The following is a 228,954-nucleotide window of genomic DNA, read 5'->3' as shown; positions in this document are numbered from 1 at the left end:
ACAAACTGGATGGCGTATTTGACGGAGAGCCTAAATTCAAGCTCCATGACGAATTCCAGGCCAGCGCTAAAACTGCCAAAAAAGGAAAATAGAGATGACTAGACTGCAAAAAGGATCAATTGGTACTTTATTGACAGGAGCCCTGCTGGGGATAGTATTGGTGGCTGTGGTTTTTGGTGGAGAAGCTGCATTATCAACCGAAGAATTTTGTACCAGCTGTCACTCCATGAGTTATCCGCAAGCTGAACTGAAGCAATCCACCCACTATGGTGCGCTGGGAATTAATCCAACTTGTAAAGACTGTCATATTCCACAAGGAATAGAAAATTTCCATCTGGCAGTAATGACTCACGCAGTTGATGGCGCCAGAGAACTTTGGCTGGAGATGGTCAATGACTATTCCACCCTGGAGAAGTTCAATGAAAGAAGAGGGGAAATGGCACATGATGCCCGGATGAACCTCAAGAAATGGGATAGCATCACCTGCCGTACCTGTCACGTAAAACCAGCTCCTCCGGGAGAAAGCGCTCAGGCGGAACATAAGAAAATGGAAACTGAAGGGGCGACCTGTATAGATTGTCATCAAAATCTGGTACATGAAGAAGCGCCGATGACGGATTTGAATGCAAGTCTTGCTGCGGGCAAGCTGGTATTGAAGCCGGAAGAGGGTGACGATGGCGATGATGCTGACGATGAGGATGAAGAAGAAGTCGAGGTGGAAATTGAAGAAACTGAAACAACTGACGACAGCGACTCCGCTTCCTCTAGCAATCATGATGACGATAGCGATGATGAGTAAGTAGTTTACGTCAGATTGAGGTGTATAGAGCTGCAAGCTACATTCTCCCTGAAGCTGAATCAGGATACGAGATGTAGCTTGCAGTGTTGCTTTGGTTTTCTGTTAAATAAAGATATGCAGGTTTGTTAACTTGTTAATCTTTGCGAGTTCGATTGCCAGCTCTTTGGGGCTGTTGGCTGGTTAAGATCGGTGGGCTGAGCACAGTAATGTCCCGTTGCTTGCGGTGAGTGCTTTATTTAGGTTGGTGGTAAGGAATACAATGAGTAGTAAGCTTTATATCAAAACATTTGGCTGCCAGATGAATGAATACGATTCAGCCAAAATGGCTGATATTCTTTTATCGGAAAAGAGTATGGAGCTGACTGAAATACCTGAAGAAGCCGATTTAATTCTGTTTAATACTTGCTCAGTTCGCGAAAAAGCGCAGGAAAAAGTTTTTCATGATCTGGGGCGCGTACGGCACCTTAAAAATAACAAGCCTGATTTGTTGATTGGTGTTGGCGGATGTGTGGCCAGCCAGGAAGGTTCGGAGATAGTCAGGCGTGCTCCATTTGTAGATCTGGTATTTGGTCCGCAAACATTACACAGATTGCCCGAGTTGATTGATGCTCGCAGGCGTACAGGCCAGTCACAGGTTGACATTACCTTTCCAGAAATAGAAAAATTTGATCGTTTACCACCTGCCCGCACAACAGGAGCAACTGCTTTTGTATCAATTATGGAAGGATGCAGTAAGTACTGCAGCTTTTGTGTTGTTCCTTATACCCGGGGAGAGGAAGTTTCTAGGCCGTTGGATGATGTTCTGACCGAAGTGGCCGGGCTTGTGATTCAAGGGGTCAAGGAAGTTACTCTGCTCGGACAAAATGTGAATGCTTATTACGATAAGACAAGCGGAGAAGAGGATATAGATTTTGCTACGCTACTGGATTATATTCATGAAATTCCAGGCTTGGTGCGTATCCGGTATACAACTTCCCATCCGAGAGAATTTACAGCCCGATTGATTGAAGTGTATCAGCGATTACCGAAGTTGGTTGGTCATGTGCACTTGCCCGTACAATCCGGATCAGACAGGGTTCTGGCTGCGATGAAACGAGGTTATACAATAATTGAGTATAAATCTATTATTCGTAAATTACGTACGCTTCGTCCAAATATATCAATATCATCGGATTTTATTGTCGGATTTCCGGGAGAAACGGATGCTGATTTTGAAGAGACGATGAAACTGATTGATGATGTGAAATTTGATGAATCTTTTAGTTTTATTTATAGCCCGCGTCCAGGAACACCTGCCTCAGATTTACCGGATGACATGCCCTATCGGGTAAAACTAGCCAGGCTGCATCAGTTGCAGGAAAAAATACAGCTCAATGCGCAAACGATCAGTCAGAGTATGGTTAATACTATCCAGCGTGTTTTGGTAGAGGGCCCATCAAAAAAAGATCCAAATGAATTTTGTGGAAGAACGGACAATAACCGGGTAGTCAATTTTGCTGGGCACGCTGGTTTGGTGGGAGGCTTTGTTGATATCAAGATAACAGCAGTCTCATCGCATACGTTACGCGGTGAAATTTCTGATATGCAATGAACAGTTTTGTTATGGCCAATTTGTTGCTCAGCTTGATTACAGCTAGAGTTTGAACGCTGCGATGACGTTTTCGGTAGAATCGAAACCTGAATCTGTTGAATTGACGTTTTCATCCACAAATAATGAACGCTTGATCAACCTTTGCGGGGTATTAGATGAAAATCTCAAACAGATTGAATCCGCCTTTGATGTGATCATTTCACGCAGAGGCGCCCACTTCAGACTTCATGGTCCTATAAGTCAAACCAATCTTGCAGTCTCGGCATTGAAAAAATTCTATGAAGAATCGGATAATTATCTCGATATTGAGCAGATACAGCTAGGATTAGTAGAAATCAGAAATACTGCTTCCCCATCTATTACTATGAATCCAGACAGAGTTGCAGAAAAGCTCAACTCGACACCTTTGCAACTTCTAACTCGTCGCGGCAATATTCAAGGCCGTACTGTTCGACAGACGGATTATCTTTATCAAATTAGAGAGCATGATGTTACTTTTGGTATTGGGCCAGCGGGCACGGGGAAGACCTATCTTGCTGTTGCCTGTGCGGTGGATGCATTGGAGCGGGAGCTGGTTGGCCGAATTATTCTAGTGCGCCCAGCCGTAGAGGCGGGAGAAAGATTAGGGTTTTTGCCAGGAGATATGGTACAGAAGGTGGATCCCTATTTACGGCCACTTTATGATGCTTTGTATGACTTAATGGGGTTTGAAAAAGTTAACAGATATTTCGAAAAAAGTACTATTGAAATTGCACCACTAGCTTTCATGCGTGGCCGCACTCTCAATCAATCATTCATTATTTTGGACGAGGCGCAAAATACAACTCCTGAACAGATGAAAATGTTTTTGACGCGTATCGGTTTTGGCTCTAAAGCGGTAATTACAGGAGATATAACACAAATAGATTTGCCCAAGCATCAGAAGAGTGGTTTGGTTGAAGCTGAACAAGTACTAAAAAGAGTAAGTGGAATAGCGTTTACACATTTTAAAACTGACGATGTAGTTCGGCATCCACTGGTTCAACGTATAGTGGATGCCTACGAAAAATATGTCTCTGATAAAGAACCTCAATGAATTTTCTAGTTGTGGGAAGACGCTTAAATTGACGGTGCAGTTTGCGGTAGATAAAACTAATATCCCGGGCAGGCAACTGTTTCGTAAATGGGCCACGGCTGCGTTAAATAAGCCGGCCGAAATTGTTATTCGTATCGTTGGTATGCAGGAAGGTGAAGTGCTTAATCGCAAGTTTCGTGGTAAGGACTCTGCAACTAACGTATTGACGTTTGTGTATAGTGATGATGTTCCACTTCTTGGTGATATCGTGCTGTGCGCCCCTGTAATTTTCAGAGAGGCAGAACAGCAAAGTAAAGATCTGGTAGCACACTATGCGCATCTTACTGTCCATGGCGTTTTACATTTGCAGGGATATGATCATATCAGCGACAAAGATGCCGTTGTTATGGAATCTCTCGAAACAAAGATTATCACCAGGCTCAATTATCCTGACCCTTATGTCATTCAGCAGTGAAATGATATAAGCGGACCAGACAATTTTTTTATTCCCGATATATACATTTCATGAACGAAACCTCCTCCAAAGCTGGTTGGCTTGAGCATATCAGTACATTACTTTCACGCAAACCGGAAGATCGTGAACAGTTGATTGCTTTACTGCATTCAGCTTATGAGCGTAATCTGCTCGATGCGGATGCGCTGGCTATGATTGAAGGAGTGATGCAAGTCTCGGAAATGCAAGTTCGTGATGTTATGGTTCCTCGTTCGCAAATGGATACGATTGATATCAACGAAAAACCTGATGAGGTTATTCCATTTGTGATTGAGACTGCCCATTCACGATTTCCTGTTACGGATGGGAGCAAAGACCAGGTTATTGGTGTTTTACTGGCAAAGGATTTATTACGCTATTACTCAAGCAGAGAAGCATTCAACATACGGGATATACTGCGCTCGGTGGTATATATACCAGAATCTAAAAGACTTAATATTCTTCTCAAGGATTTTCGCAGCAATCGTAACCATATTGCTATTGTCGTCGATGAATATGGCGGTGTGGCTGGGCTTGTTACGATTGAAGATGTGTTGGAGCAGATTGTTGGAGATATTGAGGACGAATATGACTTTGACGAGGATGACGCATACATTGTTGCGGATACGGACGGTCATTACCGTGTCAAGGCAATTGCAGAAATATCAAGTTTTAATGAAACTTTGGGTGCATCATTCAGTGATAAAGACTTTGATACGATTGGCGGTCTTGTTATTGGCAAATTTGGCAGGCTTCCTGAGAACGGGGAATTAATTGTCATAGGAGATTTCAGTTTCACCGTTATGAGAGCGGATAGTCGTCGTTTGCATTTGTTAAAAGTGGAACGTATTAAACCTGAGTTGACTAATACTGCAGATTCATAAGATTAATCCAGCCTTTGCAGTAAATATGACCGAATTTATGCTAAATGATTATTTTGGATCAGGCCGAAGAAGAAATACCCTCAGCTATATAAAAACTTCACACTAATTTTATAATTTATTGAAAGTCAAAAATAAAACCGGAACAGAAGGTTACGAATTGATAAATAGAGTTAATTTACATTTTTCTTATCCCGGTAGCCAAGAAAAATGAGTGATCGTGAAATCGATCAACAGTTGGTAGAACGGGTACAGCAAGGCGATAAACGTGCCTTTGATCTGCTGGTTATTAAATATCAGCGACGACTCGCGCGCTTGCTGTCCCGATTTGTTCGGGATCCAGCTGAAGTAGAAGATATTACTCAGGAAACCTTTATTAAGGCCTATCGGGCATTAGCTTCGTTTCGCGGTGATAGTGCCTTTTATACTTGGTTGTATCGAATTGGAGTTAATACAGCCAAGAATTTTCTGGTATCACAAGGCCGTAAGCAGCCCGTAACCATTACTGGATTTGATGCTGAAGACGCGGAGAATTTCGAAGGAGCTGATCAGCTTCGGGAAGTGAATACGCCTGAAAGTGAACTTATGGGAAAACAGGTTGCCCAAACCGTAAATCAGGCACTAGAAGCTTTGCCCGAAGAATTACGAACGGCGATTACTCTCAGGGAGATTGAAGGATTAAGCTATGAAGAGATTGCCGATATTATGAATTGTCCAATTGGTACAGTACGATCCCGGATATTCAGGGCACGTGAGGCGGTGGCTGACAAACTGCGTCCTTTGTTAGGCACTGACAAGAGTAAAAGATGGTAATAAGAGGTGAAATGTGAGAAAGAAAATATCTGAATTAATGGATGGTGAGCTTGAGGATACGGATGCAGTTACGATCATTAATGCTGTGAAAAGTGATGACAATCTGTTTTCTGACTGGGAGGTTTATCATGTGATTAGGGATTCACTACACCAATCCATTGTTAGCATAGATCTTTCAGAAAAGATCAGAAATAAACTGATTGATGAGCCACTGTTGCTGGTGCCTTACGCGCATAAAAATCGCCAGAATCGTAAACAAAAACTGCTGGGATTCTCGGTTGCTGCTTCGATTACAGTGTTGTCAGCCGGATGGTTGATATTTCAGTCTATAGAGCAGCATGAAACAACACTTAAAGAAGTTTATGTGACTGAAAAAATGAATGACAGGGCTATACCTGTCAGCGAGCAGCGCTCGTTAGCTACTTTTCAGCCGGCTCCCTCGTATTCATTTCCTTCTATTTCTACAAACAATAATTATCCCCTGATCTACAGAGGGGTAACATATGAGGGTGCTGCCCGTTATCCATCTGCCGGGGTATCTCCAACTGTTGGACCAATCCGGGCAGAGCCTTTCACGCCTGCTGAGTAACGTGAATCATAAGTTTATAAAGTATTGTTCTAATAATGTAGAAGCTGATGTTCTGTCTTTTTATAAATAGAAAGAACTTGTGAGCAATTGATGTGGCGATATTTTGACTACAGCAACGTGGGCTTACTTCTGTAAGCGCCGATAATTCTTATTATGATTGTATATTTATCATCATGATCTCTCAAAGCAACCCCTACCCAAACACAGGATTAATATTGATCGTGGCTACGATTAAAAATACATGGCAAAAGATAGCATTCATAATTTTCCTGTGTTGGTCCGTGTTTATGCTACCCGTTTCGTTGCAGGCAAAAGATTTACCAGATTTTACTGATCTGGTAGAAAGGCACGGACAGGCGGTTGTCAATATCAGTACAGTTCAGACTCAGCAGATTGGGGTTGGTCAACTTCTACCAGAAATTCCTAATATTCCGGAAGATTCTCCTTTCTATGAATTTTTTCGCAGGCATATCCAACCTTTCTCAGGCCCGAGAAAGTATGAATCTCGTTCACTTGGTTCAGGTTTTATTATCAGTAAAGATGGATATATCCTGACCAATGCACATGTGGTTGAGGCGGCCAATGAAATTACTGTCCGGTTGACAGATAAGCGTGAATTCAGTGCAAAAGTAATTGGAGCTGATCAAAAAACGGATATTGCATTGCTTAAAATAGATGCAAATGATCTGCCGGTAGTGACCCAAGGTAATCCTGAGCAACTTAAGGTTGGAGAATGGGTGGTTGCCATTGGAGCTCCCTTTGGTTTCGAGAATACGGTTACAGCGGGGATCGTGAGTGCAAAAGGACGTTCACTTGCCCAGGAAAGCTATGTTCCTTTTATACAAACTGATGTGGCAATTAATCCGGGTAATTCAGGTGGACCACTGTTTAATATGAAGGGTGAGGTCGTGGGTATCAACTCCCAGATTTATAGCAGAACGGGTGGATTTATGGGTCTTTCCTTTGCCATTCCGATTGATGTCGCGATGGATATTGCCGATCAACTCAAGGCCTACGGCAAGATCTCACGCGGAAAGATTGGCGTCATGATACAAGAAATGACGGATGAGTTGGCCGAGTCTTTCAGTCTAGACAAGTCACGCGGTGCGCTGGTGGTTTCAGTGGAAAAAGGCGGGCCGGCTGACAAAGCAGGCATAAAGATAAGAGACGTTATTCTGAAATTTGACGGCGAAGATATTGAGGCTTCAAGTGATTTGCCACGCATTGTTGGAAACACGAAACCTGGTTCCAAGGTGCCTGTTGAAATATGGCGTAGTGGTTCGGTCAAAAAAATGACTGTTTCAGTAGGAGAAATGCCTGCAGATAGCAATATTGTTAATCAGAAACAAAGCAAATCGGGAGATGCGAGCAGTCGGCTTGGTCTTATTCTAAAGGAGCTTTCTGCTAACCAGAAAAATCAGCTTGGTATAGAGAGTGGTTTGCTGGTTGATGATGTTTATGACGGAATAGCTAGTAGCTCAGGTATCCGCCCCGGAGATATTATCTTGGGATTCAATAATCAGGATATAAAATCCATCAAACAGTTCAATAAGCTGCTGAATGATGCTCCAAAAGGCCGGAATATTGCGCTCTTAATAAGAAGAGGAGATGTTGCAACTTTCATCACCATAAAAATAGATGAATAATCGGATGGAGCTCAAAAAATTAATTGTATATGGGAGAGAAGGCTGCCATCTTTGTGAGGATATGATTGCTTCCCTCGGTGATCTGCAAAAGGAATTTCAGTTTGAGTTTGCAGTGATCAATATTGATAAAGATGAGAATTTGACCCGGTTATATAGTGAGCGTGTTCCGGTTCTGTTTGCTGTAAAAGAGAAAAAAGAGCTGTGTCACTATTTTCTTGATTCAGAGGTGTTTAACGCTTATTTCGTCTGAATTCTAACTTTTTGCTGGTTTAATTTGCTCAAGCAGATTAAGTTATCTTCTCTATAAAAGATCCGTTCTCATATCTTCTTGTTATTGTTTCAACATAGAGATAATGCGGGAGCTGAGTAGATTGCTACTCATTTGGTTTATTTAGCAAATTCCCTCGTTGTCTTCATGATTGTCAAGTATACGGAATTGCTTCATCTGTTCTGGCTGCTCCGGGAAATCTATCTTCCTCCTGCTGATTTGTATACAATCGCTTCTTTTGTCTATGGCTTCCGCCAATTCTCCTGCCAACCGGTGATTTTTTTTGATACAGCACATTCGTAATTTTTCTATTATTGCACATATTGATCATGGCAAATCCACGCTTGCTGATCGCATTATTCAGTTTTGCGGAGGTCTCTCTGATCGGGAAATGGAAGCTCAGGTACTCGATTCGATGGATCTGGAACGCGAACGCGGCATTACGATAAAGGCACAAACCGCTGCCTTGCATTACCAGGCCAAAGATGGTGTAAATTATTTGCTGAATTTGATCGATACACCAGGACATGTTGATTTTTCATACGAAGTGTCCCGCTCACTATCTGCTTGCGAAGGTGCTCTGCTGGTTGTCGATGCTTCTCAAGGTGTTGAAGCGCAGACTGTTGCAAACTGCTATACCGCAATCGAACAAGGCGTCGAGGTTATTCCAGTACTGAACAAGATCGATCTGCCTGCTGCTGATCCTGATAGAGTGATTACTGAAATAGAAGACATTATCGGAATTGAGGCCAGGAGTGCTCTGCATATTAGTGCTAAAACTGGTGAAGGGATAAGTGAAGTCCTGGAAATGATCGTGGCACGGATTCCACCTCCAGAAGGGGAAATTGATGCGCCGCTCAGGGCGCTCATAATAGATTCCTGGTTTGACAGTTATGTGGGCGTTGTGATGCTGGTTCGAGTGATGGATGGCGTGTTGAAACCAGGCAGCAAGCTCCTGCTGATGTCCAATAAAGCAAGCTATTTATGTGAAGAAGTGGGTACTTTTCAGCCGAAGGCGGTTAACCGTGAGTCCCTGAGTGCCGGAGAGGTTGGTTTCGTAATTTCCGGGATTAAGGATTTAAAGTCTGCCAAAGTGGGAGATACGGTAACGCTGGCTGATCGTCCTGCCAGTGAGCCTCTGGATGGATTCAAGGAAATCAAGCCACAGGTCTTTGCTGGACTGTATCCGGTCGAATCCAATCAATATGACGCATTGCGGGCAGCATTGGAGAAGTTGCAGTTGAATGATGCTTCTTTGCACTTTGAGCCAGAAACTTCTCAGGCGCTGGGTTTCGGTTTCCGTTGCGGATTCCTCGGGTTATTGCATCTGGATATTGTTCAGGAACGACTGGAGCGGGAATATGATATGGATCTTATTACCACTGCGCCGACAGTGGTTTATCAGGTTATCCTGCGTGATGGCAAGATTGTGGAGATTGAGAACCCTTCCAGACTGCCAGAACTGTCCAGCATAGAAGAAATCAGGGAGCCTGTTATTACTGCAACCATCTTGGTTCCCGAGGAATATGTTGGCACGGTGATGACATTGTGTACCGGTAAACGCGGAGTTCAGGAAAATATGCAGTATATGGGCAGGCAGGTCATGCTTGTTTATGAACTGCCTCTAAACGAGGTGGTAATGGATTTTTTTGATAAGTTGAAATCTGTAAGCCGTGGTTATGCTTCGCTTGATTACGAATTCAAGGAATTCAGAGCGGCTGATCTGGTTAAGCTCGACATACTGATCAATAATGAACGGGTGGATGCCTTATCCCTGATTGTGCATCGCGCCAGCAGTCAACAACGTGGGCGGGAGCTAGCGCAGAAAATGCGTGAGCTTATTCCGCGACAAATGTTTGATATTGCGGTGCAGGCAGCTATAGGTGCCCATATTGTGGCGCGTGAAAATGTCAAGGCATTACGTAAAAATGTACTGGCGAAGTGCTACGGTGGAGATATTACGCGTAAACGCAAGCTGCTGGAAAAACAGAAAGCAGGGAAAAAACGCATGAAACGGGTCGGTAATGTTGAAATTCCACAAGCAGCGTTTCTTGCTATCCTTCAGGTGGATGGTAAGTAAACAATACTGATGAATGAGGTGTTTAATATGTTGATCAGTATATCTTTAGATCAGATAAGTACCGAGGTACTATGAATTTTCCTTTGGTGTTGCTTGTTTTATTGGTGGTTACAGGTGGAATTTGGTTGCTTGATTATTTAATACTGCGACACCAGCGTACTCCTGATAATGTTGAGCCATGGTGGATTGAGTACCCTAAAAGTTTTTTCCCCATTATTCTAGTTGTATTTTGTTTGAGATCGTTTCTGGTAGAGCCTTTTAAAATACCTTCCGGTTCCATGATACCGACCTTGCTGGTGGGGGATTTTATATTGGTTAACAAGTACACCTACGGGATCAGATTGCCTGTAGCAAACCTGAAAATTATCAATATGAATGAGCCCAAACGAGGCGAGGTCATGGTATTCCGCTTTCCAGAAGATCCATCTATCGACTACATCAAGCGGGTGATTGGTATACCAGGGGATACGGTGACCTACCGAAATAAACAGCTGAGTATCAATGATGTTCCCATTCGATTGGAGCCAGCCGGCGACTACAAGTATATTGAATCCGGCTTGGCATATATTTATACACAGCGGTTTAAGGAGAGCATGGATGGTAACGAGTATAATGTATTGATTAATAAGGAAATGCCTGATATACAATTATCCGCTGTCCATCATTTTCCCAACCGGGAAAATTGTACTTTTGACCGAACAGGTTTCTCATGCAAAATCCCGGAAGGTAATTATTTTACTTTAGGTGATAATCGCGATGGCAGCAGTGATAGCCGCTATTGGGGGTTTGTGCCAGAAGATCATATTGTTGGTAAAGCTTTCCTGATCTGGTGGAATTTTAATGATCTGAGCAGGATAGGTACGCTAATCAAGTAATGATTTGAATCTTTAGTATGCCGCAGGAGACATTTATGTATTCATCATTATATTCCTCGACAAACAGAGGGCAGCAAGGGATAAGTCTACCCGGGCTACTGACATGGTCTGTAGCAATTATACTGATGGCCATTCTGGGGATGAGATTGATCCCTTCTTTCATTGAGTTTGCTGCTGTCAAGCGAGCGTTAGTGACAATTGCCAGTGACTCCGAGCTGCGGGATGCGGGTGCTCGTGAAATACGTTTGGCTTTTGATAAACGTGCTGCTGTGGATGATATAAAATCCGTAAACGGGAGTGATATTGTTATCAGAAAGCAGGACGAGCAGCTAATATTGAACATTAGTTACATAGTTAAAAAGCCTTTATTTGCAAACCTTTCGCTACTGATCGATTTCGATGCAGCCAGTGATCGATGACCAGATCCAAATTTACTTCGCAAGGCATAAAGAGTAAACATACAAAAAAATTGAAAAAACAGGATTACACTGTTTTTTCCCAAAAACTGGGCTATACCTTCAAACAACCTGATTTGCTTCAGGAGGCATTGACTCATCGCAGCCTCGGTTTTCCGAATAATGAACGTCTTGAGTTTCTTGGGGATAGTGTGCTGAACTGTGCGGTATCAACGCTACTGTTCAAACGTTTCCTGCTATTGCCGGAAGGAGATTTGACAAGATTACGTGCAAATTTCGTCAACCAAGACGCTTTGCATCAACTTGCATCTGCTCTGGGTATTGGCGAATTAATTTTACTTGGTGATGGCGAGCGCAAGAGTGGTGGGCATCAACGCCCCTCTATTTTGGCGAATGCAATGGAAGCCATTATCGGAGCAATCTATCTCGAAAGTGGATTTGAAAAAGTTGATCAGGTGATTGTTGCGCTCTATGATCCTCTGTTAAAGCAGCTGGATCCTGATGTTTTTGGTAAAGATCCCAAGACTCTGTTACAAGAATATCTGCAGAGTCGGAAAGTGGATTTGCCTGAGTACAGCATGCTTTTGACACGTGGCGATGCACATGCGCAGATCTTTCATGTGGAATGCGCCATTCCCGAATTTGCTATTCGCACAAGTGGTGAAGGAACCAGTCGTCGTCGAGCTGAACAGGAAGCTGCACGTCGAGCTTATAAACTTGCTGTAGTGAGACATTAGAGCAACCTCATATCCATCGTAACCTTATACATTTCTTTGAACAACCTGAGTTCTCTTCATCCAGGCAGAACTTTATTATGAGCGCATCTGGTTACAAAGCGGGCTATATATCTATTGTGGGGCGCCCCAATGTTGGTAAATCAACCCTGTTGAATCATTTGATTAAACAAAAGATCAGCATTACTTCCAGAAAAGCGCAAACCACCCGTCATCGGATTCATGGAATATTGACAGATGTACAATCACAATTTATTTTTGTAGATACGCCCGGTTTTCAGATGCGTCATCGCAGCCAGCTTAATCAGGTAATGAACCGGGTTGTTCTGCAAAGTATGCAGGATGTGGATGTCATCTTGTTCGTACTTGAGGCTGGGCGGTTTGGCCGAGAAGATGAGCAGGTTCTTGAGCAATTGCCTGGGAATCTTCCTGTGATTCTGGTGATAAACAAAATTGATTTACTACCGGATAAACTACAATTGCTCCCATTCATACAAAAAATGGCTGATTTGTTCAATTTTGCAGATATTGTTCCAGCAAGTGCATTGCAAAACAGACAGTTATCGGATCTGACTGAAGCTGTTCGTCACTATTTGCCTGAAAATCCACCTGTGTTTGCTGAAGATGAAATTACAGATCGCAGTGAACGGTTTTTGGCAGCGGAATTACTGCGCGAAAAAGTTTTTCGGCAAATCGGTGAAGAGGTACCTTACTCGGTTAGTGTGATCATCGAACAGTTCGCTGTGGAAGGCAATTTGCGACGTATCCATGCCTGTATTCTGGTGGAGAGAGAGAACCAGAAAGCTATCATTATAGGCAAGCAGGGGAAAAAACTGAAGGATATGGCTACGCAGGCACGTAAGGACATGGAGGTGCTGTTTGATGGCAAAGTCTATCTGGAGGTATGGGTCAAGGTAAAATCTGGCTGGGCAGATGATGCTGTTGCGCTGAAGAGTATGGGGTATGAATAGGAAGAAAAATTGTCGTTGCAGATTATCTGGCACATGCCCCAACCGGGTTTGTAGATCAGCTGATTTGTAAAAGATTAAAAAAGCAATTTAAAACGACTGGGAGAACTGAATAATCATGATAGCTCTGGGTGTCAATATCGATCATATTGCAACGGTGCGGCAGGCACGAGGTACGGTTTATCCCAGTCCGGTCGAGGCAGCTCTGGTTGCCGAGGAATCTGGAGCGGATGCAATTACGTTACATTTGCGTGAAGATCGGCGTCATATCCAGGAAGAGGATGTGATAATTCTGCGAGAACAGCTTAAAACCCGGATGAACCTGGAAAGTGCTGTAACAGAAGAAATGATCTCTTTTGCTTGCAAAATTAAACCGCATGATATCTGTCTGGTGCCGGAGCGTCGTGAAGAGCTGACTACTGAAGGTGGGTTGGATGTGATTCGGCACTTCGAGCAGGTAAGTGCCGCGTGCAAGCGCCTCACAGAAGCTGGAATTCGTGTTTCTCTGTTTGTTGATGCACGAGCTGATCAGATTGATGCAGCAGTCAGGGGAGGGGCGCCAGTGATTGAGCTGCATACCGGCCATTATGCAGATGCTGCAACGCCTGAGGCACAACAGGCTGAACTGGAAACAATCTGCAGTATGGCGGCCTATGCATTTAGTCAGGGATTACAGGTGAATGCTGGGCACAGCCTGCATTATCAGAACACCACGCCAATTGCATCCATCCCGGAGATAACCGAATTGAATATCGGCCATGCTATTGTCGCCCGGGCACTGTTTGTTGGTTTTGCCCAAGCTGTACGGGAAATGAAAACGCTGATACAAAAGGCGCGTGCATGATATATGGGATTGGTACCGATCTGGTTGATCTTGCCCGTATTGCGGGGTCGCTGGAGCGTTACGGAGAAAGATTTGCCAGACGCGTGTTGGCATATTCTGAGTGGTCAGAATATGTGAAACATACCAGGCCGGAAGTGTTTCTGGCAAAGCGTTTTGCTGCCAAGGAGGCTTTTTCCAAGGCAGTGGGCACAGGTTTGCGCGCCCCTGTCATGTTCGGGAATATTGCCGTTCAGCATGATACGCAGGGGAAACCTTATTTTCAATTTCATCAGGAACTGACTGATTGGATAGGACAGCGCGGTATTGTCAGTCATCATCTTTCCATTAGTGATGAGCTAACACTGGCAAGCGCCTTTGTGGTATTAGAAAAATAAATATGTTTCTTGGCCCGTTGATGCTCGACATAGTGGGCACAACGTTAACTGAAACGGATCGTGTTCGGTTGAGTCACCCGCTTGTTGGTGGCGTTATTCTGTTTGCACGAAATTATGAATCACCAGCACAGCTATCTGAATTAACCGCATCCATTCATGCATTGCGTTCTCCTCCTCTATTGATTGCTGTGGATCAGGAAGGTGGCAGGGTACAGCGTTTCCATAACGGCTTTACGCGTTTGCCGCCAATGCGCACGCTGGGAGAAATCCAGGACAGAAATCCGGATCTGGCGCTTCATCTGGCTCGACAGATTGGTTATGTACTGGCTGCAGAGCTCAAGGCTTGTGGGGTTGATGTAAGTTTTACACCTGTACTTGATCTTGATTACGAACAAAGTAGTGTGATTGGTGATCGTGCTTTTTGTCGTGAGCCACAAGTTGTTGCTGAACTGGCTCATGCCTTGATGAGTGGTTTGCAGTCGGCGGGAATGGTGGCGGTAGGTAAACATTTCCCTGGCCATGGTGCAATCCGGGCGGATACCCATATTGAAACTGCTATTGATTCTCGCTATTACACGGATATTGAAAAGAAAGATCTGATCCCTTTCCGCCGGATGATTGATGCAGGGCTTTCCGGCATCATGGTCGCGCATGTTATTTATCCGGCCATTGATCCGAACCCGGCAGGTTTTTCCAGCAAGTGGCTGAGGGATATTTTGCGGAACGAGCTGGGATTTGGGGGTTGCGTTTTCAGTGATGACCTGTGTATGCAGGCTGCCAGAAATTATGGCAGTATCACTCGCCGGGCGGAGCAAGCCTTGCAAGCAGGATGCAACATGATATTGATATGTAACGATCCTGATTCGGCAGACGAATTGTTGGCATCTCTACAATGGGAATTTTGGGCTGTTGATACGGCCAGGTTGGAACATATGCGTGGGCAGCAAACAGTTCATTCCATGGCGCAGTTGCATGAAATGGAGCGATTCATTCGGGCGACAGAAGAGATCAGCAGAATCAGTCTGGCCAATATCAACGTATCCGTGTGAGAATTGAATTTTTATCGTTCCGGGGTAATTCAGACCGGATTTCTCAACGAGCAATTTTTGTCACTTAATTGATATGGATAATATATTCGATGTAGCAGTTATCGGCGCGGGGCCTGGCGGCTATGTAGCAGCTATCCGCTGTGCGCAGCTCGGGCTCAACACAATATGTATTGATGACTGGAAGAATGAGCAGGGCAGATCAAGCTTGGGGGGTACCTGCCTTAACGTGGGCTGTATTCCTTCCAAAGCACTGCTTGAGTCTTCCGAGAATTTCGCGCGTGCGGGACATAAATTTGCGGAACACGGCATTAAGCTGGATGGATTATCGATAGATGTTCCAGCCATGATTGCTCGCAAAGATAAGATCGTCAAAGCCTTTACTGGCGGGATTGGCATGCTGTTCAAGAAAAATAAAGTGACTGCCTTGCATGGTTGTGGCGTACTGCAAAAGCGCGGTAACGACGATGATGGCTGGGAAATACGAGTAAAGACAGACGAGAAGGAGCAGTCGGTACGCGCCAGGCATGTCATCATCGCGACAGGTTCTGTTCCTCGCTCTCTGACAGTAGCGCCAGTTGACGAGGTTAATGTACTTGATAATGCAGGCGCTCTGGCGTTGCAACAAACTCCTGGGAAACTTGCCATTATCGGTGCAGGGGTGATTGGCTTGGAACTCGGAAGTGTCTGGCGCAGGCTGGGAGCAGAAGTAACAATACTGGAAGCTCAAACTGATTTCCTGCCAGCAGCAGATGAACAAGTCGCAAAGGAAGCATACAAGGCGTTGACGCGCGAAACCGGACTTGTCATTCATACCGGGGTTGAGATTAAATCAACTCATGCGGGCAAGGATAATGTGAAAATAGAATATGCCGATCGTGACAAGAACGTACAGAGCCTGAAGGTTGACAAACTCATCGTGGCTGTGGGGCGTGTTCCCAATACTGTAGGTTTGGGAGCTGAAGAAGCAGGATTACAGCTGGATGAGCGCGGGTATATTGGCGTGGATAAATTTTGCCGAACCAGTTTGCAAGATGTATATGCAATTGGAGATGTTGTAAGAGGGCCAATGCTGGCGCATAAGGCTTCTGAAGAAGGGGTTGCTGTTGCGGAGCGGATAGCGTCAAACCAGCAAGGAGCATCCGATTCAACTGCGCATATTGATCTCGGAATGATGCCATGGGTGATTTATACTGCACCGGAGATTGCCTGGGTGGGAAAAACCGAACAGGCGCTGAAGGCAGAAGGTGTTGCCTACAAGACAGGGCAGTTTCCGTTCATGGCTAACGGACGTGCTCGCGCACTAGGGGAAACAGCAGGGTTTGTTAAAGTTCTGGCGGATGCAGAAAGTGATCGTATCCTCGGCGTGCATATGGTAGGTCCTTATGTATCTGAAATGATTGCCGAAGCTGTGGTCGCTATGGAGTTTTCTGCTAGTAGCGAGGATCTGGCGCGTATCGTACACGCTCATCCATCACTTTCCGAATCGCTGCATGAAGCTGCATTAGGTGTGGCTAAACGAACCATTCATATCTGATTTTCGAAATGCTGGTCTGGATTTTCTGGGAATAAACGGTATGAAACTGCTGTTTCTTGGTTTGCTGCTGATCCCGGTGTCTGTATTTGCAGCAGCGGACAATGGGAAACAGATTCTTGACATGGAAGCTGCCATTGCGCAACAGCAACAGGAGCAGCAGATTTTGTTCCAGCAGTTTCAAATGCTTCAGGAATTGCGACGCCACGAGATCACGCAGGACGATCAAGTCGCCCCGGCCGGAAGTGACATGATTACCAGTGGCGAAGCGCCAAAGTATGAGGATTTGGCCGAACAGCGTAAGGAACGTACCGAAAGGATACACCGTTATACGGATGAGCTGAACGAACTCTACACGCGCTATCAGGAAACAGAAAATGAAAGACGAGCGCTAATCGAACAGCTGAACGGGTTGAAACCGGGTGAAGATACTTCAGCAGAATAAAAGAAATAATATACGGATAAACTGGCGCTAAAAACGAAAAACTCGTTATCTTGCGACAATTCTCTGGTTATTTTTTCTGAGCCAAAAAATTAATGAGATTGTTTCTAATTTATCAGGAGGTTACTAATGAATTTTAAAAAAATGACCGATGAGGAACTGATATCCACCCGGGATGAGGTCGATGCATGGTGTGCCAGGCATACTCAATCAATCTGGAGCGGGCGTAAAGGGTATGCGGTAGGGTTGCTCGGTGTCTTTGGTGTTTCAACTGGAATCGTGTTTTTGCTGTTTGATGGCTTTGAACCAGTAAGCTTAGTACCTATCCTGCTGGGAGGTGTTGTCTGCTTAATGTGGTACAAAGTAAAACAACAACATAAAAATAACAGTAATTTTCTGGAAGGAGTCAAAGAAGAGATCACTCGGCGTACAAAGAAAACTGAGAAGGCTACAAAAAAATAGATTTTGGGAAATCCATGTTGCAATTGAGTTCAGGGGAGCTCAAGCGATAATTGCGAGATATCTGCTCTGGGTATTCGGACAGGTAGAGAAAGACGCAGAGTGTGTAAAACCTTCCGGGCCGTTGCACGGCAGACTGTCAATTTTCCCCCGTAGATTCCCACAACCCGAGGGTATTTCGGATGATCACATTGCAGATATGTTTCACGTGAGCGATTAAAAGGGGTGCTCCCGGACTCCGGTAGTATACGCAGGCCGGCAAAGCGCTCCCGGATTGTGATGTAGTGATCCGGGAAATAATAACGAAAACAACCAAGCAGATAGACCTCTTCTGTCATCAGAGGAGATACCTTCTCAGGTTCTCCTTTGAATACCGTCTCGGTTGTACCCAACAAAATATGTTGTTTCCATGGCAAGGCAAAAATAGCTCTCCGATCCTGTGGTGATTCAAGGTAATAACAGCCCCTATTCAGTTGTCCGTTTAGCACCAGATGAGTACCTTGTACCAGCTCTATCGGGTAGGCTGGTGGGGGAGGTGAGATGCGTTCTGCTACTTGGTTGATCCAGGGGCCGGCAGCATTGATGAGTACACTCGCCGTACATTGATAAGCCTGATTATTTTCCAAAAATTCAATTTCACAGGTGTCTCCGGAAATTCTGGCACGAGTGAATTCTGCCGGGCAGCGTAATTCTGCGCCTAGTGATAAGGCAGAATGCATGATTGCCCGGGTAAGCGCCTGATCATCAGTCTGAGCATCCCAATACTGGAAGACATGTTTGAGTCCGCGCGTGGAGAGGCCGTCTAATTCTCCCCATTTTCTCTGGGGTATGGAGCAAAAGCCGGCACCTTTGCCGAATCCCGCCAGTAGAGCGTAAAGACTGAGTCCTGCACGAATGGTTAGTGAGTCACGCGATGCCTGTTGGTAAATAGGAAGATAAAAGGGTTGCAATCTGATCAGTGAAGGAGCAAGACGCAGCAGTTCTGCGCGTTCCTTCAGACTTTCCCGCACCAGGCCGAATTGGCCACTTTCCAGATAACGTAGGCCACCATGAATCAATTTACTTGAACGGCTCGAAGTACCCGCTGCCAAAGCAGTTTTTTCCAGCACCAGTACGCTGTAGCCACGTGCAGCCGCCGCTTGTGCAACAGCAACGCCTTGAATTCCTCCTCCAACAATTATGAGGTCGTAATGATTGGTTGCAGACATGGCCCCGGTTCAAGATGCAAGTAAAGTACCAATAGTGTCGGTTTCAATCAGTGTAATGCCGGCCTTTGCATAGTCGAACGCTGTGTTGTAATCATCAACTGTGTAAATTACCCATTGCCATGATCCGGGCCAGAGCTGATCCAGATTTTCAGGTAGACAACGGATGCTGCTAAACAAGTAATCTGGCTGTAGGCGTGCGGCCATGGTTGACTGCTTGTCTGTCCAATCTTCAATAATCCAGCCAACTCTGTATATCTGACGTGATTTGATCAGCGCTATCGCTTCCCAGTCGAAGGAAATCAGGACGCATTGTTCACGCACCGAGTCAATAATTGGAAGAATTGCAGCTATCGTCTTGCTCAAACCAAGCCGGGCAATACTTTCAGATTTGATTTCAATAAATGCAGTAACTTGAGAGTGTTGTACCAAATACTGACAAAATTCTGCCAGGCGAGGAATCGGAGCAGATCTTGTGGAGTCTGGGTAAGGAATCGTCAGTATGTCGATTTCATCATCCCTCAGCTCGGTTAAATAAGCATTGTATCCAGTTAACCGTCTGAGATTATCGTCATGACAGAGGTATGGAGTAAGTTGGCAGCTTAGTTGAATATCAATTTCAATATAATGAGCGCCCGCCTGGATTGCTGCTTGAATTCCGGGCATGGAATTTTCCGGATACAATGCGGGATATCCCCGATGAGCAACGAAACTAGGAATATTATGCGCCATAGCAGAAGAGTCAATTTGATTTCCGATAGAGTTTACTCTCTATCCCATTGGATTGCGATGCCGCCCGGTAAAGAATGGGCTGTTCAGGAACCATTCAGTTTCAGGAGGATATGATGTACAAAAAAGATGCCCCTTTTAGTATAGTTCTGCCGGTTCTGATTGCAGCCGTTTTATTGATTCCGTTTGTAATGAATTTTCTTGCGCATGCTTGGTTTGGGGAGAGGCATTTTCCTCCGCTCGTAATGATGAAACTACCTGCAGATAGTTCGATAATTACCTTGCCGCGTGAGGTAAAGCAATTTAAGCCTTTTGAAATCACGCTGCGACTGGATACCAAAGAGCTGGCGCTGCGTATCAATGATATGGTTAAGAAATCACTTCCTGGAACTGAATTGCAGGATATTCATGGTGAGGTTTTTCCTGAGATGCGTGCCGGGATAACCGGCGATGAGTTTTCTATTAATCCACCGGAGCCGCAGGCTCAATTTTTTTCCGGCCAGGATGAGACGCACTGGTCGTGGATCATCACGCCGGAGGAAGAGGGACGTTACGAACTGTCGCTCAAACTGTATCTGCAGACAACTGAAACAACTCATGAGCATCCACAGATTGTCGATTTGGCTGGAATCCAGCTATTTGTGAAAAAGAATCCGCAAGCATGGATGCGCACCTACGGCATCTGGTATATGGCCCTCATGTTGTTAATAGCAGGATGGTGGTGGAAAAAACGCCAGATAAAAAGACGGAAATCAGATCAGGACGCTTCTGATTAAAGACCACATGAATGCGTACTGTATTTCTCGAAACAAAATGTCAGGTCTATAAGATAGTGAATGCTTATTTCCTTCGCGATGCGCCATGATAAATATTGCACTGCTACTTCTCCACAGAGTCGGCACCTTGACCTTGGAGTGATAGCAAAATCATGCACTTGCAGTATTGTACTTCTCGACATCATTGGATAGCTACACCTTGGTCATGTTTCTTGTGATTATTACAACTCTGTCTGTAATGATCACTCGTAGAAAACCTAACCAAAAGATATCCTAACGATATAAATGGCTGATTTAACTGTTTTATGTGCAATCCGTGTGATTGATAACTTTATGTGGGTACTGTTGTTGAAGTATGAATAACCATCATTTTTCGTATGTGTAATATTTTTTTCTCATGGGTTTTGTGTGGCCTGACTTTATTTATATTGAATTGTTCGGTTCTGGCAGCAGGTGGCAGCTATACCGTTGCAGATATTCAGCGCATGGGGTTGCAGGCCAATGGCCTGTTGCAGGCAGCACGTTCACAGGTTGATATTGCACAGGCGGGAGTAACCAGTGCATCGGCATTTCCCAACCCGGAAATAACCTTCATGGCCGGGCCTGATAGTCAGCGACTGCCAGAGATCGATACCGGACCATCTTCCATGCAGCGGCAGGTAACCGTCAGCCAGCCACTGGAAAATCCATGGGTGCGACGTGCCCGTATCAGGGCGGCAGAGTCCGGTGTTGAAGCCAGTCGCGCAAATCTGGAGCAGACCCGAGCAGATCTGGCGGCACAACTCCGGGTACATATCTATGAATTTCTGTTACGACGTGGCTTGGCAGAAATGGAATCGGATATTTTCAATTTGATGGGAGAAATTCAACGCCGCATCAAACTAAGTGTTGAATCGGGTGAAGTTGCCCGATTTGAGCTGATTCGGGCCGATACCGAGGTGATGACAGCGGCCAGCAGAAAAGAAGCAGCATTGTTGAATACAGAGCGGGCACGTATTGCCTTGTTGCAATTGACAGCGGGTGCTTTGCCTGCCGAATTTGATGTTGCTGCTTCACTCGGCGATCCGGTTGAATTGCCTTCACTGGAGATGTTGCGTACGGAATTACCCGCTACAAACCCGGAAATTCAGCGGCTGGAAGCAGAGCAGGATCGCACACGTTTACGTATTGATCAGGAGCGCGCTTCTGTGCTCCCGTCCGTGGATATTCTGTACAGCAATTATCAGGACAGGCAATTTACATCGAATATTGCCGGATTGAGCGTTCGCATCCCATTGTTTTATCAGCGACGAGGTGAAGTTGATGCGGCAGTTTCAGATGCGGCCAGGGTACGCGAAACACTCGACTATCGTCGCTACGAGATCGGCCGGTTGCTGGAGTCTGCCTGGCAGGCCATGGAGATTGCCAGGCGCAGGGTAGAGATGTTCGAAGGCGGCATCGTCAAGGAAGCGAAAGCTGCGCTGCGCGTGGCGGAAGCTGCTTTCCGGTTGGGAGAAAGAGGTTTTATCGAGGTGCTGGATACTCAACGGGTGCTGCGTAATGCGCGCTCGGAATTATTGCAGGCCCAGTTTGAATTGCAGACGGCAGCAGCAGAGATAGATCGGCTGCGAGCGCATTATCCACAGGAGTAATCTTTCCCAATGAGTTTCCAGATACAAATCATTGCAGTTGTTTTTACATTCGTAGTGCTTTCTATTTCGGGTTGCAGCAGCAAAGAAGAGCAGGATTCCCCAGAAAAACATGTTAAAGCGGAATCGGTTGATTCCCATACAATTTTTCTCAGGCCGGATTTGCGTCAAAGAGTTGAAACCGGTAAACCGTTTCTTGCTGATATCTCTGAAAAGCTGCATGTTCCCGGTCAGATTAAGGTGAATGAGACGAAACTTGTTCAGGTGGGAGCCAGTTTTACCGGAAGAATCGTCGAGGTTTATGCGCATTTGGGAGATAGTGTCGCAGCTGGTGCTAAATTGGCCAGGATTACAAGTCCGGAATTAGTACAGGCGCAATTGGCTTATCTTCGTGCGAATTCATTGGCCGTTCTGGCAGAGCGTGCTTCCATGCGTGCCAGACAGCTGTTCACTGAGGATGTCATTAGTGCCGCCGAGCTGCAGCGCCGAGAATCGGAATCGCAGGTTTCAAATGCTGAACTGAGTGCGGCCAAGGATCAATTACTTTTACTGGGAGTAAACAATCAGGCAATACAAGATCTGACCCGCCGTGGGCAGATTCTTCCATCTGTTGTGATTACTGCTCCGCGCAGTGGCACGGTTATTGTGCGTAATGTAGCACTTGGACAAGTAGTGCAGCCATCGGATCAATTATTTACTCTGGCTGATTTATCTGAGCTGTGGGTGGTGGGGGATGTTCCGGAATACGCTGCGCATTTTGTCGAGCAGGGGCAACATGTGGAAGTTCGTGTGCCGGCACTGGGTGATACAAGTTTTGACGGGACTATCATTTTCGTATCCGATATTGTTAATCCGTTGACGAGGACAGTTACTGTCCGTACTGAGGTGGATAATCCTGAGCGTAAGCTAAAGCCGGATATGCTGGCTACGGTTCATATTGATGAGCATGCGCGTGAACGTCTCGTCATCCCGGAAGGCGCAGTGGTGCGTGAGCATAATGAAGATCACGTATTTGTCGCCCGAGAAGATGGCGGTTTCACATTAACCCAAGTGAAGTTGGATGAACTAGTTAATCAGATGAGGCCTGTTCTGGAAGGATTAACACCAGATCAGCTGATTATTGTGAAGGGAGCCTTCCATCTGAATAACGAGCGTAAACGCAAGGATCTGGAATAGCGATGATTATTTCTCTGGTACGCGCCATGCTGGCGCAGCGTTTGGTAGTCATCGTGGTTGCACTGATTCTGATGGGATTTGGTCTGTATGCAGCACAGCGTTTGTCGGTTGATGCTTTCCCGGATGTCACCAATGTTCAGGTGCAGATTGCAACCGAGGCGGTCGGCCGCAGTCCGGAGGAAATAGAGCGGCTGGTGACTATTCCACTGGAAATTGCTATGACCGGGATGCCCGGACTGGAGGAAATGCGTTCTTTGAACAAGAGCGGCTTATCTATCATTACACTGGTATTTACCGATGCAACTGATGTTTATTTTGCTCGGCAACTGGTGATGGAGCGGTTGCTGGAAGTGGCCAGTAAAATGCCAGCCGGAATTACGCCGCGTTTGGGTCCGGTTTCCACAGGATTGGGCGAGGTGTATCAATACACGATAGATCATCCCGATGACGGGGAACGAGCGCTGACCGTGGAAGAGCTGACTAAGCGGCGCATTGTGCAGGACTGGATTGTCCGGCCAATGTTGCGTTCAATTCCCGGGGTGGCGGAAATCAATTCTCAAGGTGGGTACGTCAAGCAATATCATGTGCTGACGAATCCCAATAAGCTGCGTCACTATGACTTGACATTGGAGCAGGTAGAAAAAGCCATTGCAGAAAACAATGCCAATGCCAGTGGCGGGATTCTGCCGACAGGCAGTGAGCAGTACCTCGTCAAGGGCGTTGGGCTGATCCGTACACTGCAGGATATCGGCAATATTGTGTTGTCCGAGGAGCGTGGTGTACCCGTGTTCGTGCGTGATGTTGCGGAAGTGAAACTAGGCACGGAAGTGAGAGCAGGGGCCATCATCAAGGGCGGATATACGGAATCTGCTTCCGGAATCGTGTTGATGATAAGGAGCGGAAATGCCAAGGAGATCGTAGGGCGAGTCAAGGCAAAAGTAGCCGAGATCAATGAACAAAATCTGTTACCGGATGGATTGCAGATTGTTCCATATTATGATCGGACTGACTTGGTTGATGCTGCTTTATGGACAGTCAGCAAAGTGCTGATGGAAGGTATTTTTCTGGTTATTATCGTACTGTTCATCTTTCTGGGAGATGTGCGCTCCAGTCTGATCGTAGTGGCAACATTGGTAGTTACGCCCTTGCTGACATTCATGGTGATGAATCATCAAGGTATCTCCGCCAATCTGATGTCGCTGGGCGGGCTTGCAATTGCAATCGGATTGATGGTTGATTCGACCGTAGTCGTGGTGGAGAATGTCTTTCATCGGCTGGGCCATAGCGACAGTGCTCGTGAGTCACGCACGCATGCTATTGGTGAAGCTGTGGCCGAAGTAGGGACGCCGGTAATTTTCGGGATCTGTATTATTATTCTGGTTTTCCTGCCACTGATGACGCTACAGGGTATGGAAGGCAAATTGTTCAGCCCGTTGGCCTTTACGATTGCGATTGCCCTGGCGATTTCCCTGATCGTTTCGCTGACTTTGTCTCCGGTACTTTGTGCCTATGTTCTGAAGGGCGGGACTGCTGAACATGATACCTGGGTCATTGCCGGATTGAAGAAAGCCTATCGATCCCTGCTTAACACTGCTCTTAAGAGAGGGGGAGTCACAGTTATCACCGCACTGGGGTTGCTGTTGCTGTCTTTCATGTTGTTTCCATTTCTGGGGAAATCATTTATTCCTACCTTGCAGGAAGGTGCATTAACACCGCAGATTAACCGGGTGGCTTCGATTTCTCTGTCTGAAGCAATTGAAATGGAAATGGAAGCAATGAAGGCTATCTCACAGGTGCCGGGGGTGAAAAGTGTCGTATCCAAGCTGGGACGGGGTGAATCACCTGCTGATCCAGCCGGGCAGAATGAATCTGATCCGATGGTGACGCTGGATCCCAATTCCGGGCGAACCCAAGACGAAGTGGATGATGATATCCGAAAATTGCTGGAAGTACTGCCTGGTGTCAATATTGTTCTGTCGCAACCGATTGCGGAAAGAGTGGATGAAATGGTGACCGGTGTACGCTCTGAAATTGCCGTAAAAATTTTTGGGGATAACCTGGATAAATTACGCGAGCTGTCAGAACAGATCGCCCGCATCCTGCGTACTGTCCCCGGAGCACAGGATATCCGGATCGAACGCCTTTCCGGTCAGCAGTCGCTGACTATTGATATTGATCGTAACGCCATTGCGCGTAACGGCATCAATGTTGCTGATGTGCACGAGCTGATTGAGACTGCTGTAGGTGGCCGTGAAGTAAGTATTTTGTACGAGGGTGAGCGACGTTTTTCTATTGTAGTGCGTTTTCCACAACATTTCCGTGATAGCATCGAGAGTATCCGTAATCTATTGTTGCGCGCGCCGGATGGAGTGACCGTGCCTTTGTATACCGTTGCTAATATCAGCATTGTTGATGGTCCGGCGCAAGTTTCACGTGAAAATGCCAAGCGCCGTGTAGTAGTTGGTTCAAACGTTGAAGGCCGTGATTTAGGCGGCTTTGTGGCAGAGGTACAGGAGCGGATTGCTAAGGAGGTAAAACTGCCGGATGGCTATTTTTTCGAATGGGGCGGGCAGTTTGAGAATATGGAGCGTGCGATGAATACACTTTCGATTATCGTTCCTGTAACGATTGCTGCCATTTTCTTTTTGTTGTTCATGCTGTTCAACTCTATCAAACTGGCAGCTCTGATTATTCTGGTACTGCCATTTGCATCAATAGGTGGCGTATTCGGCCTGTTTGTTACCGGTGAGTATTTGTCGGTACCAGCTTCGGTTGGTTTTATCGCATTGTGGGGAATAGCGGTGCTGAACGGGGTGGTGCTGATTTCCTATATCCGGAAGTTGCGCGATGAAGGCGTCAGTGTCAAGGACGCTGTCATCAGAGGATGTGAGCAGCGTTTTCGTCCAGTGCTGATGACAGCTACCGTAGCGATGCTTGGGCTGGTTCCATTCCTGTTTGCAACTGGACCGGGTTCAGAGGTACAGCGGCCCCTCGCCATTGTGGTAATCGGCGGGTTGATTACTTCCACATTACTTACGCTGGTGGTGTTACCCGTGCTGTATCGCCGATTTGATCCTCCTCCGGTGACGCAGCAGTAAAAGTTTCACTCTGAGAACCTGTTCAATATCTCACTGAGAGGTGTATTACGGCGTTGAAATTGAATTCAAAATGCACATACACTTCAAGTATGCTCTGCTTTCTCGTTCAATTTTGCCTTGCACCGCGTTCCTTGATCAAGACCTTGAACAGGTTCTGAAGGATCGTCACAATATATATACCAGCTAGTGGATTTTATCCTGGTTAGAGTGACCCAGAAAACCGCCAGATTGGTGATTCCAAAGCCGGGCATAAAGCCCGTTGAGTGCCAGTAGCTCGGTGTGGCAACCCTGCTCAACGATGCGGCCGTTATCTAATACGATCAGCCGGTCCATTGTGGCAATGGTGGAGAGGCGATGAGCAATGGCGATCACAGTTTTGTTTTGCATTAACTCGTGCAGGCTTTGCTGGATACTGGCTTCGATATCGGAATCCAGCGCAGAAGTTGCCTCATCCAGAATCAGAATCGGCGCATTCTTTAGCAGCACCCGGGCAATAGCGATACGCTGGCGTTGTCCGCCTGACAGATTGACTCCACGCTCACCCACCATGGCGTCATATCCTCTGCGGCCGTGAATATCAACCAGATCCTGGATAAATCCGTGTGCATGCGCTTGCTGTGTGGCCAGTCGTATTTCTTCTTCGGTTGCATCGGGCCTGCCAAACAGAATATTTTCACGAATAGAGCGGTGTAGTAATGAAGTGTCTTGCGTAACAATAGCGATGCTGGCGCGCAGACTTTCTTGTGTCACAGTCTGGATATCCTGTTGGTCGATCTGAATACTGCCCTGTTGGATATCATAAAAACGTAGTAGTAGATTGATTAAAGTTGATTTACCGGCCCCGGAAGGGCTGACGAGACCAACCTTTTCGCCAGAGCTGATATGAAGATCAAGTGCCTCAAAAATACGGTGATCTTCATTCTTGATGTTGTTGTGATAGGAAAATTCAACCTGGTTGTAGTCGATCGCACCGTGGGTAACGGATAGTGGCACGGCACCGGGAGCATCCGTCACTGCATGCGGTTTGGCCAGCATGTTTATTCCATCCTGCACGATGCCGATGTTCTCGAATAATTCCCCAACTTCCAGCATAATCCAGTGAGACATCCCGGTTAGGCGGATGGCAAGACTCAGTGCAATGGCTATTGCACCAGTGCTGATGCTGCCGTCGAGCCACAGAGCAATTCCCAATGCGCCGATTGCAAAGACGGACAGCATGTTATTGATCCACACGCAGGTATTCAGCCAGGTCACTAGGCGCATTTGTGGATGCACAGTATCCAGAAATTCCTGCATGCCGTCCCGGGCGTAGTCAGATTCCCGTCGAGTGTGAGAAAAGAGCTTGAGTGTGAGGATATTGGCATAGCTGTCCACAATGCGCCCGGTCATGTTTGAGCGGGTATCTGCCTGAATTTTTGAGATACTTTTGAGTTTGGGGATGAAGTGACGCAGGATGCATAAATACACCGCCAACCAGATAATCAGCGGTATGCAGAGGCGAATGTCCGCATTTGCAATCAGCAGTAATGCCGTTGCAAGGTAGACGGTGACAAACAGCAAAACATCCAGAGTTTTGATGATTGTTTCGCGCACAGCCAAGGCTGTTTGCATGACCTTGGTTGCGATACGCCCGCTGAATTCATTCTGGAAGAAAGCGTAACTTTGATCAAGCAGATAGCGATGGGACAGCCAGCGAACGACCATGGGGAAATTTCCCATTAGAGACTGGTACAGAATCACTGAGTGGAAGAAAACAATAATCGGCATCAGTATCAGGATGAAAAGCGACAGTCCCAGCAAGGCCAACCTTTCCTGTTGTAAAAATGCTTGAGGGTCTTTCTCGGCCAGCCAGTCCACAATCGTTCCCAGCACACCAAACAGCATGGCTTCGCCAACGGCCACACAAAATGTGGCGATTGCCAGTAGCAGGAAGTAGATTCCTGAGCCTTGCATGTAGTGACGGCAGAACCGATAGAGTGTGGCAGGTGGTTCGGTAAGCTGGCCGGATGGAAAGGGGTTGATCAGGCGTTCAAAATAACGGAGCATAATTGTGTTTCAGAGAGGAGCTGTATAACGAAGGAATAACAGGTGCGCTGGCTGTTCGTGACGGCGCTCTTTTTCGAGATATTTTTATAACAGTGTAGCGGGGAGATTATATAGATTCTGCTATCGGTAATATGACCGAGAAAACAGTTCCTTTTGATATCTCACTGGATACATGCAGTTTCCCACCGATTTGTTCGACATATTCCCTGCTTTCAAACACGCCAATACCCATGCCAGCTGTTTTGGTTGTTTCAAAAGGGGCGAACAATTTCTCGCGGATAAATTGTTCACTCATGCCGTGTCCGTTATCCTCGATCTCTATTACAGCCCACCCCGGTTTTTTCCTGAGTCGCACCTCAACATATCCATCTTTGGGGGTTGCCTCGATTGCATTTTGTACCAGATGACCAAGCACGCGCTCCAGACGTGATGAATCGGCTTGTATATTTAGATTTAGATCGGTGATGTTAAGTACCGGCTTCGGTTCACAGAAGGATTTACTTTCAATGATCTGTTGCAGTAATTCATCCAGCGACAACAAAGAACCTTTTTCCTCATGCATGTTCCCGTTGCTGAGTTTTTCAAGTAAACGTTTCATTTTGTTGACGGATAGCGCTACGGTATCCAGCATATCCTGCTGAAATTCCGGGTTATCCCTATGTTTTTCCGCATTGGAAAGCAACAGCGAAAGCTGGGCAATCAGATTCTTGATGTCATGCACGATAAACGTAGACATGCGATTGAATGATTCAAACTGTCGTGCCGTGGAGAGTGCCTGGGTTGCTTCGTACTGCGCTAGATAACTTGCTGCCTGGCTTCCTGCCACTTTCAATAAGTCCCTGACTTCCCAATCAAACTTGATCGTACTTCTGGGTTCGGTCAGCACTACAAATCCCAGTAGCTCTCCATGCAATATCAGTGGCACTACCCAGCGTGCCTTGGGAATAGTGGGCAACCAGTCGGGTAATACCATGGCGGCGTATTGCTGCGGCCCGGAATCATGCTGATATAAATCAATTACCCAGGAACTTTCCTGCATAAACCGGCAGAAATGATTGTTAATTTCGACAGATGTATCAATGTATGGAATATTCCAGCGTGCGATCGGTTGATAGGCATGATTTTGTTCCGATTTGAACCACACTCCTCCAGCCGGGCTTTCAACCAGCTGAGCGAGTGATTTGATCACGCGAATCCTCAATTCTGTTTCTTCTTCAGATAGGGTGCGCGTAAAGCGTAGCCATTCTTCACGATAGTCATAGTTATAGCTGAAAAAATGCTTACTGATGAATACCTTGAGCCAGGAACGTGTCGTCCCGGAAAATAGTACAGTAATCAGCAGAACAATCGCACCGAACAGGAAAGTCAGCTGGAAGATCGTGCCCCAGGTCCCGCCCGAGAATCGGAGGTAATAACCGGCCGCAGCCATTAACAGCAGGTAAATAGCGGTACCAAATAGTGCTGTGGAGTAAAACAGGATGCGTCTTGAAACGGCAATGCCAACTGTCCATTTAGGGTTGCGCGCTGCCGAAAGTGCGATCAGGGGAACGATAAGTGTATTGACCCACCCCCGGGCAGCCCAGATATCAAGGCTTATTTTTCTGAACAATAACGCATCGCTGTACAAATAAAAATCATAAACAAATAGTCCTCCGATACCCAGGCAAATGAATTTAATCCCCCAGCGTTGTTCGTGGGGGGTGTTCCGATAATACTGCTCCACCAGAATCATGCCAATGATGGCCATTGCCACCCATGTAAGAAGCTCGAAGGAGGAACCAAGTTGATCCGGATTAGCACTGGCGGCGTGACTGAAAATGATTGTTTGTACTAGACAAACCAGGTAGAACAGAGCGATGGCAGTAACGGCCGGCCTGATTCTGGGGAAGGTTTTATTTGTTTTGCCGGACTGGAAAGGCCCCAGCAAGGTGATCAGGAATGTAGTCAGAGCAGCATTTCGTAATATTTCCAGTATTTGAGGCAGCAGAGGATCTGAATAGTCCCAATAGGATAATCCGGCGATTGTTGCCGCCCACATTGAGGATATGATGCAGGCAGTTGCCAGTAGCAAGCCATAAAGACGGCCTCGCCAACTGGTTATCAGCAGCATGAATAAAAAGAAAAAAGCAAGCGCTGCCGCAGCGTAACTTAGGGTCGTCATGACAGTCAGTACGGAGAGAAAATGTAGCTACCATCGTGATTACCGATACTCACCGGCTGCCTTTGCTCAGCAGTACGACACCTACGGTATTGATCAGTATGATGAAATCAAGAAACAGGCTATGGTTCTTGACGTAATACAGGTCATATTGAAGTTTTTCAATAGCATCTTCTACAGACGCTCCATAAGGATAGCGAACTTGTGCCCAGCCGGTAATGCCGGGTTTGATGCTATGTCGCAGGTTGTAGTATGGAACTTGTGCGCTGAGTATATCAACGAAGTGAGGACGTTCAGGCCGTGGCCCGACAAAACTCATTTCACCTCTAAGTACATTAATGATTTGCGGTAATTCATCAATTCTCAACTTGCGGATAATTTTCCCCACCCGCGTTACGCGAGGATCATCAGCCGTAGCCCACTGCGGTTTTCCACCTTTTTCCGCGTCGTTGAACATGCTGCGGAATTTGAAAACCATATAGGGTTTTCCGGCATGTCCCACTCTTTCCTGACGATAGAATATAGGCCGCCCATCTTCAATCAGAATCAGCAAAGCGGCCAGCAATATGACTGGCAACGTAACAATCAGCAACAACAGACTGGCAGTGATATCGAATAGGCGTTTGATCAGCGTTCTCAACGCCCCTTGTTTAAAACCACTGCCGAACACCAGCCAGCTGGGATAAAGTGAGTCCATTTGCAGATGACCGCACTCCCTTTCATAAAATCCAACCAGATCAATTACCCTTATGCCGTTTATTCTGCACTCCAGCAATTCCTGAATAGGATAGGTACCTCCCCGTCTTTCCCGGGTCGAAACAATGATTTCACTGATATTATGCTGATTGGCCAGCGAGATCAGCGAACCTGTTCTCGGGATAATCATATCAACCGGTACATGCCGGCTTTCTTTATCCAGCGGAACAAATCCCACGATCCTGAAGTTAGACAGATTAGGATTTTTTCCAGTTAGATCAAACAGTTCTCCGGCACTGGCGTCAACACCCAGTACCAGCGCCCGGTAACGTAAATTATCCAGACCTTGCCATCTGAAAAAAAACAGCCGGATGAACAGTATTAGCAGCAAGGCCAGCAGCATTACGATAGCTAGTAAACCACGGCCAAAATAAAGATCCGGAAACAGGTAAAAAATCAGAGTGATAAAACCGAAGCCTAACGCAAAGGATGGCAGCAACCTGAGTAGAATACCCTCGAAATCCTGTCGGCCTTCCATCTGGTACATGCCCAGTGCGGCCATGCTGGCGATGATAACGAAAGTAAAGGTAATTGCCCCGGGCAGCTGGGAGATCAGCAGCTCAGGCATTGTGCCATCCCACTGCAGAAACCGGATGGCTGCTCCCGCAAAAAAAATCCCGAGCAGTGCAACAGTTTCAATACTGGCAAGCAGTACCGAAAATCTGGAAATATAATGATTGGCTACTTGAATCAAAATACCTCCTTGCTAAATTGATGTGTAAACGATTGGGCAGATAAAAAAACAGCGAGTGTCGTTAAAGACAAGCTATTCTACTAGCATAAATTAATTAGAAGTTACTTGGCTGCTTTGTTTAAGCAAATCAATGATGTAATTACCTGGAATGGCATAACTGATTCCGCTTGGATCACTCAGTATAGATTCCTTTTTACCTTTTACAAAGACCATATTTACCACGCCATAAACTTCACCCGTGTCCGGATCGTAGAGTGGACTGCCACTGTTACCGGGATAGGCTGTGCCATCCAGCTGAAATACCTTGTAGGCTGATCTTTGCAACTGGCGAATTTTTGCTGCATCAAGCTGTCTAGCATTTTGCGCAGGTAGTATGACCGGGGTAATTGAAGAGATAGTAGCTCGATGGGTCACCGGGTAGAAACCAAGCACCATTCCAATCGGGAAGCCGGTGAATGCCAGTAATTTTCCTTCTCTTATTTCGCTGGCATTTCCCAGTTTCATTACGGGTAAAGCAGCTCCCTCGAAACGCAGCAGAGCCAGATCATGTTCCTTGTCCAGAGCAACTATAGTGGCATTTCTCAGTTCTGGTTTATCACCTTTGCCAGTTATGATGATTAATGAATCTTTATTCTTATCAGTGGACAGATCAGAAATTACATGAACATTGGTTATGACATGCAACCCATCTTCGATTACAAAACCCGTTCCAAGAAAATTAACAGGGGGTGAACGTAATTTGTGGAAAGAGCCTACTCCGACAATTGCCGGTTTGACCCGCTCTATTGTTTCCACCATGTCAGCTTGACAAAGAACGGATTGCAAGAGAATCAAGCATACAAGAAACGATCGCGAGATGAAGAACCTTGCCGGATTGAACATGAGCCAGGAGTAGGGTTGGTTAAGAGTGAGTGATCTGTGGGGACTGGAAAAGTCTGCTCAAATGCTCAAATTGTCGCCGTTATCCGTTATACAAATAAGCATATAGGCCTTTTGCCATGCTGCCAATTATAAGCTTGGCAGGTACTTCTTCCGGCTTGCCGGGCTGGTACAGGCAAACATACAGAAAGAAGTATGGTAGGCGGTATTGGAATTGAACCAATGACTTCCACCGTGTGAAGGTGGCACTCTACCGCTGAGTTAACCGCCTTTGTCGCCTTAAAACTACAGAATTAGACCATAGCCTGTTTATACAGGTCAATTATTATCTTTGTGATATTCCTGCAAAATAATTTGATCTGTCTGTGAAGCAGATCCGTTCAATCTACTATAATACAATCATTGACAATCGCAGCAAACTGTCAAGGCAGTTTTTTCTTAATATCAATCCCAAAATTATCCCATGTTCATAAGCGTTCTTGATCTGTTTAAAATCGGCATTGGCCCCTCCAGTTCGCACACGATGGGGCCAATGGCGGCAGCAAATGTTTTTCGTGATGATATTGACCAGCTGATCTTACAAACTCCGGGTAATCGCAACCATCGTGCCTATTGCGTACTCAAGGGCTCGCTCGCATTTACCGGCAGAGGGCACGCAACAGACAGGGCTGTAACTTTGGGATTACATGGCTATAGCTCCGCATCCCTTGCCGGGCAGGATGTCAATGCGCTGACTGCAAAGCTCTGGGCGACCGATACTGTGCAGCTTGCCAGCGGCAGGCACATTGATTTCAATCCGGAGGATGACATTGTCTTCGATAAATCTGATCCGTTACCGCAACATCCCAACGGAATGATTTTTTATCTTCTGGATGAGGAGGGAAAGAAGGTTCTATCAGAAACATTCTTTTCCATCGGGGGTGGGTTTATCTGTACGCTTGCGGAAATCAGCCAGCTGGATGCTCCGCTTAAAATTGAATCTGCTGGCACTTATCCATACCCGTTTGATTCGGCGGACAGTATGCTTGAAATGTCGCGGCAGAGTGGCTTATCCATTGCAGAAATGAAACGCGCCAATGAGTTAACCAGGATGTCGGAACAAGATCTTGATCAGGGGTTGGACAGTATCTGGCAGGCCATGTGTCATTGTGTTGAACAGGGACTGACGGCAGAAGGCCGCCTCCCGGGTATCCTGGGGATACGCCGGCGTGCAAAAGATCTGTTCAGGCAGTTGGAAACAAATCCGGAAAAAGGTACGCTGAATGACTGGTTATGCGCCTATGCCATGGCGGTGAATGAAGAAAATGCGGCAGGGCACATGGTTGTGACAGCACCTACCAACGGTGCTGCCGGAGTTATTCCGGCAGTTATTTACTATCTGCTTAAGCATGAAGGCGGGACTCCGCAGCAAGTACGGGATTTTCTACTGACTGCTGCAGCAATTGGTGGGGTGATCAAGCATCGCAGCTCCATTTCCGGGGCAGAAGTGGGCTGTCAGGGGGAAGTGGGTTCAGCAGCAGCAATGGCTGCTGCCGGTCTTTCTGCAGTACGGGGAGGTACTACCGAACAAATTGAGAACGCTGCTGAAATTGCATTAGAACACCATTTAGGCATGACTTGCGATCCGGTTGGCGGGTTGGTTCAGGTACCCTGTATCGAACGTAATGGCTTCGGCGCAATCAAGGCCCATACCGCTGCTGCACTTGCTTGCCGCGGTACGGGTGAGCATTTTATATCACTCGACAACTGCATTAACGCGATGAAGCAGACGGGTCTGGAGATGTCACATAAATACAAGGAAACTTCATTGGGTGGCTTGGCTGTCAGTGTCAGTATTACCGAATGCTGAGAGGGTGGGAGTCACATCAAGGCCGGAAAGCCTTATGAATAAACGATCTTAGATTAGATGAAAATTCATATACCCCCAAATATACCCCCAGGCATGGGGCGCTGGGGGCTTTTTGGTATCGGCCGGAGCAGGGGGTGGTAACTGTCGCGGTAACTTGCCCCATCATAACGAATGCCTCAGCAGGCGCACCGTGAACGCATCCAACAGGGCATCCAATTGGCTATCCAGATTGATCAGGCACCTCAAAAGTAATTCCTCTTTCCGCCCACTTCTTGAGCACGTGGTTTTTCCACGTTTCAAACGGAAGAAAGCCTGATTCTCTCCTGATGGTTATCAGAAGCAAAAACCATAACGCTTTTTCATGTCTGCAAATGAGACTCTTAAATAGTGGTTATGTTTTTCTGTCAGTCTGCCAAAGGTGCGCCAATGCATTCCTTTGGGTTTCCATCCATTACTATTGAGAATGCCTGGTTCCCAACCCAGCCTATCTCGTATCTTGTTGGCGCCGCGCGCTGTTCGATTACACGGATTCTCACTTTGTGACTCATAAACCAGCTGATGACATTTACGACAGGCTCCACGCCCACTGATATACAGGATGGCGCAACGCTCGCCACAATCTGGGCAAAGAAACCACGCGCGCCCGCCACCGTAGTTGCAAGCCGTGTAAGCCAGCTGGACAGGATAGTTATAGTCTTTCCAATCTTCTTCGCGCCAACGTGACCGATAACTTAGCCATACGCTGTTGGTATGGGTTACATAGCTGACAGATCCTGTACGCTGCCCGTTGCGGCTCCAATATACCTCCCCACTTTTACCCGGTGTTAAGAGTCCCTGGCGTTTCATCCATCGCACATCAAGACCTGATGCGCCGCCAGTCTTTCTGTATCTGCCGGGACGTCCTGCACCCGCTCTACAGCCGCCTTTTCCCATCACACACCTCCCAGAAAACGAAATCATCAGGCAAATATACCCTCTGTCAGCATCGTAAACCAGCTAATGCCGCGACAGCAAAGGGTTTCAAGGTGTTGATCATTATGTCAAAATTGTCTGCTGTTATCAGTGAAGCCGGGTAAGCAAGATCCAAATCTGGATTCTGCTGAAGTGTTCCCATTATGGTGCGAATGTTGCGCATGACATGGGGTGGTGAAACGCCGCCCCATCGCTGATAGCCTTGACCAACTTCCATTTGAAATGGAAACTCACGCGCGTGTGATGGAGTCCGAAAACTTACCCGCCCTGAAAATTTAGGGCGGGTAGGCTGGCAAGGCAATGTAAGCGTAGGAAATCTTGATCTAATCTTGATATGACTCAGGAAAAGGAACCCTCGCGCGCACGATGCGGGCAGAAATGTGAGTTTTTGGGAGTAGTTGAGGGCTGGATGGAATCTCCACCAACGGTGGGAATGAATTGTGAATAAATTCCTCAGATATGAGGGATTTAAATACCAGAGATTCCGGTATTTAAAAGGTGGGGCTCTCTCTCCTTTTTATGTTTGGCCAGGACAAGCTTTCCTGAACTCAAGGATTGCATGTGACAGGAAATATCTTCTTGCATCATCGTCCCGCCTGCACTGATTCAGGCAAGTGTTACGCAACTCCGGGTCACGTTCCCCGATATGATCCAGCCACCAGTTGATGAAATTCTCCCAGTCGCCTATATCCTGGGTTTTCCCCGAAACGGTGGAAAAGTTCACGCCCATCACACGTGCTGCTGATTCTTCAGGGATCTGGGTGTACGTTTCGTTGTCTGACTCGCTATTGATGTTTTGGGGTGTAACAGATGTAACAGGTGTACAAGCCTTATTGGATGCGGGTTTCACTGTTACACCATCCGTGTAACACGGTGTAACAGGTGTAACAGATTCACGGCTTTTCATCCGATTTAGCAGTGCATCAAGCCCCATGATCGCCCCCCATCTTTTCATATCGTAAAGGATAAAGTCGCATCAGCCGCCCGCTGATTCTGATTGCCTTTGATCTAGCACCATCCGCCCCCGGCGCAGCTATTGCTCCAGCCTCTTGCAAGGTATCCAGTGCTCGGTTGAAGTCAAAACCTTTCAGGGCTTCGCGCATCCCTTCGGCAGTAAACAGATATTCGCGTCCTTCGGCTCCGTCGCGCCAATAGCCTGCCCGATCAGGTGTGCGTACATCGCTGGTTGCATCGGCATTGCTAAACCTACTATCTCCGTATCGGTCAATGAAGCCGGAAACGCGCTCTAGTATCTGCTGTCGCTCATTGTTACCATTGCCTCTCATGGCACGCCATACTTTGAAGCCTTCCGCTGCTGCCTGTATCGCCTCGCCTTCTGGCCAGCCGGTTATGCCGTACTCGGTTGCCAGTTCACCAGCCAAAGCCAGGAGCGCAAATCGGCTGGCGGTTCGTTTATCCTGTCCCTCACTGCCTTCCACTTGAAATTCGGTAAGTCCCTTGATTGTTTCCAGATACCCGCACAGATCGCGTCCCTCTCGTGTCAGCTTTTCGAGAAAGGATCGCCCAGCATGGCCGTGGTGGATTGTTGCCGCCCGCTTGATTGCATCTGAAAACGCTGTGCCGCTAGGCATCCCGTGTAGGTCATCCCATGCGCCATACGTTCTTGCCGCCGGTATATCCAGCAGCCGCACGGTTTGCCCAGCCTTGGCACGGTGCCCACCTTCCGCCATCGTGGTTGATATGGTGCGCTCGCCACTTGATACTACGAAGCAACGCCAGCGAGTAACACCCCGCGCATCCCCTGATCGGCTGGCTCGTTGCTTGCCGCGCCCATTGCCTAAGGCATACACAATTGCACCGACTTCGCGTGGATCGCATTCGCTGATTTCATCCAGGGCTAGCAGGCAATCATTAAATAGCGCCGCGGCACCTTCCATACCGTTTGCAGTCGCCCGCCAGCTCCTCTTGAAGTTGGCTCCGCCCCATGTCGCGCAAGCCGCCTCAATAGCCGTGGTTTTTCCGGTGGAGCTATCACCTACAAAATGCATCCCGCCACCTTCCATGTTGCATTTAGTCAGCAGTGGCCCTGCAAAGGATGCCGACAACGCGAGCGCTAGCAGGGGGTTGCCCACGGCACGCGCCGCAATTTCCGATTGCCATCCTGCCAGCGTTCCCGCTTGGGTATGCTCATCATGGTTGCGCTCGCCGGTCTGGAATATTACCCCGGATGCCTTCGGGCCGATAACGACATCAGGCAGCACGAAGGAATCATCACACCAGCCGACTTGCAGGGCGCAACGCATCCGCCGCTTTGGTGGTTTGGCTTGCAGATAGTTCGCCAGCAGGTTTTTGGCTGCTGGGTCTATTTCCACACCCATGTTTAACAGCTCGCCGCGCAGATCGTCACCAGCACCGCGCAGCAATTCCATAGGCATGGCCCATTCTCGCCATTTGTTCAGGGTATTTTTGAAGCGAAGCAAGCGCCCGAAATTGTTTTGCTGTCCATCAAAGGTCACGGCTTCAACGTGTAGAGGGGAACACACCCAGGATTGCGTCAGCATTGGCGGGGCATCGCCATTGCTTTGCTTAATGTTGAAATACCACACGCCGGGGCGATACTTTGCGCCCTCATGTTCCAGCCAATCATCAAATACACGGAAAGTAGGGCGCTCACCAGCACTGGGAATGGTGTTTGTTACACTTGTTACACCTTCATTTTTATCTGGTGTAACAGCAGAAAGCCCGTCGTTATTGGCTTGTACACCTGTTACATCTGTTACACCACTAACAAGCAATGGCTGAGTAATATTATTGCTTAGTGCATCATCCGAATACATTAAACCGGATATGGCGTGTTGCACGGCCTCCAATCCGCAATGCTGGTGCAGATCATTGAAATCTGTTGCTCCTTCAGGTCGATGCGGGCCAAAGTCAGGAATAGCCAGTAACCCACCTACTGCTTGAGCGGCTTCCCTGGCTTTGGTCAGTCCCGTGTTATCTTCAGTGCGGTAATCATCATCAGCACATAGCACCAATAACAGATCCGGGAATTTCTCACGAAGAGCCTTGGCCACTGCCAATAGATTCCCAGCATCAAAGGCTACCGCTACTGCATAACCAGTGGCCTCACGGATGCTGGCGCCGGTTGCAAAGCCTTCAGCAATACACAATATTTCATCAGGCTTACCGATACTGAAATAGCAGCCTTGTTTACGCCCACCGGTGACTGGCCGTTTGGTACCGTTTGTCGTGATAAATTGCAGTGAGTGAATCACCCCGGCAGTGTCCCGCATGGGGATAACCAGAAGTTCACCTGCCAGCTCATCTGAAAGGTAAGGGGTTATCTTTTTTGCGGTGTCAGCGTTTATGACTTTTGCACCGTGAGCAGCAATCCCTTTGCGAATCAAATAATCATGGCTGGCGTATGAATAAGCTTCCGTCCAGATCAGATGCGCTTGCTCTCGTGCAACCTTCTTTCGTTCGGCTTCTTCAGTCTCACGTTGCTTGCGCATGGTATCCATGCGCTCACGGTTAGCTTGTATTTCTACTTCAGTCAGATTGCGCCCAATATCCGATCTCCATGGTTGAGTAAGGCCAGTGCGCCAGTCACCAAAACTGCCAGCAGGGATGCCGTCACCATAGAAGACATACCAGCCTGCATCATCGTCCCGCCTGCCGTTGCTGCTGAAGCGATGTAATTTTCCATCAGTCATGATGGTATCTGGTGGGGTCAGGCCAGAAGCCTTTATTGCATTGGAGAACTGCAGGGTTGCATCAATCATGGTGCAGTCCTCCGTGATGAATGATCCAGTCCATCAACTTGATTGGCACCACTCTCCGGCAAGTCAGTGAAATGATTCCTGCTTTGATACCAGAACGGATTGATTTGCCATACGACTGTACGTTTCGATAAGCCGCCTGGGTTGCCCGCCCGGCGGCTTTTATTCTGATGGGCATGGTTAGCCCTCCGAATTAGCAGACTGCCATGCTTGCGGATCCGCCATCCACTCCTTCACGGCTGAAAGCCGCCAGCGCGTACATCGAACAGAGAGTTTTACAGGGGCGGGGAACTTACCGGCCCGAACCAGCTTCCAGGGCCAGGAACGTGAAGCGCCCAGAAGATGAGCAACTTCTTTATCAGTGATTAGCCGATCTTCGGCTTGGGTGATGTGTTGAGTCATGCCTGGTTCTCCTCAGCCCTTACGGCTCTTTTCGATTTGGGCGGCAATCCAGGCTTCTACTTCGGACTCAATCCATCCGACAGCTTTGGCTCCTACAGAAACAGGTTTGGGGAATGTTGGGTCGTAATCGGTAGGGCGTTTGGGGTTGTGCCGCAGCCGAGCATAAATGCTGGAACGGGAAAGTCTTGTTCGGGCTTCTACTTGTTGACGACGTATGATCGTCAGGGGGGATTGATTCTGTATGGCCATGCTTATGATTCCTTAGCTGTAACCGGAACGTACCGGCATGGCTCACTATTCTCGTCATTAGAAAGACAATGGAAACTCGTGTGCCGGCGTGATGCTCACTCTGCCGGCTAGGTTATGGCATTTCTTTCCCATTCCCTGCACCAATCCTCAATCTTTTTCTGGCTTTCCAAGTGCTGGCATTTGTCCAGCATATCTCTGGCAAATGCTGCCTTCCCTTTGTAGCTACCTGGATTATTCCGCCAATTCTGCCAGCAGCCATAGACGAAGGCTTTTTCAGTTTGCTTCGGATCCTTGGCAATCTTTCCTCTTGCCCCTTTTTTAGCTTGAATTGTTTTTTGCGTATCGTGCCCCTCAAGCATTCCCTCGGACTTTGATCTTGCTTCAGTGATTTCAAGTCTAAACTTCCAAATTTTAACCAGCATCTGAACGATGGACTCTTGCTGTTCGAATATTTCTTCCAGAAAACTCGCCCGATCCTCAGCAAGAACGGTTCGCCATAACAACTCATCGTGCTTAAGGTCTAGCCTACGCAAACTATCTAGTCTGCCGGCTAACCGACTGTCGCGTTCCGATTCGCTGGATTCGTGGCGAGAATGCATCTCTGCCAAGAATTTCGTAATAGATTCACTGAGTGACTCAGCGAGCTTTGCAAGGTCAACCATCACGCACCCTTAACGCATTCCCTTGATTGGGTGCCACGCCAGCCGGACAAGGGTTTCCCGGTTTTCGCCCCGTCGGGCTAGGCATGGCTTAAAGGTTAGATGTGTTTGAGATTATCCGGATGCGGCCTTTTGTGTATCTCCATGTAAAGCTCGTTGTTCTCCATATTTTCATCGCCAATGGCAGACATAATCGTACTGTTAAGCTCTTTGATACGCGCTCCCAAGCCACGGAATGCCAATGTCTCCGCATCTAGTTTGTCACTTATTTCAATAATCAGGATGCTTAATTGCTCAATCTCCCAAGTAGCCTCCAAAGCCAGCAATTTGCGCTCTTCACAAGCTATGACTGTATTCTCATTACTATTGATATTGTCCATGTTCATTCCTTGTTAGTGACGGTGGTTATGCTGTTTTTATTCGAGACAATCAGGCTCGCCGCATCGCCACCACGTTTTTAATACGCAAAGCATCCAGGTAGTCAGCCCATGCCTGCATCATTTTGGCTCGCTGGGGTAAATACAGCGCATGGTTATATGCCGCTGATACTTCATCTCGCTCCTGGTGGGCTAGCTGCAATTCGATATGTTCATGGGGCCAGCCTTGCTCGTGCAAGATGGTGGACGCTACGCCTCGGAAGCCATGACCGGTCATGCGGCCTCTGTAGCCCATGCGGTACAGGGCATAAAGCAGAGTGTTATTGCTCATGTGTGTAGGCTTGCCTGTATCGGACGGAAAAACAAACTCATATCCGTAAGATACGGCTTGCAGCTTTTCCAGTACGACCAGTGCCTGCTTGCTCAAGGGAACAGTATGCGGGGCAGTTTTTACCTTCATTCGCTCGGCCAGAATATCCCAGCGATTCGCATCAAAGTTAAATTCATCCCACTTTGCAGCGATCAATTCGCCAGTACGAACAAAGGTCAGCGCCATCAGCTGCAAGGCAAGCCGGGTATGTTCGCTCCCTACATAAGCGTCCATATCTCGCAGCAGTTGCGGTAGTTCTTTGGCATCAATACGGGAATAGTTGCGCTTTTTTCTGGCGGGCAAAATGTCTGACGGTTGTATATCAGCTACCGGGTTACGCTCGGCTAAGTCATGAGCCACCGCATATCGCATGATTTGACTGCATTTCTGTAGCTGGCGCTTGGCAATGTCCAGCGCTCCTCGTGCCTCAATGGCTTTTACACAGTCACGTACCTGTGCCGCCGTCAGATCATTGGCAGGGACGCTGCCTAATACTGGCAATATATCCATCTCCAATCGTTGCCAGATATTAGCAGCATGGCTCTCTGTCACGCCTGGTTTCCAGTGTGTGAACCATTTTTCAGCGACAGCCTTGAACGTCATGGCATCGGCTTGTTTTTCCGCTTTGCGTACTGCTACGGGGTCGGTGCCAGCGGCAATTAACTTACGGGCATCATCGCGGGTGGATCGTGCATCTTTCAAACTAACGTCAGGATATACCCCCAGCGCAAGCGCCTTTTCTATACCCCCAATGCGATATTTAAGCCGCCAGTACTTCGCTCCTTTTGGGGTCACCAGAAGGAATAAGCCTTTCTCATCTGACAGTTTATATTGCTTGTCGCGAGGTTTAGCTTGGCGAATTGCGGTATCAGTTAGTGCCATGATTAAGCCTCCACCCCAATGTCGCAAGGGTGCAGCGATGGCTGAAAGTCCGCTATTTCATTGGGTTTAAGTGGCATTTGGGGGTATGCATTTTGAGGTGAAAATTATTAACCCCCAAATATACCCCCAGGCAATGCTGCATGTCCATACACTAACTTATACTACTGTAGACAATAAAAAACCCGCAATGCCAGTAAACATGCGGGGTTTGTCTATTGTTGTATACGGTTGTATACTAGTAGTTGGCGGAGAGGGTGGGATTCGAACCCACGTGCCAGGAAATCCTGACCATCTGATTTCGAGTCAGCGCCGTTATGGCCACTTCGGTACCTCTCCGGAAACCTGTATCTTTTGAGGCGGCTATTTTATCAGTTTTTCGGTTTTTTAATAGAGATGCTGCCGGATATTGAATATCGCAAGTATGTGCCGCGTTCCCTGGTGAAATATCGGGATCGGGTGTGAGATCGAAACTCTGTCCTGCATCAGGAAGCCCCGGGCGTGTAATTGATTCATGACGAAAGCCAAGACTATCTATATTTGCAGTGCCTGTGGCGGCCAGGTGTTGAAGTGGCAGGGTCAGTGTCCGCATTGTCGTGAATGGAATACATTGACTGAAACCGTGCGGGAGAAAAATTTTCCGCATTTTATTCCGGATTCTGTGCAAGGACATGTATTGAGCCTGAGTGCGGTCGAGGCAGAAGATATGCCTCGTTTTCTGACTGGGCTGTCCGAGTTTGACCGGGTATTGGGTGGCGGGCTGGTACAGGGCGGGGTCGTTTTATTGGGAGGGGATCCTGGCATAGGCAAATCAACGCTGCTGTTGCAGGCATTGTCCCGGATGTCAGCACATCATCGAGTGTTGTATGTCAGCGGTGAAGAATCCATGCAACAGGTCGCGCTGCGGGCAAAACGTCTGGCTCTGGATGTAACCAAAGTTGATTTATTGACCGAAATTCGATTGGAAGCCATTCAGTCAGCGTTGGTTGAGCATCGCCCTCAAATCGCAATCATCGATTCGATTCAGACGATTTATTCTGAATCGTTGCAATCGGCTCCAGGTTCGGTTGCTCAGGTACGGGAATGTGCCGCTCGTTTGACGCGATTTGCCAAAACCAGTGGTACTTGTATTGTACTGGTAGGGCATGTGACTAAAGAGGGGGCGCTGGCCGGGCCGCGTGTTCTGGAGCATATGGTTGATACAGTGCTTTACTTTGAGGGGGATGCACACTCCGCTTTTCGTTTGATTCGAGCTTTCAAGAATCGTTTTGGGGCAGTGAACGAACTGGGTGTTTTTGCTATGACTGAGAGGGGATTGCGGGAAGTGAGTAATCCTTCTGCTTTGTTTCTTTCGCATCATGGTGTGCGTGTGCCGGGTATTTGTGTGATGGTGACGCAAGAGGGAACGCGTCCTTTGCTGGTGGAGATTCAGGCTCTGGTGGATGAGGCACATGGGTCAAATCCGCGTCGATTGAGCGTCGGGCTGGAACAGAATCGGCTGGCAATGTTGTTGGCGGTGCTGCATCGCCATGCCGGTATTCCCTGTTTTGATCAGGATATTTTTATCAATGCGGTGGGTGGGGTTAAAATTACCGAGCCGGGCGCTGATCTGGCCGTGATGTTGGCGATTGTTTCATCCTTGAAGAATCGGATCTTACCGGAGAAAACGGTCGTGTTTGGAGAAGTTGGTTTGGCAGGGGAAGTACGGCCGGTACAACGCGGGCAGGAGCGAATTAAAGAAGCGGCCAAACTGGGATTTACCCAGGCTGTTATTCCCAAGGCAAATCAGTCCAAACAAGTTATTGAAGGGATTGAAATTATTGCTGTAGAGCGAGTTGAAGAAGCGATTCGTGTACTTTTTTGATCAGGCGGAGCTGTGTTGTTGCACAGCTTGATCAGCAAAAAGAGGCTACTGATACTCTGTCATCATTTGACTCATAAACCTCAACTGGCACCATTCCGCGTACCAACAGTAGCGGACAGGTCGTATTTCCAATAATTCGGCTTGTAACACTGCCGTAAACCATACGTTCCACGCCCGAACGTCCGTGTGTACTCATCACGATCAGATCGATATTCTCCGCATGCATGGTACGGATAATGACTTCGGCCGGGTTACCCGATGCAACCTGGTAATGGGAAGGTACATTCGCCAGTTGTAACTGCAATTGTATCCGCTCCAGATAACTGATTGCCTGGTGAGCATCAGACTGTTCTCCGGCAGATACTTGTTCATCATGCTGCTCGTGCCCAGAATGATTCGGCCTGACAACACGGATCAGGGAGAGGGTTGCGCCGGTATTTTGTGCAAACTGACGAGCAGCAGGTATGGCTGCCTCTGCCAGTGGCGTGCCATCGAGGGGCAGAAGAATAGCACGGGGTACCGAGCCGGGTTTTACCGTTATTGCAGCAGGCGCCAGGAACACGGGTGGGCGTGCGCTGCACACGACTTCGTCCGCTATGCTGCCCAATAATGCTCGTCCCAGCCCGGTTCTGCCATGTGTTGACATGGCAATCAGATCAACAAAAGTTTCCTCTGCCAAGCGTAGTATGCTCTCGGCCGGTATTCCCGACAAAAGTCGATCCATTACGTTGAAGCCAATCTGATTGAGTTTTTGTGTGATGTTGTATAACTGCGCGCGTGCCTTGTGCTCTCTCGATACAGCAGTCTGCTTTGATGCTGGCAAGCTGGGTGTATCTTCAACCAGAGAGTGGGAAGTGGATGACAATGCTGTCATCAGCAGCAGCTCAGTCTGATCTGGTGTAATGAAACGCAGCAGGTGAGGGATAACCTGTTCCGCCAGCTCGGAGCCATCCAGTGGGATAAGTACTCGTCTGATCATCATATATGCTCCCTGTTTACAGGTACCGGGCCAGTATAGATTTACTTGCACCTTATTTCCAGATAGATATGGGGTATCTGTGAGATCCGGAACGGTGCGCTAACATCAAAGCCAGTGATAACATTTACTGCTTTTTCCCCACAGCAACTCAATCTGTTGATGGTAAGTGGTAAGAGACCCGCTGGTCCAGAATTCCTCGCTGCCTGCATGATCTCCGCCGGCAAGTAACCCTCCAGAAGAAAGCCTGCGAGCGACTTCTTTCGCTACAGCTGCATCAGTTTTGATGATTGAAATATTTTCCCCAGCCACCTCGGAGATCAATTCAGACAAGTGATTGTAATGTGTACACCCGAGCACAATGGTGTCGGCTCCTTTATCAAGCAGCGGGGAGATATACTGCTTCAGTAAGGCTATGGTCTGATCGCTGTTAAAATTGAGTGCCTCTATTTTGGTTACCAGATCAGGACAAGGCTGAACCTCGATTCTTACATTTTTTGCAAAACGTTGTGCCAGTGCTGTGAATGAATTTGTTTGAAGTGTTCTGGGAGTTGCCAATACGCCAATTACCCCGGTATGTGTGGAAAGTGTGGCAGGCTTGATTCCCGGCTCGACACCGATAATTGGAATTGGGTAACGGACTCTGAGTCTGGAAATAGCCGCCGTCGTTGCGGTATTACATGCCACAACAACAGCCTTGACTCTGCGGACAAGCAGAAATTCTGTGACTGCCCCCATTCGTTGAAATATGTAATTGTCTGATTTCTCCCCGTAGGGAGCATGCAGCGAATCTGCGACGTATACGATATCCTCACCTGGCAGCAATTCCCTGATTTTTCGGGCAACTGATAACCCTCCTATTCCAGAATCGAAAATGCCAACAGGGCCGGAGGAAGCCATAGATTTACTATCCATATGAGATCGGGCCAGAACTGAAAAGCCTCATAATTTCTTGTGTAGCACCATCTCTGATGTCCTGTTATTCGATCACGATATATATTTATCATATATCGTATCAAATATATCCACATCGAAATCCTTGCTCAAAGGGTTGGGTTGCGGGTGAATCAGGCGTTAGTTCAGATCAAGAATTGCTGAGAATACTGCGAAATGACCGAGCACTATAATTTGTACGGTGGTTTCCTGAGTAGGAGAAATGATGCGGATTCTCTGATGTGCCGGGTTGGCCAGGTATTAACTGAGAGGATCAATACCTGGGGGATTACACTCAAATTAAATTATTTTGCCCGGGCAAAACTGTCCGAGTTATTGAATTTGCTGTCTCTGAGCGGACGTCTGCGAGTATCGCGGCTAAAAGGTTGGCTAAACTCACTTTTTTTATCTCCCCTGAAGCCTTGGGCAGTTGTGCGTGTGCTGGCGTCATTTGGCCATGAACGTCTGGCTTTGTGTGCGGCAGAAGAGGGTCTCTTTCCAGACTTATCGTCATTACGGCTGAATCTCGGTTTTGTGCGAGGTTCCATGCCGGGTACGACTTGAAATTCAAAGTGATTACCAGTAAACCGCTCTATTCTTTTGAGGTGAATACCATCTTTACCAGATGCAAACGAAACAGCAATACCGGAGGCTCCTGCCCTGCCAGTTCGTCCGATACGATGCACGTAGTCTTCTGCAAACTTCGGCAGATCAAAATTGATGACGTGAGTAATATCAGCGATATCAATTCCACGCGCGGCGACATCAGTAGCAACCAGTATTTTGAGTCGCCCCTGACGCAATCCGGTTAAAGTGCGCGTGCGTTCGCGCTGGGTCATGTCTCCGTGCATAGCGGCAGCTTTGTGTCCTTGAGCAGAAAGATTGTCTGCCAGAGAATCAGCATCACGTTTCGTTGCAGTAAATACGATTGCCTGTTTGATGGTTGTATCACGCAGCAAATGATCAAGTAACCGGTTTTTATGGGTAAGATCATCTACGTAATGCATACGCTGTTCAATATGATCGAGTTTTGCGTGCTGGGACGCGATCTGGATACGTTTAGGCGTTTTCAGCAAACGTGCAGCAATCTTTTCGATTGCAGTATCCAGTGTTGCTGAAAATAGTAAGGTTTGCCTGTTTGTCGGTGTTGAGGAGGCAATGCGCTCGACATCATGAATAAATCCCATGTCCAGCATGCGGTCAGCCTCGTCCAGCACCAGCATTTCCAGCCGTGAGAAATCGATCCGCCCCCGCTCAATGTGATCAATCAAGCGCCCTGGTGTGGCGACCAGTACGTCAACAACTTGTGATAGAAGTTTATTTTGCAATGGATAGGGCATCCCGCCCAGAATACTGACAACATTGACGCGTGGCAGGAATTTTCCGTATTTGCTGGCAGCTTCGGAAACTTGCAGGGCCAGTTCACGCGTGGGAGTCAGAACCAGTATGCGCGGACCACGACCGTGAGTTTGGGCTGGAGTGGCAAGACGATGCAGTGCTGGCAGCATGAAAGCAGCTGTTTTACCGGTTCCGGTCTGTGCGCTTGCCATTACATCGTGGCCAGCAATTAATTCGGGAATGGCTTGTTGCTGGATAGGGGTGGGAGAGGTATAGCCCGCTGCTAGTACGGCTTTTACAATTGCGGGATGCAGATTTAAATTTTCAAATGACATGTCGGTTTTCCTGATGATAAAGAAATTCAATGCGCAAACAGGAACGTACCGCAACAAAAATTGCTGGTACCACTGGCGCATACATAAATACATCGCTGCTAACCAGGGATACTGCACAATTTCAAGAAGAAACAGAGGAATCTGGAGAGGTCAGGAACGATGAAACTAGATAAACCCTACCCTAAGGCAGGGCGGCAAGTATACAGTAATTACACGAAAGAAAAAGTTAAATTTTTGTGTGGCGTGGTTGAAACAAGTGGTCGATTAGCGTTCGATAGGCTTGAAACGGATACGCTTTGGTTTTGCTCCTTCTTCACCAAGACGTCGTCGTTTATCTGCTTCGTATTCTTGATAGTTGCCTGTGAAAAATATGACTTGCGAATTACCTTCAAAAGCCAGCATATGTGTTGCAATACGATCCAGGAACCATCGGTCGTGCGAGATTACCAGCACACACCCGGCAAATTCCAGCAGTGCATTTTCCAGTGCTCTCAGTGTTTCAACATCAAGGTCGTTGGATGGCTCATCCAGCAATAACACATTTCCCCCGGATATCAATGTTTTGGCCAGATGTAACCGGCCTCGCTCTCCACCGGAAAGTGTTCCTGCAATTTTTTGCTGATCAGGACCCTTGAAGTTAAAGCGGCCAAGATAGGCGCGTGACGGGATCTCGTGTTTGCCGACAATAAGCAGGTCATTTCCATCTGAAATGACCTGGAATACAGTCTGATCACCAGGTAATGCATCACGTGATTGATCTACATAGGCGGTTTTTACGGTTTCACCTATCTTGATCTCGCCTGTATCCGGTTGTTCCTGTCCAGTAATCATGCGAAACAGAGTGGACTTTCCGGCACCATTGGGGCCGATAATTCCGACAATCGCACCGGGTGGTATCCGGAAGCTGAGGTTGTCAATCAGCAGACGATCGCCAAATCCTTTGGAAACATTGTTGAATTCGATAACTTCATTTCCCAGCCTGTCTGCGACAGGAATAAAAATTTCTTGTGTTTCGTTGCGCTTCTGATATTCCTGCGAGCTGAGTTCTTCAAACCGAGCCAGGCGAGCTTTAGATTTTGCCTGCCTACCTTTGGGGTTTTGTCGTACCCATTCCAATTCTTGTTTGAGTGATTTTTGGCGGGCAGATTCTGCACTTTCTTCTTGTTTCAGGCGTGTTTCTTTTTGCTCCAGCCAGCTCGAATAGTTTCCTTTCCAGGGAATACCATGACCACGATCAAGTTCCAGTATCCATTCCGCTGCGTTATCCAGAAAATATCGATCATGTGTGACGGCTACCACCGTACCTGAGAAACGTGCAAGGAATTGTTCGAGCCATTCGACAGATTCGGCGTCCAGATGGTTGGTAGGCTCATCCAGAAGCAACATGTCCGGCTTGGATAGAAGTAATCTACACAGGGCAATGCGGCGTTTCTCCCCTCCTGAGAGATTCTGGATCAAAGTATCCCACTCCGGGAGGCGCAGTGCATCAGCGGCTATTTCCATCTGTTGAGTCAGATTATCCCCATTTTGTGCAGTTAATATTGCTTCCAGCCGTGATTGTTCGACTGCTAATGCATCGAAGTCAGCGTCCGGTTCGGCATAGGCTGCATAAATGGCTTCCAATTGTTGTTGCGCATTAAGCACTTCTCCTAATCCCCCCTGGATTGCTTCGCGAACGGTGAGGTCGGGATCAAGTTGTGGTTCCTGTGGCAGATACCCGATTTTGAGATCTGGCATAGGAGTGCATTCCCCTTCAAAGTCTTTATCTACCCCAGCCATGATCTTTAATAGCGTGGATTTGCCAGAGCCATTCAAGCCAAGCAAGCCAATTTTTGCGCCTGGAAAAAAACTGAGTGAAATATCTTTAAGAATAACGCGTTTGGGAGGAACGATTTTACCAACGCGATTCATTACTAAAACGTATTGAGCCATAAATGCTTTTCTAATCCTGAATTTGAATTGATCTGGACATTCTAGAATCTGGGGAGATTCCGCAGAGGGTTATACACGAAAAGAAAGGAATACTGCTTAATGTCGGCATTGCAGAGTGGTGATTTACATAGAGCTATATTAAGAGGCAAATGTGTAAAAGGCAAATATCAGGGTGAGTTGTTTGTCTGGACAAATACAGGCTATCAGGGAAGAGTATGAAAATTACAGTGCACTATAAATCAGGAATTTCTCAGGTTTTTATTGTCCCTGCAGAAATACAGGTTACTGAATTTCGGAAAATGGCGGAGGAAGCAGGAGGAGATGTGCTCAAAGTCGAGTTTTCATCTTTTAATTCAAAATCTTGCCAATATTATGCGGGTGAAGGGAAATTCTAGGAGATACTCCGAGAAAACGTATAAAATGCAATTATCCTTCCCGCTTCAATTGGTTTGAGTGTCGTGGTACTTGGTAATTATGTCCTTGTTAATACAAATTAAATTTCATAACTCCTAAAATATTTATTAAGTTAAAGATATTAATTGGCCGATCGATATAATCTAATTCCCGTAGTTCAGCCTGCGGGCCTCATTTATGCTCATTATAGAAGCTGACGTTTTTTCTGATCAAAATGAATGATGTTAACTATGCTTGATTTTTTAAATAGTAGCCATTCAGTGTCCCTGTAAAAATAAAATTACTTTTACACTCGGTGTGAGTGTTTATCCAATTGATAAATAAACGTTAATTGATGTTCTGGTTATAGATACATAATGTGTGTTGTTACTGTTATCGTAGTGAAAAAGTTTGGGTGAGGGCGCTCTAGTCTTTTTATTGAGGGTTTCGTGTGAATATTTCTATTAAAACCTGGATAACTAATCTATCGGTTATTTTTTATCTGTTTTTGCTCAGTAGTTGTACGACTTATCCGTTACTTGGCACACAAGGGGAGCAGGTTCCACATGATTATCTGATTGGACCGGGTGACACATTAAACATTATTGTTTGGCGTAATCCGGAAATATCCATGAGTGTTCCGGTTCGTCCGGACGGGAAAATCACAACACCTTTGGTAGAGGATTTGCCAGCAAGTGGAAAGACCTCGACTGAATTGGCGCGTGATATCGAAGAGACGCTTGCAAAATATTTGCAGCAGCCAGTAGTGACAGTTGTCATAACTGATTTTGTCGGGCCATTTGGTGAACAGATCAGGGTAATCGGTGAGGCTTCACAGCCACAAGCACTACCATACCGAGAAGATATGTCGTTGATGGATGTCATGATTGCTGTGGGAGGCCTGACTGATTTTGCTGCGGGAAATAGGGCAAGGATCATTCGGAGCGTTGATGGTGAGCAGCAGCAATTTCGCGTCAGGCTGGATGATTTGATCCGGGATGGTGATATTTCTGCCAACGTACCGGTTTATCAGGGAGATGTGTTGGTTATTCCTGAAAGTTACTTTTGATTAATTTGAATTTGAGCGCAATCGTGATAAATGGCGAGGTGATCCAATATGAGTGATTTAATTGCTCAGATACTGGTTTACATCAAAGGGATTTGGAAATATAGATGGGTTTCAGTTGCATCTGCTTGGATTATTGCGGTTGCAGGTTGGTTTTTCGTTTATAAGATGCCGGATAATTATCAGGCATCTGCGCGAATTTACGTTGATACTCAGAGTATTTTGCGACCATTGATGGCGGGGATGACTGTATCACCCAATCCGGATCAGCAAATCACCATAATGAGTCGGACGCTTATTAGTCGGCCAAATGTCGAAAGAATTGTTCGTATGGTAGACCTGGACATTAAGATCACAGATGATAGTGCCAAAGAAAAGCTGGTCACCTCATTGATGAGTGATATCAAGCTTAAAACGACAGGCAGCGATAATATTTTCATGATTTCGTATGACGACAAGGACCCCAAGCTGGCCAAAGATATTGTTCAGGCTCTGTTGACTATTTTTGTTGAAGGTGGACTGGAAGGAAAAAAACAGGATTCTGCTTCTGCGTTACGTTTTATAGATCAACAAATTGCTGCTTATGAAGAAAAATTGGTTGCTGCTGAGGCGGCCCTGACTGCTTTTAAACAAAAGAATCTTGGCTTTTTACCCGGGCAGGGGGGGGATTACTATAGCCAACTGGTTACGGCGGCTGAAGAGCTGGAAAAAGCCAGGCTTGCCTTGCTTGAAGCTGAGCAGGCTCGTGATGCAGTCAAGAAACAGATAACAGGCGATGAGCCGGTGTTGTTGCTGGAGGTGGGTGAAGTATCACCACAAAGCATTGTAAATCCGGAAATTGATTCACGAATTCAATCGTTGAATACTAATCTGGATAACCTGATGCTGAATTTTACTGATCAGCATCCAGATGTAGTTGCTACTAAACGGTTGATCGCTCAGCTTGAAGAGCGCAAAGTGGAAGAGGCTAAGCTTATGGGCCCAATTAGTAATCATGGTAAAAATTATGACCCAATGATGCAACAGTTAAATATTGCATTGACGGAATCTGAAGCGCAGGTGGCCTCAATGAAGGCGCGAGTGGGCGAATACGAAGCACGTTACGAACGACTGAAATCAATGAGTAATACTGTTCCTGCTGTAGAAGTAGAAATGCAACAGCTCAACCGAGATTACAGTGTGAACAAAGCTAATTACGAAAAATTGCTGGAGCGCAGAGCATCTGCTGAAATCTCCGGCGAACTGACTTCTACTTCTGGATTAATGTCTTTCAGGATTGTTGATCCCCCTACAGTTCCGGAGCTGCCATCCGGGCCAGATCGGAAAAAGTTTCTTACGCTGGTTCTGATTGGAGCTTTGGCTGGAGGGGTTGGCCTTGCATTCGTTATTAGCCAGATTCGGCCTACTTTCCATAGCCAAACTACCTTGCGAGAGCTGACAGGTTTACCGATTCTGGGAATAGTACCGATGGTATGGACAGAAAAAGAGAAGGTGAAAGATAAAAGACAAATTTATGTATTTGGCATTTCTTTGATAATGCTGGTTGCGTGCTATGTAGTGTTGTTGGTTTACTATATAAAACCGCATGTTATGCAGACTACTTAGATTGTTCGCATATAGATCGCTACTGATGTTATTCAAGAAAATATGTGGATTTACCAGGGTACAGTTCGAAAGATAATGGAGTGGATATGAGTCTTATTGAAAGGGCTGCTGATAAGCTTTCAAAAAATGAAATAGGCAATTTTATTCCAGGCAAGGCACCACAGACTGTAAAAACGAGTTTTGATCCATTATTTCTCTCTAACAACGTACCACCGGGCCAGAAAATCGCAAAAGAGGCAAGTGCTAGCGATAGTCTTGCGACTGATTCGACGAATAGAGCGAGTTCCAGCAAGAAAACAACTAAAAAAATTGAAATTGATCTGGAAAACCTGCACCGCAAAGGTATTGTCACTCTGGATCACTCCAGATCCGAGATAGCCGAGCAGTTTCGATTGATAAAACGTCCCCTGATTGCCAATGCCTTTAATCCGGATAGTGGTATTAAAAATGGCAACCTGATTATGGTTACCAGTTCCTTGTCCGGTGAGGGGAAAAGTTTCTGTTCGATCAATCTGGCAATGAGTATCGCAATGGAAATGGATCACAGGGTGTTGCTGGTTGATGCAGATGTCGCTCGGCCTTCAATCCCTGCAAGTCTTGGTTTCAGCCCGGAGGAGCCGGGTTTGCTGGATCTCCTCCGTGATCCTCAGTGGAAGATACCCGATGTAATGATGAAAACCAACGTGAAAAAACTCACATTGATTCCGGCTGGGAGGCGCCATGCTCATGCTACCGAATTATTAGCTAGTCAGAGCATGCATTCTATTTTAGCTGAGCTTGCCCATCGTTATCATGACAGGGTAGTCATATTTGACTCTCCTCCCTTGTTGTTGACCAGCGAAGCGCGTGTACTTGCGGGCCAAATGGGGCAAATCGTGCTAGTGGTTGAAGCAGAAAGGACAACCCAGCAGACCGTGAAGGAAGCTTTGCAACAAATTGAAGCCTGTGATGTGATCAACCTGATTTACAACAAAGCCAGAGCACATAGCGGTGGCGGATATTACGGCTACGGCTATTATTAATGAAATCACTTGGTTATGCTGACAGCCGCTTTTCGCGCTGGATAGCGTGCTTGTGGGGTGGCTGTATTGTAGGATTGGGCAGCTCGGTTTTTCAGGTCAATGCAGCGGAATGGAATATACAGCCACGATTAATGGTTAGTGAAACCTATACTGATAACGTGAGGCTGGGCGGTGGAATCGGGTTTGGTGGAGGAGGATTTGGCAGCCAGGGGGGCGGGGAATTTATTACACAGATTAACCCTGGAATAAGTATTACGGGTGAGGGGCGTCATTTTAAGGCGAATCTTGGCTATACGATGAACAATCTCATCTATGCAAAAAATGAGCGGTTCCTCATGCGACATCAATTAAATACTAATGGTACTGCAGAGATAGTCAAGAATCATTTTTTTGTGGATGCCCGTGCTGTAGTTACTCAGCAAAATATTTCTCTATTGGGACCACAGGCACTGGATAACGCTAGTTTGACAGGTAATCGGAGAGATACACGTACTTGGAGTATCAGTCCCTATGTGCGTCAGCGTTTCAAGAACCTTGCTGCAGGAGAAATTCGATATATCCATGGTGAGGTGAGTTCCAATACGCGTAGTTTTTCTAATAGCGCTTCTGATTCAGCAATCTTTTCGCTAAACAGCGGTTCAGCTTTCAGAACACTTGGTTGGGGAATGGATTTTAGCCATACAGAGATTAACAGAAAGTATTCCGGGCCCAGGCTTGGAACCTTAAGAACGATAGAGATGGATCGAGCATCAGGCTCGCTTAAATACGTTGTGACGTCGCATTTTAATTTGATTGGCACAGCAGGCTATGAGCATAACAGCTTTGTTTCGATAAGAGGAAAAACTTCCAGCCCCTTTTGGACTATAGGTTTTTCTTGGACGCCGACTGAAAGGACTAATGTCAGTGCATCAGGCGGGAAAAGATTTTTTGGAGATACTTATGCAGCTTCTGTTGATCACCGCACTCGCAGTACGGTGTGGAACTTAAGCTATGTTGAGGATATTACTACTTTTGGCCAACAATCTTTATCTGGCGGTTCGATTTTAAGTGCTGACATGTTGAGCCAACTCTTGTCAGGTACTCAGAATAGTGAAGCATTATTGAATCAGGGACTTTCATCTTCATTTTCTGATCCAAATAATTTCCTGACGAACCGTTTGTTTTTGCTTAGACGGCTGCAGGCTTCTCTCACGCTAAATGGAAAAAAGAATTCATTAGTATTTCGTGCCTATAATTATTCCAGGAAATCACTTAGTCCGGATGAGGAGGATGCTGATTTGCTTGGTGCTGCTAATGCAATGTTGACTAGAAATACTACCCAAACTGGTGGGAATGTATTATGGAATCACCGGCTGTCTCCCAGAAGTAATGCTAATATCAACTTTGGATATATTAAAACCAGTTATGACTTAACCGGTCAACGTGATGACAATATAATAATGACAGCTGGGTTGAATAAACAGTTCACTTCTAAAATGACTGGATCAATTATGTATTCTCATTTGCGTCGTGAATCTGATCGCAGCAATGGTAACTATAATGCTAATGTAGTAACAGCAACAGTCAATATAAATTTTTAGAAATAAAAGGCTTATGTATCTTACTTACTATGGTTTTACCGAGAAGCCATTTCAGTTAAAGCCTGATCCAAGCTTCTTTTTTCCCAGCCGGGGGCATAAGCGTGCGGCTGCGTATCTTGAATACGGTCTGTCGCAGGAAGATGGTTTCATCATTATTACAGGAGAAGTGGGCGCTGGTAAAACAACCCTGATGCGCTATCTTTTTCAAAAATTAAAGCGAGAGCGGGTTGTGGCTGCGCAGTTAGTCAGCACTCGACTGGATCCGGATGATGCTTTGAGAATGGTGGCAGCTGCTTTTGGTTTGCCTTACGACGGCTCATCCAAAGCAGCATTATTACTTGATCTTGAACGATTCATGCGCAAATGCGAGCAGGAGGGTACAAGAGCATTGTTAGTGGTCGATGAAGCACAAAATCTTCAGCCACAGACATTGGAAGAATTACGGATGTTGTCCAATTTTCAGTCGGATAACAGGCCTTTGTTACAGACTTTTCTGCTTGGCCAACCGGAATTCAGAAGAACGTTACTTGGTAGTCAGATGCAGCAGCTTCGCCAGCGCGTGATTGCTACTTATCACTTGGGGCCACTGGATCAGGCTGAAACCAGAGCCTATATCGAGCATCGATTGCAAAAAGCAGGCTGGAATGGAAATCCTCTATTTCAGGATGAAATTTTCGAAATAATACATAATTTTTCCACTGGAATTCCACGTAAAATCAATATGTTTTGTGACAGATTGCTGATTATGGGGTGTCTGGAAGAATTGCAGACTCTAAGTAAAGCCGAAGCAAATGAGGTTATGCTTGATATACAGAAAGAATTTGATCTAACCGTTTCTCCTGAATAAATCCTATGATTCGTAATGCGTTGACGATTGATGTGGAAGATTATTTCCAGGTATCGGCTTTCGCCCAGCATATCTCCCGTTCATCTTGGGATAACTTGCCGTGCAGAGTTGAACGCAACATTGATCGGATTCTTGTGTTGCTGGACGAGCATAAAATCAAAGCAACCTTTTTTACACTGGGCTGGATAGCGGAACGTTACCCGTCCATGATCAAGCGAATCGTTGAGAATGGTCATGAGCTAGCCAGTCATGGTTATGCTCATCATCGTGTTACTGAACTGAATCGTGAGCAGTTTTATAACGATATTGCCCACAGTAAAGCGCTACTGGAGGATATTGGCAATCAATCTGTATGGGGTTATCGTGCTCCGAGTTTTTCTATCAATGGAGATAATCTCTGGGCGCTGGAATGTCTTGAGGAGGCTGGATATCGATACAGTTCGAGCGTTTATCCGGTAAAGCACGATCATTACGGGATGCCGGATGCACCTCGTTTTGCTTTTAGTCCCGAGAATGCCCCGAGGTTGCTTGAATTGCCGGTTACCACTGTGCGACTGTTTGGACGTAATTTTCCAGCGGGGGGGGGAGGTTATTTCCGCCTTTTCCCCTATGCAATCTCACGCTGGTTTCTACAAAGAGTGAACATGATTGATCTCCAGCCGGCTATTTTTTATTTTCATCCCTGGGAAATTGATCCTGATCAACCTCGGCAGACAGAGATCAGTTTTAGAACACATTTTCGTCATTACCTCAATTTAGGTCGTATGGAAAAACGATTGAATGCCTTGATCCGGCATTTCGAATGGGGGCGCATGGATCAGATTTTCCTTCAGCGGACGATGTGAATCTCGACGGTATAACTGTGCAAAACACTGATAGTTTGTTCCTTGCTGAGTTGCCGGGAATTTCTGTTTTATCTCCAGCCAAATTTCAGGCCTGGGATGCGTTTGTCATGTCTTGTCCTGATGCAACCTTTTTCCATCGCGCCGGATGGAAACAAGTTATAGAGCAGGCTTTTGGACATAAAACCTGGTTCTTATACATAGAAGAGGATGGATATATTCAAGGCATACTTCCCTTGGCAGAAGTCAACAGTTTGTTATTTGGGCACAGCTTAAGCGCCTTGCCGTTTTGTGTATATGGTGGTATTGCAGCTGTATCAGACAGCGTACGAGCCAGGCTGGATCAGGCGGCGCAGATGCTGGCAACACGTCTGCAAGTCGATTATCTGGAATATCGCCATGTAACTCCTTTTCATCAGGATTGGCCAACCAAGGAGCTGTATGTTACGTTTCGCAAAACGATAGATCCGGATGTGGAGCAAAACATGCTCGCTATTCCGCGCAAGCAGCGTGCCATGGTGCGTAAAGGGATCAAATATGCGCTGCAGAGTCATGTAGATCAGGATACCGAACGTTTTTTTCATGCTTATTCGGCCAGTGTGCACCGCTTGGGTACCCCGGTTTTTTCCCGAAAATATTTCCGATTATTAAAAACTGTTTTTGTAGAAGATTGTGAATTGCTCGTCATTACCAAAGATGATCAAACGGTCAGTGCAGTCATGAGTTTTTATTTCCGGGATGAGGTTCTGCCTTATTACGGAGGGGGGGTAGATGCAGCGCGTGATTTAGCTGGGAATGATTTTATGTATTGGGAGCTGATGCGGCGTGCCTGTGAGCGAGGTTACAAGATTTTTGATTTTGGACGCAGCAAGCAGGGTACTGGATCGTATAGTTTCAAAAAGAACTGGGGGTTTGAACCACAGCCGTTATTCTATGAATATCAGCTTCATCGGGCAAAGGCTGTGCCTGAGCATAACCCACTCAACCCGAAATATCGGCTCTTTATCAAAGCGTGGCAGAAATTACCCTTGACGTTTGCCAACCTGATTGGCCCGCATATTGTTAAGAATCTTGGATAAGGAAGATGCAAGGACTGCTTTACCTGACACACCGAATCCCTTATCCACCCAATAAGGGAGACAAAATACGTTCCTTTCATCTTTTGCAACACCTGAGCAAACGCTATCGTGTATATCTGGGAACATTTATTGATAATGATGAGGATTGGCAATACGAGGGGGAAGTTCGAAATTATTGTCAGGATGTATGCGTTGTCAGACTGGATCCACTGCCAGCCAAAATAAAAAGTCTGCTGGCATTGTCTGGAAATGATCCACTGACGCTGGCTTATTATCGTAATACGCAACTGATGCAGTGGGTTAAAGCGATATCACATACTGAATCCATACAGAATATTGTGGTTTTCTCTTCTGCGATGGCGCAGTACGTTGAACATTTATCTGATCATCGTCGCATCATCGACTTTGTTGATGTGGATTCGGATAAATGGCGGCAGTATGCGCTATCAAAACCCTGGCCCTTCAACTGGATTTATCACCGAGAATCAAAACGTTTGCTTGATTACGAAAAGAAGGTGGCAGGAGAGTTCAGCAGCGCAACTTTTGTTTCAAAGAAAGAGGCTGAGTTATTCAGGCAGCTTGCGCCTGATGCAGCGAATAAAACAACCTTTTTCAATAATGGTGTTGATACTGACTTTTTCTCTCCCGCACGTGATTATCCCAATCCTTATCCGGCTGGGAAAAGAGTGTTGGTTTTTACCGGCGCAATGGATTACTGGGCTAATGTCGATGCGGTAAGCTGGTTCGCAAATTCAGTATTTCCTGCTATTCATGCAAAATTACCGGATGTTGATTTTTATATCGTGGGTGCCAAACCAGCCAGACAAGTACAGATGCTGACAAATCTACCCAGCATTCATGTGACCGGGGCAGTTGAAGATATTCGCCCTTATCTTATGCATGCCGCAGTAGCAGTGGCCCCCTTGCGGATTGCGCGGGGTATCCAGAACAAGGTACTGGAGGCAATGGCCATGCAAAAACTGGTGGTTGTTTCTATGCAGGCAATGGAGGGAATTCACGCCACACCGGGGAAAGAACTGGTGGTGGCCGGAGAAGCCGGAGATTTTGCTGACCGGGTTCTTTTTCTTCTTGATTCTGACGATCAGGTGACTATGGGGCAGGCTGCCCGGAACCGGGTTTTGCGAGACTACACCTGGTCAGCTAATTTGTCACAGATTGATGCACTCTTGCAGCCTTCTATCCTGGCTAAGGTTTAAAGAGAATAAGCCGTTCACATTCATCAATTAAGCGATAACAACAAGTCATTTTAACTGACAGTTCTGCTATGGGTACAACACAGGTACAGTTACGAAATACCGCGCTAAGCAGCAACACCATAAACGGGCGCAGAGAGGCAATATTAATTACATTGCTGGTGATTGCTTTGGTCCTCGGTATTTACCACGAGACTATTGAATCAATTGTGACTATCTGGAACAGATCTGAAACTTATGCGCATGGTTTTCTGATTGCCCCCTTCAGTATCTATATGATCTGGAAAAGGCGTGTAGTACTGGCTACAGTTAAGTTTCATCCTGATTATATGCCACTGCTGGTATTGGTCGGGTTAGGGTTGGGCTGGTTGCTGGCCTCGGCTGCGAGTGTTCAGGTAATAGAACAGTATGCCCTGGTAGCGATGATGCCGGCGATCGTATGGGCTATGCTTGGCTTTCAGGCTTTTAATACTATTATTTTTCCACTTGTCTATCTTCTGTTCGCTGTTCCGTTTGGTGAAGCACTCATCCCGCCATTAATAGATTTTACTGCTGATTTCACTGTCAGTGCGCTGCAGGCATCCGGTATCCCGGTGTATCGTGAAGGGAGTTTCTTCAGTATTCCCAGTGGTAACTGGTCGGTAGTAGAGGCTTGTAGTGGCGTGCGTTATTTAATTGCCTCGGTAACATTGGGGACGCTCTACGCTTATCTGACTTACCATAGCCTCAGCAGACGACTGATATTCATTGCTTTTTCTATCGTGGTGCCGATCATTGCTAATGGGCTGCGTGCCTACCTGATCGTCATGACCGGTCATCTGAGTGATATGCGACTGGCGGTCGGCGTCGACCATCTGATATATGGCTGGATTTTCTTTGGCCTGGTCATGTTGCTGCTGTTCTGGATTGGTTCCTTCTGGCGAGAGGATCACCTTGATGAAGTCGTATCAGTCGAAAATTCTTCCTCAGCTGACCAGAGACCTCCTTCTACTCCTGTTAAATCAACGCTGGGTATGGCCGGATTGGTTGTGGCAATGGCCGCGATCTGGCCAATGTATATGAATTATTTAAATAACGGATCTGGTCTGCAGCAAGCGCCTGAAATCAGCATCGCAGATCCATCTGGTAAATGGGAAACTGATTCAATTCAGCCCTCTAATTGGGTGCCGCGATACACCGGCTCTCCGAAGCAGTTTATCGGTTATTTCCATCATAAAAATCAGCGTGTCAGCCTCTATGTAACTTATTACCGCAATCAACAGCAGGAAGGTAAATTAATTAGCTCCAGCAATACGCTGGTTACCGATCTGAGTAATGGGTGGCGCAATGTAGGCGAGAATGAGAGAAAATTATCGTTAGGTACTACTGAGCTGTCTGTCAATCAGGATCTGCTGCATGCGGCAACAAGCCGGTTATTGGTATGGAGATGGTACTGGCTGATCGACCAGGAAACAGCCAATCCTTATTTGGGCAAGGCAATACAAGCCATGAACCAGATTCTGGGGAAAGGAGATGACGGCGCAGAAATTATTGTCGCTGCTGCTTATGAACATGATCCAGAAGAGGCCGCATCGGTGTTGCGCGAGTTTGTCGTCGATATGCAGCTGATAATTACCGAGAGGCTTCTGGCTGTTTACGGCAGACACGACTGAGTGAAGTGAGACTCGAAAGAACACCGCACCCTCCGTTAATCGCGCATGTAATTTTTCATTTTGGCGTAGGCGGACTGGAAAATGGTTTAGTGAATCTGATCAATCATATTCCTGAGAACCGTTACCGCCATACCATTATTTGCCTCAAAGGATTTTCAGAATTTCATAAGCGACTTAATCGGAATGATGTCGAGATTGTTGCGCTGAACAAACGCGAGGGCAATGATTTCAGTATCTATGGAGAACTTTACCGGATATTCAGGCGACTCAATCCAGATATTGTACATACGCGCAATCTTGCAGCGATGGAGGCCCAGGTGGTGGCAGCTGTAGCGGGTGTGAAGGCACGAATACACGGAGAACATGGGCGCGATATCTTTGATCTTGATGGCAAGAACTGGAAATACAATCTGCTGCGTAAGACAATTCGCCCGTTTGTTCATCATTTTATTGCTGTCAGCAAAGATTTGGAGCGCTGGTTGATTGATACGGTGCATGTGTCGCCAGCACGAGTGCGCCAGATTTATAACGGCGTGGAACACTTACGTTTCCATCCCGATAACACCCTGCCAATTGAAGCGTTTCCTTCCAGTTTTTTTGATGGGAGACCGTTTGTTGTAGGTGGTGTTGGCAGGATGGTAGAAGTTAAGGATTTCCCGGCTCTGGTGAAGGCTTTCTTATTATTGCGTGAAAAAATACCTGTAACAGGTAGGCCGTTGCGACTTGTGATCATAGGAGATGGTATTGCGAAACCACAGTGTGAAGCTATGCTGCACTCAGCCGGGGTTGAACAGTTTGCCTGGCTTCCGGGAGAGCGTTCGGATATCTCTCAATTGATGCAGGCGATGGATCTGTTTGTGCTCCCTTCGCTGGCAGAAGGTATTTCCAATACCATACTGGAAGCCATGGCAAGCGGCTTGCCAGTCGTGGCGACCCGGGTAGGTGGTAATACCGAACTGGTTTTGGAGGGAGAAACTGGCTGCCTGGTCCCCCCAGAGGATCCTGCCGCTCTGGCTCAAGTAATTGATAAATATTATCAGGATGATGCAATGGCGCGCAGGCACGGGCGCCGTGCACGCGAAATTATTGAGCAGCAATTCAGTATGCATGCCATGACGAATGGCTATCTTGCAGTGTATGATCGGGTATTGGGTCATAATGCTGCGCACAATTAAAGATTGAAAAGATCAACTGACTGGATAGGAATATGTGTGGCATAACGGGAGTATTTGATACGCGCGGCGGGAGTGAGATTGATCGTAATCTGCTTCATTGTATGAATCAGACGCTGACACACCGTGGGCCGGATGAGGGAGAAATGCATGTTGAGCCCGGTGTTGGATTGGGGCATCGCCGTTTGTCGATTATGGATGTATCCAGTGGTCAACAACCCTTATTCAATGAAGATGGCAGTGTGGTCGTCATATTCAATGGCGAAATCTATAATTTCCAGAAGCTGGTCAGTGAGTTAACCGCTTTGGGACATCAATTTCGTACGCATTGCGATACCGAGGTAATTGTGCACGCCTGGGAGGAGTGGGGCGAACACTGTGTTGAACGCTTTAGCGGGATGTTTGCCTTTGGCGCATGGGATCGTAATCAGCAAACGCTATTTATGGCACGTGATCGGCTGGGCATCAAGCCGTTTTACTATACCTTGTTGGATAACGGATTGTTTCTGTTTGCCTCGGAACTCAAAGCATTACTGGTTCACCCAGATTTTGACAAAACACTGGATCATCAGGCGATAGAAGATTATTTTGCCTACGGTTATATCCCCGAGCCGAAAACTATTTTTAAAAACACGTTCAAGTTGAATCCCGGATATTCATTATTATTGCGTCGCGGGCAACAGGCTATACAGCCGCACGAATACTGGGATATACCGTTTGCATCACATGGCGCATTGAGTGAACAAGAAGCAGCAGAAGAGCTGATTGTCCGGTTACGAAATGCAGTAGACAGTCACCTTATGAGCGAAGTGCCACTGGGCGCATTTCTTTCCGGTGGAGTGGATTCCAGCGCCGTCGTGGCGATGATGGGCGGCTTGATGAAGGAGTCTGTCAATACCTGTTCGATTTCTTTTGCTGATCCTGCTTTTGATGAATCAGATTATGCTCGTCTGGTTGCGGATCGCTACCAGACTCAACATTTTACCGAGCAGGTCAAACAGGATGATTTTGATCTCATTGACCGGTTGGCTGCGTTGTACGATGAACCGTTTGCCGATAGTTCCGCCATCCCGACTTACCGTGTGTGTGAGCTGGCCAGAAAACAGGTGACGGTAGCCCTTTCAGGAGATGGCGGTGATGAGAATTTTGCTGGTTATCGCCGCTATCGCTGGCATATGATAGAAGAACGGTTGCGTTCCAAATTACCATTAGGATTACGAAAACCCTTGTTCGGCCTGTTGGGTAATATTTATCCCAAGGCGGACTGGGCACCGAAGTTTTTGCGTGCCAAAACCACATTTGAATCGCTTGCGCGCGATTCTGTGGAAGGCTATTTTCACAGTGTATCCATTCTGGACAATAAGCTGCGCAGGCAGTTGTTTTCTCCGGATTTTCACCATAGCCTGCGGGGTTATCAGGCGGTTGAAGTACTGCGTGGTTATGCGGATAAAAGCCCGACACAGGATCCCTTGTCACTAATTCAGTATCTGGATATGAAAACCTATCTTGTAGGCGATATCCTGACTAAAGTGGATCGTGCCAGCATGGCGCATTCACTGGAGGTGCGCGTCCCGCTGCTGGATCATGAACTGGTCGAATGGGTTTCGGGATTGCCCACCTCTATGAAATTACGCCAGCAGGAAGGAAAGTACATTCTGAAAAAGTCGCTGGAGCCGTATTTACCGCATGAAGTGCTTTATCGGAACAAGATGGGGTTTGCCGTACCGCTAGCCAGCTGGTTTCGTGGCCCGTTGCGTGAACGTGTACGTGCAGCATTGCTTGGCAATACGTTGGCGGATACAGGAATTTTTGATATGGCGTTCGTCAAAAAAATGCTAGATCAACATCAATCCGGCAGACGAGATTACAGTGCCCCTATCTGGACGTTGCTAATGTTTGAAGCTTTTTTGCGCAATACACTCAATATGGGAAATGTGTCATATACCAGGCAGGATAGAAAAGTTGCCTGATATTGGTTCAATAAAATATAGGACTCTCGACTGGGAAGCAGGATAGTTCAATGTTGAATGTCTATCTCACCGTTGATACTGAGCTATGGCCTTATTCCGAGGGTTGGCCAGTACGTGCCCTGTCACTGGATAAAATAACATTTAATGAAGAAATTGCCGCATGCTTTTATGGCAAAACATCTGAAGGTGAATTCGGGCTGCCTTATCAACTCGAGCAGCTGGATCGGTACGGATTAAAAGCTACTTATTTTCTGGAGCCACTGTTTGCTGATCGGGCTGGTAGCAATCATCTTGCTGACATGGTTGATTTGATTCAACGTAATAACCAGGAAGTCCAGCTACACCTGCATACTGAATGGCTCAGTGAAATTCATGACCCGACTATTCCTTCCCACTTCAGGCAATACATGCATCAATTCACTTTAGACGAACAGAGGGCTTTAATTGCAAAGGGAATACGCAGCCTTCAGGCAGTGGGTGTAAAGAAGCTGCACGCCTTCCGAGCCGGAAGTTATGGTGCTAATCGGGATACGTTACGCGCTGTAGCACAAAACGAGCTGTTGTTTGATTCCAGTTATAACCCCTGCTATTTGGGTGAAGACTGCAAGATTGATCTGGATGAGCAACTGTTGCAGCCACTCAGGCTTGAAGGTATATGGGAACTGCCGATCGCCTTTTTCCAGGATTATCCTGGGCATCAACGACATGCACAGCTGGCAGCATGTTCAGCTGAAGAAATGAAAACGGCGTTGTTGGATGCCTGGCAACAAGGTTGGTTCTCATTTGTGGTTGTCTTGCATAGTTTTGAGCTGATCAAAGGTAGAAGCGCTGGCAGATTGAGTTCTCCAGACAGACTGAATATCAACCGCTTTAATCGTTTATGTGAATTTCTGTCTGATCACACCGATAAGTTCAGAACTGCTCTATTTTCTGAGCTTGATCCGGCGACAATTCCTGAAATAAAGCCAACAAAAATTTTGTGCTCCCGTCCGCACCATACAATCAGACGTTATGCCGAGCAGGCTTATTCAAGGTTTTTCTGATGGAGAAATGGTTCAGGCAATCAATAAATTTTACCGTGCGCTTGGGGGAAATCAGGCTTCTTACCTGGCCACTGAGTGCCTGTGTACTGAAAACGCATTTTACTGAACTTCCGGCCCATCCGGTTGCGCCAGCAGAGCTCTCAGAGTTTTTTAGAAACTCTATTGATGTGGTGGTGACACGCTCTCACCCGATAGAATCTTCTTTATCAAGACTAAACATATTGCCGCACGCGATCCGGTATATTCCTTCAAGCTACCAGCGTTACTGGGTTGTGCTTGATAGCGGCTTTGAAAATTACCTGAAGAAATTCTCTGCCAAATCCAGAAATACGCTGTTGCGGAAAATAAAAAAGTTTGCGGAATTTTCAGGCGGGGAGATCGACTGGAGGGAGTATCGTAAACCGGAAGAGATGCACGCATTCCATAAACTGGCAATGGAAGTTTCACTGAAAACTTACCAGGAAAGATTGCTTGACTGCGGCTTGCCTTCCGATCAGCAATTCCAGGAAAATATGCTGGAGCTTACCGCAAAGGATAACGTGCGCGGCTACATTCTTTTTTATCTGGAAAAGCCGATTGCCTATATTTATTGTCCGGTGCATGACGGGATTGCTCTCTACGAATACGTGGGCCATGACCCGGAGTACCAGCGCTGGTCACCCGGAACTTTGCTTCAGTACTATGCCTTGCAATGTCTATTTGCAGCGGATCACGTAAAGATCTTTGATTTCACTGAGGGAGAAGGCGCGCATAAGGCATTCTTTGCAACTAATGCACAATATTGTGCGGATATTTATTATTTTCGGCGTACCTGGCGCAACCTGATCAAAGTGGCATTACATACTGGCAGTGATGGATTATCGCGCGGTATCGTCCAGGTGCTGGAGAAACTGAAGTTGAAAGCCTATATCAAAAAAATACTTCGATCGACCGCATAAGACCGCATTATTTATTTACCCTGAAGATTTATGTTTCTGCAAAATGCATCCCTTCCAGAATTACATAGCACACCGCAACTCGATGATGACTGGGAATGGCAAGATCTGGATCAACTCGATACCGTAGCGCGAACCCAAGCCTTGTTGGCTATTAAAGATTTGATTCAGCATCACTCCGCTGCAGTTATGGATCATGACCCAGATTGGCTTTATACCAAATGTAGCCATGACAAATCAGTCAAGATCTTTTTGTGTTTTGCACAGGATGGCTCGTTATCCGGGTATGCTCCATTTTTCGTACATCCATCATCTTTGAGTTTTGAATTGTTTGGTATTTCGCTCTGGGAATACCGAATTCGCCGTTATAGCATTACAGCAGGCCCTTTATTCTCTGATGAGGTAAAAACAGAGGATGTTTTTCTTAATCTTCTTGATTATTTATGGAAAATTCTTCAGAAACGAGAGACTTTATTTGCGCTAGGCGTGGAACTTGATTCCTCGTTTGGTGGGTTTCTCCAGAATAATACTAATCTACAAAAGAAATATCAGCTGATCCCTTCAGGACAGGCTTATCACAGGCGGCTGATTGTATTACCCAAAAACTTTGATGAATATATTCAGAATCTGGGATATGGAACCCGTAAAGAAGTGCGGCGTGTTTTGCGCCGTCTTGAACAAGATCCTGAAATCACAATCAGTCACCGTATATTTACTACGCTTGAAGATATATCAGAATTTTTACCCCTGGCTCAACAGGTATCCGATAAGACTTACCAGCACAATTTACTTGGTCTTGGTATTCGAAACGATATTGAAACATGTCGTATTCTTACAACTGCTGCGGAAAATGGCTGGTTTCAGAGTTATCTTCTAATTTGTAATCAGGAGTCGGTTGCTTTCCAGCATGGTTACATTTATGGCGAGACCTATTATGCGGAACAGACTGGCTATGACCCCGCTTGGGGAGATAAATCTGTTGGTACGATTGTACAAATCTATCGGATTCGTGATCTGATTAATCGTGGAATCACCCGGCTGGATTTTCTGTATGGAGACAATGAAAGAAAAAGAAGTTTGTCTAACATGTATCGGGTAGAGCAAAATTTTCATCTGGTTCCAAGAAAGTTCCCGCTGGGTGCACTTGCTTACGCTCTGCGCGGATTCAACACACTTTCCCAGTTAGGGGGAGATTTTATTGAAAAATGGGGATTAAAATCCAAAATTCGCCGCTTTCTCCGTAAGTGGTCAGTTGGCCGGGATTAGCAAATTTATTGTTTAACAGCCAGGACAGTGATACCAGCTTTGTGCAGGCAGCGCAGCAGAAGATGATTGCTGGTACTGACAGCTATCCAGCCAATTTTGAGCCAGCCACATTTCTTAAAAGTATTCAGTGAAGCGACATTCGTTGAGCGTATATGTGTCACGATCCTGGAATAGCCATACTTCTTAACATCCTCGCATACCATTTCCAGTAGTAATGCTGCAGCGCCTAATCCACGGTAATGGGGATGGGTGAACAAATAGCCAAGGAAGGCATCCCCAGATGTCAGACCAATATCTAAATCTGTTGGTGAATCGACTCGAATAACAGCGCCGTGGCTGATATTTGTTTGTGATACAACTTGTGTTCCATCAATCAATGCATAGATTTTGGCATCGTCCTGAATAAGTTGTGTAACGCCTCGGCCACTTTGTGAACTGATTTGTTCGATCAGTTCGTGCGGATACATGGCAATATCCTGGGTGGAATTTAGAGCAATAAAGTGGAATGCCTCTGTTCCGGATTTTTTGGCAAGAGGTTGTGGCAACGATGCCTGTTGCCGAGTTAAATCAGCTGCGTAGAAAAAATAAATCTCTACTCTGCATAGTATTTTAATCAGCCAGAATACTGCCGCTTTGCCCCCTCCCTTATATCTCAGGAGTGCCAGTCTTTCTTGCCAGACATTCATGATATTAAGCTGCTAAATAAAGTAATCATTACTGCCCCCAATTACCCTGTCCGGACAAGTAAACCACCGCATATGGTAGGTTGCCATTTGTTTAGAAAAAAATATCAATTTTACGCATCAGGTTAGCTAATTTCTTTTGGAGCCAGCTCAGTTGTTCCCAGTAGCGTGGATAAGATTGACGCCGTACTTGTTTCGATCTCTTCTGACCAGAATCCTTTGCGGTTTGCGTGCTGATGCAGATCCAGATCAGCGATTTCATTATTTTCAATAATAACAGGGCCCCGTTCGGTCAAAGCGATATCCCAATGATGGAGATTCATTCCCATGAGATAGTTTGCTGCCCGTTCACAAATTTCTGTTAATTGTGGCCAGTCTGGCAATGTGTATAGATCGAATTGCACACTGGTGTCGGGATGAGTAGCAACTGCCTCGATCTTGCCGTTAATTTTGCCAACAACCCGAGTGATCTGGCCGTTAGTTATGTTGACGCCCCCCAGTAAATTTCCAGAAGTGCCATGCTGAAAGTTATCTACCATATTCGATCCGACAGGAATGCGCCAGACTGCACTGACAATGGTATTCCTGCCATTAATTCGGGCAGAAGTGACTCGTATGCTGCTGACGCGAAGGCCACAGACACGCGCAATTTCCGGGTGTGGCTTGAGCTGTTCTTGAAACAGAATACCGTGTGAGAACTTTGGGTTAAGCGACTTGATCCATTCCATCACGTTACGTTGCTTGCCGTTCAAAAAAACAATACTGTCTGATTCCGGTAGATAATTTTGCAGGCCCTGGGCACCCCAGCCATAGGCACTACGACTGGGTTTGGCAAATAACGGGTAATGCTGGAGGGTGCGGAGATAAACAGCTGTTTCATCGACACTGTTTAATGTAATGGCGCCTGGTAAATTTCTGCCATCGAGATCATATACTGCATGAATTTTTGGCATGGGGAGGCCGGTTGCCATCATGAAAAGAGTCATCGGCAACTTCTCACCCAACATGAACCAGCGAGCATCATTACACACATAATTGAGCCGGAATTTGCGGCCATTCCCCAGAAATTTGCCACGCTCTTCTGCACTCAGATCATCCAGTTCATGCAAGCGATAATCGATATACTCTTGAAACAACAAGCGTTGCGAACCAAAGCGCATGCGCAGAACTTCGGATAATGTTGCAAAAGGCGCCTTGCGAGCACGTTTGCCAAACAGGATTTTGAGAATATTCATGGGGTGCCTTAAAGTGATTGAAAGAACATCAATCTACCGAGAAGATTAGTGAAGTTGAGTGATGAAATCTTCCCAAATTGCATCTTCCGGCCGCATGGAGCCCTCAACCCAAACAGGTTGTGAAGCTTGATCAGATAATTTCCAGTGTCCTGGGCATTTCTCAATTGCCCACCCTTCATAGTAATAGCTGATTTCCGCGATGACGGGCTTGCTATTTCGTCGCAAAATATCGACAGCGAGTGACTGGGTTTGCAATATTTTTGCAGTTTGAAAAGCGAGGAGGAGTGAATCTGAGGGTATCTGAGCAGGATTCCAATCTATACGACCACTACCGCTTGCCCGGAAATCTCCCGGCCGATTATATCGTCTGAATGCAAAGGCCCGATTACCGATGATGGTTACGCGGATATCAAAGTCATTTTCAGGTAGAAATTCTTGAAGTAACAAGTAGCCTTTATGAAATTCTTCATCTGTCTTCCGCGATAGGAATACCCGTATTGCTTCACTTGCGCGCCTGGCAAACCAACGGAAGGGCAGGTTGGCTGGTGGCAGTGCGTACATACCGGAGCCAAACAGTGCATGGGCGTGATGGCTTGCCTCACAGCGGTTGTGCACAAGTTCGACGTTTTTTGAAATAACACCGGAAGATAGTTTTAGCACCAGTGGGTAATCAGCCAAATTAATGAATTTATCTGCCTGTGATTTTGACCAGAATACCCAAGTTTTGGGAGTAGGGATGTCTGCTAATTGCAGAAGATAAGATTGCGCTACCTTGTCGTCAAAATGCCATATCGTATTATGATTGGGAAATGTTGGAATTTTGTTGATATGTGCCAAAGCTGCGATCAATCTGCGACCAGGGCGGCTAACCGAAAGTGGTTGACCAAACCACCACATAAACCCATCGCAGCCTTGGAGCTGATCCAGCCAGTTGATTGAATCAGAGAAAATATCGATATTCTGGGTTGTGAGGCCTTGCTGTGCGGCCAGTTCATGCCAACGTGTCGAAAAAGACTGCCAACGTTTACTGGAAAGTTGCTGGTGGTCTTGTTGAATAGCGATAGTCAGTTGGTTCATATTTATTAGATAAATCGATAAAGTATCATCGGCGAATCAGATCAATAACTTTACGGTAGCTGCGTTACTGGAAGGTGGCGTAAGGTTGGTATGGATCAATACACTTGTAGTAACCAGGATTAACAGCTTGATCCATTGATTAATGCTATCCGCAAGTAGTGCGATTTTTTCTTAGGTGGGCTTAACATAACAAAATTCATCCCTTCTAATGAGTTTAAAGATGCCAATAATGATCTATCTTATACAATTTATACTGAGAGACTTTATTTTTCTGTGGATATTATCGTTTTCAGATTAATACAATTCTCTGTTAAATAATCTGTTTAGATGGAGGCATGAATGAATTTTTTATATCACATGGTACCTAACTGGCCGCCACTGGCCTGGATTGCTCTTTGCTCTGAAAAAAACAGTGCTGTTACAGTTTGGCATGGTAATCGAGTAGAAACGCATGATCACTGGTTTTGTGAGGCTGTTTGGCCCGGTGCTTTTGAAGAAGGAAATTTTGATCAAACTGATCTGGTCGCGGGTACTGGAGGGCGTTGTCGTGATGGCAGTATAGTCTTTGTTGCACCAGGTAACACAACAGACCGTATTTTGTCATTGCTGACTGATAAAGGCTTATTTGTTTCAAATTCACTGGCCTGTCTACTGGCTGTATCCGGCGCTGAAATCAACCTTACTTACCCTGATTATTATAAAGATTTCACCAGTATTATTTATGGCTTGTCACGGTACAAGCGAACGATTTTAACTTCGCTGGGCGATATTCAGATCATGATGTTTGGTTATATCGTGTGGGATAGCAACAAGGTTGCTTATATCCCAAGGACGTTGACGAGAAGAAATTTCAGTAGCTTTGCCCGTTATGAGCAGTTTCTTCAGGAAAATTTGAACAAGCTTGCTGATAATATTGCTGCTCGTAGCAGGAAGCATGGCTACCAATTCCTGGCGACGGCATCCTCTGGCTATGATTCGCCCGCTATTGCAGCGCTCGCTTATAAAGCAGGGTGTAAAGATGCTTTATGTATTGATAAAGATCGTTTTGGAGAAGCAGAAAATGGTGATCAGGTAGCTGCTTATCTGGGTCTTAATCCAGTTTGCATTGCACGTGATGCATGGCGTGAGCTGGATCGTGTAGAAACTTTCTTTCTGGCGGCTGATGGAACAGCAGAAGCGGTATCACTGGCCAGTGCGGAAGCTGAACTGTCGGGCCGAGTGCTGTTGACAGGCTATCATGGCGATAAAATATGGGCCAAAGACACAAAAGATTTAGGGGAAGATGTCGTGCGCGGCGATTCATCAGGGCTTTCACTAACAGAATACCGTCTTTGGGCCGGGTTTATTCATTGTCCGATCACTTTCTGGGGAGTGCAGCAGATTCGCGATATCAATCATCTGAGTAACGCTGAAGAAATGCGTTCTTGGGATGTAGTGGGGAATTATAGCCGTCCTGTGCCACGCCGCATCATTGAATCAGCAGGCGTGCCGCGTGAAGCCTTTGGGATCACTAAAAAAGCCAGTGCCATAGGATTTAGTGAATTCTTAAGCCCGGCTTCTATGGAAATTTATCGTACCTGGCTTGCTAAAAATCGCATGGAGTGGTTGAAACGTGGCCGGATTCCTCCGCCATTGAGCAAAGATTATGAGCGCATCACCCAGAATATTTCAGGTGCAATGGAATCTATTTTGCATAAAACACCGTTACTTTGGCGGTTTGCCCCGGAAAATTCCCTTGATCGCCCCAGCCAGTTGCGACAATATGCATTTGCTTGGGCGATAAATGAAGTGAGTGCTCGTTATGATCTTCATTTTGATAACAGCTAATATCGATCTACTGAATTGTTCATGCCAGCAACCCTAGATGTGCTCCTTATCTGGTAATAGGGGATATTATCGTTTCCGGATCAGATCAACGACTTCATGGTAGCCATGCCGGTTAAAAAATAAAGTAAGCCCACCATAAACCAATATGCCCGCAGTGATCATAGCCGATAATTTTGCCCATTGATTAATATCATCTGTGAACAACAGACCCACTCCCCATACTGTCAGATACATTCCTATTGCTGAACCTGTTGCCGGTGCGATGGCATAAAAAAAATCAGATAGTTGCAATGCTATGACCTGGAGCATGCGATGGATATTAACAAGGAGTACTAGCGGATACACTGTTACCCAAGCCAATGCAACGCCCACAATTCCCCAATAGCTCCCGGCTAGAAGGGCAAGCGGCATAACAATTGAGGCAAGAAGTACATTTTTCACACCGACATCAGGACGCCCTAGTGCATCGATGGCTGTTGGCAGGAAATTTACAATCATGCGTAATGGCATCATCAATGCTAATAATTGCAGCGGTAGAATAGCTATATGCCATTTCTGCCCCAAAAATAGCAATACAATTTCATTGGCAACACTGGAAATTCCCCATAACACAGGGAAGGCAATCAGGCTGAGTACCCGCATCGCTTTAAGTATAAAACTGCGGAATTGCTCAGGATTATCCTGAATCCTGGAAAATACTGGAAATGCAACCTGGTTGATGATTGAGGAAATTCGTTGTACAGGTAACGAAGCAAGCTGCATCGCAATTGAATAAAAACCTAGTATTTCCTTACCTAGCAACTTGCCAACGATGACAGCGTCTGCCTGCGTAAAAAAAAACCAGAGTAACCGTGAGAGCGTAATGTTCCCGCCAAAAGACAGAAGATTACGCATGCCGGCTACGGAAAATTTTGGTAGAAAATGTAATGGAGCTACTACGTTCATTGCGATTACGCTGAGTATACTGGCAAACAGATTCCCTAAAACAAGCGCCCATACACCAAATTGTGCGAATGCCAGTACCAGTGTCAGTATGCTCCCGACAATCGTTGTTAAGAAGCTAATCAGTGACAAACTTCTAAATTTTAGCTGGCGATACAGCTGAACGCTGGGAAGTGTACCGAAGATAGTCAATAAGAATTGAAGTGACAAAACGTGCAAAATTGGTATTAATCTTTCCTCATCAAAAAAAGCTGCGATGAAAGGGGTCAACAGATTGAGCAATAGCAGCAGACTAATATTTGCGATGATGACGATGGCAAATACACTGCGTAAAGCAGTTTCGTCAAGATCCTGTTTCTGAATCAGTGCAGGGCCGAGCCCAGCCTCGGACAACATCAACATGAAAGCAACAAATACCGATGCCATAGCCAGCAGGCCGTAGTCTTCTGGTGTCAGCAAGCGCATCACAACAAGCGTGATTGCCCATGTAATGACCTGTGCTCCCAGTTTTCCACCCGCTGTCCATTTAAGCCCGGTCAATACTTGCTCTCGTACTGTCGTCATAGGATGGCTATTTCTCGTTGGTCCGATGAAATTAAATCTGGTCTAAAACCTGCGGATAAGCAATCATCAAGGTTTTTAAGTTCGATATCTGTTGGTGAAAGAGGTGAAGTGCGGTAACACTACGGTACAAGAATCTTGCTTCCCTTGTCTGGCGTTGTTAAATCCGGTTCTTATTATTTGGAACAACTTTGGACCAGTATCGATATAAAATTCTTGGAGTTTGGAGAAGATATGAGCGATCACTCTGCCCGAATCGCATCAGGATTATCCATAGTCGCAGGTAAAAAAGGTTTAAATACTGGTGTGAGAACGTCGAATTTCGACAAAGCTCTTTTACATATTTCAATGCATGCAGTTTGTTCTGTCTGGTTTCTTCAGTACTTGAATTCCATTGGTATGTAAGGCCCTCTAGTTGGGGCAATGGGCAGGGTATGTGACCTGGATATGCCTGCCATGGCACTTCCAGCACCGCTTTGGGGAAATAGCTCAGCCATTCCATATAGGAAACATGGTGCAGAAAGGGGTCTATGGGGAGTTTGATAATTTCTGCAATAAAATTAGAATCAAAAAATGGAAGCTCAAATTCCACGCGCCCCAGATCTATGTTCTCAAAATGATTAAACATATGTCGACGCTGATCATTCAGCATCAGAAATAAGTAAAAAATGCGGCTGGGATCACCCAAATGGATTGAATCCAGCTCAGATTGGATTCCCTCATTGAGGAGATTGATTAGGGTTAAAGCTATTTTCGGTTTCAAAAGCTTGGTGCTTATCCCCCAATTGTTATAAGCGAAAAATTCTTTCTTTGCTTTTTCCATATCTTTTTTTCGTGAGGCCTGGATAATATCCGGATTCAGATATACGTGCCCAAGGCCTACGCTACCCCCATCACCGGACCAAATAACATGGGGTTTGGGTAAATTTCTAGCTGCATAGTTTTCAGAATTAATCCATTTGTTTACGGATAATTTGTGGTAAGGATCTCGTTCATCCTGCTTGCCTTTTTGTAGATGGGTGTGATGAGTTCCCAATTTATCAGCAGCAAGTTGCCCAAATGCCTGATCTTGACTGCCAGCTGGGGCGAAATTGGAAGTGACTACCTCGACATCAAGATTTTTTAGTGCGCCAACGATGGCGCGAGAATCGAGACCACCGCTTAAAAATGCCGCGACAGTTTTTTGTCCTTGCAGCCGGATTTTGACTGAATCGATGAATGTTGCATGAAGGTGTTCAGCAGAATTAATGCTACTATTCTCTGCATTCATCGGCTGTTTATCCCATTGCCAGTATCTCTGTCGATTGATTTTTTCACCCGTGAAACAGACGGTTTCCCCGGCATATAGGGAGAATATATTTTCGTAAGGGGTGCGATCAGACAGCGGGTAGTTAAAACACGCAATTTCAGCTATTCCCTGAAGATTTAGAGACTTTACCTGGAAGGATAAAGCTTCCAGAATTCGTAATGCAGTCGAAAAAATGATGAAATCGGGCAATACCCAATAGTAAACAGGCCGGACACCAAGCTTGTCTGTTACTAAGTGAAGTCTACCCTCCGCATGTTCGTAGATGACCGCGCAGTAGGTTCCGCGACAAGCGTGAAGAGTATCCAGTTTCCCGGCTGCCAAATCAAGCGCCAGATTTTGCAGACTTTCCGCACGTGACCCTGGCATACTAGGGCCAGCCTGATATAAAGGATCACCCGCTACAAACGCAGTCAGCTCTTTAGTGGAAAAACTTCCTGGCTGTTTCAATGCACCGATATCAACTTTTGCAAGGTAAATCCCGTTATCGATAAATTCTATTACAGTATTTTTATCATCAGGATGACGTGATATTAACGCTCGAAGCTCATTTGTAAACGAACCAGGTATGGTTTTGTCTTTATGGCGGGTGAGAATTCCTGCAAAAATTGTCATTGGGAAGTAGTAAAAAGCAAACAAGTAAAAATGGAAAATATGAAAAAATACCCATCAACCGCTTTCTTTTTAATTGTAGAGAGCTTGCTGTAAAGGTGGGTGTCATTCCAATAGAGAATTAGGTCATATCAATCATGCCAGCTCAATAAATTTAAAGACATCGACAATGAGGTATCTTATACAACTTATACTGAAGTCGTATTAATAAAGACTGGTATCTTTCTATAGATATTATCGCTCTAAGATCAATACAGTTTTCTGTTAAATAGCCTGTTTAGACGAGAGCTTTGTTCCATCTCACTTGATTGCAACCAGAAATTCCGGTAGCAGTCAGTCTAAATTTTTTAGAGTAAGTGGATTTGACAATAAATCTTGGCTTGGCGAGGGATAGCAGGTAATCGTCCAGGGTGGATCGCTCGATACAAAATTAGATTTGAACCTGTGTTTGTGCTTGATACCATGGCTGATGAGTAGTAAGAATTTAAGTTTTTTTCTAAATAGTAAAGCACAAGCTAATGATTGAATGGAGTTTGAATGTTATATAAAGCGAAAATAACAGCAGTATTGTTTGCTTTTTTTTCTAGCATTGTAGGGACATATATTTTTTTTGACTGGCATTCTGACAATAAAAAATTATTAGATTTTGCTAGAACGATCGTACATGGTAATAGTGTCACTGGCTATGATATCGAGCAATTGAACGATCTTATCTACCATACTGGAAGTTTTGCTAAAAATAATGACTATTTTCTTTTGCCGTCACTTGGCCCGACTCCTATCCAGATATTACAGAAGGGAGGAGATTGTTCCGATAAATCCAGATTATTAGCAGCGATCTTGGACGAGATGAAAATTTCTGCAACATTGGTAATGTTGGCCCCGTGTGATGGTTGCCCATTTGGACACACCGTTGTGGAAGCTCAAGCTGCTGATGGTGCTATAGCCGTTGATCCTGTTTATAACATTTCTTTTCCTTCATCAAACGGGCATTACTATGGAATTAAAGATTTGCGCGATAATTCCAACATTCTTCCGGCAAGACTTGATGAGCTTATTTTGAAACGTGGTTCTAGGGATAAGGTAGCATTCTATCGAGGAGGGGCTGATGGTATACATTATTCCTATCCAGTTACCATAAATTGGGAGAAGAATTTTTTGACGCGATCTATTGGCAAATTTTTGATGCAGTATACGGATGATGCTTCTTTAGTTTATCGTCCAAGATGGCTTGAAGATCCGAAACTTTTGATGTCTGGTGTCCTTGGAGTTATTTCCATTTTTAGCTTTCTTGTTTTTCTGGTGACTATTCTTCTTCCCCACCCTAAGGTTATAACTAACCGATAACAGCAGATTTCTACCTTGTCTTCGCGAGATATTGTCTTAGGTATCATTATCCTTGTTGCAGGTTTGTATGCACTGCGCCGAGCATGGATTGGAGTGTTGTTGTGGGCTTGGATCAGTACCATGAATCCTCATCGTTTTGCTTGGGGGTTCCTTGCCTCTGCTCCTGTTGCAGCATTTTCTGCAGGGGTGGCGTTACTCGGCCTGGCGTTTACTAAAGAACGACGATCGCCTTTTATAGGTTTGCCTGTCACCATTTTAGCTCTCTTTGTCGTGTGGATGACTATATCCTGGCTTATGAGTCGTGATATTTCAGAGGAGTATTGGACTTGGAATCGATCTGCAAAGATCTATCTGATGATATTTGTCACCCTGGCCGTGCTCCAAACCAAGGAGCACATCATGGCGTTTGCCTGGGTTCTGATTGGTTCACTGGCAGTATTAGGTGCTAAGGGGGGATTCTTTACACTTATAACATTGGGGAATTACCGTGTATGGGGTCCTCCTGACACTTTTATTGCGGGTAATAATGAGTTTGCTTTAGCTTTGATCATGATTATCCCTTTGGTATATTTTTTGCAGCTTCAGGTTACGCGAAAAATGTGGTGTCATACGCTTAGTGTGGTGATCTTACTGTGTGCTGTTGCTGCTTTGGGATCGTATTCTAGGGGCGCTTTAGTGGCTATTGTTGCCATGGGATGTGTGTTTTGGTGGCGTAGCCCAAAAAAAGGAGAAGTTGCAGTATTTATCTTCCTCATTGCGATTGTAATGATTCCCATGCTTCCGGAGCAATGGTGGGGACGGATGGATACTATCTCAGAATATCAGACAGATGCATCAGCTATGGGGCGGATAAATGCATGGGGAGTAGCATGGGGAGTAGCTAAACATCATTTTTTTGGCGCAGGAATGAGCTATCAGTATCCGGATTATTTTTTACTTTATGGAAAATATGAAGCTATTGTACGAGCTGCGCATAGTATATATTTTGAGATTTTAGGTAATCATGGTTTTATAGGGCTACTCCTCTTTCTTCTTTTGTGGATAACCACCTACCGCGAAGCTGGATGGTTGATGAGAAATGCACGTGGTGATTCACATACTTTATGGGCTGCTCAACTGGGAGCTATGGCACAAGTTAGTCTAGTTGGATATGCGGTAGGAGGGGCTTTTTTAAGCTTGGGCTATTTTGATCTACCCTATAATATTATGGTGTTGGTGGTAATGGCAAAGAAATGGGTAACCTCTGGTGCTTGGCAAAGTCAGGAATTGAGTCAAAAGATCTAAATTATTTCTTCATTTTTTGAGGATTATGATTGTTTACGTATATTACGAATTTGTTTAATTGCCCAACAATCGGGATAGAAGTATTGTAATGAATGTCTTGGTATAAGTTCATCATCACTAGCCTCCAAGTAAAGAGTATTAACATGCTTCGGTAACATCGCCAGACCAGATTGTTTTATACGTGATTTAATCAATTGATTCTGAAAGTGTCTTAGGCTGTAACGCTTTAACCGACGAAGATAGAATATAGGATCATGAAATGATGCTTGGATAATAGATTCATACAGAAAAGTAGCGTCGGGCACTATTTGGACAAGGTTGTAGTCCCAGCTAGTGGTCAAGTCAAGATTCCATAGTACTAAGGCACCTATCAGGCTGTCATCCCCAATCAAACCTTGAGGGAGTCGTATATGTTTTTTGCGTAGCCGGGAAACGAAACTTTGTGAAAGTGCATACAAATTGCCTGCAAACCCACTGCCAGAAGCAATGGCTCGCCTAAAAGTTCTTAGTGACAGGATTTCGGTGACTTGGAACACCTGAGGCCGCATTAATACGTGTGTTCTTTAGAAGATGTTGTTCCAGGGATTCAAGAGCACCGCTTTCAATTAGGCAATCACCATCCGTGAAAAAATAACTTTCAGCCTCGATCGCTATTTCATGGATAAAATAGTTCCAAGCGTTTGCTTTATCACCAATTTTGAGATCAACGACTTTAACCCATGATGCTTTTTGGGCATACTTGGTTGCACGCGCAACAGTGTCGTCAGTGCAACCATTCGCAATGACGTAGCAAGTGGTATTAGATGGCAAAGGAGAGAGGCGTAAAGCTTCAAGACATGCGACTATTCTACGAGATTCGTTATGTGCGAAAATAGCAATAACCCGACGCGAAGTGCTGTCTGCTGGAATGATCAACTTAGGTTGCATTGATATCAAAATGAAAACAGAAAATAATTGTTTGTGTGTTTCGCAACTTATTAAAATAATACTCATGTTGTTATTTGGAAGATCAGTTAACCTAGCCTTTTCTGACCCACCAATTAAAACTAGCTTTTATATATGTATGATTGTTCTACAAGCTAGTAATTGTACTATCGGGTGAAGACTGCTTTCAGTTTAATCTATTTGTAATATCCAGATTACTCGAAGGGGAAGCGTGCTATTTAGCGTGTATTTCTTTCCCCAAAATGTGTCTTAACAACCCCTGACTCGCATTTTCCACCAGGTCCAACACTCTTTCGAATCCATGATTGCCCCCGTAGTAGGGGTCAGGTACTTCCTGATAGGTATCCCATTGGTTGCTGTACTGTAAGAGCAGTCCCAATCGGCCGATATATTGTGATGGACAATCTTGCTGCAGTTCTTCCAGGTTGTGATGATCCATTGCCAAAATATATTGGAAACGTGAAAAATCTTCTTGTGCAACTCTTCTGGCGCGTAAACCTTGCATACTATAGCCGCGTTTTAGAGCAGCCTGTTGTGAGCGCCGGTCTGGTGGTTCGCCAATATGGTAAGCGTGTGTTCCAGCGGAATCAATATGGATAAGGTGTTCTACCCCGGCAGATCTGACATGGTGCTTGAAAACTGCATCCGCAGTAGGCGATCGGCAAATATTGCCCATGCAGACAAATAACACGCTGATTTTTCTTGCCTCCAGATGCTCCATTTATCTTGCTGTTATAATTAATTAAAGGTTGTGTAATTATACCTTCGATCATAAAAAATCATAATTCCCATTTCTGACTTCTTTATCTGCATGATCTGAGATTTACCACCAGGATTTATTCACGATGAGCAATCGTTGGCAGGCTGTTTTGAAAACTGCCGCTTTCCTTAAGCCCTATAAATTATCGATGGGCTTCAGTCTGCTGGCATTATTTTTGACTGCCGGGATTACACTTTCGATCGGGCAAGGCATACGGCTGCTGGTGGATCGGGGATTTGCCACACAATCTCCTGAATTGCTAGCTCAGTATGTTTTGATTTTTCTGATGCTCGTGGTGCTGCTGGCAATAGGTACGTTTACTCGCTACTACTGGGTGACTTGGCTGGGTGAACGGGTAATCGCAGATATACGGCGTAAAGTGTTCGCACATCTGATTGATTTGCACCCGGGTTTTTTTGAAGCTAATCGCAGTCTTGAAATCCAGTCTCACCTGACCGCAGATATGACCTTGTTGCAATCTGTAGTAGGTTCTTCCATTTCAGTTGCATTACGCAATCTGATTATGCTAATTGGCGGCGTAATCTTGCTATTTATCACTAATGTCAAACTGACCATAATCGTTATGCTCAGTATTCCGCTGGTCATCATACCTATTTTGCTATTTGGTCGGCGTGTGCGCTTACTGTCGCGCCAGAGCCAGGACAAGGTGGCGACTGTTGGTGCTTATGTTGGAGAAATGCTCGGACAGATCAAGACGGTGCAGGCATATAACCACCAAGCAGTGGATAAGATGCATTTTGATCAATATGTGGAGGATGCATTTCTTATTGCCCGTCAACGGACATTGCAGCGCGCCTGGTTGATCGCAGTGGTGATTGTTCTGGTATTCGGTGCGATCGGCGTAATGCTCTGGGTTGGTGGTATGGATGTAATTGAAGACAGAATTAGCGGCGGAGAGCTGGCAGCATTCATTTTTTACAGCATTATGGTCGGTTCGGCAACAGGATCGGTTTCGGAGGTGCTGGGTGATTTGCAGCGTGCTGCTGGGGCTGCGGAGCGTACCATGGAGCTGCTGGAAGAGCCCAGCCAGATTCATTCTCCTATTAATCCTCGCCAATTACCAGTAGTGACAGGCAATATTATGTTCCACCAGGTATGTTTTGCTTATCCGTCACGACCGGAAATACAGGTTGTCAATAATTTTTCACTAACTGTACGGCCAGGTGAGACGTTGGCACTGGTTGGCCTCTCAGGTGCGGGCAAGTCAACTTTGTTTGACTTGTTACTGCGTTTTTACGATGTACAGTCGGGTAGTATCACATTGGAGGGCATAGATATCCGTGACCTGGATTTGTCCAATCTCAGACGCAGCTTTGCATTAGTGTCGCAGAATCCAGCATTATTTCACGGCAGTATCGAACAAAATTTACGTTACGCTCATCCAAATACCACAAATGCTGAGATTGAGGCAGCTACCAAGGCGGCCTTCATCCATGATTTTATTATGTCTTTACCGCAGGGTTACCAGACCAGTCTGGGCGATACTGGCTTGGGGTTGTCCGGTGGCCAGAAACAGCGATTGGCCATTGCGCGGGCTATTTTGGCGGATGCTCCAATTTTATTGCTGGACGAAGCAACCAGTGCGTTGGATAGTCAGAGTGAGAGCTGGGTGCAGCAGGCAATTACCAGATTAAGTACGGACCGGACCACTTTTGTTATTGCACATCGTTTGAGTACGGTTGTTACTGCTGATCGCATTGCTCTTATCCATCATGGTCGTCTGGAAGCATTGGGGACACACGCGGAATTGATGAGGTCCAGTGATCTCTATGCGCGTCTTGCCATGTCACGGTTCCAAACATCTGGTTGATATTATTAAAATCAGCTATTTTTTCACTGAGGCTGAACCACATGCGGGGCACCGTGGATCTTTTCTCAGTTTGAATGAGCGCCAGCGCATGGTTAACCCGTCCAGAAGAAGCAGGCGACCATGGAGTGTTTCGCCAATTTCCAGTAAAACCTTGATAGCTTCGGCAGCCTGAATACAGCCGATAATACCTGTTAGTGGGGAAAATACGCCCATTACGGCGCATCCGGGATCATCGCTATCGCCCGAGTCAGGAAACAGGCAATGGTAACAGGGGCTATCACTCTGGCGTAGATCAAATGTGGCAACTTGTCCGGCGAACCGGACAGCTGCACCTGATATCAGGGGTTTACGATGATCCAGGCAGGCCTGATTGAGTATGTGGCGCGCCGAAAAATTGTCACTGGCATCAATTACGACATCGACACCACCAATTTCCCTTTTTAATAAATCAACAGTAGCATGTTCTGCCAAGGGGATAATTTCTATTTCTGGATTGATGCGCTGCAGCATATTTCTAGCAGAATCAGCCTTAAGTTCACCAATCGAAGCTGTGTCGTGCAAGATCTGGCGTTGCAGATTTGTCAGGTCAACCCGATCGTGGTCACAAATAACAAGTCTTCCAATCCCGCTGGCGGCAAGATAGAGAGCAGAGGGGGAGCCTAATCCACCTGCTCCCAGAATAAAAATACTGGATTGTATTAGTTTTGTTTGACCAGGGAAATCAATTTCCGGTAACAAAATGTGGCGGCTGTAACGTAACAGTTGCTGATCATCCACGTTGCCCCGCCACCTTGTTCGGAATGAGTTAGCCTTGTGTTGCCTTGGCTGTTTTGTGTTTGGATTTTTGAGACATAGATTTCAGGTGATTAATTGCTTTGCTCAACAGCTGGTCATCACTGGATCCAAATTCCATAGGCTCATGATTTATTGGTTTCTTGTCTGTCTTATTCTTTGATTCTTTGGAAGATTTAGTATCTTTTTTCTTGGGGGCTGATTTCTTACTGGCGCTTTCTTCCTGATCATTGTTTAAATGACGATTAAGGTCGACTTCTCTTAATAGGCGAGAATTGTTATCAGTGTCTTCGTCCAATATATCCGGCGTGATACCTTTTGCCTGTATTGACTGTCCGTTGGGTGTGAAATAGCGCGCTGTTGTTAGTTTAATGGCTGTGTTATTGCTGAGAGGCAAGATGGTTTGTACCGACCCCTTGCCAAAGGTTTGGGAGCCCATGATGATGGAGCGTTTGTAATCCTGCAGCGCACCTGCAACGATTTCCGATGCGGAAGCAGAGCCACCATTAACCAGCGTTACCATTGGTATGGTCTTGATACTCTGCGGCAAACCTGCCAGAAAATCACGACCGGTGCTGCGGAGATAATATTCAGGATTTGCACGAAGCTGCATTTTAGCGTCATTGGTACGTCCCTCTGTATAAACTACCAGTGCATTACTCGGCAGGAAAGCAGCTGAAACTGCTACTGCGCTATTTAGTAAACCACCTGGGTCATTTCTTAAATCCAGCACCAGGCCTTTCATGGGAACCTTGCTTTCACTATAAAGTTTGGTAATGGCTTCAGCCAGATTTTCTCCCGTACGTTCCTGGAATTGGGTAATGCGTACATAGGCGTAACCCGGCTCAATGAGTTTGAATTTGACGCTCTCAATTTTGATAACATCTCGAACAAGCGTGAAGATGAGGGGTTCGGCTTCACCTTCACGAATAATGGTGAGTGCAATCGAAGTATCCGGTTTCCCTCGCATCCGTTTAATGGCGTCGTTGAGTGTCATGCCTTTAACAGCGGTATCATCGATTTTTATGATGAGATCACCGGTTTTGATGCCCGCGCGGTATGCAGGTGTATCTTCAATCGGGGAAATGACTTTGACCAGTCCATCTTCCATTGTTACCTGTATGCCTAACCCGCCAAATTCTCCCTGCGTCCCGATTTGCAGTTCTTTGTACTCTTCACTGTCCAGGAAAGCCGAGTGCGGATCTAATCCAACCAGCATTCCGTTGATCGCCTCTGTGATTAGTTTCTTGTCTTCTACAGGCTCAACGTAGTCACTTTTGATGCGCCCGAAGACTTGTGAAAATGTGCGCAACTCCTCAATCGGGAGTGTTTGCAATTCTTCCTTAATTTCCTTATCAGCAATGGCGGAGAAGTTCAAACTGACCATGACCCCGGCAATAATGCCGACAAAAACTAAACTGATTTTATTCATAAAATTACGCATGGTGTATTTGTTCTGCCCCTTATCTTTTCGGAAGAATTTGTATGTACTTATTAAAAATATTTAATATCAGCTTTTTGAAGCTATTCTATTTTTACCCAGCTCAGTGGATCAAAAGGCTTGCCTTGATATCTGAGTTCGAAATACAAGCCTGATTCAGCATTTCCGCCACTGTTACCGACTATTGCTATCGTATCACCACTTTTAACTTTATTGCCCACCCGTTTGTAAATCGCTTCATTGTTGCCGTATAGGCTCATGTAATGGTTACCATGATCCAGAATCATTAAATTTCCAAACCCTCGCAGCCAGTCGGAGAATATAACTTCCCCACTTGCGATGGCCTTGACTTCATTGCCTCCTGAAGAGCGTATAAACAATCCTTGCCATTTTATACCACCGTTTTCGCGCGGGCTGCCAAAGTGGTTAGTCAGCTCTCCCCGGACGGGTAGTCGCAATTTCCCCTTTAGTGCAGCAAAAGAACCCTTTTGTTCAATAGCATCTGGTAATTTGTTATTACGTAATGCAGATTTATTATTTTTACTGTTTGATTTTATGGGAGCGCTTTTTTTACGAGCAAGCTGTTTATTGAGCTTCTCAATCAGTTTGGAAAGACGCTGTTCATCTTGTTTCAGTTCGTCAATTTTTTTTTGCTGACGAGAAACCTCTTTGGAGAGTGATGCGAGGATTTCTGATCGTCGGTTTTTCTCTAGTTCAAGTTGTTGCTTTTGATAAAGCTGCTCGTTCCGGATTTGTTCAAGAGATTGATTTTGAATGCGGCTTGCATGAGCCAGTGTATCCAGATCAGCCAACTGGTTACGTAAATTATCGATATTGTTGGAGCGTGCTTGTGCTATGTATCTATAGTAGTAAAAGTTACGAGTAGCTTTGTCAGGATCTTGTTGCTTGAATAATAATTGTAAATATTCTCTGTGCTTTGTCAGGTGCTGATAATAAATCAGCTTTCCAAACTGCGTTTGTCCAGCGCTGGCTTTGTCTTGGAGTTGTGCTGATTTGTTTTGTAAGCGGGCAAGCTTGTCTTGTGCGTTTTTTTGTTGGTGCGTAAGCTGAGAAAGTTTATTGTGCAGATCGCTTATTAAGCGTTCGGAATCACGAAGTGCATCAGCAGCTCTGATCTTGGAAGATTCTTTATCAGTCAGGTCTTTTTGCAGGATGTCGATACGAGTGCGCAGATCATGCAGCTGCTTTTGATTGTCCCGATTGGTTTGAGGAATTGCATACAGTAGAGGAGATGAAAATATATTTATCAAAAGCAGAAGATAGACAGCCTTGGGCAATATCTTCCCTTTCCCCGGAAAATAATGTGGTGCTGATGTGAAATCTGTAATGAAACCAGCAAACATCAAGCTCCGGCTTTGCCCTGATTCGCGACAGCCGATATTGCCTCCCCAATTACACTGGCATCACCCAAGTAGTAGTTCGTTAATGGTTTCAGGTTGTCATCCAACTCATAAACCAGAGGAATTCCTGTTGGTATATTACAGTTCAGAATATCTTGATCTGAGATATTGTCGAGATGTTTAATCAGAGCACGTAGCGAATTCCCGTGAGCGGCGATAATCACTTTTTTTTCTGCTTTAATTTGCGGAGCAATTGATTGATTCCAGTAGGGAAGAAATCTTGCCACAGTATCCTTGAGACTTTCAGCAACCGGAATATCATCGGAGGGAAGGTCGCGATAGCGCATGTCAAAACCAGGGTAGCGCTTATCTTCGATTGCGATGGAGGGAGGGCGAGTGTCATAACTGCGTCGCCATATAAGTACTTGTTCATCGCCATACTCATTGGCTGTTTCTGCTTTGTTCAAGCCTTGCAATGCGCCATAATGACGTTCATTGAGCCGCCAGTTAAGTTCGATCGGAATCCACATCTGATCCATTTCGTCCAACGCAATCCACAGTGTGCGGATTGCCCGTTTGAGTAGCGATGTATGCGCAATGTCGAAGGTAAAGCCATTTTCGCGAAGTAGTCTTCCGGCATTTCTGGCTTCTTTGAACCCTTTGGGTGTCAAATCAACATCAGTCCACCCTGTAAAGCGATTTTCCTGATTCCAGATGCTTTCTCCATGTCGCAGGAGAACAAGTTTTTTCATGTCGACCTTAGTTGAGCGGGGAGGAAATAACGTATAAATAGCTTTTGCATTTTAATATATTTTACCTTAAGGTGCAGCAAATCAGGGCCAATTCGATCTCAATAATCCCCCATTTGGTTGAGAAACGCGGGCATTGACGCGATCCGGTTTCGCAGGTAGCATCCTTGGGTTTTGTGGATTTAAAGCTGAGAGGACGGGATGGCGCGTACGGGGTTTGTGGCGGGAAACTGGAAAATGCATGGCAATTTAGTTCAAAATCAAGAATTGCTTGATGCAATTGTTTTGGGTATCCCGTCATTGCAGAATGCGTCCTGTGCAGTATGTGTGCCTTATCCCTATTTGGCGCAAGCGCAGTCGGTGTTGAAGGGCACTCATGTAGCATGGGGGGGGCAGGATGTTAGTCAGTATCATCAAGGTGCTTATACCGGAGAGGTGTCGGCAGGTATGCTGGCCGATTTTGGTTGTTGTTATGTAATTGTGGGCCATTCGGAGCGGCGGACGCTATACGGTGAAGATAATCAGGTGGTTGCGGAGAAATTTCGCTCCGCCCAGGAGCAATCGCTAATACCAATACTATGTGTTGGTGAAACGCTGGCGCAACGTGAGGCAAATGACACTGAGCAAGTTATAGCTATGCAGCTTGATGCGGTGATTGGCTTGGTAGGTGCTGATGCGATAAAACATTCGGTTATTGCATATGAGCCGGTATGGGCAATTGGTACAGGGAAAACTGCTACACCCCAGCAGGCGCAAGATGTTCATGCATTTGTAAGGAGTCGAATAGCGGCTCATAACAGCGAGATTGCAGCAGATGTTCAGATAGTTTATGGCGGAAGTGTAAAAGCAAATAATGCGCCTGAATTATTCGCGATGCCTGATATTGACGGAGGGTTGATTGGAGGAGCTTCATTGGTTGCTGCAGAGTTCATTTCAATTTGTTTCGCAGCGCAAAGTTGAACGGGGGTAAAGCATATTGTGGAAACACTCATTTGGTCAGTACATATCATTGCAGCGGTAGTTGTTGTTGTTTTGGTTTTGTTGCAACAGGGAAAGGGCGCAGATATGGGGGCAGCGTTTGGAGGTGGTTCTTCCGGGAGTTTATTTGGTGCTAGTGGATCTGCTAATTTTTTAAGCAGGATGACTGCATTGGGAGCTACTGTTTTTTTTGTTACCAGTCTGACGCTAACTTATTACTCAAATAGTGATAAAGACGAAGGAAGTATCATGCAAAAACTGGAGATGGAGTCGGATAGGGCGACTGATTCGACCGGAAATATTGAAAGTTCAGGTGCGAAAAATGAGGCTGATCCTGCATCAAGAGCTGGCGAAATTCCGGAGTAAACTTGTGTTTTTTGTATAAAAAATTAGATAAGGTTACTCGCCGACGTGGTGGAATTGGTAGACACGCCGTCTTGAGGGGGCGGTGGCGAAAGCTGTGCGAGTTCGACTCTCGCCGTCGGCACCAGGTGAGTAGATTTATAAATAGAAATTAGGTACAAATTAATTTTATTTCCATGGTTTAGTAAGGATACTGGAGATGCTGGATACCATGCTTGGAAATTATTTTCCTATTTTATTGTTTATTTTGGTGGGTCTGCTAGTTGGTACGTTATGTTTGGTAGCGGGTTGGTTGCTTGCGCCAAACAAGCCGGATGCTGAGAAATTATCAACCTATGAGTGTGGGTTTGGTGCATTTGAGGATGCGCGCATGAAATTTGACGTGCGCTACTATTTAATTGCAATCCTATTTATTTTATTTGATTTAGAAATAGCTTTTTTATTTCCTTGGGCAGTAGCGTTGAAAGAAGTGGGATTGTTTGGTTTTGTTGCGATGCTAGTATTTCTTGGGTTGCTCGTCGTTGGCTTTATTTACGAGTGGGCTAAGGGTGCTTTGGAATGGGATTAAATAATGGGTATTGAGGGTGCATTAGACAAAGGATTTGTTACTACAAACCTTGATTCCTTGATTAATTGGGGGCGCACAGGCTCAATGTGGCCTATGACATTTGGGCTAGCTTGTTGCGCAGTTGAGATGATGCAAACCGGTGCATCCCGCTATGACTTGGATCGATTCGGGATTGTTTTTCGCCCGAGTCCTCGTCAGTCAGATGTCATGATCGTTGCGGGTACGCTATGCAATAAAATGGCGCCAGCTTTGCGCAAGGTTTACGATCAAATGGCCGAACCTCGTTGGGTGATTTCTATGGGATCTTGTGCAAATGGTGGTGGATATTATCACTATTCCTATTCGGTTGTCCGGGGGTGTGATCGGATAGTGCCTGTTGATATTTATGTGCCGGGTTGTCCTCCTACTGCAGAAGCTTTGCTTTATGGGATTATTCAACTGCAGAATAAAATCTGGCGTACTAATACAATCGCGCGTTAGAGAATAAAAATGGCAGATAGTCGCGTAGATAAACTTGCAGCAAATTTACAGAAAATACTGAGTGATCAGCAGGCTGATATTAGTCATGCGCTAGGGGAACTGACTATTTTAATTCATTCCCGAGATTTTCTGAGTATCGCTGAAACATTAAGAAACCATACCGATCTGGTGTTCGATACGTTAGTTGATTTATGTGGTGTGGATTACAGCGAATATACGACAAATACGCATGCAGGATATAAACGGGGTGACAAGCGCTTTGCTGTGGTGTATCACTTGCTTTCAGTTAAGCATAATCACAGGCTGCGGCTGCGTGTGTTTGTAGAAGATAATGAATTTCCCATGCTTGATTCAGTGATATATATATGGCCTTCGGCTAATTGGTATGAGCGGGAGGCATTTGATCTGTTCGGGATTGTTTTTAATAATCATCCAGATTTAAGAAGAATTCTTACAGATTATGGTTTTATAGGAAATCCATTTCGTAAGGATTTTCCATTGTCGGGACATATGGAAATGCAATATGATCCAGATCAAAAGCGAGTGATATATCAGCCTATTACTATTGAGCCCCGTGAAATTACGCCATATATCATTCGCGAAGAACAATACGGTAAGGAAGAAATATGACACGCTCTATGAGTAATCAGCAATCCTCACGAAGTTTTTGGGAAGGGTGTTTGTGAAATGGCCGAAATTCGTAATTACACTATGAATTTTGGGCCGCAACATCCTGCAGCGCATGGAGTGTTGCGCTTGGTGATGGAGCTGGATGGTGAGGTTATTCGGCGCGCTGATCCACATATCGGATTACTTCATCGGGCTACGGAGAAGCTCGCGGAGAATAAGACCTATATACAATCCGTGCCTTATATGGATCGTCTGGATTATGTGTCCATGATGGTCAATGAACATGCGTATGTCATGGCGATTGAAAAGCTATTGCAAATTGATGTGCCCATAAGAGCGCAATATATTCGTGTTATGTTTGATGAAATAACACGTATTCTCAATCACTTACTATGGTTAGGTGCCCATGCACTGGATGTTGGGGCAATGACTGTTTTTCTATATGCCTTTCGAGAAAGGGAAGATCTGATGGACTGTTATGAGGCGGTATCAGGCGCTCGGTTACATGCTGCCTATTATCGGCCAGGAGGGGTTTATCGGGATCTGCCGGATAGTATGCCGCAGTATCGATCATCAGCAATACGCGATGAGAAGACAACGGCAACGCGTAATGAGAATCGGCAAGGCTCCTTGCTGGATTTTATTGAGGACTTTACTCATCGATTTCCGGGTTACGTGGATGATTACGAGACATTACTGACAGACAATAGAATCTGGAAGCAACGTTTAGTTGATATTGGCGTGGTTTCGCCTGATCGCGCTAAAGCTCTGGGATTTACTGGGCCGATGTTGCGTGGATCCGGAGTGGAGTGGGACTTACGCAAAAAGCAACCCTATGAAGTTTATGACCAGGTGGATTTTGATATACCGGTTGGTGTCAATGGCGATTGCTATGATCGTTACTTGGTACGTATTGAAGAAATGCGCCAATCTAATCGCATAATTAAGCAGTGTATTGATTGGATGAGAAAAAATCCCGGCCCTGTTATTACCAGCAGCTTCAAAGTTGCACCACCCCCACGGCTGTCCATGAAACAAAATATGGAAGAAATGATTCATCATTTCAAATTGTTTACGGAAGGTATGCATGTTCCGAGAGGGGAGGCCTACGCTGCTGTGGAGCATCCAAAAGGTGAGTTCGGTATTTATATTATTTCGGATGGCGCCAATATGCCTTATCGACTGAAAATACGTGCACCCGGGTTCGCGCATTTAGCCGCAATGGATGAGATGGCTCGGGGGCATATGATTGCCGATCTTGTGGCAATTATTGGTACCCAGGATATAGTGTTTGGTGAAATAGATAGATGAATTCGCTGATGTTAAGCATAGAAGCTCTAAAAAAAATTGATCGGGAAATTGCTAAATATCCCACAGATAAGAAGCAGTCAGCTGTTATGTCTGCACTGGCTATTGCTCAAGATGAGAAAGGTTGGTTGGCAACTGAAACAATGGATTTTATTGCAGACTATTTAGAGATGCCTGCAATTGCTGTCTATGAAGTTGCTACTTTTTACAATATGTATAACCTGAAGCCGATTGGAAAATACAAATTGACTGTTTGTACTAATTTGCCTTGTGCGTTATCAGGTAGTAATCAGACTGTAGATTATCTTAAGAAGAAACTCGGCATAGGGTTCAATGAAACAACTGTAGATGGATTGTTTACCCTCAAGGAAGGCGAGTGTATGGGGGCTTGTGGTGATGCGCCGGTGCTTCTGGTTAATAATAAGCGTATGTGCAGCTTTATGACTGAGGATCAAATAGACAAATTACTTGAGGAATTAAAGAAATGACTCAACCTACTCAAGTCATTATGGCGGGTGTCGATACTGCAGATCAGGATAATTGGCGGTTAAAAAGTTATTTAAAACGTGACGGATATGTTGCGCTAAAAAAAATACTTTCGCAAAAAATCTCCCCGGAAGCTGTAATTGAGGAAATAAAGAAATCTGCACTGCGTGGGCGTGGCGGTGCTGGTTTTCCTACGGGCTTGAAATGGAGTTTTATGCCAAAGCAGTATACAGGTGAGAAGTATCTTGTCTGTAATTCTGATGAGGGGGAGCCGGGTACGTTCAAGGATCGCGATATCATGCGTTACAATCCACATGTCCTTATTGAGGGTATGTTGATTGCTGCCTATGCGATGGGTATCCGGACCGGGTATAACTATGTGCACGGTGAAATCTGGGATGTTTACGAACGAATGGAGGAGGCTGTCGAGGAAGCCAATGTGGCAGGGTTTCTTGGGGAGAATATTCTTGGTTCCGGATTTGTTTTTCAACTCTACAATCACCATGGATATGGTGCCTATATATGCGGAGAAGAAACCGCGCTATTAGAATCGATAGAAGGTAAAAAGGGACAACCACGCTTTAAGCCCCCGTTTCCGGCTAATTTTGGCTTATATGGCAAACCAACTACGATCAACAATACGGAAACGTTTGCCTCAGTTCCCTGGATTATGCGTAATGGGGGTGAATGTTACTTGCAGCTGGGCAAGCCGAATAATGGGGGTACCAAGATATTTTCGGTTTCCGGTCATGTCAATAAACCAGGTAACTATGAAGTACCTATGGGTACTCCGTTTTCAAAGTTGCTGGAACTTGCTGGTGGGATGCGTGAGGGGCGGAAACTGAAAGGTTGTATCCCCGGTGGTTCATCAATGCCGGTTTTACCTGGTAGCATCATGATGGAAACAGATATGGATTATGATTCAATAGCAAAAGCAGGTTCCATGTTGGGTTCGGGGGCAGTCATTATTATGGACGATACTACTTGTATGGTGCGTGCACTAGAACGCCTTTCCTATTTCTATTATGAGGAATCTTGTGGCCAATGTACCCCGTGCCGAGAAGGGACAGGGTGGCTCTATAGGATCATCAATCGGATTGAGCATGGTAAAGGAAGGATTGAAGATCTGGATGTACTCAACAATCTTGCAGATAATATCCAGGGAAGAACTATCTGTGCGTTAGGTGATGCTGCTGCGATGCCAGTACGAGCTATGTTGCACCACTTTTGGGATGAATTTGTTTTTCATATCGAGCATAAAAAGTGCATGGTCTAGGTGAACTATGGTTTTAGTGCTGTATTTATCCGACTCCCGATAATCTTGGGAATTATTGCTAATGATTAATATTGAAATTGATGGCAAGCAGGTAGCCGTCGCACAAGGCAGTACCGTAATGGATGCTGCCAAGCAGGTTGGGATATACATCCCCCATTTTTGTTATCACAAAAAACTGTCAATAGCTGCCAATTGCCGGATGTGCTTGGTTGAGGTTGAGAAGGCACCTAAACCTCTTCCTGCTTGTGCGACACCGGTTTCTGAAGGGATGAAGGTTTCAACGCACTCTCAGCAAGCTGTCACAGCACAGAAAGGCGTAATGGAGTTTCTGCTTATTAATCATCCACTAGACTGCCCTATCTGTGATCAAGGAGGTGAATGTCAGTTGCAGGATTTGGCTGTTGGATATGGTTCAAGTGGTTCACGTTATCAGGAAGCCAAGCGAGCAGTAACCAACAAAAATCTTGGTCCACTCATATCAACGGATATGACTCGCTGTATCCATTGCACGCGATGTGTTCGTTTTGGGCAGGAAATAGCCGGAATCATGGAACTTGGGATGGCTGGTCGTGGAGAACACTCTGAGATTTTGACATTTGTTGGTAAAACTGTTGATTCAGAACTATCGGGTAATGTAATTGATTTGTGTCCGGTAGGAGCTCTGGTCAGCAAGCCTTTTCGTTACTCAGCAAGAACTTGGGAGTTATCACGCAGGAAATCAATTAGCCCACATTGCGGATTGGGAAGTAATCTGGTTGTACAAGTGAAGAATAATCGGGTTATGCGGGTATTGCCGCGTGAGAATGAAGCTGTCAATGAATGTTGGCTGTCGGATAAGGATCGTTTTTCTTATGAGGGATTGAATTCCGGAGATCGTTTGACTATCCCAATGATCAGAAAATCAGGGGAATGGCAAACTTGTGGCTGGCAAGAAGCATTAGCTTTTACTGCAGAAGGTATCAAAAACGTAATTAATAAGTATGGTGCGCAGAGTATCGGTGCCTTGGGGTCTGCTCATAGCACTCTGGAAGAGCTCTATTTGTTGCAAAAATTGATGCGTAGATTGGGTAGTCATAATATTGATCATCGGGTACGTCAATCTAATTTTCGTGCAGATGTTATATCACAGGGAGTTCCGTGGCTGGGGATACAGATTGCTGAGGTTTCACAGCTGAAATCAATATTGATTATTGGCAGTACATTACGCAAAGATCATCCACTGCTTGCTCAGCGGATACGTCAAGCAGTAAAACAAGGTGCGCAGCTGAGTGTCATTAATCCAATTGGAGATGATCTATTTACCAAGCTTGCTTATCAGACTATTGTTGCACCATCAGCAATGTTGAATGCGGTATTACAGGTTCTTAAAGCAGTTGCAGAAATTAAAAATATTCCCATATCTGAGCAGATTGCATCTGCAGTAAAGCAGATCAATATTTCAGAGAGTGCACGAGGAATGGCAAATAGCCTTATAGAACATTCTCCATCCGCTGTTTTTTTGGGCAATATTGCTCAGCATCATCCTCACTATGCTGACTTATTCAGTGCGATACAAGCTATTTCAGAAATAACCGGAGCAAAATTCGGTGTTTTGGGAGAGGCTGCAAATAGTGTGGGTGCCTATTCTGTCGGTGTTGTACCGTGGGATGTCAGAGCGGAATCTGCAAATAAAACTGAATCAAGGAAATCTGGCCTGAACGCGGGGCAGATGTTAGGGCTGGGTGTATCGGAAGAAGAGTCTGCCTGTAGCGCCTATATACTATTGAATCTTGAGCCGGAGTTAGATAGTTATGATACGCGCCGAGCATCGCAGGTAATAAATCGCGCCGAGTTTGTGGTCTCCTTGAATAGTTATAAAGGTAACATTCCCGATTATGCGGATGTTATTCTGCCTGTCTCTCCTTTTACGGAGACATCTGGTACTTTTGTTAACACCGAAGGAAGAATACAGAGTTTTCAGGGTGTGGTATCTCCTCTTGGCGAAACACGCCCTGCTTGGAAAGTATTGCGTGTACTGGGAAATTTGCTGCAACTGGAAGGGTTTGATTACGATTCATCAGAACAGATTCGTGCAGAAATTATTTCTGATAAAGAGGAATTTGTACAAAATCTGAATAATTCACTGGATGTACTTTCTATTAAAGATTTCGATCAGAAAGGTAGCGAGGTAGAAAGGATTGGTGAGATACCAATTTATCAGGCTGATCCAATCGTAAGGCGTGCAATATCTTTGCAAAAAACGCATGATGCTGCTCCGCCTATGGCGTTTGCTTCTTCTGCCCTGCTCAATAAAGCTGGAATTTTGGCTGGTGAAACAGTCAGAATAAATCAACAAAATGAGGAAATTCAGTTAGCGATTTCTGTGGATGATAATTTACCTGATGATTGTATTCGTTTGGCATGTGCTCACCCGCAAATATCCAGACTGGGGACGATGTTTGGCGAAATAAAACTGGAAAAATTATAAGAACCTGGATTTGGAATCTGATCAATGGATAGTTTTCAACCATTATTTGAACAATTATTTGGCAGCGAGTGGGGTGTTCCCCTCTTTCTATTGGCAAAGAATCTGCTGTTGATTCTGGCAATCATTATTCCATTATTGCTGGCAGTCGCATATCTTACTTTTGCAGAGAGGAAGATTATTGCATTCATGCAAGTCAGAGTAGGGCCGAACCGGGTAACATTTTTTGGTATTCCTTGGTTGGGTGGGTGGGGGCAACCTATTGCTGATGCGGTTAAGGCTATCATGAAGGAAATCATTATTCCAACTGGTGCCAATAAATTTCTATTTCTCCTTGCGCCAATACTTGCTATAACGCCCGCATTAGCGGCATGGGCTGTCGTTCCCTTTTCGCCAGAGTTAGTGTTGGCTGATATCAATGCTGCACTGCTATATATTCTGGCCATGACATCTTTGGGTGTCTACGGTGTCATTATCGCTGGATGGGCATCTAATTCTAAATATGCTTTTTTGGGTGCCATGCGTTCTGCTGCACAGGTTATTTCATATGAATTGGCTATGGGATTTGCCTTGGTTTGTGTGTTGATGATGTCTTCCAGTCTCAACTTGGGAGATATCGTAGCGGGGCAACAGGGAGGGAGTTTTCTTAATTGGTACATGATTCCATTATTTCCGATGTTTCTGGTTTATTTTATCTCCGGAGTAGCTGAAACCAATCGATTGCCTTTTGATGTGGCTGAAGGAGAATCGGAAATCGTAGCTGGTTTCCATGTGGACTATTCGGGAATGGCTTTTACCATATTTTTTCTTGCTGAGTATGCAAACATGATTCTGGTTGCTACCCTAACCAGTATTATGTTCCTTGGAGGGTGGCTGCCCCCAGTAGATATTGCCCCTTTCAATCTGATCCCAAGTATAGTTTGGCTGCTGTTAAAGATAGCCATCATGTTGTTTTTCTTTCTTTGGTTCCGTGCTACTTTTCCTCGTTATCGCTATGATCAAATTATGCGATTGGGATGGAAGGTATTTATTCCAATTACGTTAATCTGGATTGTTTTATTGGGCGCAGTAATGCAATTGCCTGAAGCTGCATTGCAAAGCTTTCCACTGAATCTTTGGTTCTAGTCGAGAGGAATTTCAAAATGGAACGCATTAAACGGTTTTTAAAATCCTTTTTGTTATTTGAGTTGTTGAAGGGAATGAAAGTAACTGGACGCTATTTATTTGCGCCCAAAATTACTGTGCATTACCCGGAAGAGAAGACGCCACAATCACCTCGCTTTAGAGGGCTACATGCTTTGCGTCGTTACCCTAACGGTGAGGAGCGTTGTATAGCCTGCAAACTATGTGAAGCGGTTTGCCCAGCTATGGCGATTACTATTGAATCGGAACAACGTGATGATGGCACACGACGTACTACGCGTTACGATATTGATCTGATCAAATGTATTTTTTGTGGTTTTTGTGAAGAAGCTTGTCCAGTGGATGCAATTGTCGAAACACGTGTACTTGAGTATCACGGTGAAGTTCGTGGTGACCTGACTTATACCAAAGAAATGCTATTGGCTGTGGGTGACCGTTATGAAGAGCAGATAGCCAAAGACAGAGCAGCAGATGCTCCTTATCGTTAAATATTTAGATATAAATTTATGATTTTCCAGGATTTTGTTTTTTACAGTCTGGCTAGTGTGGTAATAATTTCTGCACTAGGAGTAATTACATTACGCAACCCCGTTTACTCGGTGCTGCTATTGGTACTTGCTTTTGTGACATCTTCCGGATTATGGCTTTTACTCGAAGCAGAATTTTTAGCGATAGCTTTAGTAGTGGTATATGTAGGTGCCGTCATGGTGCTGTTTCTGTTTGTGGTTATGATGTTAGATATTAATTTAGATCAGATGCGGGAAGGATTCTGGAAGTGGTTTCCATTTGGTGCAATATTGGCTTTTATTATGACCGTTGAGATGAGTATGGTATTAATGAGCAAACAATTTAGTTCTGAAATCATACAAACTCCGGAATATAAATCAGTTGATTACAGTAATACTAAAGAACTGGGCCGACTGATTTACACTGAATATGTGTATGTTTTCGAATTGGCTGCAGTCATTTTGTTAGTGGCAATGGTTGCTGCTATAGCTATAACCTTGCGCCATCGCACCGATAAAAAATCTTCTAATGCCTCTAGGCAGATAGCTGTTAGCCGTAACGAGCGGTTAAAAGTAATATCTATGCCTGCAGAAAAAAAAGAATGATTTTTCCCCAGGGATTTCAACTATCTCAAATATTTTCGTCTGAAGGGTAATCATCTTGGTATCACTATCACATTATCTCGTGCTGGGTGCTGTTCTGTTTGCCATTGGGGTTGTAGGTATTTTTCTCAATCGTAAAAATGTCATTATTTTGTTAATGTCCATTGAGCTAATGCTACTGGCAGTTAATATAAATTTTGTCGCTTTTTCATATTATTTACAGGATATAGCTGGGCAGATTTTTGTATTTTTTATTCTGACTGTGGCTGCAGCTGAGGCTGCTATTGGCTTAGCGATTTTGGTCGCTTTATTCAGAAACTTACGTACTATCAACGTAGATGATCTGGATAAACTTAAGGGTTGAACGGCGGGCAGTTGTCGATTTGTTAAACAGTATTGTTAATTGATACCTTAGATGGAAAATCTTTATTTACTAGTACCAGCGGCACCTTTGTTAGGAGCAATCGTTGCCGGGCTGTTTGGGCGACAGATTGGTCTGATAGGGAGTCATCGTGCGACGATTGCGTTAGTGGCACTGTCATTTATTGCATCTGTTGTAATTTTTATCGATGTATTACAAGGAAATCTTTATAACGGTAGTGTCTATACCTGGATGACATCAGGAGAGACTGTAATTGAGATAGGATTTTTGATTGATACACTGTCAGCCACGATGATGATGGTGGTAACGGGTGTATCGTTGATGGTACATATTTATACTATCGGCTATATGCAGGGAGATCCAGGGTATCAGCGGTTTTTTAGCTATATATCGCTATTTACGTTTTCGATGCTGATGCTGGTGATGTCAAACAATTTCCTGCAATTATTTTTTGGTTGGGAAGCAGTCGGACTGGTCTCCTATTTGCTAATTGGTTTTTGGTACACTCGCCCAACGGCAATTTACGCCAATCTAAAAGCATTTCTGGTTAATCGGATCGCTGATATAGGCTTTCTGCTGGGTATCGCTTTAATACTGGCGAATGTTGGCACTTTGGATTACGAGCTTGTATTTACCCATGCGGGATATCTTGCATCCCGCACTATTGAAATCGTGCCAGGTGAATCCTGGATGTTGATGACGGTAATATGTTTGCTACTTTTCATAGGTGCGATGGGTAAATCTGCTCAATTTCCCTTGCATGTCTGGCTACCAGATTCAATGGAGGGGCCAACACCAATTTCGGCTCTGATTCATGCTGCAACCATGGTAACAGCTGGTATCTTCATGGTGGCCCGCATGTCTCCTCTGTTTGAGTTATCTGTTACAGTACACTCGGTTATTTTTGTGATTGGTGGGATTACTACCTTGTTTATGGCGTTAGTAGCAGTAGTACAGAATGATATCAAGCGGGTCGTTGCGTATTCAACACTATCTCAGCTCGGATACATGACGGTAGCACTGGGTGCATCTGCTTATTCAGCGGCTATCTTTCATCTTATGACACATGCCTTTTTCAAGGCATTGCTGTTTCTGGGTGCAGGATCCGTCATTATCGCCATGCATCACGAGCAGGATATGCGCAAGATGGGTGGACTTAAACGATATATGCCGATTACATTTGGCACTATGTTTGTTGCTGCATTGGCCAGTGCAGGAGTACCAGGTTTTTCAGGTTTTTTCTCTAAGGACGCGATTATTGAGGGAGTTCTTCTCTCAGAAATTCCTGGGGCAGGATTTGCCTATTTCTGCGCATTAAGTACAGTATTCGTTACTGCGCTGTATACCTTCCGACTAATATTCATGACTTTCTATGGTGAACCAGGTATGGATAGCCATACACGTGATCATCTGCGTGAATCCCCCTGGGTAGTGACGGTACCACTAATTTTATTGGCAATTCCTACTGTGGCTGCTGGCTGGCTGATTGATCCAATGCTTTTTGGAGGTTTCTTCACTGAGGCTATTTATATAGATGCGCAGCATGATGTCATGGCCAAGATGGGCGAGAGCTATACAGGAATCTTCGGCATGATGATACATGCTTTGACTACTCCTCCTTTCTGGCTGGCGATGTCAGGAATTTTCACTGCCTGGTTTTTGTATCGTTATCAAACTGCATTGCCCGGTAAAATTAAAAAACTGGCTAATCCGATTTATATCCTGCTTGATCGGAAATATTTTATTGATGAGTTGTACAGCTGGTTATTTGCAGGTGGTTTACGTACGCTGAGTACCGTGTTGTGGAAATACGTGGATATGAAAGTCATAGATGGCTTAATGGTTAATGGCACGGCAAGAGCGATGGGTTGGTTTGCGATGATGGGACGTCGCTTTCAGTCGGGTTATATCTACCATTACGCATTTAGTATGATTGTGGGTGTATTTGTTCTGATGAGTATATGGCTGTTTCCTTTTTAGGCTTCAGAGAATCGAAAACGGACGGATCTTTTTTCTGTTCTCTGGGATAACTAATACGCATTGAAATGCGATTTAAGACAAAAAAAACATGTTATTTGGATTTCCGCTGTTAAGTCTAATCATCTGGCTACCAATTATTTCCGGTTTAATCGTGTTTTTGATGAGTGACCGGAATACTCAAGCGGTACGCTGGGTTGCTCTGGCTGGATCTGTAGCCGGTTTCCTTGTGGCACTTCCACTTTATAGTGGCTTTGATACATCCATGGGTTCGATGCAGTTTATCGAGCGGAATGTATGGTTTGAACGCCTCAATGTCTATTATTATTTGGGGGTTGATGGCATATCAATGCCATTAATTTTATTGAACAGTTTTACGACTCCACTAGTCGTGATTGCCGGATGGGAAGTGATCCGTGAAAAGGTTTCTCAATATATGGGAGCTTTTTTGATCATGTCTGGTGTTCTCAATGGGGTATTCGCATCACTGGATGCCATATTATTCTATTCTTTCTGGGAAGCATCACTAGTTCCAATGTTTATCATTATTGGAGTCTGGGGAGGGCCTAACCGGATTTATGCTGCTCTAAAATTCTTTCTTTATACATTTCTGGGATCTCTATTGATGCTGGTAGCGCTGATTTATTTATATCAGGCTTCTGGTGGTAGCTTCTCAATTCTCGATTATCATCATCTTCCTATACCGATGACTGCGCAAATCCTTATTTTTATAGGATTTATGGTCGCCTTTGCGGTTAAGGTGCCGATGTGGCCGGTGCATACTTGGTTACCGGATGCGCACGTCGAAGCGCCTACAGGTGGTTCGGTAGTGCTGGCAGCTATCCTGCTTAAACTAGGTGGATATGGTTTTCTCAGATTTTCTTTACCGATTACGCCAGACGCGAGCCATGAGTTGTCATGGATATTGATAGTTTTATCGCTGATTGCCATTGTATATATTGGTATCGTTGCGTTAATGCAACGTGATATGAAGAAGCTGATTGCCTATTCTTCAGTTTCTCATATGGGATTTGTTACATTGGGCTTTTTCCTGTTCAATCCTATTGGAATGGAAGGAGCCATGGTGCAGATGATTTCGCATGGATTTATTTCTGGTGCTTTATTTTTATGTGTTGGTGTTTTATATGATCGCTTGCATACCAGAATGATTGCAGATTATGGTGGGGTAGTTAATAGAATGCCGGCTTTTGCGGCTCTTTTTATGTTGTTTGCAATGGCTAACTCCGGGCTTCCAGGCACCAGCGGTTTCGTAGGTGAATTTATGGTGATTATGGGCTCCATGGAAGTGAATTTCTGGTACGCATTTTTTGCTGCACTAACATTGATTTTGGGTGCATCTTACAGTTTATGGTTGTATAAAAAAGTAGTGTTTGGTGCCGTAGCAAATCCCAATGTTGAGGGGATGAAAGATATTTCTGCACGTGAATTTTTAGTTTTGGCTATCCTGGCGGTCGCAGTTCTGGCTCTGGGTATTTATCCGCTGCCACTTACCGAAGTTATGCATGTTACGGTTGACAATCTGCTGGAGCATGTTGCACGTACCAAGCTTTAAGATATTAGCTAATTTTTGGATAATAAAAATACTTTCCTGATCGGAAATTAAGGATTTTTCATGGATTTTTTGTTACCTGACTTCACACCAGCCTACCCTGAAATTTTCTTGCTGTTCATGATTTGCGTGGTCATGCTTGCTGACTTGTTTGCAGGGGAAAAAAATCGGCTTCTGTCATTCTATTTGTCACTATTGACACTGGCTGGATGTGCGTTCATTACGTATGGCATATATAGCACGGAGGTTCGTTATACGTTCTCAGGCATGTTTGTCGGTGACGCAATGTCAGATACGCTAAAGCTGATGATTTATCTTACTGTAGCGGCTGTGTTGATCTATTCTCGTGCATATATCAGTCTTCGGGGTCTATTGAAAGGAGAGTTCTTCAGTCTCACATTGTTCGCCACACTGGGTATGATGGTTATGGTTTCTGCAAGCCACCTTATTACTCTTTATCTGGGAATTGAACTGTTATCCCTATCACTTTATGCCATGGTAGCGTTGCAACGTGAATCGGCTGTTGCTACCGAAGCTGCCATCAAATTTTTTGTTCTAGGTGCACTGGCTTCCGGGTTTTTACTTTATGGTATGTCAATGTTATATGGCGCAACTGGCACATTACACATTTCGGAGTTGACGAAGAGTATCCAACAAGGTACGGCAGATCATGACATCTTTGTCGTAGGTCTGGTTTTTGTTGTTGCTGGCATCAGCTTTAAGCTCAGTGCGGTACCATTTCATATGTGGGCTCCGGATGTTTATGAGGGAGCACCTACTGCAATAACATTATTTATCGGATCTGCACCTAAACTGGCGGCTTTTGGTTTTGTTATGAGATTGTTGGTGGAAGGTCTGGGAGAGCTGGCTACTGATTGGCAGGGGATGCTGGTCTTGCTGTCGGTAGCCTCAATGGCGGTCGGTAATTTTGTAGCGATAGCTCAGCTGAATATCAAGCGGATGCTGGCTTATTCAACTATTTCGCACGTAGGGTTTGTTTTGCTTGGTTTTATTGCGATAGGAGAAAACGGCTACAGCTCAGCCATGTTCTACGTGATTGCTTACGTATTAATGACGTTGGGTGCGTTTGGAATTATTATGTTGCTCTCCCGGGAAGGATTTGAGGCGGACAAGATCAGTGATTTTAAAGGCCTTAATCAACGTAGCCCGTGGCTCGCATTTATGATGTTGCTAATAATGTTTTCTATGGCGGGAGTTCCCCCCATGATTGGATTCTATGCAAAACTGGCTGTGTTTCAGGCTGTCCTGGAGGCAGGGTATGTATGGTTAGTGGTTGTTGCGGTTGTACTGGCGCTGATTGGTGCTTTTTATTATTTACGTATCATCAAGTTTATGTATTTTGATGCACCAGAAGACACCCGGCCGATTTTATTCAAACCGGATGTCAGGATACTTATTAGCACAAACGGACTGGCTATAGTACTTCTGGGCATATTCCCTCAGGCACTTATGGGTTTGAGCCTGTCTGCCATTCAACACTCCATGTAATTCAAATCATGGCAGGTGGGAGAATTACGGTTGATTATAGCTGATACGATAAATCAGGCCTGCCATGTCATCCGTGACCAGCATTGCTCCATCCGTTATTATTAGTATGTCAACCGGCCTGCCCCATGCTTCGTTATCCTGCAGCCAGCCTTCTGCAAAAGATTCTTTTTTAATAACCTTATTTGCCTCAATCTGTACCCGTTCAATACGATAGCCTGTTTTTGTACTGCGGTTCCACGAACCATGTTCTGCAATAAAGATGTTGCCATGGTATTCAACGGGGAACATGTTACCGGTATAAAATCGCATTCCCATTGGCGTAACGTGAGGATCAAGTTCAGCGGCAGGAGGGGTAAACTTGTTGCAGTCATATTTTGCTCCAAGTTTGGGATCGGCTACTTCTTGTCCATGACAGTAAGGGAAACCGAAATGCATCCCTTTCTCTGGAGCACGATTTAACTCATCTGGTGGAAGATTATCTCCCATCCACTCCCGGCTGATATCGGTGAACCACAATTCCTTTGTGACGGGATGCCAGTCAAATCCTTCTGTATTACGCACCCCTCTCGCGAATACTTCATAGTTTGTACCATCCGGTTTTATTCGTGAAATCAGAGCAAAACGATCCAGATCCGTTTCGCAAATATTGCAAGGTGAGCCAACAGAAACGTACAGCCAGTCATCCGGACCAAACGCTATGTTTCTCCAGCCGTGATAGGTTTCTTTAGGGTAATCAGTCGTTATAATGTGCGGTGGTGTGGGGTGATCAAGTGTATTTTCAATATCATCAAAACGCAGGATTCTGTTAACCGACGATACGTATAAGGCACCGTCATGGAATGCTACTCCGGTGGGCATTTTGAGCTTACTGGCAATAATGCGAACCTGGCGTTTTCCTTCATTTTCCGTGACGGCATAGACATTGCCTGCCGATTTGGAACCTACAAATACTGTTCCTTTATCGCCCAATGTCATGGTTTGCGCATTCGGCACATGTGCCCAAATACTGATTGAAAACCCGGAAGGTAGCTTGATTTTATCAAGCGGGAGCTCTAGTTCTTGAGCATTAACTTGGAAGGTGACTGCACACAGTGATACCGAAAAAATAAAAGATGAAAATTTCATATGATCAAACAAGTAAAAGTTAAGGAATAGAGGTTTCGAGGTTGAAATGACTTGAAATCAGGAAACCTGATCCCACGATGTTAGCGCATTTTTTAAGGAGAAAAGTATGCAAACCACAGAAAACGTCGAACATTTGAATTTTCAGGCTGAAGCGAAACAGCTTTTGAAGCTGATGATTCATTCTCTTTACAGTAATAAGGAAATTTTTCTACGGGAGTTGATTTCGAATGCTTCGGATGCCGCAGACAAACTGAGGTTTGAAGGATTATCCGATACAGCATTATATGAATCCGATCCGGATCTTAAAATCTATATTGCTTACGATAAAGAGGCGCGTACTATCACGATCACCGATAACGGTATCGGTATGTCCAGGCAGGAAGTAATCAATAACATTGGCACTATTGCCAAATCCGGTACACGGGAATTTTTTGATTCGCTGACGGGTGACCAGGCCAGGGACGCTAACCTGATTGGACAGTTTGGTGTGGGTTTTTATTCAGCATTTATTATTGCGGACAAAGTAACATTGACTACCCGCCGTGCAGGCCTGACTGCTGAGCATGGAGTGCGCTGGGAATCTGGTGGTGAGGGTGAATATACGCTGGAAACCGTGGAAAAGAGGGAGCGGGGTACAGAGGTTGTTTTGCATCTGCGAAGAGATGAGGATGAGCTGTTAAGTAGCTTTCAGCTGCGTTCTATCATCCGTAAGTATTCAGATCACATCACGCTTCCTATCATCATGAAGAAGGAGGTATGGGATGACGAGAGTAAGGCATACAAAATAAGTGATGAAGAAGAAACAGTCAATCAGGCCAGCGCAATCTGGGCACGGCCTAAAAATGAGATTACACAAGAACAGTACGATGAATTTTATAAGCATGTAGCGCATGATTTCGAGCCGCCACTTGCTCATGTACATGCCAGAGTTGAAGGCAAGCAGGAATATATTCAGTTGTTATATATTCCTGCCCATGCACCGTTTGACCTGTTTGATCGTGAGCATCGTCATGGCCTTAAACTTTATATCAGACGTGTGTTTATCATGGATGATGCGGAGAAATTGTTGCCAGGGTACTTGCGTTTCGTTCGCGGTATTATTGATTCAAATGATTTACCACTGAATGTTTCCCGTGAGATCCTGCAGGAATCGAAAGATATTGACAGCATTCGTGCCGGTTCAGTGAAAAAAGTACTGGGGTTGATTGAAGATCTTGCAACGAGTGATAAGAGCGAAGATCAGGAGAAATTCAGAACCTTCTGGCGTGAATTTGGCCAGGTACTGAAAGAAGGCGTTGCGGAAGATTACAGCAACCGTGAACGTATCGCTAAATTGCTGAGATTTACTTCAACACATGATGAGCGAGAAGAGCAGACGGTCTCGCTGGATGATTACATCGCCCGGATGAAACCGGACCAGGAAAAAATCTACTATATCACCGCAGATGGTTTGAAGGCAACCCAAAGCAGCCCACATTTAGAAATATTCCGTAAAAAAGGAATCGAGGTACTACTGCTGCATGATCGCATTGATGAATGGCTGGCAGCCAATCTAAATGAATATGCGGGTAAATCTTTACAATCTATTGCCAAAGGTAATCTTGATCTGGGCAAGCTGGAAGATGAAGTAGAAAAGCAAGAGCATGAAAAGGAAGCAGGAGATTTTCAGGAATTAACAGCGAAAATGAAGGAAGTGCTGGGTGAGTTAGTCAAGGATGTGCGCATTACCTACCGTTTGACAGAATCGCCAGCCTGTTTGGTGGCTGATACACACGACATGAGTGGTAACCTCGGGCGATTGCTGAAATCAGCTGGTCAGAAAGTTCCGGATAGTAAACCGTTTCTGGAAATCAACCCGCATCATCCCATGGTTCAGCGCCTGAAGTATGAAGAAGCCAAATTTGCCGACTGGAGCCATATTTTGTTTGATCAGGCATTGCTGGCCGAAGGAGGGCAGCTCGAAGATCCAGCCGGTTTCGTCAGGCGATTGAATGATTTGCTGCTGCAAAATATTTTAAGTGGAAAATAAGATATTGGGAATTGGTCGCGTGCGCCATGAATTTGTCTAACGGTACCTTTAAAAATTCGGTTGTATGGGGTGAAAGCACAAGGTGCACGGGATGCAGCAACGAGACATTACCCGAGGCAGTGATCACTGTGCACTGCCTTGCTTTGCCTGAAAAACTAATTTTAGAAGTACGCTCAAATAATATTGGCAAGTTCAGCGTGTTAATCTGAAGAGGAGAAATAGAGCGCAAGTAGTTCTATTTCTTTATCTTGACACTTCAGCAATGCATCATATACCCTCTCAATCTCAAAAAGAGAACGATTGGTTTACTTTTTTCGGAGAGGAGAAGCAGAATGAGAGATAGCTCTGTTATAAAACTTTGTTCCACGCTACCGGTTTTAATGCTGGCAAGCAATCTGGCTTATGCCATGCCTGGCATGCACGGGGCAGAAGGTGTAGCTGAGCCACCAGCCGTATCAAAAAGTATGGGGGCTCCTATTAACTCGCCCGGTACTGAAATAGAGATAACTTACAGTGCGGATGGCAAAACAGCTATTTTCGTTTCAACGCGTGAAGGTAGTACCAAGTCACCAGGTAGTGCCTATAACTTTGATATATGGATGTCTCATAATATAGATGGCATATGGCAGGAACCTGTTCATCTTGGCCCCGATATTGATCCGACAGTAGGCCCCAATATCAACACGGCAGCTTGGGAACTGGAGCCTAGCCTTTCTGATGACGGCAATGTCATTTATTTCACGAGGTATGAGCCGGACAACTTGTTGTCGGGCGATCTTTATGTTGTCCAGAAAGTGAGTGGTGTATGGCAAGCACCCAAAAGCTGGAATGATGTGCCGGAGCTTCCCAGTATCAATACATTAACCGGTGAAGAGCACTGCCCAATTATTGCCTCTGACAGTCTGATTTATTTCAACTACAGCCAGCCTGGAGTAACGCAGGAGAGTGATATCTGGAAAGTTGAGAAAAAAGATGGTGTATGGCAAAAGCCGGTAAGCCTGGGATCAAAAATAAATTCCCCACAGCGTGACCACATGCACTGGACTGGCTTGTCAAAAGATGGCAAAAGTCTGGTTCTTACCAGCATGCGGATAAATCTGGGTTCGCGGGGCGGGCATGATATGTGGATTGCGCATCAGGATGAAAAGGGTGAATGGCAAGAGCCGACTAATCTTGGTGATGTCATCAATACCTCGGGAGAAGAAATGTGCTGGACTTTTACGCCCGATGGTAAGAAGTTTACCGGCAGCTGGGGACCACAAGGTACGTTTGATACGGATATCCATTGGATGAGTAAAGAAGATATTCCTTTATTGAGAACATTCGAGCCGATGGGCCCTCCACCCAATTTACTTATCAACAGCAACAGCTAAACAAGCTTGCCTCTGGTTTCTCTGAGCCGGGCCGCTTTTCAATAGTACAGAGAGCTCCAAATTTACTTGGAGCTCTCTCTGTACAAATGTTTCAGCCTGAATATCGGCATGTGTGAACCCCTCAATCTCATCAAAACTGCACTAAAATACTGTCCGGTATGAAAAATATGAAATGCAGTCACTTGATCTGGAGCAATAGCGGAAAATAATGGAATCTTCACATAGTAGAACCTATAAGATCTTTGCCTCTTGTACCAGCTTCTGCTATCGCCATGCTCCCTGGGTTTTATTAATCTCATTTATTTTTGTTGCGATAAGTGCGGTATATACCACTCGTAATCTTGGCATGAATACTGATACAACGGATATGCTTTCCGAGCACTTGCCGTTTCGTATTAACAGTGAAAAGTACGACCAGGCCTTTCCTCAGGATACAAATATTCTGTTGCTGGTACTCAGCGCTCCTACCCCTGAGCAGGCTTATTCCACAGCGCACCGACTGGTGGCGCTTCTGAAAAAAGATAACAAAAATTTTTCCGATGTTTATGCGCCAGGCGTAGAAGATTTTTTTGGGCGTAATGGATTACTCTATGAAGATATTCCTCAGCTGGAACGCATCACGGATCATTTGGCTGAAGCTCAGCCACTCATTGCACAAATTGCCCGAAACCCCACACTGCACACATTTATCACGCTGCTCACACAAGCGACCGATGAATTAAACAAAGGCCAGCACCTGGAGTTGGAGCCAGTTTTCCAGGGAGTGAGCGAGACTATCAATGCACAGCTTGCCAGCAGATCGCGCGCCCTATCATGGCAGACATTATTTCGTGGCGAACCGCTGAAGGCTGGCTATCAGGAAATAATTGTCGTCAAACCTATCCCGGACTATTCGGAGCTACTGCCGAGCAAGCAACCTGTTATGGCGGTGCGCGCAGCCGCAGAAGAAGTAGGTTTGACCGACGACGGGCCGATTCAGCTGCGTATTACCGGGGATATGGCGCTGGCTGATGACGAACTCAAGAGTTCACTGGATGGGATGGAAATTGCCGGAGTCGTTACATTCATTATGGTGGGCGCAGTACTTTATTCAGCTATGTATACGGTTGGTATGACTATAGCTGTACTGATTTGTCTGGTGGCGGGTTTGGTGCTGACAGCTGCGTTCGCAACAGTTGCTATTGGTCAGGTAAATGTAATTTCTATTGCTTTTGCGGTGTTGTATATCGGCCTGGGGGCAGATTTTGCCATTCATTTTCTGCTTCGTTATCGGGAAATGCAAGAAAGTGGTTTGCTTACAAAAACGGCTGTATATCGAGCGGGTGGCGAAGCCGGGGTCGCCCTGACTGCCTGTACGATTGCAAATGCCATTGGCTTTTATGCATTTATCCCCACCAGTTACAGCGGAGTGGCAGAGCTTGGGATTATCTCAGGTACGGGCATGCTGATCAGTCTGGTGGTTACTTTTATTGTCGGATCGGCACTGCTGCGCTATTTATCGGGGCAATCAGCTGTTAAACCTAACGGCAGGAAAATGTTGGGTAAAGTACTTGAGGTTTCGCTGAAGTGGCGAAAACTGACACACATTTCTGTTTGTTTAGTGTTGTTGCTGGCAGCAGTATTGTGGCCACAAATCAGGTTTGACTATAACCTGCTCAATATGCAGGATCCAAAGGGGGAGGCTGTTCAGACTTTCCGGGAATTGCTGGCATCGCCCGATCATTCACCATGGTATGCAGTTGTACTGACTGAAGATCGCAATGAAATTCAACAGTTGAAAGAAAATCTGAGCAAACTGCCAGAAGTAAGTAAAGTGGTTTCAATTAAGGATTTTGTGCCACCCGAGCAGGAAGAAAAGCTGGCTGCAATTGAAGAAATGTCACTTATCATCGGTCCGGAGCTGTCAATGGCAACGCCATCTGCGGTTAAGCAAACGGTATTGCAACAACAGCAGGCGCTTGCCTCTCTGCATAGCGCGTTAGAACGATTTACTGTGGATTATCCAGATTCCTCCACTTTAGCTTCTGCATTGGCACTCAGTAATTCAGTGGAATCGTTGCTTCACCGGCTAAACAAGGCAGATCCGGATGATCAGGGTAAATTACTGCATTTGCTGGAAGAAAATCTGCTGTCCACACTGTCTGTTGCGCTTCAGCGTTTATACAATCTGATTGAAGCTACTCCTTTCGGTGAACAGGAGCTGCCCGCGTCACTGGCCAATCGCTGGCACAGTCATACAGGGGAATATCTTGTCGCCGTGTATCCATCTGATGATATTGGTGATAATGAGTCATTACGCCGTTTTGTCAGATCTGTGCAGCAAGTGGCGCCGCATGCAACCGGGATACCTGTGATCAGTCTGGAGGCAGGTAACGCGGTAATCGATGCATTTATTCAGGCGTTCTCACTGACTTTGGCAGGGGTGGTGATTGCGCTTCTGCTTATGCTACGCAGCATAAAATATACTGTGCTGGTACTGATTCCACTGTTGTTATCCAGCATATTTATCGGCATTTTTACTGTCTTGCTGGATACACCATTCAACTTCGCCAATATCATTGCTCTACCACTTTTGCTGGGTCTGGGGATTGACAGCAGCTTGCACATGGTACATCGCAGTATGGATAACCAGGTTGGAAGCGAAGTGCTGATCCATACCAGTACGGCACGAGCTATTTTTTACAGTGCGCTGACTGCTCTGGTTGACTTTGCCAGTCTCATGTTTTCACCGCATAAAGGAACAGCCAGTATGGGAACGTTGCTTGCCGTCGGGCTGGCATTTACCCTGATCTGTACGCTTGTTATTCTGCCTTCTCTACTGGGAAATTCCAGCCGGCGGACGACATCGTGACGTTTTCATTATCCGGCATGTTCGAACAGGACAGATCAACCTTGGCCTGGTTTATTCTTTCTGTATCGATGTTTAAGATACTCAATTACAGGCGGGGTGATTGATAAGATAATGATCGCAACAATAATCAGCTTGAAGTTTTTTTGTATAAATGGGAGTTGCCCGAAATAAAATCCGGCATAAACAAATATCCCGACCCACAACGCAGCACCAATGATGTTGTAAGTAAGAAAGGTGCGATAAGGCATGGTACCAATACCGGCCACAAATGGAGCAAAAGTGCGGATGATGGGGATAAAGCGTGCGATGATAATCGTTTTGCCACCGTATTTGAGGTAAAAGGCATGCGTCTTATCAAGGTGCTCCTGTTTAAGGAAGCGGAACTTCTCCGGAGTAAAAACCTTTAGCCCGAATTCTTGACCTATCCAGTAATTGACGCTGTCACCCAAAATACCGGCCAGGCATAACCCGATAAACAGGATATGGGGATTAAGCTGTGATCCTGGTAACGATGCGAGCGACCCTGCAGCAAACAACAAGGAATCACCAGGCAGAAAAGGAAGTACAACCAGCCCGGTTTCACAAAATATGATCAGAAAGAGAATGCCATTGACCCATATTCCGTATTCCGAGACGAGCTCCCGCAGGTGGCTATCAATATGGATAATGAAGTCGATAAGAAACATGGGCAGGGGATATGGGTTTGTTGTGGAGAATGAGGCTCGGTTTGTAACAACCAGTGCAAGAATGTTGCACCAGATTACCCCGAAGCATGAATGAATCTGAACATAGAAAAGGCACTTGCCCATTTTCTGACCAAGTGCCTGTGTCTGGTAGGCCGTGCGAGATTCGAACTCGCGACCAACGGATTAAAAGTCCGCTGCTCTACCGGCTGAGCTAACGACCCGAAGGCGGCAATTATACCAACTCATTCTTCGTTGGGAAACACTTTATCGTGATTAGAAGAAAGTGGTTACATATGTTGCCGGGTTATTCTGCCAAAACTGCGCATACCTGAGCTGATAATGGTGATGAAACCGGTTTGTACCAGGCACCAGCGGGCGAATAATTCTACTTCGGGCAGAATTTGCTTGCGATCAGGGCCAAGCAGAAATTGGGATCCGGAAAAAATATGTCCGTACTTATGAACTTCGGATTCCAACCCCAGAGAGAGTAGCCACCATCCGATTGGCAGCATTATGAGGGATAGCACCATCCCCAGGATCCATTCCATAACGTTACCGGATAGATTGGCAAGTATGGCGGCGTTGATGCAGAGAGCAAAGAGCAGAACGTAAAGATAAAAGCCTCCTCCCATGCCCATAGCACCATTGCGGGAGATTAATTCATTCAGGTTGTCAGTTGAGGACCAGCTAAAGGCAATGGTCTTGGCCAGCCAGAGCCAGGGTAACGCGCTGATAATCAGAGTAAGCATTTTTCTTGAGACTTGTACTTGTTCATGCTGTTTGTGCAGGCTGAAGAAACTGATAATCAGCACCAGAGAGATAATAAGGGGCGCATACAGCGCTGTATAGCGAACCGATCTTTCCAGTATGGAAATCAATGTTGGTCCAAGCCATTCAAAGATATGTCGCCAGCCTTCTCCCCAGATATCTTTGTTAATAACAAACCAGTAAAGATTATTCGATCCGGCAATATCGGCAATACTTTCCTGGGTTACGCTGATTGAAAGCAACCCCAGGCTGATAAGACTGGCTGTGAATACCCATCCTGGCAGACTTATAAATGGCCTGGGACTGGAAAGTATTCTGGAGCTGATCCATGTGGCCCCTGCCCCGATCCATAGCAATGCCAGAACAAAAATGAATATGAATAGTATGTTGCCATCAAACAGAAATAGCTCTTTGAGGTTGTAAGGTATTTGGGGCAAGTGCAAAATTAGCCAAAGCAGGCCTGCAACTCCTGTTGACAGAAGAATTATGGGAATCCATGCACTGAACAAAGACAGATTTGTAGGGGAATCAGTTCGGTGGGAGCGAGGTATGAATGAAGTGGGCTTGTCCGGTACGGGGTTGGCGACAGGATGAGGCATTTCAGTATGGCATTCAAGTTGCCTGGATTCAGTTAATCCCCATGCAATCAGCCCGATCAGTAGCGGCTCGGTAATATCTGCATTACGTCCTAATAACGCCATTTGAATCAGTTCGATGACTATCGACCAGAAGATCAGTGCCAGGGCTATGCCACGAAAATTTCCGCCGGTATAGGGAGCGAACCATAATAGGGCAGAATAGATGTAAAGGGACAAAGCCAATGCTATAGCATTGGTAAGCATGGAGCCCTCAAGCATGGTGGTGAAGGGGATAAGATTGAAAGTGCCACCCGTCGTGAGGGAGAAAGGTGTCAGGGCATGAATAGTCCAGGCAGCTAGCAGCGACCAGAAAGCGACGATTATCCTGGTGTGCGAACTGGTTCTTAATAATAAAATACTTACCAGATAACCCGTTAGCAATCCTGATATGGTAGATGTGTCAAGGAATTGACTTACAATCGTAATTTTTCCAGCCAGAATGAATAATAGTGCTCCTGTCAGCCAGACCAGAGGTCTTGGGGTCAGTAAGGAAAGCATACTTCCAGCTGTTATGATGCTGGCTGCATGTGTCCAGATAGCGGAGAAGCTGAAATCAAGTATTTGCAGGGGTTTGACAGCATCCTTGAATTTTTGCCAGTCCAGGGATGGAACAAGAGGTAATAATTCACTGCATAACCAGAGCAATAATATTGCTAAAGGGATAGCGGCTTTGCCACCCGAGAAAGATTGTCTGCTCGGCCATGATAAGGACATCTGTTTTATCAGGACACTTACTCCGATTCCTGTGAACAGGCCTGTCATATTCCAGAATACATCTGCTAGTGCTGCGGATCGGGTGGGTAGCCATATCTGCAGGATTTGCAGAATCAGCGAGAAAATAAGGCTGATGACGCTCAGCGATAATAAAGCAAGTATCTTGTTCCGCGAATGGATCATTCGTTCTCCAGCAATGCCCAGCGGGAGAAATAGCGCGATATTGCCCAGTATGTCACCGATAGACGTTATCCATTCCGGGTTTGTAAAAAATTGTTCAAACGCTCCCGAGGCAGTGCTTGTGAAATTCCCGGGGTAAAGTGATCCATAAGTGATAAGTAGGACGAGAACAGCCAGCACTTTTGTATTGAAGGATAAATGTCTGCTATGGCTGATCATCATAGGTTCCTGTCTGGTATTTCGTATCTGTGATCTGTAGCGAGCTCCAGCAATTCAGATTACGACGTTAAAACATCCAGTTCTGTTGCTTTTGCGGAAATTGGGCCGGTGGTTTACTATAATTACTGGAATGCACAGCCATATCAAAAACTTCTGAGTGAATATGAAGTGTTTCCACTTGCATAAAACAATTACCCAGTTTCAAAAGTAAACGATTGTACTGATCGTTTAAAAATTTCTTGATTCCTGGTTTCTTCTGATTTTAAACCTGATATTTCATTATGCTCTGGATTAAATCATTACATATTATTGCTATGGTGACCTGGTTTGCCGGGTTGTTTTATTTGCCCAGATTGTTTGTTTATCACGCCATGTGTACAGATCAGGCAGGCATAGACCGGTTCAAGGTGATGGAACGCAAGCTCTATTACGGCATTATGACCCCAGGTGGGTTAATGACCATCATTTTTGGGACATGGTTATGGCTTGGCTACGGTTTCTCTGGAGGGTGGCTGCACACCAAGCTGACACTGGTAGTTTTGCTGATCGCTTACCATCTCTACTGCGGGAAGTTGCTGGGTGATTTCAAGCATGATCGTAACCGGCATGGCCATGTTTACTACCGCTGGTTTAATGAATTGCCGGTATTGGCGCTGTTTGCGATTGTTATACTGGTTGTGGTCAAACCTTATTAACAGGGCGGTAAAAAGCGTTAGCGAGGCACGTTAGAGCAAGGTAAAAGCAGGCGAAAAAGCGCAGTTTATATACGATAAATGTGCATTTTGAGCCTGCTTCCAACGCAGATGGTTTTTCACCACCCTGCTAATAATAGGGCAGTGCAAAGGATAAATCAGTCTTCCGTGATTGCCTGATTCGGAAATAGTGTATCGGTATAACCAAATTTGCGCAGATCATTGATTCGCATAGGATAGAGTATCCCATTCAGGTGGTCACATTCATGCTGTACCACTCGCGCATGAAACCCGGTGACTGTTCTGTCGATGGGAGTAGCGGTTTCATCCACGCCCTGATAGCGCAAGTGAGTATAGCGGGGAACCAGTCCGCGCATCCCCGGAATACTCAGACAACCCTCCCAGTCCTCTTCCTGTTCATCGGTCAGTGGAGTGAGTATGGGGTTGATCAGCACAGTAAATGGGACACTTTCAACATCCGGATAGCGTGGAGAGTGCTCTACCCCGAAGATGACTACCTGCAAACTTACGCCAATTTGTGGGGCAGCCAGCCCGGCACCATTGAGTGCAGCCATCGTATCCTGCATGTCTCGCAATAATTCTTTGAGTACAGGTGTGTCAAATTGCTTGATTTTCTGCGCAGGCTGCAACAGGCGCGGATCCCCCATTTTTAATACGGGTTTAATCATTATTATTCCTTACCAGGTGTTCCAATATATTTCTGACATTCGTCATTGCATCTTCCAGTGCCTTGTGCGCAGCTTGCAGTGGGATAGCTTGTTTGCTTTCCCCGCGCCCGGCCGCATGATTAGCAATGGCGGCAATGGTCGCGTAGGAAATACCTAATTCCCGCGTGAGAATCGCCTCGGGCATACCCGTCATTCCAACCATATCTGCCCCATCACGTTCCAGGCGATTGATTTCTGCTGCTGTTTCAAATCTGGGGCCCTGGGTTGCGGCATAAACACCTCCATTAATAACTGATTCACCCGCATCCTGTGCGGCCTTCAGGAGACAGCCACGTGCAATAGGGCAATAGGGCTGTGTAAAATCCGTATTAGTGATGGTTTTGTCAGATCGATCATGAAAAGTAGCTTCCCGGCTATGGGTATAATCAATAATCTGGTCAGGAATGACGATTTTGCCAGGCTCCATATCTTTACGGATACCGCCAACCGAAGTGACGGCGATGATCGTTTTGACCTGCAGGGTATGCAGTGCCCAGATATTGGCACGATAGTTGACGACGTGTGGTGGAATGGTAATACCGTGGCCGTGCCGGGACAAAAAAACAACTTCTTGCTCGCAGATCGTTCCAAAAATCAATGAACCGGATGGTTCCCCATAAGGGGTTCTTATAACCTGACGATGGGTGACTTCCAAGCCGGCAAGTTTGTTCATACGCCTGCCACCGATGATTGCAATCATATTGATCCTGATAGTAATAAATTATTGCTTTATGTTTTTATTATAACTGGCTGCCTGCACGTAATGACGCACAATACGCATGAAAGAGAAGAGGGTAGTTGTTGTAAAAATTATGGATCAATTACCTTGCTGTGCATCTATCGAGATATTTTGCAGCAGTGACAGCAGCTGATCTTCATCCAATACAGGAATGCTCAACTCGATTGCTTTAGTGTACTTGCTGCCGGGATCTGATCCCGCAACGACATAACTGGTGGCAGATGAAACGCTGCTGGTTACCTTGCCACCTTGTTGTTCAATTTTGATTTTGGCTTGATCGCGCGTCATGGTTGGCAAAGTTCCAGTCAGGACGAAGGTTTTGCCGGACACAGCCGAATTAGTTTGTGCTAATTGCTGTGCGTCATGATTTGCTACTTCCCACTGTAACCCGCTGCTGAGTAGTTGCCTGATCACTTCCCGGTTATGTGCTTCAGAAAAAAAATCTGCAATACTTTGCGCGACCACCGGGCCGACATCCGGAATCTGCTGCAACTGTTCGATATTCAGAGTCATCAGTCGATCGAGATCACTTGTCTGGTTAGCAAGTGCCTTGGCAGTCGCTTCACCAATATGACGAATACCCAGCGCATAAATAAAACGCGGCAACGTGGTTCTTTTACTGTGCTCGATTGCTGTAACGAGGTTGCGTGCGGATTTTTCAGCCATGCGTTCCAAGCCTGCGAGTGTATCAATATTCAGCTTATACAGATCGGCAGGGGTATGCACCAGTTCGCAGTCAATTAATTGGTCAATCAGTTTTTCCCCTAGTCCATCAATATCAAGGGCACGGCGGGAAGCAAAATGCCAAATTGCCTGTTTACGCTGAGCTGGACAATATAAACCTCCGGTGCAGCGGGTTACTGCTTCACCCGGCAGGCGTGCTGCTTTTGATCCGCATGCCGGACAATGATCCGGCATGATGAATGGCTGAGCGTGGGCAGGGCGCTGTTCCAGTATTACCGCTACCACTTCTGGGATGACATCACCCGCCCGGCGCACGATGACAGTATCGCCGATCATGATTTGTTTGCGTTGAACTTCATCTTCGTTGTGCAGGGTGGCGTTGGTGACCGTTACTCCCCCTACAAATACCGGGGCCAGACGGGCAACTGGTGTCAGGGCGCCGGTTCTTCCCACCTGGATTTCGATTGCCAGTAGTTTGGTACTGGCCTCCTGTGCCGGGAATTTATGTGCAACAGCAAAACGGGGGGCGCGTGAGACGTAACCAAGTGTTTCCTGTTGTGTCAAATTATCGACTTTGTACACCACACCATCAATTTCATAGGGAAGGGACAAACGCAAGGTGCTCATTTCATGGTAATAGGCTAATAGTCCAGCCACTCCCGTTGTCATACCACTTTGCTGTGCCACCAGAAATTGTTGTGATTTAAGGTAATCCAGTATTGCGCTATGCTTGGAAAAAAGCGGCTGATTTTTGTGAGAAAGCACAGCATCATAAGCAAAGAAGGTCAGTTTGCGTGCAGCGGTGATATTGGAATCCAACTGACGTAGTGAGCCGGCAGCAGCATTACGCGGATTGACAAAGAGCTTCTCTCCCTTGTTTCGCTGTTGTTCGTTGAGATGCTCAAAGTCTGCTTTCAACATGACCACTTCACCGCGTACCTCGAACTGATTAATTGCAGAAGCAGTCTGTAGGCGCAAGGGTATGGATGGAATTGTGCGCAGATTCAGTGTGATATCTTCCCCGGTATAGCCATCTCCCCGGGTGGCTCCGTTTGTCAGTATTCCATTTGTATAAACTAGGCTGACAGCTAATCCATCGAACTTGGGTTCAACTGCATAGTTAACCTGGTCCACATTCAACGCTTCACGAATGCGCTTATCAAAAGCAATAGCTTCATCTTCTGTAAAAGCATTGGTCAGTGACAACATGGGTGTCTGATGAGTGAGCCTGGTAAATACTTTTAGCGGGGGGGCACCTACCCGCTGGGTTGGAGAATCCGGTGTGATCAGATGTGGATATTGCTGTTCCAGTTGTTGCAAGGTGCGAAAAAGTACATCGTAATCCGCATCTGGAATAATTGGCGCATCTTGTACATAGTAATGAAAATCATGCAACGCAATGGTTGAACGTAATGCCTTCAGGCGTTCTTCAATTATTTTTTCGGATACCATGTCAAGAATTACCATGTGAGGGGAGTAGAATGGGGAAATCCCGGCTAGGATAATAGAAACAAATTGCGTGGAGAGAGTTTCCGGGTTTCATAAACTTTGCGCAAGACAGATTGTCTGGTGTGTCTGTAATTTTCTTTATAATAGGAGAAGTGATATGAATATTAGATTGACCGGATTATCAATCCTTATCGGTGCTTTATTTGCCATTCCCGCTACAGCAGTAGCTGTTTCTCCGGTTGCTGGAACATCAATCTGGCAAAGCGGGGCCAGTAGTCTCGTCCTGGCCGAAGCTCAGCAAAATCAGACCCATACTCGGGAGGGTGAAGGCAAAGGACAGGGGTACTCGAACGAAGGTCAGGGTGGGCAGGGAGAACAAGGAAAAGGTGAGTGCAAAGGTAAAAACAAAGGTGGAGAAGATAGTGATCACTCGGGTCATAGCGGACATGATCATGGAGGTAAATCCCATCATGGGCACCATCATCACAGCTATGCACATAACATTGCAGGGCAAGCGGAAGCACTCGATCTTTCCGATGAACAGCTTGGCAAAATCGTACGCATCCATCTGAAAGAAGATCCTAAAGTGCATGATCATCTTAAAAAGAAAATGAAAGAAAGTATGAAAGCTTTCCGTAAAGCAGTGGCTCAACCTGCTGTTGATGAGGAAACTTTACGTACACTGGGGCAGGATCATGTCAATAGCTTCAATGAAATGGTTGCCTATCATATTGAAGAGCGGAAAGCTATTCGCAGTATATTGACACCTGAACAGATCAAAAAACTGAAAGATGTAAAGACAGAGCATGATCATTGATCTGATCTAGCAACCTGGTGGCGACAGTAGTAAAGATATACTGCTGACAGTAATTTTGTGTTCTGACTGCAGTTTTTTATGGCTGACTGAAGAATATCCGTTTTATCGGGATTCCTTCAGTCAGCCATATTCATTTCAGCCCCACGTCCGTCTGGAAGGAGCCCAGGTGGTTCATAAAACCCAGCAAAATATCCTGCTGGTAGATATTGCATCTCAGGTTATCTGGGCTTAGGTGAGCGCGTTGAACACTTAGAGCCTGTTTGCAATCTGTTTCTCACCCCTGATAATAGATGGATGAAGAGACCAAAATACGCCAGCGACATCAGCCGAGAGAAGTTTGCCGAGATAGAGCCATTACTGCGCGGTGTACGCCGCCGCACCAAGCCTGCGACAGTGGATCTGTACGAGATCTTTTGTGCGGTGTTGTATCTGCTGCGCACTGGCTGTCAATGGAGATACCTGCCCGACAAGTTTCCCAAGTGGCAGAGCGTATATGCCTATTGGCGCAAATGGAGCGAGCCCGACCAGGATGGCGTCAGCCTGTTGGAGTTGGCGTTAAAAAAATCAGGTTGGAGCGGCCCGAGAGAAGTTGGGGCGCAACGCTTGCAGCACGTTCCTGATCGTGGATGCGCAGAGCGCAGAGCGTGAAGAACACGGACACGGCGGGCCAGAAGGGCTATGACGCAGGCAAGAAGGTATCGGGCATCAAGCGTCAATCGCGGTCGATACCCAAAGGTTTGTCGCATGCGGTTGCGGTAACCACGGCAGAAGTGACCGATCGCAAAGGAGCTTTACAGGCTCTCAAGCGCTGCAAACCGAACTTGAAGCAAGTCCAAAGTCTGCTGTGTGATAGCGCGGCTACGTCGGTCAGCCTTTTGCCCAGGGCGTCAAGGACATCCTGGGCGAGTACAATGACAGTGCAGATTGCCAGGCGTAGTGAATTGCACACGTTCAAGGTTATGCCCAAGCGCTGGATCGTCGAGCGCAACTTTGCCTGGCTGGAGAAGAACCGAAGGTTATGGAAAAACCGTGAGCGCAAACTTAACACCAGCTTGCAATTCATTCATCTGGCCTTCATGGCACTGATACTCAGAAGATCATAAACAGGCTCTTGCAAATAAATAATGGGTAGTTTGGGGGGCAAGGCAAATGCTTGCCATCTTCACTTATTGCCTGTTATTTCTGTTTTTGACTATAGAATTCTGTTTTCGTAAGAGTCTGCTCTTTAGCCAAATGCATGTGGTGATCCAGAATATCATTACGTATCTGTCTGGTAAGTCTGTCCCAGTTTCCGTTTGTGGTCGTGGCTGGTCAGCATATTTTGCAGGTGTGTCATTCGAGGTTCGGTAATGGTGCGGATTTCAGCATCACGGGCGAGTATCTGCTGGATAAGGTCAATTTTTTTTTTCTGTTGAATCTCACTTAATGGCTGCCGGGTGTGCTGTTCCATCAATCGGCTAGTTAGGAGCTTGCAGTCGCGTTCCAGCGTTACCAGTTCATCCCAGTCACTGTTTTTTGCTGCTTGCAGCATCTGGTTGGTGATTGTCAGGATTGCTTCATACGCAGTGATCATTTGCATACTGTTGTTGCGGTCATCCGGTGGAGGTTTGGATGAGTTATTGAGATTCATATGGTTGCACCTGTTTCTACTGTTTGCTCGATCATCGTGTTGACAGCTGCTTTTGTATCTACTTTGCCGACAGGTTGCCTTCCAATAGAAGCCCAGGCTTCTTGCAATTCGCCCAACAGCTGGCTGACTTCTTCGATGATGGCGGGATCATTCTGAATATTAGCGGTAAGCAGTCGGGTGGTCATGTAGTCGTAGAGCTGATCGAGCCGCGTGGCCAGTTCCCCGCCTGCTGCCTTGTCCAGACTGGCTTTCAGGCCGTGATCAATAATCATAATCGCCTTGGAGATCATCTCCCCCTTGGCGGCAATTTTATGTTGCTGCATGTATAGTCGGCTGCAATCAAGCGCCTGCCGTGCGCCTTCAAACAGCATCACGATCAGCTTGTGTGGATCGGCAGATGCCACGCCGGACTCAACCCCGACACTCTGATAGTTTTTGATCGCCCGGCCAGGTGATTCAATGAACATGATCGCTTTCTCCTTTTCGGAAATGAGAATATTGGTTAATGATCGTTATCTGGCGCGATTATTTGTCACCAATCTTGGGTAAATTTGCCAATTGCTGTTGCAGGTAATTGCTGGTCTGGGTCATGCTGGCAACCATCGAATCCAGTGCGGTGAATTGCGCTCGCAGGCGTTTCTCCACTTCCCCCAGACGATGTTCCAGCGCCTCGCGCTGTCTGCCTATGCCTTTGATCGTGCTGTTAATGCCATCCATGCGGTTGTTGATCAGACCATCGCTTCTTGCCATACCATCGAGCAGCTGATCCAGCCGGGACATGAATCCTGGGATTGGCGGAGTGGTAAATGTGGTTTGCTCCGTGGTTTCCACGAAATCTACTGTTCCTCGGCTACCTATGCTGCTGCCTTCTATTTTTAGTGTGAGGCCGTTGTTGCTCAGCTCCTTGCCCGCGCCGGTGGCAGCCTGGCCACCGATTGTTCCGGCCACATTCTTGCCAGCTGTTTGAACAGGTGTGCCAAACAGGTCTGCCTTTCCAATACCGCCAGTGATATTTACACTGGAAGTCGAACCATAACGATTGGATATAACGCTTAGTTTGCCCGCATCTTGCGTGACGATAACTGAGATACCTGCACTGGAAAAGGTCGTATTACTGTTTATCTTAGATTGAACTTCTGCGGCGAGTGTTGCAGCCGTGTACGAGTCTGTAGCCAGCGTGATGCTGCTGCTAACACCGTCGATAGTCATATCCAGCTTGTTGTTGCCGCCCATCCCCAAAAAAGGAGCACTAATATTCAATCCAGCCACCTTGCTTGCAATGGCGCTGCCTTGCGTAGCGATCTGGCTGATATTTACTGCCAGACTTCCTGGTGTGAAAACGGGTGGCTGGCTGATAATGGAAATCAAACTATCGCTGACATTGACCGTCTGGCTGATTGTGGTCGAAGTAGTGCTAGTAGTTCCAGGGATGTCACCAAAAAATGCTGCAATATGCTTATTCGGATCAGCCAGCACTACGCTCAGTTTGCTGTCGTCCAGTTTTAATGTGCCATCTTTTTGGAAGCTGATACCTAGTTCGGATAGTGAATTAATTCCCCCGATAGCTGATTGGTTGCTGGTCAGCATGGCTCGCACCCGATTTTGTACCATGCGCACGGTGGAATCCCCGGTCAATACCGAAGCCTGTTTGTTGGCAGTATCGTAACGGGAGAGACTGCCGATGGTTTTTTCCAATTCGTTGTATGCTGTGACAAACGCCTTCACTGCTGTTTCCACGCTGGCCTTATCCTGCTCCACTGTCAGCGTGGTGTTCGTGCCGGGGTTGGCTTTCAGCAGATTAAACGTCATGCCTTCCAGGGCATCGCTGATGGTATTGGAAGATTTTTCCACTCTAATACCGTCGATCACCATGACTGCATTTTTCGCTGCTACTGTTTCGGTCATTCCGCTGGTGGAAGCATCAAAAGCCAATTTGGATAATCCAGCGCTATTGGTGTGGTTACCATCTGCATCGGCCACCGTAATCTTCAGTGCATTGGCCAATCCGGTATCTTTAGAAGCAATTACCAGCCGGTTGCCGCTACCGTCATTGACGATGCTGGCAGTCACACCGGCATTTGCTTCATTGATCGTGTTGCGGATATCACCTAACGAGGATTTGGCCGGATCGATTGTGATGGTTTGGGCCGACTTCTCTGCGTTGGTGGTAAACGTCCCGTCCGCGTTATAATAGGTACCAAATTCCACCGTTAGTGACCCGCTGCCAATAGCGGTACTGGTGGTGGCAAATGCTTCTGACTTGATTTTCTGCGCCTGCGCCAGTGACTGTACTTCAATCTCATGCGAACCTATCGCAGCTTTGTCCGAAGCACTCACCGTCGCCTGCGACTGATCCGCCAGCGCAACCTTGAAGCCGGTAAACAGCGCAGGTTTTGCCAGCGCTTTCGCACTATCCTGAAACGATGACAAGGCGCTTTTCAGACTGCCAAAGGCAGAAAGTTGCGCCTGTTGTTTCGCCTCTTTGGTATTAAGCTGAGTGAGCGGACGCTGTTCAACCTGCATCAGTTTGCTGATAATCCCGCTGATATCCAGCCCCGAGCCGATTCCTGGTGATGAAAGCATGGTCTATATCCTTGGTTTGTTCTGTGTTCACAAGATCGTCAATTAAGCTGTGGCGACGCTGAGACACCATAACGGCAAGAACGAAAGTGACTTTACACATTCTGTTAATATCGTTTCTGGATTACTTCGTGCCGCTTACGTTCGCAATATCAGGGGTTTTATGTATAGCGGGTGAGGATGAAACAGGTGGTTGTGTAGAAGTAAGCCGGAGAGGCATAATTTGTTGAGGTGGAGGTATGCTTTAGGGATATCTCAGAGCCAGCGTCGCACTCTGGTTTTGTAGTCCCGATAGACATCTCCAAATCTGGCTTCAAGGTGTGCTTCTTCATGGCGTATGACACCGTAGCGTAGTATTGCCCAGATCAGCGGTGCGAAGAACAGTGGCCACCAGGTTGACAGCAGTATCGAGGTACCGATAAAAATTAACCAGTCGCCGAGATAAATCGGGTTGCGGCTGTAGCGGAATGGTCCGGTAGTGCACAGGCTGGAGGCTGCTTTATAGGGGTTGACGGTAGTTCGATAGCGCCAGAGAATGATGGCTGTCCATGCAAGCAGCACTAATCCCGCGATTATACCCAGCCAACCGAGTGGCCGGGTTGCCGCACTCCAGCCCCAGTGGAGTGCCTGAATGTTACGATCAATCCACCAGCCGGCGAGTATGGCTGCAGCGTAGGGTGCGGGCGGGAGAATTAGTGTGCGCGGACGATGAATGTTGTGATCCATGATGATTCAGTCAGTTTGTCAGGACGGAGAAGATTCAGGATTCGAATCAAATCGGTGTATCCAGTATATGGCAGCATACCTGATGCAGAAAAATGTGCAAAACAAAAGAAGTAGCTTTATGTTGTACTTTAAGGATGATGGACGACAAACTGCTCGGCCACATTTTCTTTTTTGTTGCGGATGGCGAGTAAGGGAAAAACAGTAAGCCGTTTGTTTTTAGATGCAACAGTAATGAATTACTTGATAGAATGTAGCCGGTTTGTATTAACCATAGCCGACGGGAGGGATGAAGTGTCGGCTGGTGATCTGTGCCGATGATTTGAACCGGTTTTTCAGGCCGGGAAATACTGATCAGGGGGCGGATTACAGGGAGGCCTGAAAGGTTATCAGGTAAGAGATTTGTTTTAGGAAATTTGAAGAGGAGTGCAAATGAACAAGGTGATCGTCGCAGCTTTCGTTTCTATTTTTGTACTGGGTTCCACAGCAACGTTTGCAAGTGGTAACTTGGAGTCTTCCTTAGCACCAATCAGTGCCAAGGATTTGTTGAACTATCTGGCTTGCAAAGATAAAAAACCAACTGATATCGTGAAAAGCCATACTGAGGTCGAAAATGGAAAAATCGTCAGAGTAAAATGTGGCGATGCCGTAGCGGTTGTTCAGCAAGCGAGAGAAAAATCGGGTGACGCCTGGAAAGGTGGTTATTAATCCGTTTTATTTGCATAAAAAGGGCCTGTTAATCAGGCCTTTTTTTACGCCACTTCTTTAGTATTTCAATGAATGTTTTGTTCTAGTGCATCAATCATTAGCCCTGCAACATTTATTCCTGTTTGATCAGAGATTTCCCGCATACCGGTCGGGCTGGTGACATTTATTTCTGTTAGATGGTTGCCGATGACATCCAGACCTATCAGCATCAGGCCGCGAGCATAGAGGATTTGTCCGAGTTCTTCGGAAATTTTCCTGTCACGTGCTGACAGCGGCTGTACTTTGCCGGTGCCACCAGCCGCCAGATTGCCACGCGTTTCTCCCGGTTTGGGGATGCGCGCGAGTGCGTAATCGACAGGTTTCCCAGCAATTAGCAATATACGTTTGTCTCCTTCGCGGATTTCCGGCAGAAAGCGTTGTGCCATGATGGTACGGGTGCCATAACGCGTTAGCGTTTCGATGATGACGCCAATATTATGGTCGGTATTCTGCATGCGAAAAATACCAGCACCTCCCATGCCATCCAGCGGTTTCAGGATAATATCCTCATGTTCGGCAAGAAACTGGAGAATCAGCTGTTCCTGGCTGGTTACCAGTGAAGAGGGTATAAATTGTGGAAACTCTGTGATTGCCAATTTTTCGTTGTGGTCACGAATGCCCCGTGGACTGTTCACAACATAAGCACCCTGACGTTCGGCCAGTTCGAGCAGATAGGTGCTGTAGATATACTCGGTGTCGAAGGGAGGATCCTTGCGCATGAGCACGGCATCAAATTCGGCCAGTGGAATTTCTTCCACAATGCCTTCCTCATACCAGCGATGAGGATTATCTGGTGGATCGATGAGTGTTAGTGATCGTGCGAAACCAATTACCTGGTGATTTTTCCAGGCCAGGCCACTTTGTTGCAGGGTATACAGTTGATGGTGACGGGACGCCGCTTCACACATCATGGCATAGCTGGAATCCTTGCCAATTTTGATACTGTCGAGCGGATCCAGAATAAAAGCCAGTTTCATCGGGTTTCGGCCATTGCCAGTGTGGACAATGAGGGTTGAATATACCGTTCCAGCTCGATGGCAGAGGCAAGCAGCGCCAGCCTGGCAATTACACCATAGGTATAAAAACGATTAGGAGTTGCATCTGGAGGGGCGGAGGGATCGGTCTGCATACAGGTGGTATCAAATGCTAATGGCACAAAATGCATGCCTGGTGCATTCAGGTTTTCATCAATGCCCCGACTGGTGTGAACCCGATAGAATCCTCCCACTACGTGATGATCGATCATGTAGATAACGGGTTCTGCTACGGCTTGGTGAATATTCTCAAATGTGTGTACTCCTTCTTGCACCAGTACATTTTTCACAACCAACCCCTCCTTGATTGTCGTCATTTTGTTGCGCTGTTTACGGTTAAGTTTGTAGACTTCAGCCCCATCTTTGATACTCATGATTCCCATGCCGTAAGTGCCTGAATCAGCCTTGACGATAACAAACGGCTTTTCATTGATTCCATGTTGTGCGTATTTTTCCCTGATCTGGTTCAGAATTTCATCTACAGCCGCAGCGACACAATCCAATCCCTCTTTTTCTTGAAAATCAACTTTCCCGCAAGCGGTAAAATAGGGGTTGATAAGCCAGGGATCAATGTTGATCAGCTCTGCAAAGTCCTGTGCTACATTGTCGTAGGCGCTGAAATGCCAGGATTTACGGCGAGTGGCCCAGCCTGCATGGAGGGGTGGGATAATTGTCTGATCCAGATTTTGCAGGATTTCAGGTACTCCGCCGGACAGATCGTTATTCAGAAGTATGGCACAAGGGTCAAAATCCTGAACAAACAGCTTGTTCCCCTTGCGCTGTACTGGTTCCAGTAACAAAGGTTCGCCACTAGGTAGTGGTACGGATACAGGGTGATCAATTTCTGGCAATAGTGAGCCGATACGGATATTCATACCAGCCTGCTGCATGATGGACTGCAACATGGCAATATTTTGCAGATAGAAAATATTGCGGGTGTGATTTTCTGGAATCAGCAAAACATTATGTGCGTCCGGACAGATCTTTTCGACGGCATTCATCATCGCCTGAATGCATAGTGGGATGAAAGCCGGATTAAGGTTGTTGAATCCGCCAGGAAACAGATTGGTATCAACCGGTGCCAGTTTGAAACCACTGTTGCGTAGATCTACTGAGCAATAAAAAGGCACAGTATGGTGTTGCCATTGCTTGCGTAACCAGTGTTCGATAGTTGGCTTGGCTGCAAGAATGCGTTTTTCCAGATCGAAGGTGGGTGCATTCAGGGTATTGGTGAGATGGGGTACCGGCATGAGATATCCATTACTTGGAAATAAACCGGCTAATTATAACACTGCACCTGAACGGGCAGATTCTGTCTGCAAAAGAAGGTAATAAGCACACTTGAAAGAGTACTTATTTTAAATGTCGCATGTCGTGGCACGATTGAATTTATTACACAAAATCCGCGTATGTTATTATAATGCGCGGTTCTAGGACGGGAGATGGATATGTACGCAGTAATCAAGACAGGTGGTAAACAGTACCGAGTTCAGGTCGGGAATAAATTGAAAGTGGAAACACTGCCCGCGGAAGTAGGGAGTGATATTCAGCTGGATCAGGTGCTGATGGTTGCGGATGGAGAAATTGTTTCTACGGGTGCGCCGTTACTCGATCAGGCAAAAGTCAGCGCAACAGTAATCAGCCACGGGCGACGTGACAAAATACGTATATTCAAAATGCGCCGTCGCAAACATTACCGGAAACAACAGGGGCACCGTCAGAATTATACTGAGATTCAGATAACCGGTATTTCTGCATAAGGAGATTGATTCATGGCACATAAAAAAGCGGGCGGAAGCTCCAGAAACGGGCGTGATTCTCATTCCAAGAGACTGGGGGTGAAGCGTTACGGTGGTGAAATAATCAGGGCAGGTGGAATCATCGTGCGCCAGCGTGGTACCCAGTTCCACCCGGGTGATAATGTAGGAATCGGACGTGATCACACTCTGTTTGCTAAAGTGGATGGGAAAATTGTTTTTACCATTAGGGGGCGGCTGAATCGGAGAACAGTTGCAGTTATTCCTTCCTAATGATCCGATTTGTCGGATCGGATAGCTGGAGAAAAGCCCCGTTCAAGCAATGGGGCTTTTTACTTTGTATGGTTTTTTGCCAGGATAAATTTCTCCGTCTGCAATCGAAATAGTTGCTGCGGGGCACTCATGAAATACATAGATGAAGTAAAAATACAGGTCTTTGCAGGAGATGGCGGCAACGGTGTTGCCAGCTTTCGCCGTGAAAAGTTTATTCCCAAAGGCGGACCGGATGGAGGAGATGGAGGCCGTGGTGGCAGTATCTATGCATTGGCGGATCACAACCTCAATACATTGATCGATTACCGTTTTACACCAGTTTTTCGCGCAAAACGAGGAGAAAACGGGCGTGGCTCTGATTGTTATGGCAAGGGAGCAGAAGATATTGTACTGCGTATGCCGGTAGGTACAATCATAATCAATTATATGACAGGCGAGCTCGTGGCAGATCTCAAGCACAATCAGCAGAAAGTGCTGCTGGCCAAGGGTGGTAAAGGAGGGCTGGGTAATCTCCATTTCAAATCCAGCACTAACCGTGCCCCTCGGCAGTTTACTCATGGCGAGGCAGGAGAACAGTTTGAACTCAAGCTGGAGCTTAGGGTGCTGGCCGATGTAGGATTGCTTGGATTGCCAAATGCCGGTAAATCGACCTTGATCCGTGCTGTTTCTGCAGCACGGCCGAAAGTGGCTGATTACCCGTTTACTACGCTTTATCCCAATTTAGGGGTGGTGCGGGTCGATGCTGGACGCAGCTTTGTAATGGCGGATATTCCTGGCTTGATTGAAGGTGCTGCGGAAGGAGCCGGTCTTGGGCACCGCTTTCTTAAACATCTCAGCCGTACTCATTTATTACTGCATATTATTGATGTAGCTCCTTTTGATGAGAATATTGACCCTGTTCAATCAGCTGAGGCGCTGGTAGATGAGCTTCGCAAATTTGATGAAGTGCTTTATCGCAAACCACGCTGGCTGGTATTTAATAAGGTAGATCTACTGCCTGAAGATGAGCAACAAGCTATTTGCACGCATTTGCTGCAGGCGCTTGACTGGAGAGATCGCTGGTTTGCCATTTCTGCTCTAACTGGGAAAGGGTGTCAGGCACTGACCTATGCCATTATGGGATATCTAGAGCAATTACAGCCCGTTACTGAAGAAACTTGATTCTTATGACACAATCAATTCTGCAATCTGCCCGTCGGATTGTTGTAAAGGTTGGCAGCAGTCTGGTGACGAACGAAGGAAACGGCCTTGATCGTCAGGTGCTTGGAGGTTGGGCTGGGCAAATTTCCCGACTCAAAAAAATGGGCAAGGAAGTTGTGCTGGTTTCCTCTGGAGCGGTTGCCGAAGGTATGCAGCGCCTGGGCTGGAAAACGCGTCCTGCTGCGCTCTACGAGTTACAGGCGGCAGCGGCAGTCGGTCAGATGGATCTTGCTCAGGCCTATGCAGATTGTTTCAGTGAATATAAATTGCTGACTGCCCAGATTCTGCTGACCCATGATGATTTATCGAGTCGTAAACGCTATCTGAATGCCCGTTCGACGATTCTCACATTGTTGAATCTGGATATTGTGCCAATTATCAATGAGAACGACACAGTAGTTTCTGATGAAATCCGGTTTGGTGACAATGATAATCTGGCGGCACTGGTTGCCAATTTGATTGAAGCTGAGGTGCTGGTTATCCTGACTGATCAAGAGGGTCTGTTTACGGGGGATCCGCGCAAGCATGCCGATGCAACACTGATTTCTGAAATCAGTGTCAGTGATCCACATATCGAGATCATGGCTGGCGGAGCGGGTAGTAGTATCGGTCGTGGTGGTATGCAGAGTAAAGTGATGGCGGCCAGGCGGGCTGCTCGCAGTGGGGCTCATACAGTGATTGCATCAGGCAGAACGGAAAATGTGCTGGTTCATCTGGCAAATGGAGAGGTTGTTGGAACCAGTCTGCTGGCCGATATGCCGGTGAAGGTTGCGCGCAAGTTATGGTTGGCCGATCATCTTCAGGTGCGGGGCAGCGTAGTATTAGATGATGGCGCCAGCAGAGCATTGCTGTCTGGAGGCAAAAGTCTGCTGCCTATCGGTGTGGTGGAGGTGAGAGGAGATTTTGAACGAGGTGAGGCCATATCCTGCCTGAATGCCAGTGGCCGCGAAATTGCCCGTGGCCTGATCAATTACAGCGCACGTGAGTCACACAAGATCATGCGTCGCCCCTCCAGCCAGATCGAAACTGTACTGGGTTATGTAGGTGAATATGAGCTTATTCACAGAGATAATCTGGTTATTTTGTAATGGCTTAATCTGCCGGATTTATCTGTTTAGAAGGTTTGATACTATTTACAATGACTACCCGTTTTTCTTTACCCGGATCCCGGTTGCTCCAGTCTTATCATGCCCCCGGATGGCTTCCCGGAGGAAACGCACAGACCATTTTTCCTTATTTCGTTAATCTGAATCCGGCAATTCGTTACCAGCGTGAGCGCTGGGAGATGGATGACGGAGATTTTATTGATATTGACTGGCTGGAGGGGGAGCCGGATAAACCGCTGGTCATTCTGTTTCATGGTTTGGAGGGCAATTCACAAAGCCATTATGCGTTGAGTATTATGCGATTCTTACAAACATTGCGCTGGCGTGGTGTTGTTATTCATTTTCGTGGTTGTTCCGGATCTCCCAATCGTTTGCCGCGTGCTTACCATGCCGGTGATTCGCAAGATATTGATCGTATGTTGCGCTATGTGACGCAGCAGAACGATTCGCGCAAACAAAACACCGTCTGTTATGTTGTTGGTATATCGCTTGGTGGCAATGCGCTGCTGAAATGGCTGGGTGAGCAAGGCACCCAGGCAGCCAGATTGATCGCAGGTACCGTAGCAGTTTCTGTTCCTCTTGACTTGGCAGTAGCCGGCAAGGTGCTCGATTTCGGTTTTAACCGGGTTTATACCCATCATTTTCTTATCACCCTTAAACGCAAGGCGCTGAAAAAAAATAAACAGTTTCCTGGTTTGCTGGATGCCAAGGCGGTTGCGGCCTGTAATTCATTGTACGAGTTTGATAATCTGGTTACAGCACCGTTGCATGGTTTCCGGGATACGGATGATTACTGGCGCCAATCCAGCAGCAAACCGTGGCTTGGATCTGTTCGTGTGCCAACATTGCTGATCAATGCGCGCAATGATCCTTTTTTGCCCGAAAGTGTGCTGCCACAGAGATCCGAAGTATCTCCTTTCGTTTCACTGGAATTTCCGCAGCAGGGAGGGCATGTTGGCTTTATGTATGGTGCTTTTCCAGGAAAACTGGATTGGCTGCCGCAGCGCATCGTAAATTTCTTTTCGCTTTTATAAGATCCGGACAATATTCCAGGGTGAAGGATGAAGTTGGAAAAAGCGGTTGGCGCCGGAGCTGCACCGAAAAATCAATCTTGTCACGGCTCATAATTACGTGAATACCTTCTGGCTAAGTCTTGCTCCCATTTTATGGCTGACCATTATTGCCGCATTGACGGGAATGATATTTGATACAGCGATCGTGCTGGGTCTGTACAGCATCATCCTGCTCGGGATTGTGATTTACCATCTTCATACATTGTATTGTCTGGATCAATGGTTACGCCACTCGGATTATTCCTATTCGACAGTGCCCGATAGATCTGGTTTGTGGGGGGTCGTTTTTGCCAGATTGGCCCGTTTCGTCAGGCGTAGCGATAAGGAGCGCCTGGGATTGAATATCTCGCTGGAGCGATTACAGCGCGCAACATCTGCTTTGCCAGAAGGAATTGTCATCCTGGGCGACAAGGATCAGATCGAGTGGTGCAATTCGTCTGCCGAGTTGCACCTGGGTCTCAATCTTGGGATGGATGCCGGCCAGCATATTAGTCGCATGGTACGTCAGGTGCGATTTGTGGCCTATCTTGATGCGGGAGATTTCAGCAAACCTTTTCTGCTCAATCAGACACGTTTTCGCGATACGCTGCTTTCTATTCAGATTGTACCTTATGGTGACAGGGAAAAACTGCTGATCAGTCGGGATGTGACACGTTTTGAAAAACTTGAAATTATGCGGCGCGATTTTGTTGCGAATGTCTCGCATGAATTGCGTACACCTTTGACAGTGATTGGAGGGTTTCTTGAAACGCTGCTGGAGGAAAACAAGGTATCCGGTGACATGGAGAAAAATGCGCTGCGACTGATGTTTGACCAGGCTACCCGCATGCGTCGTCTGGTAGAGGATTTGCTAACGCTATCCCGATTGGAGAATGCCGGAAATAATCTGGCTGAAGAAAAGGTGGATATCGTTAAGCTGTTACAGGAGCTTTATCAGGAAGCCCAATCATTGAGCGCTGGTCGCCATACTATTTCCCTTGATCTTGTCAGTCATGCCATGCTACTTGGCAGTGAAGATGAGCTGCGCAGTGCATTTGAAAACCTCATCAGTAATGCTGTGCGATACACCCCGGAAAACGGGGTGATTTCCCTGAACTGGACGGTGGAAAATGGGAAAGGGCTGTTTTATGTTCAGGACAGCGGGATAGGTATTGAGCCGAATCATATTCCCCGGTTGACAGAACGTTTTTATCGGGTAGATCGCAGTCGTTCCCGCGAAACTGGTGGTACCGGCCTCGGGCTTGCTATCGTCAAGCATGTTCTGAACCGTCATCAGGCGAGTATGGAAATTACCAGTCAACCTGGAGCAGGCAGTATTTTCAGGATGTGGTTCCCTGAAAGCCGGGTATTACCTGCTGAAAATGTGACTGAGTAATATCTGGGTATGTAGAGTAAGCTTTTCTGGCTAGGAGCTTGTTTGCATCAGATGAAAAATACAATATTTCATGTCATCCGACGTTAGCTTGCTGTTGTTTTTATTCCACTCATTAAACTTTCTTTTTGGATAAAACATAAAAACAGTGCTACACGAATACCATTATAGCCGTGTTAGAATTATGGTTTTTCGTATCATATTTTGACAGCGTTAATATCCAAGATGAACTTTTATGCATTTTAATTTTTTCTGTTGATCTGATGATGCGGCAGGTTTAGGATCTTGGCAAAAATTCTGTCAGAACCAGTCAGTTTACCCATGAGGGTACTTACTTTAACCAAATAACTAGAAATTCAACCAGGGAGGGTAAACAGTGGGCGTTAAAGGACAGTTACTGCAAGATCCATTTTTGAATATTTTGCGCAAGGAACGTGTTCCAGTCTCCATCTATCTGGTCAACGGTATCAAGTTGCAGGGACATATTGATTCCTTTGATCAGTACGTGGTTTTATTGAGAAATTCTGTTACACAGATGGTTTATAAGCATGCTATTTCCACTATAGTACCGGGTAAGGCAATTTCAATTCCGGTACCAGCTGAAACACTGTCCGAGCAAGATGAATCATGATAGCGGAACGGCAGCGGATAACACCGCAATATTAGTAGAGATTAATTTCGGCAAAAATGATAAGGAAAGTCTGGATGAGCTGAAAGAGCTTGCTTGCAGTGATCAACTGTCTGTAGTTGCAGTAGTTGAAGGAACGCGAAAGCAGCCCGATCCCGCCACTTTTATCGGAAAGGGCAAGGTGGAAGAAATCAGCCAGATAGTGGTGCAAACACAAGCTGCAATGGTGATATTCAACCACGAGTTGTCTCCAATACAGCAAAGAAATCTTTCCACAGCACTGGCCTGTCGCGTCATAGATCGGACCAGTCTGATTCTGGATATTTTTGCGCAGCGTGCCAAAAGCCACGAAGGTAAACTACAGGTTGAACTGGCTCAGCTGGAGTACCTGTCCACGCGCCTGGTGAGAGGATGGACGCATCTAGAGCGCCAAAAAGGCGGAATTGGCTTGCGTGGCCCTGGGGAGACCCAGCTGGAAACTGACCGACGCTTGCTGGCAAAGCGCGTAAAATTCCTGAAGGAGAAGCTGGCTAAACTTAAACAGCAACGGGATGTGCAACGGCGCGCGAGAAAACGCTCTGAAATCATGTCTGTTTCCATTGTAGGTTATACCAATGCTGGTAAGTCAACCTTGTTTAACCGGCTTGTTCGGTCGGATACATATGCTGCAGACAAGTTGTTTGCTACGTTGGATACGACTACCAGGAGACTTTTTCTTCCAGAACGTGGTTTGATCGTAATTTCTGATACAGTTGGTTTTATTCGGGATTTGCCGCATACGCTTGTCGCTGCATTCCGTGCCACACTGGAAGAAACCATACGAGCTGACCTGCTTTTGCATGTGATTGATGTATCCAGTTCCAATCGGGATGTGCAGATCAGCGAAGTTAATAAATTACTGCAGGAAATTGGGGCGGATACTATACCCCAAATCCTAATTTTTAATAAAATCGACCTCATTGAGCAGGGTTCGTCAGAGAATTACATGCGCGACGAGTATGGTAGAATCGCAAGAGTTCATCTCAGTGCAAGGACGGGAGCGGGTTTGGGTTATCTCTATGAAGCGCTGGCAGAGGCATTTGATCAAAACTTGAATAAATTGAAGCAGCATTCAACAACATCCGTAAGCATGAACGACAATGTCCGTGCCACTTCTATAAATAATGAAAAGGACTAAATCAACATGGGCTTGAATGATCCGCAATGGGGGAAAAGGAGAGGTAATTCCGGTCCTCCTGATCTTGAAGAAGTTATGCGCAGCTTTAACCAGAAAATAAATGAGCTTTTTAGCCGGAAGGGTGGAGGCGATAGTAACGGGAATTCTGATGGGGGAAATCCCGACGGCCCGAGTAGTAAAGGTATTGCAATCATTGGGTTCCTGCTCTTGGTCGCGTGGGCGGGGAGCGGATTCTACATCGTTGATGAAGGCCATCGAGGAGTAGTGCTGCGATTTGGTAAACATGTGGAAACAACGCAGCCTGGGTTGCGCTGGCATGTTCCTTCACCAATTGAATCTATTGAGGATGTCAATATAGCTCAGGTGCGTACAGTAGAAATCGGATATCGCAATAATGTACGCAGCAAGGTGCTAAAGGAATCATTAATCCTTACAGATGACGAGAATATCGTTGATATTCAGTTTGCTGTGCAATATATACTTAATAGCCCCGAAGATTTTCTGTTCACTAATCGCGAGCCGGAAGACAGCGTTTTGCAGGTAGCGGAAACAGCTATTCGAGAAGTGATTGGTACCAGTAAAATGGACTTCGTCCTTTATGAAGGACGTGAAGAAGTGGCTGCTAGAACGACTGTATTAATGCAAAAAATTCTTGATCGTTATCAGATTGGTATTTCTATCAACAGGGTAACTATGCAGAATGCACAGCCTCCTGAGCAGGTACAGGCAGCTTTTGATGATGCGGTCAAAGCCAATCAGGATAGAGAACGGCAAAGAAACGAGGGACAGGCCTATGCAAATGACGTAATTCCGAGAGCTAGAGGTGCTGCAGCCCGTTTGTTGGAGGAAGCCGAAGGATATAAACAAAAGGTAATCACAGCCTCAGAGGGTGATGCCAGTCGTTTTGAACAGGTGCTGGTGGAATATGCCAAGGCACCGGAAGTAACACGTGAGCGTATGTATATTGATACGGTTCAGCACGTATTATCTAGTACCAGCAAAATCCTGATTGATCAGGAAAAAGGAGGAGGGAATCTGCTTTATCTGCCGTTGGATAAATTAATTCAGGCTGATTCTGGGGTGGCGAAATCATCTACGGGGACAATTAAACAACAAAACGAAAATCAAGATTTTTCCTCAGATATAAGCTCGCGCTCGCGTGAGTCTTTTCGCAGTCGTGAACGGGAGGTGAGATAATGAAAGCGATTTCATCTATATTTGCTGTACTTTTGCTGGTTTTGGCAGTTGTAGGTAGTTCTGCTGTTTATATTGTTGATCAACGTGAACAAGCATTGTTATTTCAGCTGGGGGAGGTTGTAGGGGTGAAAACATCTCCTGGTTTATATTTAAAAATACCTTTTGTCCAGAATGTTCGTTTTTTTGATTCACGTATTTTGACGATGGATTCAGAAGAACCTGAGCGTTATATCACTTCAGAGAAGAAAAACGTTCTAGTGGATCTATTCGTCAAATGGCGTATTGTAGATGTAAAGCAGTACTACGTTAGTGTGCAGGGGGATGAAACGTTAGCACGAGTACGTCTTGCACAAACAATAAATTCTAGTATGCGTGATGAATTTGGTAACCGGACGGTGCATGATGTGGTTTCTGGCGAACGTGACAAAATCATGGAGGTCATGCGCCAGAAAGCAAACACAGATGCAGAAAAGATTGGTGTAGAGGTTGTGGATGTACGGCTTAAGCGCGTGGATTTGCCTCAGGAAGTCAGTGAATCTGTTTATCGCAGAATGGAGGCAGAGCGTAAGCGAGTGGCAAACCAACTGCGATCAACAGGTTTTGCGGAATCTGAGAAAATACGGGCAGATGCTGATCGTCAGCACGAGGTGATTTTGGCTGAGGCCTATCGTGATGCCCAAAAAATTATGGGGGAAGGTGATGCTCAGGCTACGGCAATTTATGCTGAAGCTTTCCAGAAGGATGCAAAATTCTATGGATTTTACCGCAGCCTGGATGCGTATGAAAAATCCTTTAGAAGTAAGGAAGATATTCTTGTTGTGGAGCCAAACTCGGAGTTTTTTAAATATATGAAAGATCCGACAGACCATAAAAAATAAAAGTAGAAGCAAAGCTATACCTTGAGTTGAAATATCATGCTAAAAATCAGCATTTCAGGTATTGGAGGATGGCTGATATAAATAATTTTTTATTAATGATTGGGATTTAATATGTGGGATACCTTTCTGAAGGCAATTGCACTGATGCTGATTCTGGAAGGTATCTTTCCTTTCTCGTCTCCAGGTGCTTGGCGAGAAGTTTTTCAAAAACTCCTGCAGCTGAATGACGGCCAGATAAGATTTATGGGTCTCAGCACGATGCTGACTGGTCTCATTATTCTTTATCTGGTTAGTTGATTGATCTTTCCTCTGATAATTTTGACTGTTCCTGTTATTGATCCAGGTTTAATTCATTCCGGTCAACATTAAAAATGCGTAACTGGTTGCTTCCTGAATATATCGAAGATGTACTGCCGCGTGACGCTTATCGTATAGAAAAGATTCGTCGTCTTATCATGGACAAGCTGTTTGTTCATGGATATCAGTTTGTGATGCCACCCCTGTTGGAATATGTAGAGTCCCTGCTGGCCGGGAGTGGCAGTGGCATGAATTTGCGTATGTTCAAGGTTGTCGATCAACTGAGTGGCAGGATGATGGGGTTACGGGCAGATATGACACCGCAAGCAGCCCGGATTGATGCACATTTGCTGAACACTAGTGGTGTGACTCGGCTTTGTTATGCCAGCAGTGTTGTTCATACGGTACCTGATGAAATTACCCGCACACGAGAACCATTTCAGGTGGGGGCCGAATTATATGGGCATTTTGGTATCGAGAGTGATCTTGAAATCCAGCGTTTGCTATTGGAATGCCTGTCTGTTTCCGGGATCCAATCGATTCATCTTGATCTTGGGCATATCAGAGTATTTCGCAGTCTGGTTTATGGTTCAGGAATCAGGCCCGAGTTTGAAATGGAGCTTTATGCTGCATTGTGGGCCAAGGATACGAGTACCCTCAGGGAGCTGGTGTACACTGGCCTGAATGACTTGGATAAGACGGTTCGGGAAGCATTACTGCTGTTGCCGGAGTTATACGGAGATGAAACTGTTCTTTTACGCGCACGCAAATACCTACCGAATTTTCCGGAGATCAGTGAGGCTCTGGATCAATTGGAGCATGTTGCGAAAGCACTTGAACCTTATGTTGACAGGATAATTTTTGATCTGGCCGACTTGCGGGGTTATCACTATCACACGGGGATGGTATTTGCCGCGTATACACAGGGAAGCCCTGTCGCGATTGCATTGGGAGGGCGCTATGATGAAATCGGTAAATCATTCGGTAGAGCGAGGCCAGCAACCGGATTTAGCCTTGATTTGAAACAATTATCACGTCTGACTGATATAAATGATTATCCCCGAGGAATACTGGCGCCGTGGAAGCCGCAGGATGATGAACTTGCAGCAATGATCAAGCAGCTGCGTATCGCAGGGCATATCGTGGTGACAGGATTGCCTGGGGAAAATAGTAAAGAAGTAGCCGGGTGTGACAGAAATCTGGTTTTACGGAATGGCAAATGGGAAATTTGCCCTGTTTCAGGGTAAACAGACATCTGTAGTAGGGAATCTCTCCTTAAAGATAGAGCCCCGCGCTGTTGGAAGAATATGTCTAAAGCACCACGCTGTAAACAGCGTGGTGCTTTATTTTGGAAATAATTTCTGAGAGATCGATGAGTGTATGGCCAGGAATGTTGTAGTCATTGGAACGCAGTGGGGGGATGAGGGTAAGGGCAAGATTGTCGACTGGTTGACCGATCGGGCTGCAGGCGTTATCCGTTTCCAGGGAGGACACAATGCTGGGCATACGCTGGTAGTAAATGGTGAGAAAACTGTGCTGCATTTGATCCCTTCAGGAATATTGCGCAAAGATGTTATTTGTTACATCGGTAACGGCGTGGTTTTGTCTCCTGGTGCATTGTTGGACGAAATGAGTATGCTGGAGCAAGCTGGTGTGGATGTGTCCGGCAGATTACGTATCAGCGAGGCTTGTCCATTAATTTTGCCCTATCACATCGCAGTAGATGGCGCTCGTGAGCTGGCAAAAGGGCCGGAAAAAATTGGTACAACTGGCAGAGGAATTGGCCCGGCTTACGAAGACAAAATTGCACGGCGTGCAATACGCCTACAGGATCTGTTCTATCCAGAACGATTTGCCAGCAAATTGAAAGAAGTACTCGACTACCATAATTTCTTGCTGAAAAATTATTACCATACAGCAACGGTAGACTACGATCAGATACTGGATGAATGTCTGAAAAAAGCTGAAAGAATTCGGCCAATGGTCGCAGATGTTCCTAAACTGCTGTTTGAAGCTAACAAGACTGGAAACAATCTGTTGTTTGAGGGTGCGCAGGGAGCTCTGTTGGATATTGACCATGGTACCTATCCTTTTGTTACTTCCAGTAACTGTATTGCTGGTGCAGCTTCAGTGGGCAGTGGTGTCGGGCCACAGTTGTTGAGTTACGTACTAGGTATTACTAAAGCCTATACCACTCGCGTAGGTTCGGGGCCTTTTCCTACCGAGTTGGAAGATGCAACTGGAGAATATTTGGCACAGCGGGGCAATGAATTTGGCTCCACTACCGGGCGCCCGCGCCGTTGTGGCTGGTTTGATGCAGTGGCTGCCAGACGTTCAATTCAGATCAACGGTGTTTCAGGGTTGTGTATTACCAAACTTGATGTGCTCGATGGCTTGGAGAAATTAAAGATTGGTACGGGTTATAAGTCAAAACAGTCAGATAGATTTTATGATGCTTTGCCGTTTGGTGCGGATGATCTGGCTGATATCGAACCGGTTTATGAAGAATTACCAGGCTGGCAGGCATGTACGGCAGGAATTAAGGATTTTAATCAACTCCCCAAGGCAGCGCAAAATTACCTCAAGCGCATGGAAGAAGTCTGCCAGACACCCATATCCATGATTTCAACCGGTCCCGATCGAATAGAAACAATCGTTTTTCATCATCCTTTCGGATAAATGCAGAGTAATCCGAGCTGGCGGGGCGTTGCCTGGCAACCTCCCCGCATTGTCTTATTCCTTGATTCCTATTGACGCCATTTCTGGTAAAGCTCTTCAGAATAGTCATTCCATCTTTTTTTGGCTGCTGTCAGATTTTCTTCAGCTTTTTGTGAAGCCTGTTGTGCAGTCTGGAATTCTTTCTCGGTTTCAGTTACTTTTTCCTGGTAGTAGCGCAAATTATCCTGTTTGATCTGCATCTCTTTTTTTGCCTTGCTGGCCTTATTTTCAGCCTCTTTCATCTGTTCATAAGCTGTATTAGTTTGCCGCTGCAAACTGGATAGATCGCTGGTTGCAAATGAAACAGGAGCAGCCAGCAATAATAAAATCAGGATAGGAAATTTCATTTTTATTCCATTTTCTTGTGAAGCTGAAAGGTTATAAGTCGTGATAATTCATCAGTAAAAGAATGAGATGGTATATGGGTTCTATCGGACTGAAAACAATGCTCCATCCACATCCAATAGTCAATCATTGCAGTCTAATCGTGATCTGTCATATATGGGCGCTGATAACTGACGGGGAATGCCATCATCCCGGTTCTTTCGTGAGGAAGTGGCATATTTTTTGTAAATCGGCATGAATGGCGGCCTGTTTTCGTTTTAATCGGTGAGCGAGTACTTTTGAATCAGTTGTCTTCAAGATGATACTGGTTTCAAGTAACTGAAGTAACGCTGTCGGGAGATTTTTATTGCTGCCAAAGTGACCGATCAAATGGGCAGCATGCATTTTTGCGCGCCGCAGCTGACCTGTCTCGTATACGGATGAGTAATTGTTCTGACAATGGAAGGGTGGAGTGCTTGTCGTGTTCTGTGCTTCGTTTCCCATAAGGTTTTCTCCTTGTATGAGTTGAACGTGTCAGGATTGCGACTATGATCGGACAGCAATATGACAGATGAAAAAAAGCTGCCTGATAATTTAACTATAACCCGGATGACACTTAATGGCTATGCGACAAATTGCCGCTGCTGTAAGAACCTGTTCAAGGGATACAGTTCAATTTCAACGCAGTAATGCGCTTTTCAGTGAGATATTGAACAGATTCTAAGAAAGTGGATAGCAGCGGCTTCTTGTCTTCAGGACGATTCCTGATCGCTGTTGCCCGATGATGCGTTAATAGAAACATCCAGGGCTGCTTGAATGGCATCATCAGCAGTTTCCAGGAAAACAAACTGCATGGCTGTGCGTGTTGCTTCGGGAACATCATGCAGATCCTTCCGGTTCCGGGCAGGCAACAGCACGGTTTGAATACCGGCGCGTTGTGCTGCCAGTATTTTTTCCTTGATGCCGCCTACTGGCAAAACCAGTCCGCGCAGACTGATTTCACCCGTCATTGCAACATCGTGCCGTACCGGCTGATTGGTGAATAACGAAGCCAGTGCGGTAAACATTGCTACCCCGGCACTTGGTCCATCTTTAGGAATGGCACCGGCAGGCACATGCAAATGCACGTCGATTCCATCAAACATGGAAGCTGGAATATTCAAATCACCCGCGCGTGCCTTGACCAGCGTGAGTGCGGCCTGTGCACTTTCTTTCATCACATCACCAAGCTGCCCGGTCAGGATCAGACGGCCACTGCCACTAACGCGCGTAGCCTCGATGAACAGGATATCTCCACCGACTGGTGTCCAGGCTAAGCCGGTTGCCACCCCCGGCAAACTGGTGCGGAGTGCCAGTTCGTGTTCATATTTTTCAGGGCCCAGGATATCCGTCAGATTGTTCGCATCGATTTGCACCTGTTGCTGCTCGCCTTGCGCGATTTTCAAGGCAGCGTGGCGCATGATCCGGCTGATCTCACGCTCGAACTGGCGCACGCCCGCTTCACGGGTGTAATTGGCAATAATGCTTTGCAAGGCTTCAGGTAACAACATGCATTGGTTCGATTGCAGGCCGTTGGCTTCGCTTTGTCGTTGCACCAGATAACGTTGTGCGATTTGCAGTTTTTCTTCCGATGTATAACCCGGCAGATCAATAATTTCCATCCGATCGCGGACCGGCGGTGAGACCTGATCAATGACATTGGCTGTGGCGATGAAAACTACTCGACTCAAATCGAACGGGACTCCCAGATAGTTATCGCGGAATGTCGCATTCTGCTCAGGGTCAAGGATTTCCAGCAACGCTGCAGAGGGATCTCCATGTGCGCTGGCGGTCATTTTGTCAATTTCATCCAGCATCATTACGCAGTTGCGTGCGCCAGCCTTGCGTAGATTCTGCACAATATTGCCTGGCATGGCACCAACGTAAGTGCGACGATGACCGCGCATTTCCGCTTCATCATGTATGCCACCCAGCGATACCCGGACAAACGGACGCTGTAACGCGCGGGCAATACTTTGTCCGAGCGAAGTTTTTCCGACACCCGGCGGACCGACAAAACAGAGAATCGGTGCGCGGCCTTGTGGTTTCAATTTTTGCACAGCAAGAAATTCGATGATGCGTTGTTTGATTCGTTCTAATCCAAAATGATCAGTTTCAAGAATTGAGCGTGCAGCATCAAGGTTTATTGGTGCTTCTTCCGGTAATTTCCAGGGTAATTCTGTCATCCATTCAAGGTAAGTATGCAGCATGGAAAATTCGCTGGAAGCAGCAGGCATCCGCTGTAATCGCTGTAATTCCTTGCGGGTTTGCTGTTCAATATCTTCCGGCATACCAGCAGCAGTAATGGCCTCATCCAGTTTGGCGACTTCCTGTTCATTTTCACCCTCTTCGCCAAGTTCTTTCTGGATGGCTTTCAGTTGCTCGCGTAACAAAAACTTGCGTTCGCGATCTTCCATTTGTTCCTTGGTACGCTCGCCTATTTCCTGTGAAAGTCGCAGAACCTCAATGCGTCGCGCCAGAATTTGTAACACTTTATGCAGACGTTCTTCAATATCAATTGTTTCCAGCAGCGCCTGCTTTTCAGCTACTTCAGTGTCGAGCAGACTGGCAGTAATGTCTGCCAGATCAGACGGTGCACGGGTTGCCTGCAGTGCATGCGCCAGTTCAGCCGGTACACCAGGCAACAGTGATAAAATTTCCATGGCACGTTCACGCAATTGCAGCGTGAGTGCTTCTACTTGCGTGGTATCTGGTATGGTTTCCGGGATGCGTTGTATCCGTGCGGCAATGAAGGGATAGCCTTCAACCAGTTCTTTGATCCGGAAGCGTTCAACGCCCAGAAAAATTGCATGATGCGTGCCATCTTCGGATGTGATGTGGCGCACGACATTGGCGAGGGTGCCTACCGGGTAAAGTGCATCTGATCCGGGTTCCTCAATCGCAGGGTCTTTCTGCAGCACGATACCGACTGGCGTTTTTGCTTGCAGGACATGCTGAATCGATGCAATTGATTGCGCTCGGCCAACCGTGATAGGCATAACGACATGTGGAAACAGCACGACGTTCCGCATCGGTACCAGGGCGATGATGTCAGCGGGCAGCTCAAATGGGGTTACAGCGGATTGTTCCATGCTACTTCCTCTCAGGAATTGTTAACTGGTCTCAATATTGAGCGATTCAGCAAAATTTCAAGAGAGTATGCGAGAAGCAAGTAGCAAACTTGTCCTGTAGCTGCCGTGGTTGTAGCAGTTGTACTAACGAGCTTCTGGCAGAAACCGGTTAGGGGCGATGGCGTATTTCTTTTTTATGCTCGTACCGGATCAATTTTGCAAGATCAAGCACTTCTTCCGATAATATTTCCATAACATCGTCTGTTGTAATGATTCCAGTCAGCTCACCGGCATCGTTAATAATCGGCAAACGGCGGATAGTTTTCCGGCGCATAAAATTAATTGCATCGTGTATGGCAGTATTTTCTTTTACGGCGAACAGTTCTTGTGTCATGACATCGTCGACGGTAATTGCTTCTTTATCCAGCCCGGTAGCGAGAACTTCCACTACAAGGTCGCGATCAGTAATGACTCCGACCGGTATTGCGCGATCGTTCACTTTATCGATCACAATAAGCGCGCCGACATGATATTGGCGCATCAGCCTGGCCGCTTCCAGTATAGATCCGTCGCGTTGAATGGTTCTGACTTCCCGGTTACAAATTTCACTGACAGTCATGGCAGTCTCCTGTATATGTTTTAAGAACAGATTAATTGGTTAACGGTTTAACGTGACCAGTACACCCGCAACAAGTTTTCATCCTGGTTATATTGAAGTTCCAGGTTGCCTTGATAGGCATCATGAATCGCCTCACCAATGCCGCGTGCCAGATGGATGTCTGTGGTCGTAATCAGCAGACTGTTATTTTGTTCTTCTGTCGCGATAATACGTTGTAGCGGATGTTGAGATTTTTTCGTTTTCTCGAAATTCTGCACAAGATGTAAAATTTCATCACGATGAGACTGGAAAAACTCTCCTTCCAGCGTTAAATAGCCAGCCGGGTAATGATCAAGTATGCGTTGGCAGGCTGGACAGGGATGTTGCTGTGCATTTACGGGGATTTCAAACCATTGCCAGCGGCCTTTCTGGAATATTGCATTGCATTGTGGACACACGGTTGGTTCTGGCAGTTTTCTCCTGATTTTGTAGGCATCATCAACCCGTTCCTGAAAGATAGTGTAGTGTGACGAGACTTGACGGAAACCAGGCTGAATATTACGAATACTCATGGTGGCACTCTCCTTTCATGCGGCAGACTTGTTTGGCAACGGACAACTCCAACCCGTTACTGGCAACCTCACTTCTTTCTTGTGTAATGCGTTTTTATCTTGCGCCGTTTGATGATTTTGTCAAGAATTTTCAGAGTACTTATTCGTGGTTACGGTACTGATGAATACTGTGAAAAGTCAGTTGTATGAACTGATCACAATGGTTTTCGGAGCTGAAAAACTATGTGTCATGGGTATTTTTGCGGTCAGCTTGACAATCACCGGCTCAGGTGATGTCATCGGATGATCTCTTCAGAAGGTTTGAAGTTAACTGTTTTTATAGGGCTGTGCCGGGCACTGGCAATCCAAGTATCACATCGCGTTGAAAATGCTGACGGGGGACAGGGGGAAATATCTGGGTATCATCATGGGGCTGACCTTCGCTTCCCTGATCATGACCCAGCAACCTGCTATTTTTCTCGGCCTGATGACTAGAACCTACAGTTTCATAACGGATGTGAGCCTGCCTGATATCTGGGTAATGGACTCTAAAGTACAATTTGTTGATGACATCAAACCTTTGCAGGATACCGAGCTCTACCGGGTACGGGGAGTTTCCGGAGTGGAATGGGCGACGCCAATGTACAAGGGGCTATTGAGAGCTCGTTTGGCTAATGGCACATTCCAGAGCTGTTTCGTCGTCGGGCTGGATGATGCCACGCTCATCGGCGGCCCGCCTATCATGCTGGAAGGCAACATCGAAGATTTGCGCCGCAGTGACGGCGTTGTCGTCGATATTGATGGGGCGCGGGATAAACTTGCAAAGCCGTCACGTGAATCTGGCGGAAAGTCAGTGCCCATCAAAGTTGGTGACAGTCTGGAAGTGAATGATCACCGCGCGGTTGTCGTCGGTATTGCAAAAATCTCCCGCACTTTTCAGGCACAGCCCATTATTTACACGACGTATTCGCGGGCAAAAAGTTATGCGCCACGAGAGCGAAAACTGCTTTCCTTCATTCTGGTCAAGGCTAAACCCGGACAGGACCTATCCGTATTGACCCGTCGCATCCGTGAATCCACCGGTCTGGCTGCCTATACCCGTCAGGAATTCATGGATCTGACCTACGACTATTTCATGAAGAATACAGGTATTCCAATTAATTTCGGGATTTCGGTGCTGTTGGGATTTATGGTGGGTGCAGCCATCGCCGGGCAAACTTTTTATAATTTTACGCTGGATAACTTGCGCCAGTTTGGTGTGCTGAAAGCCATGGGAACCAGTAACAGAATCTTGCTGCAAATGATTTTGCTCCAGGCCATTCTGGTGGGAAGCATCGGTTACGGACTTGGTGTAGGTTCAACCGCGCTGTTTGGCTATTTCATGCACGATAGCATACTTGCATTCAAATTTACCTGGCAACTGCTGATTTTCAGTGGTGTGGGAATTGGCCTTATCTGCGTATTTGCTGCGGTTATCAGCATACTCAAGGTGATCCGTCTGGAACCTGCTGTCGTCTTCAAGAGTTGATGAGTGCATATATGCTGGCAGTGCGCTGCCGAAAGATCGTAAAAATATATGATTCTGGCGGCCAGAGAGTGACCGCGCTCGGTGGTATTGATCTGGATATTGCGACTGGTGAGCTAATGATGCTGGTGGGTCCTTCCGGGTGTGGGAAAACCACTCTGATTTCGGTTATCGCCGGTATTCTTGATCAGGATGAGGGAAGTTGTGAGGTGTTTGGTAAGGATTTGGCTGCCATGTCAAACCGGGAAAAACTGAAATTCAGAGCCAGCCACATCGGTTTTGTTTTTCAGGCGTTCAATTTACTGCCCTCGCTTACGGTGGCCGAAAACGTATCGGTGCCGTTGCTCATTAATGGTATCAGGCGAGCTGAGGCTGAACGCAAGGCAAATAGCATTCTCGAACAAGTTGGCCTTGGTGATCGCACCACTTTCTTGCCCTCACAGCTTTCTGGTGGGCAGCAGCAGCGCGTGGCAATTGCCCGGGCGCTGATTCACGATCCCGGGCTGATCGTTTGTGATGAGCCGACCAGTGCGCTAGATCATGAAACCGGCCACACCGTCATGCAGTTGCTTAAAAATACGGTTTTACAAAGTAATCGGGCACTGGTCATTGTTACGCATGATTCCCGGATTTTCAGTTTTGCCGACCGTACTGCCGAGATGGATGATGGCCGGATTGTAAAGATAACAGACACTTCTGCTGCGCATTGAATACAAATGTCGCTTTATTGTAAGAAACCATCATGAAAATCGGACGTACCTTGCCTATATTGGCGGTCAGCGGATTTCTGTTCGCATCCTATACGATCGTCAGCAGTAATCAGCCGCTCCCAGTGGCTCTTGCTGCGGCAGAGCCAGCTGCCTCGCCTTACGAATCGTTTATTGCGGGAGCGGGTATCGTCGAGGCGAAAAGCCGGAATATTGCCATTGGTACCGCTTTGTCCGGGCTGGTTACCCGAGTTGCGGTTGAGGTGGGAGATAAAGTCAAGGCAGGTACGCCGCTCTTTTATCTGGATGATCGCGAAGCGCGTGCAGAACTGGTCACTAGAAAGGCGGATCTGGCCCGAGCAAGAGCGGGCCTCGTGGAGGCCAGAGCGATACTCAAGGATAGCGAATCACTGAGCAAACTGGTTGAACCACTGCTCAAGCAGCGTGCAGTTAGCGACGAGGAAGTACTCAGGCGGCATAACACCTTGCGTATCAGTAAAGCCCGGTTGAGCAGTGCGGAAGCTGCCGTCCGGCAGGCAGACGCTTTGCTGGCCAGTACGCAGACTACACTTGATTTACTGATTGTCCGGGCATCGGTAGATGGTGAGGTTCTGCAAGTCAACGTTCGTCCTGGTGAATTTGCCCAGACGGGTTTTCTGGCGACTCCGCTGATGCTGCTGGGCAATCTGGATCCGTTGCATGTGCGGGTGGATATTGACGAGAATGATGCCTGGCGATTCGATCGACACAGCAGGGCTGTGGCTTACCTGCGGGGGAACCGGGATTTCAGTGTTGAACTGACACCAGCGTATGTCGAACCTTATGTCGTTCCCAAGCGGTCCCTCACCGGCGACAGCACTGAACAGGTAGATACGCGGGTATTGCAGGTACTTTACAGTTTTGACCGGGAAAAATTACCCGTCTATGTGGGGCAGCTGATGGATGTATTCATTGAAGTGCAGGGCCACGGAGATAACAGTGGCCCCGCTATCTGACAGAGCCACTTCTTATCCGGGAGCAGGCATGCGAGATTAATTGTCTGCAAGCCGTACTCTAATCTGGTTTAACTGCAATTTTTCCGCTGCCAAGAAAAAATACCGCGAGTCCTGTTAATAAAAAGAAAATCTGTAGTTCCAGCGCATACCCACCATGATCGGTTAACGTGAATAATTGGGTGTGATGAGCAAGTCCTATTGCAAATATCATATTACCGACAACGAACAGGCCACCAAGCCGGGAAAAAATTCCAAGAATAATCATAAGTGGCGCAATGACTTCTCCCAGATAAACGCCATAAGCCAGTGCTTGTGGCAGATTGGTACCAGCGAGCTGCACATTGATGAAATCCAGAGAGGCTGGATTCAACAATTTGTATACCCCGTGAAACAGCATGAGCACACCTACCGTCAGGCGTAGGGTTAATTTACCCAGCGCTTCATTTTGAAATGGAAGATTCATTGTATTTTTCTCCATAAGTGATAATTGTTGTTATCCTGATTTTGTTATTCATGGGCTGTCTCAAAAGCGTTTCACCAAAGCCTTTTCCGAAAGAATAACCAAGCCAGAATGAGGTAGCTTAATTTATTAGTTTAACTGGTAGAATCAAAGGCATTTTCACCATAGACCTGATAACCGAACTCGGAATAAAGTTTATCATTAATATGCAACAATTCATCAGGCTGCCTGAGTCTGTTTTATTGGTTTGGGATGGAGTCCAGCTTGGATACTGATAAAAGGACTGCTATGCACTGGACGCATGTGCTGTTGATTGTTCTGGCCACGATGGTGCTGACTGTGGCCGGGACGTACTGGGTGCTCAAAACGTATATTTTTGTTTCATCCTTTGAGCCGGTTGAGTTGAGTCAAAAGGAAGAGAAGACGCTGCAGCAGAAGCTGCGGGCAATTGGCTATGACTTTTCATTTACATCATCGCAAACAGGGCGGCAAGCAAATCAGAGTGATAAATACCAGGATGAAATTGGCCAGGATGGTTTCCTGAAACCAGAGGCGTATTCTGAACAGGGTGCTAAGCGTGAAGTCAGCTTTACCGAGCGAGAAATAAATGCACTGCTGGCCAAAAATACTGATTTGGCGCAGAAGCTGGCAATTGATTTTGCGGATGATCTTGTCAGTGCCAAACTGCTGTTACCGCTGGAGGAGGATTTTCCAGTGCTGGGTGGGAAAACGCTGCGTCTGAATGCCGGTCTTGGTATGGCTTACCGGGATAACAAGCCGGTTATCATCCTCAAGGGCGTTAGTATCATGGGAGTCCCCATTCCTAATGCCTGGCTGGGCGGGCTGAAAAATATCGATCTAGTCAGCGAGTTTGGCGTTGATCCCGGTTTCTGGAAATCTTTCTCTGAAGGCGTGGAGCATATTCAGGTGGCAGATGGCAAGATTGATATTCGATTTAAGGAGTAATTTCCAGTGTTGTTCGTGGCGTTTTTCAGGGGCTATGTATTTAGTCTCGCATTGTGGTGGAGTGGATCGATGTTTGTTACGTTACAGTTGATATATCCCCTTCCCTTCGTTAACGATAAACCTGTAGCTATTGAGTTGTTTGTGTAGGCAGTGGTTAGAAGGAAAATATCAGACTGCTGTTCGTAGACAAAAAATTGAGCGGTGTTGCAAGTGCTGGATACCTGATGCACCGCCATGCAGAAAATTAAACGCTCATGAATGGCGAGGACATCTTGCTCGTTTATCCAGACAGGCGTTGTCACTTGGCCAGTACATGGAGCGTGTTACGGTACCGATTACATATTATATCTTCTACCTTTGCCATTTTTTCGCTGAATGAGGGATCATATGGTGTAATAAGGTACCTTCCATCAGATGCTTCGGTTAAAAACAACCGCTGCCCATCCCCAGTGCGTAAATGGTTAACCACTTCTTTTGGTAAAACAATGCCAAGAGAATTGCCAAACTTTCTGACCTTCAACTCAATCATCTCGTGTCCTAATGTTATAACCAATGTAGCTACACATTATAACGAAAGTTAATTTTGGTTTTAAAATTCAAGATACTTGATGCACCTACAAGCTTTAAAAAGATTTAATGTTGGCGGCTTGGCGGTATCCAGTCTGTAATTGGTCAAATAATCCTGTCTGCCGAATCAGGCAGAGGCGAAACGAGAAATCTGACAGAGTGAAGCCGGTTTTTTCTGAGCAGGCCTGGGAGGACTATTTGCACTGGCAAAAGACAGACCGAAAAACCGTACAGCGAATCAATACGCTGGTGAAAGAGATTACAAGAATGCCACCACACAAGGGTACCGGCAAACCCGAGCCGCTGAAACATGCGCTGTCAGGCTATTGGTCACGCCGTATCAATGACGGGCACCGGATCATCTATAAAGTTGCGGATGACTCATTGTTTATTGCTCTACTGAGATATCACTACTGACTGAACCTGACGTTGGAGTTCAGCGGCTGCCGAAGGCAGTCCGCTGCAATGACGGGTTAGGCTTCATACGACGCTAAGACCGTCGTTCCAATTGCCTTTTGTTTCTTCGCCTTGTTTAGTTCTGGCTGAAGGTAGTCGCGCAATGCACCTTCGAGATTGATTGCGGTCTGCTTTTCTTTCACACCGAGTAGCACCAGGTGAAGAGATAGGCCTAATGAATGCGCATCGACGTACTCGCCAATGGAGCAAACATCCATGATCTTCTTTGGGAGCGTGTTAAACCACGCATCTTCCCGAGTGTCGAAGTGCGATGGCACTCGTTCTATGAAGCTGCGGGACGTTGACTTTCCAACATACCAAAGGTGGTTTTCTTCATCAAAGAAAAAGTACAGGCCGTTTGGATATTCAGAGAACGAACAGAGCTCTGAAAGAGTGACATCGCCAACTCGCTTCTTGGGAAGCTGTAAGAGCCTAGAAGAGAAAATTGCCAGTGTGTCCGCGCGGCATTCTTCATAGCTCACGAAGTACGGTGGTAGTGCCATATGAAGCCTAACGTTCAGTATGCACCGCAAACGGTGCATACTTCTTTGTAAATAGGTGTATAGCAAAACTCATTGTTTAGTAAATAATTGAATTAATAAGAGTTTAGTAAATTAAATATCACAATCTTCTGTTTTGATGACACCTTGCTCATTTGATCAGCTTCGTGGCAGCTTGTTATCCTGATCAGAGCAAATCAACTGCTTTGAAATTTCAGAAATAAGGTTTCAGGTATTTTGCTGCGTTTGGCGTTGATTTTAATCAGTGAGGAAAGGGGGAATTGTCTGCTTATTATGATGAAAATGAGGAGGCTGATAGCTTGTCGTCAGCTTTCATCAAACGCATTCCTGATCCATTCGATTTCATTCTCCCGTTCGCCGGAAATCAGAATTGCATCGAAGCGGCAGGGAAAATCATCATCGTGCGTTGCCAGATAATGCCGGGCAGCGCGTGTCAGCTTGAGCTGCTTGACGGGGGTGATGCTGGCGGATGCGCCACCAAACCGGTCGCTGGAACGCATCCTGACTTCAACGAATACCACCATGTCGCCATCCTGCATGATCAGGTCGATTTCACCGAAGCGGCAGCGGTAATTTCTTTCCAGCAACGTCAGTTTCTGTTGCTGGAGAAAGGTAGCAGCGCGCTGCTCGGCATCGCTACCTTTGTTTTCTGTGGAGGACATGGGTGTTATTTGTTGTTAATTGGCAAAGGGTTCTGGATTGCTTCCTGCCTCATTACTTCGCAGTCGCAAAGACTGTAATGATGTAGTCGGATTGTTTCGTCCTTTCAGGATTCGCAAAAACAGCGTTTTATGGTTATGTACCATATTCGTAAGAATCCATTTTTATCCGTGCGTTCTCATCTTTTCACCGGTTTGTACCCGCCACAGGTTGGCATACAGGCCGTTATGCGTCAGGAGCGCTTCGTGCGTGCCTGTTTCCACCACTTCCCCCTTGTCCAGCACATAAATACAATGGGCGTTACGGATAGTAGAGAGACGATGAGCGATAACAATGGTGGTGCGGCCAATGGTAATTCGTTCCAGTGAGCGCTGGATGGCAGCTTCTGTTTCATTATCCACTGCTGAAGTGGCTTCATCGAGCACCAGCACTGGCGGGTCTTTGAGCACGGCACGTGCGATGGAGATGCGTTGCCGCTGGCCACCGGAGAGTTTTTGTCCCCGTTCTCCCACGATAGTCTGATAATCATCCGGAAGTTCCATGATGAAATCGTGTGCCTCGGCTGCTTTGGCAGCGGCGATTACGTCTTCCATACTGGCGCCAAAAGAACCATAGGCGATGTTTTCATACACCGTACCGTGGAATAGGTAAACATCCTGGCTGACCAGGCCGATGGATTTGCGCAGATCGTGCAGGCGTAAATCCCGGATATTGTGGCCATCCAGCAGGATACGGCCTTGTTGCGGCTCATAGAAACGCAGCAGCAGCTTGACAATCGTGCTTTTGCCACTGCCGGTAGCGCCAATCAGCGCAATAGTCTCGCCAGCGGGGACAGTCAGGGAAAGATGACTTAACGTGGAAGCACGTCGCTCATAATGGAAGTTGATGTCATCAAAAACAATTTTCCCGCTAATCTGTGCAATAGTCAGGGTTTGTGGCCCATCGGTAATGGTGGGTTGAGTCTGGAGCAAATTCAGTACGCGGTGGGTAGAAGCCATTGCCCGCTGGAATAGATCAAGTGTTTCTCCCAGGCGGGTGAGTGGCCACAGCAGGCGCTGGGTCATGAATACCAGAATACTGTATGCGCCAACATTGAGATCTCCACCGGCAGCCATTAATCCCGCCGCCACCAGAATGGCACTGAAGCCCAGTGCAATCACCATACGGATGATCGGTACAAAAGCAGCGCTGAGGGCAATGGCATGCTGGTTCTTTTCCTGATAGATATGGCTTTCACGCTCTATTTGGTGCAACTCATGCTGCTCCGCCGTATAACTTTTGATGGTGGCAATGCCGCTAAGATTATTGGACAGATAGCTGTTCAAAATGCTGACCTGCTCGCGGATAGCCATATAGCGCGGAGCAATTCGCTTCTGGAACAGATAAGAACCGGCTACGACGAATGGCATCGGTAATAATGCCATCCACGCCACACTAGGAGTCAGGTAGATGAACATGCCGCCTACCGTAATCACGGTGGTTAGCAGCTGGATGAGATCATTTGCTCCAACATCCAGGAACCGCTCCAGCTGGTTGATGTCGTCGTTCAGAATCGCCATCATTCCCCCGGTACTGCGTTCCTCAAAATAAGCCAACTCCAGTTTCTGGATGTGGCTGTAGGCATCCAGACGCAAGGTGTGCTGGATATCCTGTGCCAGATTGCGCCAGCACAGCTTGAGCAGGTATTCCCAGATGGATTCAAATCCCCAGACGATCAACGTGAGGGTAGCCAGTATCCACAGCTGAGCGGAGACATCCGGAAATCCCAGATGGGCGAAAATGGAAGTTTGCTGATTGACGACAATATCCACTGCCATGCCGATCAGCACGGGTGGCGCCAGATCAAACAGCTTATTGAGAATTGAATAAAGCGTGGCGAGCCAGATGCGGCTACGAAACAGATGGCCATAGCGCAGCAAGCGAACCAGCGGGGCGGTTGTGTGATCAGGTGTCATAAAATATCAGATTGGCTTGGATTTAAGCTGGTTAAACAGACTGGAAGTTGGCTGGCCGCAAATGGAAAAAGCAGAGGAACTGCCGTATAGTGCGGTTACGCCCGTAGAAAATCATAAAAACAGACGTTTTATAACCAGAATATGCCAACTGCAGCAGGAGTATCTAAAGGAACATTATATGTGGTTGGTACACCCATCGGGAACTTGCGTGATATTTCCCTGCGTGCGTTAGAGGTGCTATCTGCTGTCGATTGCATTGCAGCCGAGCATGTCCAGAGCGCACAAAAACTGCTGGCAGCACACGCTGTACACATCACTGCGCACTCTATACATACTCGGATCATGCCGCTGCATCAGCATAACGAAGGTAACGCAACAGAAAAAATCGTTGAGTTGCTGGTATCTGGCAAATCTGTCGCTCTGATTTCTGATGCAGGCACTCCAGCTATCTCTGATCCGGGTGCTTTGCTGGTACAGCAGGTGCGCGCGCGAAATTTTCCGGTAGTACCGATTCCCGGTGCCAATGCGGCGCTGTGCGCCTTGTCTGCTGCCGGGTTGATTGCCCCGCACTTCTTCTTTTATGGATTTTTACCAGCCAAAAGTGGGGAGCGTCAGCGCAAATTGGCGTCTCTCAAGACGTTATACGCTTGTATTCCGGTTTTTTATGAAGCGCCACACCGCGTACTTGAATGTGTCGCAGATATGGTTGCCGTATTTGGCCCAACCCGTGAAATCACATTTGCCCGTGAACTTACCAAGATTTTCGAGACGATTCACACCAGCATACTGGGCGAGTCCCTGGATTGGCTGCGAGCAGATGAAAACCGTCTGCGAGGTGAATTTGTTTTGCTGCTGGCGCCAGTGGAAGAGCCCGATCAGGAAGATATCAGCCCGCAAGCCGTGCATACATTGGCCATTTTGCAAAGAGATCTACCTCTGAAACAGGCCGTGCAACTGGCTGCAGAAATTACCGGAGAGAGCAGGAAAAAACTGTATGCTCGGGCGCTGCTGGAACAAAGGGCAGGGATGTGACAGTTATCAATTACCGTCATTGCGAGCACAGTAGTGCGAAGCAATCCAGCAACGATCGCAACAGAAGAACTGGATCGCCACGCAGCTTCGCTGCTCGCGAAGACGGAGAAGGTGGTTGCAGTTCGCAGGTAAACCACCCAAGGGGGAATTGGTATCACAATTGCACATAAATTATTGCGTCAGGCTTTTATAGTTGCTACGAAAAATGTGGTGTTTTCACCAGAATTCGCTTGACACAAAGTACAGTTCATTGCGAACGCCTGTGGCGTGAAGCAATCCAGCCAGGCTTAAAAGTCTTTGCGGATTTCTGGTAGAAAATTTATGTTTTTGGTTTGTGAGGAAAACCGGATTGAACGATATGACAAACAAGCTGACGTTTACCCGTCCGGATGACTGGCATTTGCATCTGCGTGATGGTAGGGCCATGCAGTCAGTGCTTCCTGATATTGCCCGGCGTTTTGCGCGCGCCATTATCATGCCGAATCTTAAGCCGCCCGTGGTAACGACCGCACAGGCGGCTGCCTATCGAGCCCGTATTCTGTCTGCCTTACCACAGGAACTGGCTGGCCGGTTCGAACCGCTGATGACGCTATACTTGACCGATACCACCACACCTGAAGAAATCAGCCGAGCAAAGGCAAGTGGAATTGTACAGGCAGTTAAACTATATCCGGCCGGGGCAACCACGCATTCTGATGCTGGTGTTACGGATATTGCCCGTTGCGAAGCTACGCTGGCGATGATGGAAAAGCTCGATATGCCTTTGCTAGTGCATGGAGAAGTAGTTGATCCTGCAGTAGATATTTTCGATCGGGAAAAATTTTTTATAGATCGAATGCTGATCCCGTTGCTGCAGCGTTTTCCAGGGTTGCGCGTTGTTTTTGAGCATATCACCACCAAAGAGGCGGTTGAGTTTGTGCAAGCGGTTCCCAACCGGATTGCCGCTACCATCACGGCACACCATTTGATGCTGAACCGTAATGCTTTATTTATAGGTGGATTACAACCACATCACTACTGCCTGCCGGTGCTGAAACGGGAAATTCATCGCCAGGCGCTGGTGACAGTGGCAACCAGTGGCCATGCTCGTTTCTTCCTTGGTACCGATAGTGCTCCCCATCCGCTAGGAGATAAGGAATCAGCCTGTGGCTGTGCAGGTATTTACAGTGCCCATGCTGCTATTGAGTTTTATGCCGAAGTGTTCGAGCGGGCCGGCAAGCTTGATCAGCTGGAAGCATTTGCCAGCTTCCACGGTCCTGATTTTTACGGTTTGCCACGTAACACGGGGAAAATTTCACTAAGCCAAGAAAGCTGGCAAATTCCCGAAGAAATCGAATTTGGTGGAGATAAGTTGATACCGCTCAGAGCAGGGGGGCAGGTTGGCTGGAAGCTGATGGAGGGTTGATTGGCGTTTTTCATCTGTAAAATTGATCGAGAATAATAATGATTCGATCCCGATCAATGACCGTATCTGTTTTCACAAAAATAACCAATTACGTCAAGGTTAATTACTCACTGTATACAGAGGATTTTCATGAAATATTACGTTAACCTGATCAGTTTGGCCTTGCTCTTCGGCGTATTGACTCCTGCTTTTTCAGGTGACTTTCGTGTGAGCAGCCCCACATTTAACCCGGATATACCATTGCCTCTGGTGCATGTATTCAATGGCTTCGGATGTGAGGGTGGCAATCAATCCCCGGAGTTACACTGGACTTCAGCTCCCGCAGGTGCTAGAAGTTTTGCTGTGACGCTGTATGACCCTGATGCACCAACTGGATCAGGCTGGTGGCATTGGGTTGTTTACAATATACCGGCATCAGTACAGGGTTTGCCACTAAACGCAGGCACTCCTGATGGCAAGCATCTGCCCGAAGGAGCTGTGCAGGGAGTGACGGACTTTGGGCAACGGGGATTTGGTGGCGCCTGCCCGCCGGCTGGTGCGGGCAAGCATCGTTATATTCTGACGGTATATGCCTTGAAGGTAGACAAACTGCCGGTACCACCCGATGCTTCACCTGCCATGATCGGTTTTATGATTAACCAGAATCTTATTGATTCAGCGGTGTTGCAGTCAACTTATGGTCGCTGAATGTATTCGGATTAGAGAAATGGATATGCAACATTGGAATCCCGAACAATACGCTGAGAATGGCCGATTCGTGTCTGATCTCGGTATGCCAGTAGCCGAGTTGCTATCCGCTCAATTTGGGGAGCGTATTCTTGATTTGGGTTGTGGTGATGGTGCGTTGACCATCAAACTTCAGCGCTTGGGATGTGAAGTGGTCGGTGTTGACTCAAGCCTTGAAATGGTAGCCGCTGCACGAGCACTGGGGGTGGATGCGCAAGTGATGGATGGGCAAAAACTCCAATTCAATAATGAATTTAATGCTGTTTTTTCCAATGCAGCATTACACTGGATGAAAGATGCGGAGGCTGTTATCAGGGGTGTGTGGCGTGCACTGAAACCTGGTGGGCGCTTTGTCGGAGAATTGGGTGGGTATGGCAATATTTCGGCAATTGTTACAAATATTGAATCTGCTCTTGCCATTCGAGGGCTTGCCATTCCTGATCCTTGGTTCTTCCCTCACTCGGAAGAGTATCGTAGACTTCTTGAGGTCAGTGGTTTTGTAGTGCATGATCTGGAGCTCATTTCGCGTCCAACTTTACTGCCAGGTGACGTGGGCGCATGGATTGAGACATTTGCTCAGCCTTTTACAGCAGCGTTGGCTTCTGATGAAAGATCAGAGTTTATCGCAGAAATTGTTGAATCTTCGCGCCCCGTACTCTGCGACATAAACGGTAACTGGAAGGCTGATTATATTCGTTTACGATTCTCTGCCACTAAACCAAACATCCCTATCCAGAAAATAGCAGGTTAATAAACTCATTATTCTCTTGAAATTCCTGGATCATTCATAGCCAAGTGTGACTGCTGCCTTGGAGCTTTGCTGCTTGTAAGTAGTGTCGACAAGTGCACATTCTTATGAACTGAGTTTGCTTCACAGTGAAATGTGGAAGCGGATGCCTCCGGTGCTGCTGCTTGATCATGATCTGGTTCGTGAGCGCGTCAATCTTTCATCACGTATCACGTTCAGACTCTGTTATTCCAATTGATACTGCTCAAGAAATGAGAATGATTATTTGTTAGTTTTTTATTAAATTGTGTAAAATGAGGCTTGATGAAATTTGTGTAGGTTGTTGCTGTTGTAGGCAGCACCATTATTAGTAGTTCGCTCAGTTTTAGTGTGATGGTTCATGCGTTATGGCTGGAGAATGACAGTACCGAACCAAACTTTATTTTGGAGATATATCGAAAGCCTCCGTGAAACTTCACTTGGTCGACTGAATAGCCATTATTGAGCTGGTAATAATGCTGATCGACAGAGAGATAAAGAAAAGCAGGCTGAAGTAACATGTGTGGATCATCTTTATGATTTATCGCACGAGTTTCAATTGCTACCGTACTGGCGCAATCGCCCCGGTAACCTGTATGTAAGTCATAGGGTGAAATTCCTTCTCATGCGAGGTGAATACATCGGACAAATTTGAGGGAAGGTCTATACCGTGGAAAGCTATAAAACGACACCAATTTTTTACAAATGAGTATTCCAGATTTAGAAAAACGAGAAATTACTGGTACTACAGTTTCTGCAGAAGCATCCTCCAGTAAAACAGCGGAGCATATGTATCTGCCCCCACGCCCAGCTGAATCACGTGGCTATCTCTTTCTGCCGCAAGGGATGAGGCAAGCCCGTTTTCTTGTCTGGTTGCGCCGTGTACATGCCTGGACCGGTTTGTGGGGGGCCGTGCTGGGCCTATTGTTCGGCACGACCGGTATCTTGCTGAATCACCGGAACGAGATGAAGATTCCGCTTGTCGCGCAACATGAAACGTATCGTACGTTGACCCCTCCGGTGGAGAGTTTGCAATCACCTGAAACACTGGAGGCCTGGCTGCGCGAAAGATTCAAACTGCCTGATGCCAAATCCCGTATTCAGAAAAAATCGGAAGGGCCTGTTCCATGGGGGGGCGGACAGATCATGCAACCGGAGAACTGGCACATCATACTGATTACTCCCGATCTCAATCTGAGTGCGGAATATTGGAGGGGTGATAAGGATGCTCGCATAGAACAGAAGGAGGCAAATGCCTGGGCTACTCTGGTCAACTTTCACAAGGGAACTGGCATGTCCAATGCTTGGATATTGTTCACGGACACACTGGCTGCCGGCCTATTGGTACTTTCGATTACAGGCGCCTTGTTGTGGAGTCGTTTGCATGGCCCCAGACTGCTGGCGTTGGGTTTGGCGGGTACAGTCTTAACCGTCACTGTTACTCTTGTTCTCAGAGCGTTATCTTTATTATGAGGATTGCCTTTATCCATGATGGTTAAATCCTGTGTTTCATGAACGCAGGATAAGTAAGTTTCTATAGCCAGCCAAAGTCGTTATTGCTTCCAGCCAGCTAGTAATTAAAAGAAGAATGAGGCTGGAGTAATCAATGAAAAGTTTGTTCAAATTTGTATACTTTCCTGTGATTCTATCGTTGGGAGGGGCTTTTATACCATCTTGTGTTGTGGCCCAAGCTCAGGAAAATAAAACCGAACTGCCGGAAATAAAGATCTTGACCGAGCAAATTCGCCCTGGTTCCATAGAGGATGTAGCAACGACGGGAAGCAAGACAGATACACCTTCGCGAGATATTCCAGCCAGTATTGCGGTGGTACCGGCCGCTATATTGCAAGAACAAGGTGTAGCCGATATGAATGATGCAATGCGTAATGTTAGCGGTATCCAGCCTCACATGGGGGGTGGTTATGGATTTGCGAATGCTTTTACTTCGCGTGGCTTGTCTTTGAGTTTTTTGCGCGATAACCTCCCTGATGGAGGTGCACAAAACAATTATTTTCGTACCATGTATGACGTTGAACGTATTGAGGTATTGAAAGGGCCTGGCTCTGCACTTTTTGGTGTGGCAGGTCCTGGAGGTGTTATCAATATGATCACCAAGAAGCCACAAAATAAATTTGGCTTGTCTGTCGGTACCATGCTGGGTAGTTTCGGAACAACCAATGGATATCTTGATGTAACTGGTGCTATTCCCTATATACCAAAACTGGCTGGTCGCCTGATTACCGACATAGAACATACTAATGGTTATCGTGGGCTTGAGCGTAATGTCGTTGAGGTGTCTCCCAGCTTTATCTGGCGTCTGGCTCCCGATAAAACGCTTCTGATTGATTATAATCACCGCGAGATAAAAATCAAGCCAGATAACTATGGCATACTTTTTGATGCTAATTCAAGAATAGCGGATGTTTCCCGTGGGACCCGCTACTACAGCCCGTTTAACAAAACGGATCAGACAATCAACCGTCTTGGTCTTACTCATGACTGGGCGATATTGGATACCCTGAGTATGCGTACCGCCTTTGCTTATGATGCGCGGACACTGGAGCTGGTGCGCAATGCCGGAGGAAACCAGTTCAATACCATGGGGGTTAGTACGGCACGTACAGGATATCAGCAATTCGACGATGCCAGTTATACGACGTTACAGAATGAATTCATCTGGAAAACAGCGACTGGCCCGGTAAAGCATACCCTTCTGGGTGGATTCGAGTATAAAAATGTCGATATTGGTGCCTCACGCAATCTCTATCTTTTGCCTAATCTGAGTATTGGTGGGGGCGTGGTCGAAACTTCGCTAAATAGCCATGGGGTAAGTCGCTCACCCAGCTTTGATCGCCGGATCAGTAGTGATCAGATTTCATTTTATGGGCAGGATCAAATCGATCTTACTGATCGATTCAAGCTTCGGCTCGGAATTCGGAATGATCTCGTGAAGTACAGCGATAAGGGTTTTCAAACAATTTCCGGCAACTATCAGTATCGCGAAATAGGGCGAACCAGATCCCTGACGACTTATTCAACAGGAGGGGTTTACCAGCCTGCCAAAAATCTGGCTTTTTATGCTGGTTATAGTACCGGGGCGTTTATTAATCTCGCAACTGAGTCACACGCAGTATCCACAGCACCGGAAACGTCGGATCAGATAGAAGTAGGAGCAAAAGCCACATTGCTGGATGGCCAGGCAGATTTGAACGTGGCGTTGTTTCAGACAAATCGTAATAACTATTTTGTTACTTTACCCGGTTCCGGTGGTATAGCTTCCCAGGATGGAAAAGACCGTTCACGAGGAGTGGAGGTATCCTTGGGTGTACATCCGATTAATGGCCTCAGTATTACTGGTACTGGCGTATGGATGGATCCGGAAACTTTGTCCAGGAACGTAGTGACTAATTCTGTACTGGGTATCACGAGAAGTATTTACGGAACCCGCCCTACCGGCGTCGCCACCTATATGGGTAACTTGTGGGCCACTTACCAGATACAAAGTGGTCTTGCGCGTGGTTTGATGTTCGGGTTCGGAACCACATACAAGGGCAGCGCCTTTGCTGATAGTTTGAATCTTTTGAAAGTACCGTCTTATGTCATATTTGATGCTGCTGTTTCTTACAGTATCAAAAAAGTGGATCTCGCAGTTAACGTGAAGAACCTGACCAACAAAACGTATTACACTAATCCTACATTTGTGGGTGCACTGCCTGGTAATCCACTTAGTGTATTTGGTTCCATTCGTTTGAATTTCAATTGAGAAGTCATTCAGATTGGATTGCTCGGTTTTTACGGGTCTGCAGGTAGTTTATTACGGCCTGCCGTGAACCTTTGAAGCAGGGGTTGACCTGGCGGCGTTGCAGGGAGCCGAGATACAGCGGGTCATAGTAATATTTCACCAGTTTTTCAATCCAGATCTTGTTTGATTGGATTTCATTTCTATTCACGAAGCTGGATCGGGCATTTTCCAGATCCTGCGATATTTCCTGGAATCGTACACCTCCCAGTTTTTTGCTGATTGCCTGCAAGGCATTGGCATATTTGTCAAATAACAGTTGTGCTCGCTGGCATAGCATTGCCTGGATTTCCGTGGCAGAAGACAATGGTTGTGTGTTGCGCCGGGCCTGCAGCGCCTGGCCGATCGGAGTGGCGAGGATATAGTCCTCAAAAATATTATCCACTCTGGTTGCCAGTGGCTCATCTACCCAGATAATTTTGGAACTGCGTATGTGTTCAAAGAAGCTGGTTGGTAAATATACCTTGCCTGTGTGTCGGCTTTCGTCTTCCACAACTATTGGATCAGACAGGTAGCTCTGTTTCAGTTTGAGCAGGCTGACAGCCAGCTGGTTTTCAAAATCAATTTGTGTGGGCTGAGGAGTAGGCATACCTCCAAAAGCGGAGCCACGATGCCGGGCAAGGGCTTCGATATCAAGTGCCGGGTGGTTGTTGCTGATCTGCTGGATCAGCCGGGTTTTACCGCTGCCTGTCGGCCCGGTAATCACCAGCAATCTATGGTTTTCACTGAACCGGTCAATTGTGTTGATCAAAAATTGGCGTGCTTGCTTGTAGCCGCCGATGATCAACGGCCTGTCGATACCGGCATCTTTCAACCATTGCTGCGTGATTTGCGAGCGCTTTCCTCCTCGAAAGCAATACAGCACGGCTCGGGGATGCTGCCGGATAAAATCAAGCCATTGTTGCAGACGATCCTGTTTTACCCGACCCGAAATCATCTTATAGCCGAGCATAACCGCTGCTTTAGAACCTTGTTGTTTGTAAGTGGCGCCGACCAGTGCGCGCTCCTCATCATTGAGGATGGGCAGGTTGACCGAACCGGGCAGGGATCCCTGTATGAATTCAACCGGTGCACGTACATCAATTAGTGGCGTATCCGCTGTGAATAAAGCTGTCAACTCATCGCTATTGATGTTTGGGTTATTCAAATTGCACCGCTTTATCTTGACGAGGATGAACGGTTCCTACTATTACTGCTGATTTGAAGCGTGTACGCAGCACTTGCAGCATGGACCGGCTGACTTCAGGCGCTACGCTTAATAACAAACCACCGCTGGTTTGCGGATCGTGAATCAGCAGTTTGTGCAGCGCATCCAGTTTTGCATCATTGATGTGTGGTGTGGTGTACTCCGCATTGGTTCGGTGCGCCTTGGTCAGAAAATTGTTTTCCAGGCAGTAGAAAGTTTTGCCAAACCGGGGGAGATTGTTAGCTGTAATGCTCAGGGTAACGTTGCTGGCGTTTGCCAGTTGCATGGCGTGGCCGGAAAAGCCAAAGCCGGTGATATCGGTAGCGGCATGGATAGCTGCCAGCGAATCCGGTGACAGACAGTCGATGGCGTTATTGATAGCTGTCATGCTGTCCAGTGCTTCCATGATGTCTTCCTCTTGCAATTGCTGCCGTTTTATTCCGGCTGTCAGCGTGCCTGTTCCCAGTGCTTTGGTCAAAATCAGATGATCTCCTGGCTGTGCGCCAGCGTTGGTCCATACCTGTTGTGGATTGACTAACCCGGTGACTGACAGACCAAACTTCAAGGTGTCATCATCAATCGAATGGCCGCCGACAAAATTGGCACCTGCTTCAGCGATCTTGTTGCTGGCACCTTGCAGGACATCAACGATGACGTGTTCGGGCAGAGTGGTCAGTGGAAATGCCAGAATACCCATGGCGGTAACGGGTCTGCCGCCCATGGCATATACATCGCTGATGGCATTGGCGGCGGCAATTTCACCAAATAGCCTCGGGGTATCAACAATCGGCGTGAAAAAATCCAGTGTTTGCACCAGAGCAGTTTGTTCATTGATTTTGTAGATGGCGGCATCGTCAAAATAGCGGCCATCCACCATCAGCGCAGAATGTGCTGCTGGAAAGCTGACTTGCTGCAAAATCCGGCGTAATGTTGTGGCAGCAACCTTGGCGGCACATCCGCCTTTTTGTACCGTTTGTGTCAGTGCAATTTTTTCTGGGTACATGAATATTCAAAATAAAAAGTATTCTGTTGTAACGAATATCTGTGAAACACTGGTTAGTGCCGAATCAAGCGGGTTTTCAGGCTGTCAGCACGGCCGACCTTCTGCCGCCAGTTTGAGGCAGTAGTATAATAATGTTATGGTTGTTGAGTTAGTCTGTCTTGATATTTTAGAGGACAGTAATATCTCTTCTTCTCCAAGACACTATTTTTCCTCAGCTGATTAATAATTTCCCATGCCGCTTTTGACACTCGATAACGCCTGTTTAGCCTTTGGCCACCATGCTTTGCTCAATCAAGCCGTGTTGCAACTTGATCCAGGTGAGCGGGTCGGGCTGATCGGCCGTAACGGTACCGGAAAATCCAGCCTGTTACGCGCCTTGGCGGGTGAAATCAAACTGGATGATGGACAGTTGTGGATAGCGCCTGGCGTAAACGTTGCTTATATCCCACAGGAGCCGGTACTTGATGAGAATGAATCAGTATTTGCGGAGGTTGCCCGAGGGCTTGGTACGCTAGCACAAACTTTGCTGGATTATCATCAGATATCTCATGCACTGGGGGAGGAGGGGGCAGATACTGAGGGGTTGCTTGATCGTATGCAGCAGTTGCAGAGCGTGCTTGAATCCCAAAATGGCTGGAGTCTTCACCATAAAGTAGAAACGGCGATCAACCGGCTTGATCTGCAGGAAGATACGATTGTAGGGACGTTATCGGGAGGAGGGCGTAAGCGGGTGGCACTGGCGCGGGCACTGGTTGTGTCGCCAGATGTGCTGCTGCTGGATGAGCCAACTAACCACCTCGATTTTTCATCGATAGAATGGCTTGAGGAAATGCTGCAGGGGTTTTCTGGCAGCGTGCTTTTTATTACCCATGATCGGCGTTTTCTGGATAACGTGGCGACTCGCATTATTGAGCTGGATCGTGGGGAGCTGAAAAGTTTTTCCGGTAATTTTTCGGCATATCAGCAAAAGAAAGCCGAACTGCTAGAAATCGAGGCGGTTCATAACCGGAAATTCGATAAGGTACTGGATCAGGAAGAAGTCTGGATACGCAAGGGAATTCAGGCCCGGCGGACGCGTAATGAAGGTCGGGTTAGAAGGCTGGAAGCGCTGAGGCTGGAGCGTGCAGCTCGGAGGGATCGGATTGGGAATGTCAGTTTTCGGGTGGATGCAGGACAACATTCCGGGCAGCTGGTCGCGGAGCTGGAACATGTGACCAAGCGCTACGGAGATAAAACGATTATTCAGGATTTCTCCTGTCGCATCATGCGGGGTGATCGTGTTGGGTTGCTTGGCCCTAATGGGTCCGGTAAGTCCACTTTGCTGAAACTGATACTGGGTGAGCTGCAGCCGGATTCCGGAACGATACGACTGGGTACCAAGTTATCCATAGCTTATTTTGACCAATTGCGGGAGCAATTGGATGAAGATAAAACCTTGGTTGATTCCATCAGCCAGGGTTCAGAGTTTGTTGAAATTGATGGTACACGCAGGCATGTCATCAGTTACCTGGAAGATTTCCTGTTCCCACCTCAACGTGCTCGCTCACCTGTGAAATCGCTGTCCGGCGGTGAACGTAACCGGTTGTTGCTTGCTCGCTTGTTTACACGCCCAGCCAATGTGCTGGTTCTGGATGAGCCGACCAATGACCTCGATATTGAAACACTTGAATTGCTGGAAACCCTGTTGCTAGAATATAGCGGTACGCTCTTTCTGGTGAGCCACGATCGTGCTTTTATTGATAATGTGGTGACCCAGGCCATCGTGTTTGAAGGAGATGGGTATCTGCGTGAATATGCAGGCGGTTATCAGGAATGGTTGCGATCCAAATCAAATGCAAAGATGCCACAGCAGGAAAGTAGTGACTCTCTCAGATCGACAATCAAACCGTCCCAGATCAAAAAAGATAAATCACCTGGCTCAGCTGGATTGAGTTATCAAGAGACTAAAGAGCTGGAAGCACTGCCAGGGAAAATCGATTTTCTTGAAAAAGAACAAATAATAGTTGGCCAAAAATTAAGTGCCCCTGTTATTTATAAAAATAACCATAATGATGCAATGGTATTGCAGGCGCGTGCGGCCGAGCTGGAAAAGAAGCTTGCGGCATACTATTCTCGCTGGGAGATGCTGGAAAACAAGCGGGCTATTGTGGAAACAGTTTGCAAAAAGAATGGATAAAAAGTGCTGAAAAAATAATTTCCCTATACACAACAGGGACATAGCTACAGCCTTCATTGACTAAACAACACCCATCGTTTAAAGTTCGCTTTTTTGAGAGGAGGATGCAAAAGTGAAAAAGGCAGCTGCCGTCAAACTACTTATCGCTTCTGGCTTGATTCTGTCGTTTTCCGGTGTGGCAGATGCAGCTGGAAGTACTGATTCGGTTAAAAGCAAGATCGCCATGTGCCAGGGCTGCCATGGTATTGAGGGATATCGCACTGCATATCCGTTTGTTTACCACGTGCCAAAACTTGGCGGACAACACCTGCCTTACCTGGTCAAGGCGTTAAAAGATTACAGATCCGGAGAGCGTAATCATCCGACAATGGTTGGCATTGCGGGAACACTTTCTGATGAGGATATTGATGCTCTGGCTGCTTATTACGCTGGCAATTGATCATTCTTCTTAATCTAAGGGATATAAATAACATGAAAAGCTATTTGGTGGCCGCAGTCAGCGGGGTAATATTTCTTCTGGCGGGGCAGGTGATCGCAGCAGATATCGATGCTGGCAAAAAGAAGGCTGAGGAAGTTTGTTCGTCCTGTCATGGTGTAGATGGCAATAGCCCGGTGCCGATGTTTCCGAAAATTGGCGGCCAGCCCAGAACCTATATTGCAAAAGTATTAAAAGATTACAAATCAGGTACGCGTAAAGACCCGGTGATGGCCGGTATGGCGGCTGCTCTGAGTGCAGATGATATCGAAAATCTGGCATTTTATTATTCCAGTCAATCGGGTCTGCAAGTTAAAAGATAATATTGCCTCGCATACTGGGTGGGGTGATGAGCGGAGCGTGTCTGGTGGCAGAGGCACATTCCGCTTTTTATTTGTTTCCGATCTGCTTGTCCATGCATTCCAGATAAATACTGGCATCGGGGGGTGATTGGTTGCGCTGAGATTGCCAGAGCATTTCTGCAAGACAATCCATCGTGTGGTGCATCGCTTCATGCTCGTCCCCTTGTAGCTTAGTTTTCAGTTGTTCGAAACGCTGAAGAATACCGGTTGGCTGATTGATGGCAAGCTGCTCCCGGATGGCGATGTGCATACTCATATGCAGGAAGGGGTTTATTTTGCCCTGTTCAGGTGGATAATCCTTGTCAAGATAACGTTCGGTGTCCTGCAGTATGGAATGATATTCCGGGTGCTGCAGGATAACTTCCACTGCTATGGTTTCCATGCCGGATAGTGGTTCTCTTTGTTGATATTTGTGCCATGTATCAAAGAACAGTTGTCGTGCCTGGTTTCTTGTGGGATTGAACATTACCGTGAATCCTGCAAAAATTCTAATATCTGCGTTTGCATATGAAGACAGACAAGACTGTTATCTGCTAAAAGTGATGGTGGATTTATCTTGATGCCTGGTTACTCGACATAATAAAGCTGGTGAAGCTTTAATGACGGAGGTAATTGCCCCACGGAGGAAGCTGTTGTTGTTGTTCCGGGTAAAATACATGAAATATTAATAATTCGTGAATTTTCTGACTTTATTGATCAAGATACAATATAGCACCCCCGCTTCCTGAGAACGTGGTTATTCATAGCAGATTTTTCTTTGCGAATTTCTTATGAGATCGTGTTTTGGCTAGATTTTATTGAGATTCATCTGGAGCTGATGACAGCAGATAGCAGATAGCAGGTAAATGGCCGACGAGAAGCTGTAGTCGGTCCTGTCGCTGCGTAAAGCAATACGCTTGGACTCTTCCAAAGAAACTTTCTGTGAAATGGCGCTATTTGTACATTTCCGAATCAATGGCAAGGAAGTTTTTGCGTCGGTTTATCTGAGAATCTGTTCAAGACCTCGATCAAGGGATGCAGTGCAAGGCAAAATTAAACTCAAAAAATGCTCACATACTTCAAGTATGCTCCGCTTTCTCGTTTAATTTCAACGTCATAATGCGCCCTTCAGTGAGATATTGAACAGAGTCTGAGAGCTCGTCCCTGGTAGTCCTGCTGCTGTAACACTTGAATACACCAACCTTGCTCCAGTCCTGCAAATGCTGAAGAGGTCGTGCCCCATTTGCCAAATGCAGCTGGTAATTCGCACCAGAGACTGTCTGTACGTATCTCCCACATCCACAAACTGGCGATTGTTCGTGCCACTGCATCCCGAATCGCCTGCTTTGCCCAAATAATGGTGCTCCATCTTTGCCTACTGTGTCTTTGTTCATGTCAGTCGAATATTTATACGTGAATTGAACCTCAATAATCCATTAGAAATCCATAGAAGATACACAGAATTTACGCCTGATGGACAATTTGGGTTGAGGCACAGCCCGCATACATCAGATACTAAATCTCTACAGGCCTTAGCCTCGACGGTTATTTGGCGAAGATTGGGGCCCAGTCGTTTTTGCGTTTGCAAAGTGCAGAAGGTATCGATCCTGAATTGGAGTGTTTGAGGCCGATATTTATGTCGGCGGGATCGATTGCTTCAATGTATGTTTTAGATGAAACTCGTGATAACTTGTTGGAAACATTGGTGTAAAATAAATTTCTGTTTTTATGAACTGTAATCCTTGCTATAATACAAATGTGTTTCGAGGGTGGGCTGGTTAGCCCATTTTTTATTTGTGGTGGGGCTATGTCATTGTTTGAGCTGCTCGAGCCAACGATTGCTGGTCTGGGGTATGAGCTGGTTGATATTGAACAATCTACTCCAGGCAGATTGTTGCGGGTGTTTGTAGATAAAAAGGATGGGGCGATAACGCTTGATGACTGCGTTGCTGTTAGTAATCATTTAAGTCAGCTGCTGGCTGTAGAGAATATTGATTACAACCGGCTTGAGGTTTCATCACCGGGCTTGGATAGGCCTTTGAAAAAAAGGGCTGATTTTGTCCGTTTTGTGGGGGAGTCTATCCGGATCAGGTTGCGAATTGCTTTGCAAGGGCAAAGAAATTTTGTGGGGATACTGACCGAAGTGGGGGATGATGCCCTGGTGTTGAATGTTGACGGAAAGTTGTTGCAGTTTGAATTGAAAAATCTGGAAAAGGCCCGGCTGATTCCAAGATTGTAATTCGGGTAAATCTGTCGATGGATTTAAGGTTGAAAAATAGGGCTGGAGGAATATGAGCCGCGAGATTTTACTGTTGGTCAATGCTTTGGCGCATGAGAAGAATGTGGATAAAAACATTGTTTTTACTGCACTCGAAATGGCTCTGGCTTCTGCTGCCAAGAAGCATACCCGGGATGATATTGATGTGCGTGTCTCTATCGACCGGGATACGGGTGGATTTCAATGCTTTCGTAGATGGTTGATTGTTGCCGATGATGTAGTGGAGCATCCTGAACGGCAAATTGCACTGGTTGAGGCCGTAAAGCAGAATCCGCAATCTGTTCCGGGTGAATATGTAGAAGAGCTGATAGAGGATGTTACATTTGACCGGATCGGGGCACAGGCCGCGAAGCAAGTTATCTTTCAGAAAATACGCGATGCCGAACGCGAACAGAATTTGAATGATTTTCTTGAGCGCGGGGAGTATCTGGTAAGTGGTGTGATTAAGCGTATGGATCGTGGGAATGCGATCATTGAATTTGGCAAGATCGAAGCAGTTTTGCCGCGTGATCAGATGATTTCGCATGAGAATCTGAGAATGGGGGATCGTGTTCGCGCTTATCTACTCAAAATTGATCGCGCTGTCAGAGGGCCACAACTGGTGTTATCCAGGACTTCAGCAGATTTTCTGGTCAAGTTATTCGAGCTTGAGGTGCCGGAGATAGAGGAAGGTATTCTGGAAATCAGGGCGGCGGCTAGAGATCCGGGTTTCAGGGCAAAAATTGCGGTTAAATCAAATGATGCGCGTGTTGACCCAATTGGTACTTGTGTTGGTATGCGTGGTTCAAGGGTACAGGCGGTTACCGGTGAGCTGGCAGGTGAGCGGGTGGATATTATTCAGTGGTCAGATGATCAAGCTACATTTGTTGTGAATGCGCTGGCGCCTGCTGTGATTAGCAGTATAGTGATGGATGAAGATAAGCATAGTATGGATGTTGTGGTGGATGAAGAAAATCTGGCTCAGGCTATTGGACGAGGTGGGCAAAATGTTCGGCTGGCCTCAGAGTTGACGGGCTGGCAGCTCAATATCATGACGGTGGAAGAATCTCATGAAAAAAGTGAGGAGGAAGCTGCTTCCATTTGCGAATTATTCATGGAAAAGCTTGATGTGGATGAAGAGGTCGGGCGTATCCTGGTAGATGAGGGTTTTTCCACATTGGAAGAAATTGCGTATATTCCAATTGAAGAAATGCTGGAAATCCAGGAATTTGATCATGAGACAATTGAAGAGTTACGTAATCGCGCCCGCAATGCTTTGTTGACGGCTGCAATTGTAACTGAAGAAAAAATAGGGCATGCGTCTGAAGCATTGCTTGCTTTGGAAGGGGTGGATATTGATCTTGTGCGTGAGCTGGCTGCTAAAGGGATCAATACTCAGGAAGAACTTGCAGATCTGGCGGCGGATGATCTAGTCGAGTTGACGGGCGTGGATCTTGATCGGGCAAGTAAAATTATTATTAAGGCGCGCGAACCCTGGTTTACTTGAATTTTGATATAAAGCGAGCGAATCCCGTATCTGTTTCCGGAGCGGGATATGAGTTGGTTAAGGAAATATTGATTGTGTTTTTTATGATTTTTGTTGGATTTGGGGTAAAGGGTTGCTGATGACTCAAATGACTGTAGAGCAATTTGCACATGATCTGGGTATGCTGCCCAATTTGTTGTTGGAACAACTTCAGGCTGCCGGGGTTGTTAAACGTTCCGCAGCGGATTTTGTGACAGAGCAGGATAAGACGCAGCTTCTCGATTATCTGCGTAAATCACATGGTAGTAGTGGATCAAGAGCCAGGATCACTTTGGCGCGTAGACAAACAACAGAGATAAAGCAATCGGATAGTGCGGGAAGGCCTAGAACTATCGAGGTCAAGGTCAGAAAAAAACGGGTGTTGACTACCAAGCAGGATGAATCTGATACGGCCAGTAAAAGAGCAAGTGAAGATGCCTCTCTGAAAGCAGCGGAAGCTCCAGAAGCTGTTCCAGTAAAATCTGTACTTGATGCTGAACAAATCGCTTTGCGTGCTGAAGAAGCCAGAAAAAGATCAGAATTGATTGCACGCCAGGCTGCAGAACTGAAAGAAAAACAGGAAAAACGAAGGCAGCAGGTAGCAGCCCAGACCGAGGTAAAAAAAGAATCTGCCCAGGTGGTGCAAGAACCTGGGTCAGCAACGGTGGCTGTGCCAGGATCTGTAGCTGAAACTCCATCAAAATCTGCTGAAACAACTGCTGCAATTCCCTCTGCTACGATTACGGTAACTACTCAAACGACTCCGGCGGCCAAGGAACGTGCTCCGCAGAAGCCGGCTGTAAAACCGGAAGAAAAAGGCGAGAAGAAAAAGAAGCAGTCTAGACAGCAGGAAGCATGGAAGGATGAGCCAGTTAAGCGTCGTGAATCAAAAGCACGCGGAGATGTATCTGGTGGACAGGAATGGCGCTTGCGCAAAGATAAACACGGCAGGAGCAGGTCGGATGAGTCGCAATCCCAGCATGCTTTTTCAGCGCCAACTGAGCCGGTTGTGCATGAGGTATTGATCCCTGAGACGATTTCGGTCGCTGTACTGGCACAAAAAATGGCGGTCAAGGCGGCTGAAGTTATCAAGGTATTGATGAAAATGGGCAACATGGTGACGATCAATCAGATGCTGGATCAGGAAACAGCCATGATTGTTGTTGAAGAGATGGGGCATGTGGCCAAGATTGCTGCACCGGATAATCCGGAAGCTTTCTTGGAAGAGGTTGATTCATCTCCTGACGAAGCCAGGATGGAATCGCGTGCCCCGGTAGTGACGGTGATGGGGCACGTTGACCATGGAAAAACCTCATTACTGGACTATGTTCGCAGAACGCGTGTTGCGGGGGGGGAGGCCGGCGGCATTACGCAACATATCGGGGCTTATCACGTTAAAACCTCGCGTGGCGTAGTTACCTTTCTGGATACCCCAGGACATGAAGCGTTTACGGCCATGCGTGCTCGCGGTGCCAAAATTACCGATATAGTCATATTGGTAGTGGCAGCTGATGATGGTGTGATGCCGCAGACGATTGAGGCAGTTCATCACGCCAAGGCAGCAAGTATACCTATTGTTGTGGCTGTTAATAAAATGGACAAGCCGGAAGCCAATCTTGAACGTATTAAGCAAGAGCTCGTTAATCATGGCGTTGTGCCTGAAGATTGGGGGGGGGATGCCATGTTTATTGGCGTTTCAGCAAAAACTGGCCAGGGAATTGATGAATTACTGGAGGCTGTTTTATTGCAGGCAGAGGTACTGGAGCTGAAGGCTGTGCGGGACGCGCCGGCGAAAGGAGTGATCATTGAATCACGTCTGGACAAAGGCCGTGGCCCGGTAGCGACAGTTCTGGTGCAGTCCGGAACTTTGAGACGGGGTGATATTGTCCTTACTGGGGCTGTGTTCGGTAAAATCAGAGCGATGCTGGATGAGCGAGGCAAATCCGTCAGTGAAGCGGGCACTTCAATTCCTGTTGAGATTCAGGGGTTGTCTGAAGTTGCTGCAGCAGGTGAAGTGTTTATAGCACTTAGTGATGAACGCAAGGCCAGGGAAATTGCTCTTTTCCGTCAGGGTAAATTCCGCGATGTCCGACTGGACAAGCTTCATGTGGCAAAAATGGAAGATGTGTTCGGCCATCAAGAGGACATCAGTACACTCAACCTGATCATTAAGGCCGATGTACAGGGATCATGCGAGGCACTGGCTTACGCATTGAAGAAGCTGGAAACCGATGAGGTGAAGATTAATATCGTGCATAGCGGGGTCGGAGCAATTATTGAATCTGATATTAATCTGGCTCTTGCATCCAAAGCTGTTGTCATCGGGTTCAACTGTCGTGCTGATTTGGGGGCACGCAAGCTGATTGCTTCAACTGGGGTGGATGTGCGCTACTACAACATCATCTATGAAGCAGTTGATGAAGTTAAAAAGGCCTTATCAGGAATGATGACGCCAGATCGCAAAGAAAAAATCCTGGGTTTGGTCGATATTCGAGAGATTTACCGGATATCTAAAGTCGGTGTCGTGGCTGGTTGTTATGTGCTTGAAGGATTGGTTCGACGCGATGCGCCGGTAAGAGTGCTGCGTGACGGTGTTGTTATACATAGTGGCAGTCTGGATTCTCTGAAGCGGTTCAAGGATGATGTCAAGGAAGTTAAATCTGGTTTCGAATGCGGACTTTCATTGAAGAATTTTAATGACATTCAACAGGGTGATCAGATTGAAGTGTATGAGATTGTTGAAACTGCCCGTGTATTGTGATGCTGTACATCGGGCGCGATGAATGATTCGCCTGATTGAAAAGGAGGTAATCATGCCGAAGGATTTTTCCCGTACCTTACGAGTGGCTGACCAGGTTCAGCGTGAATTGGCCTCATTGATCCAGAATGAAATAATGGATCCGCGAATCGGGATGATAACGCTAACTGGGGTGGAGGTGACGCGGGACTATGCTTATGCCAAAGTCTTTTATACCACGCTGGGAGGTAATGAAAATGCTCAGCTTGTGGGGGAAGGATTGAAGCAGGCTGCAGGATTTCTGCGCAGTCAGCTGGCCGGTAAAATCAGGTTGAGAATTGTTCCGCAGTTACAATTTGTTTATGATGAATCTATCGAACGTGGAATAAAACTCTCCAGATTGATTGATGAAGCCGTAGGTAAAACCTTATCCTGATTGTGGTGATATCTACAGACTTGGCATTTCATGCGGCATGGCGCTATGACCTGGAATTACATTTAGCGAACTAAAATTTTTTGGCCAAACTCTTATCATCAGCAAGATCTGTTCAGCTTAAATCAGTTAACTGTAATGGAGTTTTGTTACTCGACAAGCCTGTTGGTATCTCATCTAATCGGGCGCTTCAGATCAGTAAGCGTTTATTGTCAGCAACAAAGGCAGGCCATACTGGTACATTGGATCCGATGGCACAAGGCTTGCTACCAATCTGCCTTGGTGAAGCCACCAAGTTTTCTTCAGCTTTGCTGAGTGTGGATAAGACCTATACTGCCTCCCTTAAGCTTGGTTATATAAGTAATACAGGGGATGCTGAGGGTGAAATCAGGCAGGTGGCTGAATCTAATGTGTGTCCACCTGATTCCCGGCAAGTGACTGCAATCCTGCAAACCTTTCTTGGCCGATCAAATCAGATTCCGCCCATGTTCAGCGCGCTGAAGCTACAGGGCAAACCACTTTATCGATATGCACGAGAGGGAATTACAATTGAGCGCAAGGCGCGTGAAATTATAATTTATAGTATATCTCTCAATGTTTTATCGGGTTTTGAGATGATAATTACGGTTCGTTGTAGTTCAGGCACCTATATTCGTACACTGGCAGAAGATATTGGAAAGGCGCTTGGCTATGGCGGTGCCTATCTCACGGCGCTTTCCCGTACTGGTGTCGGTCATTTTGATTTATCGCAAGCTTGCAATCTGGATCAGCTCGAATCCGAACAGCCTTTTGATCGCTTGAAATTTTTGTATCCAATTGATAGCCTTTTAAGCGACATCCCTTCTATGGTGTTTGATGACGATGAAGTAGTGCGTTTGCAGCAAGGGCAGAAAATCAGGAAGGACAGATCACACCCCCTGTTTCAGGCCAATACCAAATTAAAGCTATATGATAGAGAGAATGTTTTTCTTGGTCTCGGAGAGTGGGTTGATTCCGAGATCATCGCACCCAGAAGAATGGTTGTGTTGACCGTTGCAGCAGGTGGGTTTGCCGATTCAACAGGTTAGAAAAAAGAGCAGAATGATTTTTATATATCCGAGTACTGGCAGCGCCACTAAGAAATCAGCAATACGCTATAATCTCCAGCTTTTATGATTGCAGCTCAATTATTATTCAGATGCTGACGGCCAGGAACCTGGAGTGTATACGAGGGGAGCATAAACTCTTCAGTAACATTTCCTTCTCAGTAAATCCTGGTGAGCTGATGTTTGTTGGCGGACCTAACGGTAGCGGTAAAACCAGTTTGCTGAGATTATTGTGTGGATTATCGTCGCCTGATAGTGGTGAAATTCTCTGGGATGGAGCGGATATCCGGAAGCTGGGCGGAGATTATCGTGGCATGATGACCTATCTGGGGCATCTGGGTGGTATCAAGGATGATCTGACCGCTATCGAGAATCTGCGGATATCCTGCGCACTGGCTGATTGTGAGATTGATGAAAATCAAGCGGCAGATGCGTTGGGGCGGATTGGGCTAGCGGGGCGTGAGATGCTGCTGGCTAAAGTGTTATCGCAAGGACAGCGCAGGCGGGTAGCTTTGGCGCGTTTGCTAGTGGTGCGAACCAGGTTGTGGATATTGGATGAGCCTTTGACCGCGCTGGATACTGAAGCGGTGAAGCTGATTAAAGAGATACTGGAGCATAATCTGTCGAAAGGAGGCATGGTCGTAATGACCACTCATCAGGAAATTGTCATGACTGCTGCAGCTGTTCATCATTTGACTTTATCCTGATTCGATATGATCTGGTGGATAGTTAAACGGGACTTATTGCTGGCAATGCGCCGGCGCTCCGATGTGCTGACAACGCTATTCTTTTTCATAATAGTTGTCAGCTTGTTTCCATTGGGCGTGGGGCCTGAACCCAACATATTGCGGACAATGGCCTCAGGTGTAGTCTGGGTAGCAGCCTTGCTGGCTTCGATGTTATCACTTGGCCGTATGTTCTCCAGTGATTATGCGGATGGCACCTTGGAGCAAATGCTGCTTTCCCCTGTTTCTCTGGCGGCGCTAGTCACCGGAAAAGCAATATCACACTGGCTGGTAACAGGGATTCCTCTGGTATTGATGGCTCCGATACTGGGGATTCAGTATGACTTGCCTGGAGATGCATTGCTTGTGCTTACACTTTCATTACTGCTGGGAACTCCTGTACTAAGTTTGATCGGTGCAATCGGTGCAGCATTAACGCTGGGATTAAGGGGAGGGGGGGTACTGGTGTCGATACTGGTTTTGCCACTCTACATTCCGGTATTAATTTTTGGGACAGGTGCGGTTGAAGCGAGTAGCGCTGGGATGGAGTTTGGGGCCCATTTTTCGATACTGGGTGCATTTTTGCTGGTTTCTATCGTTTTTTCACCTTGGGCAACAGCCGCCTCTCTCCGGATTTCCATGAGCTAATAGAAAGGATGTATCCGGGAATAATGCTGATGTTGCGTTTGTTGGTATGGCAGTAGAGCGTAATTTTATCTACTGGATCAATTCAGAGAGAATATTCAGAACATGACAATCAACTGGTTTAAATATGCCTCTCCCGCGAGTTTTTACTTTCTGGCGGGCCGGATGGTTCCCTATTTTGCGACTTTGGCAATTATTTTTCTGGTCGTGGGGTTGTATATCGGTTTCTTTGTAGCCCCGACAGACTTTCAACAGGGCGAGGCTTACCGGATTATTTTTATCCACGTCCCGGCTGCCTGGATGTCGATGTTCCTGTATGTGATTATGGCATTCTGGGCCGGGGTGGGATTGGCATTTAATACACGACTTTCCTCCATGGTGGCAAGTGCTATAGCTCCGACAGGTGCTATGTTTGCTTTTCTTGCCTTGTGGACGGGAGCATGGTGGGGAAAGCCGATGTGGGGAACGTGGTGGGTCTGGGATGCTCGCCTGACATCAGAGTTGATTCTGTTCTTTTTATATATTGGTTTTATGTCGCTACAGGCTGCTATTGATGACCCAAAGCGCGCGGACAAAGCTGGAGCGGTCATTGCTCTGGTGGGCGTTGTCAATGTCCCGATTATTTATTTCTCGGTACAGTGGTGGAATACCCTCCATCAGGGTGCTTCTGTTAGCCTGGTTCAATCTCCCAAGATGGCAACTGCCATGTTATCTGGCATGCTGATCATGACCTTGGCAGCATGGATGTATTCAATTGTAATGATTCTGACCCGTACTCGTCTCATCATTTTAGAGCGTGAACGTCATACGGCATGGGTATCAGAGTTGAAGGAAGGAGTATTGGAATGAAGTGGGAGAGCTTGTCTGATTTTTTCGCAATGGGTGGTTATGGCCTTTATGTATGGGGGTCTTATCTTGTTGCGATGATATGCATAATTGGTGAGGTTGTATTGATTCGTGGTCGCAAACGAACTTTATACAAACACTTAGGTCAGAAAAGAAGATCAATTTTGCGAGGAGAGAAATGAAGCCACGTCATAAAAAAATGGCTGTTATTGCGTTGAGTGTCAGTGCATTGGCAGTCTCTGTTGTGCTGGTACTGAATGCATTTCAGAGTAATCTGGTTTTTTTCTTTAGCCCGAGTCAGGTGGCTGCAAAAGAAGCTCCTATTGGAAAAAGCTTCAGGGTGGGCGGACTGGTAGAAGAAGGCTCACTCAAACGGGTTGGGGACGGTACAACCATGAAGTTTGCCATAACGGATACTGCTGAAGTGATTAAGGTAGTTTATACAGGGATTCTTCCTGATCTATTTAAGGAAGGGAAGGGTGTCGTAGCACAGGGAAAAATAGCAGATGATGGTGTTTTCTATGCTGATGAAGTGCTCGCCAAGCATGATGAAAATTACATGCCACCCGAAGCTGCCGCTGCATTGGAGCAAGCGGCCAAAGCACAAAAAACTTCTTTTACACAGTAAATTGTTTGTCCCGTAATTTAAACAAGGAATAATTTTAAACCATGATTCCGGAACTTGGTAACTTCGCCCTCATACTTGCAATGTTGCTGGCCCTGATCCAGGGAACGTTGCCCCTTATCGGTGCGGCACGTGGAATACCTTCGTGGATAGCTTTGGCGCGACCAGTCACGCAGGGCCAATTTGTATTTACTACGATTGCCTTTGGCTGTCTTGCCTATTCATTCTTGAGCAATGATTTCTCTGTATTGAATGTGGCATCTCATTCAAATTCAGATTTGCCTTTACATTTTCGTTTTGCTGCGACATGGGGATCTCACGAGGGTTCCCTATTGCTGTGGGTAACCATACTTGCTGGTTGGTCAGTAGCAGTGAGCGTTTTTAGTCGTCAATTACCGGATGACATGGTAGCTCGTGTTTTAGGCGTTTTAGGGTTAGTTAGTGCCGGTTTTTTATTATTTCTTCTGTTTACTTCCAATCCTTTCGATCGGTTATTACCTGCCGCAATTGAGGGGAATGATCTGAATCCATTGCTGCAAGATCCTGGAATGGTTATGCATCCACCCATGTTATATATGGGATATGTAGGCTTTTCAGTCGCGTTTGCATTTGCAGTTGCGGCACTACTTAGTGGGCAGCTGGATGCCGCTTGGGCGAGATGGTCGCGTCCCTGGACGATCGTTGCCTGGATGTTCCTGACTATTGGCATCATGTTCGGTAGCTGGTGGGCATACTATGAACTTGGCTGGGGTGGTTGGTGGTTCTGGGATCCGGTTGAAAATGCATCGTTCATGCCTTGGCTGGTAGGTACAGCTCTGATCCATTCACTGGCAGTGACTGAGAAACGTGGAAGTTTCAAGAGCTGGACGATATTATTGGCAATTACTGCTTTTTCACTGAGTTTGTTAGGAACTTTCCTGGTGCGTTCAGGTGTTCTTACTTCCGTACATGCTTTCGCAACTGATCCGGCACGCGGGATATTTATCCTGGTTTATCTATCTCTGGTAGTAGGATGTTCATTAACGCTGTTTGCATGGCGCGCTTCCAAAGTGGGTTTGGGTGGTAACTTTGAGATTGTTTCGCGCGAAACTGCCTTGCTTGCTAATAATGTATTACTGCTGGTTGCGGCAGGTAGTGTGGTATTGGGTACACTTTATCCTCTTCTTATTGATGCGCTTGATCTGGGGAAAATTTCCGTTGGCCCTCCCTATTTTGAGGCGGTTTTTGTGCCTTTAATGGCGCCAGCCATTTTTCTGATTGGGCTAGGGCCAGTTGCTCGCTGGAAGAAAGCTAGTCTGCCAGCCTTGACAATATTATTGAGATGGGCATTTGTGGTGAGTTTAGTGGCTGCAGGGATTATGCCGTTCATTATGGGTGAATGGAAACCCATGGTCAGTTTTGGATTACTGCTGGCTTTCTGGGTTGTAACCAGTATATTCGTTGGTATTAAGCACCGACTCCAGAATAGCGGGGAAGGTGGGTTGATCACTAAACTGGTGAAACAGCCAAGAAGCTATTATGGTATGCACTGTGCACACTTCGGTATCGCAGTGTTTGTTATTGGCGTTACACTGGTTAACGGCTATGAAACTGAAAAAGATGTGCGTATGGAAGTAGGTAGTACCGTAACGCTTAAAGGTTACACATTTCAATTTAATGGAACGAAATCAGTTCCTGGCCCTAACTACAATGCGTCTCAGGGACAGGTTGAGGTGTTCAGGGAAGGTAAGAAAATAAGTGAGTTATTCCCTGAGAAAAGAACCTACACTGCGTCAGGTATGCCAATGACCGAGGCTGATGTTGATATGGGGTTTCTGCGTGATCTGTATGTGGCACTGGGTGAACCATTGGAAAATGGCGCCTGGATAGTACGGGTTTATCACAAACCTTTTGTTAACTGGATCTGGTTTGGTTGCATATTGATGGCTCTGGGAGGGGCTCTATCTGTCAGTGATCGACGTTACCGTCTTGCCATTAGCAAAAAATTTAGCCGTAAGGCAACTACAAGATCTGTGATATCTGGTACTGAAAACGCACCTTCCGAAGGTGTTATGGTTACCAATTCCATTTCTCTTTCGGAGGAAGGTGGTAAGGCATGATGCGTTTTCTACTGCCTCTCGCGGTATTTATAATATTAGTAGTTTTTCTGGGGATTGGTTTGACTTTGAATCCACGTCAGGTGCCATCCCCATTAATAGATAAACCAGCACCGGTTTTTCATCTGCAACAACTCTATGATTCCAGTAAGACGCTTTCATCCAAGGATAATCTTGGAAAAGTATGGATGTTAAATGTCTGGGCATCTTGGTGTGTGGCTTGTCGTGATGAGCATCCTGTACTGGTAGAACTTTCAAAACTGGGTATCGTTCCGATTTATGGTCTGAATTATAAAGACCAGCGCGATACTGCCATGCAGTGGCTTAGACAGTATGGCAATCCTTATGAAACCAGTATCGTCGATGCGGACGGAAAAGTTGGTATTAATTACGGAGTTTATGGCGTACCAGAAACTTATGTGATTGATAAACAAGGTATTATCAGATATAAGCATATTGGCCCAGTAACGGTGGAATCACTAAAAGAAAAAATTCTTCCTTTAATCAAAGAACTGAAGAGTTGAGTTGGTAATGATGAAACAACTGATATGTATGAAAGTTGGCTCGTTAAAGCGTTGCTTAATGGTGCTTATCTTGTCTCTTGTGGCCTTCCAGGGTTATGCAAATGAAGCAGTACCGGTTGCAGAAGATCCCGAACTTGAGAATCGGCTGAATAATCTGGCAGAGAATTTGCGTTGTCTGGTATGTCAGAATGAGACGTTGGCTGCATCACGTGCTGATTTCGCTAATGATATGAGGCGAGAAATCAGAGAACAAATGCATATGAATAAAAGTGATGAAGAAATTGTGGATTTTCTGGTAGCTCGCTACGGAGATTTCATTCTTTTCAACCCTCCCTTTAAATCAATAACATGGTTGTTATGGTTCGGTCCGTTCACTTTGCTTTTGGGTGGTGGTGCTGCTCTCATTTTTTATTTGAGGCGTCGTCGTATCCAGATCAAGGAAAAGGATGTGCCGCTGACAGAAAATCAGCGTTTGCAAGCTGAATCTCTTATTAAAGAAATGAACAAGGATCAAAGTATATGACGGTATTCTGGGTTTTAGCCGGTATATTCATCACGATAGCGTTACTGTTTGTTATACCCGCTTTGCTGAGAAGTAAAAAACCTGAATCTCAGGATCAGGTCGAGCGCCAGGCTGCAAATATTACTATTTACCGTGATCAGCTTGCGGAACTGGATCGTGATCTGCTTGACGATGTACTTTCCAAGAAACAGCATGAACTCAGTAAGCAGGAGTTACAAAAGCGGATGTTGCAGGATTTATCTGAAGATGATGAAACTCCCCGCGTAACTTCTGTCAATCGTCATGGCGCTATTGTGAGTGTTATTGTTGCCTTGGCAGTCCCACTTGCTGCTATCTACCTTTATCTGGTGATTGGAGATACTCGCGGGCTGCTTCCGCAATCTCAACTGGCTAATGCTACGCAGTTTCAGGGGGGGGATGCGGAAGGAATGCCGCCGGATCATGCTGAGATCAAGGCGATGGTTGACAGTCTTGCCGCCCGTCTTAAGGATAATCCGGATGATATAGAAGGCTGGGTGATGCTTGGGCGTTCTTACATAATCATGGAGCGTTTTGATGAAGCAAGCACAGTCTATGCCAAACTGGTTCAAATGGCTCCGGATAACCCCCAATTCTTGAGTGATTATGCCGATATGCTGGCCATGACGAATAATGGCAACTTACAGGGTAAACCTGCTGAGTTGATCAGCAAGGCACTTGATATAGATCCGGATTATCCTAAGGCATTAGCTTTAGCTGGTACGCTTGAATTTGAGCAGGAAAAGTTTGATCAGGCAGTTACTTATTGGGAGCGCCTGTTGAATGTTATACCCGCTGACGCAAAAGATTCGAACTTTTATAAATCCGTGAGTGACAGTATCGCTCAGGCCAAATCTCTGGCCATGAAAGGTAGAAATGAATCTATCCCTATACAGCTGGCGCAGAATTCAAATGTGGAGAGTGATCTGCCTGTGAAATTGTCTTCTGGTGAGAAACAGGAAGATGCTGCGGGTGTCCCAAGCGTTTCTGGCTCAGTTACTCTGGATGCCTCATTGGCAGCAAAGGTTTCGCCTGATGATACGCTTTTCGTTTTTGCAAGGGCTAGCCAGGGGCCAAAAATGCCATTGGCTATTTTGAGGCTGCATGCCAAGGATCTTCCAGTTTCGTTTAAGCTTGATGACAACATGGCTATGACACCCGCGATGAAGCTCTCAAGTTTTCCGGAGGTGGTGGTGGGGGCGAGAATTAGCAAAACCGGACAGGCTATTCCTTCTAGTGGTGATTTTGAAGGTCACAGCACTCCCGTAAAAATTGGTGAAGAAAATATTTCTATCACAATTGATCATGTTGTCCCGTAAATTTAATTTGTTGATGAGAGGTATATACTTGTATGTTAGTTGATTTGATCCCTGATTTTGAGTTGGCCTCCACAGGTAACAAACAGTTTCGTCTGTCAGATATAAAGAGCAAATACTTGGTTATTTTCTTTTATCCGAAAGATGATACACCTGGTTGTACTAATGAGAGTCAACAATTCAGGGATCTATATCCAGAGTTTGTACAGGCAGATTGTGAAATCATTGGTGTTTCTCGTGACAGCCTGAAATCACACGAAAAGTTTAAAGAAAAATATAATTTTCCCTATGATTTGCTGAGTGATACCGATGAGGTAGTGTGCGAGCTGTTTGGTGTCATCAAGATGAAGAATATGTATGGTAAGCAGGTACGCGGGATAGAGCGCAGTACATTTATACTTGACCGGGAAGGCAAGCTATATAAAGCGTGGCGAGGTGTTAAGGTTCCAGGGCATGCTGAGGAAGTTCTGACATTTATCAAGAAAATATAATGTGATAAACACTTGATGAGTTCAGAAACCATAGAATTTGGTTCCATGATTTCAGGGTAGCAAGTGCCTGATTGAATCCAGTTCCTGAGTTAACTCGTTGTAGGCAGCATCTAACCTGGTACGGGAAAATGGGTTGATTTCAAGTCCCTGTACAATTTCCCTCATGCCATTTTTGCAGACAACCGGGAAGCCATAAATTACCCCCTCCGGTATTTCATAACTACCATCGGATAAGATTCCCATCGTGGTCCAGTCACCTTCATCTGTTCCAAAGAACCAGTTACGCAGATGACCAATAATAGCATTAGCTGCACTGGCTGCACTGGATAAACCACGTGCCTCGATTACCATAGCACCTCGTTTTTGTACCGTAGGGATAAAGTAGTTTTCGATCCAAGTCGAATCTTTGATGAGGTTGACGACTTTGGTATCACCGATCTCAGCATGATACAAATCAGGAAATTGAGTGGATGAGTGGTTTCCCCACACAATCATCTTTTTGATATTGCTGACCGGCTGGTTTAACTTCATTGCAACTTGTGATAATGCCCGGTTGTGATCGAGCCGGAGCATTCCTGAAAAATTTTCGGCTGGTAAATCTGGGGCATTCTTCATAGTGATAAGGGTATTGGTGTTGGCTGGATTTCCCACCACCAGGATTTTTGCATTACGTTTGGCCACTTGATTCAGGATCTTACCCTGATTTCTAAATATTTCGCCATTGGTCTGTAGTAAATCCTTGCGTTCCATCCCCTTACTGCGAGGGCGGGCCCCAACCAGTATCGCTATATCTGCCTGATCAAATGCCACCATCGGGTCGTGAGTGGCAATAATGCTAGCCAGCAGCGGAAACGCACAATCCTGGAGTTCCATGACCACGCCATCCAGTATTTTTCTGGATTCCGGAATATCGAGGAGTTGAAGAATAACGGGTTGGTTGCTGCCCAGCATGTCTCCCGCAGCAATTCGAAATAACAAGCTGTAGCTGATTTGCCCAGCCGCACCAGTGACGGCAATACGAACGGGTGAAAGCACCAGATTCTGCTCCTTGAGTATTTAATATATTTCCTGACAGGAAAAGAGAATTGGTAAAAACAATTGGTAGGAATTATACCGATAAACTCAATTGACAAGAAAGGTAAGTATCACCCAGACTGTAGTTTCCTGGGTTTTAAGTTGAGAATGAGAACAACAAGCCGCTTGGCACGTAAATTGCGAAGTGCTGTCTCATTTACTATCCAAATTAATTGGAGACTCGATTACTAATGCATAAATTTGATGTGGTAATTATTGGTGCGGGTAGCGCTGGCTTGTCTGCCTTGCGGGAGGTAAGAAAACGAACCGATAACTTTGTATTGATCAATGATGGCCCGTGGGGTACTACCTGCGCGCGAGTTGGGTGCATGCCTTCTAAATTATTGATCGAGGCAGCCAATGCTTTTCAGCGACGATTTAGTTTCGGTGAGTTCGGGATTATGGGCTCGGATCAACTGAAATTGGATGATAAAAAGGTTCTGCAGCGCCTTCGCAGGCTGCGTGATGATTTTGTTGCCAGTACGCTTAAAATAACCAGTGATTTAGGTGAGCGTGCGATATCAGGGCGTGCACATATCCTGTTTCCGGATCAGGTAATGGTCAATGGAGAAAAGATTTGTACTCGTAAAATTGTTATTGCAACAGGTTCCCGGCCTGTGGTACCCAAAGACTGGCCGAATCTTGGCAAACGTTTGCTGACGACAGATACTCTGTTTGAGCTGGATACGTTACCACAAAGTATGGCTGTTATCGGAATGGGCCCAGTTGGCCTGGAAATGGCCCAGGCATTATCCAGACTTGAGGTACGTGTAACGGGCTTCGGATCTCGTGGTTCAGTAGGGGGAGTAAGCGACCCCTACATTAATCAGATAGCAGTGAAGCTGTTGTCAGAAGAATTTCCACTTTATCTTGGTAGCAGAGCAAGTGTTGCTGTAAATCCAGATAATAATGTGATTACAGTCCGTGCAGAGAATACCGAGGTTGAAGTAGACAGTGTACTGGCTGCATTGGGGCGACAGCCAAATATAGATGGTATCGGTCTTGATGCACTGGGTATAACACTTGATGAAAAAGGATTGCCACCAGTAAATCCAATTACACTACAGATTGCAGACTTACCGGTATTTCTGGCAGGGGATGCAAATAAACGTCTTCCTCTATTGCATGAAGCTGCAGATGATGGGCATATTGCCGGTTTAAATACAACAAGCGAAGAATTAATCTGCTTTAAGCGCCGAGTACCGTTGGCTATTGTGTTCACTGATCCCAATATCGCCGTGGTTGGTCAATCCTTTCATTCAATTGAGCGCGAAAATATTCAAATAGGTGAAGTTTCTTTCTCTAACCAGGGACGGGCACGTTCAGCCCAGTCTAATCGTGGTGCTTTGCGTGTATATGCTGCAGCGAGCAATGGCCGATTGCTGGGTGCGGAAATATGCGCACCATCTGGAGAACATTTCGCTCATTTGCTTGCATTGGCAATCGGTCAGTCTCTAAATGTATGGGATTTGTTGCGAATGCCGTTTTATCACCCAGTGTTGGAAGAAGGTTTGCGTACAGCATTACGTAATCTGGCATCCAAGCTTCCAGCGTGTAGTAAGTCAGATCTAGCGGCTTGCGATTCTTTTAATTCCGAGGCGCTTGACTGAACGTACCCCTTGAACTTATACGTCAATAGACGTGGGCCTAAGTCAATTTACTTTCAGTTGTCACTTATTAGCTTAAAAATCAGATAAACCAGGATGACCGTACTGATTGTGATTGCATATCAGCAACACAGGTTGCTAAGCGGATAATTTTGGATGGTGGCGAATCAGGGATCTGAACGCCGGACCAACGGATTATGATTCTGCAAAACACACCCATCCCCCTCAATCCCAATCAACACAAATTAGCTGTTAAGTCATTGTAAACATAATAATATTATGTTTTATCACACCCTCATTGAATTGATCAGAATTGAGGCATATTGTATAATCCGGGGTACATAGGGGGTACACGGAGGGTACACAACATGAGATTAACACCAGGTCGTATCGACAGCGCCACCTGCCCTGCTGACAAACAGCAGGTTATTTTAAGAGACGATGAACAGCCGGGGCTTGGGCTCAGAGTTACAGTGGCCGGGGCGAAATCATTCGTTTATCAAGGCAAGCTGAAAGGCCAGCTGATCAGAGTCACGCTGGGTGATGTAAAAACATTGGGTCTCAGTGATGCTCGTGCTAGAGCGGCTAAGATGCGTGTCATGGTTCTTGAGGGGCGTGACCCTCGTCAGGTAAGAAACGAGCTGGCTGCTGCTGATAAAGCTGCACGAAAGAAAAACCAGCTTGAATCTCACCCCGCCCTGCATGTGTGGGCAGCCTATATCGAGGCCAGAACGCCTGAATGGAGCACTCGACACAAAACCGATCATGACACTATGGCCCGTGAAGGTGGCGGACTAATCACACGAGGCAGACGGCCCGGTAGGGGTGATAAAAAACAGCCTGGGATATTGCGCCCACTGTTGGAGCTGCCCTTAAAGGACATTACCTGCGAGCGTGTTACTGAGTGGGTTGATGTGGAGCGTGCCTGCCGCCCTACCCGTACAAGATTAGCCTTATCTTTGTTAGGTACCTTTCTGGTGTGGTGTGAGGACCAAACAGACTATAAAGACCAGGTGCAGCCTGATGCTTGTGCCCGTATGAAGAAGAAACTCCCTAAACCAACAGTAAAACAAGACTGCTTACAAAAAGAACAGCTACAGCTATGGTTCGCTGCTGTGAGACAGATAAGTAACCCGATCATAAGCGGGTATTTACAGATTTTATTATTGACTGGTGCGCGTCGAAACGAGCTGGCTGCACTACGTTGGGCCGATGTTGATTTAAAGTGGGATAGCATCACGCTGCACGATAAAGCTGAGAGCAGGGGTGGGCTGGGTGGGAAACGGACAATCCCATTAACGCCATACGTCAAAGAGTTATTGTTAGGCCTGCCTCGGGTGAATGAGTGGGTGTTTTTTAGCAAGACTTCCAAGAGCGGGCACATCGCAGAACCACGGATCGCACATAACAAGGCACTCACGGAAGCAGGACTGCCACCACTTACATTACATGGGCTGAGAAGGTCATTTAGTACGCTTGCTGAGTGGGTGGAGGTGCCAGCGGGTGTGGCGGCGCAAATTATGGGGCACAAACCATCGGCAATAGCTGAGAAGCATTATAAACGCAGGCCATTGGACATGTTGAGGTTGTGGCATGTGCGTATCGAGTGCTGGGCACTAGAGCAAGCTAAAATTCAAAGTAAAATTCAAACTGAAACTGCTGAGGTCATCCCGCAGCAACGAGGTGCAGGCATAGGCGTTTAACTCAGTGAATTGGGCGTGCCTGATTGCCTACATGAGAGCGGCAATCAGATTTAGTTAGGAGGAATAAAACAAATAACGTCCTATAATAACTTCAACCGCTAGATATAGTTAATACTCCCGTGAATTCATTGTAACGCCATTATGTCTAGTTGAGTTTTTATTTACTTATGGAGTTATTCAAATGACTGACCAAAAACCCTACGTTGTACCTGAGACTGGCTGGTGTCGTTGGAACCAGATTAAAAGCCTTGTGCCTGTTAGCAAAGAAACCTGGCGGCAAATGGGATTGAACGGTACTGGCCCCACCCCGATTCGGTTGGGAGAGAGGACAACGCTATATCGTTGTGAAGATGTACGCCGCTGGCTAGCCGACCCACTTTTTTTCAAACAGGGGGGTTGACATGAATGGACTGACTACTGAGCAACTGGCAGAGAAGCTGAGCATGAGAGCTGCGTCTATACGATCGGGGTTTTGTAGAAATGGGAGCTATTTTGGCCTGACCCCGTTAAAGCTGCCAAACGGCCGGTTGTTATGGCCGGCTGATTCTGTACAAAAACTGCTGGAAAACGGGGAAGCGAAATGAATGAGTCACTGGTAAAACAACTAGCGGGACTGGGGGCAGAACAACAAGCCAAGCTGGTCAATGAAATGATTGAAATACTTGAATCTGGGGAGGGGTAAATAAAAATGGCCACCACACCGGGAAATGCAGCAGCCACACAAGTCATTGATAGTATAGCAAATAATGTTGTACATGTTAAGGGTTGGGTTGCGGCTATTGTTGAAATTCGCCCTAGTGATTTAAGTGAACTCGGAAAATATGCCCTGAAATATGCAGAGCTTGGCTGGCATGTTTTCCCATGTAAAGAAAACACTAAAGAACCGATACAGACTAACGGGTTTAAATTGGCAACAACTGATATTCAGCAAATCAAAGATTGGTGGACTAAATACCCAAACGCTAATATTGGTTTATGGCCATACCCTAGCGGGTTGTGTGTTATTGACATCGACACGAAACATGGTGGACAAGGCCCAACGCAGCTAAAAGATTTGGAGAATAAGCACGGTGCACTGCCTACCACCTTGATAGCACAAACGCCATCCGGTGCCTGGCACTATTTCTTCAAAAGCTCTGAGTCACTTGGTAATCATAAAATAGAGGCTGATATAGATATTCGCTCAGGCAGTGGTTATGTTGTGCTTGAGCCGTCTGCGTTTATTGGTAAAAAGGAAGGTGAGGCATCTGGTTGTTATTGCTTTGATGATTGGGATGTACTTAATAAACCCATGCCTTTTATAGCCGATCTACCACAGTGGGTTATAGATGTTCAGAAAGCTCGGATAGCTCCGAAAGTTAACACAGCCCCTGCGCAATTAACAAGCGACATTAATGACAGGTTTCAGCAATTTAAAGAAAGAAATCAGTCTGCCCTTCATAGGTGGGAGGGCTCTACAGCTGGGCTGAATGACGTGTCCGGTTCAGCAATGGATTTATCCATGTATGTTTTGATCAGAAATGGTGGATTTAATCATGCTGAAGCAAGAGCCATTATGGAGCCATGGGAGTACGGCGGGAGTGATAGACATAAAGAACATTACTGGAGCCGGTTGGAGGAAAAGTATAGTAATAACACTATCCCTAATGATATGTGGGACGACCCACAACCGCTAATAAGCAAAACCAACTCTAAACCCTACCCGATCGAAGCACTACCGCCAATCATTCGTGATGCCGTGGAAGAAGCAGTGAAGTTTATTCAAGCCCCGCTACCCATGATTGCTTCAACAGCATTAGGTGCAGTGTCGCTTGCTTGCCAAGCGCATTGTGACGTTAAGCGTATGGGCGAGTTGAGCGGGCCGTCAAACCTTTTTATGCTGACTATTGCTGAATCTGGTGAACGTAAATCCACGTGCAACGACAAATTTACAGCAGGTATCAGGGAGTATGAAAGAAAACAAGCTGTAATTAATAAACCAGAATTAGAAAAATATAACGCTAGTTTGTCCGCATGGAAAGCCGAGTGCACCGGGCTTGAACAAAAGATAATTCAGGACACAAAAAAGGGGGACTCAACTGATGACCCAAAAATAAAACTGGAAATCCTGTACCAGAAAGAGCCAAAGCCTCCAATGTGTCTCAGATTATTGTATGAAGATGTGACACCTGAAGCACTGGTTACTGAACTCAAGAAATGGCCGTCAGGTGGTTTGGTCTCGCCTGAAGCAGGGACTGTATTTGGTTCTCACAGCATGAAGGGTGATTCAATCATGAGTACCTTATCTAAATTTAATAAATTATGGGATGGTGATTCAATCACTATTGATCGTAAAACTACTGATTCTTTTGAGTTGAACAATGCACGTTTAACCATGTCGTTACAAGTGCAGGAAGAAACTATTAAGACTTTTATTGACAAGTCAGAGGGGCTGGCAAAGGGGACCGGTTTCCTTGCACGTTTTCTTATCGCTTGGCCTGAATCAACAATGGGGACACGCTTTATTAAAAATAAACCGGACTGTCTGGAGGGTACCCCGAGAATTGATATATTCAATGCCAGGATTACAGCAGTGCTGGAAACACCTGTGCCAATAGATGAGGATGGAGTTCACCCATTAATGTTGTCACTGGCACCAGATGCGCAAGGGGTGTGGGTGGACTACCACGACAAGATTGAACAAAAACTTTCTGTTGGCGGTGAGTTCCATGATGTTGCTGATATAGCAGCCAAATCAGCCGATAATGCTGCACGTGTAGCGGCCTTACTACATACGTTTTTAGGGAATGATAACAGCCAGATTACTAAGGAAACGATGCAAGCGGGGATCAAACTGGCAGAATGGTATTTGGAAGAATCTTGCAGATTCCTGGGAGAACTTATGTTGCCTACCGAGATGATTAATGCTGCAAAGTTGGATGAGTTCTTAATTAGGTATTGTACGGATAAATTAACGCGGGTAGTTGATAAAAGTACGGCGTATCAGAACGGCCCCAAGTCTGTTCGTAAAAGGGAATTGCTGCGTGATGCTATCAGTGAACTTGAAAACGCTGGTCGTGTAAGAATAATACGCATAGGTAGAAAAGACTCCCTAGCCATTAACCCGAAACTCTTCACAAAATAACTTAGGTGCCCTGAGATTCCGGGCACTTCTTTTCGTAATAAACATAATAGTGTCATGTTTATTCCAGCAATTTTAGCAATTTTAGCAATTTTGCCCTTAGCAACTATAAAAAACAACTCGCGCGGGGGTATCTATGCTCTTATGTATTACCCATTTGGTGTAAATCTAATATTATTATATTTTACTTTTATTAGTTTTAAGGGGCTTTTGTTTTGTGCTAAAAGGGTTTTTTATATTGTGCTAAGGGCAAAATTGCTAAAATTGCTAAAACTCAAATAAAAATGGGTAAATACAAACCACAAAATGACCCAATGACCCCCGCCCACCCGCAGGGGTTTGTGAGGGTACTTTCTGATAAAGTTATCAAGAAGGGCCAGTCTGTGTGGGGTACCCTCAGCTAACTACTAAGTTCAGAATTCAGAATGTAACCAGTTACGCTCCTGAAAAGTTAGGGCGCTAGTGCACCGAGTACTAAATCTCTAACCTGTCTTGTGTGGGGTACCCTCAGCCACTGAATTCAGCTGGTTCTCAAGCTCCCTCTGAGCCGATGCACCAGGGACTCAATGACTCAAACCGCTAAGTGACCCCTGCCCACCTAAAAATAATCGCATCTACAGGCACAGTGGCCGGGGTAATTCGCTTGTCACGGGGGGGTGTAGTGGGGTGGCTCAAGCCTGGCCCAAATCTGACTTAGTGCACTGAGCAAAGTTCGTTCAGAACATGGTGTAGGAGTGTGGGACTCCTAACTCTACAGGGGGGGGTGGTGGGTACCCGTGGGTCAGCTTGGTGGGTTTATCAGGGGGAATTAGAAGTCTTTGAAACTATGGGCAGACCAGACACCAGATCAGGCTAGCAAGCAAACATACATTACAGCGCTTCACTCAGCAGCACATACCGCCCTTGCCTATGTCTTATACCAGCGCTGTCAAATTGCCAGCTCCAATGAGTATCAATGAGGCAGCCTTTGTTCCTAAGCTCCATTAATCTACCAGCTGGGTGCATCACCCCTTTGCTTCGTAAGTCTAGTGTACTGGCTGGGCCTGCTCTCAGTACTTCAAGTATTAACTGCCTCTGTATTTTGTTCGTAGTCATTTGGTGCGGGCCTCCAACTTAGCCAGTCTGTGTTCTATGTTCTCCATCACTTTGACCAGGCTACCCATTATCTTTATTGTCTCGGGGGTTATGTCTTTAGTGACCAGGTGGGTAACTGTCTGCACCTTAACAGGTGGGATCACTCTCTCAAGTAGTAGCTTGCAGGCGTCTATATCACCGCGGCCTGCTGCCTCCGCCAGAACATCCAAACACACAAACGACTTAGCCGCCATCCGCCTGCGAGCCTCTACCACATGCGCTGTTGTGCCACCCCTTTGGTTGCCCAGATAAATTTTATCGGCCTGTTGTGCTTGAGTCATTAGCCCCGCCCGTAAATGCGAATCTTAATTCAATATCACTAAGACACATTATAGATCATAAAGTATAAAGTTCAAGTAAAACAACGGGTTGAGTGCTACTTACAAGGCACTGGGTTTATAGAGTGATAATTCTAATCGAGGGGTAGGCTTACCCTTACCCACCTGAAAATAATCGCTTAAATCGCTACGGTGCGGGGTGTGTTTTTACTGGTGTACAGGTGTGATAGTGAATTTTTAGGAGCGCGATATGGAGATTAGCCGGTCTGTGTTAGATAACGAATAATTTCGTTTATTGGGGTAGCTTTTGAAAGTCTGGCTTGATCAAACGGCCAATTAATTTTGGAGTGTGGCGGGTATAATTTACTGCTGAAGGGTACATGCGGGGTACACGAACTAAAAAAGACAAACCAAGTGCCTCGCCATAATCGCGTAAGTGCTTGATTTTAATGGTGGCGAATCAGGGATTTGAACCCCGGACCAACGGATTATGATTCCGCTGCTCTAACCACTGAGCTAATTCGCCAAGTATCTGAACGACAGAGCGCGTATTCTGCCTTTTGCGGGGGAGGTAGTCAAGACCGATTACTTTTCCTTTGCTTCGGAATTAAAACAGGTGCAGGTCGCTGACCCCCGGTATTATTGGTTCTCAATAGAAAATTATCCAGATTAGTATTTAATATTCTCTTGAATTTTATGCTCTTTATGTGGTTCTTGCAGAGCTTGTTCGTGAATTCTGACAAAAAGAAGGTGGTTTGAGGATTAGGAGAGAACAACAATCTTGAAACATTTATTTTTCTCGTTATGTCCTTGGTAGTATTCTGTATCAATCCGTAATCAAAGTAACATGTAGATCTCAAGCAATATGCGCCATATAACCTCTCGCGAGCATCCCCTATTTAAGAAGCTGTTCAAGCTGCAACGTTCATCACGACAGCGCCGTAATGAAGGACTTGCTTTGCTTGATGGCATCCATTTGCTGCAGTCTTATCTTGCTTCAGGAAGACTTCCGGAATTGCTGATCGTTAGCGAATCGGGAGGCCAGCATGCTGAAATCAATCAGCTGCTAGGTAGTATTGATCAAGATCTTGGAAGAGCTGATTGTCTAATGTTGAGCGATGCGCTGTTCAATCAGATATCATTGGTCAAAACGCCGATTGGTATTATGGCGCTTGTTCGCATTCCCCAACATACCCGGTCTGTTGACTCCTGTGAAGATTCTTTTTGCATCGTTCTGGAAGCTATTCAGGATCCAGGTAATCTGGGTTCAATTCTGCGTTCTGCGGTTGCTGCGGGTGTTAAAGATGTGTTCCTGTCTGTTGGTTGTGCTGATAGCTGGTCGCCCAAAACATTAAGAGCCGGTATGGGAGCACATTTTTCTTTGAGAATCCATGAAAATTCCGATCTGATCCAGATTGCTTGTCAATTTAATGGAAATGTTATAGCGACAGCATTGGCAGGTGCTGACAATATTTATCATACAGACCTGCGGGGGCCGGTCATGTTTGCTTTTGGTAATGAGGGGTGTGGTGTATCGGAAGAGCTGCTAGAAGTTGTACGTGAACGTGTGGTAATACCTATGCCAGGGTGTGCCGAATCACTCAACGTTGCTGCAGCTGCTGCAATTTGTTTATTCGAGAAAATTCGGCAGGAGAGTTCTGGCGGGGATTATTTGCGAGAGCGGTAAACGCTATTTCGCTTAACTGTTGTGATATATCAATAACATCCCTTGATTTCTCGCAGACAAAGTAAAAACTCAGAATTGTCGTTTCTGTGTTCCTATCAGGTGTAATGAATCTTGCTTGCTCTGATTACTCAGATGCCATTTGCGAACCATGATCATGGTGGTAGATACAAACAACCCGAACAGAGCGATTACGGTATAAATATGCACATCAAACCAGATCAGCAGTGCATATAGTGACAACATGGTAAGAATACCAAGATTTTCATTGAAATTCTGTACCGCGATAGAGTGTCCGGCACCCATCAGAATATGTCCGCGATGTTGCAGCAGAGCGTTCATAGGTACTACGAAGAATCCGGCCAGCCCACCAATTATGACCAGTAAAACAACAGCTGGCCAGATATCCTGAACTGTGACGATGAGGATTACCACAATTCCCATGACAATCCCCAGAGGAATGACATCCAGCGATCGGCGTAATGAAACCAGCTTTGCTGCCAGAACAGAGCCCAATGCAATACCAACAGCGACAACACCCTGCAGTAGTGCGGCTTTGTTTAATGCATAGCCAAGCGCCACTTCAGCCCACTTCAGTACAATGAACTGCAGCGTTGCTCCCGCCCCCCAAAACAGGGTGGTAACCGCTAGCGAGATCTGACCAAGCTTGTCAAACCACAATAGCTTTACACAACGCACAAAGTCGTGAAACAGGAAAATCGGATTTTTTTTGAGTATCCGGTGATCAATTCCGGTATCAGGTATAAATAAATTGGTAATGGCAGCAATAATGTAAAACAGCATAATGACTATGATGCTGGCATCTACAGCGGTATTGATCAAAGGGAGATTTGCAGTGAGCAAAACGGAAGCAACAGAAGGGGTAATGAGCAGGCCGCCAATGACTGTGCCGAGAATGATCGATGCAACCGTCAGTCCTTCCATCCAGCCGTTGGCAATCACCAGTTTCTCCGGGGGTAGCAGTTCTGTAAGGATGCCGTATTTTGCTGGAGAATAAGCTGCTGCTCCTAATCCAACGACCGCGTATGCGCCCAGTGCAGAAAGCTGATGTGCCGCAAAAAACAGTAATGTGCAACCGATAATTTTGATTGAGTTGCTGATAAACATGACCCAGCCCTTGGCCATGGAATCTGCGAATGCGCCGACAAGCGGGGCGAGCAATACATAAAATAATACAAATACGAATTTGAGCATGGGGGTGAGGTACTCGGGAGCATGCAGATCAATCAGCAGGGCAATGGCCACAACCAGCAGGGCATTGTCTGCCAGTGATGAAAAAAATTGCGCCGCCATGATGGTATAAAATCCGCGTCCCAAATTGTTCTCCTTACCTGCTTGTTCAATAACCTGAAAACCTGATGCTGGCTTTTCTGCTATGGGCTGTTTTAATACTGCAGCTTTATATCATGAAAATTGTACTGAGCGTATTCCGGCTTTCAAAGTTTCCAGATTCTATTTAGAAAGAAGCGGTTCCAGTGCAATATTGAGCCACCATATAAGTTGATGGAGAGAGTAGTTCATCGGCTAAACTTTGCAAGCATCCGGATAGCTTGAATTTTTAACTGAATATTGTGTGTCCGGGAATATCGGCGCGAATAGTTATGAGAGCCTCCAGGTTGAGGGGTGATTATCTTGTTTCGGAAGGTTTTTTATGGCGAGCTATGTTGGTGATGTTGCCATTGCATATGAGAGCGCATCGGGATCTGTATTTTTTGAGCAATATGCATCCGATATTACGAGGCGTGTAATTGAAAGACCGGTTTGTGATGTGCTTGAAGCACAGCAGGGACGGGAGCATGATATTGCGGATGTAAGCGTTTTATGCGCAGCTGATAATAACTCGGTCATCGATGGAATTAGGGAACGTGGTGAAGTGAATCTTGCTGATGTTGTCGAGACCCTGGCTAAAATATTTACCGGAGAGTATGGTTCGAATCCTGCACATTTCCCAATGTAGGCCATATTGTTTGAAATGGAGAAATTTTGAATCATCATATCTTGTTGTTTTTTCTATTGAATGAATCGAACAAAATTTTGCAATTTGCATATTTGCAAAAGGAGGAAAATAATGTGCATTAAGCTTTTTCTGATTGCTATGTTGAGTTTGAGTATTTCTTGCTTTGCTGAATCGGGGGGAGGTCAACCTCAATCGTTGTCAGTTACTAATCAGGCCGAGCCTGTTTCGACCGAAAATAGACAGCCGGCCCAGATTAAGGCAAAAAATAAAAAAACTGAATCACAGCCTTTACAAGAGATTGGCTTAGATAAAAAATCTTTAATGATCGATTATTGCAGGAAACATACCTGCTAATTTAATAACAATTATGATAGGAATTAACTCGTGAGAACTAAAATACTGGCAAATTTGGCTTCTATAATCTTTATAAGTTACGTAACCGTTGCAGTCTCTGCTTCACCTCACTGGTCTTATGAGGAAGAGCCTTACTGGGGAGCGATTGAAGATGCCTCCCAATCGATACCATTGCGTTATCCCTATGCAGAATGCGGTATTGGTAAACATCAGTCGCCGGTGGATCTGGCAGATACAAAGATTGTGAAATCCAGGCCTCTAAATAAACTTGCGGCACAGTATGGTACAGATACGCCATCTTTCTTCAATACAGGGCATGCCATACAAGTTAATACCTCCCGGAATTTTACGGGTGGATTAAAAGTCGGAAAGGAATTGTTGCCCCTGGTTCAACTACATTTCCATGAGCCTAGCGAACATGTTTTTGGGGACAAAAAATTTCCTGCGGAATTACATTTTGTACATATCAATAAGGATGGAAGAATTGCGGTACTGGCCGTGACCATCAATATCGGAAAAGAGAATGCGATGTTCCAGACTGTTCTGGATAATATGCCGTATGAAAGCGGTAAAGAGAATTCGACTTCCGGAGTTAAGTTCAAACTGGAAAAATTATTACCGTCAGGTGTGAATCCAGCTAATCTGAAATATTTAACGCTGGCTGGTTCATTGACGACCCCGCCTTGTAGCGAAGGCGTTCAATGGTATATTTTGACAAAATCAATCACGATTTCAGCAGCTCAATTAGAGCAAATGAAAACTTTCTACAGTAATAATGCCAGATCAGCACAGGATCTGAATGAAAGATCGATTCTTTCAAACCAGTAATCTGGTGAGCTGTAAATAATTCTTCCCTGGATTGCTCTAGCATCCGGGGAAGTTCCTTATTTGTTTAAACTTTTCTCGGTTCCATCACGTATTTTGGTTCTTACCTGTTTGGCGGGTTGTCAAATCGCAGATTAAGCATCAGTTTTTTGTGTGTGCCCGACACGGGTGGCATAGGGGGCAGGCACACTGACCGCCTCTATCCCGATAACTACGCACAGTTCTGCAAAATAATGTCTTTCAGAACGTTCAGTTTACCGTGGAAAAAATGTTCGGCACCGGGGATGATGGTCACAGGCAATGTTTGCGGTGTGGCCCAATCCAATATACTTTGCAGCGGCACGACGGTATCCTGATCCCCTTGGATGATCAGAATATGCTCAGCATAATCAATTACAGGCGGTGCTTGCAGGCGCTCAACAGCAGGCGCGACCAGTATCAGCTTGTGAGGCCGCAACTGCTGTGCAACATGTGCCTGGACGGCGCCGCCAAATGAAAATCCGGCCAGTATCAGTGGCAAGGGGGTTGATCCGGTGTCATAACGCTCCCGGATAGATTGCGTGACAGCAAGCACATCCTCGATTTCTCCTTTCCCTTCCGCATAACTGCCTTCACTTTCGCCTACCCCGCGAAAATTAAATTTCACCGTGATGTACTGCTGCTCGATGAATGCCCTGGCAAGAATATAGATGATCTTGTTATCCATACTGCCATGATAAAGCGGATGCGGGTGAGCCACGACTGCAATGCCATGCGGTACATCATCCGGCAGTATGACAACTGTCTCCAGCTTCCCGGCAGGGCCGGTGACAAAGAATCTTTGCTCATTTAGCATAAATACTGAATCCTGTGATGTAGATGAGTTGGTATGGCAAATAATTATAGGAGGCTGTTACTGAACATGGAAAAGGTACTTGCTTTGAAGAACTGAATTTATGTTACCTGAACTGCACGGAATTTTGAGGGGCTTCAATTTTAAATTCCGGTAAAAATGATCATCTGCTCATTTAATTCCTCTGTCGAATTAATAATTATGGCCTAGCTTCCTGTCCGGAATTGCTGAGTCACTACACATCTTCAGAAAGTACCTGGCCAGCAGAAGAATGTCTTCAGTGCGTTCCCGCAAGGGAGGCAAATGACAGATATAGCTGGCGATACGGTAATAAAGATCCGCGCGGAATTCGCCTTTTTAACCTGTGCCAAGAGATTGCGGTTGGTCGCGCAAACCAGACGGAATGACGTACGTTGCCAAGCATTGCCGCCAACTCGCTTGAAAGTATGTTCCTGAATGACGCGTAGCAGCTGAGTTTGTAGAGCGAAAGTCAACTCGCCTATTTCATCAAGGAACAATGCACCACCGTTTGCGAGTGCAAATATGCCATCCCGTGAGGATACCGCACCTGTGAACGTGCCCCGTTCATGCCCAAAAAATTCACTACCGGATCATTCCGGAACGATAGTGCTGCAATCCAGTATTACCAGATCACCTTTGTCGGGGCGAGCGTCCAGAGCGTGAAGCGTGAATGAGATTTGCCAGCAATTCCTTGCTGGTACCGCTTTCACCCGGGATCAGTACTGAAGAATTGGTAAAATGAGCTACTTCAACAACCTAGCGCAGAATTGCTTTCAGGGCTGAACTTTCTCCTACCAGCGTATTCTGTACAGCAGGTGAATTTACCATGCAATCTATTATTTCCCAGCGCTGCAGGCGGGTAATGATTTCGTAGGTGATTGCCCTGTACATGTCAAGATATCGCAGGCACCTGCTTCCAGAAGCCGCCAGATAGTATTTCCTGAAATGGCGCAATCGCAACAGAAAAGGGTCGGTATCTGCCCGCTATGACTAAGCTCACGTAACTGTTCACAAGTTTCCGATGTGATTTCCTTGCTGAAAACCACGCCAGGATGACCGGAAAGGTAATTATCATGATCCTGTATTTCGATTCCCTGTTCGATCAGGGAAACGGCAATATCGTGAACAACCTGTTTCTGATATCCGTTCATCCGGTGAACCCATACCTTCATGGTCATTTCAACCTCCTTCACTGGTATTTTCAAACGAAAAAGTAGTGTTTTAATGAAGTGAAAATTGAAGAGGGCGTGTGTCAGCCAGGCTCCCGATGGGCCATGATAAGGAAGGAGAATGAAAAACCTCTTTGTATCATTCTGATGGCTGTGATATTCATGGCTTTCCTTTTGACCGACTGCGGATAAATTTACAGAATAAGGGTTTTTTATCGGCTACAAGAACAGTTCTTCCTGGAAAAGATGGCTTTCTTCCATGAGTTCATCAGCTCGGGACAGGTTGCTGGCACGAACGCCGAGCAATCTCAGTTTTTGTTCGAGAGGAACGCGCCGAAGGCAGTTTCCAGCAGCCTTGCGAATGGTGACTACATCAGCGGTGGGGGTGCATAAAGTTTGATCGCGTGTGACGGTTTGGAAATTTTCATACCGCAGCTTGATGCCGATAGTTCGTCCGACATAGCCTTTGTGGTGCAAATCTTCTGCAATATGTGTGCATAATCCGGTAAAAATAGCGGATAGTTTTTCCCGATCCTGGTGTGCGTGCAAATCTCGTTCAAAGGTGGTTTCGCGGCTGATTGATTTAGGTTCCGAGCTGGTTACCACCATGCGATCGTCGTTGCCAAGTGCTGCTTGATGCAACTGCAGTGCGTAACGCTGACCAAAGTGAAGCTGAAGCAAGCCTGGCTCGGTATTGGCTAACTCTCCAATTTTATGGATACCCAGATTTGCGAGTTTCGCTTGCGTTTTGGGGCCAATACCATTGATTTTATGAACGGGCAAAGGCCAGATTCGATGCGGGATATCAGCATGTGTCAGGATAGTCAATCCATTCGGTTTTTCGAGATCAGAGCAGATTTTTGCCAGCAGTTTGTTGGGAGCTACTCCAGCCGAGCAGGATAACCCAGTGGTTTCGTATACCGCCTGTTTGATACGCAGTGCAAGTGGAGTTGTTTCATCGGGATGTTTGCTCAGGTCGATATAAATTTCATCGATACCACGATCTTCTATATGCGGGGTGATGTTAGCGACCGCATTTTTAAATAACTGCGAATAATGACGATAAGCATCGAAATCTGCTGGTAACAATATGGCGTTGGGTGCCAGTTTTGCAGCCTGCATAATTCCCATCGCTGAAAAAATACCGTATGCACGCGCTTCGTAAGTTGAAGTTGTTACTACACCACGACCGGAATATTCGCACAGCTTTGCATATAAACATGTTCCATTCTGTTGCATGATTGGTTGGTGGACTGATCGGCCACCAATGACGACAGGCAATCCTCGTAATTCCGGATAACGCAGCAGTTCTACCGATGCATAAAAAGCATCCATATCCAGATGAGCGATACGGCGATTTTTCATGTTCATGAAGCGAGAATGTTTTTGAGCAGACTCCAGTGTATAAAAAAGCTGTAATCACTGGCTGTGAAAATAATCGGGCTGGCCACCCAAGCTGTACTGGCGAAATTTAACGGTGTGGGATCAAATGCTATCGTGAGAGGAAGTTGTCTGGCGGTATTCATCTGTGGCTTGATGTATTTCCAGGTATCCGTATATTTGATGATACGATGCGTTTTGTCTTTACATCGATGTGGGTGCTGTAGTTGATAAAATTATTACCGTCTTATTCCATTTCTGAATTAAAACTAACTTTATCGGCTTCGCCTAGCCGTATTATTTATACTGTCTGCGGCTCGCCTTCGTGTCATTTTTGATTTGGGAATGGAATTAGCACCTGTTCAATATCTCACTGAAGGGCGCATTATGGCGTTGAAATTGAACTGCATCCCTTGATCGAGACCTTGAACAGGTTCTTACAAAAGTTGCAGAGTAATTCGAGCGGTTAGCCGAGTAGAGCTGAAGATATGAAAGTCGAGGATTTATTCGGATATTGATTGCGTGTATCGGGAATATTGCCTGATTAAATTACACTGGCTTCACCAGAGAATCTATACAATACAAGTTAATACCAAGTGTTATTTTTTGAGGAAAATACAATGGTGCCCAGAAGAGGACTCGAACCTCCACACCCGAAGGCACATGGACCTGAACCATGCGCGTCTACCAATTCCGCCATCTGGGCATTATTTTAATTATTGCTGTGTTGCTGCTTGGTTTTGTGAAAACCAGACTGGTATAAACAACACATGAAGACCGCAAATTCTATAGGAAACCTTCGATTTGTCAATCAAGAGAAAAAGAAACAAGAAAAATCAGCTTCGCGAGCTTGATCCTTTTTTGAAGCGTGAACAGACACGTTACGGGGTAGCGCTTCCCAGTCGTGAATTTATCCTGGAGGTATTGGATAAACAGGGAGTACCAATCAGCGAGCCCAAGTTGTTTGAGTTGCTGGATATTACTGCTGAAGAATCCGAATTTTTTCATCGCAGGCTGTCTGCGATGATACGTGACGGGCAGATTATCTGTAATCGCAAGGGTGATATTTGTGTAACAGACAAGCTGGAACTCGTAAAAGGAACCGTGCAAGGGCATAGTGATGGCTTCGGTTTTTTGATTCCGGATGATGGCGGCACTGATCTGTTCCTGACTCCAAAAGAGATGCATAAAGTGTTGCATGGTGATCGCGTAATCGCCAGGCTTACCAATGATGTGGATCGGCGGGGACGGCGGGAGTGCAGAATCGTCAGGGTGCTGGAGAGTGTTAATACGCACCTGGTTGGTAGGTTATATGAAGATCACGGTATTTTCTTTATCGTGGCTGAAGATAAACGTATTAACCAGGATATTCTGGTTCCAAAAGAAAACATCATGAATGCGCATGCCGGGCAAGTGGTGATGGCAAACATTATTCAACAGCCAGGACAACACGCTCAGCCTATTGGCCATATCGTTGAGATTCTGGGAGATTATGCAGCTCCAGGAATGGAAATTGAAATTGCATTGCGCAAATTTGATTTGCCCCATGAATTTTCGCCAGAAATCATTTCCGCCAAGTTCCCCAAGAAGGTTCTGAAGAAAGAGCTTGCCAAGCGGGAAGATATTCGCCATTTGCCGCTGGTAACAATAGACAGTGAAACAGCTAAAGATTTTGATGATGCCGTTTATTGTCGCCAGGAAGGCAAGGATTTCAGATTGTTTGTTGCCATCGCCGATGTCAGCCATTATGTGCGAGATCAGGATGCGCTGGATAAAGAAGCATTTGATCGCGGCAATTCAGTTTATTTCCCGAGACGAGTTATCCCAATGTTGCCGGAAGTGCTTTCAAATGGGTTATGCTCGCTTAATCCGGAGGTCGATCGGCTGTGTATGGTGTGTGAAATGCTGTGGACTGCCAAAGGAGAGTTGAGCGAATATCGTTTTTATCCGGCAGTGATGCTTTCTCATGCGCGCCTGACTTATAACATTGTTGCCGAGCTACTGGATCAGCCCAAAGGGAATACCGCAAAAGAGTATGCACCACTGCTGCCGCATGTTCAGTTGTTGTACCGGTTGTTCAAGGTGCTGCATAAATCCCGCAGAAAACGGGGAGCGATTGATTTTGAGACCATTGAAACAGAAATGGTTTTCAATAATCAGGGCAAGATCGAGAGAATATGCCCGGTAGAGCGTAATGATGCTCATCGCTTGATTGAGGAGTGCATGCTGGCGGCCAATGTGTGTGCTGCTGATTTTCTGGAAAAACACCAACAGCCCGTTTTATACCGGGTTCATGAAGGGCCGTCCGATGAAAAATTGGTAGCGTTGCGAGATTTTCTGAAAGAATTCGGTCTGCAGTTACGCGGCGGTGATGAGCCCAGTGCCAAGGATTATGCCAGGACACTTGACCATATCCGGGAACGGGCTGACGCACAATTGCTGCAAACAGTGATGCTAAGGTCTCTTAGTCAGGCGATGTACAGTCCGGATAATGCCGGGCACTTTGGTCTGTCCTATGACATGTATACCCATTTTACTTCACCCATCCGGCGTTACCCGGATCTGCTGGTGCATCGTGCCATCAAGGCAGTGCTTGCCGGTAAACACTATGACCCTGGTGACTGGCATGAGATTGGAAAACATTGTTCACAAACTGAGCGCCGTGCTGATGAAGCTACGCGGGAAGTTGAATCCTGGCTCAAGTGCTTTTATATGCAGGATAAAATTAATGATTGCTTTGATGGCGTTATCACCGGGGTAACTGCATTCGGGCTGTTTGTTACCCTGGATGCCATTTATGTTGAAGGTCTGGTTTATATCTCAGAATTGCCCAGTGATTATTTTCGGCATGATTCGGTCAAGCATGTATTACGTGGTGAGCGCAGCGGGATCAGTTTCCGGTTAGGTGACAGCTTGCGAGTAAAACTTGTCCGGGTCGATCTGGCCACTCGCAAGATAGATTTTGTCCTTGCAGACAATAACAATACACGCAAGAAATCAAGCAAATAATATTCTTTCTCCTCCTCTCCATTCTTCATAGCCACTATGCCCCATTCTCAATACATTTTTGGCTTCCATGCCATTACCAGCCGTTTGCGGCAGCATCCGGGTAGCATCAAGGAAATTTATCTGGATACCAATCGACAGGATCAGCGTGCACGTGATTTGATGAATTTGGCTGAAACCACTTCCTCGCGCCTGATTCTCTGTAATCAGGATCGACTTTGTAAAATGACCGGTACGACTCGTCACCAAGGTGTGGCAGCCCATGTGATGAAGTTGCAGCAGTACACTGCACTTGAAGATTTATTGGATGGACTGACCGAGCCAGCATTTCTGCTGGTGCTGGATGGTGTGAAGGATCCGCACAATCTGGGAGCGTGTTTGCGTGTTGCTGATGCGTTTGGTGTGCATGCGGTGATAGTCCCCAAGGATCGGGCAGTTGGTTTATCGGCAACGGTTCATAAAGTTGCCAGTGGTGCAGTGGATGCCGTACCCTTTTTTGCCGTGACCAATCTGGCCAGAACTTTGCGAGAACTGAAGGAGGAGGGTATCTGGATCGTTGGTACAACTGCTGATGCATCCGACACACTTGATTCAATTACGCTGACAAGACCTATTGCCTGGGTGCTGGGTGCCGAGGGCGAGGGGATGCGTCGCCTGACCCGGGAAACCTGCGATCAGCTTGTCAGTATCCCGATGAGCGGCAGTATCGAAAGTTTGAATGTATCAGTCAGTGCCGGTATATGCCTGTTTGAAACCTGTCGCCAGTATGTTCAAAAGACAGAAACCGGATTGAATTCACCTTCTACGAAAGAAGTTGTTTGAACCGAGGGAGTGGTGGTTTGAGGAATGGTAGCTGGAGATACGACCAGATTGTGGATGAGCCCAGTCCCTGTCAGGGTTGTTTCTCGGTTGGGTCAGTCACAAAACCAATACGTGCCAACCCTGCGGTGGCAGCAATACTCATGACCTTGGCTACCAATTCATAATGCGTGTCACGGTCAGCACGAATATGTAACTCGGTTTTATCGGATTGTGCAACCGCCTCGGCAAAGCGTGCAGGTAGCTGATCCAGCGTAACAGGTTCTCCGCCCCAGTAAAAACTGCCATCTGCATGTATGGCAAATTCGATATGCTCCGGCTGGGTTTGATTGGGGGTGCTAGATGCCTTGGGTAAATCAACCTTGACTGAGTGTGTCAGCAAGGGGGCTGTAATCATGAAAATAATCAGCAATACCAGCATTACGTCCACTAACGGTACTACGTTGATTTCAGTCATGGCCGTCTTGCTCTGATAACGGGTTGAATCACCGAAAGCCATTAGTGCCCCTCTCCGCTGATAACTTCTGCTGATAGATTAGCTGGTTCTGCTACCCGGGTATGCTGCGAGATGGTTGATGTTTCTTTCTGAGGTGTTTTTTGATTATTTTCTTCGCTGGACTTGCTGCCTGTTGTCATGATGGTGTAGAGGTCATGAGCGAAATCATCCAGTTGAGCCATCCACAGGCGGTTGCGGCGTATGAAGGCGTTGTAGGCCAGTACAGCAGGTATGGCAACCGCCAGGCCCAAGGCTGTCATGATCAATGCTTCACCCACCGGACCAGCCACTTTATCCAGCGTACCCTGACCGGAGAGGCCAATCTGGATCAGGGCATGATAAATGCCCCAGACTGTGCCGAACAATCCAATATAGGGTGCAGAAGAGCCTGCTGAAGCAATGATGGTGAGACCGTATTCAATACGGGCCGCTTCCTGATCCAGACTATTGCGCAGCGAACGGGTGAGTAGCTCGTTTGTACCACCGGCTGTTGCCAGTTTCTCCAGTCCGTGCTTTTGTGAATCTGCAGTGGCGGTCAATGCTGTTTTAGCCAACTGAACAAACGCATGTCTATCAGTCATCGCGCTAATCTCTGCTTTAAGCTGGGGTACAGAATCAATATGCCAGAAATGCTTGAGAAAAACTTTTGCGCGGCGAGAGGCAATCATATTGCTAATACTTTTGGTCACAATCAAGTACCAGCTTGCCACTGACAAGGCGAGCAGAAGTATCAGTACACTCATTCCAACAGGGTCAACCTGTGTCAGAAAATTAGAAAACCCCAATGTTTTTTCCATCTATTAACTTCCTTCGATGACAAAATTAAAAGGCTGCAGGGCAATTGCCGGTACTGCTTGTCCACCGCGCGTTGCCGGCCGGCAACGCCAGGTTTTGACAGCAGACAGAGCGGCATTGTCCAGTCTTGAATATCCGCTGCTTTCGACAACTTTGGCGCTGCTTATACGACCTGTTTCATCCAGTTTTACCTGGAGTAGCAGCTTACCTTCCTCACCCAGGCGACGGGATAGGGCAGGGTAGGCAGGGCTGGCTAGATCAGGGCAGGATACAGACAGTTCGGAAGACAGGGTAACCGGGCCTGCTGGCATCTGTGCAGGTTTGGCTGCAGCTACTGTTTCATTGACGATTTTCTTTTCCGGTTCTGGCTCTGGTTTGTGTTCTTCAATGGGTGGTTCGGGTACAATCTTTTCCTGCTGGGTAACAGCAGGTGCTTTGGCTACCAGATGGTGTTTAGGTTGGAGTTGTACTTTCCTGACTGGTGGCTTGGGCTTTATCTGAGGAGGCATGTGTTCTGCTTTCAGCTCCGCTTTGGGCGCTTCGGCAACTTCTTCCTGCTTTTCAGGTGGCGCAATGAATTGCGCGTAAAGCGTAATCGTTTCTGGAGCCGTGGCGCTGAAGCGATATTGCCACATGCCATAAAGTACGGCAGCATGTGCTGCGATCACTACCAGGAAGCTGATGAGAGATATACCGGTAAGAACCGGTTTATGATGTATTTTAGCCATACTGTGTATGTTTTTTTGTTGACGCGATTTTAGAGTTAACTGTTTGGAGTTACGAAAACTAAAACACCTAAGTTAGCCAAGCTGAACATGCTTATATATTGATTTAGGATGCTATCAGAATTGATAACGATTATCAATATCCTCATCGCCTTGTTTAAAAATTTTAGACCAGCCTAGTGCCGGTTGCAATGCGACATATTGTCGCAGGAGAAGGGTTAAATAAGGATAACGTCGTACTGTTCTTGCGTATAAGTAGTACCTACCTGCAGGCCTATGGGTTTGGCAATGAAATCACCCAGTTGGGCGAGGCTCTGGGATTCTTCATCCAGAAAGAGATCGATTACTTGTTGTGAGGCCAGAATACGATATTCTTTGGCGTTGAACTGCCGAGATTCCCGTAACAATTCACGCAGAATTTCATAGCAGATTGTTTGTGCTGTCCGGATTTCTCCGCGTCCCTGGCAAGTTGGGCAGGTTTCGCAAAGAATTTGCGCCAGGCTTTCACGTGTGCGTTTACGGGTCATCTCGATCAGCCCTAGCGCGGTGAAGTCGTTGACAGTCATTTTGGTTCGATCCTTTTGCAAGGCTTTATTAAATTCAGCCAGAACTGCAGCCCGGTGTTCTTCACGATCCATGTCGATAAAATCGATGATAATGATGCCGCCCAGATTACGCAATCGCAGTTGTCGTGCAATTACCTGGGCAGCTTCGAGGTTGGTTTTGAATATGGTGTCATCAAAATTTCGTACCCCGACAAAGCCGCCGGTGTTGACATCCATGGTGGTCAGCGCCTCGGTCTGGTCGATAATTACATATCCACCGGATTTCAGATCAACACGTCTGGCCAGTGATTTTTCGATTTCCTGCTCAACCCCGTATAAATCGAATAATGGTCGCTCTCCGGTATAGTGACTGATTTTTTCCACATCACTCATCATGTATTCTTGGGCGAAGGTGGTCAGCTTCTGGTAAGTTTCGCGTGAATCTACCCGAACCCGGTAGGTATCGGCATTGACAAAATCGCGCAATACACGATGGCTCAGATCCAGATCCTGATAAAGCAGGGAAGGCGGAGAAATGGTTAATGATTTTTTCTGGATGTCCTGCCAGAGTTTGTGAAGATAATCGATATCAGCCTGTAATTCTGGTTCATCAGCGGTTTCGGCCATGGTTCGGATAATATAGCCGCCGGAAGAATCGGCTGGCAGAATGCTCTGTAATTTCTGGCGTAACGATTCGCGCTCATTGTTGTCTTCGATGCGCTGAGATACACCAATGTAGGATTCTTGCGGTAAATAGACCAGCAAACGTCCAGCAAGACTGACCTGGGTGGAGAGCCTGGCACCTTTCACGCCGATTGCATCTTTGACGACCTGTACGAGAATGTTGCTGCCCTCAGACAGGAGTTGCTCTATCGGCTTGTTGTGCTCGGTCTGGCCGGATTCATGGATATCTGCCACATGCAGGAAAGCTGCCCGTTCAAGACCAATATCAATAAAAGCTGACTGCATACCAGGCAACACACGGCTGACGCGCCCATTATAAATATTGCCTACGATGCCACGGCTGCTGGTGCGTTCAATGTGCAGCTCCTGTGTGATTCCTTGTTCTATGATGGCAACACGCGTTTCTTGCGGCGTGACATTAATGAGAATCTCGCTGCTCATATAAACTGGGATCCGATTATATTTGTACTTGTTCAGAAAATGGGGATTCCTGTTTCTTCCAGTAGCTGGGAGGTTTCAAATAGTGGCAATCCGACTACACCACTATAACTCCCGCTGATGTTGATAATGAAAGCAGCTGCTTTTCCCTGAATGGCGTAGGCGCCTGCTTTTTCATGTGGTTCACCGCTGGCTATATAGGTCCGGATTTCGTGCTGGCTGATATCCCGGAATCGAACCATTGTTGTTGATAAGCGCAGCCTAATCTGTCCCTGGAATGCCAGCCCGACTGCTGTATGCACCTGGTGTTCCTGCCCAGAGAGTGCGCGCAACATTTCCTCCGCATGCCCAGTATCTTTTGGCTTTCCCAGGATACGGCCATCCAGCACAACAATGGTATCTGCGGCCAGTACAGGTAAAACAGGCAGGCCCCGCTGTTTCAGACGTAGCCAGCCGGCTTCTGCTTTAGTATGGGTAATTCTGTAGACATAATCGGCTGGAGATTCTTCTGGAGCAGGTGTTTCATCCACGTCAACCGGGCGGGATAAGGTTTCCCGCATGAGCAATATGGTGTGCCTGATGCCAATCTGCTTGAGCAGATTGCGTCTGCGAGCGCTGCGTGATACCAGATAAATATAACTGCCAGCTGTAGTAATCATTCCCGGATCAAACCTTAAGGTATGTTTCCATAAGCAAATATTGTGCACCTGTAGCTGAAACTCTACAGCAGGATTGCAAATTATGCACGGTGGTAGGGGTGATTCCGGGTGATAGAAAATGCCCGGTAAAGTTGTTCTGCCAGTAATACTCTCGCCAGCCCGTGCGGTAATGTCATAGCAGAAAGCGCCAGCTTTTCGTGAGCTATTTGCTTAATATCCTGGTGCAATCCATCTGCTCCACCAATAATGAACGTTACGTCCCGGCCAGATTCCATCCAGTTGGTCATCAGTTCAGCCAGCCTGACAGTAGCGGTCTGCTTGCCTGATTCATCCAGAACAACAATATGACACCCAAGTGGTAAAGCGATACGGATACGTTCACTTTCGGCCTGCAATAGTTGTTCAGTCTTTTTGCCAACCCGTTTTTCCGGTTTTATTTCCACCAGCTGTATTTCAGCTTCTTTGGGCATGCGCTGGCTGTATTCTGCGTATCCTTTTTTAATCCAGTCCGGCATTTTGTTGCCAACTGCCAGGATATGGAACTTCATGATTCAGAATAATGAGCGTGCAAAATTTATAGGAATGAACTGGTTTAGGAAGTAGCCGTGTTATTTTGAAACCAATTGTTGCAGCCAGGAGTTAACCATATACAGTGGCATTTTCCTGTGGTGACTGCCAGGATGATTCTGCCCAGAGTCCTTCCAGATCATAGTAACTACGCATGGCGGGTTGCATGATATGAACAATGATATCGCCCAGGTCAACCAGCATCCATTCTCCTGTTTGTTCGCCTTCCATTCCGTAAACGATCCTTCCAGTTGCTTTTACCTTTTCTTGTACATGGCCTGCCAGTGCCTTGGTCTGACGTGTGGAATCGGCGCTGGCTATGACCATGGTGTTGAATAACGGAGTCAGCTTACTGACGTCTATTACACGGATATCGCTGGCCTTGAGGTCTTCCAGGGCCATTATGACTGTTTCAAGTTGTTCGTCAGGTAATTTCATTTTTCTCCGGCATAAAAATTATGCTTGTCAATATAGTCGAGTACCGCTTCGGGCAGCAGATAGCGTACACTTTTTCCTGAAGCAATGATGCTTCTAATCTTGGTGGATGAAATATCCAGTAAGGTTGTGGAGGTAGTAAAAATGCGGCCACAGTGCGAATTTTTTAACTCTTCGATCGTAGCTGCCTGGCGAGTCTGGCAAGCAGCTTTCAATTCATCGGGCAGATCGGATAAATTGTTGATCAGAGCTGATCCGGGTCGATTGACAATAACAAGATGACACAATTCAAATAATTCACACCAACGGTACCAGTGTGGCAGCCTGATAAAGGCGTCGACCCCAATAATGAAACAAAGTGCAATATGCTTGCCTGCTTTGTATTTCGCTTGGTATTCCTGTCGGATTTCTTGCAGTGATTCAACGCTGTAGGTTTCACCAGAGCGCCTGATTTCACGATCATCCACTGAAAACATAGCATTTCCACGAATGGCTGCATGCAGCATGGTAACGCGATGTGCTCCGGTTACAACGGGGGTGTCGCGCAATCGGGGCTGGCCTGCTGGTAAAAAGAACAGGTGGTTTAGTCGTAAAATCTCTGTCAATTCTTCGGCTATTCTCAGATGCCCATAATGAATGGGATCAAACGTTCCGCCATAAATTCCGATGAGTGAGTATGCTGTTGCTTCGGCCATTTGCCGGTAAATAGGTAATCGGGCACTGCGATGCCCGGTTGGTCGCGTAACTCAGAATAGTGCAAGTCGCATATCGGTCAGGATGCTGGCCAGGTGTGCAGTGAAACGTGCGGCTGCTGCACCATCAACCACCCGGTGGTCATAGGATAGTGAGAGCGGGAGCATTAAGCGCGGAACAAATTTTTCATTCTGATAAACCGGTTGCAGACTTGCACGGGAAATTCCCAGAATGGCAACTTCCGGTGCATTGATAATGGGTGTGAATCCAGTTCCACCGATACCTCCCAGGCTTGATATGGTAAAGCTTGCCCCTTGCATGTCATTGGGCATTAATTTTCCTTCACGAGCAAGTGAGGATAACCTGGCAAGTTCTTTGGCGATACTGATTACTCCCTTCTGGTCAGCGTCCCGAATAACTGGAACCACCAGTCCGTTAGGCGTATCAACCGCAAACCCCAAATGATAATAATGCTTGATGATGAGTTGACTCTCCGCTGTGCTGTTGTCCAGAGAGGCATTAAATTCTGGAAATTTTTTCAGAGCCGCTGTAACTGCCTTGATAAGAAAAGCTAGTATGGTCAGTTTGGTACCGTCATTTTTCCGGGTTTCGTTATGCGTTTTTCTGAGTGCTTCCAGGTCGGTAATATCTGCTTCATCAAATTGTGTGACATGCGGAATCATGGCCCAGTTACGATGAAGATTAGCGCCTGAAATTTGCCGGATACGCGATAGTGATTTCAGTTCGATTGGCCCGAATTTTGCAAAATCTACGTGTGGCCAGGGCAGCAGGTTGAGTGAGCTTCCGGTACTATGCTCACCAGCCAGTACCTGTTTCACGAAAGCCTGTACATCTTCCTTGAGAATACGCAACTTAGGGCCGGTTCCAACCACTCTGTTCAGATCTACTCCCAATTCCCGGGAAAATCGTCTGACCGAGGGGCTTGCGTGAGGTATTATCTTGCCATGCTGTCCGACTTCCTGATCAAGTTTCGGTAATAAAGACGGAGGGGCCACTGGTTTTGCTGCTGTGGTAGATGCAGATTTGACCACTGGTGTGGCTTCAGGCTGATTTAATTTGGCCATCCCTGTTTGTACAGGTTGTGGCTCGGATGGAGATCCAGATGGCTGGGATTCAGGTGTCTTTTCCTCATCTTTTGCGACAGATATTACTTCCATGGTCAGGATTTCTGAATCCTTGGAGACCTTGGCGCCTATCTGGAGTATGATTTCCCTAATCGTTCCAGAGTAGGGCGAAGGCACTTCAACCGTAGCCTTATCCGATTCCAGCACAATCAAAGGATCTTCAGCCTGTACGTTATCGCCAGGCTTGACCATAATTTCGATGACCGGAATATCTTCAAAACTCCCGATATCCGGGACCAGAACTTTCTTGACTTCAGCCACTTGTACTCCTTGATTCTCGCTGCTATAAATATCGTCAGGATGAGACAGAATTATTCCATCAGCTGTAAACGGATCTAGACTTTGATCGGCTCAGGTTTTTCCGGATCAATTGCAAAGGCCTGGATCGCTTTGGTCACTTCTGATGCTGGAATTTTTCCTTCATCTGCCAATGCCTTAAGCGCTGCGACCACGACATAATGGCGATCCACTTCAAAGAAGTGCCTCAGTTTTTCGCGTGTATCCGAACGACCGAATCCATCTGTGCCCAGTACACGGTAGCGGTTCGGGATGAACTCCCGGATCTGGTCGGCAACAATCTTCATGTAATCGGTCGAGGCAATAACTGGCCCTTTACGATCTTTCAGGCAGATTTCCACATGCGACAGCCTGGCTGGCTCGTCAGGATGGAGCAGATTCCAGCGCGATACGCTCAGTGCTTCCCTCCGTAACTGATTGAAGCTGGTAACACTCCAGATGTCTGCCGAGACTTTGTAATCTTTTTCCAGAATATCTGCCGCAGCGATTACTTCTCGTAAAATTGTTCCTGAACCCAGCAATTGCACGTGCAGCTTGTTTTTCTTGCTTCCATCGCGAAGCAGATACATCCCCTGCAAAATATTTTGCTCGGCACCTTCGGGCATCTCTGGATGCGAGTAATTTTCGTTCATTACAGTGATGTAGTAATAGACATCTTCCTGTTCCTGGTACATACGGCGCAGGCCATCCTGAATGATAACGGTAAGCTCGTAAGCGAAAGCAGGGTCATAGGATATGCAGTTTGGGATGGTGGAAGCAGCCAAGTGGCTGTGGCCATCCGCATGCTGCAATCCCTCACCATTCAGCGTGGTACGACCGGCAGTGCCGCCCAGCAGGAAGCCACGACAGCGCATATCGCCGGCCGCCCAGGCAAGATCGCCCACGCGCTGGAAACCGAACATCGAATAGAAAATATAGAACGGGATCATTTGCACGTTGTGTGTGCTGTAGGCAGTGGCTGCCGCCATCCACGATGCCATTGCCCCTGCTTCATTGATTCCTTCCTGCAGTATTTGTCCGTTCCTGTCTTCCTTGTAATACATCAACTGATCAGCATCTTCCGGGGTGTAGAGCTGCCCTACGGATGACCAGATACCCAGCTGCCGGAACATGCCTTCCATGCCGAATGTACGTGATTCATCTGCAACGATAGGTACTACATGCTTGCCGATATTCTTGTCTTTTACCAAGATATTGAGTATGCGCACAAATGCCATTGTCGTTGATGTCTCGCGCCCTTCACCACTGGCTTTGAGCAATGCCTCAAACGCAGATAATGGTGGAATCTGTAATGCTTCAGCTTTACGGCGGCGGTGATGAATAAAGCCTCCCATTGCTTGCTGCCGCTCACGCATGTAGTTGTATTCAGGCGAGCCTTCTTCGAATTTTAGATAAGGTATCTCGTCAATTTTGTCATCTGGCACCGGCAGCCCAAAACGATCCCGAAATGCTTTTAACGAGATCGTGCCCATTTTTTTCTGCTGGTGAGTAATGTTTTGTGCCTCCCCGGCTTCACCCATACCGTAACCTTTGATTGTCTTGGTCAGTATCACGGTTGGTTGGCCGGTGTGTTTCATTGCTGCACTGTAGGCAGCGTAAACCTTGTGAGGATCATGCCCTCCCCGGTTTAGTCGCCAGATATCATCATCAGACATGCTGGCAACCATCTCCAGCAGTTCCGGATATTTGCCGAAGAAATGCTGGCGCACATAAGCGCCGTCACGTGATTTGAAAGTCTGATATTCGCCATCAACACATTCCATCATGCGCTGTTGCAGTAATCCCTTGGTATCTTTTGCCAGTAAGGGGTCCCAGTAAGAGCCCCAGATGACCTTGATCACATTCCAGCCAGCACCACGGAAGGTACTTTCCAGTTCCTGGATGATTTTGCCGTTTCCTCGTACTGGCCCATCAAGGCGCTGCAGATTACAGTTGATGACGAAAATCAGGTTATCAAGTTTTTCACGAACACCTAGGGAAATTGCACCCAGAGATTCTGGTTCATCTACTTCACCATCACCCATGAAAGCCCAGACTTTACGACCATCGGTTTTAGCAAGGCCGCGTGCGCCAAGGTATTTCATGAAACGTGCCTGATAGATCGCCATGAGCGGCCCTAGGCCCATCGAGACAGTAGGGAATTGCCAAAAATCCGGCATAAGCCATGGATGAGGATAGGAGGGAAGGCTATTGTTGCTGTCATCCACTTCCTGGCGGAAGTTATCCATTTGCTCGCGAGTCAGTTCATCTAGCAGGAAGGCGCGTGCGTAAATGCCGGGAGAGGAGTGACCTTGTACATAAATTAGATCGCCGCTTTGCTGCTCACTGGCAGCGCGCCAGAAATGGTTATAGCCGACATCATAGAGTGTGGCTGCCGAGGCAAAGCTTGCAATATGGCCGCCAACGTTAGTGTGTCGATTGGCGCGTAATACCATTGCCGCTGCATTCCAGCGAATGTAGGAGCGAATGCGATGCTCCAGCGCATGGTTACCGGGTGAACGCTCTTCCCTGCCGGGTGGAATGGTATTAATGTAAGCAGTGTTGGCGCTGTAGGGCAGGTAGGCGCCGGAGCGACGTGCTTTCTCTACCAGTTTTTCCAGCAGAAAATGAGCGCGTTCGGTACCTTCGTTAATCAGTACCGTTTCCAAAGCTTCCAGCCATTCTTGTGTTTCCTGGGGATCGATATCCAGTGGATCCATATTCGGGTCTGCTCCCTGTTTACAAGTCTACAAGTTCAAAATTATTGCACAGAGCCGCACCGGGCTTCTGTCTGAGCTTTTACTTTCGCGCGTTCTGCGGCTTCAATCGTATTATTCATCAGCATTGTGATGGTCATCGGTCCTACGCCACCGGGAACCGGTGTGATATATCCTGCTTTTTCTTTTACGCCTGAAAACTCGACATCACCACAAAGTCGTCCATTCACTAAGCGATTAATGCCTACATCGATTACAGTTGCGCCTGTTCTGATCATATCGCTTGTCAGTAAATTTGCTTTTCCCGTGGCCATTACGATGATGTCAGCGCTCCGGGTGTGGTTGGCCAGTTCTCGGGTTTGTGAGGTGCAAATTGTGACAGTTGCGCCCTGTTCCAGCAGCATGAGCGCCATCGGTTTTCCGACAATATTGCTGCGCCCGACAACAACCACGTGTTGCCCCTGAAGTGGGATGTCATATTCTGCCAGCATTTTCATGACACCAAAGGGAGTGCACGGACGAAACAAGGCATGTCCTGTTGCCAATGCGCCCACATTGCAGGGGTGAAATCCGTCTACATCCTTTTCAATTGCTATGGCGGCAATGACTTCATTCATCTGGATATGGCCGGGTAAAGGCAATTGCACCAGAATACCGTGAATTTCAGGATTGACGTTCAAATCCCGTATCTGCCGCAATATAGTTTTCTGGGGAGTATCAGCAGAGAAATTAAAAATTTCGGAATGGATGCCCAATTCTTCGCAGGTTCTTGCCTTGTTGCGAACATATACGGAAGATGCTGGATTGTCTCCTGCCAAAATAACTGCCAGGCCAGGTTGCATCCATGTTTCCAAGAGGATTTGGACGCGTTGTTTCAGTTCTTCGCGTAGCTTGCTTGCGATAAAATTACCGCTGATAATCGTTGCACTCATAAAATTCAGGAGGTGTCGAATAGTGCAGATAAATAGCCTGCTTAAATCAGCAAGGCTGATTTAGGAAATTTTCGCCACAATGTTTTTATCCTGGCAGAAAAATTTTTTATATGCCTCTGGTCTTCCCCGGAGACTGCTTAATCAAAGGGGTGGAGTTTTGGGGCGATTGCCTCTTTTTGTTTTGTAACGGTAAATCAAGAGACCAATTAGAAACACGGGTGTCATGAATAGGAATGCCGTTAGTAACCCGATCGCCAGAATGGTGACATTATCACTTTCCGGAAGATAGATTGTTACGAACCATACACCAGCCATAGCAAAGAGCAAACCACCCAGTAACAAAATGATTTTTCCCTGATCATAGGAGCGCCAGAGTCCTTTTGATACTCTGGTCTCGCCAACATAGTGATCGAAGACCTCAGCTAGACTATGATCGCCGGGTTTTGATTCATAGCCCAATGCGAGTGCCAGTGCTTCATCACCATCCTCCAGCACAGACATTTTTTTGACGAATGCAGCTTGCTTTTTGGCACGGTTGGGTTTGACACCATCCTTGACCATCATATGGCACAGCGCTTGAAATGCCTTTTCTTGTGCATCTGCCGTGGTTGCTTCGTATTGATCATAAAACTGCTGCATGACACCGACGAGATAAAGCTGAATAGTCAAATCCTTGAATTGCGGTGCAAAATCATATTTTTTGTCTTTAACAAGTGGCAGTTGCTCTGCCAAAACTTCTTTTGTGTGCTTGATGCAGGCATCAAGTATCTCTTCCCCGAATTTTTCTTCTGTATTTTCCATTGTGAGCCGATCAGGATTTTCATCCTTTGCGATAACAGTTTTAATTTCTCATTATATACTGGCTGGATAACACATGAAATCTACAAATCCTGAAAAATAAGCCCGAGGAAGGTTCAAGCAAATGAAGAGCCTTTGCCAAGGCTCTTCTGGCAGGTTCCCGGATTCAATCTGTCTATCAAAACACGCAAACAAGTTTGCAGGCAAGCCGCTATAATGCGGACTTACCGAAATACTTTCCTGTCATGGCTACAACGATTCCCTTCGATTTTAGATCCCATTGTATACAGCTGCTTGCCCAGGCAGCGAAACAAGTTCTTCCAGACGAAACAGAGATACAAATCGAGTTGCAGCGCCCTAAACTGGTGGATCATGGCGATTATTCCAGTAATCTAGCCATGAAACTGGCCAAGCGTTTGCGTCGGAATCCGCTTGAGCTGTCAAAGGTGCTGATTGAAGCCTTGCCGGATTCTCCTTATGTGGGGAAAGTGATTGTTGCCGGTGGCGGGTTTATCAACTTTTTTTTGAAGAAAACAGCGAAACAGCAATTTTTACTTGCAGTGCTGCAGGCGGGTGATTCATTCGGGCATAATAAACTGGGGGCAGGAAAGACCATCCAGATCGAGTTTGTATCCGCTAACCCAACCGGACCGTTGCATGTTGGCCATGGTCGTGGGGCAGCGTTTGGTGCCAGCCTGGCCAATATTATGGCTGCAGCCGGATATGCTGTTACACGCGAGTTTTATGTTAACGATGCCGGTCGCCAAATGGATATTCTGGCTTTGTCAACATGGTTGCGTTACCTTGGTTGGTGCGGTATCTCTCTCCCGTTTCCCGGCAATGCTTATCAAGGGCAATATGTTGTTGATATGGCGCTGGAAATACATAGGACACATGGCGATCGCTATGCTCATTACTCTGATTCTCCGACGCAACAGCTGGCTGAAATCAATGCTAAAGCAGCCACTGACGGGGAAGACGAATACTTGGACAATCTTATCACCGCAGCAAAATCCATTCTTGGTGAGGATTATGCCTATCTCCACAATTTTGTTCTGACGGAACAGTTGAATGATTGCCGAAATGACTTGATGGAATTCGGTGTTGAGTTTGAAAACTGGTTTTCAGAACAATCATTGTTCGATAGCGGGTTGGTGGCGCGTGCTGTACAGCTGCTGGATGATAAAAAGCTACTGTATCGTCAGGATGGTGCGCTCTGGTTCCAGTCTACCGGATTTGGTGATGAGAAAGATCGGGTGGTGCAACGGGAAAATGGCCAGTATACATACTTTGCATCCGATATCGCTTACCACCTCAGCAAATATGAACGTGGTTTTGATTACATGCTGAATATTTGGGGTGCGGATCATCATGGCTATATTTCCCGGGTAAAAGGCGCTATTGAAGCACTGTCTCTTGATTCGGATAAGCTTGAAATAGCGCTGGTTCAGTTTGCTGTCCTGTATCGGGATGGTAATAAAATTTCCATGTCCACCCGGTCAGGAGAATTTGTTACATTAAGACAATTACGCCAGGAAGTGGGTAATGATGCAGCCCGTTTTTTTTATGTGTTGCGTAAAAGTGATCAGCATCTGGACTTTGATCTTGATCTGGCCAAATCACAAAGTAACGATAATCCTGTCTACTATGTGCAATATGCGCATGCTCGTATCTGCAGCGTACTTGAGCAGTGGGGGGGGGCAGTAGATATACTCGGTAGGGCAGAAACGAAATTGCTGACTGATCCAGCTGAGTTAGTGCTTCTACAGAGAATGATTGATTTTCCGGATACTATCGAAGCAGCAGCAAAGGAACGAGCCCCTCATCTTATTGCATTTTTTCTGCGAGAATTGGCAGGAGAGTTTCATAGTTACTACAACTCGACGCGTTTCCTCGTCCCAGATGAGACGCTTAAAATAGCGAGATTGGCGCTGATTTCAGCCGTTTGTCAGGTGTTATCAAAAGGATTATCGTTGCTGGGGGTAACTTCGCCCCACGAGATGTAGCTGAATGGAATACGGAAAGATTGATGAGTCGGGATTATAAATCCAGAAATTCGGTAAAAACACGAAAGAACGGTGGTTCTTTATGGCTTGGTTTGTTTGTTGGCTATACCTTGGGCTTGGTAAGCGCTATCGGGGTGTGGCTATACATTAGCCAGGCTCCCAGTCCATTCCTTACTCAGGGGAAAGAGGCTCAGAGCCAGTCATCGGGGAAATCCGCACGGCAATCGTCACCGCCGTTATCAGCAGAGAAAAAGATTCTGCCCCATACAAACCAGGCGGAAACGAGTGGATCCCGTTTTGATTTCTATAAAATCTTGCCCGGGATTGAGGAGCCTCCAGCCGAGGATACGTTTGATCTTGCGCCTCTGCCGCCAACTGCTACGGCAATCAAGAAAACTCCGGAGAAAATACCTGAGAAAACTGCTGTGACCAAGGATCAGTATTACTTGCAGGCGGGCTCCTTCAGAAATTCTGGGGATGCTGAAAGAATGAAGGCTGAACTTGCTATGCTGGGTATTGTTGCTTCGGTTCAGATCGGAAAGTCTGATGGTAATGTGCTTGTACACCGTGTACGTGTCGGCCCATTTATTAAAATGGAAGAGCTTGACCGGGTTCGTGCCTCACTACAATCAAATGGGATGACGACAAGTCTTGTTCGTGCAGCGGGTAACAACTAGGCACTGCAATAACAAAAATCTCCGGCTGATATCGTTGTGTTGTTTAAAATAAACTGACTTACTTGTATTCCGTGAATATTCTTTCTGCCACTTTGAAAACGAGGAAAATTGGATGAACGTAAGAAAAATTATCTGCTTTCTCTTGAGTTTTGTCGTTGTAAACCTGGCAGGAATTCTAACTGTTCATGCGGAAATCGTTGAAGGTAAGGATTACAAGGTACTTTCAACGCCCCAGCTGACGGAAAACGAATCACAACACATCGAAGTTATCGAATTCTTCTGGTATGGCTGTCCTCATTGCAGTGATCTGAATCCCTATCTCGGCCGCTGGCTGGAGAGCAAGCCGGCTGATGTTGAATTCCAGTATATTCCAGCAATTTTCCGCAATAACTGGGCACCCGCAGCCAGGCTTTTTTATGCAATAGAAAGTCTGGGTCTTGGTGAGATACTTCATGACAAGATCTATCATGCCGTCCATCGTGAAAAAATAGATTTGTCAAAAGAGGAGACGCTGTTTAACTGGATTGAGCAGCAGGGGGTTGAGCGTGATAAGTTCATTAGTGCTTACAATTCATTTACTGTGCAGAATCAGGCAAGCAGAGCTGCCCAAATAACACGACAATACCAGCTTACTGGTGTGCCAGCTCTGGTGATTGACGGCAAATATTTGACCAGCGGGAAAGCAGGCGGTCTTCCACAAGATACAATTTCGGTTCTCAATCAGCTGATTGAAAAGGTTCGTGAAGAAAGGAAAATCCAGCAGTAATACTGGCCTTTATTCCCAGGATGGAGGTGAGATTCCGTAAAGAATCGCAAACTGGATTGCTTTTTCCTCAAAAGCTTTTCTGTTGTCTTGGAGGCGTTCATAGGCAAACAACACGTCCCATATCGCGCGTGTTCCGGTGCTTGCCTCTGCTTTGTTTTGCAGACAGTCGATAAAGTGATCTATCTGTTTCAGCTCAAGTTTGATACTTTCCTGAGTCATGGAGGAAAAAAGTCTTGCAAGCTTTCTGAGACCGTTGTTATCAATTTCCTGTACGTTGGAAAAATCAAGCAATATGTCGCCAGGAGAACTGCGGCTACGCTGGATAATCATGCCGACAGGCAATGTTTCTGCAGTAATTTTCTTCGGAATCTCAAATATAATTGGATTACTGGCTGCTTCTTTATTAAACCATTGGGTGTATTTTTGTTTCAAATTAGCAGATAGAGATACGCCCGTTATATTTTTATATAGTCTTTCTATTTTAGCCAAGTCATTTACCTGGTCGGTTGCCAGATAAAACATCGCCAGTAATTGCCATCCCGCCACATCTTCTACTTGTTCGTTCTCCAGTAGTGATTCAAGCACTTGCATTTTTATTTGTGTTTCATTAACTATTCGCCGAATCTCCTCGACAGGATCGGGGGGGATTGCTCCAGGTGAGGTGAAATCAAGCAGCAGGTTATTAGCACTCATTTTTATAGAGTAATTAATTTATTGGTTTCTAATGCGGCCCATTTTGACTATCTCGCCGATATGCTTCAGTCTGCGGAAAATTTGCGCAAGATGTTGACGGTCCCTAGCCTGTAGGATAAAGCGCATTGTGGTGTAATCTTTGTCATTTTCCAACGTTATATCGTCAATATTTGAATCCGCTTTAGCAATCTCTGCGGTTACTCTGGCTAATACCCCACTTTTATTTACTACTGTCATGAATATATTGATCGGAAAGGTTCTGTCGATATTTATCCCCCAGACAACATCCAGCTGATTGTCTATATTTTTGTGATCTTTGATCCTGATTACTGCAGAGCAATCCTGTGTATGAATTACCAACCCCTGATCTTTTTTAATCAATCCGACGATGCCATCACCGGGTATAGGGTAGCAGCATCGTGCGAATTTGACTGCCATTCCCTCGGTTCCAAGTATGGTGATAGAGTTGTTGCCATCAATATTTGATACAGATTCACCTGACGGGGTGGCGAGACGTTTGGCTATAACTGCGGCAAGCTGTTTCCCCAGGGCAATATCTGCCAAAAGTGCTTCCCTGGATTTAACCCCGCTCTCTCTTGCCAGCTTTTCCCATTGTGATGGCTCGATAGTCTCCGAGTTCGTACCAAAGGAATGCAATGCCTGATTCAACAGGCGTTCTCCAAGCCTGACTGATTCATTGTATTGAATGGTTCTCAGAAAATAACGGATACTGGAGCGTGCTCTGCCAGTTGCAACATAGGATAGCCAGACAGGATTTGGTTTGGCTGCGGGTGCAGTAATAATTTCCACACGGTCTCCGCTTCTTAGGCGGGTGCGAAGTGGTGTGATTTCGCCGTTGATTCTGGCGGCTACGCAGCAATTTCCAATATCGGTATGCACAGCATAAGCAAAATCTACTATGGTGGCGCCTCGTGGTAACGTTAATATCTTACCTTGCGGAGTAAAAACATATATTTCTCCTGGGAATAGATCAATTTTGAGATGCTCCAGAAATTCCAGCGAATCGGATGAGTCATTCAAGGTCTCCAGTAAGCCTTTCATCCACTGATTGGCTTTCATGTACAAATCATCCATTGCAGTGTCACTACCCTTGTTCTTGTAAAGCCAGTGTGAAGCAACTCCAGCCTCAGCGATATGGTGCATTTCGTGGGTGCGGATCTGGATTTCTATCGGCAATCCATAAGGTCCAAGCAATGTGCTGTGTAATGATTGATAGCCGTTTGGTTTGGGGATGGCGATGTAATCTTTGAACTTTCCAGGGATAGGTTTGTACAGGCTATGGAGAGCTCCAAGCGCCACGTAGCAAGATGAAACGTCTTTAACAACTACCCGAAAACCATAAATATCCAGTACATCCGAGAAACGAAGATGTTTCTCCACCATTTTCTTGTAGATGCTGTACAAATGTTTTTCGCGGCCGGTTACCATGGCATTCAGCGCAGCTTCCCGTAAGCGCTGTTTGGTTGCTTCCAGGATTTTTCCAACCACCTCCCGGCGATTGCCTCTTGCTGCTTTGATTGCCTTGAGCAGAACCTTGTAGCGGGTTGGATAAGAAAAACAAAACCCCAGCTCCTGTAGTTCCTGATAGATATTTTCCAGGCCGAGGCGATGTGCAATCGGTGCGTAGATCTCCAGCGTTTCTCGTGCAATGCGGTGCTGTTTCTCTTGTGGCATTACTTCAAGTGTGCGCATGTTGTGCAGACGATCGGCCAGCTTGATCAGTATGACTCGTATATCTTGTGCCATGGCCAGCAGCATTTTGCGGAAATTTTCCACTTGCATATCTGCTTGAGTCTGGAACCTGATCCGATCGAGCTTGGAAACGCCATCTACAAGCTCGGCTACGGAAGAGCCAAATCGTTTGCTGATTTCTTCCTTCAGGATACCGGTATCCTCTACCACGTCGTGCAGCAGAGCAGCAGCGAGTGTTATCGTATCCAGGTGGAGTTCACCCAGTATTCTGGCGACTGCAACAGGATGAGAAATATAGGGTTCACCAGATTTTCTGAATTGGCCGGAGTGTGCTTTCTGACTGAAGAAATAAGCATTCTTAAGTAAGAGCATATCTTCAGGCTTGAGATATTGAGATACCTCGTCAAAAAGCAGCTCCGCTTTTGATGCAACAACAGCGGAGTCATTTAAGTCATGCAAAATAGGTTCTGACATGAAATTTTAAAATTTTTATGTATGAAATGATTTTTGTTAGCCGTAAACTGCTACTGCTTTACTGTGAGCTCTGTCTATTCTCGGCTATATCAGCCGTGCATTAAGTACTACCAAGTGCTAATTACATCAAATGCGAGGAATTTTTACATGAGTTAGTAGCCATAATCTTAATTCTTAACATGCTCTTTATAAAAACGCTGTTAATTTAACTGCTTGGGGAAATTCTAGTATTTTTCTCGTATTTAATGCAAATAGAGCTTTTTTGATTGGATCGAAAATAAATAGATCCCCAGAGCTTGTCAAAATACAGGTTGTTGAGGAAGACGTGATCAGGATATACCCGAGATGAGCTGGTTAAGTTTTAACTCTTGATTTTTTTGTTATGACAGAGAATCTGGTATTGGTTGCTGTGTAAGGTAATTTCAGTATAATTGCGTTCTTGCCGCAACTAAAGCCGGGATGGCGGAATTGGTAGACGCACGGGACTCAAAATCCCGCGAAGGCGACTTCATGGGGGTTCGATTCCCCCTCCCGGCACCACATTATTCTTAAGGCAATTGTTCGTTGCATCTATCTTGCTGAATTTATTGGTTCTGCGGAACTCTGGTAGAAGAGGATTGCCTGCGATAAATACTCCTATACACTCGACTACTCTCTGATTTAAAACAGCCAGTCTTCCATTTGATCCGTAAAACCAGGATCCTGGAAAGAATAATCTGTTTCCGGCGGAAGCTGCTCCTGAAAAAAGTATTCGTTGAGTGTCCCAAATTGATCCCTCAAGCCTGTTTCTGGATTAATCTTGGCCATAACAATACCTTGTGGGGGAGATATTTTTGTGGCAGGTATTGATTTAAGTGCGCTGGCCATATAGTTGATCCAGATAGGTAAAGCTGCCTGCCCCCCGGTTTCTCTGTTTCCCATGGATTTGGGATCATCAAAGCCCAGCCAGGCAACTGCCACCAGATCTTTCTGGTAACCGCAGAACCAGGCATCGAAGGCATTGCTGGTAGTTCCCGTTTTCCCGGCAATATCATTGCGGCCAAGTACTCTTGCCCGGGCGGCAGTTCCTCTTTGGACGACATCCTGCATCATGTTTGTCATCAGGAATGCATTGCGTGGATCTATAACCTGTTTGGCGTTCTGGCTTGCAGTGGTGTGGCGTGTCTGCTCAATAATTTTTCCGTGCTCATCTTCAATTCGTTCAATGAAGTAGGGGGGGATATGGTATCCCCCATTGGCGAAAGTAGCATAGCCAACGGCCATTTGCATCGGAGTGACTGATCCAGCGCCAAGTGCCATGGGAAGAACTGCTGGATGATGTTTTTTATCGAAGCCGAAGCGTGTAATGTAATCCTGTGCGTAGGATAGCCCAATCGCCTGAAGAATACGGATGGATGCAAGATTTTTCGAATGAGTTAATGCCGTGCGCATTCTGATCGGGCCGCTGAACTTGCCGTCATAATTCTTGGGTTCCCAAGCCTTGCCACCAGTCTGATCAGGCCCTAGATACAGTGGGGCATCATTAATAATAGTGGCCGGAGTAAACCCTTTTTCAAGTGCAGCGGAATAAATGAACGGTTTGAAACTTGATCCAGGTTGACGCCAGGCTTGGGTAGCATGATTGAATTTGTTGAGATTATAGTCAAACCCGCCTACTAATGCGCGAATAGCACCATTGTTTGGGTCTATTGCGATCAGAGCAGCCTCTATTTCGGGTAATTGAGTAATTTGCCAGCTGTTTTTTTCTGCCTTTTTTACTCGAATCAGAGCACCGGGACGTATTCGCCTTTCGGTAACCCGGGGATCTTTACCAAGGTATTTGCTGACTACTTTCAGGCTATCCCCAGTAATCCGGATTGTTTCCCCGTTCTTGAGGGAGGCTTCAACAGTACCAGGTGTCACGGACAGGACAACAGCCGCCAGGATATCATCACTGTTGCTGATATTCTGCATAGTGTCCTGCAGTGCTTCATGATCTTTAAGATCTTTTGGCAGTTTCAGGAATGCTTCCGGGCCACGATAACCATGTCTGGTGTCATATTCTATTACTCCTTTACGCAGCGCACGGTAGGCTGCTTCCTGATCAGATTTTCTCAGCGTGGTATAAACCCTGATTCCACGAGTATAGGCTTCTTCGCGATAGCGATTGTAAACAACTTGACGCACCATCTCTGCGACGTAATCAGCCGGCATGGCAAATATTTTTACCTGGCGATGGATTGCAACAGAAGTTTTCTTTGCTAGTGCAAGTTGGTCGGCTGAAATATAGTTGAGCTCATACATCCGTCGTAACACGTATTGCTGTCGTATTTTTGCACGCTCCGGGTTGACGATCGGGTTGTAGCGTGAAGGTGCTTTGGGGAGTCCGGCCAGCATGGCCGCTTCAGCCAGATTAATATCAGACAGTTTTTTGCCAAAATAAGATTGTGCTGCAGTAGCAAAGCCATAGCTGCGTTGCCCAAGGTAAATCTGGTTGATGTATAACTCAAGAATGTGATCTTTTCCCAGGCTGTGTTCAATTTTAAAAGCCAGTAATGCCTCACTGAATTTTCTGGTAAATGTTTTTTCCTTGGTCAGAAAGAAATTGCGTGCCACTTGCATGGTAATGGTGCTTGCGCCTTGGAGTGTGCTGCCTGCCGTGAAGTTTGAATAAATGGCGCGTAAAACACCGATGTAATCTACCCCGTAATGCTGGTAAAAACGATCGTCTTCAGCTGCCAGAACAGCTTGTTTGAGAGATTCCGGTACCTCTTTTATTTTTACAAAATCCCTGCGTTCTTCACCAAACTCCCCAATCAGAAAACCATCAGCGCTGTAAATCCGTAAGGGTATTTTCGGGCGGTAATCAGTCAGCATATCGAGGCTGGGTAAAGAAGGTAACGTAACCAGGGCGGCAAATATCACTAGCAACGTCGCAAGTAAACCAGCAGCCAGAATGGTCAGAAGGAAACGGAAAAACCAGCGGAATAACATTAAAAGGCAGAGTGTTGTGTGGGTGAAAAAATGATCCAGCACAAGATTATAAAGGGTATATCAACTGTTATTGTATGAATTGATTTTTTACTTACCTGTCAGAATCGGCTTCAGTTGAAGTATTGCATCTGAATAAAAATCTTCTGATCGAAACATTATGCAAATGAAAGCTGACATGGTTCTGAAGAAATCTTTTGATATCAATTTTGGTGTGCTGACAGGTACATCTAGAATGTTGGGGGTGGATATTGGTGCCTCTTCAATCAAGCTAGTGGAATTATCCGGAAAAAGTGGAGCGCCAGAATCATATCGTCTGGAACGTTATGTTATCGAACCATTGCCGATGGATGCTCTGCAGGATGGGGGTATTAACCAGATTGAACAGGTGAGTGACAGCCTCCAGCACGCCCTGAAACGAATGGGAACGCGACAGAAGAAAATTGTTATGGCTCTGCCGTTGACATCAGTTATTACAAAGAGAATTAACGTACCTGCAGGTTTGCGGGAAGATGATCTAGCGTTTCAGGTTGAAACAGAAGCCAATCAGTACGTGCCGTTTGCAATGGATGAAGTCAATCTTGATTTTCAGGTGATTGGACCAGCTCCAGATTGCCCGGAAGAGGTGGAGGTGTTGCTGGCGGCTGCTCGTAAAGACAAAGTGGAAGATCGTGTAGCAGCAGCAATGTCTGCCGGCCTGAAGGTAATGGTGATGGATGTCGAGCAATTTGCTGCCCAGACTATTTCTTCCAGAGCGATTGGCAGTCAGCTGCCGGGTGGAGGAAAAGATAAGGTGATTGCATTAATTGATATTGGCGCAAACGTCACGCGAATCAATGTGCTGTTAAATGATACCTCTATCTACATGCGGGATTTATCCTTTGGTGGAAATCAGCTGACGCAAGAAATCCAGAATCAGTTCAATCTCTCCCCGGAAGAAGCCGAGGCAGCTAAGCGCAACAATAAGCTGCCAGAGAGCTATCAAAATGATGTATTGCGACCCTTTTGTGAAACAGCTGCGCTGGAGGTGGCTCGAGCCATACAGCTTTTCTATACTTCCACTCAACATACCCATGTTGACTATATCTCCTTGTCAGGAGGGTGTGCAGTGATCCCGGGTCTTGAGGAAATTATATCTGAACGTACCGGGGTGATTACCCAGGTTATTAATCCATTTTTTGGCATGGAGTTATCCGGCCGGATTGCGCTGCGGCAGCTGAAGATGGATGCCCCGGTATTGCTGACCGCCAGTGGCCTGGCCATGCGAGGATTTGATCCATCGTGATACGTATTAATTTGCTTCCACATCGTGAACTTAAGCGCAAAGCGCGCCAGCAGCAGTTTGCCATACTGGCTGGTCTTACTGTTAGTCTGGGGATGCTGGTTATCTGGGGAGTACACGAGATGGTGATGGATAAAATTGATCATCAGAATGGACGTAATCAGTATCTGCGGGATGAGATTACTGTTCTCGATCGGCAAATCGCCGAAATAAAATCAATTAAGGAAAAAATACAGGAGATGCTGGTACGCAAGGAGATTGTCGAGTCTTTGCAGGGAAATCGCATCAAGGTAGTGCATATGCTGGATGAGGTAGCCAGGCAGTTACCGGAGGGAGTTTACCTGAAGAGCTTGAAACAGACGAATGAGCACCTGCACCTTGCTGGTTACGCTCAATCCAATGCCGGGATCTCGACGCTGATGCGCCATCTGGATGCGTCGCCTTGGCTGGAGTCGCCATTGTTGATTGAAATCAGGGCAGCTACCGAAAATGGTATCAGGCTCAGTGAATTCGATTTGAATGTCAAATTAACTGAATTACCAGAAGAGGAGGGTCGTCCCAGGGGAAACGAGGTAGCAGCAAAAATTACCGCAGCGGTGGGGCAACCATGAATCTGCTGGAAGAGTTACGTCATGTCAATCCCAATGAGCCTGGCAACTGGCCAGTTGCGCTCAAGGTAGGTGCGCTTGCGTTGCTGTTGGGAGTCCTCATGGTGGCAGGTTATTTTCTGGATTGGGAGGAGCAATGGGAGGCGCTGGAACAGGTGCAGCAAGAGGAAGATACGTTGAAAAATACTTTTTTAGCCAAAAAGAATAGTGCAGTCAATCTTGATCTTTTGCGTGTGCAATTGACAGAGGTGGGGCAAACGCTGGGTACCTTGCTGAAACAGTTACCTAACAAGTCTGAGCTGGATGCGTTGTTAGTAGATATTAACCGGGCTGGATTGGGACGGGGATTGCAATTTGAGCTGTTTAAGCCCAATGCTAAGGAAACGGTTCGTGAATTCTATGCCGAGCTTCCAGTTTCTGTCAGGGTGACAGGTAATTATCATGATATTGGTGCTTTTGCAAGTGATGTGGCTCAGTTGCCGCGTATTGTCACTTTGCAGGATATTGAAATTATTCCTGGGAAAGATCGCCAGTTGATATTGAACGCTACGGCAAAAACTTTCCGTTATCTCGATGATGAGGAAATCGCAGAGCGCAAAAGGGAAATGACGGAGAAAAATAAACAAAAGAATGCAAAAGGGGCGTCATGAGCGATCGATTCCGCTTCTGGATAGCTGTAATGATAGTGTTGTTTACGGCTGCATGCAGCCAGGAAGGCTATGAAGATCTGGAATTTTTCGTCAAGGAATCAGGAGCGGGATTGAAGGGAAAGGTGGATCCTCTGCCTGAAATCAAGCCGCTGGAGCATTTTATTTATCAGGCTTTCGAAATTCCGGATCCCTTTAGTAATCGAAGAAACCAGCAGGAAAAGTCTGAGCGAGATGAGTTACAGCCTGATCTGAAACGTCCCAAAGAGGCACTAGAAAGTTTTCCGTTGGAGAACCTCGCTATGGTCGGTTCGCTACGGCGTGGAAAGTACGTTTTTGCCCTGGTTAAGGCACCGGATAACTCTGTACACCGTGTCAAAACTGGCAATTACCTTGGGCAGAATTTCGGTTTGATCACAGGGGTTTCCGAGGAGGAAGTCAAATTGAGAGAGATTACGCGAGGTAGTACGGATGAATGGGTTGAACGGGTCAGTGTACTCATGCTGCAAACTCAGGAGCCAAAGTGATGAATTGGAAAATGGAAAATAAATGGTACGAGAGTTGCATAATCATGATTGCTCATCGAGTTTGGCAATGTTTGTCGATGTGTATTCTGCTGGCTGCGTGGACCATTCAGGTTGTAGCTGCATCAACGTCAGTAAATACCCTTCGTGCATTGGATATTTCGGCCCAAACAGATGGTCGTTTAATTGTTAAAGTGACGTTGGATCGACCGATTGCGACTCTACCAGCCGGAGTATTGCTGAATGATCCCGATCGCCTTTATTTTGATCTGGAGCAGGTCGCCAGCGCTCTGGGAGAGTCTGGCAAGGTATCAGGTCGTGGTGTAATAAAGAGTATGGATGTTGTGCCTGCTGAGGGCCGCACCCGTCTAGTAATGAATCTGTCAAAAGCAGTTAGGTATGAAATCAGCACGGAAGGTAACTATTTACTGATTGCACTCCAGGGCAATGAACTGGGTGAATCACTCAATCGTGCTGCTGTTTCAGCCTCCATGCCAGTAAGAGGTGAAGCACAATTAAGCTTGCGGGATATCGATTTTCATCGCGGCACACAAGGTGAGGGCAGAGTGGAGGTGGGGCTGTCACAACCAGGAGCGGTAGTCAATGTACATAGTCAGGGAGGAAGATTGCTTGTCGAGTTCATGAAGGCCTACCTCCCTCCCAATCTTGAGCAACGGTTGAATGTGCTGGATTTTGCTACGCCAGTGCAGACGATTGAGACTATCGCGCGGGATGGTAACGTGCAGATGGTTATTGAGCCGAAAGGGCGCTGGGAGCATACATCTTACCAAACCGGAACCAATTTTACGGTAGAAGTCAGATCGGTAATTGAAGGTGATGATATGCCCATTCACAAAAAGCTGATTGATGGAGGTTATACTGGTGAAAAACTTTCACTTAATTTTCAGGATGTTGAAATTCGCTCAATTCTTCAGGTTATCGCTGATTTTACCGATTTGAATATCATTGCCAGCGACTCAGTTAAAGGTAATCTGACTCTGCGGCTGAAGGATGTTCCCTGGGATCAGGCGCTGGATATCGTGCTGCAAACGAGCGATCTTGATAAACGCAGGGTGGGTAATGTAATTTTTATCGCACCACGGGAAGAAATGGCTGCTCGTGAAAGATTGCAGCTGGAGCAGAATCAGCAGATAACCGAGTTGGAAGTGTTGCAAACGGAAGCATTCAGACTTAATTATCGGACTGCCAGCTCGATTCCGCTTAAGGGTATTCTGAGCCAGCGTGGTTCGGTGGAAGTTGATGACATCAGCAATACGCTGACCGTTACCGACATTCCCACCAGGCTTGCAGAGGTAGCTCGGCATGTGGCTAATCTCGATACCCAGGTGCGCCAGGTCATGATTGAAACTCGTATCGTCGAGGCAACCGATACATTCAGCCGTAACCTGGGAGCTCGTTTTGGGGTGCAGAACGCAACTCGGATCGGAAGTCAGACTAATGGACGGCGACTGGGTATTTCTGGGAATTTGGGCAATTCCAGTGAACTGGCTGCTGGTACGGTATCACCTTCTGGTGGAGATAATCTTAACGTCAACTTGCCGGCGGCTGCGCTTGCGGGAGTTGCTGGCGGCCCGGCTGCACTAGGATTGAGTTTGATCAAGATTAACAACGGTACATTGATCAATCTGGAGCTGTCTGCATTGGAGTCGGATAGTCAGGGCCGTATTATCGCTAGCCCGCGCCTGGTTACGGCTAATCGTGTGGAAGCGAGTATTGAGCAAGGTACGGAAATTCCCTTTCAGACTATCAGTGTGACACGGCCACAGATTCAGTTTAAAAAAGCTGTTCTTGGCCTCAAGGTTACGCCACAAATCACTCCTGATGATAATATCATCATGAAGTTGCAGGTTAATCAGGATACTCGCGGGGAGAGCACACCGGCTGGTCCGGCCATTGATACCAAGCAAATCGTCACCGAAGTGCTGGTAGAGAATGGGGGAACGGTTGTTATCGGCGGTATATTTGAACAGGTCGAAAAGCGGGATCGTAACCAGATTCCGTTACTGGGAGATGTGCCGTTACTGGGAAATTTGTTTAAAAATACCGCAAAGCGTGATGATAAAAGAGAATTGCTGATATTCGTCACGCCGCGTATCCTGAGCGAGAATTTGAGTAATAATATTCGATCCGCATTGAATTGATATGAAAAACAATCAAAATAACAGTATCAGAAATTTTATGTAATCAGCTCATGCTATAGCATTGACTTGATCGGTCTAAGCGTTCATAATGCCCTGCTATTTTGGAGGGGTTCCCGAGCGGTTAAAGGGATCAGACTGTAAATCTGACGGCTCTGCCTTCGAAGGTTCGAATCCTTCCCCCTCCACCAGTCGTGGTAACAAAAATCAGAGATGCGCGTAGCGCTGGATTAATCTGATCGCGCTAGTCATTGCGAATAGTGCGGCTGTTTATTTAAACGTAAGGCAGGTGAGCCGGGCACAAGCGGGTGTAGCTCAATGGTAGAGCAGAAGCCTTCCAAGCTTACGACGAGGGTTCGATTCCCTTCACCCGCTCCACAATATTACGGCGAGGATAATATTCTTGTTCTGTACGCCCATGTAGCTCAGTGGTAGAGCACTCCCTTGGTAAGGGAGAGGTCGCCAGTTCAATCCTGGCCATGGGCACCAAGTCATGCTGCAGCCAGGGTTATTAGATTACTGATACAAGCATTAATAAAAGGAAGCAGACGCAATGGCAAAAAGTAAATTCGAACGGGTGAAACCGCATATAAATGTAGGGACGATAGGCCATGTGGATCATGGTAAAACGACGCTAACGGCAGCGATCACAACAATACTGACCAAGCAATTTGGCGGAGAAGCCAAGTCATATGCTCAGATAGA

209 protein-coding genes, 10 tRNA genes and 2 pseudogenes are annotated in these 228,954 nt (G+C 46.3%); 137 read left to right on the top strand and 84 right to left on the bottom strand.

Translation table 11 applies throughout. The features are described 5' to 3' along the window. The 21 genes and pseudogenes from BM331_RS11605 to BM331_RS05545 all read left to right on the top strand — a co-directional run. Nucleotides 1–92: pseudogene (locus BM331_RS11605) on the top strand (cytochrome C554); the annotation flags it as partial. Nucleotides 93–94: 2 nt separating this feature from the next. Then, complete coding sequence (locus BM331_RS05640; RefSeq protein WP_074927819.1) at nt 95–799, top strand: NapC/NirT family cytochrome c; 705 nt, start codon at nt 95–97, stop codon at nt 797–799. 259 nt (nt 800–1,058) lie between these two features. Further along, on the top strand, nt 1,059–2,390 hold the full coding sequence (gene miaB, locus BM331_RS05635; RefSeq protein ID WP_074927817.1) for a tRNA (N6-isopentenyl adenosine(37)-C2)-methylthiotransferase MiaB: 1,332 nt from the start codon (nt 1,059–1,061) through the stop codon (nt 2,388–2,390). 61 nt (nt 2,391–2,451) lie between these two features. Continuing rightward, nucleotides 2,452–3,465 carry a PhoH family protein gene (locus tag BM331_RS05630; protein ID WP_074927816.1) on the top strand — a complete coding sequence of 338 codons (1,014 nt, stop codon included), beginning with the start codon at nt 2,452–2,454 and terminating at the stop codon, nt 3,463–3,465. Further along, nucleotides 3,440–3,919, top strand: a complete 480-nt coding sequence (gene ybeY / locus BM331_RS05625; RefSeq protein WP_074927814.1) for an rRNA maturation RNase YbeY — start codon at nt 3,440–3,442, stop codon at nt 3,917–3,919. Before BM331_RS05630 ends, ybeY begins: the two co-directional genes overlap by 26 nt. Nucleotides 3,920–3,969: 50 nt before the next feature. Next, on the top strand, nt 3,970–4,821 hold the full coding sequence (locus BM331_RS05620) for an HlyC/CorC family transporter (RefSeq protein ID WP_074927813.1): 852 nt from the start codon (nt 3,970–3,972) through the stop codon (nt 4,819–4,821). 207 nt (nt 4,822–5,028) lie between these two features. Then, on the top strand, nt 5,029–5,631 hold the full coding sequence (gene rpoE, locus BM331_RS05615) for an RNA polymerase sigma factor RpoE (RefSeq protein WP_074927811.1): 603 nt from the start codon (nt 5,029–5,031) through the stop codon (nt 5,629–5,631). Nucleotides 5,632–5,644: 13 nt separating this feature from the next. Continuing rightward, nucleotides 5,645–6,220, top strand: coding sequence for a sigma-E factor negative regulatory protein (locus BM331_RS05610; protein WP_074927809.1), 576 nt, complete (start codon nt 5,645–5,647; stop codon nt 6,218–6,220). Between the two features lie 287 nt (nt 6,221–6,507). Continuing rightward, nucleotides 6,508–7,866, top strand: a complete 1,359-nt coding sequence (locus tag BM331_RS05605) for a DegQ family serine endoprotease (protein WP_074927855.1) — start codon at nt 6,508–6,510, stop codon at nt 7,864–7,866. Nucleotides 7,867–7,870: 4 nt separating this feature from the next. Next, on the top strand, nt 7,871–8,116 hold the full coding sequence (locus BM331_RS05600) for a glutaredoxin family protein (RefSeq protein ID WP_256214827.1): 246 nt from the start codon (nt 7,871–7,873) through the stop codon (nt 8,114–8,116). A 301-nt stretch (nt 8,117–8,417) separates the two neighbouring features. Further along, nucleotides 8,418–10,214: a translation elongation factor 4 gene (gene lepA, locus BM331_RS05595; RefSeq protein ID WP_177217839.1), complete on the top strand. Its 1,797-nt coding sequence runs from the start codon at nt 8,418–8,420 to the stop codon at nt 10,212–10,214. Between the two features lie 71 nt (nt 10,215–10,285). Continuing rightward, entirely contained in the window at nt 10,286–11,089 is an 804-nt protein-coding gene (gene lepB, locus BM331_RS05590) for a signal peptidase I (RefSeq protein WP_074927805.1), read from the top strand. A gap of 35 nt (nt 11,090–11,124) precedes the next feature. Continuing rightward, the gene (locus BM331_RS05585) at nt 11,125–11,508 is read left to right on the top strand and encodes a DUF4845 domain-containing protein (RefSeq protein ID WP_074927803.1); all 384 of its coding nucleotides are present in this window, start codon (nt 11,125–11,127) and stop codon (nt 11,506–11,508) included. Continuing rightward, nucleotides 11,505–12,242 (top strand): ribonuclease III, encoded by a 738-nt coding sequence (gene rnc / locus BM331_RS05580; protein WP_083414692.1) that lies wholly within the window; start codon nt 11,505–11,507, stop codon nt 12,240–12,242. The genes BM331_RS05585 and rnc overlap by 4 nt, the downstream gene beginning before the upstream one ends. Nucleotides 12,243–12,319: 77 nt before the next feature. Next, entirely contained in the window at nt 12,320–13,210 is an 891-nt protein-coding gene (gene era, locus BM331_RS05575) for a GTPase Era (protein ID WP_074927801.1), read from the top strand. Between the two features lie 115 nt (nt 13,211–13,325). After that, nucleotides 13,326–14,051: a pyridoxine 5'-phosphate synthase gene (gene pdxJ, locus BM331_RS05570; protein ID WP_074927800.1), complete on the top strand. Its 726-nt coding sequence runs from the start codon at nt 13,326–13,328 to the stop codon at nt 14,049–14,051. After that, the gene (gene acpS / locus BM331_RS05565) at nt 14,048–14,425 is read left to right on the top strand and encodes a holo-ACP synthase (protein ID WP_074927798.1); all 378 of its coding nucleotides are present in this window, start codon (nt 14,048–14,050) and stop codon (nt 14,423–14,425) included. Before pdxJ ends, acpS begins: the two co-directional genes overlap by 4 nt. 2 nt (nt 14,426–14,427) lie before the next feature. Next, nucleotides 14,428–15,474, top strand: coding sequence for a beta-N-acetylhexosaminidase (gene nagZ, locus BM331_RS05560; protein ID WP_074927796.1), 1,047 nt, complete (start codon nt 14,428–14,430; stop codon nt 15,472–15,474). 73 nt (nt 15,475–15,547) lie between these two features. Continuing rightward, nucleotides 15,548–17,008: a dihydrolipoyl dehydrogenase gene (gene lpdA, locus BM331_RS05555; RefSeq protein WP_074927794.1), complete on the top strand. Its 1,461-nt coding sequence runs from the start codon at nt 15,548–15,550 to the stop codon at nt 17,006–17,008. Between the two features lie 40 nt (nt 17,009–17,048). After that, a complete protein-coding gene (locus BM331_RS05550; protein WP_074927793.1) occupies nt 17,049–17,450 on the top strand; it encodes a hypothetical protein in 402 nt (133 codons plus the stop codon). A 126-nt stretch (nt 17,451–17,576) separates the two neighbouring features. Beyond that, nucleotides 17,577–17,909: a hypothetical protein gene (locus BM331_RS05545; RefSeq protein ID WP_074927791.1), complete on the top strand. Its 333-nt coding sequence runs from the start codon at nt 17,577–17,579 to the stop codon at nt 17,907–17,909. A gap of 29 nt (nt 17,910–17,938) precedes the next feature. On the opposite strand, the gene BM331_RS05540 is transcribed toward BM331_RS05545, so the two are convergent. Then, nucleotides 17,939–19,114, bottom strand: coding sequence for an FAD-dependent oxidoreductase (locus tag BM331_RS05540; protein WP_074927789.1), 1,176 nt, complete (start codon nt 19,112–19,114; stop codon nt 17,939–17,941). A 9-nt stretch (nt 19,115–19,123) separates the two neighbouring features. After that, nucleotides 19,124–19,843: a glycerophosphodiester phosphodiesterase family protein gene (locus BM331_RS05535; RefSeq protein ID WP_074927788.1), complete on the bottom strand. Its 720-nt coding sequence runs from the start codon at nt 19,841–19,843 to the stop codon at nt 19,124–19,126. A gap of 242 nt (nt 19,844–20,085) precedes the next feature. Here BM331_RS05535 and BM331_RS05530 point away from each other — a divergent pair, with 242 nt between their 5' ends. The 4 genes from BM331_RS05530 to BM331_RS05515 all read left to right on the top strand — a co-directional run bounded on the left by BM331_RS05530 (nt 20,086) and on the right by BM331_RS05515 (nt 26,518). Further along, on the top strand, nt 20,086–20,616 hold the full coding sequence (locus BM331_RS05530; RefSeq protein WP_256214826.1) for a hypothetical protein: 531 nt from the start codon (nt 20,086–20,088) through the stop codon (nt 20,614–20,616). 428 nt (nt 20,617–21,044) lie between these two features. Next, a complete protein-coding gene (locus BM331_RS05525) occupies nt 21,045–22,247 on the top strand; it encodes a TolC family protein (protein WP_256214825.1) in 1,203 nt (400 codons plus the stop codon). Between the two features lie 9 nt (nt 22,248–22,256). Beyond that, nucleotides 22,257–23,420, top strand: coding sequence for an efflux RND transporter periplasmic adaptor subunit (locus tag BM331_RS05520; protein WP_074927785.1), 1,164 nt, complete (start codon nt 22,257–22,259; stop codon nt 23,418–23,420). Nucleotides 23,421–23,422: 2 nt separating this feature from the next. After that, a complete protein-coding gene (locus BM331_RS05515) occupies nt 23,423–26,518 on the top strand; it encodes an efflux RND transporter permease subunit (RefSeq protein ID WP_074927783.1) in 3,096 nt (1,031 codons plus the stop codon). Between the two features lie 183 nt (nt 26,519–26,701). Here the strand turns inward: BM331_RS05515 and BM331_RS05510 are convergent, their stop codons facing one another. From BM331_RS05510 to BM331_RS05490, 5 genes are all read right to left on the bottom strand, one after another. Next, entirely contained in the window at nt 26,702–28,564 is a 1,863-nt protein-coding gene (locus BM331_RS05510) for an ABC transporter ATP-binding protein (protein WP_074927782.1), read from the bottom strand. A 106-nt stretch (nt 28,565–28,670) separates the two neighbouring features. Then, a complete protein-coding gene (gene prsK / locus BM331_RS05505) occupies nt 28,671–30,725 on the bottom strand; it encodes an XrtA/PEP-CTERM system histidine kinase PrsK (RefSeq protein ID WP_074927780.1) in 2,055 nt (684 codons plus the stop codon). A gap of 49 nt (nt 30,726–30,774) precedes the next feature. Next, on the bottom strand, nt 30,775–32,172 hold the full coding sequence (locus BM331_RS05500; protein ID WP_074927779.1) for a TIGR03013 family XrtA/PEP-CTERM system glycosyltransferase: 1,398 nt from the start codon (nt 32,170–32,172) through the stop codon (nt 30,775–30,777). Nucleotides 32,173–32,262: 90 nt separating this feature from the next. Continuing rightward, the gene (locus BM331_RS05495; protein WP_256214824.1) at nt 32,263–32,970 is read right to left on the bottom strand and encodes a S1 family peptidase; all 708 of its coding nucleotides are present in this window, start codon (nt 32,968–32,970) and stop codon (nt 32,263–32,265) included. 277 nt (nt 32,971–33,247) lie between these two features. Continuing rightward, nucleotides 33,248–33,322: transfer RNA gene (locus tag BM331_RS05490), tRNA-Val, on the bottom strand. A gap of 192 nt (nt 33,323–33,514) precedes the next feature. On the opposite strand from BM331_RS05490, the gene BM331_RS05485 reads away from it, so the two are divergent. Continuing rightward, the gene (locus BM331_RS05485; RefSeq protein ID WP_074927776.1) at nt 33,515–34,900 is read left to right on the top strand and encodes an L-serine ammonia-lyase; all 1,386 of its coding nucleotides are present in this window, start codon (nt 33,515–33,517) and stop codon (nt 34,898–34,900) included. A 333-nt stretch (nt 34,901–35,233) separates the two neighbouring features. Here the strand turns inward: BM331_RS05485 and BM331_RS05480 are convergent, their stop codons facing one another. The 11 genes from BM331_RS05480 to BM331_RS05430 form a co-directional block, all read right to left on the bottom strand. Then, the gene (locus BM331_RS05480) at nt 35,234–35,833 is read right to left on the bottom strand and encodes a hypothetical protein (RefSeq protein ID WP_083414691.1); all 600 of its coding nucleotides are present in this window, start codon (nt 35,831–35,833) and stop codon (nt 35,234–35,236) included. Nucleotides 35,834–35,879: 46 nt separating this feature from the next. Next, nucleotides 35,880–36,089 (bottom strand): hypothetical protein, encoded by a 210-nt coding sequence (locus tag BM331_RS05475; protein WP_074927774.1) that lies wholly within the window; start codon nt 36,087–36,089, stop codon nt 35,880–35,882. Between the two features lie 300 nt (nt 36,090–36,389). Further along, a complete protein-coding gene (locus tag BM331_RS05470; RefSeq protein WP_074927773.1) occupies nt 36,390–36,806 on the bottom strand; it encodes a hypothetical protein in 417 nt (138 codons plus the stop codon). After that, complete coding sequence (locus tag BM331_RS05465) at nt 36,796–39,615, bottom strand: DUF927 domain-containing protein (RefSeq protein WP_083414690.1); 2,820 nt, start codon at nt 39,613–39,615, stop codon at nt 36,796–36,798. The genes BM331_RS05470 and BM331_RS05465 overlap by 11 nt, the downstream gene beginning before the upstream one ends. Continuing rightward, nucleotides 39,608–39,790 carry a hypothetical protein gene (locus BM331_RS05460; RefSeq protein WP_074927771.1) on the bottom strand — a complete coding sequence of 61 codons (183 nt, stop codon included), beginning with the start codon at nt 39,788–39,790 and terminating at the stop codon, nt 39,608–39,610. Before BM331_RS05460 ends, BM331_RS05465 begins: the two co-directional genes overlap by 8 nt. A 2-nt stretch (nt 39,791–39,792) precedes the next feature. Then, a complete protein-coding gene (locus BM331_RS05455) occupies nt 39,793–40,014 on the bottom strand; it encodes a helix-turn-helix transcriptional regulator (RefSeq protein ID WP_074927769.1) in 222 nt (73 codons plus the stop codon). A gap of 12 nt (nt 40,015–40,026) precedes the next feature. Beyond that, nucleotides 40,027–40,263 carry a helix-turn-helix transcriptional regulator gene (locus BM331_RS05450; RefSeq protein ID WP_074927768.1) on the bottom strand — a complete coding sequence of 79 codons (237 nt, stop codon included), beginning with the start codon at nt 40,261–40,263 and terminating at the stop codon, nt 40,027–40,029. Nucleotides 40,264–40,370: 107 nt separating this feature from the next. Beyond that, nucleotides 40,371–40,925 (bottom strand): hypothetical protein, encoded by a 555-nt coding sequence (locus BM331_RS05445; RefSeq protein ID WP_074927766.1) that lies wholly within the window; start codon nt 40,923–40,925, stop codon nt 40,371–40,373. A 95-nt stretch (nt 40,926–41,020) separates the two neighbouring features. Beyond that, on the bottom strand, nt 41,021–41,302 hold the full coding sequence (locus BM331_RS05440; protein WP_074927765.1) for a hypothetical protein: 282 nt from the start codon (nt 41,300–41,302) through the stop codon (nt 41,021–41,023). 49 nt (nt 41,303–41,351) lie between these two features. Beyond that, the gene (locus BM331_RS05435) at nt 41,352–42,551 is read right to left on the bottom strand and encodes a tyrosine-type recombinase/integrase (protein ID WP_074927763.1); all 1,200 of its coding nucleotides are present in this window, start codon (nt 42,549–42,551) and stop codon (nt 41,352–41,354) included. Between the two features lie 243 nt (nt 42,552–42,794). Then, nucleotides 42,795–42,887 (bottom strand) — tRNA-Ser (locus BM331_RS05430). A gap of 175 nt (nt 42,888–43,062) precedes the next feature. On the opposite strand from BM331_RS05430, the gene radA reads away from it, so the two are divergent. Next, a complete protein-coding gene (radA, locus tag BM331_RS05425; RefSeq protein WP_074927762.1) occupies nt 43,063–44,412 on the top strand; it encodes a DNA repair protein RadA in 1,350 nt (449 codons plus the stop codon). A 31-nt stretch (nt 44,413–44,443) separates the two neighbouring features. Here the strand turns inward: radA and BM331_RS05420 are convergent, their stop codons facing one another. From BM331_RS05420 to ettA, 4 genes are all read right to left on the bottom strand, one after another. Beyond that, entirely contained in the window at nt 44,444–45,394 is a 951-nt protein-coding gene (locus BM331_RS05420) for a universal stress protein (protein ID WP_074927760.1), read from the bottom strand. A gap of 102 nt (nt 45,395–45,496) precedes the next feature. Then, nucleotides 45,497–46,303, bottom strand: coding sequence for a glutamate racemase (gene murI / locus BM331_RS05415; protein ID WP_083414689.1), 807 nt, complete (start codon nt 46,301–46,303; stop codon nt 45,497–45,499). Between the two features lie 323 nt (nt 46,304–46,626). Further along, a complete protein-coding gene (locus BM331_RS05410; RefSeq protein WP_074927757.1) occupies nt 46,627–47,994 on the bottom strand; it encodes a DEAD/DEAH box helicase in 1,368 nt (455 codons plus the stop codon). Nucleotides 47,995–48,258: 264 nt separating this feature from the next. Beyond that, nucleotides 48,259–49,926, bottom strand: coding sequence for an energy-dependent translational throttle protein EttA (gene ettA / locus BM331_RS05405; RefSeq protein ID WP_074927756.1), 1,668 nt, complete (start codon nt 49,924–49,926; stop codon nt 48,259–48,261). Nucleotides 49,927–50,141: 215 nt separating this feature from the next. Between ettA and BM331_RS05400 the strand changes: the two genes are divergently transcribed. The 15 genes from BM331_RS05400 (at nt 50,142) to BM331_RS05330 (ending at nt 67,612) form a co-directional block, all read left to right on the top strand. After that, on the top strand, nt 50,142–50,321 hold the full coding sequence (locus BM331_RS05400; RefSeq protein ID WP_074927754.1) for a hypothetical protein: 180 nt from the start codon (nt 50,142–50,144) through the stop codon (nt 50,319–50,321). Between the two features lie 449 nt (nt 50,322–50,770). Next, nucleotides 50,771–51,388, top strand: coding sequence for an XrtA/PEP-CTERM system exopolysaccharide export protein (locus BM331_RS05395; protein ID WP_074927752.1), 618 nt, complete (start codon nt 50,771–50,773; stop codon nt 51,386–51,388). 48 nt (nt 51,389–51,436) lie between these two features. Then, nucleotides 51,437–52,990, top strand: coding sequence for an XrtA system polysaccharide chain length determinant (locus BM331_RS05390; protein WP_074927751.1), 1,554 nt, complete (start codon nt 51,437–51,439; stop codon nt 52,988–52,990). An 86-nt stretch (nt 52,991–53,076) separates the two neighbouring features. Then, the gene (locus BM331_RS05385; protein ID WP_074927749.1) at nt 53,077–54,012 is read left to right on the top strand and encodes an XrtA-associated tyrosine autokinase; all 936 of its coding nucleotides are present in this window, start codon (nt 53,077–53,079) and stop codon (nt 54,010–54,012) included. Further along, nucleotides 54,012–55,592 carry a TIGR03016 family PEP-CTERM system-associated outer membrane protein gene (locus BM331_RS05380; protein ID WP_074927748.1) on the top strand — a complete coding sequence of 527 codons (1,581 nt, stop codon included), beginning with the start codon at nt 54,012–54,014 and terminating at the stop codon, nt 55,590–55,592. The genes BM331_RS05385 and BM331_RS05380 overlap by 1 nt, the downstream gene beginning before the upstream one ends. A 13-nt stretch (nt 55,593–55,605) precedes the next feature. Next, nucleotides 55,606–56,439 carry an XrtA/PEP-CTERM system-associated ATPase gene (locus BM331_RS05375; RefSeq protein WP_074927746.1) on the top strand — a complete coding sequence of 278 codons (834 nt, stop codon included), beginning with the start codon at nt 55,606–55,608 and terminating at the stop codon, nt 56,437–56,439. Between the two features lie 5 nt (nt 56,440–56,444). Further along, nucleotides 56,445–57,284 (top strand): XrtA system polysaccharide deacetylase, encoded by an 840-nt coding sequence (locus tag BM331_RS05370; protein ID WP_074927745.1) that lies wholly within the window; start codon nt 56,445–56,447, stop codon nt 57,282–57,284. After that, entirely contained in the window at nt 57,281–58,360 is a 1,080-nt protein-coding gene (locus tag BM331_RS05365; RefSeq protein ID WP_083414696.1) for a FemAB family XrtA/PEP-CTERM system-associated protein, read from the top strand. The genes BM331_RS05370 and BM331_RS05365 overlap by 4 nt, the downstream gene beginning before the upstream one ends. A gap of 5 nt (nt 58,361–58,365) precedes the next feature. Further along, the gene (locus BM331_RS05360; RefSeq protein WP_074927743.1) at nt 58,366–59,577 is read left to right on the top strand and encodes a TIGR03087 family PEP-CTERM/XrtA system glycosyltransferase; all 1,212 of its coding nucleotides are present in this window, start codon (nt 58,366–58,368) and stop codon (nt 59,575–59,577) included. A gap of 68 nt (nt 59,578–59,645) precedes the next feature. Further along, on the top strand, nt 59,646–61,226 hold the full coding sequence (xrtA, locus tag BM331_RS05355) for an exosortase A (RefSeq protein WP_074927742.1): 1,581 nt from the start codon (nt 59,646–59,648) through the stop codon (nt 61,224–61,226). 5 nt (nt 61,227–61,231) lie between these two features. Then, on the top strand, nt 61,232–62,401 hold the full coding sequence (locus tag BM331_RS05350; RefSeq protein ID WP_074927740.1) for a TIGR03088 family PEP-CTERM/XrtA system glycosyltransferase: 1,170 nt from the start codon (nt 61,232–61,234) through the stop codon (nt 62,399–62,401). A gap of 32 nt (nt 62,402–62,433) precedes the next feature. Then, the gene (locus BM331_RS05345) at nt 62,434–64,368 is read left to right on the top strand and encodes an XrtA/PEP-CTERM system amidotransferase (RefSeq protein WP_074927739.1); all 1,935 of its coding nucleotides are present in this window, start codon (nt 62,434–62,436) and stop codon (nt 64,366–64,368) included. Between the two features lie 50 nt (nt 64,369–64,418). Beyond that, nucleotides 64,419–65,411 (top strand): polysaccharide deacetylase family protein, encoded by a 993-nt coding sequence (locus BM331_RS05340; protein WP_074927737.1) that lies wholly within the window; start codon nt 64,419–64,421, stop codon nt 65,409–65,411. Beyond that, nucleotides 65,411–66,349, top strand: coding sequence for a GNAT family N-acetyltransferase (locus BM331_RS05335; RefSeq protein WP_074927736.1), 939 nt, complete (start codon nt 65,411–65,413; stop codon nt 66,347–66,349). Before BM331_RS05340 ends, BM331_RS05335 begins: the two co-directional genes overlap by 1 nt. Nucleotides 66,350–66,379: 30 nt before the next feature. Next, complete coding sequence (locus BM331_RS05330) at nt 66,380–67,612, top strand: GNAT family N-acetyltransferase (RefSeq protein ID WP_074927734.1); 1,233 nt, start codon at nt 66,380–66,382, stop codon at nt 67,610–67,612. Between the two features lie 5 nt (nt 67,613–67,617). Here BM331_RS05330 and BM331_RS05325 read toward each other — a convergent pair whose 3' ends face one another. The 3 genes from BM331_RS05325 to BM331_RS05315 form a co-directional block, all read right to left on the bottom strand. Further along, nucleotides 67,618–68,298: a GNAT family N-acetyltransferase gene (locus BM331_RS05325; protein WP_074927733.1), complete on the bottom strand. Its 681-nt coding sequence runs from the start codon at nt 68,296–68,298 to the stop codon at nt 67,618–67,620. A 122-nt stretch (nt 68,299–68,420) separates the two neighbouring features. After that, nucleotides 68,421–69,530 carry a sugar-transfer associated ATP-grasp domain-containing protein gene (locus tag BM331_RS05320; RefSeq protein WP_074927731.1) on the bottom strand — a complete coding sequence of 370 codons (1,110 nt, stop codon included), beginning with the start codon at nt 69,528–69,530 and terminating at the stop codon, nt 68,421–68,423. Between the two features lie 45 nt (nt 69,531–69,575). Next, complete coding sequence (locus tag BM331_RS05315; protein ID WP_074927730.1) at nt 69,576–70,607, bottom strand: ATP-grasp domain-containing protein; 1,032 nt, start codon at nt 70,605–70,607, stop codon at nt 69,576–69,578. Between the two features lie 339 nt (nt 70,608–70,946). On the opposite strand from BM331_RS05315, the gene BM331_RS05310 reads away from it, so the two are divergent. Next, nucleotides 70,947–72,434, top strand: coding sequence for a hypothetical protein (locus BM331_RS05310; RefSeq protein ID WP_074927728.1), 1,488 nt, complete (start codon nt 70,947–70,949; stop codon nt 72,432–72,434). Nucleotides 72,435–72,500: 66 nt separating this feature from the next. Here the strand turns inward: BM331_RS05310 and BM331_RS05305 are convergent, their stop codons facing one another. Beyond that, nucleotides 72,501–73,940: a lipopolysaccharide biosynthesis protein gene (locus BM331_RS05305; protein WP_074927727.1), complete on the bottom strand. Its 1,440-nt coding sequence runs from the start codon at nt 73,938–73,940 to the stop codon at nt 72,501–72,503. Nucleotides 73,941–74,097: 157 nt separating this feature from the next. After that, the gene (locus BM331_RS05300) at nt 74,098–75,882 is read right to left on the bottom strand and encodes an asparagine synthase-related protein (RefSeq protein WP_143100927.1); all 1,785 of its coding nucleotides are present in this window, start codon (nt 75,880–75,882) and stop codon (nt 74,098–74,100) included. A gap of 510 nt (nt 75,883–76,392) precedes the next feature. Here BM331_RS05300 and BM331_RS05295 point away from each other — a divergent pair. Together BM331_RS05295 and BM331_RS05290 are read left to right on the top strand one after the other, a co-directional pair. Next, entirely contained in the window at nt 76,393–77,202 is an 810-nt protein-coding gene (locus BM331_RS05295; RefSeq protein WP_074927723.1) for a hypothetical protein, read from the top strand. 15 nt (nt 77,203–77,217) lie between these two features. Continuing rightward, entirely contained in the window at nt 77,218–78,486 is a 1,269-nt protein-coding gene (locus BM331_RS05290; protein ID WP_074927722.1) for a putative O-glycosylation ligase, exosortase A system-associated, read from the top strand. A 495-nt stretch (nt 78,487–78,981) separates the two neighbouring features. Here the strand turns inward: BM331_RS05290 and BM331_RS05285 are convergent, their stop codons facing one another. Both BM331_RS05285 and BM331_RS05280 read right to left on the bottom strand, forming a co-directional pair. Then, nucleotides 78,982–79,479 carry a glycosyltransferase gene (locus tag BM331_RS05285; protein ID WP_074927720.1) on the bottom strand — a complete coding sequence of 166 codons (498 nt, stop codon included), beginning with the start codon at nt 79,477–79,479 and terminating at the stop codon, nt 78,982–78,984. Between the two features lie 166 nt (nt 79,480–79,645). Continuing rightward, the gene (locus tag BM331_RS05280) at nt 79,646–80,152 is read right to left on the bottom strand and encodes a low molecular weight protein-tyrosine-phosphatase (protein ID WP_074927719.1); all 507 of its coding nucleotides are present in this window, start codon (nt 80,150–80,152) and stop codon (nt 79,646–79,648) included. A 124-nt stretch (nt 80,153–80,276) separates the two neighbouring features. On the opposite strand from BM331_RS05280, the gene BM331_RS05275 reads away from it, so the two are divergent. Next, on the top strand, nt 80,277–82,022 hold the full coding sequence (locus BM331_RS05275) for an ABC transporter transmembrane domain-containing protein (RefSeq protein WP_074927717.1): 1,746 nt from the start codon (nt 80,277–80,279) through the stop codon (nt 82,020–82,022). 15 nt (nt 82,023–82,037) lie between these two features. On the opposite strand, the gene BM331_RS05270 is transcribed toward BM331_RS05275, so the two are convergent. The 4 genes from BM331_RS05270 to gpmA form a co-directional block, all read right to left on the bottom strand. Then, nucleotides 82,038–82,799, bottom strand: coding sequence for a HesA/MoeB/ThiF family protein (locus tag BM331_RS05270; protein WP_074927715.1), 762 nt, complete (start codon nt 82,797–82,799; stop codon nt 82,038–82,040). Between the two features lie 28 nt (nt 82,800–82,827). Continuing rightward, a complete protein-coding gene (locus BM331_RS05265; RefSeq protein ID WP_074927714.1) occupies nt 82,828–84,258 on the bottom strand; it encodes a S41 family peptidase in 1,431 nt (476 codons plus the stop codon). An 80-nt stretch (nt 84,259–84,338) separates the two neighbouring features. Further along, entirely contained in the window at nt 84,339–85,619 is a 1,281-nt protein-coding gene (locus BM331_RS05260) for a murein hydrolase activator EnvC family protein (protein WP_074927713.1), read from the bottom strand. Beyond that, nucleotides 85,619–86,368 (bottom strand): 2,3-diphosphoglycerate-dependent phosphoglycerate mutase, encoded by a 750-nt coding sequence (gene gpmA / locus BM331_RS05255; protein ID WP_074927712.1) that lies wholly within the window; start codon nt 86,366–86,368, stop codon nt 85,619–85,621. Before gpmA ends, BM331_RS05260 begins: the two co-directional genes overlap by 1 nt. Before the next feature lie 198 nt (nt 86,369–86,566). Between gpmA and tpiA the strand changes: the two genes are divergently transcribed. The 17 genes from tpiA to nuoN all read left to right on the top strand — a co-directional run bounded on the left by tpiA (nt 86,567) and on the right by nuoN (nt 102,608). Further along, nucleotides 86,567–87,325 carry a triose-phosphate isomerase gene (gene tpiA / locus BM331_RS05250; RefSeq protein WP_074927711.1) on the top strand — a complete coding sequence of 253 codons (759 nt, stop codon included), beginning with the start codon at nt 86,567–86,569 and terminating at the stop codon, nt 87,323–87,325. Between the two features lie 18 nt (nt 87,326–87,343). Beyond that, complete coding sequence (gene secG, locus BM331_RS05245; RefSeq protein WP_074927710.1) at nt 87,344–87,709, top strand: preprotein translocase subunit SecG; 366 nt, start codon at nt 87,344–87,346, stop codon at nt 87,707–87,709. A 39-nt stretch (nt 87,710–87,748) separates the two neighbouring features. Next, nucleotides 87,749–87,833: transfer RNA gene (locus BM331_RS05240), tRNA-Leu, on the top strand. Between the two features lie 84 nt (nt 87,834–87,917). Then, nucleotides 87,918–88,274 (top strand): NADH-quinone oxidoreductase subunit A, encoded by a 357-nt coding sequence (locus tag BM331_RS05235; protein WP_074927842.1) that lies wholly within the window; start codon nt 87,918–87,920, stop codon nt 88,272–88,274. A 3-nt stretch (nt 88,275–88,277) separates the two neighbouring features. Beyond that, nucleotides 88,278–88,754 carry a NuoB/complex I 20 kDa subunit family protein gene (locus BM331_RS05230; protein WP_011634007.1) on the top strand — a complete coding sequence of 159 codons (477 nt, stop codon included), beginning with the start codon at nt 88,278–88,280 and terminating at the stop codon, nt 88,752–88,754. 9 nt (nt 88,755–88,763) lie between these two features. Beyond that, entirely contained in the window at nt 88,764–89,384 is a 621-nt protein-coding gene (locus BM331_RS05225; protein ID WP_074927709.1) for an NADH-quinone oxidoreductase subunit C, read from the top strand. Nucleotides 89,385–89,441: 57 nt separating this feature from the next. After that, nucleotides 89,442–90,695 carry an NADH-quinone oxidoreductase subunit D gene (locus BM331_RS05220; RefSeq protein WP_074927708.1) on the top strand — a complete coding sequence of 418 codons (1,254 nt, stop codon included), beginning with the start codon at nt 89,442–89,444 and terminating at the stop codon, nt 90,693–90,695. A gap of 8 nt (nt 90,696–90,703) precedes the next feature. After that, the gene (nuoE, locus tag BM331_RS05215) at nt 90,704–91,180 is read left to right on the top strand and encodes an NADH-quinone oxidoreductase subunit NuoE (protein WP_074927840.1); all 477 of its coding nucleotides are present in this window, start codon (nt 90,704–90,706) and stop codon (nt 91,178–91,180) included. Next, entirely contained in the window at nt 91,177–92,454 is a 1,278-nt protein-coding gene (gene nuoF, locus BM331_RS05210; protein WP_074927707.1) for an NADH-quinone oxidoreductase subunit NuoF, read from the top strand. Before nuoE ends, nuoF begins: the two co-directional genes overlap by 4 nt. 61 nt (nt 92,455–92,515) lie before the next feature. Beyond that, the gene (gene nuoG, locus BM331_RS05205; protein WP_074927706.1) at nt 92,516–94,921 is read left to right on the top strand and encodes an NADH-quinone oxidoreductase subunit NuoG; all 2,406 of its coding nucleotides are present in this window, start codon (nt 92,516–92,518) and stop codon (nt 94,919–94,921) included. A gap of 24 nt (nt 94,922–94,945) precedes the next feature. Then, entirely contained in the window at nt 94,946–96,043 is a 1,098-nt protein-coding gene (nuoH, locus tag BM331_RS05200) for an NADH-quinone oxidoreductase subunit NuoH (protein ID WP_074927705.1), read from the top strand. Between the two features lie 17 nt (nt 96,044–96,060). After that, nucleotides 96,061–96,549, top strand: coding sequence for an NADH-quinone oxidoreductase subunit NuoI (gene nuoI, locus BM331_RS05195; protein WP_074927704.1), 489 nt, complete (start codon nt 96,061–96,063; stop codon nt 96,547–96,549). Nucleotides 96,550–96,567: 18 nt separating this feature from the next. Continuing rightward, nucleotides 96,568–97,173: an NADH-quinone oxidoreductase subunit J gene (locus tag BM331_RS05190; RefSeq protein ID WP_074927702.1), complete on the top strand. Its 606-nt coding sequence runs from the start codon at nt 96,568–96,570 to the stop codon at nt 97,171–97,173. 55 nt (nt 97,174–97,228) lie between these two features. Then, nucleotides 97,229–97,534, top strand: coding sequence for an NADH-quinone oxidoreductase subunit NuoK (gene nuoK / locus BM331_RS05185; RefSeq protein ID WP_074927701.1), 306 nt, complete (start codon nt 97,229–97,231; stop codon nt 97,532–97,534). Between the two features lie 51 nt (nt 97,535–97,585). After that, complete coding sequence (nuoL, locus tag BM331_RS05180) at nt 97,586–99,532, top strand: NADH-quinone oxidoreductase subunit L (RefSeq protein ID WP_074927699.1); 1,947 nt, start codon at nt 97,586–97,588, stop codon at nt 99,530–99,532. A gap of 88 nt (nt 99,533–99,620) precedes the next feature. Continuing rightward, on the top strand, nt 99,621–101,102 hold the full coding sequence (locus BM331_RS05175; protein ID WP_074927697.1) for an NADH-quinone oxidoreductase subunit M: 1,482 nt from the start codon (nt 99,621–99,623) through the stop codon (nt 101,100–101,102). Nucleotides 101,103–101,162: 60 nt separating this feature from the next. Then, on the top strand, nt 101,163–102,608 hold the full coding sequence (gene nuoN / locus BM331_RS05170) for an NADH-quinone oxidoreductase subunit NuoN (protein ID WP_074927696.1): 1,446 nt from the start codon (nt 101,163–101,165) through the stop codon (nt 102,606–102,608). A 24-nt stretch (nt 102,609–102,632) separates the two neighbouring features. Here nuoN and BM331_RS05165 read toward each other — a convergent pair whose 3' ends face one another. Next, complete coding sequence (locus BM331_RS05165; RefSeq protein ID WP_074927694.1) at nt 102,633–103,733, bottom strand: PQQ-dependent sugar dehydrogenase; 1,101 nt, start codon at nt 103,731–103,733, stop codon at nt 102,633–102,635. Nucleotides 103,734–103,839: 106 nt separating this feature from the next. Here BM331_RS05165 and htpG point away from each other — a divergent pair, with 106 nt between their 5' ends. The 3 genes from htpG to BM331_RS05150 all read left to right on the top strand — a co-directional run bounded on the left by htpG (nt 103,840) and on the right by BM331_RS05150 (nt 109,986). Continuing rightward, a complete protein-coding gene (gene htpG / locus BM331_RS05160; RefSeq protein ID WP_074927692.1) occupies nt 103,840–105,762 on the top strand; it encodes a molecular chaperone HtpG in 1,923 nt (640 codons plus the stop codon). A 332-nt stretch (nt 105,763–106,094) separates the two neighbouring features. Beyond that, the gene (locus tag BM331_RS05155; RefSeq protein ID WP_074927690.1) at nt 106,095–107,135 is read left to right on the top strand and encodes a PD40 domain-containing protein; all 1,041 of its coding nucleotides are present in this window, start codon (nt 106,095–106,097) and stop codon (nt 107,133–107,135) included. Nucleotides 107,136–107,343: 208 nt separating this feature from the next. Continuing rightward, nucleotides 107,344–109,986: an MMPL family transporter gene (locus tag BM331_RS05150; RefSeq protein WP_074927688.1), complete on the top strand. Its 2,643-nt coding sequence runs from the start codon at nt 107,344–107,346 to the stop codon at nt 109,984–109,986. A 35-nt stretch (nt 109,987–110,021) separates the two neighbouring features. Here the strand turns inward: BM331_RS05150 and BM331_RS05145 are convergent, their stop codons facing one another. From BM331_RS05145 to BM331_RS05135, 3 genes are all read right to left on the bottom strand, one after another. After that, complete coding sequence (locus tag BM331_RS05145) at nt 110,022–110,672, bottom strand: DedA family protein (protein WP_074927838.1); 651 nt, start codon at nt 110,670–110,672, stop codon at nt 110,022–110,024. Nucleotides 110,673–110,817: 145 nt separating this feature from the next. Further along, nucleotides 110,818–110,893 (bottom strand) — tRNA-Lys (locus BM331_RS05140). Nucleotides 110,894–110,959: 66 nt separating this feature from the next. After that, nucleotides 110,960–113,194: a VanZ family protein gene (locus BM331_RS05135; protein WP_083414688.1), complete on the bottom strand. Its 2,235-nt coding sequence runs from the start codon at nt 113,192–113,194 to the stop codon at nt 110,960–110,962. A gap of 278 nt (nt 113,195–113,472) precedes the next feature. Between BM331_RS05135 and hemJ the strand changes: the two genes are divergently transcribed. Next, nucleotides 113,473–113,886 (top strand): protoporphyrinogen oxidase HemJ, encoded by a 414-nt coding sequence (gene hemJ / locus BM331_RS05130; RefSeq protein WP_074927684.1) that lies wholly within the window; start codon nt 113,473–113,475, stop codon nt 113,884–113,886. A 155-nt stretch (nt 113,887–114,041) separates the two neighbouring features. On the opposite strand, the gene def is transcribed toward hemJ, so the two are convergent. The 3 genes from def to ligA form a co-directional block, all read right to left on the bottom strand. Further along, nucleotides 114,042–114,572, bottom strand: coding sequence for a peptide deformylase (gene def / locus BM331_RS05125; RefSeq protein WP_177217838.1), 531 nt, complete (start codon nt 114,570–114,572; stop codon nt 114,042–114,044). Next, the gene (locus tag BM331_RS05120; protein WP_074927680.1) at nt 114,565–115,311 is read right to left on the bottom strand and encodes an S-methyl-5'-thioinosine phosphorylase; all 747 of its coding nucleotides are present in this window, start codon (nt 115,309–115,311) and stop codon (nt 114,565–114,567) included. The genes def and BM331_RS05120 overlap by 8 nt, the downstream gene beginning before the upstream one ends. Nucleotides 115,312–115,428: 117 nt before the next feature. Beyond that, nucleotides 115,429–117,486, bottom strand: coding sequence for an NAD-dependent DNA ligase LigA (ligA, locus tag BM331_RS05115; protein WP_074927678.1), 2,058 nt, complete (start codon nt 117,484–117,486; stop codon nt 115,429–115,431). Between the two features lie 154 nt (nt 117,487–117,640). On the opposite strand from ligA, the gene BM331_RS05110 reads away from it, so the two are divergent. Then, nucleotides 117,641–118,300: a Spy/CpxP family protein refolding chaperone gene (locus tag BM331_RS05110; RefSeq protein ID WP_074927676.1), complete on the top strand. Its 660-nt coding sequence runs from the start codon at nt 117,641–117,643 to the stop codon at nt 118,298–118,300. Between the two features lie 294 nt (nt 118,301–118,594). Continuing rightward, nucleotides 118,595–119,403, top strand: a pseudogene (locus tag BM331_RS11420) (IS5 family transposase). 155 nt (nt 119,404–119,558) lie between these two features. Here BM331_RS11420 and BM331_RS05095 read toward each other — a convergent pair. The 4 genes from BM331_RS05095 to BM331_RS05080 all read right to left on the bottom strand — a co-directional run bounded on the left by BM331_RS05095 (nt 119,559) and on the right by BM331_RS05080 (nt 123,236). Further along, nucleotides 119,559–119,930, bottom strand: coding sequence for a flagellar protein FliT (locus BM331_RS05095; RefSeq protein WP_074927672.1), 372 nt, complete (start codon nt 119,928–119,930; stop codon nt 119,559–119,561). Then, on the bottom strand, nt 119,927–120,397 hold the full coding sequence (fliS, locus tag BM331_RS05090) for a flagellar export chaperone FliS (RefSeq protein WP_074927670.1): 471 nt from the start codon (nt 120,395–120,397) through the stop codon (nt 119,927–119,929). Before fliS ends, BM331_RS05095 begins: the two co-directional genes overlap by 4 nt. Before the next feature lie 58 nt (nt 120,398–120,455). Continuing rightward, nucleotides 120,456–122,513, bottom strand: coding sequence for a flagellar filament capping protein FliD (gene fliD / locus BM331_RS05085; RefSeq protein ID WP_074927668.1), 2,058 nt, complete (start codon nt 122,511–122,513; stop codon nt 120,456–120,458). Between the two features lie 252 nt (nt 122,514–122,765). Continuing rightward, nucleotides 122,766–123,236, bottom strand: a complete 471-nt coding sequence (locus tag BM331_RS05080; RefSeq protein ID WP_074927666.1) for a methyltransferase family protein — start codon at nt 123,234–123,236, stop codon at nt 122,766–122,768. A gap of 429 nt (nt 123,237–123,665) precedes the next feature. Here BM331_RS05080 and BM331_RS05075 point away from each other — a divergent pair, with 429 nt between their 5' ends. Beyond that, a complete protein-coding gene (locus tag BM331_RS05075) occupies nt 123,666–123,941 on the top strand; it encodes a hydroxylamine oxidoreductase (RefSeq protein ID WP_074927664.1) in 276 nt (91 codons plus the stop codon). A gap of 65 nt (nt 123,942–124,006) precedes the next feature. Here the strand turns inward: BM331_RS05075 and gshB are convergent, their stop codons facing one another. After that, nucleotides 124,007–124,957, bottom strand: coding sequence for a glutathione synthase (gene gshB / locus BM331_RS05070; protein WP_074927662.1), 951 nt, complete (start codon nt 124,955–124,957; stop codon nt 124,007–124,009). Continuing rightward, the gene (gene gshA / locus BM331_RS05065; protein ID WP_074927660.1) at nt 124,954–126,264 is read right to left on the bottom strand and encodes a glutamate--cysteine ligase; all 1,311 of its coding nucleotides are present in this window, start codon (nt 126,262–126,264) and stop codon (nt 124,954–124,956) included. Before gshA ends, gshB begins: the two co-directional genes overlap by 4 nt. Before the next feature lie 198 nt (nt 126,265–126,462). Between gshA and rplU the strand changes: the two genes are divergently transcribed. From rplU to BM331_RS05000, 13 genes are all read left to right on the top strand, one after another. Continuing rightward, the gene (gene rplU / locus BM331_RS05060; RefSeq protein WP_074927658.1) at nt 126,463–126,774 is read left to right on the top strand and encodes a 50S ribosomal protein L21; all 312 of its coding nucleotides are present in this window, start codon (nt 126,463–126,465) and stop codon (nt 126,772–126,774) included. 12 nt (nt 126,775–126,786) lie between these two features. After that, nucleotides 126,787–127,044 (top strand): 50S ribosomal protein L27, encoded by a 258-nt coding sequence (gene rpmA, locus BM331_RS05055; RefSeq protein WP_074927657.1) that lies wholly within the window; start codon nt 126,787–126,789, stop codon nt 127,042–127,044. A 129-nt stretch (nt 127,045–127,173) separates the two neighbouring features. Beyond that, nucleotides 127,174–128,205 carry an Obg family GTPase CgtA gene (gene cgtA, locus BM331_RS05050; protein WP_074927655.1) on the top strand — a complete coding sequence of 344 codons (1,032 nt, stop codon included), beginning with the start codon at nt 127,174–127,176 and terminating at the stop codon, nt 128,203–128,205. Between the two features lie 5 nt (nt 128,206–128,210). Continuing rightward, nucleotides 128,211–129,332 (top strand): glutamate 5-kinase, encoded by a 1,122-nt coding sequence (gene proB, locus BM331_RS05045; protein ID WP_074927653.1) that lies wholly within the window; start codon nt 128,211–128,213, stop codon nt 129,330–129,332. A 50-nt stretch (nt 129,333–129,382) separates the two neighbouring features. Beyond that, nucleotides 129,383–130,384, top strand: a complete 1,002-nt coding sequence (locus tag BM331_RS05040; protein ID WP_074927651.1) for a YheT family hydrolase — start codon at nt 129,383–129,385, stop codon at nt 130,382–130,384. A 97-nt stretch (nt 130,385–130,481) separates the two neighbouring features. Continuing rightward, a complete protein-coding gene (gene phoR, locus BM331_RS05035) occupies nt 130,482–131,798 on the top strand; it encodes a phosphate regulon sensor histidine kinase PhoR (RefSeq protein WP_074927836.1) in 1,317 nt (438 codons plus the stop codon). Between the two features lie 373 nt (nt 131,799–132,171). After that, nucleotides 132,172–132,426, top strand: coding sequence for an RNA chaperone Hfq (gene hfq, locus BM331_RS05030; RefSeq protein WP_074927649.1), 255 nt, complete (start codon nt 132,172–132,174; stop codon nt 132,424–132,426). Continuing rightward, on the top strand, nt 132,416–133,600 hold the full coding sequence (gene hflX / locus BM331_RS05025; RefSeq protein WP_074927647.1) for a GTPase HflX: 1,185 nt from the start codon (nt 132,416–132,418) through the stop codon (nt 133,598–133,600). Before hfq ends, hflX begins: the two co-directional genes overlap by 11 nt. Nucleotides 133,601–133,606: 6 nt before the next feature. Next, nucleotides 133,607–134,797, top strand: coding sequence for an FtsH protease activity modulator HflK (gene hflK, locus BM331_RS05020; RefSeq protein ID WP_074927646.1), 1,191 nt, complete (start codon nt 133,607–133,609; stop codon nt 134,795–134,797). After that, entirely contained in the window at nt 134,797–135,675 is an 879-nt protein-coding gene (gene hflC / locus BM331_RS05015) for a protease modulator HflC (RefSeq protein ID WP_074927644.1), read from the top strand. The genes hflK and hflC overlap by 1 nt, the downstream gene beginning before the upstream one ends. 111 nt (nt 135,676–135,786) lie before the next feature. Further along, the gene (locus BM331_RS05010; RefSeq protein ID WP_011634049.1) at nt 135,787–135,972 is read left to right on the top strand and encodes a DUF2065 domain-containing protein; all 186 of its coding nucleotides are present in this window, start codon (nt 135,787–135,789) and stop codon (nt 135,970–135,972) included. 74 nt (nt 135,973–136,046) lie between these two features. After that, a complete protein-coding gene (locus BM331_RS05005; protein ID WP_074927642.1) occupies nt 136,047–137,219 on the top strand; it encodes an ATP phosphoribosyltransferase regulatory subunit in 1,173 nt (390 codons plus the stop codon). A gap of 133 nt (nt 137,220–137,352) precedes the next feature. Next, entirely contained in the window at nt 137,353–138,651 is a 1,299-nt protein-coding gene (locus BM331_RS05000; protein ID WP_074927640.1) for an adenylosuccinate synthase, read from the top strand. 68 nt (nt 138,652–138,719) lie between these two features. Here BM331_RS05000 and BM331_RS04995 read toward each other — a convergent pair whose 3' ends face one another. From BM331_RS04995 to BM331_RS04975, 5 genes are all read right to left on the bottom strand, one after another. Further along, the gene (locus BM331_RS04995) at nt 138,720–139,037 is read right to left on the bottom strand and encodes a hypothetical protein (protein WP_074927638.1); all 318 of its coding nucleotides are present in this window, start codon (nt 139,035–139,037) and stop codon (nt 138,720–138,722) included. Nucleotides 139,038–139,221: 184 nt separating this feature from the next. Further along, complete coding sequence (locus BM331_RS04990; protein ID WP_074927636.1) at nt 139,222–139,518, bottom strand: hypothetical protein; 297 nt, start codon at nt 139,516–139,518, stop codon at nt 139,222–139,224. A 248-nt stretch (nt 139,519–139,766) separates the two neighbouring features. Continuing rightward, nucleotides 139,767–142,145, bottom strand: coding sequence for an endopeptidase La (lon, locus tag BM331_RS04985; protein WP_074927634.1), 2,379 nt, complete (start codon nt 142,143–142,145; stop codon nt 139,767–139,769). A 148-nt stretch (nt 142,146–142,293) separates the two neighbouring features. Next, nucleotides 142,294–142,743 carry a CBS domain-containing protein gene (locus tag BM331_RS04980; protein ID WP_074927632.1) on the bottom strand — a complete coding sequence of 150 codons (450 nt, stop codon included), beginning with the start codon at nt 142,741–142,743 and terminating at the stop codon, nt 142,294–142,296. 47 nt (nt 142,744–142,790) lie between these two features. Continuing rightward, on the bottom strand, nt 142,791–143,294 hold the full coding sequence (locus BM331_RS04975; RefSeq protein WP_074927630.1) for a BCAM0308 family protein: 504 nt from the start codon (nt 143,292–143,294) through the stop codon (nt 142,791–142,793). Between the two features lie 160 nt (nt 143,295–143,454). On the opposite strand from BM331_RS04975, the gene BM331_RS12170 reads away from it, so the two are divergent. From BM331_RS12170 to BM331_RS04960, 4 genes are all read left to right on the top strand, one after another. After that, complete coding sequence (locus BM331_RS12170; RefSeq protein WP_256214822.1) at nt 143,455–143,580, top strand: hypothetical protein; 126 nt, start codon at nt 143,455–143,457, stop codon at nt 143,578–143,580. Between the two features lie 81 nt (nt 143,581–143,661). After that, on the top strand, nt 143,662–144,801 hold the full coding sequence (locus tag BM331_RS04970; protein ID WP_256214830.1) for an ABC transporter permease: 1,140 nt from the start codon (nt 143,662–143,664) through the stop codon (nt 144,799–144,801). Continuing rightward, entirely contained in the window at nt 144,801–145,508 is a 708-nt protein-coding gene (locus BM331_RS04965; RefSeq protein WP_074927628.1) for an ABC transporter ATP-binding protein, read from the top strand. The genes BM331_RS04970 and BM331_RS04965 overlap by 1 nt, the downstream gene beginning before the upstream one ends. Before the next feature lie 32 nt (nt 145,509–145,540). Beyond that, complete coding sequence (locus tag BM331_RS04960) at nt 145,541–146,500, top strand: efflux RND transporter periplasmic adaptor subunit (protein ID WP_074927626.1); 960 nt, start codon at nt 145,541–145,543, stop codon at nt 146,498–146,500. Between the two features lie 58 nt (nt 146,501–146,558). Here BM331_RS04960 and BM331_RS04955 read toward each other — a convergent pair whose 3' ends face one another. Then, nucleotides 146,559–146,963 (bottom strand): DoxX family protein, encoded by a 405-nt coding sequence (locus BM331_RS04955; RefSeq protein ID WP_074927624.1) that lies wholly within the window; start codon nt 146,961–146,963, stop codon nt 146,559–146,561. A 285-nt stretch (nt 146,964–147,248) separates the two neighbouring features. On the opposite strand from BM331_RS04955, the gene BM331_RS04950 reads away from it, so the two are divergent. After that, complete coding sequence (locus BM331_RS04950; RefSeq protein ID WP_256214821.1) at nt 147,249–147,926, top strand: arginine N-succinyltransferase; 678 nt, start codon at nt 147,249–147,251, stop codon at nt 147,924–147,926. Between the two features lie 298 nt (nt 147,927–148,224). On the opposite strand, the gene BM331_RS12365 is transcribed toward BM331_RS04950, so the two are convergent. Continuing rightward, nucleotides 148,225–148,455, bottom strand: coding sequence for an AbrB/MazE/SpoVT family DNA-binding domain-containing protein (locus tag BM331_RS12365; protein ID WP_074927620.1), 231 nt, complete (start codon nt 148,453–148,455; stop codon nt 148,225–148,227). 197 nt (nt 148,456–148,652) lie between these two features. On the opposite strand from BM331_RS12365, the gene BM331_RS04940 reads away from it, so the two are divergent. Continuing rightward, a complete protein-coding gene (locus BM331_RS04940; RefSeq protein ID WP_074927618.1) occupies nt 148,653–148,910 on the top strand; it encodes a Txe/YoeB family addiction module toxin in 258 nt (85 codons plus the stop codon). A 56-nt stretch (nt 148,911–148,966) separates the two neighbouring features. Here the strand turns inward: BM331_RS04940 and BM331_RS04935 are convergent, their stop codons facing one another. From BM331_RS04935 to BM331_RS04925, 3 genes are all read right to left on the bottom strand, one after another. Then, complete coding sequence (locus BM331_RS04935) at nt 148,967–149,431, bottom strand: hypothetical protein (RefSeq protein ID WP_218154550.1); 465 nt, start codon at nt 149,429–149,431, stop codon at nt 148,967–148,969. Nucleotides 149,432–149,775: 344 nt separating this feature from the next. Continuing rightward, complete coding sequence (locus BM331_RS04930) at nt 149,776–150,132, bottom strand: YraN family protein (protein ID WP_074927614.1); 357 nt, start codon at nt 150,130–150,132, stop codon at nt 149,776–149,778. A gap of 162 nt (nt 150,133–150,294) precedes the next feature. Next, nucleotides 150,295–152,085 carry an ABC transporter ATP-binding protein gene (locus BM331_RS04925; protein WP_074927612.1) on the bottom strand — a complete coding sequence of 597 codons (1,791 nt, stop codon included), beginning with the start codon at nt 152,083–152,085 and terminating at the stop codon, nt 150,295–150,297. 141 nt (nt 152,086–152,226) lie between these two features. Between BM331_RS04925 and rsmI the strand changes: the two genes are divergently transcribed. From rsmI to BM331_RS04895, 6 genes are all read left to right on the top strand, one after another. Beyond that, nucleotides 152,227–153,117, top strand: coding sequence for a 16S rRNA (cytidine(1402)-2'-O)-methyltransferase (rsmI, locus tag BM331_RS04920; protein WP_074927610.1), 891 nt, complete (start codon nt 152,227–152,229; stop codon nt 153,115–153,117). Between the two features lie 358 nt (nt 153,118–153,475). Continuing rightward, nucleotides 153,476–154,522, top strand: a complete 1,047-nt coding sequence (gene pyrC, locus BM331_RS04915) for a dihydroorotase (RefSeq protein ID WP_074927608.1) — start codon at nt 153,476–153,478, stop codon at nt 154,520–154,522. Between the two features lie 129 nt (nt 154,523–154,651). Continuing rightward, a complete protein-coding gene (locus BM331_RS04910; RefSeq protein ID WP_074927607.1) occupies nt 154,652–155,209 on the top strand; it encodes a YbhB/YbcL family Raf kinase inhibitor-like protein in 558 nt (185 codons plus the stop codon). Nucleotides 155,210–155,228: 19 nt separating this feature from the next. Continuing rightward, nucleotides 155,229–155,999, top strand: a complete 771-nt coding sequence (locus tag BM331_RS04905) for a class I SAM-dependent methyltransferase (protein WP_074927832.1) — start codon at nt 155,229–155,231, stop codon at nt 155,997–155,999. Nucleotides 156,000–156,719: 720 nt separating this feature from the next. Further along, nucleotides 156,720–157,487, top strand: coding sequence for a PepSY-associated TM helix domain-containing protein (locus BM331_RS04900; protein WP_083414687.1), 768 nt, complete (start codon nt 156,720–156,722; stop codon nt 157,485–157,487). Nucleotides 157,488–157,695: 208 nt separating this feature from the next. Next, the gene (locus tag BM331_RS04895; protein WP_256214820.1) at nt 157,696–159,777 is read left to right on the top strand and encodes a TonB-dependent receptor; all 2,082 of its coding nucleotides are present in this window, start codon (nt 157,696–157,698) and stop codon (nt 159,775–159,777) included. 4 nt (nt 159,778–159,781) lie between these two features. On the opposite strand, the gene mnmH is transcribed toward BM331_RS04895, so the two are convergent. Together mnmH and selD are read right to left on the bottom strand one after the other, a co-directional pair. Next, nucleotides 159,782–160,960, bottom strand: a complete 1,179-nt coding sequence (gene mnmH / locus BM331_RS04890) for a tRNA 2-selenouridine(34) synthase MnmH (RefSeq protein WP_074927605.1) — start codon at nt 160,958–160,960, stop codon at nt 159,782–159,784. Then, the gene (gene selD, locus BM331_RS04885) at nt 160,953–162,002 is read right to left on the bottom strand and encodes a selenide, water dikinase SelD (RefSeq protein ID WP_074927603.1); all 1,050 of its coding nucleotides are present in this window, start codon (nt 162,000–162,002) and stop codon (nt 160,953–160,955) included. Before selD ends, mnmH begins: the two co-directional genes overlap by 8 nt. A gap of 232 nt (nt 162,003–162,234) precedes the next feature. On the opposite strand from selD, the gene BM331_RS04880 reads away from it, so the two are divergent. The 3 genes from BM331_RS04880 (at nt 162,235) to BM331_RS04870 (ending at nt 164,976) form a co-directional block, all read left to right on the top strand. After that, entirely contained in the window at nt 162,235–164,178 is a 1,944-nt protein-coding gene (locus BM331_RS04880; RefSeq protein ID WP_074927601.1) for an ATP-binding cassette domain-containing protein, read from the top strand. A gap of 112 nt (nt 164,179–164,290) precedes the next feature. Continuing rightward, complete coding sequence (locus BM331_RS04875; RefSeq protein ID WP_074927599.1) at nt 164,291–164,617, top strand: c-type cytochrome; 327 nt, start codon at nt 164,291–164,293, stop codon at nt 164,615–164,617. Between the two features lie 32 nt (nt 164,618–164,649). Continuing rightward, nucleotides 164,650–164,976 (top strand): c-type cytochrome, encoded by a 327-nt coding sequence (locus BM331_RS04870; protein WP_074927597.1) that lies wholly within the window; start codon nt 164,650–164,652, stop codon nt 164,974–164,976. Nucleotides 164,977–165,043: 67 nt separating this feature from the next. On the opposite strand, the gene BM331_RS04865 is transcribed toward BM331_RS04870, so the two are convergent. After that, the gene (locus tag BM331_RS04865) at nt 165,044–165,481 is read right to left on the bottom strand and encodes a DUF1841 family protein (protein ID WP_074927594.1); all 438 of its coding nucleotides are present in this window, start codon (nt 165,479–165,481) and stop codon (nt 165,044–165,046) included. A gap of 1,320 nt (nt 165,482–166,801) precedes the next feature. Here BM331_RS04865 and rimP point away from each other — a divergent pair. The 15 genes from rimP (at nt 166,802) to BM331_RS04790 (ending at nt 180,840) form a co-directional block, all read left to right on the top strand. Continuing rightward, nucleotides 166,802–167,233 carry a ribosome maturation factor RimP gene (gene rimP, locus BM331_RS04855; RefSeq protein WP_074927590.1) on the top strand — a complete coding sequence of 144 codons (432 nt, stop codon included), beginning with the start codon at nt 166,802–166,804 and terminating at the stop codon, nt 167,231–167,233. A gap of 52 nt (nt 167,234–167,285) precedes the next feature. Continuing rightward, on the top strand, nt 167,286–168,758 hold the full coding sequence (nusA, locus tag BM331_RS04850) for a transcription termination factor NusA (protein WP_074927587.1): 1,473 nt from the start codon (nt 167,286–167,288) through the stop codon (nt 168,756–168,758). Between the two features lie 118 nt (nt 168,759–168,876). Next, complete coding sequence (gene infB, locus BM331_RS04845) at nt 168,877–171,537, top strand: translation initiation factor IF-2 (protein ID WP_074927585.1); 2,661 nt, start codon at nt 168,877–168,879, stop codon at nt 171,535–171,537. Between the two features lie 52 nt (nt 171,538–171,589). Beyond that, nucleotides 171,590–171,949 (top strand): 30S ribosome-binding factor RbfA, encoded by a 360-nt coding sequence (gene rbfA / locus BM331_RS04840; protein ID WP_074927826.1) that lies wholly within the window; start codon nt 171,590–171,592, stop codon nt 171,947–171,949. Nucleotides 171,950–172,029: 80 nt separating this feature from the next. Further along, a complete protein-coding gene (truB, locus tag BM331_RS04835) occupies nt 172,030–173,013 on the top strand; it encodes a tRNA pseudouridine(55) synthase TruB (protein ID WP_074927584.1) in 984 nt (327 codons plus the stop codon). Between the two features lie 110 nt (nt 173,014–173,123). After that, nucleotides 173,124–173,738, top strand: coding sequence for a cytochrome c biogenesis heme-transporting ATPase CcmA (gene ccmA, locus BM331_RS11840; RefSeq protein ID WP_177217837.1), 615 nt, complete (start codon nt 173,124–173,126; stop codon nt 173,736–173,738). 6 nt (nt 173,739–173,744) lie between these two features. Then, on the top strand, nt 173,745–174,404 hold the full coding sequence (gene ccmB / locus BM331_RS11835; RefSeq protein ID WP_177217836.1) for a heme exporter protein CcmB: 660 nt from the start codon (nt 173,745–173,747) through the stop codon (nt 174,402–174,404). A gap of 102 nt (nt 174,405–174,506) precedes the next feature. Further along, on the top strand, nt 174,507–175,250 hold the full coding sequence (gene ccmC / locus BM331_RS04825) for a heme ABC transporter permease CcmC (protein WP_074927582.1): 744 nt from the start codon (nt 174,507–174,509) through the stop codon (nt 175,248–175,250). Then, nucleotides 175,214–175,429 carry a heme exporter protein CcmD gene (ccmD, locus tag BM331_RS04820; RefSeq protein ID WP_371265334.1) on the top strand — a complete coding sequence of 72 codons (216 nt, stop codon included), beginning with the start codon at nt 175,214–175,216 and terminating at the stop codon, nt 175,427–175,429. The genes ccmC and ccmD overlap by 37 nt, the downstream gene beginning before the upstream one ends. After that, entirely contained in the window at nt 175,426–175,875 is a 450-nt protein-coding gene (ccmE, locus tag BM331_RS04815) for a cytochrome c maturation protein CcmE (RefSeq protein ID WP_074927578.1), read from the top strand. The genes ccmD and ccmE overlap by 4 nt, the downstream gene beginning before the upstream one ends. Before the next feature lie 41 nt (nt 175,876–175,916). Then, nucleotides 175,917–177,971, top strand: a complete 2,055-nt coding sequence (locus BM331_RS04810) for a heme lyase CcmF/NrfE family subunit (protein WP_074927576.1) — start codon at nt 175,917–175,919, stop codon at nt 177,969–177,971. After that, on the top strand, nt 177,968–178,492 hold the full coding sequence (locus BM331_RS04805) for a DsbE family thiol:disulfide interchange protein (RefSeq protein WP_074927574.1): 525 nt from the start codon (nt 177,968–177,970) through the stop codon (nt 178,490–178,492). The genes BM331_RS04810 and BM331_RS04805 overlap by 4 nt, the downstream gene beginning before the upstream one ends. A gap of 58 nt (nt 178,493–178,550) precedes the next feature. Next, on the top strand, nt 178,551–179,015 hold the full coding sequence (locus BM331_RS04800) for a cytochrome c-type biogenesis protein (RefSeq protein WP_371265333.1): 465 nt from the start codon (nt 178,551–178,553) through the stop codon (nt 179,013–179,015). Next, nucleotides 179,012–180,352 carry a c-type cytochrome biogenesis protein CcmI gene (gene ccmI, locus BM331_RS04795; RefSeq protein WP_074927570.1) on the top strand — a complete coding sequence of 447 codons (1,341 nt, stop codon included), beginning with the start codon at nt 179,012–179,014 and terminating at the stop codon, nt 180,350–180,352. Before BM331_RS04800 ends, ccmI begins: the two co-directional genes overlap by 4 nt. A 32-nt stretch (nt 180,353–180,384) precedes the next feature. Continuing rightward, complete coding sequence (locus tag BM331_RS04790; RefSeq protein WP_074927568.1) at nt 180,385–180,840, top strand: peroxiredoxin; 456 nt, start codon at nt 180,385–180,387, stop codon at nt 180,838–180,840. A gap of 51 nt (nt 180,841–180,891) precedes the next feature. On the opposite strand, the gene BM331_RS04785 is transcribed toward BM331_RS04790, so the two are convergent. Then, nucleotides 180,892–181,875 carry a malate dehydrogenase gene (locus BM331_RS04785; RefSeq protein WP_074927566.1) on the bottom strand — a complete coding sequence of 328 codons (984 nt, stop codon included), beginning with the start codon at nt 181,873–181,875 and terminating at the stop codon, nt 180,892–180,894. 230 nt (nt 181,876–182,105) lie between these two features. On the opposite strand from BM331_RS04785, the gene BM331_RS04780 reads away from it, so the two are divergent. The 5 genes from BM331_RS04780 to BM331_RS04760 all read left to right on the top strand — a co-directional run bounded on the left by BM331_RS04780 (nt 182,106) and on the right by BM331_RS04760 (nt 188,348). Beyond that, a complete protein-coding gene (locus BM331_RS04780) occupies nt 182,106–183,524 on the top strand; it encodes a dihydrolipoyl dehydrogenase (RefSeq protein ID WP_074927564.1) in 1,419 nt (472 codons plus the stop codon). A gap of 365 nt (nt 183,525–183,889) precedes the next feature. Further along, a complete protein-coding gene (locus BM331_RS04775; RefSeq protein WP_074927562.1) occupies nt 183,890–185,224 on the top strand; it encodes a tyrosine-type recombinase/integrase in 1,335 nt (444 codons plus the stop codon). A gap of 181 nt (nt 185,225–185,405) precedes the next feature. Continuing rightward, entirely contained in the window at nt 185,406–185,624 is a 219-nt protein-coding gene (locus BM331_RS04770) for a helix-turn-helix transcriptional regulator (RefSeq protein WP_074927560.1), read from the top strand. Nucleotide 185,625: 1 nt separating this feature from the next. Next, a complete protein-coding gene (locus BM331_RS04765) occupies nt 185,626–185,808 on the top strand; it encodes a hypothetical protein (protein ID WP_074927558.1) in 183 nt (60 codons plus the stop codon). A 104-nt stretch (nt 185,809–185,912) separates the two neighbouring features. Further along, on the top strand, nt 185,913–188,348 hold the full coding sequence (locus BM331_RS04760; protein WP_074927557.1) for a DUF3987 domain-containing protein: 2,436 nt from the start codon (nt 185,913–185,915) through the stop codon (nt 188,346–188,348). Nucleotides 188,349–189,215: 867 nt separating this feature from the next. On the opposite strand, the gene BM331_RS12360 is transcribed toward BM331_RS04760, so the two are convergent. From BM331_RS12360 to BM331_RS04745, 3 genes are all read right to left on the bottom strand, one after another. Then, nucleotides 189,216–189,440 carry a helix-turn-helix domain-containing protein gene (locus BM331_RS12360; protein ID WP_074927555.1) on the bottom strand — a complete coding sequence of 75 codons (225 nt, stop codon included), beginning with the start codon at nt 189,438–189,440 and terminating at the stop codon, nt 189,216–189,218. Further along, complete coding sequence (locus BM331_RS04750; RefSeq protein ID WP_074927553.1) at nt 189,437–189,760, bottom strand: hypothetical protein; 324 nt, start codon at nt 189,758–189,760, stop codon at nt 189,437–189,439. Before BM331_RS04750 ends, BM331_RS12360 begins: the two co-directional genes overlap by 4 nt. 447 nt (nt 189,761–190,207) lie before the next feature. Next, nucleotides 190,208–190,283 (bottom strand) — tRNA-Met (locus tag BM331_RS04745). 339 nt (nt 190,284–190,622) lie between these two features. On the opposite strand from BM331_RS04745, the gene BM331_RS04740 reads away from it, so the two are divergent. Continuing rightward, nucleotides 190,623–191,444 (top strand): TrmH family RNA methyltransferase, encoded by an 822-nt coding sequence (locus tag BM331_RS04740; protein WP_074927551.1) that lies wholly within the window; start codon nt 190,623–190,625, stop codon nt 191,442–191,444. Nucleotides 191,445–191,513: 69 nt separating this feature from the next. On the opposite strand, the gene lplT is transcribed toward BM331_RS04740, so the two are convergent. Next, entirely contained in the window at nt 191,514–192,779 is a 1,266-nt protein-coding gene (lplT, locus tag BM331_RS04735; protein WP_074927549.1) for a lysophospholipid transporter LplT, read from the bottom strand. A 334-nt stretch (nt 192,780–193,113) separates the two neighbouring features. Here lplT and BM331_RS04730 point away from each other — a divergent pair, with 334 nt between their 5' ends. From BM331_RS04730 to BM331_RS04720, 3 genes are all read left to right on the top strand, one after another. Then, nucleotides 193,114–193,419, top strand: a complete 306-nt coding sequence (locus BM331_RS04730; protein ID WP_074927547.1) for a hypothetical protein — start codon at nt 193,114–193,116, stop codon at nt 193,417–193,419. 111 nt (nt 193,420–193,530) lie between these two features. Next, a complete protein-coding gene (locus BM331_RS04725) occupies nt 193,531–193,773 on the top strand; it encodes a hypothetical protein (RefSeq protein WP_074927545.1) in 243 nt (80 codons plus the stop codon). A 30-nt stretch (nt 193,774–193,803) separates the two neighbouring features. Then, nucleotides 193,804–194,601, top strand: coding sequence for a carbonic anhydrase (locus tag BM331_RS04720; protein WP_074927543.1), 798 nt, complete (start codon nt 193,804–193,806; stop codon nt 194,599–194,601). 208 nt (nt 194,602–194,809) lie between these two features. On the opposite strand, the gene BM331_RS04715 is transcribed toward BM331_RS04720, so the two are convergent. The 5 genes from BM331_RS04715 to BM331_RS04690 all read right to left on the bottom strand — a co-directional run bounded on the left by BM331_RS04715 (nt 194,810) and on the right by BM331_RS04690 (nt 198,706). Further along, nucleotides 194,810–195,433, bottom strand: a complete 624-nt coding sequence (locus BM331_RS04715; RefSeq protein ID WP_074927541.1) for an alpha/beta hydrolase — start codon at nt 195,431–195,433, stop codon at nt 194,810–194,812. Nucleotides 195,434–195,675: 242 nt separating this feature from the next. Then, entirely contained in the window at nt 195,676–195,975 is a 300-nt protein-coding gene (locus BM331_RS12355; protein ID WP_371265338.1) for a sigma 54-interacting transcriptional regulator, read from the bottom strand. A 312-nt stretch (nt 195,976–196,287) separates the two neighbouring features. Continuing rightward, nucleotides 196,288–196,629: a hypothetical protein gene (locus BM331_RS04700; protein WP_074927537.1), complete on the bottom strand. Its 342-nt coding sequence runs from the start codon at nt 196,627–196,629 to the stop codon at nt 196,288–196,290. A gap of 210 nt (nt 196,630–196,839) precedes the next feature. Continuing rightward, entirely contained in the window at nt 196,840–197,991 is a 1,152-nt protein-coding gene (dinB, locus tag BM331_RS04695; RefSeq protein ID WP_074927535.1) for a DNA polymerase IV, read from the bottom strand. A 630-nt stretch (nt 197,992–198,621) separates the two neighbouring features. Further along, nucleotides 198,622–198,706: transfer RNA gene (locus BM331_RS04690), tRNA-Leu, on the bottom strand. A 98-nt stretch (nt 198,707–198,804) separates the two neighbouring features. Between BM331_RS04690 and rnr the strand changes: the two genes are divergently transcribed. Both rnr and rlmB read left to right on the top strand, forming a co-directional pair. Then, complete coding sequence (rnr, locus tag BM331_RS04685) at nt 198,805–201,009, top strand: ribonuclease R (protein ID WP_074927533.1); 2,205 nt, start codon at nt 198,805–198,807, stop codon at nt 201,007–201,009. Nucleotides 201,010–201,045: 36 nt separating this feature from the next. Further along, nucleotides 201,046–201,828 carry a 23S rRNA (guanosine(2251)-2'-O)-methyltransferase RlmB gene (rlmB, locus tag BM331_RS04680; RefSeq protein ID WP_074927531.1) on the top strand — a complete coding sequence of 261 codons (783 nt, stop codon included), beginning with the start codon at nt 201,046–201,048 and terminating at the stop codon, nt 201,826–201,828. A 70-nt stretch (nt 201,829–201,898) separates the two neighbouring features. On the opposite strand, the gene BM331_RS04675 is transcribed toward rlmB, so the two are convergent. The 12 genes from BM331_RS04675 to BM331_RS04620 all read right to left on the bottom strand — a co-directional run bounded on the left by BM331_RS04675 (nt 201,899) and on the right by BM331_RS04620 (nt 213,733). Beyond that, nucleotides 201,899–202,324 (bottom strand): ExbD/TolR family protein, encoded by a 426-nt coding sequence (locus BM331_RS04675; RefSeq protein ID WP_074927529.1) that lies wholly within the window; start codon nt 202,322–202,324, stop codon nt 201,899–201,901. Next, a complete protein-coding gene (locus BM331_RS04670; RefSeq protein WP_074927527.1) occupies nt 202,324–203,118 on the bottom strand; it encodes a MotA/TolQ/ExbB proton channel family protein in 795 nt (264 codons plus the stop codon). The genes BM331_RS04675 and BM331_RS04670 overlap by 1 nt, the downstream gene beginning before the upstream one ends. A 3-nt stretch (nt 203,119–203,121) precedes the next feature. Beyond that, the gene (locus BM331_RS04665) at nt 203,122–203,844 is read right to left on the bottom strand and encodes an energy transducer TonB (protein WP_074927525.1); all 723 of its coding nucleotides are present in this window, start codon (nt 203,842–203,844) and stop codon (nt 203,122–203,124) included. 215 nt (nt 203,845–204,059) lie between these two features. Then, the gene (gene rng, locus BM331_RS04660; RefSeq protein WP_074927523.1) at nt 204,060–205,511 is read right to left on the bottom strand and encodes a ribonuclease G; all 1,452 of its coding nucleotides are present in this window, start codon (nt 205,509–205,511) and stop codon (nt 204,060–204,062) included. Nucleotides 205,512–205,543: 32 nt separating this feature from the next. After that, nucleotides 205,544–206,167: a Maf family protein gene (locus tag BM331_RS04655; protein WP_074927521.1), complete on the bottom strand. Its 624-nt coding sequence runs from the start codon at nt 206,165–206,167 to the stop codon at nt 205,544–205,546. 80 nt (nt 206,168–206,247) lie between these two features. Next, nucleotides 206,248–206,715, bottom strand: a complete 468-nt coding sequence (gene rlmH, locus BM331_RS04650; protein WP_074927519.1) for a 23S rRNA (pseudouridine(1915)-N(3))-methyltransferase RlmH — start codon at nt 206,713–206,715, stop codon at nt 206,248–206,250. 91 nt (nt 206,716–206,806) lie between these two features. After that, nucleotides 206,807–207,172, bottom strand: a complete 366-nt coding sequence (rsfS, locus tag BM331_RS04645) for a ribosome silencing factor (protein WP_074927517.1) — start codon at nt 207,170–207,172, stop codon at nt 206,807–206,809. Beyond that, nucleotides 207,169–207,864, bottom strand: a complete 696-nt coding sequence (gene nadD / locus BM331_RS04640; RefSeq protein WP_074927515.1) for a nicotinate-nucleotide adenylyltransferase — start codon at nt 207,862–207,864, stop codon at nt 207,169–207,171. The genes rsfS and nadD overlap by 4 nt, the downstream gene beginning before the upstream one ends. A 51-nt stretch (nt 207,865–207,915) precedes the next feature. Beyond that, a complete protein-coding gene (aceF, locus tag BM331_RS04635) occupies nt 207,916–209,268 on the bottom strand; it encodes a dihydrolipoyllysine-residue acetyltransferase (RefSeq protein ID WP_074927513.1) in 1,353 nt (450 codons plus the stop codon). 74 nt (nt 209,269–209,342) lie between these two features. Then, nucleotides 209,343–212,003, bottom strand: coding sequence for a pyruvate dehydrogenase (acetyl-transferring), homodimeric type (aceE, locus tag BM331_RS04630; RefSeq protein WP_074927511.1), 2,661 nt, complete (start codon nt 212,001–212,003; stop codon nt 209,343–209,345). A gap of 41 nt (nt 212,004–212,044) precedes the next feature. Then, complete coding sequence (folD, locus tag BM331_RS04625) at nt 212,045–212,932, bottom strand: bifunctional methylenetetrahydrofolate dehydrogenase/methenyltetrahydrofolate cyclohydrolase FolD (RefSeq protein WP_074927509.1); 888 nt, start codon at nt 212,930–212,932, stop codon at nt 212,045–212,047. Between the two features lie 141 nt (nt 212,933–213,073). Next, on the bottom strand, nt 213,074–213,733 hold the full coding sequence (locus tag BM331_RS04620; RefSeq protein WP_074927506.1) for a hypothetical protein: 660 nt from the start codon (nt 213,731–213,733) through the stop codon (nt 213,074–213,076). A gap of 242 nt (nt 213,734–213,975) precedes the next feature. Between BM331_RS04620 and argS the strand changes: the two genes are divergently transcribed. The 3 genes from argS (at nt 213,976) to BM331_RS04605 (ending at nt 217,179) form a co-directional block, all read left to right on the top strand. Further along, the gene (gene argS, locus BM331_RS04615; RefSeq protein WP_074927504.1) at nt 213,976–215,736 is read left to right on the top strand and encodes an arginine--tRNA ligase; all 1,761 of its coding nucleotides are present in this window, start codon (nt 213,976–213,978) and stop codon (nt 215,734–215,736) included. Nucleotides 215,737–215,759: 23 nt separating this feature from the next. Beyond that, on the top strand, nt 215,760–216,413 hold the full coding sequence (locus BM331_RS04610; protein ID WP_074927502.1) for an SPOR domain-containing protein: 654 nt from the start codon (nt 215,760–215,762) through the stop codon (nt 216,411–216,413). A 112-nt stretch (nt 216,414–216,525) separates the two neighbouring features. Further along, nucleotides 216,526–217,179: a thiol:disulfide interchange protein DsbA/DsbL gene (locus tag BM331_RS04605; RefSeq protein WP_074927500.1), complete on the top strand. Its 654-nt coding sequence runs from the start codon at nt 216,526–216,528 to the stop codon at nt 217,177–217,179. Between the two features lie 9 nt (nt 217,180–217,188). On the opposite strand, the gene BM331_RS04600 is transcribed toward BM331_RS04605, so the two are convergent. Both BM331_RS04600 and BM331_RS04595 read right to left on the bottom strand, forming a co-directional pair. Next, on the bottom strand, nt 217,189–217,872 hold the full coding sequence (locus BM331_RS04600; RefSeq protein WP_074927499.1) for a hypothetical protein: 684 nt from the start codon (nt 217,870–217,872) through the stop codon (nt 217,189–217,191). An 18-nt stretch (nt 217,873–217,890) separates the two neighbouring features. Next, entirely contained in the window at nt 217,891–220,059 is a 2,169-nt protein-coding gene (locus BM331_RS04595) for a RelA/SpoT family protein (protein ID WP_074927497.1), read from the bottom strand. 453 nt (nt 220,060–220,512) lie between these two features. On the opposite strand from BM331_RS04595, the gene BM331_RS04590 reads away from it, so the two are divergent. Then, nucleotides 220,513–220,599 (top strand) — tRNA-Leu (locus tag BM331_RS04590). A gap of 120 nt (nt 220,600–220,719) precedes the next feature. Here the strand turns inward: BM331_RS04590 and BM331_RS04585 are convergent. Next, complete coding sequence (locus BM331_RS04585; RefSeq protein WP_074927496.1) at nt 220,720–223,032, bottom strand: penicillin-binding protein 1A; 2,313 nt, start codon at nt 223,030–223,032, stop codon at nt 220,720–220,722. 157 nt (nt 223,033–223,189) lie between these two features. On the opposite strand from BM331_RS04585, the gene BM331_RS04580 reads away from it, so the two are divergent. The 9 genes from BM331_RS04580 to BM331_RS04540 all read left to right on the top strand — a co-directional run. After that, complete coding sequence (locus BM331_RS04580) at nt 223,190–224,314, top strand: pilus assembly protein PilM (RefSeq protein ID WP_177217834.1); 1,125 nt, start codon at nt 223,190–223,192, stop codon at nt 224,312–224,314. After that, nucleotides 224,311–224,922: a PilN domain-containing protein gene (locus tag BM331_RS04575; RefSeq protein ID WP_074927494.1), complete on the top strand. Its 612-nt coding sequence runs from the start codon at nt 224,311–224,313 to the stop codon at nt 224,920–224,922. The genes BM331_RS04580 and BM331_RS04575 overlap by 4 nt, the downstream gene beginning before the upstream one ends. Further along, a complete protein-coding gene (locus BM331_RS04570; RefSeq protein ID WP_074927492.1) occupies nt 224,919–225,569 on the top strand; it encodes a type IV pilus inner membrane component PilO in 651 nt (216 codons plus the stop codon). The genes BM331_RS04575 and BM331_RS04570 overlap by 4 nt, the downstream gene beginning before the upstream one ends. Then, nucleotides 225,566–226,093: a pilus assembly protein PilP gene (locus BM331_RS04565; RefSeq protein WP_074927490.1), complete on the top strand. Its 528-nt coding sequence runs from the start codon at nt 225,566–225,568 to the stop codon at nt 226,091–226,093. The genes BM331_RS04570 and BM331_RS04565 overlap by 4 nt, the downstream gene beginning before the upstream one ends. Continuing rightward, the gene (pilQ, locus tag BM331_RS04560) at nt 226,093–228,252 is read left to right on the top strand and encodes a type IV pilus secretin PilQ (RefSeq protein ID WP_083414685.1); all 2,160 of its coding nucleotides are present in this window, start codon (nt 226,093–226,095) and stop codon (nt 228,250–228,252) included. Before BM331_RS04565 ends, pilQ begins: the two co-directional genes overlap by 1 nt. Before the next feature lie 103 nt (nt 228,253–228,355). After that, nucleotides 228,356–228,440, top strand: a tRNA-Tyr gene (locus BM331_RS04555). Between the two features lie 113 nt (nt 228,441–228,553). Then, nucleotides 228,554–228,627 (top strand) — tRNA-Gly (locus tag BM331_RS04550). A 36-nt stretch (nt 228,628–228,663) separates the two neighbouring features. Further along, a tRNA-Thr gene (locus BM331_RS04545) sits at nt 228,664–228,738 on the top strand. Between the two features lie 64 nt (nt 228,739–228,802). Next, a partial coding sequence (locus BM331_RS04540) for a GTP-binding protein (RefSeq protein ID WP_256214828.1) occupies nt 228,803–228,954 on the top strand: 152 nt, incomplete at its 3' end.

The sequence above is a fragment of the Nitrosomonas eutropha genome (assembly GCF_900116685.1).
Taxonomy (GTDB): Bacteria; Pseudomonadota; Gammaproteobacteria; order Burkholderiales; family Nitrosomonadaceae; genus Nitrosomonas; species Nitrosomonas eutropha_A.
The sequence above is the reverse complement of the archived record's forward strand: the minus strand, read 5'-3'. Positions and strand labels throughout refer to the sequence as shown.

Excerpts from the sequence above, each read along its gene's own strand:
- BM331_RS05640 (WP_074927819.1), top strand. The coding sequence starts at position 95 with ATGACTAGACTGCAAAAAGGATCAATTGGTACTTTATTGACAGGAGCC.
- miaB (WP_074927817.1), top strand. The coding sequence starts at position 1,059 with ATGAGTAGTAAGCTTTATATCAAAACATTTGGCTGCCAGATGAATGAA.
- BM331_RS05630 (WP_074927816.1), top strand. The coding sequence starts at position 2,452 with ATGACGTTTTCGGTAGAATCGAAACCTGAATCTGTTGAATTGACGTTT.
- ybeY (WP_074927814.1), top strand. The coding sequence starts at position 3,440 with ATGTCTCTGATAAAGAACCTCAATGAATTTTCTAGTTGTGGGAAGACG.
- BM331_RS05620 (WP_074927813.1), top strand. The coding sequence starts at position 3,970 with ATGAACGAAACCTCCTCCAAAGCTGGTTGGCTTGAGCATATCAGTACA.
- rpoE (WP_074927811.1), top strand. The coding sequence starts at position 5,029 with ATGAGTGATCGTGAAATCGATCAACAGTTGGTAGAACGGGTACAGCAA.
- BM331_RS05605 (WP_074927855.1), top strand. The coding sequence starts at position 6,508 with ATGCTACCCGTTTCGTTGCAGGCAAAAGATTTACCAGATTTTACTGAT.
- BM331_RS05600 (WP_256214827.1), top strand. The coding sequence starts at position 7,871 with ATGGAGCTCAAAAAATTAATTGTATATGGGAGAGAAGGCTGCCATCTT.
- lepB (WP_074927805.1), top strand. The coding sequence starts at position 10,286 with ATGAATTTTCCTTTGGTGTTGCTTGTTTTATTGGTGGTTACAGGTGGA.
- BM331_RS05585 (WP_074927803.1), top strand. The coding sequence starts at position 11,125 with ATGTATTCATCATTATATTCCTCGACAAACAGAGGGCAGCAAGGGATA.
- rnc (WP_083414692.1), top strand. The coding sequence starts at position 11,505 with ATGACCAGATCCAAATTTACTTCGCAAGGCATAAAGAGTAAACATACA.
- era (WP_074927801.1), top strand. The coding sequence starts at position 12,320 with ATGAGCGCATCTGGTTACAAAGCGGGCTATATATCTATTGTGGGGCGC.
- pdxJ (WP_074927800.1), top strand. The coding sequence starts at position 13,326 with ATGATAGCTCTGGGTGTCAATATCGATCATATTGCAACGGTGCGGCAG.
- acpS (WP_074927798.1), top strand. The coding sequence starts at position 14,048 with ATGATATATGGGATTGGTACCGATCTGGTTGATCTTGCCCGTATTGCG.
- nagZ (WP_074927796.1), top strand. The coding sequence starts at position 14,428 with ATGTTTCTTGGCCCGTTGATGCTCGACATAGTGGGCACAACGTTAACT.
- lpdA (WP_074927794.1), top strand. The coding sequence starts at position 15,548 with ATGGATAATATATTCGATGTAGCAGTTATCGGCGCGGGGCCTGGCGGC.
- BM331_RS05550 (WP_074927793.1), top strand. The coding sequence starts at position 17,049 with ATGAAACTGCTGTTTCTTGGTTTGCTGCTGATCCCGGTGTCTGTATTT.
- BM331_RS05545 (WP_074927791.1), top strand. The coding sequence starts at position 17,577 with ATGAATTTTAAAAAAATGACCGATGAGGAACTGATATCCACCCGGGAT.
- BM331_RS05540 (WP_074927789.1), bottom strand. The coding sequence starts at position 19,114 with ATGTCTGCAACCAATCATTACGACCTCATAATTGTTGGAGGAGGAATT.
- BM331_RS05535 (WP_074927788.1), bottom strand. The coding sequence starts at position 19,843 with ATGGCGCATAATATTCCTAGTTTCGTTGCTCATCGGGGATATCCCGCA.
- BM331_RS05530 (WP_256214826.1), top strand. The coding sequence starts at position 20,086 with ATGATGAAACTACCTGCAGATAGTTCGATAATTACCTTGCCGCGTGAG.
- BM331_RS05520 (WP_074927785.1), top strand. The coding sequence starts at position 22,257 with ATGAGTTTCCAGATACAAATCATTGCAGTTGTTTTTACATTCGTAGTG.
- BM331_RS05515 (WP_074927783.1), top strand. The coding sequence starts at position 23,423 with ATGATTATTTCTCTGGTACGCGCCATGCTGGCGCAGCGTTTGGTAGTC.
- BM331_RS05510 (WP_074927782.1), bottom strand. The coding sequence starts at position 28,564 with ATGCTCCGTTATTTTGAACGCCTGATCAACCCCTTTCCATCCGGCCAG.
- prsK (WP_074927780.1), bottom strand. The coding sequence starts at position 30,725 with ATGACGACCCTAAGTTACGCTGCGGCAGCGCTTGCTTTTTTCTTTTTA.
- BM331_RS05495 (WP_256214824.1), bottom strand. The coding sequence starts at position 32,970 with ATGGTGGAAACAATAGAGCGGGTCAAACCGGCAATTGTCGGAGTAGGC.
- BM331_RS05485 (WP_074927776.1), top strand. The coding sequence starts at position 33,515 with ATGTTCATAAGCGTTCTTGATCTGTTTAAAATCGGCATTGGCCCCTCC.
- BM331_RS05480 (WP_083414691.1), bottom strand. The coding sequence starts at position 35,833 with ATGGGAAAAGGCGGCTGTAGAGCGGGTGCAGGACGTCCCGGCAGATAC.
- BM331_RS05475 (WP_074927774.1), bottom strand. The coding sequence starts at position 36,089 with ATGGAAGTTGGTCAAGGCTATCAGCGATGGGGCGGCGTTTCACCACCC.
- BM331_RS05470 (WP_074927773.1), bottom strand. The coding sequence starts at position 36,806 with ATGGGGCTTGATGCACTGCTAAATCGGATGAAAAGCCGTGAATCTGTT.
- BM331_RS05465 (WP_083414690.1), bottom strand. The coding sequence starts at position 39,615 with ATGATTGATGCAACCCTGCAGTTCTCCAATGCAATAAAGGCTTCTGGC.
- BM331_RS05460 (WP_074927771.1), bottom strand. The coding sequence starts at position 39,790 with ATGCCCATCAGAATAAAAGCCGCCGGGCGGGCAACCCAGGCGGCTTAT.
- BM331_RS05455 (WP_074927769.1), bottom strand. The coding sequence starts at position 40,014 with ATGACTCAACACATCACCCAAGCCGAAGATCGGCTAATCACTGATAAA.
- BM331_RS05450 (WP_074927768.1), bottom strand. The coding sequence starts at position 40,263 with ATGGCCATACAGAATCAATCCCCCCTGACGATCATACGTCGTCAACAA.
- BM331_RS05445 (WP_074927766.1), bottom strand. The coding sequence starts at position 40,925 with ATGGTTGACCTTGCAAAGCTCGCTGAGTCACTCAGTGAATCTATTACG.
- BM331_RS05440 (WP_074927765.1), bottom strand. The coding sequence starts at position 41,302 with ATGGACAATATCAATAGTAATGAGAATACAGTCATAGCTTGTGAAGAG.
- BM331_RS05435 (WP_074927763.1), bottom strand. The coding sequence starts at position 42,551 with ATGGCACTAACTGATACCGCAATTCGCCAAGCTAAACCTCGCGACAAG.
- radA (WP_074927762.1), top strand. The coding sequence starts at position 43,063 with ATGACGAAAGCCAAGACTATCTATATTTGCAGTGCCTGTGGCGGCCAG.
- BM331_RS05420 (WP_074927760.1), bottom strand. The coding sequence starts at position 45,394 with ATGATGATCAGACGAGTACTTATCCCACTGGATGGCTCCGAGCTGGCG.
- murI (WP_083414689.1), bottom strand. The coding sequence starts at position 46,303 with ATGGATAGTAAATCTATGGCTTCCTCCGGCCCTGTTGGCATTTTCGAT.
- BM331_RS05410 (WP_074927757.1), bottom strand. The coding sequence starts at position 47,994 with ATGTCATTTGAAAATTTAAATCTGCATCCCGCAATTGTAAAAGCCGTA.
- ettA (WP_074927756.1), bottom strand. The coding sequence starts at position 49,926 with ATGGCTCAATACGTTTTAGTAATGAATCGCGTTGGTAAAATCGTTCCT.
- BM331_RS05400 (WP_074927754.1), top strand. The coding sequence starts at position 50,142 with ATGAAAATTACAGTGCACTATAAATCAGGAATTTCTCAGGTTTTTATT.
- BM331_RS05390 (WP_074927751.1), top strand. The coding sequence starts at position 51,437 with ATGAGTGATTTAATTGCTCAGATACTGGTTTACATCAAAGGGATTTGG.
- BM331_RS05385 (WP_074927749.1), top strand. The coding sequence starts at position 53,077 with ATGAGTCTTATTGAAAGGGCTGCTGATAAGCTTTCAAAAAATGAAATA.
- BM331_RS05380 (WP_074927748.1), top strand. The coding sequence starts at position 54,012 with ATGAAATCACTTGGTTATGCTGACAGCCGCTTTTCGCGCTGGATAGCG.
- BM331_RS05375 (WP_074927746.1), top strand. The coding sequence starts at position 55,606 with ATGTATCTTACTTACTATGGTTTTACCGAGAAGCCATTTCAGTTAAAG.
- BM331_RS05370 (WP_074927745.1), top strand. The coding sequence starts at position 56,445 with ATGATTCGTAATGCGTTGACGATTGATGTGGAAGATTATTTCCAGGTA.
- BM331_RS05360 (WP_074927743.1), top strand. The coding sequence starts at position 58,366 with ATGCAAGGACTGCTTTACCTGACACACCGAATCCCTTATCCACCCAAT.
- xrtA (WP_074927742.1), top strand. The coding sequence starts at position 59,646 with ATGGGTACAACACAGGTACAGTTACGAAATACCGCGCTAAGCAGCAAC.
- BM331_RS05345 (WP_074927739.1), top strand. The coding sequence starts at position 62,434 with ATGTGTGGCATAACGGGAGTATTTGATACGCGCGGCGGGAGTGAGATT.
- BM331_RS05340 (WP_074927737.1), top strand. The coding sequence starts at position 64,419 with ATGTTGAATGTCTATCTCACCGTTGATACTGAGCTATGGCCTTATTCC.
- BM331_RS05335 (WP_074927736.1), top strand. The coding sequence starts at position 65,411 with ATGGAGAAATGGTTCAGGCAATCAATAAATTTTACCGTGCGCTTGGGG.
- BM331_RS05330 (WP_074927734.1), top strand. The coding sequence starts at position 66,380 with ATGTTTCTGCAAAATGCATCCCTTCCAGAATTACATAGCACACCGCAA.
- BM331_RS05325 (WP_074927733.1), bottom strand. The coding sequence starts at position 68,298 with ATGAATGTCTGGCAAGAAAGACTGGCACTCCTGAGATATAAGGGAGGG.
- BM331_RS05320 (WP_074927731.1), bottom strand. The coding sequence starts at position 69,530 with ATGAATATTCTCAAAATCCTGTTTGGCAAACGTGCTCGCAAGGCGCCT.
- BM331_RS05315 (WP_074927730.1), bottom strand. The coding sequence starts at position 70,607 with ATGAACCAACTGACTATCGCTATTCAACAAGACCACCAGCAACTTTCC.
- BM331_RS05310 (WP_074927728.1), top strand. The coding sequence starts at position 70,947 with ATGAATTTTTTATATCACATGGTACCTAACTGGCCGCCACTGGCCTGG.
- BM331_RS05305 (WP_074927727.1), bottom strand. The coding sequence starts at position 73,940 with ATGACGACAGTACGAGAGCAAGTATTGACCGGGCTTAAATGGACAGCG.
- BM331_RS05295 (WP_074927723.1), top strand. The coding sequence starts at position 76,393 with ATGTTATATAAAGCGAAAATAACAGCAGTATTGTTTGCTTTTTTTTCT.
- BM331_RS05285 (WP_074927720.1), bottom strand. The coding sequence starts at position 79,479 with ATGAGTATTATTTTAATAAGTTGCGAAACACACAAACAATTATTTTCT.
- BM331_RS05280 (WP_074927719.1), bottom strand. The coding sequence starts at position 80,152 with ATGGAGCATCTGGAGGCAAGAAAAATCAGCGTGTTATTTGTCTGCATG.
- BM331_RS05275 (WP_074927717.1), top strand. The coding sequence starts at position 80,277 with ATGAGCAATCGTTGGCAGGCTGTTTTGAAAACTGCCGCTTTCCTTAAG.
- BM331_RS05265 (WP_074927714.1), bottom strand. The coding sequence starts at position 84,258 with ATGCGTAATTTTATGAATAAAATCAGTTTAGTTTTTGTCGGCATTATT.
- BM331_RS05260 (WP_074927713.1), bottom strand. The coding sequence starts at position 85,619 with ATGTTTGCTGGTTTCATTACAGATTTCACATCAGCACCACATTATTTT.
- gpmA (WP_074927712.1), bottom strand. The coding sequence starts at position 86,368 with ATGAAAAAACTTGTTCTCCTGCGACATGGAGAAAGCATCTGGAATCAG.
- tpiA (WP_074927711.1), top strand. The coding sequence starts at position 86,567 with ATGGCGCGTACGGGGTTTGTGGCGGGAAACTGGAAAATGCATGGCAAT.
- BM331_RS05235 (WP_074927842.1), top strand. The coding sequence starts at position 87,918 with ATGCTTGGAAATTATTTTCCTATTTTATTGTTTATTTTGGTGGGTCTG.
- BM331_RS05230 (WP_011634007.1), top strand. The coding sequence starts at position 88,278 with ATGGGTATTGAGGGTGCATTAGACAAAGGATTTGTTACTACAAACCTT.
- BM331_RS05225 (WP_074927709.1), top strand. The coding sequence starts at position 88,764 with ATGGCAGATAGTCGCGTAGATAAACTTGCAGCAAATTTACAGAAAATA.
- BM331_RS05220 (WP_074927708.1), top strand. The coding sequence starts at position 89,442 with ATGGCCGAAATTCGTAATTACACTATGAATTTTGGGCCGCAACATCCT.
- nuoE (WP_074927840.1), top strand. The coding sequence starts at position 90,704 with ATGTTAAGCATAGAAGCTCTAAAAAAAATTGATCGGGAAATTGCTAAA.
- nuoF (WP_074927707.1), top strand. The coding sequence starts at position 91,177 with ATGACTCAACCTACTCAAGTCATTATGGCGGGTGTCGATACTGCAGAT.
- nuoG (WP_074927706.1), top strand. The coding sequence starts at position 92,516 with ATGATTAATATTGAAATTGATGGCAAGCAGGTAGCCGTCGCACAAGGC.
- nuoH (WP_074927705.1), top strand. The coding sequence starts at position 94,946 with ATGGATAGTTTTCAACCATTATTTGAACAATTATTTGGCAGCGAGTGG.
- nuoI (WP_074927704.1), top strand. The coding sequence starts at position 96,061 with ATGGAACGCATTAAACGGTTTTTAAAATCCTTTTTGTTATTTGAGTTG.
- BM331_RS05190 (WP_074927702.1), top strand. The coding sequence starts at position 96,568 with ATGATTTTCCAGGATTTTGTTTTTTACAGTCTGGCTAGTGTGGTAATA.
- nuoL (WP_074927699.1), top strand. The coding sequence starts at position 97,586 with ATGGAAAATCTTTATTTACTAGTACCAGCGGCACCTTTGTTAGGAGCA.
- BM331_RS05175 (WP_074927697.1), top strand. The coding sequence starts at position 99,621 with ATGTTATTTGGATTTCCGCTGTTAAGTCTAATCATCTGGCTACCAATT.
- nuoN (WP_074927696.1), top strand. The coding sequence starts at position 101,163 with ATGGATTTTTTGTTACCTGACTTCACACCAGCCTACCCTGAAATTTTC.
- BM331_RS05165 (WP_074927694.1), bottom strand. The coding sequence starts at position 103,733 with ATGAAATTTTCATCTTTTATTTTTTCGGTATCACTGTGTGCAGTCACC.
- htpG (WP_074927692.1), top strand. The coding sequence starts at position 103,840 with ATGCAAACCACAGAAAACGTCGAACATTTGAATTTTCAGGCTGAAGCG.
- BM331_RS05155 (WP_074927690.1), top strand. The coding sequence starts at position 106,095 with ATGAGAGATAGCTCTGTTATAAAACTTTGTTCCACGCTACCGGTTTTA.
- BM331_RS05150 (WP_074927688.1), top strand. The coding sequence starts at position 107,344 with ATGGAATCTTCACATAGTAGAACCTATAAGATCTTTGCCTCTTGTACC.
- BM331_RS05145 (WP_074927838.1), bottom strand. The coding sequence starts at position 110,672 with ATGTTTCTTATCGACTTCATTATCCATATTGATAGCCACCTGCGGGAG.
- BM331_RS05135 (WP_083414688.1), bottom strand. The coding sequence starts at position 113,194 with ATGATGATCAGCCATAGCAGACATTTATCCTTCAATACAAAAGTGCTG.
- hemJ (WP_074927684.1), top strand. The coding sequence starts at position 113,473 with ATGCTCTGGATTAAATCATTACATATTATTGCTATGGTGACCTGGTTT.
- def (WP_177217838.1), bottom strand. The coding sequence starts at position 114,572 with ATGATTAAACCCGTATTAAAAATGGGGGATCCGCGCCTGTTGCAGCCT.
- BM331_RS05120 (WP_074927680.1), bottom strand. The coding sequence starts at position 115,311 with ATGATTGCAATCATCGGTGGCAGGCGTATGAACAAACTTGCCGGCTTG.
- ligA (WP_074927678.1), bottom strand. The coding sequence starts at position 117,486 with ATGGTATCCGAAAAAATAATTGAAGAACGCCTGAAGGCATTACGTTCA.
- BM331_RS05110 (WP_074927676.1), top strand. The coding sequence starts at position 117,641 with ATGAATATTAGATTGACCGGATTATCAATCCTTATCGGTGCTTTATTT.
- BM331_RS05095 (WP_074927672.1), bottom strand. The coding sequence starts at position 119,930 with ATGAATCTCAATAACTCATCCAAACCTCCACCGGATGACCGCAACAAC.
- fliS (WP_074927670.1), bottom strand. The coding sequence starts at position 120,397 with ATGTTCATTGAATCACCTGGCCGGGCGATCAAAAACTATCAGAGTGTC.
- fliD (WP_074927668.1), bottom strand. The coding sequence starts at position 122,513 with ATGCTTTCATCACCAGGAATCGGCTCGGGGCTGGATATCAGCGGGATT.
- BM331_RS05080 (WP_074927666.1), bottom strand. The coding sequence starts at position 123,236 with ATGGATCACAACATTCATCGTCCGCGCACACTAATTCTCCCGCCCGCA.
- BM331_RS05075 (WP_074927664.1), top strand. The coding sequence starts at position 123,666 with ATGAACAAGGTGATCGTCGCAGCTTTCGTTTCTATTTTTGTACTGGGT.
- gshB (WP_074927662.1), bottom strand. The coding sequence starts at position 124,957 with ATGAAACTGGCTTTTATTCTGGATCCGCTCGACAGTATCAAAATTGGC.
- gshA (WP_074927660.1), bottom strand. The coding sequence starts at position 126,264 with ATGCCGGTACCCCATCTCACCAATACCCTGAATGCACCCACCTTCGAT.
- rplU (WP_074927658.1), top strand. The coding sequence starts at position 126,463 with ATGTACGCAGTAATCAAGACAGGTGGTAAACAGTACCGAGTTCAGGTC.
- rpmA (WP_074927657.1), top strand. The coding sequence starts at position 126,787 with ATGGCACATAAAAAAGCGGGCGGAAGCTCCAGAAACGGGCGTGATTCT.
- cgtA (WP_074927655.1), top strand. The coding sequence starts at position 127,174 with ATGAAATACATAGATGAAGTAAAAATACAGGTCTTTGCAGGAGATGGC.
- proB (WP_074927653.1), top strand. The coding sequence starts at position 128,211 with ATGACACAATCAATTCTGCAATCTGCCCGTCGGATTGTTGTAAAGGTT.
- BM331_RS05040 (WP_074927651.1), top strand. The coding sequence starts at position 129,383 with ATGACTACCCGTTTTTCTTTACCCGGATCCCGGTTGCTCCAGTCTTAT.
- hflX (WP_074927647.1), top strand. The coding sequence starts at position 132,416 with ATGAATCATGATAGCGGAACGGCAGCGGATAACACCGCAATATTAGTA.
- hflK (WP_074927646.1), top strand. The coding sequence starts at position 133,607 with ATGGGCTTGAATGATCCGCAATGGGGGAAAAGGAGAGGTAATTCCGGT.
- hflC (WP_074927644.1), top strand. The coding sequence starts at position 134,797 with ATGAAAGCGATTTCATCTATATTTGCTGTACTTTTGCTGGTTTTGGCA.
- BM331_RS05010 (WP_011634049.1), top strand. The coding sequence starts at position 135,787 with ATGTGGGATACCTTTCTGAAGGCAATTGCACTGATGCTGATTCTGGAA.
- BM331_RS05005 (WP_074927642.1), top strand. The coding sequence starts at position 136,047 with ATGCGTAACTGGTTGCTTCCTGAATATATCGAAGATGTACTGCCGCGT.
- BM331_RS05000 (WP_074927640.1), top strand. The coding sequence starts at position 137,353 with ATGGCCAGGAATGTTGTAGTCATTGGAACGCAGTGGGGGGATGAGGGT.
- BM331_RS04995 (WP_074927638.1), bottom strand. The coding sequence starts at position 139,037 with ATGAAATTTCCTATCCTGATTTTATTATTGCTGGCTGCTCCTGTTTCA.
- BM331_RS04990 (WP_074927636.1), bottom strand. The coding sequence starts at position 139,518 with ATGGGAAACGAAGCACAGAACACGACAAGCACTCCACCCTTCCATTGT.
- lon (WP_074927634.1), bottom strand. The coding sequence starts at position 142,145 with ATGGAACAATCCGCTGTAACCCCATTTGAGCTGCCCGCTGACATCATC.
- BM331_RS04980 (WP_074927632.1), bottom strand. The coding sequence starts at position 142,743 with ATGACTGTCAGTGAAATTTGTAACCGGGAAGTCAGAACCATTCAACGC.
- BM331_RS04975 (WP_074927630.1), bottom strand. The coding sequence starts at position 143,294 with ATGAGTATTCGTAATATTCAGCCTGGTTTCCGTCAAGTCTCGTCACAC.
- BM331_RS12170 (WP_256214822.1), top strand. The coding sequence starts at position 143,455 with ATGAATACTGTGAAAAGTCAGTTGTATGAACTGATCACAATGGTTTTC.
- BM331_RS04970 (WP_256214830.1), top strand. The coding sequence starts at position 143,662 with ATGCTGACGGGGGACAGGGGGAAATATCTGGGTATCATCATGGGGCTG.
- BM331_RS04965 (WP_074927628.1), top strand. The coding sequence starts at position 144,801 with ATGAGTGCATATATGCTGGCAGTGCGCTGCCGAAAGATCGTAAAAATA.
- BM331_RS04960 (WP_074927626.1), top strand. The coding sequence starts at position 145,541 with ATGAAAATCGGACGTACCTTGCCTATATTGGCGGTCAGCGGATTTCTG.
- BM331_RS04955 (WP_074927624.1), bottom strand. The coding sequence starts at position 146,963 with ATGAATCTTCCATTTCAAAATGAAGCGCTGGGTAAATTAACCCTACGC.
- BM331_RS04950 (WP_256214821.1), top strand. The coding sequence starts at position 147,249 with ATGCACTGGACGCATGTGCTGTTGATTGTTCTGGCCACGATGGTGCTG.
- BM331_RS12365 (WP_074927620.1), bottom strand. The coding sequence starts at position 148,455 with ATGATTGAGTTGAAGGTCAGAAAGTTTGGCAATTCTCTTGGCATTGTT.
- BM331_RS04930 (WP_074927614.1), bottom strand. The coding sequence starts at position 150,132 with ATGTCCTCCACAGAAAACAAAGGTAGCGATGCCGAGCAGCGCGCTGCT.
- BM331_RS04925 (WP_074927612.1), bottom strand. The coding sequence starts at position 152,085 with ATGACACCTGATCACACAACCGCCCCGCTGGTTCGCTTGCTGCGCTAT.
- rsmI (WP_074927610.1), top strand. The coding sequence starts at position 152,227 with ATGCCAACTGCAGCAGGAGTATCTAAAGGAACATTATATGTGGTTGGT.
- pyrC (WP_074927608.1), top strand. The coding sequence starts at position 153,476 with ATGACAAACAAGCTGACGTTTACCCGTCCGGATGACTGGCATTTGCAT.
- BM331_RS04910 (WP_074927607.1), top strand. The coding sequence starts at position 154,652 with ATGAAATATTACGTTAACCTGATCAGTTTGGCCTTGCTCTTCGGCGTA.
- BM331_RS04905 (WP_074927832.1), top strand. The coding sequence starts at position 155,229 with ATGGATATGCAACATTGGAATCCCGAACAATACGCTGAGAATGGCCGA.
- BM331_RS04900 (WP_083414687.1), top strand. The coding sequence starts at position 156,720 with ATGAGTATTCCAGATTTAGAAAAACGAGAAATTACTGGTACTACAGTT.
- selD (WP_074927603.1), bottom strand. The coding sequence starts at position 162,002 with ATGTACCCAGAAAAAATTGCACTGACACAAACGGTACAAAAAGGCGGA.
- BM331_RS04880 (WP_074927601.1), top strand. The coding sequence starts at position 162,235 with ATGCCGCTTTTGACACTCGATAACGCCTGTTTAGCCTTTGGCCACCAT.
- BM331_RS04870 (WP_074927597.1), top strand. The coding sequence starts at position 164,650 with ATGAAAAGCTATTTGGTGGCCGCAGTCAGCGGGGTAATATTTCTTCTG.
- BM331_RS04865 (WP_074927594.1), bottom strand. The coding sequence starts at position 165,481 with ATGTTCAATCCCACAAGAAACCAGGCACGACAACTGTTCTTTGATACA.
- rimP (WP_074927590.1), top strand. The coding sequence starts at position 166,802 with ATGTCATTGTTTGAGCTGCTCGAGCCAACGATTGCTGGTCTGGGGTAT.
- nusA (WP_074927587.1), top strand. The coding sequence starts at position 167,286 with ATGAGCCGCGAGATTTTACTGTTGGTCAATGCTTTGGCGCATGAGAAG.
- infB (WP_074927585.1), top strand. The coding sequence starts at position 168,877 with ATGACTCAAATGACTGTAGAGCAATTTGCACATGATCTGGGTATGCTG.
- rbfA (WP_074927826.1), top strand. The coding sequence starts at position 171,590 with ATGCCGAAGGATTTTTCCCGTACCTTACGAGTGGCTGACCAGGTTCAG.
- ccmA (WP_177217837.1), top strand. The coding sequence starts at position 173,124 with ATGCTGACGGCCAGGAACCTGGAGTGTATACGAGGGGAGCATAAACTC.
- ccmB (WP_177217836.1), top strand. The coding sequence starts at position 173,745 with ATGATCTGGTGGATAGTTAAACGGGACTTATTGCTGGCAATGCGCCGG.
- ccmC (WP_074927582.1), top strand. The coding sequence starts at position 174,507 with ATGACAATCAACTGGTTTAAATATGCCTCTCCCGCGAGTTTTTACTTT.
- ccmD (WP_371265334.1), top strand. The coding sequence starts at position 175,214 with ATGGGTATCAGAGTTGAAGGAAGGAGTATTGGAATGAAGTGGGAGAGC.
- ccmE (WP_074927578.1), top strand. The coding sequence starts at position 175,426 with ATGAAGCCACGTCATAAAAAAATGGCTGTTATTGCGTTGAGTGTCAGT.
- BM331_RS04810 (WP_074927576.1), top strand. The coding sequence starts at position 175,917 with ATGATTCCGGAACTTGGTAACTTCGCCCTCATACTTGCAATGTTGCTG.
- BM331_RS04805 (WP_074927574.1), top strand. The coding sequence starts at position 177,968 with ATGATGCGTTTTCTACTGCCTCTCGCGGTATTTATAATATTAGTAGTT.
- BM331_RS04800 (WP_371265333.1), top strand. The coding sequence starts at position 178,551 with ATGGTGCTTATCTTGTCTCTTGTGGCCTTCCAGGGTTATGCAAATGAA.
- ccmI (WP_074927570.1), top strand. The coding sequence starts at position 179,012 with ATGACGGTATTCTGGGTTTTAGCCGGTATATTCATCACGATAGCGTTA.
- BM331_RS04790 (WP_074927568.1), top strand. The coding sequence starts at position 180,385 with ATGTTAGTTGATTTGATCCCTGATTTTGAGTTGGCCTCCACAGGTAAC.
- BM331_RS04780 (WP_074927564.1), top strand. The coding sequence starts at position 182,106 with ATGCATAAATTTGATGTGGTAATTATTGGTGCGGGTAGCGCTGGCTTG.
- BM331_RS04775 (WP_074927562.1), top strand. The coding sequence starts at position 183,890 with ATGAGATTAACACCAGGTCGTATCGACAGCGCCACCTGCCCTGCTGAC.
- BM331_RS04770 (WP_074927560.1), top strand. The coding sequence starts at position 185,406 with ATGACTGACCAAAAACCCTACGTTGTACCTGAGACTGGCTGGTGTCGT.
- BM331_RS04765 (WP_074927558.1), top strand. The coding sequence starts at position 185,626 with ATGAATGGACTGACTACTGAGCAACTGGCAGAGAAGCTGAGCATGAGA.
- BM331_RS04760 (WP_074927557.1), top strand. The coding sequence starts at position 185,913 with ATGGCCACCACACCGGGAAATGCAGCAGCCACACAAGTCATTGATAGT.
- BM331_RS12360 (WP_074927555.1), bottom strand. The coding sequence starts at position 189,440 with ATGACTACGAACAAAATACAGAGGCAGTTAATACTTGAAGTACTGAGA.
- BM331_RS04750 (WP_074927553.1), bottom strand. The coding sequence starts at position 189,760 with ATGACTCAAGCACAACAGGCCGATAAAATTTATCTGGGCAACCAAAGG.
- BM331_RS04740 (WP_074927551.1), top strand. The coding sequence starts at position 190,623 with ATGCGCCATATAACCTCTCGCGAGCATCCCCTATTTAAGAAGCTGTTC.
- BM331_RS04730 (WP_074927547.1), top strand. The coding sequence starts at position 193,114 with ATGGCGAGCTATGTTGGTGATGTTGCCATTGCATATGAGAGCGCATCG.
- BM331_RS04725 (WP_074927545.1), top strand. The coding sequence starts at position 193,531 with ATGTGCATTAAGCTTTTTCTGATTGCTATGTTGAGTTTGAGTATTTCT.
- BM331_RS04715 (WP_074927541.1), bottom strand. The coding sequence starts at position 195,433 with ATGCTAAATGAGCAAAGATTCTTTGTCACCGGCCCTGCCGGGAAGCTG.
- BM331_RS04700 (WP_074927537.1), bottom strand. The coding sequence starts at position 196,629 with ATGACCATGAAGGTATGGGTTCACCGGATGAACGGATATCAGAAACAG.
- dinB (WP_074927535.1), bottom strand. The coding sequence starts at position 197,991 with ATGAACATGAAAAATCGCCGTATCGCTCATCTGGATATGGATGCTTTT.
- rlmB (WP_074927531.1), top strand. The coding sequence starts at position 201,046 with ATGCCCCATTCTCAATACATTTTTGGCTTCCATGCCATTACCAGCCGT.
- BM331_RS04675 (WP_074927529.1), bottom strand. The coding sequence starts at position 202,324 with ATGGCTTTCGGTGATTCAACCCGTTATCAGAGCAAGACGGCCATGACT.
- BM331_RS04670 (WP_074927527.1), bottom strand. The coding sequence starts at position 203,118 with ATGGAAAAAACATTGGGGTTTTCTAATTTTCTGACACAGGTTGACCCT.
- BM331_RS04665 (WP_074927525.1), bottom strand. The coding sequence starts at position 203,844 with ATGGCTAAAATACATCATAAACCGGTTCTTACCGGTATATCTCTCATC.
- rng (WP_074927523.1), bottom strand. The coding sequence starts at position 205,511 with ATGAGCAGCGAGATTCTCATTAATGTCACGCCGCAAGAAACGCGTGTT.
- BM331_RS04655 (WP_074927521.1), bottom strand. The coding sequence starts at position 206,167 with ATGATTACTACAGCTGGCAGTTATATTTATCTGGTATCACGCAGCGCT.
- rlmH (WP_074927519.1), bottom strand. The coding sequence starts at position 206,715 with ATGAAGTTCCATATCCTGGCAGTTGGCAACAAAATGCCGGACTGGATT.
- rsfS (WP_074927517.1), bottom strand. The coding sequence starts at position 207,172 with ATGAAATTACCTGACGAACAACTTGAAACAGTCATAATGGCCCTGGAA.
- nadD (WP_074927515.1), bottom strand. The coding sequence starts at position 207,864 with ATGGCCGAAGCAACAGCATACTCACTCATCGGAATTTATGGCGGAACG.
- aceE (WP_074927511.1), bottom strand. The coding sequence starts at position 212,003 with ATGGATCCACTGGATATCGATCCCCAGGAAACACAAGAATGGCTGGAA.
- folD (WP_074927509.1), bottom strand. The coding sequence starts at position 212,932 with ATGAGTGCAACGATTATCAGCGGTAATTTTATCGCAAGCAAGCTACGC.
- BM331_RS04620 (WP_074927506.1), bottom strand. The coding sequence starts at position 213,733 with ATGGAAAATACAGAAGAAAAATTCGGGGAAGAGATACTTGATGCCTGC.
- argS (WP_074927504.1), top strand. The coding sequence starts at position 213,976 with ATGGCTACAACGATTCCCTTCGATTTTAGATCCCATTGTATACAGCTG.
- BM331_RS04610 (WP_074927502.1), top strand. The coding sequence starts at position 215,760 with ATGAGTCGGGATTATAAATCCAGAAATTCGGTAAAAACACGAAAGAAC.
- BM331_RS04605 (WP_074927500.1), top strand. The coding sequence starts at position 216,526 with ATGAACGTAAGAAAAATTATCTGCTTTCTCTTGAGTTTTGTCGTTGTA.
- BM331_RS04600 (WP_074927499.1), bottom strand. The coding sequence starts at position 217,872 with ATGAGTGCTAATAACCTGCTGCTTGATTTCACCTCACCTGGAGCAATC.
- BM331_RS04595 (WP_074927497.1), bottom strand. The coding sequence starts at position 220,059 with ATGTCAGAACCTATTTTGCATGACTTAAATGACTCCGCTGTTGTTGCA.
- BM331_RS04585 (WP_074927496.1), bottom strand. The coding sequence starts at position 223,032 with ATGTTATTCCGCTGGTTTTTCCGTTTCCTTCTGACCATTCTGGCTGCT.
- BM331_RS04580 (WP_177217834.1), top strand. The coding sequence starts at position 223,190 with ATGCAAATGAAAGCTGACATGGTTCTGAAGAAATCTTTTGATATCAAT.
- BM331_RS04570 (WP_074927492.1), top strand. The coding sequence starts at position 224,919 with ATGAATCTGCTGGAAGAGTTACGTCATGTCAATCCCAATGAGCCTGGC.
- BM331_RS04565 (WP_074927490.1), top strand. The coding sequence starts at position 225,566 with ATGAGCGATCGATTCCGCTTCTGGATAGCTGTAATGATAGTGTTGTTT.
- pilQ (WP_083414685.1), top strand. The coding sequence starts at position 226,093 with ATGAATTGGAAAATGGAAAATAAATGGTACGAGAGTTGCATAATCATG.